The following is a 218,632-nucleotide window of genomic DNA, read 5'->3' as shown; positions in this document are numbered from 1 at the left end:
TCAACGTCCTTCGTCACGTAAACGACGCGCTCGCCCGCTGGACGAGGCGGAAATACAAGCGGTTGAAAGGCCGGAAAGTCGCCTCAGTATATTGGTTGGGACGGCTCGCACAGCGCGATCCGAACCTACTCTATTTGTGGCGAGTCGGCATTCGACCTGCGGCTGGAAGATAGAAGCCGGATGAATCGAGAGGTTCACGTCCGGTTTCGTGAGAGCCTCGGGGTGCAATTCCCCGGGGGCTACTCGACCGACCGTGACCCGCTTGAGGTCCTGGCTGCGCAACGCGCCGGCCTCGTGTGCCACCCGCAAGCTCTCGGCCAGCAACAGCTCCAGCTTGTCGCCGAGCCGCTTGCGCCAGTGGCTCAGGTCCGAGCGCTCCTGCGGGAATGCGTGCTGGAAGAACTCTTCGCCGGTAAAGTACTGGAAATATGGGTCGTGGACCCAGCGCTCGCACACCCCCCTCATCGGACAGCCCGTAAATGTGCTTGAGCAGCAACAGCCCGATCATGAAGCGGCTCGCGATCCCGGGCCGACCATTCTCGCTGTAGAGCGGCGCGATCTCGCCGTCGATCCAGTCCCAATCGACCTTGCCGGCGAGCTGAACCAGCTCGTGCTTCATATTGATGATTTGGTCCAGCCTGGCCCGGAACAGATCGCCCGATCCCGTCGTCCTGTGCTTCTTCGGTCGCATCGCCACCTCCGATGCGATGACGGAATCATGGTTGGCGATTCGACCGAATCCTGAAAATGAAATTGCAAGGTTCCGACGCCCGAAGCATCAAACCCCTGCAAACGCAAAACAGTCCACAACGACAAATGCGATTCTAGCTCAATCGCTTAGCCACTCTTCACGGACGACTACGGCCGGCGTGAAGTTCTCGGCATGGACATCGGTCCCTCGGAGGCCGAGACGTTCTGGACCGCGTTCTTGCTCAAGCTCGCTCGGCGCGGGCTTCGTGGCGTCAAGCTCGTGATCTCCGATGCGCATGAGGGCATCAAGGCCGCCGTCAGCAAGGTGCTCAACACCGCCTGGCAGCGCTGCCGCGTGGGATCGTTGAAAAAGTCCGAATTGACTGATTCCATTCTTGTCGGCGATTCGCGATCGGCGGAGCAAACGAGATGCTGGGGCGCAAGGAGCGGGATCAGCTTGAGCTCTTCATCACCGGCTCGCTCAAACAACTCGTCCCAGACGAGCACGTGCTGGCGCGGGTCGATCGTGTGCTCGACCTGACTTGGCTAAGGCAAGAGGTCACCGACTGTTACTGCGCGAATGACGGCCGGCCCGGCATCGATCCCGAAGCGGCGGTACGGCTGATGCTCGCCGGTCTGCTCAGCGGCATCGTGCACGATCGCAAGCTGATGCGTGAAGCTCAGGTCAACATCGCGATCCGCTGGTTTGTCGGTTATGGCCTGCATGAGCAACTACCGCACCATTCAAGCCTGACGCGCATTCGCCAGCGCTGGGGCGAAGAGCGGTTCCGTAGGATCTTCAAGCGCACGGTCGAGGCCTGCCTGAAGGCCAAGATCGCCACTGCGGAGGTGGTCCACATCGATGCGTCGCTGATCCGCGCCAATGTGAGTTGGGACAGCCTCACCGAGCAGCATGTGGTGGATGTCCTGAGCGAAAATCAAAACGAGGATGAAAGCGAGGCTGAGAAAACGGGCCGACAGAGTGGCAAGTACAAGAAGGTCTGCACGACCGACCCCGATGCGACGATGGCCACGAATGCCCGCAACCGGCGGCTGGAGCCCTCTTACAAGCAGCACACGGCCGTCGATGACAAGGTCGGAGTCATTTTGGACGTCGCGGTCACAACTGGACAAACGAACGAAGGCGAGATGATCGAGCCGCAAGTCGACGAGGTTGAAGCGATTACAGGCATTGACATCAAAACGGTCACCGCCGATGCCGGCTATGCCTACGCTAAAGTATACGGTGCTCTCGAACGGCGCGGCATCGATGCCCTGATCCCAGCTAAAGCTGAACCGATCAAGAGTCGCGTACCGCTCAGGCGCTTCCGGTACGACGCCAAGCACGACATCCTGAAGTGCCCGCGAGGACGTGTCTTGCGGCCCGCGCGACCCATCAAGCACGGCCGTTTCTTTTACTCAAAGGCAAAGGATTGTGCCCGGTGTCCGCTCAAGGGTGATTGCCTATCGAAGGGGCGAGTTAATAAGGCAGTTGTTGTAGGGAACGATTATCCGGCACTGCTCCGCGCCCGGCGCCGTCGCGAACGATGGAGCTGGCAGGATCGACGGCTCTATCAGCGTCATCGCTGGCGTTCAGAGGGCTTCCATGGCGAAGCCAAGACCTGGCATGGGCTGGCGCGCGCCATACGGCGTGGTCTACCGAACATGAAGATCCAGGCCTATCTGACGGCCGCCGCCATCAACCTCAAGCGGCTGGCAGCCGCTCTTGTTGCGCTTCTTTTGTGCTTGATCGCCTCCCTCGACGCGTCTCCGTCGGCATCGCGCGGAGTGCCGGGTTGATGTGAAGGCATGAATGGGCCGGTCGCTGCATCGAGCGGATTCGGTGAACCACTTGTTCAACGACGCCCGCGTCCACTTCATGCGCAACGTCCTGGCCCATGCCGGCAAGAGCGGAAGACGCGTCGTCTCCGCCTTCATCGCCACCGCCTTTGCCCAGGACGATGCCGAAGCGGCCAGGGCTCAGTGGCGCAAGGTCGCCGACCAGCTCCGTCCCAAACTGCCAAAGCTCGCCGCCTTCATGGATGAGGCCGAGCCAGACGTGCTCGCCTATATGAGCTTCCCGCCTCAGCACCGTGCCAAGCTGCATTCGACGGATGAGATGGACAAGCGATTTTTAAATGATCGCCCCGATGACTATGCGGAAATCGCGTCCATTCTTTTGTTCGGCCGCGGCGCGGGCCATTCTTCCGTCCCGGTCACCGATCTCGCAGCCGCCGCGCGCAGGGTCGGTCAAGGCTGGCCGCGTTTGCGGCCACCGCACGGCTTGGCCTTGACCGGCCCGAGCACGGCGGCATGCTGGCGTGGAACGGGACTGCATTCCTGGCTGGCACTGCCGTCAGCGGCGGTTATGGTTGTCCGGCGCGGGCGACCTCGTGGCGAAGCGTGACGCGTCGGCTGAAAGCGTCACCGGACTGCCTATTTTGTCCTGCCGAGCTGAGGCGCCCGCGCGCCAGGTTTTGGCCGCCGCGGTTTCCATTGCGACACCAATTGTTCGTAGTTTCGCTCCGCCTGGGCGGCAATCAACATCTCACGGTCGCGCAGCGCCTTGATGTTGTAGGCATAGGCTGGTCCGCAGCCGGCTGCCCTTCTGTTGCGGATGTCCAGCTTGAAGTTGCATTGCGCGGGTCTTGTTGGCGACCAGCGCCGGACGCGCCCACAGCTAATCTTCGCCCTTCGTCAACAAATGCCAGCAGAGCACCGTGAGCTTGCGAGCCACGGCCACCGCGGCGACCTGATGGCCACGCCGGGCGCGAATCCGCACGAAAAAAGCATGCAGTGGACCGGGCGCCTTGGCCGCGGCCCAGGCGGCCTCGACCAGCATGGCGCGCGCGTGACTGCGGCCGATCTTGCTGATGCGACCGTGATGGGCGGCTCCCAGTCCCGACTGCCGCACCCGCGGGTTCAGCCCGAAATAGCTCACCAGCTTCTGCGGGCTGTCGAACCGGCTGATGTCGCCGATCGCCGCCACGATGCCGGCGGCGACCGCCAGATTGACGCCGGTGATCGTCATCAATCTGTTGACCGCGAGGTCGTCGATGGCGTCCTGAGCGATCTCACGGTCGAGCAGAGCCAGGTCTTCCGCCAGCCGGTCAAGCTCACGGACATGCCGATCGATGGCCGCGCGCTCATCGTGCGGCAGCTGTTGGGCGGCCAACCACGCCCGGCCGCGGGCGTTGAAAAGATCGGCATGCGGGCACTTCGGGATTAGGTGCGCGTGCAGGATCGAATGCACCTCGTTCTTGAGCCGCGTGCGATGCCGCACGACCTGGTAGCGCCGCGCCACCAGCCGACGCTTGCGTTCGGTCTCCGCGTCAGGCGTCCAGATCTGCGGCAGGTACCCGGCCGCCTGCAGACTGGCGAGCGTGCCGGCATCGATCTTGTCGGTCTTAACGTGAGCCTGGGCGATCGCCTTCACCTGCAGCGGATTGGCGATAATCACCCGTGCCACGAACGGCGCCAGAACCCGCGACACCGCCATGCTGTTGGCAGTCGCTTCGAGCACCACCTCATCACTGGCCAGCAGGGTCTTGCCAAATCCCTCCAGCGCAGTCCGCGTCATATCGATGCGGCCCGCATGTCGGAGCCTGCCGTCCTCCCAAAACACCACCTCGCCGAAAGTTCGGTGGACGTCGATGCCAATCACCCGTCGCATTCGCACCTCCTGCCAGACATAATGACGGGAGCTGCGGGCGACACGACAACTACGGATTCGCGCTCCCAGCGCAACCGGGCGAGTCGCAGAGGCGGCCAGCTACTAACTCGAGCTCTCGGCTCATCGAATAACATCGGCCTGCCCGCACTTCGTGCTCCCGGTGCCTCTGTCCCGATGGTCGCACCATACGCCACGATGTAGAACACCGCAGCGGGAACGTTGGCACCGAGACATCTCATACCGGTTACCAATCCGATCGAGCGCCTCAACGGCGAGATCAAGCGGCGGACCGAGGTGGTTGGCATCTTCCCAAATGAAGACGCCATCGTTCGCCTGGTCGGCGCGATCCTTCTCGAGCAGAACGACGAGTGGGCGGTTCAGCGGGCCCGCTACATGACGCTGGAAACCATCGCGCCGTTGAGTAATGATCCAACCGTCAGCCTCCCGGCTATCGCCAGCTGACTAGTCCGGCTCTTGCCGGCGAACGCGGTATCCCACCGCCAGTTACACCACGCTCAGGGAGTACGTCATGCCAAGCTGATGATTGCTTGTGGGTGCAAGTCCCATCCGGCCAAAGCCGTAGCAGGCAAGCCGGGACCGAGTCTTGCGGGCGTCGCGGCAACGCTGGAGTCCGAAGTGTAGACAGGAGTCGTGCGGGGTGCGGGAATGAGCCTCGAAAGGTGGATGTTCGCGGAGGCCGAGTGTGTTCCCTAAGCACGAAGGCTGCATGAGCATCGTCGATACGCGAGACGATGCCGCTCCGTCGGGGTCGATGGCCGCATCACGCACGGAAGGCAATCATCGGAACATGAGAGGCCCGACCGGGTCCGCTGGATTGATCTCCAGCGGGGGACAGCGGCAAGGCACTGCCAGAGCCGTTGTCCGAGCTGAGGTCGGGAGTCGGACTGGTCCATACTACCTGTGAAGTCGTCGAAGGTAACGAGACGCATGGAGGGAAGGGACCAGCCCGAGGGGAGCCTGCGCGAGGAGGCCAAGGTCCGGACACAGAGCCGGGTTACCTTGCCGCCGAACCTCAAGCGGGTGAGCGCGGCAGCCAAGCAAGCTGTCCAAACCCGGTTCACGGCCCTGCTGCACCATGTCGATGACGACGCTCTTCTTCGGGCGTTTCGACGACAAAAGCGGCAGGCCAGCGCGGGGGTCGATGAGGTGACGGTGGCGAAGTACGAAGAGAGGCTGACGGATAACCTCCGCGACCTCTGCGGACGGGTCCACTCCGGTCGTTACCGGCCACAGCCGGTGCGGCGCGTCTACATCCCCAAAGCCGATGGCGGTAAGCGGCCTCTCGGCGTGCCGGCGCTAGAGGACAAGATTGTCCAAAGCGCGGTGGCCGAGGTGCTGAGCGCCGTCTACGAGGCCGACTTCCTCGGGTTCTCCTATGGCTTCCGGCCGGGGCGGAATCCTCACATGGTGCTTGATGCTCTGCATACGGCGATCATGAGCCAGCACGTGAACTGGGTGCTCGATGCCGACATACGCAGCTTCTTGGACGTGGCTTCATAATACCCCCTGGTTCATGCGGTTTGGTCGAAAAGGCCGGCTTGCGGGGCTAAGACCTTGATGCGGAGTCCTTTTTGCTTCCCGCGCACAACGTGCACGGCTTCGAGTTCGCCGCGCTTGACTCGCTGCAAGACGGTTTGGCGCGAGACCCCGAGCGCCCGCATAGCCTCGCGCATCGGCAGAAAGTCGTCGGACGTTTCACTGTTGAAGCGGGCCTTGAGTTCATCGGTCAGGCGAATGCGCCAGGGAGCGCCTGGCGTGAGCTGCTCGCCGGCGATAATGCCGTCGTTGAGCAAACGATGGATCGTCGAGGGAGCGACACCAAGCGCGGCGGCGGCTTGCTTGATGGTCAAAAGATCGGGCCGGCGGCTTGCGGTTTATCTTGGAAGCCTGGGATCTTCCAGTGCCGGCGTAAATTACCGACGCGGTTGCGGTCGAGCGGTGGCCGTAGGCCGTTGTGCGGCTCTGCCGGTTGAGGATGCCGGCGATCACGGCATCGGGATAATGCACTGCCAGTCGTCGCAGGAGCGCAACTGTATCCTCGTCGGTGCGGATCGTCGCTGGCCGCGATCGGGGCAGGCCGAGATCAATCTCGGTCAGCGCGCCGCCCTTCCAGCGCAGCGTCAAATGGGCGGCAAAGGCCTCGCGATCGACTTTGACGATGACCTCGTCGAGGAGCGTCCGCAGCAACTCTTTCCGGTCGCGCGGCGTCGTCGTGCTTGCGTTCCAGACGGAGACGAGATCAGGTCCGAGCGCGAGCAGGCGGTCACGCTCCTGTTGGCTGATCGTATGGGGGCGAGCAGCCTCACGACGCGCAAGATCGGCCTTGGCGGCCTCCAGCGCCTTCAGGCACGCTTCCCACTCTCGCTCGAGAACCGCGCGCGACGAGACGGTTATCGGGATCGACGGCGCGATAGCGCCGTTCTGCACGCCGGGCTTCGTAGCTGGCGCGTTCCGCGGCAAGTCGCCATTGCTTGAGCCCCGCCTCGCGATCCGCCTCAAGCCGTTCCGCGGCGGTGAGTGTCGCGGTCAGCTTTGCGGGTTCTAAGGCGGCGATGAACGCTTGGGTGATGGCGTGGTCGATTTGAACGCCGCCGATATTGAGGCAGTAGACGCCTCGGTTCTCGACCAGCACTTTGCCAGCACAGTGATAGCCTGGCGAAGCATTGCGTCCGCGATAGTGGGTGTGCAGGCGGCGGCCGCAATGGCCGCAACTGGCAAGACCTTGCAGGAGGGCGCCACCCTCTCTCACGGCACCGCCGCCCTTGTGCGGCTGAGGTCGCGTGTTCGCGGCGAGACGTTGCTGATTTGCTTCATAGGTCTGCCAATCGATGAAGCCTGGATGATGCTCGGGGATGAGAACCTGCCATTGGGAACGCGGCAAGAATCGAATCCGCTGCTTGCGCGCGCCAGTGCCATCGAGAATCGTCTCATGGCGCGTTTTGCCATAGACATAGGCGCCGGCATAGACGGGATTGGTCAAGACCTGGTGGATGGCGGTGTAACTGGCCTCGACCCAGCGGATCTCGGCGCGGGCGTGCAGCTGCAGCGGGAACGTGAGCCCCTCGGACCGAAACCAGAGCCAAACGCGACGTGCCGATCCCATCTCGGCAAAGCGCGCAAAAACATGGCGAATGGCGGTAACGACAGCCTCATCGGGATGGAAGCGGACCTCGCCATCAGTCTCGCCCCAGACGAAGCCGACCGGCAGACCGCGGCGCAGTTCGCCGCGCGCCGCCTTGTTGCGGATTCCACCGTTGAGGCGAGCCCGCAGCACGTGCAGTTCGGCTTCGCTCATCGTGCCTTTGAGCCCCAGCAAGAGACGGTCATTGAACATGGCCGGATGATAAATGCCGTCGGCATCGCCGATCAGCGTGTCGGTGAATCCGGCCAGATCAATCAGGCGGTACCATTCGGCGTTATTACGCGCGAGCCGCGAGACTTCGAGACCGAGCACCAGTCCGACGCGCGCGAGCGCCACTTCGGCGGTGAGGCGGGCAAAGCCCGAACGCGCCACCGTGCCCGAACCGGAGAGGCCAAGATCCTCGTCGATAACGATGATGCGGTCATCGGGCCAGCCGAGGTCGCGCGCTTTGCCGACAAGTGCATATTGCCGCTCGGTCGATTCGCGGTTGTGCTCGACCTGTGCGGCGCTGGATTGGCGCAGATAGACGACGGCCTGTCGAGAGAGATGAATTGACGTAATCTTGACGTGCTCATTCATCGCTTGCCTCCGTCGCCGGGCCGCTCTGAAGCAGGCGTGACATGAGGCGCGCCAGAAGCTCGATTGCCGCGATGCGGGCGGCTTCGTCGATTTGGTCCCACGCGACTGGCGCGCTTGGTGGAACCTCGGGCTGATCGAACAAGTCCAGGTTCAATTGCATGGCGGCTCTCCTTGCACGGCGCCGACTCGGCACCCCGGATGCAAAGAGCGTCGACCAGCTTGCGCAAGTGGAGCAAATCACCGAGCCTGCCGAGATCGTGGACAGCGTCATCGGCATCGATTGGCGGCGTGCCTCCAAGCGGCTCCACCTTCCAATCGGTCCAGCTCGCCGGAATCAACGACCGACTGCCATCCGGCAGAACCGTGAGGAGAAAGTGGATGCCGCGCCGCCTGATGGTACTGATGACGGCCAGCGTCCGACCTTCGAAAGCGTGACGCGTGCGCGTGATCGTTACCGAAGCCGGAATATCTTGGCGATGGGCAGTCTGTGGCCGCTTCCTTCGACTCGGTCGACCACGAGTGGCTGTTGCGGATGCTGGCGCACAGGATCGCCGATCCTCGCATCTTGCAGCTCATCGGGCTGTGGCTGCGAGCCGGCGTTCTTGAGAGCGGCGAGAAGCAAGAGACGGACAGGGGCACGCCGCAAGGGGCGGGCATCAGCCCGCTCCTGCCAACATCTTCCTGCACTACATCCTCGATCTCTGGACCCAGAAATGGCGTCATCGCCACGCACGCGGTCGTATCGTGATCGTGCGCTACGCGGACGACTTCGTCATGGGCTTCGAGAACAAGGCAGATGCGCGGGAAATGCTGTTGGCCCTCAAGGCGCGGCTGGCCAGCTTCGGCCTGACGCTCCATGAGGACAAGACGCGGCTGATCGAGTTTGGCCGGTTCGCGGCCCTCTCGCGTCAGCGGCGGGGCGAGCGGCGGCCAGAGACCTTCGCCTTCCTCGGCTTCACCCACTACTGCGGGCGGACCCGAGATGGCCGGTTCATCGTGAGGCACAAGACGGAAGGGAAACGCCTGACGCGCAAGCTGACGGCGTTGCGCCAGGAGGCCTGGCGGCTCATGCACGCGCCACTGGCCACGCAGCACGAGTAGTTCGCCGCCGTTCTGCGCGGGCACTATGGCTATTATGGCAGGCCGCACAATTATCCAGCGCTCAACGGCTTCTACCGCGAAGTGCGTCGGACCTGGCTGCGTTGTCTGAGACGGCGTAGCCAGAAAAGTCGGCGCATGGGCTGGCCGGAGTTCGAGACCCTGACGGCACGCTTCCGCCTGCCAACTCCACGCATCACTCGCACATGGGCGCAGGCGCGGATATGACGCGGGTTACCCTCGGGAAGAGCCGGGTGCGGGAAAGCCGCCTGCCCGGATCTGTGAGGGCAAAGCCAAATGGCCGAGCTACTCGACCACGATCCCGCGACCCGGCCCCAGAGCGCGTGATCTACACATGTGACGGTTTGAGTCGCACGGAACGGACCGTCTTCAGTGATCTATTCGTTGGCTTCTCCCCTTTAGCAGTCCCGGATTTCGCATTTTCGTGATCACGGGCGCCTCCGGTGGCATCGATGGGCGGTGATTCTGACAAACGCGGCTAAATCAGCAGATCCAAGTTCAAACCAGCGCGCACACTTGTGCCCCGTTCCCCCAGAGAACGCCGCAACGAAATCGCAACGAATTGGGTGAAACGACCGTGAACAAAACGGGACGGTAACCGCTGCCACCTCGATAAAAATCAATAACTTAGAAGATATTCACTGCGTTCGGGACGCAGGGGTCGCAGGTTCGAATCCTGCCACTCCGACCATTCTTCCAAAAGTCGACGTTTTCCAGAGTCTTGGCAGACCGGCTGCCGGCGCCTCAGGACGCCTTTTTGCAACGATTTCGGGATTGGGTCCACGGCCGATTTGGCGGGGCAGGGTGGCCTGTCGCGGTAGCATGGCTTGCCAGAAGCGAGCGCCGGCGGTTCCGACTTGCGGAGCTAGGTCAGGGGCCTACCGCCGCGCCATCAGCACACCCACCAAAAACGCCACCATCAGCGCCGGGCCGTGGTGCCTCGCCGGTTGCCCTCCAGTCATCCCGACGGCTAGATGAGTCCCAAGCTGATCGCGCGCCTGAGGCGCGATCGGCCAATAACAAAAACAGGGCTGGAAATCATGAACAATAAAATCATCGCGCTCGCTACGGCTTTTGGCTTCGCGGCCTGCGGGTCGGCATGGGCCGCGTGGCCCGACGACAAGCCGATCGAAGTCGTCGTCGGCTTTGCGCCCGGCGGCGGCACCGATGTCATGGCGCGCAAGCTCCTTCCCTTTGTCGAGCGTGTGCTGGGCGGCAAGGCGAAGTTCGTCGTCCTGAACAAGCCCGGCGCCGGCGGAGAGATCGCGTTTGCGTCGATCGCGCGCGCGGCGCCCGAGGGCTATTCGATCGGTGTCGTCAACGTGCCAGGCTACAACTTCCTGCCAATGACCCGCAAAACCCAATACACCACGGATGAAATCCGGCTGGTCGCTCGCGTCGTCGAAGATCCGAATGTCATGGTGGTGCCTGCCGATAGCAGATTCAGCAATCTGCCGGATGTCGTTGCCGCACTGCGCAGCAAGCCGGGCTCGGTGACCTTCGGTCACAATGGTGCCGGCACGAACGGTCATCTGGCCATTCGCATGCTTGCGGCAGCCGCGAAAGTCGAGCCCAACGAGATCTCCTACAGAGGAACGGCCGCACAGCGGACCGATCTCCTGGGCGGGCATCTGGACGTCGGCATGGTCACCCTCAGCGAGATCCCCGAATTGCATGGCACCAACAAGGGGCCACTTCGTGTCATCGCGATCCTGTCGAAGAAGCGCTTTCCATCGCTGCCGGGCGTTCCGACGGCAGAGGAGGCGGGCTTTCCGGTCATGACGACGGCGGAACGCGGCTTCGCGGTCCCCAAGGGCGTTCCGGACGACATCGTCAAGAAGCTGGAAGCCGGGATCGCCGAGGGCCTGCGTAGTCCAGAGTACCTGACGGGTTCGCCCGGCGACGAGCCGGTGATCGCCTTCCTGCCTGGCGCGGAGTGGCAGAAACGCCTCGACGACATGTCCGAAGCCCTGCGTCCTTTTGCCGAGCAGATGCGGGCAAGCGAACAGAAGTGATTGATCCTGCTCTGGCAGGCGGTTGCTAAGACTATTCGTCATGCTTCGGGCCGCTGCAAATCAAGGTCTCGATGGCCGCGCCGCCTCATGTTTGCCACCCTCCAACGCAAACGGCGCGGCCGTGATCGACCGCGCCGCTGTGATCTTCTGATGTGAAGGGCCTAGTCTTCGTAGGGTGCGTAGGCTGATGCGCCCCAGCGAGGCCCGTCATAGCCGTATCCCGGGCCCCAATAACCGTAGGTGTTGGCAGGGTGCCAACTGCCGATGCGCTGGCATTGGCCGATGCCGGCCATCAACTGGCCGCCGCTCATGGCGGGCCCGGCGGCGCCGACTGCTTCTCCAGCCGGTGGGGTGCACGGGCCGGGACCGCGGCCCGCAGCGAGGCTGGGGCTTACAGTTGCGAGCGGCAAAATCGCGGCCAGAGTTGCGGCGACGCTCACGAGTTTCGTACGTGTCATGGTTGTCTCCATGTTCGAGGCTTAACGGGGGACCAATCCCTCCTGCCGCGAGACGTTCCGCGCGGAACGGTCGCGTTTTCGCGAGCAAAAAAGGTTTCCTCGGGTTTCACGGAACGCCGCGATTTCCATTGACGTGAGCGCGTCATCGCGAGCGCGCATCATCTGCGAGCGACCAGCACACCGACCAGAAAGGCCACCAGCAGCGACGGCAGCGGGGCGTCGCGCACCATGCCGCGGACGACGTCTTGCCAGTGCTGCTCCGGCACCAGTCTCGGCGATCGCACGTTGGGCGCGGGCTGGATACCCCAGTGTGATGCGAGCTCGGCGACCTCGCTTTGCGCGAGGCGCACGCCGTCGCGGACGCGATAGATCGCGGCCTCGGACCGCTCACGCGGTGCGAGCAGCATCAAGGTCTCGACCGCGGTGCGCAGCGTCATCTCGCCGTAGCCTTGCAGCCTGACCTGCTCCTCGGGATCGGACGTCATGCAAAATCCCTCACAGCGTCAAATTCTTCACAATGAGAAATGGCGCGCGATGGTGAAGGCCGCCGCCGTGCACAGAACCAGCGTGGGCCCGGCCACGTCGCGCGCGAGATCGGCGCGCGTCAGCTGCCTGCTCATGGTCTTGCTCCATGCTTTGCATGGAAATGGCCGCCGCCGCGCTTGGTTCCCTGCGCCGGCGCGAATCGGCAGGCCGACTATTTCCGCAGCAGCTCGCTCAAGGCCGCCGTCGCTTCGGCGCAGCGGATGTCGTCGATCTCCCGCGACAGGCTGAGCGCGCTCGATCTCAGCTCCTCGAGCTTCCAGCTGTCCGGATGCTGGTTTTCGAGCTGACCGAGACGCTTATTCAGATCGTCTAATCTCGATTGAAGCTGCCCGATGCTGGCGGCCCCATTCACTTTCCAAACGCGTTGTGCGCGCATCGTCGTTCCCCTGATAGTCTCACGGCCTTGTGAGAGCGGTTCATGGCCGGAATGGGAGTTTGTTTTGTCCGGCTTCAGACGGCGGGGAACCGTTGCAGATCGGCAACGAAGTTCCTGTTTGGTGCTCACCCAGCGCCGCACGATGATACCCGCAGGCCCGGAATTTGATTGCGCCCTCAGTACGGGGCGCCGAGGCGGCCTGTGCGCGCGGGTGATAGGCTCTGGCCGGGCGCACTCGAAAAAGATGAGGAACGACGCGTGACGAGAACTGTGACCATTGCAGCCGGCCAGCTCGGACCGATCGCGAGGAGCGAGTCGAGGTCCGCGGTGGTGGCGCGACTGATGGCGTTGATGCGCGAGGCGCGGGCCTGCGGCTGCGACCTGATCGTCTATCCCGAGCTGGCGCTGACCACGTTCTTTCCGCGCTGGTACTTCGAGGACCAGGCCGAGATCGACAGCTTCTTCGAGCGCGAGATGCCGGGTGCCGAGACACAGGCGCTGTTCGATCTCGCCCGCCAGCTCGGCATCGGCTTCTGCCTCGGCTATGCCGAACTGACGCTCGAGGTCGGGATTGTCAGGCGCTACAACACGTCCATCCTCGTCGACAAGAGCGGCGCGATCGTCCTGAAATATCGCAAGGTGCATCTGCCCGGCCATGCCGAGCACGAACCGTGGCGCGAATTCCAGCATCTGGAGAAGCGCTATTTCGAGCCCGGCAGCGGCTTCGGCGTGGTCGGTGCCTTCGGCGGCGTGATCGGCATGGCGATCTGCAACGACCGCCGCTGGAGCGAGACCTATCGCGTGATGGGCCTGCAGGGCGTCGAGATGGTGCTGATCGGCTACAACACGCCCGTGCACAATCCGCCCGCGCCGGAGCATGACGATCTCTCGCTGTTCCACAATCATCTGGTGATGCAGGCCGGCGCCTATCAGAACGGCACATTCGTGGTCGGGGTCGCCAAGGCCGGTGTGGAGGAGGGCGTCGACCACATCGGAGGCAGCTGCATCATCGCGCCCTCGGGCGAGATCATTGCGGCCTGCACGACAAAGGGCGACGAGATCGCGCTGGCGCGCTGCGATCTCGATCTCTGCAGTTCCTACAAGCGCACCACCTTCAATTTCGACGTGCACCGCCAGCCGCGCGCCTACGGCATGATCGTCGAGCGGAAGGGCGTGACGATCATGGCGGATGGGACGCCGGTGCCGCGGAGGGGGTGACTCTCTCTCCTTCGTGATTGATTCTCTTCACGACCACGTGTGTTTATTCGGAAACGTTCATTCCCTATTATCCCGCAATGCAAAAGACCGCCCGCCGCTCCCGACCTGCCGCCCGTCTGCCCGGCCGTCCCCGGGAATTCGACATGGACACCGCGCTCGACCGCGCCGTGCGCGTGTTTCGTGAGCGCGGCTATCATGCCACCTCGATCGGGGACCTCACTGCGGCGATGCGGCTCGCGACGGGAAGCATCTACAAGGCGTTTCGCGACAAGCATGCGGTGTTTCTCGCCGCCTTCGAGCGCTACACGGCCCTGCGCCAGCAGCAGACCCGCAGCGCGGCGGCGCGTGGTGCAAACGGCCGCGAGCAAATCCGCAACGTGCTGCTGTCCTATGTCGAGCATTCCCGGGGCAGCGAGGGGCGGCGCGGCTGCCTCGTGGTCGGCAGCGCGGTCGAACTGTCCGCGCTCGATCCGGTCGTGGGTGCCCGCGTCAGCACACAGCTCGCGAGCAACGAGAGCTTCATCGCCGGCCTCATCCGCGCCGGACAGGCCGATGGCTCGATCCCCCGCCATGTCGTAGCCGACGACACCGCGCGGCTGATGCTCTGCATCACGCAGGGAATGCGCGTCGTCGGCAAGGCGCGTCTGCCGCTCGACGCAGAGCGTCTCGTCGGCGCCGCAATGAAGCTGCTCGCCTGAATTTTTTGTCAGAATAGGGAATGACCATTCCCTATACCTTACCTAACGGCCATTCCCTGCGCCTTACCTGGAGACCATGCGAATGACGATGAATGCCACGATCGAGACCGCGCCGGGGCCGGATGCGGTGTCGCAGCGCCTGACCTTCGTGCTTGCCGCGGCCTGTGGCATGGTCGCCGCCAACATCTATTATGCGCAGCCGCTGATCGCCCCAATCAGCGCCGCGCTCGGCCTGTCGCATGCAGCTAGCGGGCTGATCGTGACGATGACGCAGATCGGCTACGGCACCGGGCTGCTGCTGATCGTGCCGCTCGGCGATCTCGTCGAGAACCGCGCGCTGATCTGCTCGGTGATCATGCTCGGCGCCGCGGCGCTGCTCGCCGCGGCGTTCGCAACCCATGCGCTGCCGTTCCTGCTCGCCGCACTGTTCATCGGCCTCGGCTCGGTCGCGGTGCAGATCATCATCCCCTATGCAGCGCATCTGGCGCCCGAAGCCATCCGCGGCCGCGTCGTCGGCAACGTCTCGACCGGCCTGATGCTCGGCATCATGCTGGCGCGTCCGGTGTCGAGCTTCGTCACCGCCTTGCTGTCGTGGCACGCAGTGTTCTTCGCCTCCGCCGCGCTGATGATCGTGCTCGCAGCCGTGCTCTGGATGACGCTGCCGAAGCGCAAGCCGGTCACGCGGATGCATTACGGCCAATTGCTGCTGTCGATGCCGGACCTGGTGCGGGCCACGCCGCTGCTGCGGCGCCGCGCGCTGTACCAGGCGAGCCTGTTCGGCGCCTTCACCCTGTTCTGGACGGTGGCGCCACTCCAGCTCGCCGGCGAGTTCGGCTTCTCCCAGCGCGGCATCGCGCTGTTCGCGCTGGCCGGCGTCGCCGGCGTGTTCGCAGCACCGATCGCCGGGCGCCTCGCGGACCGCGGCCATAGCCGGATCGCGACGCTGGTCGCGATGCTGCTCACGGCCGCCGGCTTCCTGGTGACCTCCATCGGCGCGTCCGGCTCGATGCTGAACCTCGCCTGTCTGGTGGTGGCCGCGATTGCGATCGATATCGGCGTCCAGGGCAATGTGGTGCTGGGCTTCCGCGCCATCTTCGCGCTCGGGCACGAGCACCGCAGTCGCCTCAATGGTCTCTACATGGCGACGTTCTTCGCCGCCGGCGCGGTCGGCTCGGCGGTCGGAGCATGGGCGTTCGCACAGGGAGGCTGGACGCTCGCATCGGCCATTGGCCTTGCTTTGCCCGTCGCGGGGTTGCTCTACGCGCTGACCGAGTAGCGGCCGTCGCCCGAACGGTGCGACCGACCTCGCGATGACGCAATTTGCATCTCGCGGATTGGTTGCGGTTGTAGTACTTTCGTCGCAACGCACCTGGTTAACGGGCGGCAGGGGGATGCTGATGAAACGTGCGGGGCTGTTTGGCGCACGGCGGGTACGGCCATGGTCGTGGGGGGCGTTTCTGCTCGGGCTCGCCGTCGTCGCGGTTTCGGCCGTGGTTCAGGGCATCTGCGTCCTGCTCGGCGCAAAGTTCTATTTCGCAGCGTTCCTGCCCGGCCTGTTCGTGCTTGCGCTGATGGCGGGTGCACCGGCGGCGGCATTCGCCGCGCTGCTCACCGTGCCGCTGGTGTGGTGGGCGTTCATCCCGCCGTTCTTCGAGCTCAATGCGCTGACCAGCGCGCATGCCGATTCGATCAACCTGTTCTGTCTTCTTGCCGTCCTCCTGATCGGCCTTGCCGATCTCTGCCGCGCGACGATGACAATCGTCAGAAGCGGCGGGCTGAAGCCTTCGGGCGAGAGCGCGGCAACGAATCCGCAATAGATCGCGCCGCGCGCGTTGCGCCCGAGCAACAGTCCGGCAACCATCCGCGAACTTGCCGCGCGCCGCTAACTTTTCGAAAAAGATTTGGCCGCAGTTTCTCCCGCGGGAATGACGAGGGAGTTTTCGGACATGAACGGTCACGCCATCCTGGAGAACGTGCGCCGCTACCGCGGCATCGCATCGCTCTATCGCCAGACCGCAGCGTTCCGCCCGGGCCAGAGCTGGTCGCTGCTGGAGCAGGCGAGCGAGTGGGAGGCGCGGGCGCTGTCGGAGCTGGAAGCCTATTTCGCCTCGCGCACGGACCACACCGCCCCGCTCGCGGCCTGATCGCCGGCCATCGGCGCGCCCTGAACCGGCTCGCCGAAGGCGCGACCGCCACGGGCAACTACGGAGTTGTCTCCGCATCCTTCTGTGCTAGCAACGGGCGAGAGATTCTTCTTCACGTCGGCCGGGGCACGCGATGACCACCTTCAACCGCATCTTCACGACGGAGCGCCTGCTCCAGATCATCGTGGTGCTGGCGGCGACGCTCGCCATGAAGCTGATGAGCTGAGCGAAGGCCGGCTATCGTCCGCCTAGCTCGGGCAAATCAGGCAGATAATTCGAGCCTTCCGAGCCGAGGAAATCGAACATCGCCTGCGCGGGCGGCAGCAGCACCTTGTCGCTGCGGCGGATCACGTACCATTGCCGCACGATCGGCAGGCCCGCGACGTCGAGCACGACGAGCCGGCCCTCGGCGAGCTCATGCGCCACGGTGTGAGCCGAGATGAAGGCGATGCCGAGCCCGGCGATGACCGCCTGCTTGATGGTCTCGTTGCTGCTCATCTCCATGCCGATGATCGGCTCGAGATCCGATTTCTGGAACATGCCCTCCATCAGCGTCCGCGTGCCCGAGCCGGGCTCGCGGGTGAGGAAGGTCTCGTGCACGAGATCGGTCAGGCTGAGGCCGGAATCCTTCTCCAGCCAATGGCCCTTGCGCGCGACGATGATGTGCGGGTTGCGCCCGAGCTGGCGGACGTCGACGGTGACGTCGGCCGGTGGCCGACCCATTACGGCGAAGTCGAGGTCGTAGCCGTGCATGGCCTCGCGGATTTCCTCGCGATTGCCGATGGTCAGCTTGATCTCGATCTTGGGGTAGCGCTTGGAGAACGCCGCGATCGCGTGCGGCACGAAATATTTCGCGGTCGAGACCGCGCCGAGATGCACGGTGCCGCCGGTCCGCCCCGCGAGCAGGTCGAGCGCGCCCTGGCAATCGGTGATCGCGGCTTCGACCCGTTCGGCCAGCGCCAGCACCTCCCTGCCGGCTTCCGTCAGCAGCATGCCGTCGCCGGTTCGCTGCACCAGGGGCAGGCCGGCCAGGTCCTGCAGCTGCCGCAGCTGCTGGGTCACGGCCGGCTGGGTCAGCCCGAGATGGCTCGACGCCGCCGTCACGCTGCCTTTGGCCGAGAGCGCCGCAAGCGAGCGCAGCTGCCGGATCGTCAGATGCCGGAGCTGGGCCGCTGCATGGCCGGTGCCATTATAAGAAAATTCTTTGAGGCTCATTATAATTAGAAATTTTCCTTATTAAGCCGCTCCTGTCAATCTCCTGATGCCGGCACTGAACGCGACCTGCCTCCACCAGGAGGGAATGGGTGCGGCACCGGCAAGGGGATGGACGCAGATGACCGGGCAACTCAGGTTGGACGACCACCTTCAACGGTACTCTGAGACCGCGCCGCATGCGTTGGCCGTGGCAGCCGCGGTCGATGCCATCGCGGCCGCAGCGATCGAGATTGCCGATCTCATCGCCAGCGGCGATCTCGCCGACGCCTCGGGCCTGACCACCGGGCGCAACAGCGACGGCGATCTCCAACGCGACCTCGACGTCCAGGCGGACGCGATCCTGCGCCGCTGCCTCGGCCGGCTGCCGATCGCGGCGCTGGCGTCGGAGGAGATGCGTGAGGCCCAGATCGTCGATCGTCAGGGGCGAATCTGCATCGCGATCGATCCGCTCGACGGCTCCTCCAACATCGACATCAACATGACCGTCGGCACGATCTTCTCGATCCTGCCGGCCCCCAATGATCTCTCACTCGCCTTTCAGCAGCGGGGCTCGGCGCAGCTCGCGGCGGGCTTCGTCACCTACGGCCCGCAGACCTCGCTGGTGCTGACGCTCGGCGACGGCGTCGACATTTTCACGCTCGATCGCAAGGCGGGCTGCTTCCGCTTCGCGCGCAGCGGCGTGCAGATCGCCGAAGCCTGCGAGGAGTTCGCGATCAACGCCTCGAACCGCCGGCATTGGGATCCGCCGGTGCGCGCCTTCATCGACGAATGCCTCGCCGGCGTCGACGGGCCCGCCAACCACGATTTCAACATGCGCTGGATCGGGTCGCTGGTCGCGGAGGCCTATCGCATCCTCACCCGTGGCGGCGTGTTTCTCTACCCTTCCGATGCGCGGCCCGGCTACGGCGACGGCCGCCTACGCCTGACCTACGAAGCACACCCGATGGCGATGATCATCGAGCAGGCCGGCGGCTCGGCCTCGACCGGGCGCGAGCGCATCCTCGATCTATCGGCGCAGAGCCTGCACCAGCGCGTGCCGCTGATCATGGGCTCGAGCAACGAGGTGCGGCGCGTCGAGGAGCTGCATTGCGATCCGCTGCTGGTTGCCAGCGTCTCGGCGCCGCTGTTCGCGCGGCGCGGATTCTTCCGGCTCTGAGCGAGGCGTCCGATGTCCAGGAAGCATCCGATCATCTCCATCACCGGCTCCTCCGGCGCCGGCACCACCTCCGTCAAGAAGACCTTCGAGCAGATCTTTTTCCGCGAGAAGGTCAACGCCGTCTACATCGAGGGCGACGCCTTCCACCGCTACGACCGTGCCGAGATGCGTGCGCAGATGGCGAAGGAGGCCGAGCGCGGCAACAAGCACTTCAGCCATTTCAGCCCCGAGACCAATTTGTTCGAGGAGCTGGAACGCGCCTTCCGCGACTACGGCGAGACCGGCACCGCGGTGACGCGGCACTACGTCCACGACGCCGAGGAATCGGCGCTGCATGGTGCGGCACCAGGCACCTTCACCGACTGGAAGCAGCTGCCGGAGGATTCGGACCTTCTGTTCTACGAGGGCCTGCACGGCGCCGTAGTCACCGATAAGGTGAACGTCGCGCGCTATGCCGACCTCAAGATCGGCGTCGTGCCCGTCATCAACCTCGAATGGATCCAGAAGCTGCACCGCGACCGCAGCGCACGCGGCTATTCGACCGAGGCGGTCACCGACACCATCCTGCGGCGGATGCCCGACTACATCCACTACATCTGCCCGCAATTCACCGAGACCGACATCAACTTCCAGCGCGTCCCGACCGTGGACACCTCCAATCCATTCATCGCGCGCTGGATCCCGACGCCGGACGAATCGATGGTGGTGATCCGCTTCAAGAATCCGCGCGGTATCGACTTCCCCTATCTGCTCTCGATGCTGCCGCAGAGCTGGATGTCGCGCGCCAATTCGATCGTGTGCCCGGGCGCGAAGCTGGACCTGGCCATGCAGCTGATCCTGACGCCGCTGATCATGCAGCTGATCGAGCGCAAGCGCAGCCTGAAGTGAACAGGGAGAGACTCCGATGAACATCTCCGTCCATGCCGAAGCCGACCTCAATGCGGTCACGCACAACGATCTCGCCAATGCCGTCCGCTTCCTCGCGGTCGACGCCATCGAGGCAGCGCAGTCAGGCCATCCCGGGCTGCCCATGGGCATGGCCGACGTCGCGACTGTGCTGTTCTCGCGCTTCCTGAAGTTCGACTCGGCGCATCCGAACTGGCCGGACCGCGACCGCTTCGTGCTGTCGGCGGGGCACGGCTCGATGCTGCTCTATGCGCTGCTGCATCTCACCGGCGGCGATATCAGCCTCGACGACATCAAGGCCTTTCGCCAGTGGGGCTCGAAGACGCCGGGCCACCCCGAATATGGCCACACGGCTGGTGTCGAGACCACGACGGGACCGCTGGGCCAGGGCATTGCGACCGCGGTCGGCATGGCGCTCGCCGAGCGGATGGCGAATGCGCGGCATGGCGATGGGCTCGTCGATCACTTCACCTATGTTATCGCGGGCGATGGCTGCCTGATGGAAGGCCTCAGCCATGAGGCGATCTCGCTGGCCGGTCATCTCGGGCTCGGCCGGCTGATCGTGCTGTTCGACGACAACGGCATCTCCATCGACGGTCCGACCTCGCTGGCGACATCGGACGACCAGCTCGCGCGCTTCGCTGCCTCCGGCTGGTCGGTGCGCCGCGTCGACGGACATGATCCCGAAGCGGTGGCGCAGGCGATAGCGGAGGAGCGGGAGACCGCGAAGCCGTCGCTGATCGCCTGTCGCACAATCATCGGCTATGGCGCGCCTGATAGACAGGGCACCGAGAAAGTGCATGGCGCGCCGCTCGGCACCGAGCAGACGGCAGCGGCGCGGCGGACGCTGGGTTGGGACTATCAGCCTTTCGTGGTGCCGATCCCGGTGCTCAAGGCTTGGCGGATGATCGGGCAGCGCGGGCAGGTCGACCGCCTCGCTTGGCTCGATCGTTACGAAGGTGCGACGCCGGAGCAGCGCGACCTGTTCGTCGAGGGCAAAGCCGCGGCTCTGCCCGCCGCCTATGCGCTGGCCGCGGCGAAATTGCGTGAGCACTTTGCATCCGAGCGGCCGAAGCTGGCGACGCGGCAGGCCTCGCAACAGGTGCTCGAGGGAATCGCAGGAACAATTCCCGGCCTGGTCGGCGGCTCCGCGGACCTCACCCATTCGAACCTGACGCATGCCAAGGCGCAGGCGCCGGTCAAGAGTGGTGCGTTCGCCGGCGACTACATCCACTATGGCATCCGCGAGCACGGCATGGCCGCAGCGATGAACGGCCTGGCGCTGCATGGCGGCTTCATTCCCTATGGCGGCACGTTTCTGGCGTTCTCCGACTACAGCCGGCCGGCGATCCGACTTGCGGCCTTGATGCGGCTGCGCGTCATCCACGTGATGACGCACGACTCCATCGGTCTTGGCGAGGATGGTCCGACGCATCAGCCGGTCGAGCATCTGACCGCGCTGCGCGTGATTCCGAGCCTGCTGGTGTTCCGCCCCGCCGATGCCGTCGAGACGCTGGAGGCCTGGGATTGCGCGCTCGCGGCGGAGCATCGCCCCTCAGTGCTATGCCTGTCGCGGCAGGCCTTGCCGACATTCCGCAGCGATGGGCGCGGCAGAAACCGCGTCGCGAATGGTGCCTATCTCGTCGTCTCGCCGGATGGCGGTCGCGACGTGACGCTCATTGCAACCGGCTCGGAAGTCTCGATCGCGCTGGAAGCGGCCCGCCTGCTCGCGACCGAGCACGTTCGCGCCGCCGTGGTCTCGGCGCCGTGTTTCGCACTGTTCGAGGAGCAGCCGGATGATTACCGCGCCTCGGTGCTCGGCACCGCGCCGCGCGTCGGCATCGAGGCAGCTGTCGCCGGCGACTGGCATCGCTGGATCGGCGCTGACGGCGAATTCGTCGGCATGCGCGGCTTCGGCGCCTCGGCCCCCGCCCCGGTGTTGTACCGCGAATTCGGCATCACACCGCAAAGCATTGCGGAAGCGGCTCGCCGGGCGATGGCCCGCAAGAGCCAATAAGGAGGACGAATCTTGGCCCGTATCACCCTTCGCCAATTGCTCGATCACGCTGCCAGCCACGGCTACGCCGTGCCGGCGTTCAACATCAACAACATGGAGCAGGGCATCGCGATCATGCAGGCGGCGGCCGCGGTCGATGCGCCGGTCATCATCCAGGCCTCGCGCGGCGCGCGCAGCTATGCCGGCGATCTCATGCTTTCGCACATGATCGACGCGCTGGAGCGGACCTATCCCGACATTCCGCTCTGCATGCACCAGGACCACGGCAATGACGAAGCGACCTGCGCCTCGGCCATCGCCCATGGCTTCACCTCCGTCATGATGGATGGCTCGCTCAAAGCCGACGCCAAGACCGCGGCCGACTATGACTATAACGTCGCGATCACGCGCCGCGTGGTCGATCTCGCTCATTGGGTCGGCGCGTCCGTCGAAGGCGAGCTCGGCGTGCTCGGTTCGCTCGAGCACGGCGGCGGCGAGCAGGAGGATGGTCACGGCGTCGAGGGCAAGGTCGGCCACGATCAGCTCTTGACCGATCCGGACCAGGCCGTCGACTTCGTCCGTGCAACCAAGGTCGATGCGCTCGCGATCGCGATGGGCACCTCGCACGGCGCCTACAAGTTCAGCCGCAAGCCCGACGGCGATATCCTGGCGATGCGGGTGGTCGAGGAGATCCACCGCCGGCTGCCGAACACGCATCTGGTCATGCACGGCTCGTCCTCGGTGCCGCAGCCGCTCCAGGACATGTTCAACCAGTTCGGCGGCGAGATGCCGCAGACCTGGGGCGTGCCGGTCGAGGAGATCGTTCGCGGCATCCGAAGCGGCGTGCGCAAGGTCAATATCGACACCGATTGCCGGCTGGCGATGACCGCGGTGTTCCGGAAGGTGGCGGCGGAAGCGCGCTCCGAATTCGATCCGCGCAAGTTCCTGAAGCCGGCGATGGACGCAATGCGCGAATTGTGCCGCGAGCGGTTCGAGCAGTTCGGTACCGCAGGCCACGCCAGCAAGATCAAGGTCATTCCAATGAGCGAGATGGCGCGGCGCTATCGCGCCGGCGAGCTCGATCCGCGCATCGACGCCCGCGAGCCGGTTGCCGCTTAGCCAATCAGAAAGAGCAGAGAAAAGAGCAGGAGAGAGACATGAACGCACATGCAGGCACGGTCCGCGGCAAAGAGCGCTATCGCTCCGGCGTGATGGAATACAAGCGCATGGGCTATTGGGAGCCCGATTACACGCCGAAGGACACCGACGTCATCGCGCTGTTCCGCGTGACGCCGCAGGAGGGCGTCGACCCGATCGAGGCCTCTGCTGCGGTTGCCGGCGAATCCTCGACCGCGACCTGGACGGTGGTGTGGACCGATCGCCTGACGGCGGCCGAGAAGTATCGCGCCAAGTGCTATCGCGTCGATCCCGTTCCGGGCTCACCCGGCTCGTATTTCGCCTACATCGCCTATGATCTCGACCTGTTCGAGCCGGGCTCGATCGCCAACCTCTCGGCCTCGATCATCGGCAACGTGTTCGGCTTCAAGCCGCTGAAGGCGCTGCGCCTCGAGGACATGCGCTTTCCCGTCGCCTATGTGAAGACGTTCCAGGGACCGGCGACCGGCATCGTGGTGGAGCGCGAGCGGCTCGACAAGTTCGGCCGGCCGCTGCTCGGCGCGACGGTGAAGCCGAAGCTCGGTCTGTCCGGCCGCAATTACGGCCGTGTGGTCTATGAGGCGCTGAAGGGCGGGCTCGACTTCACCAAGGACGACGAGAACATCAACTCGCAGCCCTTCATGCATTGGCGTGATCGCTTCCTTTATTGCATGGAGGCGGTGAACCGCGCGCAGGCCGCCTCCGGCGAGGTGAAAGGGACCTACCTGAACGTCACCGCGGCCACCATGGAGGACATGTACGAGCGTGCGGAGTTCGCCAAGGAGCTCGGCTCGGTGATCGTGATGATCGACCTCGTGATCGGCTACACTGCGATCCAGTCCATGGCCAAGTGGGCGCGGCGCAACGACATGATCCTGCATCTGCATCGCGCCGGCCACTCCACCTATACGCGGCAGAAGAGCCATGGCGTGTCGTTCCGCGTCATCGCCAAATGGATGCGGCTTGCCGGCGTCGACCACATCCACGCCGGCACGGTGGTCGGCAAGCTCGAAGGCGATCCCAACACCACACGCGGCTACTACGATGTCTGCCGCGAAGACTTCAACCCGACCAAGCTCGAGCATGGCCTGTTCTTCGACCAGTCCTGGGCGAGCCTCAACAAGATGATGCCGGTAGCCTCCGGCGGCATCCATGCCGGGCAGATGCACCAGCTGCTCGACCTGTTAGGCGAGGACGTCGTGCTGCAGTTCGGCGGCGGCACCATCGGCCATCCCATGGGCATTGCGGCCGGCGCGACCGCCAACCGCGTGGCGCTGGAAGCGATGATCCTCGCCCGCAACGAGGGCCGCGACTATGTCCACGAGGGCCCGGAAATCTTGGCCAAGGCGGCCCAGACCTGCACGCCGCTGAAGGCCGCGCTCGAGGTCTGGAAGGACGTCACTTTCAACTATCAATCCACCGACACGCCGGACTTCGTGCCGACGGCGCTAGAAACCGTCTGAGGAGATTTGAGATGAAGATCACCCAGGGCTGCTTCTCGTACCTGCCGGATCTGACCGACGAGCAGATCACCAGCCAGGTGCAGTATTGCCTCGCCAATGGCTGGGCGGTGAACATCGAGTTCACCGACGATCCGCATCCCCGAAACACCTATTGGGAGATGTGGGGCCTGCCGATGTTCGATCTCCAGGACGCCGCCGGCGTGATGATGGAGCTCGCCGAGTGCCGCAGGGTCTATGGTAACAGCTACATCCGCATCAGCGGCTTCGATGCCAGCCACGGCTGGGAGTCGGTGCGGATCTCCTTCCTCGTCAACCGGCCGAAGCAAGAAACGGAGTTCGAGCTGGTGCGGCAGGAGGTCGGCGGCCGTGCGGTCCGCTACACCACGGTTCGAAAGCCGGCCGCGCACGCGCCAGCTTGAGTCATCCGCTTCCGCGCGAGCTCTCCCTGCTTCGCATCCTTGGCGGACCACTGCTTCGCCGCCTTGCTCGCGGCGAAGCTCTTTTCTTCGAGGGTAGCCATGCTCGATGTCCCCCACGCAACCACGACCGAACACAGCGAGACCCATTTCGATCTCCGCAAGGAGGCTGAAGCCGCCGGAATCACCGAGACGCTGCTACAGCTCGATCAGGAGCTGATCGGGCTCAAGCCGGTCAAGAACCGCGTGCGCCAGATCGCCTCGCTGCTGCTGATCGAGCGCATCCGGCAGCGTGCCGGCCTCGCCTCCGCGCCGCCGACGCTGCACATGTCGTTCACCGGCAATCCTGGAACAGGCAAGACCACCGTCGCGCTGCGCATGGCCAGGATCCTGCACGGGCTCGGCTTCGTGCGGCGCGGGCAGGTGATCTCGGTGACGCGCGACGATCTCGTCGGCCAGTATATCGGCCACACCGCGCCGAAGACCAAGGAGATACTGAAAAAGGCGATGGGCGGCGTGCTGTTCATCGACGAGGCCTATTATCTGCATCGTCCCGACAACGAGCGCGACTATGGTCAGGAATCGATCGAGATCCTGCTCCAGGTGATGGAGAACCAGCGCGAGGACCTCGTCGTGATCCTCGCCGGCTATGGCGAGCGGATGACGAAATTCTTCGCCTCCAATCCCGGCTTCCGCTCGCGCATCGCCCACCACATCGAATTCCCTGACTATGCAGAGGCCGAGCTGCTCGTTATCGCCGAGCTGATGCTGAAGGAGCGCGGCTATCGCTTGTCGGCCGCGGCGCGCGAGGCGTTCGAGAAATACATCGCGCTGCGTCGGACCCAGCCGTTCTTCTCCAACGCGCGCTCGATCCGCAACGCCGTCGACCGCATCCGCCTGCGGCAGGCCGATCGGCTGGTGTCCGATCTCAATCGCATGCTCGATGTCGCCGACCTCGAAACCATCGATGCCATGGACGTCTTGGCGAGCCGAGTCTTCAGCGGCGGTGCGGATGCGCGGAGTGCAGTGCCATGACGAAGGAGATCATGATCGCTCCCTCGATCCTCGCCGCGGATTTCGCGCGTCTCGGCGAGGAGGTCGCCGCGATCGACGCCGCTGGGGCCGACTGGATCCATTGCGACGTCATGGACGGACACTTCGTGCCGAACATCAGTTTCGGTGCCGACGTCATCAGGGCGGTCCGTCCCTATTCGAAGAAGCCGTTCGACGTGCATTTGATGATCGCGCCGACAGATCCCTATCTCGAGGCGTTCGCAAAGGCCGGAGCGGACATCATCACGGTGCACGCCGAAGCGGGGGCGCATCTCGACCGCTCGCTCCAGGCGATCCGCTCGCTCGGCACCAAGGCTGGCGTCAGCCTTTGTCCGTCGACCCCGGAAGCGGTGATCGAGTATGTGCTCGATCGTATCGATCTCGTGCTGGTGATGACGGTCAATCCGGGCTTTGGCGGCCAATCCTTCATCGCATCGCAGATCGACAAGATCAGGCGGATCAGGACCATGATCGGCGGGCGGCCGATCCGGCTCGAGGTCGACGGCGGTGTCACGTGCGACAATGCCGCGGCCGTGGCTGCAGCGGGTGCCGACACGCTGGTCGCGGGCTCCGCCGTGTTTCGCGGCAAGAGCGCTGGCGAATATGCCGCCAATATCGCGGCTATTCGCATCGCCGCGGAGACCGGCCGGGTTCCGAAGCTGCAAGATAGTTCCGCGCCCGCGAAGCGGGCCGAAGAAAGTGCGCTCATCCGGTAGATTACGGAGCAGCCCACCGCCGTGGCTCCGGTGTGTCAAGGCGCGCCACTTTCTCCGGATCTCTACGGAGCATGCCTTCCAAATCGATCGGCTCATTCAGGCCGGGGTAACCAACGCACCGGAGAAGGACAATCGATTAACGACCGCGCAATGCCAAGCGTCTCAATCTGTGGTTTAGGGACGCTATGAGAGCGCGGATGCGTAACGACGGAAACTGCGGCATGAAGCCCGCACGCGGCGCAACGTGATGGCATGAGCATGCATCGCCTGTTCGCCGAGCAGCTCCGCTGCGCCACCGATGCCACCGGACAGGTCGATCTCGTCAAGCTGGGCAAGTTCGTCAGTGCGGCTTACGAGGCCGGTGATCGCGAGCGTCAGCGGATGATCGAAGTACGCGCGCAAACGCGCGACGAGGTCGAGCAGGATCTGCTGAGGACTCGCGAGTTCCTCGACACAATCATCGAAAACATTCCGATCGCCGTCTTCGCGAAATGTGCGGAGAGTTCGCGCTACATCCTGCTCAACCGCGCCGGAGAAGACTATTACGGCATGCCGCGCGAACAGATGCTGGGCCGAACGCCCGAGCAGATCTTCCCGGCTGACGTGGCCCGCGTGGTCAACGAGCAGGATAGACGCGTCGCGGCCAGCGGCATGCCGATGGTTCTGGAGGAGCATTTGCTCGAACTCGGCGTCAAGGGCCGCGACCGGGTCGTCAATTCACGCAAGATGCTGATCACGGATGGCAACGGGGATCCGCAATATCTGGTCGGCGTGATCGAGGATGTCACGGAGCGTGTCACCACCCGGCAGCGGATCAGCCATCTTGCGCATCATGATGCGCTCACGGACCTGCCGAACCGCAGCGCCTTCAACGCGGCGCTCGACGAACGGCTGGAGCGGGCGCAGGAGGCATCGACCAGTTTCGCTGTGCTGAGCCTCGATCTCGACCGCTTCAAGGAGGTCAACGACGTGTTCGGTCACCCCGTCGGCGACATGCTGATGCGGGCGGCCGCCGACCGGCTTGCCGCGGAAGCCGAAGGCGCCTTCGTCGCCCGCATCGGCGGCGACGAGTTCATGATCCTGATGCCCGACAACGCCAGCCGTGAGGACGTTCTGGCGCTGGCCGAACGCCTGGTCGAGACGATCGGCAAGGAGCTCGAGATCGACGACTATCTCTCCCACGTGGGCCTCAGCGTCGGCATCGCGTTCTATCCCGACGATGGCGTGAACGCGGCGACGCTGCTCGCCAATGCCGACTCGGCTCTCTACCGCGCCAAGCGCGAGGGCAGGAGCCGGGTCCGCTGCTTCGAATCCGAGATGGACCAGGAGCTGCGCGATCGCAGGCTGTTGCAGCACGACCTGCGGCAGGCGCTGGAGCACAACCAGCTCCTCGTCTATTTCCAGCCGCAGGCGCGGGTGGATGGCGAGGTCATCGGCTTCGAGGCGCTGCTGCGATGGAATCACCCGACGCGGGGCTTCGTGCCGCCGGACCAGTTCATTCCGCTCGCCGAGGAGAACGGGCTGATCGTCGAGATCGGTGAATGGGTGCTGCGCGAGGCGTGCCGCGAGGCGGCATCCTGGCCGCGGCCGTTGCAGGTCGCGGTCAATCTGTCGCCGGTCCAATTCCAGGCGGGCGATCTCGAGCGCTCGATCCATCAGATCCTGTTGGAGACGGGATTGACGCCGACGCGGCTCGAGGTCGAGATCACCGAGGGCGTGCTGATCGGCGATTTCACCCGCGCGCTCAATCTGCTGCGGCGGCTGAAGGCGCTCGGCATCCGCATCGCCATGGACGATTTCGGTACCGGCTATTCCTCGCTGTCGTATCTGCAGTCGTTCCCGTTCGACAAGATCAAGATCGACCGCAGTTTCATCTCCAACCTGGAGGCGACGCCGCAATCGGCCGAGATTGTCCGCGCCGTCCTGAGCCTGGCGCACGCGCTGAAGATCCCGGTCATTGCCGAGGGGGTGGAGACGGAAGCCCAACGTGCCTTCTTGGCCCGCGAGGCCTGCGAGGAGATGCAAGGCTATCTCGTCGGCCGTCCCGACTTGATCGAGCGCTACCTCGACCTGGTGGGCCTCGCCGTGGAGCGCCGCCTCTACGCCTAGCATTGGGCACAGAGTTCCGAGCGGACGTTTGGAACTAAAATCCTTACCGGCACTTCTCGAAAATTAACTTGGTTCAGGCGCGTTGAGCGCGCAGCAAATGTTTTGCATAAACGCCATCGGCCTGACGCAAATCAGGGCAATAAGCCGGTGAACGCGAGGGAGGGTCTCATGGAGAACGTACGTCGCTACCGGGCGCTGGCGTCCCTCTGCCGTCAGCAGGCGGCCTACCGGCCGCTCCAGAACTGGGAACTCCTCGGCCAGGCCGAACATTTCGAACATCTTGCCGAAATCGAGCTCAAGGCGCATTTCGACGCGTGCAATGTGCATCGCGACAAGGACGCCGCCGCGCCGGCGACTTGGGAGGCTCCCGTCGCGGCGTGACGGCGCCAGGCCGGCTCATCAATGCGACATCAGCGTCGGGACCGTCATGGCTTCCAGCATGGCGCGGGTGACGCCCCCGAGAAAGCGTTCCTGCAACCGCGAATGGCCGTAGCCGCCCATCACCAGAAGATCGAGACTCTCGTCGGCCGCCAGCGACAGAATGATCGGCTGAATGTTGGCGCGCGTGGCGGTCAGGCTGACCGTGCGGGTGGACAATCCGCGCCGGCCGAGATGTCTGGCCAAGCCACTCGCTGAAGCTTCGCCGCAGACGTCGTCGGTCTCGTTGACGGTGATGATCACGATCTCTTCGGCGCGCGCCAGGAACGGAGCTGCGTCGCGCATAGCGCGGGCGGCAACGCGACTGCCGTCCCAGCAGATGCCGATCCGCTTCGCCTTGAAGGCTCCCCGGAAGGTGTAGGGCAGGAACAGCACCGGGCCGCCCGCGCGGAACAGGATCTCGCTCGGCATGTCGTTGTCGAACGAGCCTTGCGCCGGATCGGGCTGGAGCAGGACGCTGAGGTCGTGCAGCCGTGCCATCTCGCCGAGCGAGCCGGCGGCATCTGCCGGGATCGCGCCGAGTGCGTGGCAGGTATAGGCGATGCCGGCGTTCGCCGCCTCGCTCTTGAATACCGCGAGCGCCGCCTCGGCCCGCTCCACGGCGCGCTCGCGCTCCAGCTCGAACACGGCCGCCACCGCCGCGCCGCCTTCCATGACGTAAGCCGTACTGGTGGCGACATAGCCGACCGCGACCGCGTCGAGATGCGCGTTGAGCTTCGCCGCGAGCGAGACCGAGCCCTCGATCGCGGGACGCATGGGACGTTCGGTGGGAATGTGGACGAGAATGTCTTTGTACATGGCGCGCCTCCGCTGAGCATCATCCGATGGTCGCAGTTTTTCACTGCGCGAAGGCGGCGCGTTGAGCTGTATCAAACGTCCGGATTGGCTGCTGCGACCGCTCATCCATTCTTTGCCGAGATTTAATCGGACGGACGGGACGCCGTAAGGTGGCAGCGACCATGTTGCGGGCAAGGCGACACCTGCTCAACATGGACATTTCGACATGAACGATCGCGTCAATTCCGACATCACCACGTCTCGCAAGATCTTGCGGCCGCGGCGGCTCGCGCTGCTCGGCACCGTGGCCGCGCTGGGCGTGGCCGCCCTGGCAGTTGCGCCAGGCGCCTCGCCGTACGGCATCAACTCCTTGATTGCGCCGGCTCAGGCGGCCGAAGCCGCCGCGACGCCGCCCGGCTTCGGCGATCTCGTCAGCAGGGTCAAACCCGCTGTGATCTCGGTGCGGGTCAAAATCGATCAGGACAACGACAAGAGCGCGATGCTGCAGCAGAACCGGATGGATTCGGACGAGGACACGCCGTTCGACCAGTTCTCGCGACAGTTCGGTTTCCGCTTTCCGGGCGGCGCGAACGGCATGCCGCGCCAGCGCCACCAGATGATCACGGGCGAAGGCTCCGGCTTTTTCATCTCCGCCGACGGCTATGCTGTGACCAACAATCACGTCGTCGATCGCGCCGAGTCCGTGCAGGTGACGATGGACGATGGCACGACCTACACCGCGAAAGTGGTCGGCACCGATCCGAAGACAGATCTCGCGCTGATCAAGGTCGACGGCAAGAAGGACTTTCCGTTCGTCAAGTTCTCCGACCAGAAGCCGCGCATTGGCGACTGGGTGGTCGCGGTCGGCAATCCCTTCGGTCTTGGCGGCACCGTGACCGCCGGCATCGTCTCGGCCAGCGGCCGCGACATCGGCAACGGTCCCTATGACGACTTCATCCAGATCGACGCGCCGATCAACAAGGGCAATTCCGGCGGTCCGGCCTTCGACATGAACGGCAACGTGATCGGCGTGAACACTGCGATCTTCTCGCCCTCGGGCGGCTCGGTCGGCATCGGCTTCGATATCCCGGCTTCGACCGCCAAGCTCGTCGTCGCGCAATTGAAGGACAAAGGCGCGGTCACCCGGGGCTGGCTCGGCGTGCAGGTGCAGCCGGTGACGTCGGATATTGCCGACAGCCTCGGGCTCAAGGAGGCGCGCGGCGCGATCGTCGACAATCCGCAGGATGGCAGCCCGGCGGCGAAGGCCGGCATCCAGGCGGGCGATGTCATCACCGCCGTCAACGGCACCACGATCAAGGACTCCCGCGACCTCGCCCGCACCATCGCCGGCTTGACGCCGGGCACGTCCGTGAAGCTCGATGTCTTCCGCAAGGGCGACAGCAAGACGGTGACGCTGGCGCTCGGCGAGTTGCCGAACGAGCGGCAGGCCAAGGGCAATGGCAGTGGCAATGCCGACGAGGGCAGCGGACAGCCGGGTGCCGGCACGCCGCGCCTCGGCCTCAGCCTGGCGCCCGCCGGTGACGTCCAGGGCGCAGGCCAGAACGGCGTCGTCGTCACCGAGGTTGATCCGCAAGGCCCGGCCGCGCAACGCGGCATCCGGACCGGCGACGTCATCCTCAATGTCGGCGGCAAGGCTGTCAGCAATGTCGGCGAGGTGCGCTCCGAGCTGGCGCAGGCCAAATCGTCGGGCAAGCGCAGCGTGCTGCTTCAGGTCAGAAGCGCGGAGGCCACCCGCTTCGTTGCGGTGCCACTCGCATAACGTCAACTCGACCCTTACCAATCCAGGAAGGCGGCCTTCGGGCCGCCTTTTGCACACACGTCACGTCCGCACCAGGCCGGTCACATTCTCGTTAACGGCAGGGATGATGACCTGGTGCGTCCGAAAAAGCCGTGTTCGCTGATCACACTCGCAGGGCGCCTCGGTGCTCTGCGCCAACGTCGCCGCTGAGAGGGGTTGCAAGCGTGGAACTTCGAGCCTCCCGGCGCTTTGTGGAACTCGCCGGTGGTTCACAAGTGATCGGTGCCGACATGGATCGATTGAAGCTCTCGCTCAGGAGTGCGCTGCTCGTGGCGCCATTGGTGCTCTCGGGGGGAAACGCGCTCGGGCGCGACGACGGCCGCTACGCGAATTCTCCTCTGAAGCCATGGTTCGACAGTTTGCGCAGCCATCTCGGTCCGTGCTGCTCGGACGCGGACGGTTTCGCCCTTGCCGATCTCGACTGGGAGTCGCACAACGGGCGCTACCGTGTCCGCATCGACGGACAGTGGATCGATGTGCCGGATGAGGCCGTCATCACCGAGCCCAACCGGGCCGGCCGCACGATGGTGTGGCCGGTCAAGACTGCGTTCGGGATTTCGATCCGCTGCTTCATGCCGGGGAGCATGATCTGAGGCGGGTCAGCGCGACCGCTTGGATTTGCGCTTCGATGATTTCTTGTTCGACGATTTCTTGGACGACGTCCCGGACGTTTTCTTGGATGATTTCTTGGACGTCTTCTTGGACGTCTTCTTGGCGCTCTTGCGCTTCGAAGCCTTCTTCGGGACCTTCTTGCCCTTCTTGCGTGCCTTCGACAGTCCGATCGCGATGGCCTGCTTGCGGTTCTTGACGCGGCCGCCGCGCCCGCCACGGCCGCTCTTCGCGGTGCCCTTCTTGTAACGCCGCATCTCGGTGGCGACATCGCTTCCCGAGCTGCGTGAGTAGCGGCGCTTTTTTGCCTTGCGTGCCATGCATATTCTCCCTCGGCGGGGAGAACCATTCTGCACAGCCATGGTTCCGGGAGCGTGGAACGGCGCAGGCCTAAAGCGCGATGCGATGCTCTAGAAGGAGTTTGCCAGCTCGATCTCCGCTTCCAGCACCTGGATGCGCCGGGCGGCCTCGCTGAAGGACAGATCCCGCGCATATTGGCCGGGCTGGTAGGCCTCTTCGCTGAGCCGCTTCAGCTTGAGACCCTGCGCCCGCGTCATCTGCTCGCCCAGGAAAAATCTGGCGTCGTATTTACCTTGAACCTGCATCTGGCGTCTCCGTCCTGAAATCGTGACTTGACTATATGTTCTTATTTTGTTCTAACAAGGCATGGACAACAGAATTAATGAAATTCGACGTAAAATCAGAGCCTTGAGGCTCGAGATGGCCGACGTCGAGGCGTCGGTGCGCGACCTCGTCGAGCGCGATCACGACTGCACGGAAAGGGCCCTGGCGCAGATGGACCTGCGCCGGAAAATCACTCTCTTGATTGCCGAATGGAAGGCGGCCGGCGGCAGCGACGTACTGCCAAACGTTCGCGACCGGGTGCGGCTTCGTGCCGTGAAGACAGGCGGCAATTCCGCGCGCGCAGCCGAGCGCCGCTGAGATCCTTGGCGCCGGATACTGAAGGCCGAGTGCCGAACCCAAAGATAGAAGACAAAGGGCTCCGCAATGCGGAGCCCTTCATGATTCCAGGAGCGCCTATTTGGTGTCGGTCATGCCGCCCTTGTTGGTCATGGTGCCGCCCTGATCGGAGCCGGGACCGGCGCCGCCTTGGCCGGACGGATCAGCGCCCTTGGAGGACTTGGTGTTGGCGCCGGTGATCTGTGCCGACGACATCGAGGATCCATGCTTGACCTTGTGCGATTTGGCTTGGGCGGCAAACGGCGCGGCGGCAAGGCCGGTTGCCAATATTACGGCGAGAGCGAGCTTGGTCGTCTCATGCGGGGAAACCCCCTGAGTTAAATTGACGCAGGCAGCAAACCGCGCGTCGCGGCAGGAGTTCCCGGCGAAGTATCTTCCGTACGTCACGCACGCTTCAAGTTTGCTTGTCCTCGGCCAGGATGAACACGGCGCCGGTGAGCGTCGCGCCGATCGCGAAGGTCGTCACCAAGGTGAGGGCGAAGACCATCGCGGCCTGGCTTCCGCCATTGTTCAGCAGGTTGGCGACGGCTGGATTGGACAGGACGAGCGTGAGGCTGAAAATGAGGCCGAGCGCTGCGCCCATCATTGCATGCGTCATCAGCTTGATAAGGCCGCTGGCAGAGATCAGCTCAGACGACTTCTTGGTGCGCATGGGACGGCATCCCGAACTTGCCACGCCAACGCGCATGTGATCGCCCGGTTCCGTTCCGCTGAAGGAATTGTTACCGCCCGTTTCATCGGGCGTTCATGCCGGGCTTGCCAAGATGGGCGCCAGCAAAACGGGAACATCGATATGGGTAAGGTCGTCTTTCTTTACCGCTCGCTGGCCTATCGCAACGCGGCCGCGGACATCCTGCGCAAGGCGCGCAAGCTTCCGCTTGGCGCGGAGCGGAGCGCGGCCCGCCGCTACGCGAGGGCGCTGCGCGATCTCGCCCGAACGGAAGCTTGGCTCGAAGGGCGCGTCGCGCGCGAACCACGCACGGCGCAGCGCATGAGCAGCGCAGCGTCAGGTTAACCGGATGCGCGTTGCAATTCGGCAGCGCCGGCGGTGTCGAACTTGCTTGGTGCAGCCGCCGCGGTCTTGCGTGTCAACGGCACCTCAAGACGGCACAGCAGGCCCTCGGCGCGCCAATCGAACTGCGCCTGTCCGCCAAGCTGGGACTCGATGCTCGCAAGCAGGCTTCGCGTGCCGAAGCCGCGCGATTTCGGGGTCTTGACCAGGGGACCGCCGGATTCCTCCCAGCTCAGCGTGAGCAGCTCCTCGTCGACCTGCCAATCGATCGCGAGCCGCCCCGCTCGCGTGGATAGCGCGCCGTACTTTGCCGAGTTGGTGAAGAGCTCGTGCAATGCGAGCGCCAGCGTCTGGGCCGTCGCCGGCAGCAACTGAACTTCGGGCCCTGCCAATTTGATCTGGTCGCCCAGCGAATAGGGCGCAAGCTCCTCGTCGATCAGCCTGGAGAGCTCGGCGCCCTGCCAGCTCGACAGCGACAGGATGGTGTGCACGCGCGCCAGCGCATTGATGCGCCCCTCGACGGCGTTGACATAGGCCTTGACCTCGTCGGCCCGGGTGAGGCGCACGATCGACTGCGCCAGCGCCAGCGCGTTCTTCGCGCGATGATCGACTTCCCGCGCCAGCAGGTTCTGCCGCTCCTCGGCGCGCTTGCGCTCGGTGATGTCGACGGTCACGCCGCTGACGCGCACCACGCGCCCGCTCTCGTCCGTGGTTGCGGCCGCCGTGCCGACGCACCAGCGCACCTCGCCGTCGGGCCGGATGATGCGGAACTCCGTCTCATAGGCGCGTGTGCCCTTGTTGAACTCGGCGATCGCCTTGCGCAACTGGTCGACATCGTCGGGGTGCAGCAGGGCCTGAACGTTGGCCGGATTGATCTCGAAATTGTCGGGGCTGACGCCGAAGATATTGTATTGCCCCTCGTCCCACATCCAATCGCCGCTGATCCAGTCCCAGTCCCAGGACCCCATCTTGCCTGCCGCGATCGCCATGCTGCGCCGCTGCTCGCTCTCGCGCAGCTTCGCGGTGGAAGCCTCCAGTTCCGCGGTGCGGGCGCGGACGCGATCCTCGAGCTCGTGGTTCAGCCGTTCGAGCTCGCGCGTCTTGCGGTAGAGCTCGGCAAACACCTTGATCTTGGCGCGCAGTACCTCCGGCACGACCGGAACCGGCACGTAATCGACCGCGCCCATCTCGTAGCCGCGCAGCCGGTCGATGTCGCTGACCTGGATCGCCGAGATGAAGATCATGGCGGTCTTCTGGAAACGCGGATGCTCGCGGATCATCGCGGCGAGCTCGAAGCCGTCGAGCTCGGGCATGCAGACGTCGACCAGGATCACCGCGATCTCGGTCTTGAGCAGCACCTCCAACGCCTCGCGGCCCGAGGAGGCGATGACGAGGTTCTCGCCGAGATCCTTCAGGATCACCTCATAGGCGAGCAGCTTGGCCGGCTGGTCGTCGACGAGCAGGATGTTGACCTTTTCCTGGTCCATACGCATGTCCAACTCAGCGATGCAGCCACATGCGGATCGCAAGCAGCAATTGGTCGGTGTTGACCGGTTTGGCGAGGTAGTCGGACGCGCCGGCTTCGAGGCATTTCTCCCGGTCGCCCTTCATCGCCTTGGCGGTCAACGCGATGATCGGCAGACGGGCGAAGGCCGGGTTCTCGCGGATCACGCCGATGGTCTGGTAGCCATCCATCTGCGGCATCATGATGTCCATCAGCACGATCGCGATCTCCGGATTGGATTCGACCAAGGTCACCGCCTCGCTGCCGGTCGTGGCCGTCAGCACCTTCATGCCGCGTCGTTCCAGCACGCTCGAGAGCGCGAAGATATTGCGGGCATCGTCGTCGACGAGCAGGGCGGTCTTGCCGATCAGGTCCTCGTCGGAACTGTTCAGCTTCTCCAGCATGCGCTGCTTCTCGAGCGGCAACTCCGTGATCACGCGGTGCAGGAACAACGCGGTCTCGTCGAGCAGGCGCTCGGGCGATTCCACGCCCTTGACCACGATGCTGCGTGCCATGGTGTGGAGTTCCGCATCCTCCTCGGCCGAGAGCTCGCGGCCGGTGAACACCACGACGGGGATGTTCGACAGCGCCTCGTCGTTGCGGATCTGATCGAGCACCTCGAAGCCGCTCATGTCGGGCAGCCTGAGGTCGAGCACCACGCAATCGCAGGGTTGCTCGCGCAACGTCGTGAGCGCGCCTGCCCCGGTATCCGTGGCCAGGATCTCGATGTCGTCGTGGTGCAGCAGCTCGCGGATCGAGAGCCGCTCGGCCTCGTTGTCCTCGACGATCAAGAGCCGCTTGCGCCGCGGCCGCGCATATTCCTTGATCTGCGTCAGCGCGGCCGAGACGCCCTCGGTCGTCGTCGGCTTGTTGACGAAGGAGAAGGCGCCGCGCGCCAGCGCATGCTGGCGGTCCTCGTCGAGCGTGATGATCTGAACCGGGATGTGGCGGGTGAGCGGATTGTGCTTGAGCTGGCTCAACACGGTCCAGCCCAGCATGTCGGGCAGGAACACGTCGAGGGAGACGGCCGTCGGCTGGTATTGCTTGGCGAGCTCGAGGGCCTCGGCGCCGCGCGCGGCGACCAGGACCTTGAAGCCCTTGTCGCGGGCCAGATCGACCAGCACGCGGGCATAATGCGGGTCGTCCTCGACGATCAGGAGAATGGTGTCGCCGGGCTCGAGGTTGAGGCGGTCGTCGGGCAGCTGCTCGATAACGCGCTGCTGGTCAGGCGCGGCAGGCTGCAGCGCCGGCGGCTGGCCGTATTGCTGTGACGCCGGCGCCCGCGGCGCGAGGGTCGGGCCGGAATATTTCAAGGGCAGATAGAGCGTGAAGGTCGAGCCCTTGCCCGGCGCGCTGCGCAGGTGGATCTCGCCGCCGAGCAGGCTGGCAAGCTCGCGGCTGATCGCAAGGCCGAGACCGGTGCCGCCATATTTGCGGCTGGTGCCGGCATCGGCCTGCTGGAACGCCTCGAAGATCAGCTTCTGCTTCTCCAGGGGAATGCCGATGCCGGTGTCGGACACTTCGAAGGCGATCACGGCCGGCGCCGAGTTCAGCACCGGATGATCCGACCCCCAGCCGCCGATTGCGCCGGCGACTTTCAGGCGCACTTCGCCGTCGGCGGTGAACTTGAAGGCGTTGGAGAGCAGATTCTTCAGAACCTGTTGCAGCCGCTTGGAGTCGGTCACGATGCTGCGCGGCAGGTTCGGATCGACGTCGATCTTGAACGACAGGTTGCGGTTGTCCGCCTCGTGCCGGAACGGCCGGCCGACGGTCTCGAGCAGGTTCGCGGTCAGGATTTCCTCGGCGTCGACCGTCACGGTGCCGGACTCGATCTTGGAGAGATCGAGAATGTCGCTGATGAGGTTGAGCAGGTCGGTGCCGGCACCATGGATGGTGCGGGCGAACTCGACCTGCTTGGCCGAGAGGTTGCCATCGGGATTGTCGCTGAGCTGCTGTCCGAGGATCAGGATCGAGTTCAGCGGCGTACGCAGCTCGTGGCTCATATTGGCGAGGAATTCGGACTTGTACTTCGACGTCAGCGCGAGCTCGGTCGCCTTCTCCTCGAGCGCGCGGCGGGCCTGCTCGATTTCCTGGTTCTTGCGTTCGACCTCGACGTTGCGCTCGGCGAGCTGCTGCGCCTTCTGCTCGAGCTGGTCGTTGGTCTGCTGCAATTCGCGCTGCTGGGTCTGCAGCTCGCCGGCGAGCTGCTGCGACTGCTTGAGCAGGCCTTCGGTCTGCATCGTGGCCTCGATCGAATTGAGCACGATGCCGATGGAGTCGGTGAGCTGCTCCAGGAACGTCATCTGCGAGGTCGTGAAGGAGACCAGCGAGGCGAGCTCGATCACGGCCTTGACCTGGCCCTCGAACAGCACCGGCAGCACGACGAGGTTCTTCGGGGCGACGCGGAACAGCGCCGAGTTGATCGGCACCACGTCCGAGGGAATGTCGGAGACGACGCGCGGCCGCTTGTCGAAGGCGCATTGGCCGATCAGGCCTTCGCCGAACTGCAGCACCGGCTGATAGGGGTAGACGCCGTCGCTGGCGTAGGAGGCGAGCAGCAGGAGCTGGGGATCGTTCTCGTTCTCGACCTGGTAGATCACGCCCGTATGGGCGTTCACCAGCGGCGACAATTCGGTGAGCAGCAATCGGCCGACCGTGGTGAGATCGCGCTGTCCCTGGAGCATGTTGGTGAACTTGGCGAGGTTGGTCTTGAGCCAGTCCTGCTCGGTATTCACGTCCGTCGTGAGACGGAGGTTGGTGATCATCGTGTTGATGTTGTCCTTCAGCTCCGCCACTTCGCCGCGGGCGTCGACCTGGATCGACCGCGTCAGGTCGCCCTTGGTCACCGCAGTTGCGACTTCCGCGATCGCGCGCACCTGCGAGGTCAGGTTGGCCGCGAGCAGGTTGACGTTGCCGGTGAGATCCTTCCAGGTGCCGGCAGCGCCGGGCACGTTGGCCTGGCCGCCGAGCCGGCCTTCGACGCCGACCTCGCGCGCCACCGAGGTCACCTGGTCGGCGAAGGTCGCGAGCGTCTCGGTCATGTTGTTGATGGTGTCGGCGAGCGCCGCGACCTCGCCCTTCGATTTCACCGTGAGGTTCTGCTTCAGATCGCCATTGGCGACCGCGGTCACCACCTTGACGATGCCGCGGACCTGCTCGGTCAGGTTCGCCGCCATGAAGTTGACGGTGTCGGTGAGATCCTTCCACGTGCCGGCGACGCCGGGCACCTGAGCCTGGCCGCCCAGCTTTCCTTCGGTGCCGACCTCGCGGGCGACGCGCGTGACTTCGCCGGCGAAGGCGTTGAGCTGGTCGACCATGGTGTTGATGGTGTTCTTCAGCTCCAGGATTTCGCCCTTCACGTCGACAGTGATCTTGCGCGAGAGGTCGCCGCGCGCGACCGCCGTGGTGACTTCGGCGATGTTGCGGACCTGGGTGGTGAGGTTCGCAGCCAAGAGGTTGACGTTGTCCGTGAGATCCTTCCAGGTGCCGCCGACGCCGGGCACCACGGCCTGACCGCCGAGCCGGCCCTCGGTGCCGACCTCGCGCGCCACGCGCGTGACTTCGGCGGCGAAGGAGCGGAGCTGCTCGACCATGGTGTTCAGCGTGTCCTTCAGGAGAAGGATCTCGCCGCGTACGTCCACCGTGATCTTCTTCGACAGGTCGCCGCCGGCGATCGCGGTTGCGACCTCGGCGATGTTGCGGACCTGCGCCGTCAGGTTGGAGGCCATGAAGTTGACGTTGTCGGTGAGGTCCTTCCAGGTGCCGGCGACGCCGGGCACCTCGGCCTGGCCGCCGAGCTTGCCTTCGGTGCCGACCTCTCGCGCCACGCGCGTGACTTCGCCGGCAAAGCCGTTGAGCTGGTCCACCATGGTGTTGATGGTGTTCTTCAGCTCGAGGATTTCGCCCTTCACGTCGACGGTGATCTTGCGCGAGAGGTCGCCGCGCGCCACCGCGGTCGTCACCTCGGCGATGTTGCGGACCTGGGCGGTGAGGTTACCCGCCATCGAGTTGACGCTGTCGGTGAGATCCTTCCAGGTGCCGGCGACGCCGGGCACGTTGGCCTGACCGCCGAGGCGGCCTTCGGTGCCGACCTCGCGCGCCACGCGCGTCACCTCGCCCGCGAAGCGGTTGAGCTGGTCGACCATGGTGTTCAGCGTGTCCTTGAGCTGAAGGATCTCGCCGCGCACGTCCACGGTGATCTTGCGCGACAGGTCGCCGCCGGCGATGGCGGTGGCAACTTCCGCGATGTTGCGGACCTGCGCGGTGAGGTTACCCGCCATCGAGTTCACGGAGTCGGTCAGGTCCTTCCACGTGCCGGCGACTCCGGGCACGTCGGCCTGGCCGCCGAGCTTGCCGTCGGTGCCGACCTCGCGGGCGACGCGCGTGACTTCGCCGGCGAAGGCGTTGAGCTGGTCGACCATGGTGTTGAGCGTTTCCTTCAGCTGAAGGATTTCGCCCGAGACGTTCACCGTGATCTTCTTGGACAAGTCGCCCTTCGCCACCGCGGTTGCGACCTCGGCGATGTTGCGGACCTGGCCCGTGAGGTTCGAGGCCATCGAGTTGACGCTGTCGGTGAGGTCCTTCCACGTGCCGCCGACGCCGCGCACCACCGCCTGACCGCCGAGCTTGCCTTCGGTGCCGACCTCGCGCGCCACGCGCGTGACTTCGCCGGCGAAGGCGTTGAGCTGGTCCACCATCGTGTTGATGGTGTCCTTCAGCTCGAGGATCTCGCCGCGCACGTCCACGGTGATCTTCTTCGAGAGATCGCCGCCGGCGACCGCGGTGGTCACCTCGGCGATGTTGCGGACCTGCGCGGTCAGGTTCGAGGCCATCGAGTTGACGCTCTCGGTAAGGTCCTTCCAGGTGCCGGCGACGCCGAGCACGTTGGCCTGGCCGCCGAGCCGGCCCTCGGTGCCGACCTCGCGGGCGACGCGCGTGACTTCGCCGGCGAAGGCGTTGAGCTGGTCGACCATGGTGTTGAGCGTTTCCTTCAGCTGAAGGATCTCGCCCGAGACGTTCACCGTGATCTTCTTCGACAAGTCGCCGCTCGCGATGGCGGTCGCGACGTCGGCGATGTTGCGGACCTGCGCGGTCAGGTTGGAGGCCATGAAGTTGACGTTGTCGGTGAGGTCTTTCCAGGTGCCGGCCACGCCGGGCACCTGGGCCTGACCGCCGAGCTTGCCCTCGGTGCCCACCTCGCGCGCGACGCGCGTGACCTCCGAGGCGAACGAGTTGAGCTGGTCCACCATGGTGTTGATGGTGTCCTTCAGCTCCAGGATCTCGCCGCGCACGTCCACGGTGATCTTGCGCGAGAGGTCGCCGCGCGCCACGGCGGTGGTGACGTTGGCGATGTTGCGGACCTGTGCGGTCAGGTTGCCGCACATCGCGTTGACGGAGTCGGTCAGGTCCTTCCAGGTGCCGGCGACGCCGGGCACGATGGCCTGGCCGCCGAGCTTGCCGTCGGTGCCGACCTCGCGCGCCACGCGCGTCACTTCGGAGGCGAAGGAGCGCAGCTGGTCCACCATCGTATTGATGGCTTCCTTGAGCTGGAGGATCTCGCCGCGGACGTCGACCGTGATCTTCTTGGAGAGGTCGCCGTTGGCGACCGCGATCGTCACCTCGGCGATGTTGCGAACCTGGTTGGTCAGGTTGTTCGCCATCGAGTTGACGCTCTCGGTGAGGTCCTTCCAGACGCCGGTCACCTCCGGCACCTGGGCCTGGCCGCCGAGCTTGCCTTCGGTGCCGACCTCGCGCGCCACGCGCGTCACCTCCGAGGTGAACACGCCGAGCTGCTTGATCATGGTGTTGACGATCGTCGCCGACTGCAAGAACTCGCCGCGGAGCGGACGGCCGTCGACGTCGAGCTTGACGGTCTGCAGCAGGTCGCCTTGGGCGACAGCGGCAACCGCGCGCGTCACCTCGCGGGTCGGCCACAACAAGTCGTCGATCAGCGTGTTGACGGAGCCTTCCATGTCGGCCCAGGAGCCGGAGGCGAGGCCGAACTTCACGCGCTGGCGGGTCTTGCCTTCGCGTCCCACCACCTGGCCCACCAGCTCGAGCTGCTGTGCCATGCGCTGGTTGGCGGCGATAATTTCGTTAAAAGTGTCGGCGATCTTGCCGTCGATACCGAGATAGTCGCCGCTCATGCGCACCGAAAAGTCACCGCTGCGCATCGCCTGGAGGGCGAGCAGCAGCTCCGCTCGGGAATCCGGCTCGGACGTACCGTTGATTTTTGGCTTTGGGACGCGACGACCGGAGCGTGATGCAGTTCCGGAATCGAGGTCGCTCATACTGTTTCCCCCGCAGGCGTCGGCCGAATCTGAGGCAAGACGCGTTCGACGAAATAAGAGCGTCAGCCAAATTCGAAATCAAGCGCCAACGTATGACGCCAGGAAATGGAACCCGCCTTGCTCAGCCCAACCAAGCTAACGACGATCGGCCGGATTGGTTCCATAGCCCTCAGGGCAAAAGGCCGCGGGGGCGGGTCGTCCGTCCGTCGTCCGCAGCCCTCCTTCGGAACGGAGCGCCGAGCCCGACGGTTAGCCAGCGCAGACAGGGAGAACGGACATGAAGGCAGCAACTGTCGCCATCGCCATCACGGCGCTTGCCGCGGGGTCGGCTCTGGCGCAGGGCGGTGCGCCAAGTGGGCGCGGCTCGGTGACGGGCGACCCCGCCGCAAGCTCCGCCAACCCGCAGGCGGACACGCCGACCACCGGAGCGGCCACCCGCTCGAATCCAAGCGGAAGCGGCACGTCCTCGTCCGGCGGCAAGGACGACAACGGCGATGCGGGTCGCGACAAGATGCCGGAGAGCGACCGCACCGTGCGGCCGCAGAGCGAGCAACGTCCGAGCGACAAGTAGAGGTTATTTGTCCGCCATGGTGCGCTCGGCGTCCCTGACCTGCGCGCGCAGCAGCGGCAGTTGTTCGCGCGCGAACGCTGCGAGCGCCGCATTGTCGGGCGCCGTCAGATAGCGTTCGAGCAGGCTGATGATCGACTCATACTCGGGAATCTGCGCGGCATAGAAGCTTCTGACATAGGCCGGACCATCCGACATTTCGGGCTCGACGAGGCTCGCGCTCGAGGATGTTGCCCTGCCGACATGCAGTTCCGCGCCGATCGCCTCCTGGACCTCTTTCAGTCGCTTGTCGCGCTTAGCCGCTTCCTCGGCGCGCAGGGCGGCGAGGTTCTTGACCTCAGCGTTGCCCTTGAGGTCGGTGTTCTCGAGCAGCCCCTGTTGAAACCGGCTGAAATTGTAGGCGCCGCTGATCACCTCGATCGCGGAGGGCGCCCGTGCGCCGGGCTTTCGTTCGCCAAGGCTGTCGGCAAGCGCCGAGGTGCTGATCAATGCCAGAATGATTGCGGCGACAACTCGCATCGATCTTCAATGACGAACCGCGTGCGAAAGTTCCCCGACCATTACGATCCGGTAAGCGGGTTGCGGCGCAAGAGTTCCGTCCCCACGTCCTCTATATGAAACAGTCTGACGTCTTCAGAGACAACGCTGACAATTGTCTTCAGCTTGCCGAGCGCGCTGACGGACAGCCCGCCCATAAGCGCTATTCGCGCATGGCCGACGCCTGGACGGCACTCGCCAACGAGCAGGATTGGCTCGACGGCGAAATTTCGCCCGTTCCCGTCCATGCAGCTCCAAAGCGGAACGGGTGAGCTCGTCTCAAGAATCTGCATGTGAGACCGCTCACGGAAGGCGCACAACTGATTTGGGATCATCCGGGAACGTCGATCGCGGAGATTCCAATTGCAGAAGGAGGTTTGGCGATGGCTCCGCGTCTGGCTCTTCTCTCCCTCATTCTCGCCTTTGGCGTCTCCGTCGCGTTCGCGACGGTGACCACGGTGCGACAGGTGCATCTCGAGAGCGCATCTCCCGTCCACGCCGTGCGCAGCTGATTGCCGCAGCGGAACATTTGACGCCGCTATGCGTAAGCGCTCCGACACATCAGCAGAAGCGAGAGCGCATCATGGCCCATTCCGACCAAGGCATCGTCAAGGACAAGCGTGGGGAGGTGCAGCCCCGCGACAAGGAACGTGCGCAATCCGTGCACAAGGCGGATCCGAAAGGCTCCCCCTCGCGTGAAGCGACGCGCGATCCCAAGCTGAACGACAACATCAAGACGCCGGGTTCCGGCGCCATGCCGGACGGCTCGAGCGACGCCACGGGCTAGCTCTCACCAGGAACGAATTTCCGCGGGAAGAGTCGACGGATTGCTTCCGGCAGTCATGCCCCCGGTGCGCCGGAAGCAATCTCCAAGGACGGCCCTGGCACCCACCGTGCCGGGGTCGTTTGCTTTTGGAGGGGCTTTCCGTGCGTCATTCGGCGCCGCTCTCCGGATCCCCCTGAGTATGTCCTTCAGGCCCGCGGCCGAATACGCCGAAGCTGCTTGACTTCACGCCGGCAGCGGCATCGACGCCCACAGCGGCCAGTCCGAACTTCAGGAGTTCGCGGACTGCTGCCGCCCGCGTCGGCATGCGGTGCTTGAACCGGAAATCGTCAATGGCGGCCAACTCTTCCGGCGAGAGCATGACCTGAAGGCGCTCGGCGCGAAGGTTGTTCATGGCGATCACGCAAAGTGAGTAGGTTGAGTAGCTTACTCAACGAACCAACTTGATGAGAGTTCCGCGAAGGCCGACGAAGTCCGCAAGTGAGTAGGAAGTCAAATGAAATCAATAATTTATTGAAACGCATGCCGTCGTAAGGCATTGTTCCCGGAAGGAGAGAAACCATGACGGACGAAGTCAGGTTACCTCGCAAGCTTTCCGAAGAACCCGCAGCGCCCGAGCCGGTGCGGCCAAGCCAGCAGAAGATCATCGATGAGGTCGAGCGCTGGGCCAACAGCCCGGGCCTCCAGCCGCCGCAATCGCAGCCTTCGACGGGAGCGAAAGCGAGCTAGGGCATGATCCGAAAAGTGTGAAGCGGTTTTCCGCAAAGATCATGCGTAAACAACAATCTAAAGCGCGATGACGATTCATCCGCATCTCATCGCGCTTTAAGGCTTTGCGAAGCGAGAGCCCGTTGCCGACGGCGAATGGCCTGATCGGCGCGATTTGTGGGAGACATTGCGAAGCTTGCGCCTGAGCCACCAGGCCGACACGGACACGATGGCCCAGACCGTCAGCGCGGCGAAAAAAGCGAGCGCGACGCTTGCCCCGACGATTAAATGGAAGATAGCGGCGAACGCGGCGAGGCCGATGCTGCCGAGCGCGGCGCCGGCAGCATCGAGCGCCGCGGCCTTCTGTCCGCGACGCCGCCCGCTCAGGCCGGCCTTCTCCTTGGCGTGACGCTCGTGGCTTTCGATCAGCGTCGCGCTGGCGCAGAAGATGGCGGGAAGAGCAAGAAAGAGCCCGCCGACGGACAGGCCGAACTTCGAACCGATAACGCCCGCGAGCACCGTCGCACCGCCGCCGAGCACGAAGCGAATGGCGTACTCGTACCACCGCGTCTGTTTCAGCGCCGATGTCGATAGCTTCACCAGCATCAGGCGGCACCTCCCAGGCCGGCGAGCAGGCCGAAGGCGACAACGAGCCATGCGGCAAAGGCGAGGATCGTGGCTGGAAGCGCGCCGAAACGGAACCTCATCAGGAGGTGGCAGACGACGACGCTGTAGCAGGCGAGCGCGACGGCGCCATAGATCATCGTCCAGCTCTGGGCCGCAGCATATTGCGGGCCGTGCTGGACCACTGCGATGGCGAGGGTGGCAAGCGCCACCGACGGTGCGGCGCCGAGCAGCCCGGCAAAGCTCTTCGGCCGCAGCATGTCACCGAGGATCGCGAAGACGGATACGATCAGGCCGCCGGCGACGAAGCGCACGAGATATTCAGTCATGGCTGTCCCCCCGAGCCCTTGCGCTGCCGCTGCCGTGACTTCGCCATCGTGAACGGCCGGAACAGGCGCTCGACAACGATGCCCAGCATGAAACCTGCCACTACATCGCTGACCCAGTGCGCGAGCAGCGCGACACGCGTCAGGGACAGCGCCACCGCAAAGGAGCGCGCCAGGTTGCGCGGGGCCGGCGGCAACAGGCCTGCGGCCGAGGCAAGGGCGCCCATATGCACGGCGTGACCTGAGGGAAATGCATCGTGCGCGCGCCCCGAAAAGGGAACACCGCGCCCATGGCCGCTCACCGTCAGCCGGTCGGGCCTCGTCTGATCGAACACGGATTTCAAGACATGTGGTAACACGGCCGTCGCCAGCGACACGATCAGGACGTGATCGGCAACGGGGCGCTGCTGCGGGTGCCGGAAGCGGGTGTAGAGCCATCCTGCTGCCGCGAGCGCAACCAGGACATGCTCGTCGGCGCCCCAGGTCATGGCCTGGGCGGCATGCTCGAGCCCCGAGTTGGTATTGTGCGCGATCTCGTTGGCGATCGCCGTGTCGATCCGGGTGGGTTTGACTGTTACAAGGGCCATCGGTCCGTCGGCGACTGTTCCTCCGTGACAGTTTTGTAAAGCCTGGAAACAAAGAAGGTTCCTGGCTCAACCGGCAGGCACCGCCCAGCGGCAGCGCGATGACGTTCTCATCGCGCGCGAGAAGGGACGCCGGCAGGGCCGGCATCCCTCAGCAATGCGTTACTTGCTGGATTGGCCGACGCTCGGCGCCCGGCCGAGGTTCTTGGCCATCTCGAGGTGGTGCTTCAACGCCGGGAGCGTCTTGCCGGCCCAATCCTTGAGCTCGGCATTGTCGCCGCCCTTGGCGTAGCGCTCGAACAGCGACACGGCATCTTCATGCGCGCTGACCTGATAGGAATTGTAGTCCGAGCTGAAATCCTTACCGCTCGCATTCTTGAGCTTGTCGATCTTGCTCTGATGCGAGCTGTCGAGCGCCGTCGGCAGCTTGGCCTGCACCTTGCCATTGCCGACCAGTCCCTTGAGCTCGTTGCTCGTCTTGGTGTGATCGGTGATCATCTGCTGCGCGAAGGCTTTCTCTTCCGCGTTGCCCTTCTGCTGGGCGAGCTTGCTCGATTCGATCTCAAACATGTCGCTGATCGCGACCTGCGTCACGAAGTCCGCGGTCGCAGGCGCAACGCCGAGCGCCGAATTCACGCCGGTCTTTTCGCCCAGCGACTGGGCGAGGGCAGGGCCTGCGAGAATCATGCAGGCAAGAGCGATGATTGTGCGTTTCATGGTCAAATCCTTCCGAAAAGGTCGCGTGGCCGCTTGCCGGCGACGTGCGGCGACCAACACGCCGCCGGGGCCGAGGTTCCTAACGGCTAATCCGCGCGATTCCGTCCGGTGCGCGGATTGATGGGATCTGTCGGCTTGCGTCGAAGCCGTTCGGGCAGGAACGGTTCGGCCGCCGTGGCGGTCGCGTCGGCCCGTACGTCCGCGTGGTGCTGCGCCTGCTCGTGGGAGGTGGGGTTGTCACTGATCCGGCGCTTGACGTCGAGACCGTCGACCGGATCGTTGACGCCGTGCCGGATGTCGCGGAAATCACTCATGGCTCGCCTCATTGCTTTCCTGGCAGGATCGATTCCAGCACCTGCCGCGCTGCTCCCTTGATCATCCCGCTCTCGTTCGGGTCGCCCTTCATCAGGGCGAGCGAGAAGTTCTTCGCCTGCTGCAAGGTGATGTGCGGCGGCAGCGGCGGCACCTCGGGATCGGTTTTCACTTCCAGCACGACGGGCATCTCGCTTGTTAGCGCCTGTTCCCAGGCCGAGCCGAGCAGCTGTGGGCTGTCGACGAAGATGCCGCGCAGGCCGATCAATTCGGCGAAGCGCGAATAGGAGACGTCGGGAATGCGCTGTGACGCCTCGAACTTGGGATCACCGTTGATGATGCGTTGCTCCCAGGTGACTTGGTTGAGGTCCTCGTTGTTGAAGACGCAGACGATGAAGCGCGGGTCGTTCCAGTCGCGCCAATACTTCGCCGCGGTGATCAGCTCGGCCATGTTGTTCATCTGCATGGCGCCATCGCCGACGAGTGCAATCACGGGGCGGTCGGGCTGGGCGTATTTGGCCGCGAGCGCGTAAGGCACCGCAGCGCCCATCGAGGCGAGCCCGCCGGAGAGCGAGGCCGTCATGCCGCGCCGCATCTTCAGGTCGCGGGCGAACCAGTTGGCGCATGAGCCGGAATCGCTGGTGATGATGGCGCGGTCGGGCAGGCGCGGCGACAATTCCCAGGCGACGAGCTGCGGATTGACTGGCGCGGCGGGCTGATGCGCGCGGCCATCCAAAGTCTTCCACCAGGTCGCAACGTCGTCCTGAATGCCCTGGCGCCAGGCGCCGTCGCTCTTGGGCTTCAGCCGCGGCAGCAATGCGCGCAGCGTCTCGGCGGCATCTCCGATGAGGCCGACCTCCATGGGAAAGCGGATCGACATCATGCCGGCGTCGATGTCGATCTGGACGCCGCGCGCGCTGCCTTCCTTCGGCAGGAATTCGGCGTAAGGAAAGGCCGAGCCCACCATCAGCAGCGTGTCGCATTCCATCATCATGTTGTAGCTGGGCTCGGTGCCGAGCAGGCCGATCGAGCCGGTGACCCATGGCAGGTCGTCGGGTAGCGCCGCCTTGCCCAGCAGCGCCTTGGCGCAGCCGGCCGACAGCCGGTCGGCGACCGCGATGACTTCGTCGGTTGCACCGAGCGCTCCGGCGCCGACGAGCATCGCGACCTTCTTGCCGGCATTGAGGATCTCCGCGGCGCGGTCGAGATCGGCATCACGAGGGACGACTTTAGGTGGGCTGTACCCGACGCCGGAATGCAGCGTGCCGTGCGCACGGGGCGGGTCCTCCTAATTCTCCTCCTGCAAGTCGTTGGGCAAGATGATGACGGTGGGAGTCCGCCGCGCCAGTGCGATCCGCACCGACCGATCAATCAGGTGCCGCACCTGCGCAGGCGAGGAGGCCTGCATGACATAGGCGCCGGCGACGTCCTTGAACATCGAGAGGAGGTCGAGTTCCTGCTGATATTGACCGCCGAGGGCGTTGCGCGACTGCTGGCCGACGATCCCCAGCACCGGCTGGTGATCGAGCAGCGCATCGTACAACCCGGTGACGAGATGCGAGGCGCCGGGACCGGAGGTCGCAATGCAGACGCCGAGCTGACCTGAGAATTTTGCGTAGGCGGTTGCCATGAATGCCGCCATTTCCTCGTGCCGCGCCTGCACGAAGCCGATCTTGCCGTCGGCCCGGTTCATCGCACCGAACACGCCGTTGATGCCGTCGCCCGGATAGCCAAAGATGTGGCGCACGCCCCATAGGTGCAGGCGCTGAATGATGAAGTCGGAGACGGTCTGGGACATTGCGGGCGGCTTTCTCTGTTGCGGCCTCGATAGCCTCAGAGAACCGGTTCTTTGTGGCGATGTTCCCAAGCATTTCCGGAACACGCGCCGGAACGATCGCGCACCCCTTTCGGTTGATTCACAAATGGCCGAGTGGAGAATAACGATGCTCAATCAGAGCGAACTGGACCGTAACGAGATGGGCCGGCTGATCGGAAGCGACAAGGTCGAGGGAACCGCGGTCTACGGTGCCGATCGCAACAAGATCGGTTCAATCGAACGGGTCATGATCGACAAGATCAGCGGCAAGGTCTCATATGCGGTGCTTGGTTTCGGCGGCTTTCTCGGCCTCGGCAATGATCACTATCCGTTGCCCTGGCAGTCGCTGAAGTACGACACCGAGCTCGGCGGTTACGTGACTGCGATCACCGCCAAGGATCTGGAAGGCGCGCCGAAATACGGTGAGAAGACCGACTGGAACTGGAGCGACGACGCCGCCGTGCGCGGCATCAACTCCTATTACGGTGTTCCCTTCGCTTGAGCTTTGAGAGGCGCGGCGCCTCACTCACTCCGCCGCTTCTCTCCGCCCCGGGCCCGCATGCACATGCACCTGCTTGGCATGCAGCACCTCGCCGCATTCCGAGCACACCATTACGGGATCGAACAGCTTGCCGCAGCTCTTGTGCTCGTGCAGCAGCGGGCGGCCGCGCTCGTCGCCCATATGGGCGTCGCCCCAATGCACCATCGCCATGATGATCGGGTAGAGGTCGAGCCCCTTCTGGGTGAGGATGTATTCGTAACGCTTCGGTGCTTCGGAATAGGGGACGCGGCGCAGGATGCCGAAGCGGACCAGCTTCTTCAGCCGCTCCGAGAGCAGATGGCGTGTGATCTGCAGCGAGGACTGAAACGCCTCGAACCGCCGTACCCGCAGGAAGCACTCGCGCAGGATCAGCAGCGTCCAGCGGTCGCCAATCGCGGCGACGGTGCGCGCGAGCGAGCAGGGCTCTTCCTCCAGCGTGTCCCATTTCATGATGCGGTTCCTGCAAGTCGTCAGTCTGAAAAAGGAACTAAGTTGATCGATCAGAGAGATTTTCACTAGAAGCTAACATTCAGCCGCTCAGTTTGACAGTTCTATTTTTGAACTATAGCCTCCGGCACATAAATGCCGCGCGCTCGCAGCGCGGCCCATGGGAGGAGGCGGTCTTGTCCAAGCGAAACGCCACTGCGGCCGTCATCGGAGCCGGCGATTTCATCGGCGCCGAGATCGCCAAGAAGTTTGCCGCCGAAGGGTTCTCGATTTTCGCCGGCCGCCGCAATGGCGATAAGCTGGCGCCGCTGGTGCAAGAGATCGAAGCTGCCGGTGGTGACATCCACGCGCGCTCGCTCGACGCGCGGAAGGAAGATGAGGTCATCGCCTTCCTGAACGACGCCGACAAGCATGCACCGCTCGAAGTCTGCATCTTCAACGTCGGCGCCAACGTCAATTTTCCGATCCTCGACACCACCGAGCGCGTGTTTCGGAAAGTGTGGGAGATGGCCTGCTATTCCGGCTTCCTCGCGGGCCGTGAGGCGGCGCGGCTGATGCTGCCGCGCGGCGGCGGCAACATCTTTTTCACGGGTGCGACTGCAAGCCTGCGCGGCGGCAGCGGGTATGCCGCCTTCGCCAGCGCCAAGTTCGGCCTGCGCGCGGTTGCGCAGGCGATGGCGCGCGAGCTCGGGCCGAAGAACATCCACGTCGCCCACCTCATCATCGATTCCGGCGTCGACACCGAATGGGTGCGCCAGCGCCGGCTCGAGGCGCTCGGGCCGAATGCGCTCGATAATCCCGATCTCCTGATGCCGCCGTCATCGGTCGCGAGCGCCTATTGGCAGCTCTACCAGCAGCCGAAGAGCGCCTGGACCTTCGAGATGGAGATCCGCCCCTTCGGAGAGAAATGGTGACCGCCGCGAGAAAGTCCGGCTAGACTGAGCTCAACATCAAGCAAAACCGGGAGGATTTTCAGTGAAGACCGCGATCACCGAACTGTTCGGCATCGAGCACCCGATCATCCAAGGCGGCATGCATTTCGTCGGCTTCGCCGAGCTGGCCGCTGCCGTCTCCAATGCCGGCGGGCTCGGCATCATCACCGGTCTCACGCAGAAGACGCCCGAGCTGCTCGCCAAGGAGATCGCGCGCTGCCGCGACATGACGGACAAGCCGTTCGGCGTCAACCTCACCTTCCTGCCGGCCTTCTCGGCGCCGCCTTATCCGGAATATATCGCAGCCATCGTCGAGGGCGGCATCAAGGCGGTGGAGACCGCGGGCCGCAGCCCGGAAGCCTACATGCCGGCGCTGAAGGCCGCCGGCATCAAGGTCATCCACAAATGCACATCGGTGCGTCACTCGCTGAAGGCCGAGCGCATCGGCTGCGACGCCGTCAGCGTCGACGGCTTTGAGTGCGGCGGCCATCCCGGCGAGGACGACATTCCCAACATGATCCTGCTGCCGCGTGCGGCGGAAGAGCTGAAGATCCCGTTCGTCGCCTCCGGCGGCATGGCCGATGGTCGCAGCCTGGTCGCGGCGCTCTCGCTGGGCGCGGCGGGCATGAACATGGGCACGCGCTTCATCGCCACCAAGGAAGCGCCGGTGCACCAGAACGTCAAGAATGCTCTCGTCGCAGCCACCGAGCTCGATACCCGCCTGATCATGCGGGCGTTGCGCAATACCGAGCGCGTCCTGAAGAACGCCAATGTCGACCGCCTGCTCGAGATCGAGCGCGAAAAGGGCGCCAAGCTCACGATCGACGACATCCACGACCAGGTCGCGGGCGTCTATCCCAAGATCATGCTGGACGGCCAGATGGATGCCGGCGCCTGGAGCTGCGGCATGGTCGCGGGCCTGATCCACGACATCCCGTCCTGCAAGGAGCTGATCGATCGCATCATGGGCGAGGCTGAAACCATCATCCGCAGCCGCCTGCTGGGGTTCCTGGACGGGACGGACGCTGCGCGAAAGGTCGCCTGACACCGTCAAACTTCTTAACCACGGCGGCATCTGACCGCTGGAATTACGCGCGGCGCCTCCTAGATAGGGGTAAATTGCCCCTTTCATAAATCGATTTCAGGAGGCGTCCATGGTCCTGAAAAGCGTTCCCTTCGCAATTGCCTTCGCCCTCGTGGTCGCAGGGGCCGGTGTTGCGCGCGCCGACGACTACAAGCCCGGCGAATATCTTGGTCTCGATCTCTCCAAGGCGGTGCTGTCGCCGAAACGTCTCGGGCCGGAGACGCACTTCGCGCCGGTCCCGCTCGAAGCGCGTGGCGCGAACGAAGCGCAGGCGCGTGCTGAGCCGGTCGATGTGCCGAAGAAGGTTGCCGCCGAACGTGTTCGTGTGGCCGAGCCGAAGAGCGCGCATGCCAGAAGCGCACCGTCGCGCGGGGCGGCCCGCGCCAAGCTAGCACGCCGCGGCAACCCGCTCGATGCGCAGGCGATGGACACCCGCATCCAGACCTGGCCATGCCGCTCTGGCGGCATTTGCAACTGGAAGCGGTGATCACAGCCGTCATCCCCGCGTCGCAAAACCGTAGGCGCGGAGTCAAGAAACCGTAAGCTGGCAGTCAAGGAGCGCAGGCACCTTCCGTCGCGATTCGACGAAGGTCTCCTGAATGGCAACGCTCCGCGCCTCGCGCGCCTGGACCCGGCGGCAGTTCCTGGTCCGCTCCGCTTCCAGTCTCGCCATCGCCGCGCTCGCGAAGCCTCATTTGAGCCGCGCCGCCGATCGGCCGCCGATCGCAGGCGGCATCCAGTCCGGCGATGTCTCCGGCGGCTCCGCGGTGATCTGGGCGCGCGCCGACCGTCCCGCGCGGATGCAGGTGGAATGCTCCACGGTCGAGAGCTTCAAGACCATCATCGCCTCGGCCTCGGGCGATGCGCTGCCCGCTGCCGATCTCACTGCAAAACTCCTGCTGGCGGATCTGCCGCCCGGGCAGGACATCTTCTACCGCGTCCGCTTCGACGACATCGCCACCGGACTCGTCGGCGAAAGCCGCGTCGGCCATTTCCGCACCGCGCCGGCAGCGCGCCAGTCGATCTCGTTTCTGTGGTCCGGTGACACCGCGGGCCAGGGCTGGGGCATCGACGTCTCCCGCGGCGGCTATCGCAGCTATCGCACCATGCTCGATAACAATCCGGATTTCTTCATCCACTGTGGCGATCACATCTACGCGGACTGCACGATCCCTTCCGAACAGAAGCTGCCGAACGGCGAGACCTGGCGCAACCTCGTCACCGAAGAGAAGTCGGAGGTGGCGCACACCCTGGCGCAGTTCCGCGGCAACTACAAATACAACCACCTCGACGAACACTTTCGCGCCTTCCATGCGCAGGTGCCGATGTTCGCGCAATGGGACGATCACGAGGTGACCAACGACTGGTCGCCGATCGGGACCTATGACGAGTCCGGACACGAGGACGACGGCACCCCGCGCCTGGTCGCGCGAGCCCGCCGGGCCTTCTTCGACTTCATGCCAATCCGCGACATCGGCGCGCGGCACGGCCGCGTCTATCGCAAGATCGCCTATGGCCCGCTGCTCGACGTCTTCATGATCGACATGCGCAGCTACCGCGACGAGAGCTGGAACAAGGGCGATGATCACCGCGGCTGGATCCTGGGCGCCGAGCAGCTCGCCTGGCTCAAGCGCGAGCTCGCCGCTTCGCGCGCGACCTGGAAGGTGATCGCGGCCGACTTGCCGATTGGCCTGATCAGCCTGGATGCCGTTGCGCTCGGCGATGGGCCGCCCGACCGGCGTGAGCACGAGATCGCCGATCTGCTCGCATTCATCACGCGCGCCGGTATCCGCAACATCGTCTGGCTCACCGCCGACATGCATTACACCGCCGCGCACTACTACGATCCGAAGAAGGCGCAATTTAAGGATTTCGAGCCGTTCTGGGAGTTCGTCTCCGGCCCGCTGCATGCCGGCAGCTGGGGACCGGGCGAGCTCGACGACACCTTCGGCCCGGTCGCGATGTACCAGCACGGCTGCAGCGCTGCGCAAGGCGAGAATCTCGCGCCCTGCTTCGGCTTGCAGTTCTTCGGGCGGGTCGACATCGATGGCCACAGCGGCGTGATGACGGTGACCCTGAAGGACGTCGACAATCGCGACCTCTGGTCGGTCGACATCGTGCCGCAGCCGCAGGTGCAACCCGCGGTCGTGGCGCAGCATTGGTGAGGTTGCGGCGCGCCAGTCGTCATGCCCGGGCTTGTCCGGGGCATCCACGTTCTTCGTGCCGCGTGGCAATGCGTGGATGACCGGGACAAGCCGGCCATGACGATGGAGAGGCATTGCTAACCCGATCTTGATTGGCCGCTGTGCTCCTCCCGCGCTAGGGTGAGGGGTCCCGCCACTTCTTTTCCATCACCGAAAAGTCTGCTCACGCGGCATCGCCGCGCGATCCGGTGGGCTGAATTGCTCAGGAGCCTGTTGCATGGATCATCTGAAAACACAGGGCATCAGCATGCCCAAGCTCGGCCTCGGCACCTTCCGCATGCAGGGCGATGCCTGCCGTGCCGCGGTCGAGAGCGCGCTTTCGATCGGCTATCGCCACATCGATACCGCCGAGATGTACGCCAACGAGGAGGCGATCGGCGCGGCCATCGCCGCGTCCGGCGTGTCGCGTGGCGAGTTGCACGTCACCACGAAAGTCTGGCACGAGAACCTCAGCTCCGATGCGATCCGCCGCGCTTTCGAAGCCAGCCTCAAGAAGCTCCGGCTCGACCATGTCGACCTCTATCTCGTGCATTGGCCGTCGAAGGCCGCGAACTGGGGGGCGGTGTTCGAAACGCTGATGACGCTCAAGGAGGAGGGGCGCACGCGCGCCATCGGCGTTGCCAATTTCACCACCGCGCTGCTCAAGGTCGCGGTCGAGGAGATCAAGGCGCCAATCGCCTGCAACCAGGTCGAATATCACGCCATGCTCGATCAATCGAAGGTGCTTGCCTATCTCCAGCCGAGGTCGATCCCGCTGGTTGCCTATTGTCCGCTGGCGCAAGGGCGTTTCGCGAGCGATCCGGTGCTGGCCGACATCGGCGCCCGGCACAATGCCACCGCCGCGCAGGTCGCGTTGAAATGGCTGCTCGACCAGGACGGCGTCGCCGCGATCCCCAAGGCCTCGCGGCGCGAGAGCCAGCAGGCCAATCTCGACGCGCTGAAGATCACGCTCGACGATGCCGATCGCGAGAAGATCGCCGCGCTGGCGAAGGACAGACGCTGCGTCAATCCAGGCTTCGCGCCAGCATGGGATTAGGCGCTCTGTACCCTCTCCCCCTGTGGGAGAGGGTGGCTCGCCGCAAAGCGGCGAGACGGGTGAGGGGTCTCTCTCCGCGCATGAGTCTTTCACTTTCGCACTTGCTGACGCAACCCCGCATCCGGCGCAATAGCCGATGCGCATTATCGGCGTTCTCAAGAACGGCGGCCGAAGGCCGCCTATGCCACCTTCTCCCACAAGGGGAGAAGGAAAAGAACACAATAGAAATAGCCCCGTGAGGGGCCATTTCCTTGTCGCGTTGCGCCTTAGTCCCAGTGGTGATGGCGATGGCTGCGCTTGATCACGACGACCTTGTCGCCGCGATGGTGGCGATGCCAGCCATGATGACGATGTCCGCGGAATTCGGCGCGGGCGCCGTACGGGCCGTGGTGATGATGATGATAGCCGCCGCTGCGCTTGATCACCACCGTCTCCGCACTTGCGAGCGTCGGCGCCGCGATCACGAGCGCACCGAGAGCCGCAACCACATAACCAAGCTTCTTCATGATGTCCTCCTCCAAACGAATGCACATCTAAACCGCAGATGTGCGCGAACGTTCCGGAGGAGCGGGGAGAGAATTCTGAACGGATGTTCAGACGAAGGCGTGCTAATCGCAGCGCTGCTGCGCGGGCGTCGGCGCACCGCTGGCGACGTATTTGCCGTTGCTGATCGTGTACTCGCCGCGCTCGCTGCGATTGTAGATCGCGCGCAGGCTGCCGTCCTTCTGCAACAGCAACCCGAACTCGCGGGCCTGATGCAGCGAGGGGAAGTACACCATGACATTGAGCAGGCCCTCGGCATTGACCGTGGCGGACACCACCTCGTTCTCGTCCCTGGCCTCGCCGAAATCGCGCCGGTACATCACCCGCCCGTCTTTCCGGATTTCGTAAGTCAAGCGCGCGCCCTGGTCGCGGTCGGGCCTACCCGAGCAATCGACCGCCCAGGAGCCGAGCAGGCCCCATTGCTCTACGGTCACGGCCAGCGTCTCGGCACCAGCCGTGGGGGTGAACGCGACCCACAGCACCGCAGCCGCGATCCAGCGGCCCGAACAACGCATCATGTCCTGAAAAACCCCGCCTCGAACAATTCCAAAGTTTAGCATCCCGCGCGCGGCCCTGCCACGGCGGTTGCCGATCGCCCGCGAATTTGATCCGCGTCAATGAGGCGGGGCGGTTCGAAGATAAGATGGCGTTTCCCGAAGGCGAACGTGGATAGAGCAATGCTGAATCAAGTCATGGATTTTGCGGGCGAAGTACTGCCGGGGAGCTGTGCCGTACCGCCTTATTCCGAGGCCGCGTTTCTGAGCGAGCTGGGCGATCGGTTGCGGTCCTCACGCATGCGCTGCGATCTGTCGCGCCGGGAGCTCGCCCGGCGCTCGGGGATTTCCGAGCGCTACATCGCCCAGATCGAGGCCGGCAAAGGCAACGTCTCCATCGTCCTGTTGCTGCGGCTGGCTTCCGCGATTCACGGCAGTCAGCCACAGGCGGCGTGAGGAGACGTCCGGACTGGGCCTCAGGCTCGCTTCTCCACATTGGCGCTGCGGGCGGGCACGCCAAACTCCTTGCGGCAGACTTCGGCTAGCACGGCGACGCCATCGCGGATCTGCTGGTGCGTGGGGCTGGCAAAGCACAGCCGCAGCCGCGAAGCGGAATGGCCCTTGCTGGTCGACCATTCCGGCCCCGGATTGATCGAGACGCCGGCGGCGAGCGCGGCCTGATACAGCTTCAGCGTATCGACCTGGTCGGGCAGCTTCACCCAAAGGAAGATGCCGCCCTTGGGCTCCTCGAACTCAGCGGCGGTCCCGAACTGCTCGTTGAGCGCTTCCATGAGCGTGTCGAGCTTGGTGCGCAGCGCCTTGGTCAGGGCCGGCACGTGAGTTGAAAAATGCGGCTTGCAATAGGTGGCGAGCACCATCTGCTCCAGCGCACCGGAGCCAGCATCCGTCTTCAGCGCCAGCATCCGCGACATCACCTCCCAGGGCGCCACGACGAAGCCGACGCGCAGCGCCGGCGCGATCGACTTTGAGAACGAGCCGATATGAATCACGCCGCCGCTCTCGCTCATCGCGTAGATCGCGGGCGGCCGCTGCCCCGACCAGATGAGGTCGGCATAGCAATCGTCCTCGAAGATGGGCACGCCATATTCGGCCGCGAGCCGCACCAGCTCGGTGCGGCGGCTCTCGGGCATGATGCTGCCGGTCGGGTTCTGCACCGTCGGAATGGTGTAGATGTATTTCGGCCGGATGCCGCGGCGCTTCAGGTCGGCCAGCGCGGAGGCCAGCAGATCCATGCGCATGCCGTCCTGGTCGAGGGGAATGCCGACGACGTTGACGCCGAGCCGCGCCAGCCGTGTCAGGGAGCCCTGATAGCTCTCCTGCTCGAAAATCACGGTGTCGCCGCGCGTCAATAGGGTGGCGTTGACGAGGTCGAGCGCCTGCAGCGAGCCGGAGACGATCAGGAGGTCGTCGACCGTGCAGCTGATGCCGGCGTCGCGCTTGAGTTTCGTCACCAGGAATTCGCGCAACGGCAGGTAGCCCTGCGGACCATGCGCCAGACCGTAGGTGGCGAGCGAGCGGCCCTCGCGCCGCAGCACCGTGTCGGCCGCTTCGATCAGCTCGTCGAGCGGCACCTGTTCGGAATCGTTGTTGCCGCCCACGAAGCTGTATTTGGCAAGGCCCGTCCAGCGCGCAGACGGGGCCGGCAGCCCTGCTGGAAACAGGGGCGCGAAATCGAAGCTGGACGTCATGGGAGCGTTCCTCGTTTTGTTCTTGTTGAGCTCGGCTTTGCACCGGCCGCCTTACTTCTTGCCGGCCGTCCTGGTCGGACGGCCCTGACTGATGAAAGCGTAATGCGTGTTGGCGATGCCGCCAACTATTAAGGCTTCGACCACGGGTTCTGCGATCTCGCCCGTGGCGGCCCAGTCGACCAGAAAATTGGCGCCGGTCCCGCCGCGCACGTCGTCGGTCGGAATGAAGATCGAGACGGTGGCGAGCGGCCTCAACGCCACCGGCGTCTTCAGATAGCTCTCGACCTGCTTGCCTGCGGTGTCGAAATAGGCGATGCGTTTGATGACCAGCGGCTGGGTCTCGGAGGCGTTGTGTACGCTCAGCGTCACCGAGAAGTCGACACGCAGCTTGCCCTGGCTCATCGCGACGCTGGAATAGGCGGGCACGTAGAAACCGCCGGATACGGCGAGGTCCTCCTTCAGCGGCGTGGTGAGCGAATCGGCAAAGTTTTGTTCGATACTGACCTTGGATTGCGCGGCGGCGGGCACGGCAAAGGCGAGGGGAGCGAGCAGCATGGCTGCGAAGAGCCCATTCCGCATGTGACGAATTGCTCGCTTGTCGCACCGCAACCCACCTCTAGGGTGCGGCAAAACGGACCAATTTGGCATGCATGAGCTCATTCGCGATATCACACTCTCTATTCTGTTCGCCTGGATGCTGGGGCTTCTCGCCCATTTCTCCCGGCAACCGCTGATCCTGGCCTATCTTATCGCCGGCTTCTGCATAGGTCCATTCGGCGCCGGCTGGGTCCATTCGCAGGAATCGATCAGCGTCATCTCCGAGCTTGGCCTGATCTTCATGCTGTTCATGATCGGGCTCGAGATCGACCTGAAGAAGATCGTTCGGGCCGGGCGGGTGATCCTGTTCGCGGCGGGCAGCCAGCTGCTGGGCGGCTGTCTGCTCGGGCTTCTGTTCTTCGTCGGCATCGGCCTGTCGCTCGGCGGTGGGCATTTCGATGCGGTCTATCTCTGCGTCGCCTGCGCGCTGTCGAGCACGGTCATCATCGTCAAGGTGCTCTACGAGAAGCGCGAGCTCGATACGCTGCCGGGCCGCATCACGCTCGGCGTGCTGGTGCTCCAGGACATCTTTGCCATCCTGTTCCTGGCGGTGCAGCCGAGTCTCGCCAATCTGCAGGTCAGCGTCATCCTGCTCTCGATCGGCCGCGTCGCGGTGCTGGTCACGGCCGCGCTTCTGGTCAGCCGCTACGTGCTGCCGCGCGTGTTCCACCATATCGCCCGGCGGCCCGAGCTGATCCTGCTCGGTGCGCTCGCCTGGTGCTTTCTCGTCGCCGAGACCGCCTATCAACTGTCGCTGTCGCGCGAGATGGGTGCGCTGATCGCCGGCGTCTCGCTCTCGACCTTCCCCTATGCGCTCGATGTCACCGCCAAGGTCACCACGCTGCGCGACTTCTTCATCACGCTGTTCTTCGTCGCGCTCGGCATGACCATTCCCGTGCCCGGCCTCTCGGTGATCAGCCTCGCCTTGATGATCGCCGCGTTCACGGTGGTGAGCCGCCTCGTCACCACCTTCACCCCGCTCTATCTGATGAAGCAGGGCCTGCGCGCCAGCCTGTTGCCGGCGCTCAACCTCGCGCAAATCTCCGAGTTCTCGCTGGTCGTGATCCAGACCGGCGTCGCGGACCGCCACATCGCAGCCGAGACGGCGAATGCGGCTTCGTTCGCCTTCGTGGTGCTGGCGGTGCTCTCGACCTTCGTGATGACCCGCAGCGACGAGATCACCCGTTGGGCGATCGGCCCCTTGAAGCGGATCGGCCTGCGCGATCTCGACCATGGCAACGGCCATGCCGAGGAGGGCCACGGGGGCGGCCATGGCGAGGCCCGCCGCATCGTCATCCTCGGCTTTTTCCGTGCGGCGAGTGCGCTGCTGGCCGAGATCGAACGGCAGGCACCGGTGCTGCTGGAGCAGATCACCGTGGTCGATTTCAACCCCAATGTGTACCAGACCCTGCTTTCACGTGGTCTGCACGTGATCTATGGCGACATCAGCAGCGCCGACACGCTGCTCCATGCCGGCGTCGGCAAGTCCGAGATGATCATCCTCAGCGTGCCGGATTCGCTGCTGAAGGGCGCCACCAACGAGAAGCTGGTCCGTCACGTCCGCGCGCTCAATCCGACCGCCCTGATCGTCGCCACGGCCGACCTGTTGGCCGACGTCGGCGCGCTCTACGAGGCCGGCGCCAGCTATGTCACCGTGACCCGGCTCAGCGATGCACATGAGCTGTTTACCGTGATCGAAGCCGCCCAGGCCGGCCTGCTCGCGGACAAGCGCGCCGAGCTCGATCAGCGCCTCGGCGAGCGCCGCGAGGTGCTGCCCTGACGGCGTCGGGCCGCCTTCCTTGCCCGCCTTCCTTGCGGGCAATCTGCGCCTATATCGCTGGTATGCCCGGTGCAAGCCTGAAACCCATCGGCAGGCCCGCCCTCGGACATATGTGGTTGCGCTGGGGAGACTAGCGCCCCGACCCAAGTCCGGCTAAGCCTCCCGGCCATAACCGATAGAGATTGGGAAATGCCCGATAGCGTTCAGGAAGTCTTGCAGGCCTTTGCTCGGGGTGAGCTCGTGGTCGTCACCGACGACGAGGACCGCGAGGGCGAGGGCGATCTGATCGTCGCCGCCTCGCTGTGCACCGCCGAGAAGATGGCCTTCATCATCCGCCATACCTCCGGCATCGTCTGTGCGCCCGTGACGACCGAGGACGCGCGCCGGCTGCGGCTCGATCCGATGGTCGCCCACAACGATTCCGCGCACACCACCGCGTTCACGGTCTCGATCGACTACAAGCCCGACGGCGGCACCGGCATCTCCGCCGAGGAGCGCGCCTCGTGCTGCCGCGCGCTCGCCAATCCCAATGTCGGCGCCAACGACTTCGCCCGGCCCGGCCACATCTTCCCGCTGATCGCTAAGGACGGCGGCGTGCTGCTTCGCTCCGGCCACACCGAGGCCGCGGTCGACCTCTGCAAGCTTTCCGGCCTCCCGCCGGTCGGCGTCATCAGCGAACTCATGAACGACGACGGCAGCGTGATGAAGGGCGAGCAGGTCGCGCAATTCGCGGTCAGGCACAAGCTCAAGCACGTCACCATCGCGGACATGATCGCCTATCGCCAGGCGCGCGAGAAGCTGATCGAGCGGGTCTCGACCTTCGTCACCGACAGCCCGATCGGTCCCTTGCAGGGCTATGCCTACCGCTCGCCGTTCGATTCCATCGCCCACGTCGCCTTCGTCTATAACGGGGTCGGCGACGGCAAGAACGTGCTGACGCGCTTTCACAAGCCGAACATCGTCAAGGACACCTTCACCGGCCACAAGCGCATGGCCGCCGTGCTCGAGCATTTCAAGAAGACCGGCCGCGGCGTGCTGGTCTACCTGCGCGACGGCGCGGCCGGCGTGCCCGTTTCGCCGCTGCCGGACGAGACGTCGACGGAGGCCGACCGCAACCGCCAGTGGCGCGAGGTCGGCGTCGGCGCGCAGATCCTGCGCGACCTCGGCGTGACTTCGATCCGGCATCTCACCTCGTCGGTGCACGACTACAAGGGCCTATCGGGCTTCGGCATCGAGATCGTCGCCAACGAGCAGCTCGAAAGCTGACACGCATTGTCTTCTCCCGGTCGCGCTGAAAGCGCCACCCCGGAACGACCAAGCCAGGATGCAATTGAACTTGTTGCCGCGGCGCTTTACTTTGTCGGGCAATTATCGACGGAACCAGACGCGAAAGGACGTTTCATGAGCGTGCGCCCTCAGGCCAAGGACAAGCCGGCTGCGGCTTCTTTCCAGTGGGACGATCCGTTCCTGCTCGACGAGCAGCTCACCGAAGACGAGCGCATGGTTCGCGACACCGCCCGCGCCTATGCGCAGGACAAGCTGCTGCCGCGCGTCTCCAAGGCCTATCTCGAGGAGAAGACCGACCGCGAGATCTTCAACGAGATGGGCGAGCTCGGCCTGATCGGCATCACGCTGCCGGAAGAATATGGCTGCGCCAATGCGAGCTACGTCGCCTATGGCCTCGTCGCGCGCGAGATCGAGCGGGTCGATTCCGGCTATCGCTCGATGAACTCGGTGCAGTCCTCGCTGGTGATGTACCCGATCTACGCCTATGGCGACGAGAACCAGCGCAAGAAGTACCTGCCCAAGCTCGCCAGCGGCGAGTGGGTCGGCTGCTTCGGCCTGACCGAGCCCGATGCCGGCTCCGATCCGGCCGGCATGAAGACCCGCGCCGAGAAGGTGTCGGACGGCTATCGCCTTACCGGCAGCAAGATGTGGATCTCGAACGCGCCGATCGCCGACGTCTTCGTGGTCTGGGCCAAGTCGGCCGCGCACGACAACCAGATCCGCGGCTTCGTGCTGGAGAAGGGCATGAAGGGCCTGTCCGCGCCGAAGATCGGCGGCAAGCTCTCGCTGCGCGCCTCCATAACCGGTGAGGTCGTGATGGACGGCGTCGTGGTCCCGGAGGACGCCCTGCTGCCCAACGTCTCCGGCCTCAAGGGCCCGTTCGGCTGCCTCAACCGCGCCCGCTACGGCATCTCCTGGGGTGCGCTTGGCGCCGCCGAGGACTGCATGCACCGCGCCCGTCAATACACGCTCGATCGCAAGCAGTTCGGCAAGCCGCTCGCCGCGACCCAGCTGGTGCAGAAGAAGCTCGCCGACATGGAGACCGAGATCGCCCTCGGCCTGCAGGGCTCGCTTCGCGTCGGCCGCCTGATGGACGAGGGCAAGTTCGCGCCCGAGATGATCTCGATCATGAAGCGCAACAATTGCGGCAAGGCCCTCGACATCGCCCGCACCGCCCGCGACATGCACGGCGGCAACGGCATCTCGATCGAGTATCACGTGATGCGCCACGTCCATAACCTCGAGACGGTCAACACCTACGAGGGCACCCACGACGTCCACGCCCTGATCCTGGGCCGCGCGATCACGGGCATTCAGGCGTTTTTCTAGTCACTGTGTTTTTCCGCCGCGGCTAGCTTGCTCAACTGTCATCGCCCGCGCAGGCGGGCGATCCAGTATCCCAGAGACTTCGCTTTTGTCACTGGCGCTGCGGCGTACTGGATACCCCGCCTTCGCGGGGTATGACGGCAGAGAGTGTGGCACAGGAAGTCCCATGTCCGACAACGACGACGTCCCGTTCAACCGCAACTTTCCGCTGAAGCCCGGCATCGTCGAGGAGGTCCGCCCCGGCGTGCGGCGCGTGCTCTGCAACAATCCGAGCCCGTTCACCTTCACGGGCACGGTCAGCTACATCGTCGGCAAGGGCAATGTCGCGATCATCGATCCCGGTCCAGACGATGCGGCGCATGCGGCGGCGCTGCTCGATGCCGTGCGCGGCGAGACCGTGACGCACATCTTCGTCACCCACACCCATCGCGACCATTCGCCGAACACCGCGCGGATCAAGCAGGCGACGGCGGCGCCGGTCTATGCCGAAGGCCCGCATCGCGCCTCGCGGCCGCGATTCGAGAGCGAGAAGCACAATCCGGAATCCGGCGCCGACCGCGATTTTGCCCCGGACGTCAATCTCGCGCACGGCGACGTCGTGGAAGGTGACGGCTGGCGGCTCGAAGCCGTCGCGACGCCCGGCCACACGGCCAACCATCTGGCATTCGCCTGGCCGGAGCGGAAGTTCAACTTCGTCGGCGATCACGTGATGGGCTGGTCGACCTCGATCGTGGCGCCGCCCGATGGCTCTATGATCGACTACATGGACTCGCTCGACCGGCTCGCCGCCCGCGAGGAGGATCTCTATTTCTCGGGCCATGGCCCCGAGATTCCCGAGGGCCAGCGCTTCGTGCGCTTCCTGATCCGCCACCGCAAGGCACGCGAGGCCTCGATCCTGCACCGCCTGGCCAAGGGCGAGACCGACATCCCGACCATGGTCCGCGCGATCTATATCGGTATCGATCCGCGCCTGACGACAGCTGCCGGCTATTCCGTGCTGGCGCATTTGGAAGATCTGGTCGCCCGCGGCGTGGTGGCGACGGATGGCGATCCCGTGATCGGCGGGACCTATCGGATGGCCTAGGGGCGAATAGCGAATGGGGAATAGCGAATGGGCGGCTCCATTCGCTATTCGCTACTCCCCATTCGCCAAGTCACTTCTTCACCGTCTTCGCCGGCGCCTTGGGCGGCGTCACCGGCGTCTTCTTCACCGGCTTGAGTGCATCGGCGTCGGCGGCGGTGTTGAGGTCGTCGATGAACGTCTTGACGCGTGCGGCGTTGCTGCCGAGGTCGCTGTCGAAATTGCGCGACGCAGAGCGGATATCGACGCGGGAATCATCGCCATCCGGCACGACCCTGATCGAAACGTCCTCGCGGAAACCCATGATCGGCGTGCGCGCCACCGCCTCGATGCGGCCGATGCGGCGCGGCGGCTGCGGTGCGCGCTCGTCGATCACGATCCATTTGCGCTTGTGGACGAGCTGAAGCGCGATCGCATAGGCGCGGTCGGCCGAGATCTCGAGCTCGACGGGCTCGATCTCGGGATAGAAATGGCGCTGCTGCTCCGCCGAATAGAGGCCGGCATAGACCGCGGTGTTGGTGCCCTCGCCGGTGCGCAGGCGCGCCAGCGCATCGAAGCGCGGCGGATCAATCGGATTGGTGGTGATGTCGTAGATCGACGGCAGCTTGCGATATTGAAAGGCCAGATAGGCGGGATAGGCGAGGATCGCCCCGTCGATCAGGAAGGCGAGCAGGATGCGCGCCATGCCGCGCGAGCCGTTCTGCCAGATTGCGGCAAAGCCGGCGAGCCCGAACAGGATCGAGAGGCCGGCGATCGCGAGCCCGCCGATGAACGTCGCCAGCGCCGGCTTGGGCTCCAGGAAATCGAAACGGACGACGATGATCGACACCACCACCGCCAGAACCGCGAACACGGCCAGATTGCGCGCCCAGCTCGCGAGGCTGGACACGGGCTCCGACTGGTAGGGAGCGGAAAACCTGCGGGCCATCGGGTGAGCTCTGCCGGGGTTGGCGATGCCGGCCGATTTGGCGCGACGATGCGCCGTTGAGACCACGGCGCGGGAGCAAATTCAAGGGTTCCGGCTACGCCCAAGCCGTCATGCCCGGGCTTGTCCCGGCCATCCACGTTCACTGCACCGTGGGGCAAGGCGTGGATGGCCGGGACAAGCCCGGCCATGACGTCGTGGAGGCTTCAACAAGTCGGACGCTGACGCCCCTCCAAGGAGGGGCGCACCCAGCCCGTCACGCCGCCGCGTTCGGGAACCGGTAATCCTTAAACTGGTCGCGCAGCGCCGTCTTCAGGATCTTGCCGGTGGCGGTGTGCGGAATGCCGTCGACGAAAGCGACGTCGTCGGGCATCCACCATTTGGCGATCTTGCCCTCCATGAACTTCAGGATGTCCTCGCGCGTGGCCTGCTGGCCCTGCTTGAGCTGCACGATCAGCAGCGGCCGCTCGTCCCATTTCGGGTGGAACACGCCGATCACGGCGGCTTCCGCCACGGCGGGGTGGCCCACCGCGAGGTTTTCGAGGTCGATCGAGGAGATCCACTCGCCGCCGGACTTGATCACATCCTTGGAGCGGTCGGTGATCCGCATATAGCCGTCCTCGTCGATGGTCGAGACGTCGCCGGTGTCGAAGAAGCCGTCCTCGTCGAGGATGTTGCTATCGACGCGGTAATAGGCCTTGGCGACGGCGGGCCCGGAGACCTTGAGGCGGCCAAAGGTCTTGCCGTCCCAGGGCAGCTCCTTGCCGGCATCGTCGGTGATCTTCATCTGCACGGCGAACGGCGCATAACCCTGCATCTGCAGCACGTCGAGCCTGGCATCGCCGGTCGCATTCTGGAACGGCGGCTTCAGCGCCGCGACGGTTCCGATCGGGCTCATCTCGGTCATGCCCCAGGCGTGGCGGACGTTCGAACCCATGTCGAGGAAGGCCTTGATCATCGAGCGCGGCATCGCCGAGCCGCCGCAGATCACCATCTTCAGATCCGGCAGTTTGAGATTGTTGGCCGTCATGTGCTGGAGCAGCATCAGCCACACCGTCGGCACGCCGGCGGTGTGCGTCACCTTCTCGGTCGAGAGCAGCTCGTAGACCGAGGCGCCGTCGAGCTTGGCGCCCGGCATCACCAGCTTGGTGCCCTGCGAGGGCGCGGAGAAGGCGATGCCCCAGCTGTTGGCATGGAACAGCGGAACGACCGGCAGCATTGTCTCGGACGCACTGGTGCCGAGCGCGTCGACGTTATTGGCCATCAGCGCGTGCAGCACGTTGGAGCGATGCGAATACAGCACACCTTTGGGATCGCCGGTCGTGCCGGAGGTGTAGCACATCGCCGCCGCCGTGTTCTCGTCAAAGTCCTTCCATTTGAATTTGCCGTCGGCCTGCGCAATCCAGTCCTCGTAGGCGACCGCGTTCTTCAGCGTGGTCTCCGGCATGTGAGCCTTGTCGGTGAGCACGATGTAGCGCTCCACGCTGGGCAGCTTGTCCGCGATCTTCTCCAGGATCGGAATGAAGGTGAGATCGGTCATCACGACGCGATCCTGCGCATGATTGATGATCCAGGCGATCTGTTCGGGGAAAAGGCGCGGATTGACGGTATGGCAGATGGCGCCGATCCCCATGATGCCGTACCAGACCTCCAGATGGCGCCAGGTGTTCCAGGCGATCGTTGCGACGCGATCGCCGAGCTTGATGCCGTCGCGCTCCAGCATCTGCGAGACCTTGAGCGCGCGCTTGTGGATCTCGGCGTAGTTGGTGCGATGGATCGGTCCCTCGACCGAGCGTGTGACCACCTCCTGCTTGCCATGAATCCTGGCGGCGTGTTCGATGATCCGGTGGCAGAGCAGGGGCCAATCTTGCATCAAACCAAGCATTCCGACGTTCCTCCGAGAAGTCGCTGGGCGCGTTATCGCTCTCAGCGTTGGGCCAAAGAATTGCCATGAGTTTTAGCCTGCCGGACTTTCGTCGCAAATGGTCTTGTCGCGGCTATATGTCCGCCGGGGCGGCAATGGTTACCGCTGCGGCTGGGCTATTGCTGATCGCCGAAAGGGCAGAGGCGCGGAAGTATCATGCGCCGCTCGATATCTTCAACCTTGGAGCACCGAAGCCCCGCCCAACCGTTCGCGCCGCCAGGATTCCGCTGCCGAAACCGCGTCCCGAGGAGGCCCCCAAAGCGTCGGATGAGGGGGCGGCGCAGGCAGACGGCTCGCCGTCCCCCGACAAGCCAGGCGCGGACAAGCCCGCCGAGTCCGCGCCGCCGCCCGAGAAGCAGGCCTCGGCCTGCCGGCTGGCGCTGACCGAGGAGATCGCGATCGCGCCGTCCATTCCGGATATCCGCGGTCCCGGTGCCTGCGGCGGCGAGGATCTGGTGCGACTGGAGGCCATCGTGCTGCCGGACAAGCGCAAGGTGACGGTCAAGCCGGCGGCCATCCTCCGCTGCACCATGGCGTCCGCGCTCGCCGATTGGGTGCGCAAGGACATGGCGCCGCTGGCGACCAGCCTCGGCTCCGCCGTCAGCGAGCTCGACAATTTCGACAGCTTCGAGTGCCGCGGCCGCAACCGCGTGGCCGGCGCGATGCTGTCCGAGCACGGCAAGGCCAATGCCATCGACATCCGCGCCGTCAAGCTCGCCAATGGGCAGTCGATCGGCCTGACCGACCGCACCACCTCGCGCGAGGTGCGCGAGCGCGTGCTGCACTCGGTCTGCACTCGCTTTTCCACCGTGCTAGGCCCGGGTTCGGACTGGTACCACGAGGACCACATCCATCTCGATCTCGCGCAGCGACGCAACGACTACCGGATTTGCCAATGGAACGTTTGGGATCCGCTGCCTCAGGTCGCACCGCTGCTGCCGGCGGAGCGTCCCGAGGAGGCACCGCCGCGCGAGGTCGCGGCCAAGCCCGAGGCAAAGGAGGGCGCCGACGGCGGTGAGGCGGAAAAGCCTGCTGCACCTGCGGACAAGCCGGCGGCGGATGGCAACAAAGCCCGATCGCACCAGCCGGCAACAAAAAAGCGCCGGTGAAACCGGCGCCTTTGAAAGGCCTCGGGCAAGGCCTGCTTAGTAGGGTGAACTGGAACCGCCCTGGAGCGCGAGGCGCGGCTTGTAGGGCGAATCGCCGTGCTTGGGCTCGAGCACCACGACGAGGGTGCCGAGCTTGACGCGATCATAGAGATCGATCGCGTCCTCGTTGGTCAGGCGGATGCAGCCTGACGAGATCGAGGCGCCGATATATTCCGGCTGGTTGGTGCCGTGGATGCGGAACAGCGTGTCCTTGCCCCCAGAATGGAGGTACAGCGCGCGGGAGCCCATCGGATTGTCCGGTCCGGGTGCGACATAGGTCGGCACGCCGAGGCGCGAGATTTCGCCGGGGGTGGGGTGCCAGGCCGGCCACTCGGTCTTGCTGGCCACCTTGGCGATGCCCGACCAGGCCATGGCCTCTTCGCCGACAGTGATGCCGTAGCGGATCGCTTTGCCGCCCTCCAGCACGTAATAGAGGTAATGGTTGTCGGAATCGACCACGATCGAGCCCGGCGCTTCCTTGCGGTGGAATTCGACAATGGCGCGGCGGAACGGTTCTGCGACCGCGGTATTCTCGTATTTCACCTTGGCAAGGAGTTCTTTGTCCTTGGGCTTGAACGCCTTGGTGTCCGTCGCCTCGTAACGCGTCGTGGCCTGCATGCAGCCCGACAGCATCAGGCCAGCGGCCAAAATCCCAAACATAATTTTCAGCGACGACATGGTTTGGTTCCAATCAAAACAATACCGTGCGGAAGGGACCTGAGCGTAGCGCCCAAGTTCCTCGACTCCGTTAAGCCCATTATGGTTGAAATCTGCCACAATTCCAGCGCTGAAGCCGTTTTCCAGGGCTGTAAGACCCCAGCTGTGGCTTTTCTGCCGCAAATTTGGAGGTGTCGTGCGGGTTTTTTTGGTAAGACGCGCCAGACTGTTCCTCCGGCGCCACAGTTGAGCCTAGGGCCGCCGCAGATGCAAACGCTCCGTTAATGTTGTTGTCATCGTGAACCTGTCAGAATCGCGCTAAGGGCTGTCGTTCTGTCGTAGGATCTCTGGAGCTTTTGATGTTTTCGGTGTTCGTTCTCTCCGAGACCTCCCTCAAGAAGGCGGTTGTCGAGGATCTCACAGCGCTGCCGGAGAACGCAGTCTGGATCGACCTCGTCAACCCCTCGGCTGCCGAGGACAAGGCGGTCGAGCGGCTGGCGGGCATCGCCATCCCGACCCGGGAAGACATGCAGGAGATCGAGATCTCCAGTCGCCTCTATATGGAGAACGGCGCGCGCTACATGACCGCGACGCTGATGTGCCACTCCGATACCGACATGCCCCGGACCACCGCGGTGACCTTCATCCTTGGCGACCACCGCCTGGTGACGGTCCGCTACGACCTGCCCAAGCCCTTTGCGCTGGTCGAGGCCAAGCTCGCCCGCTCCTGCACGCCCTCGATCACCGGCGAGATGGTGCTGATGGAGCTCCTGGACGCCGTGATCGACCGCTGCGCCGACATTCTGGAGCGCTGCGGCGCCGAGATCGACCAGGTCTCCCACGAGATCTTCGAGCCGGAGAGCGAGCGCCACGGCCACGCCAAGCGATATTCCCAGATCCTGATCTCGATCGGCCGCAAGGGCGACTTGACCTCGAAGGTTCGCGAGAGCCTGGTGTCGATCGGCCGCGTCGTGACCTTCCTGTCCGCCGTGGTCGAGGGCGTGAAGTGGTCGAAGGACATGCGCGAGCAGCTCAAGACCATGCAGCGCGACGTCGCCTCGCTGACCGATCACGCCTCCTATCTCTCCAGCAAGATCACCTTCGTGCTCGACGCCATGCTCGGCGTCGTCAATCTCGAGCAGAACAACATCATCAAGCTGTTTTCGGTCATGGCCGTTGTCCTGATGCCGCCGACCCTGATCGCCTCGATCTACGGCATGAACTTCAAGGTGATGCCGGAACTCGAATGGGTGCACGGCTATCCGATGGCGCTGGTGATGATGCTGATCGCCGCCATCGTCCCCTACTGGATCTTCAAGTGGAAGAAGTGGCTGTAGGATCGTGCGCGAGCAAAGATACCTACCGAGACCTTACGCCGCTCGCATAGACACGATGAATCGTGTCGCAGAATCGATCGGGATTGCGGCGACGCGGTGACGCGTGTGTCATGCCGCAATTCCTCCGGTAAAATTTGAGCGGTGGGCTGAACGTTTGCGCGAAACTTGTCTGCGATAAGCAGGGCGTAGCCGCGAGGAACAGCCATGGTTGAGAAACACATAACGTCGCCCCGCAACGTCATCGATCTGGCGAACTACCGTCAGGTTCTGGCGAGCGGCAAGGCGCCGTCGATGTCGGCACGCATGTGCCGGCACTGTGGTGCTCCGCTGCTCGATGGTGAGAACGACGACGACTGCTCGACTGCATTCAGCACGGCCGCTCCGCGGCCGCGCGAGCGGTCACGTCGGATTCGACTCGATTGAGGAACGGAAGGTAAGGGCGATCCAGGTCTTGCGGCGGCGTTGTCTGGATCGCCTTGCTTCCCTGAGCGGCCATTTCCACTTCCGTCATTGCGAGGAGCCACCCGGTCCCGCCTCCGGCGGGCCGGATGACAGGCTCCGCGACGAAGCAATCCAGACTGTCTTTGCGGAGACAGTCTGGATTGCTTCGCTTTCGCTCGCAATGACAGTGCCCGCCTACACGTGCTGGCCGCCGTTGATGTGGATCTCGGCGCCGTTGACATAGGAGCTGGTGTCCGTGCACAGCACGTAGATGATCTTTGCCACTTCGTCGGGCGTGCCGAGGCGGTGCATCGGGATCTGCTGCTCGACGATCTTCTCGGTGCCCGGCGACAGGATCGAGGTGTCGATCTCGCCCGGGGCGATCGCGTTGACGCGGACGCCGATGCGGCCGAAGTCGGAGGCCATCTCGCGTGTCAGCGCTGCGAGCGCGGCCTTCGAGGTGGCGTAGGCCGCGCCTGCGAAGGGGTGCACGCGCGAGCCCGCGATCGAGGTGACGTTCACGACCGACCCCTTGGCGGCCTTCAATTCCTCGATCAGCCCCCGCGCCATCATGATCGGCGCGAAAAAGTTGACATGGAAGACGTGGGTCCAGGTATCGAGGTCGGTGTCGACCGAGCCCAACCGCGAGCCGCCGGCGCCCTTCGGCGAGATCGCGGCGTTGTTGACCAGCGCATGCAGCGTGCCGCCCTCGAGCCGGTTGCGGATCTCCGAGATCGCGCGCGCGGTGTCCTTGGGATCGCCGAGGTCGACCTGGATGTGGTCCTCCGGCCCTGCGTCCCAGGGGCAGTCCTCCGGGAAAGGATGCCGCGAGCAGGTGATGACGCGCCAGCCCGCCGAGGAGAAACGGATCACGGTGGCGTGGCCGATGCCGCGGCTGGCTCCGGTCAGGAGCAGCGTACGGCGCGGCGCATTGGACAAATGCGGCATGGACATCTTTCAGGTCGGCCCAAAGCTTACGGATACATTCGCGTCTTGGACCACGGTTGGCCGGCCGCGTCACGGCGAAATTCAATGCGGTCGTGCAGGCGGAACGGGCGGTCGTGCCAGAACTCGATCCGCACCGGCGTGATGCGCCAGCCGCTCCAGCCCGGCGGCCGCGGCACTTCGCCGATGACGTATTTGGCCGCGACCTTGGCGATGGCCTGCTCGAACGCGAACCGGCTCTCCAGCTCTTGCGATTGCTTGCTCGCCCAGGCGCCGATCTGGGCCTGCTTCGGTCGCGTCGCGAAATAGGCGTCGGCCTCCGCGTCGGTCACCGGCGTCACGTTGCCGCGGATGCGCACCTGACGGCGCAACGACTTCCAGTGAAAAAGTAACGCTGCCTTAGGATTTGCGGCGAGTTCGCGGCCCTTCTGGCTGGCGATGTGGCTGTAGAAGACGAAACCCTCGGTATCGAAGCCCTTCATCAGCACCATGCGCACATCAGGCAGCCCGTCGGGATCGACCGTTGCGAGCGCCATGGCGTTCGGATCGTTCGGCTCGCTCTTGACCGCTTCGTTGAGCCAGGCCTCGAACAACGCAAATGGCTCGTCGGCAGCGGTGAAATCACCGGATGTTAAGGGTGTCTGGTGTTTCATCGAGGTCGTGTCGGTCATGTCCGGAGTCCGAGTTGCGTCCCGCGGCCCAAAACGCGTTGTTGTCCGCTACCGCCCTATATAGGGCATGGGGACGCGTTGGCCTATCGGCGATCCGGCCGTCCGGCTTCGTCATGACGATGATTCTGATCGGGCTTGGTGCCGGCGGCTGCAGCTTTTCCCGCAACGACGGCAGCGCCTATGCCAAGGCCGAGGACAGCGACCTCACCGGCTCGATCGCGCGGCCGGCGAAGGACGCTCCCCCGACCGAGACCGATCTCGCCTTCACCCGCAACGCCGCCTCTGACGTCCTCAGCAAGGGCGACAAGGATTCCAGCCAGCATTGGGAGAATCCGGAGACAGGGGCGCGCGGCTCGGTGACGCCCATCGCCCAGTCCTATGCCGCCGAGGACGGGCGCAAATGCCGCGACTTCCTGGCGAGCTACGTCAACGGCAATACCGAAAGCTGGCTCCAGGGCGCCGGCTGCCAAAGCGGTCGTGGCCGTTGGGAGATTCATACGCTAAAGCCGTGGCGGAGCTGAGCATGATCCGGAAACGTGGGAACCGGTTTTCCGATCAGACCATGCTCCAAAGATAGAGCTTCAGCTCGCGTTCCTAGTTGCAAAAATGCCACTCTCTTCCCACATCACCCGCAGGTGGGGCGGGGAGCCCTTTGAACAATTCGATTTCTTGAAGGAGACGTGACGAATGCGCGACCCCTATGAGGTCTTGGGGGTGCCGCGGAGCGCCAGCGCTGCCGCGATCAAAAGCGCCTATCGCAAGCTGGCCAAGAAGCACCATCCTGACAGCAACAAGGGTGATCCGAAGGCTGCCGAACGCTTCGCCGAGATCAACTCGGCCAACGAGATCCTCGGCGACGAGGACAAGCGCAAGCAGTTTGACCGGGGCGAGATCGACGCCGAGGGCAAGCCGCGCTTCCAGGGTTTTCCGGGCGGCGGCGGTCCTCGCGGCCGCGCGGGCCCAGGCGGGTTCGAAAGCTATACGTTCCGAAGCGGCGGTGCGGGCGGCCCGGGCGGCGGTGCGTTCGAGGACATCCTCAACAGCATGTTCGGCGGCGGGATGCGCGGCGCACGGCCCGGAGCCGGCGGCGGCGCCCAGTTCGAGTTCGACACTGGCGGCATCGGGCTCGATCTCGACGTCAACGTCGCCATGAGCGTCTCGCTGGAAGAGGCGGTCAAGGGCGGCGAGAAGCGTGTGCGGTTGCCGACTGGCAAGGAGCTCAACGTCAAGATTCCGGCCGGGGTCACCGAGGGCCAGCAGATCAGGTTGCGGGGGCAGGGAGAAAGTGCGCAGGGCCATCCGCCCGGCGATCTCCTGATCACCATCAACATTGCACCGCACCCGTTCTTCAAGGTCGAGGGCGCAGACCTCAGGATCGACCTGCCGGTCACGCTCTACGAGGCGGTGCTCGGCGGCAGGGTCCGCGTGCCGACCCTCGGCAATGCCGTGGAGCTCTCGGTCCCCAAGAACACGTCCAGCGGCCGGACCTTCCGCCTCAAGGGCAAGGGCCTGCCGAAAGCCGGCGGAACCGGGGATCTCTTCGTCATCATCAGGATTATGCTACCGGACGGGAACGACGCCGAGCTTGAAGCATTGATGGAGAAGTGGCGGGACCAACACCCCTACAATCCACGTAGCGGTGTCGGCTAAAGCATGTCCGGAAAAGTGTGGAGCGGTTTTCCGGAAAGATCATGCGCAAACAAAGAGCTAAAGCGCGAGCCATCGCGCTTTAGGGCGAGAGCGAACTGAAGGGGTTCTCCTAAAGGACCACGGCATCGTCCTGGAGATGATGCCCATCATACGCCTGAGGCGTGGTAGCGCTTCATGGTCTCGACGTGTCGGCTGTCCGGCGGGGCAGCCGATAAAAAGGTGCGGCCTCGAGAGGGGGACCAGCGCGGTACCAAAAACCCCAATCGAGGCCGCCCGCGTCGATCGGCGGATCGAACGCCACTCATAATCGCGTGAGCACCCGGTGCGATAATGAGACGTGTCGATGTCCTGATTCCAAATTTTCGATGACGGAATCTGGGCACTGGCCTTGCGCGGTTGTCTAGGTGCCGTTTTTCTCTGCTTGGTCGTAGACGGCCTGCGCCACCTTGGTCAGCCGTTCGCGATCGCTGCTGCCGCTGACGACGTAGCCGACGCCGCGCTCGGACCAGAATAACGCGCCGTCCTTGTCCGTCTTGGCGTAGCGCATTTGCGTTGCACCATTCTCGGTCTTGGCGCTGTAGATCGTGTACCGCTCGCCCGAGGCGCCCTCGTACATCAGGAACGACGCCGGACCGTTCGGTCCCGGTAGCAGCCGGCCGCCGACCAGCTTCAGCCCGCTGGCCTCCAGGTTCGGCGCGAACACGGTCCAGCCGCAGCGCCGGGTCAGCCAGGCCTGCAAGTGATCGCGCTCGTTGCCGCCGACCTCAACGGGGTGACGGACCTCGACGACATAGAGGCGGTGGGCGTCGAGTGCGTCCGCCGTAAAGCTCCGGAAGGTCGAGGGCGCGTTGGCGGCGCCATGCGCCACCCAGCCGGCGGTGCCGCCGGCGACGAAGGCGACCAGCACGGCCGCGGCGGCGCCATAAAACCATTGCCGCGGGCGGCGCTCCAGCCTCTCGAGCTCGAGCCGTGCGGGCACCCGTTCATGGGCAATCGAATCGTAACGCGCGTGCAGCATCTCGGCCATGGTCCGCCAGGACTGCACCCGCTCGGCGTCCTCGGGGTGGGCGGCAAGAAAGGCCTCGACGTCGGCGCGTCGCTCGGCCGGCAACTCGCCGTCGACATAGGCGTGCAGTTCGTCCTCGGTTACTGGAATCTTGCGGTCGTTCATATCGGTCGTCTCTGGCTCTGCGGCCCAAAATGCCTTCTGCGAGTTAGCTTCGCGCAGCTCACTATCCGGCTGCGGGCGGAGATCGTTCGATGCATCGACCCGGCCATCATTTCACCCGCCTGAGCGCCGTACGCTCGCCCTCCAGCGAGGCTTTGACGTGGGCTCTTGCGCGCGCCAGGCGCGACATCACGGTGCCGATCGGCACGCCCTGGATGTCGGCAACCTCGCGGTAGCTCATGCCTTCCAGCATCACCAGCAGCAGCACCGAACGCTGCTCCTCGACGAGAGTAGCCAGTGCCTTCTCGATGTCGCGTCCTTCGGCCTCGGTCCCGCTGGCATCGGGGTTGTTATCCGTCAGCGGCATGAATTGCGGCCGCCTTGCCAGCGAGCGCCGCCGGTTCTTGTTGAGGTTGGTCAGGATCGTATAGAGCCAGCTCCTGACGTCGCCTCCGAGAAACAGCCGCTCCGAACGCAGCGCGCGTACCAACGTATCCTGGACCAGATCGTCGGCCGCATCCGCATCGCGTGTGAGCGCGCGGGCGTAGCGGCGCAACGCCGGGATCATGGCTTCCACACTCTGGCGAAACGCACTCATTGCGGTCCTGACATCCCTGGCGTTCGGCGCGCCTATAGCGATCATAACACCCAAGCGGAACGGCTATTCCGGCACTCGAAACAGCGTTAATGCTGCGGATTAGGGCTGTACCGCAGGGGAGGGCTGGTGTACCTCCAGACCTCAACGAGAGTTCGACGGGACGTGCAAAAATGGCGCAGAATTCGGGTCTGATGCAAGGAAAGCGCGGGGTCATCCTCGGCGTCGCCAACAACCGCTCGATCGCCTGGGGAATCGCCAAGGCATGCCACGCCGCGGGCGCCGAGCTCGCCTTCACCTATCAGGGCGATGCGCTGAAGAAGCGCGTCGAGCCGCTCGCCGCCGAGATCGGCGGCCTCGTGCTTGGCCATTGCGACGTCACCGATGCCGCAACCATCGATGCCGTCTTCGCGGTGCTGAAGGAGAAATGGGGCAAGATCGACTTCCTGGTGCATGCGATCGCCTATGGCGAGCAACTCGACGGCCGCTACGTCGACACCACGCAGGAGAATTTTTCGAAGTCGATGCTGATCTCCTGCTATTCGTTCACGGCGGTGGCGCAGCGCGCCGAGAAGCTGATGACGGATGGCGGCTCGCTGATCACGCTCTCCTATTACGGCGCCGAGAAGTGGATGCCGCATTACAACGTCATGGGCGTGGCCAAGGCGGCGCTGGAAGCCAGCGTGCGCTATCTCGCTGCCGATCTCGGCGAGAAGAACATTCGCGTCAACGCGATCTCGGCAGGTCCCATCAAGACGCTGGCGGCGTCCGGCATCGGCGACTTCCGCTATATCCTGAAGTGGAACGAGACCAACGCGCCGATGCGGCGCAACGTGTCCACCGAAGACGTCGGCGGCAGCGCGCTGTATTTCCTTTCCGACCTATCGCGCGGCGTCACCGGCGAGGTGCACCACGTCGATTCCGGCTATCACGTGCTCGGCATGAAGCGGCCGGATGCGCCTGATATCTCGCTTGGCGGGAAGGACTAGCCTCTAACTGAAATGCCCAAGCCTACGATCTACTATCTTCGCCACGGCGAGACCGAGTGGAATGCGCTCGGCAGGCTTCAGGGCACCAGGGACATTCCGCTGAACGCGCGCGGCTGCAGCCAGGCCGTGCAGGCCGGCGGCATTCTCGCCGAACTGTTCAAGCGCGACGGGCGCGACAAGGCCGCGCTGGCTTACGTGTCGAGCCCGCTCGGCCGTGCGCGCCAGACCATGGAGCTCGCGCGCGGCAAGCTCGAATTGCCGCCTGCCGATTACGCGCTCGACGATCGTCTGCGCGAGATCGGCTACGGCACCTGGGAGGGGCTGACGCTGGCCGAGAGTGAGGCGAGGGATCCGGACATCTATGCAAGGCGCCTCGCCGACAAATGGACCGTGGGGCCTGCGGGCGGGGAGACCTACGCCGACGTGCAGGTCCGCGTGCGCACCTGGTACGACCAGCTCCTGTCCGACACCGTCGCAGTGGCCCATGGCGGGACCTGCCGAGCTCTGATGGTGGCCTTGGGCCTCGAGACGCCCGCGAGCGCCGCCGAGCTTTATATCGAGCAGGGCGCCGTCTATGTGTTCCGTGACGGGCGGTTGGAGAAGTTTAGTTAGCCCGGAGCGCTGCCTCGCCCCCGCCGTCATGCCCGGGCTTGTCCCGGGCATCCACGGACTTTCGTGCTCGCAGCCACCAAGAACGTGGATGGCCGGGACAAGCCCGGCCATGAAGGCTTCGCCGATATTTGACCCCTATTTCAGGGCGAGTTAAGTCAGCATTGACTTACGAACCCGCGAGCAGCGATGTCCTTCAACACTTTCGGCCACATGTTCCGCGTCACAACCTTCGGCGAGAGCCATGGGGTGGCGATCGGCTGCGTGGTTGACGGCTGCCCGCCGATGATCCCGCTCACCGAGGCCGACATCCAGCGGGATCTCGACCGGCGCCGTCCCGGCCAGTCGCGCTTCACCACCCAGCGCCAGGAGCCGGACCAGGTGAAGATCCTGTCCGGCGTGATGGCCCATCCCGAGACCGGCGCTCAGGTGACGACGGGCACGCCAATCGGCCTTCTGATCGAGAACACCGACCAGCGCTCGAAGGATTATTCCGAGATCAAGGACAAGTTTCGTCCCGGTCATGCCGACTTCACCTATGAGGCGAAGTACGGCCTGCGCGATTATCGCGGCGGCGGGCGCTCCTCGGCGCGCGAGACCGCGATGCGCGTTGCCGCAGGCGCCATCGCGCGGAAAGTGCTGCCGGATGTGAAGGTGCGAGGCGCCCTGGTGCAGATCGGCCCGCACAAGATCGACCGCGACAAGTGGGACTGGGACGAGGTCGCCAAGAATCCCTTCTTCTGTCCCGACAAGGACAAGGCCGCGTTCTTCGAGACCTATCTCGATGGCATCCGCAAAAGCGGCTCCTCGATCGGCGCCGTGATCGAGGTCGTCGCCGAGGGCGTGCCGGCAGGTCTCGGCGCGCCGATCTACGCCAAGCTCGATTCCGATCTGGCGGGCGCGATGATGACCATCAACGCGGTGAAGGGCGTCGAGATCGGCGCCGGTTTTGGTGCGGCAGAACTGACGGGCGAACAGAACGCCGACGAGATGCGCTCCGGCAATGACGGCACGCGCTTCCTCTCCAACCACGCCGGCGGCGTGCTGGGCGGTATCTCCACCGGGCAGCCCGTGGTGGTACGTTTCGCGGTGAAGCCGACCTCGTCGATCCTGCAGCCGCGTCTCACCGTCGATCGGCAAGGCACCGAGACCGAGATCTTCACCAAGGGCCGCCACGATCCCTGCGTCGGCATCCGCGCCGTCCCCGTCGGCGAGGCCATGATGGCCTGCGTGCTGGCCGATCACTTCCTGCGCGATCGCGGACAGGTCGGGCGTTGAACTCGCGGTACTAGTCCACCGCGCAGCTTGACGGCCCTGCAACTTCGTCCGCAAATGCGGCCATGAACAGCTCCGAGCTTCAGCGCATCTCCAACTGGCTGATCGACGGCACTTGGGCGGCTCAGGAGTCGGCCGTAGGGATTGCCGATTTCTGTGAACGTCTGGTCGCGGCCGGCCTGCCGCTGTGGCGGTTCGGCATCTTCATCCGCACGCTGCATCCCGAAGTCTTCGGCCGCAACTTCATCTGGCGGCAGGGCGAGGGAGTTGAAATCGGCAGCGTCGATTTTGAGATCCTGGACACGCCCCAATTCGCCCACAGCCCGCTTCGCGTGGTTTTCGAGCAGAGCATCGAGGTCAGGGGCCGCGCAGGCGACCCCGACAGCAAGCGATTTCCGTTCCTCGAGGACATGCACGCCGAAGGCGCGACCGATTATATCGCGGTGCCGGTGCCTTTTCTCGACGGCTCCATTCACGCGACGAGCTGGATCACGCGGCAGCCCGGCGGCTTCAGCGACGACGACATCGCAGCCATCCGAGCTCTCATAGCGCCTCTCGCACGCATCAGCGAGATCATCACTATGCGCCGCACCGCCGAGATGCTGCTCGACACCTATGTCGGTAATCGCGCCGGCGCGCGCATCCTCGGCGGCCAGATCCGCCGCGGTCACAACGACACCATGCAGGCGGCGATCTGGCTGTCGGACCTGCGCGGCTTCACCGCGCTGTCGGACCGGCTGCCGCCCGAGACGGTTGTCCAGATCCTCAATCATTATTTCGACTGCCAGGTCACGGCGATCCGAGACCATGGCGGCGAGGTGCTGAAGTTCATGGGCGACGGCCTGCTCGCCGTGTTCCCGATCGACGAATATGTCGGCGATGCCGCTCATGTCTGCGCGCGGGTGCTGGAGGCCGCGCGCGAGTCGCGCGCCAGCGTCGAGGCGCTCGCCTTTCCGGTGGGCGAGGCCGTCGAGCGCTTCCGCTTCGGCGTCGCGCTGCATGTCGGCAACATCCTTTACGGCAACATCGGCGGCGGCAACCGCCTCGACTTCACCTGCATCGGCCCGGCGGTCAATCTCGCGGCAAGGCTGGAGAAGATCACGGGGCGCCTGGGGCGGACCGTCGTCGCCTCGGAAGGTTTTGCCAATGTCTGCCGCCATGATTGGCACCAGCTCGGCGAGTTTCCGATCGCAGGATTTTCCAAGGCGCAGCGCGTCTACGGGCTGGCGGAGGAGACGCCGGTGGTGATGGCGTGATGTGCACTGAGCTGAAGGACATTCATCGTCGCAGGATGAAGCCTATTCCTCCGGCTCCGTCGTGAACAATAGCGGATAGCCCTTGGCGCGGCCGGCATCGGTGGCGCGCGTTGCCTTGGTTTCGGCGACGTCCTTGGTGAATACGGCCACCACGCAGGCGCCCAGCTTGTGCGCGGTGATCATCACCTTGTAGGCCTGATCCTCGGTCATGCGGAATTCGGCCTTCAGCACCATGGTGACGAATTCACGCGGCGTGTAGTCGTCGTTGATCAGGATGACCTTGTGGAGCTTCGGCCGCTCGACCTTGGTCCTGGTCCTGGTTTTCGGTTTGGTGACGGTGTCGTTCATCGTGTCCCGAAACGCCCAGGCTCGAATGAGCCACCAGCCAACACATCATACCGCAGAAGCGGGGAGCGCTCCAAGATATGCGGCCGCTCGCCACTATGCCGTCGCGGCTGGGCAGGAATGCACGACTTGCGCCTGCGCGAGTTACGGAAGTGCGCGAACGAGCTGTAATGCGGCGATCAGAGCGCCCACCGACAGCACGACCGACGCAATCATGTAGGCGGCAGATGCCCATGTCTGGCCGCGCTCGATCAGATACCAGGCATCCAGCGAGAACGTCGAGAACGTCGTGTATCCGCCACAAACTCCGACCGTCAGAAACATCCGCGCAGCCTGCGGCAGGTTCCATTTGGTCGCGAACAGCGCGGTGAAAATGCCGATCAGGAACGATCCGGTGACGTTGACGATCAGCGTGCCCCACGGAAAATCCGTACCGAACGCGCGGCCCGACCCGATCGCAACGAGATAGCGTATGACCGCGCCGAGCGCTCCGCCGCCGGCAACGGCGAGGATGTATTGAATGTTCAATGTCTCGTTCCCCACTTCGCCATTTGCTTCACTTGCCCTCGGTGGCCAGACCTTTGCCGACGGCGAGCAGCCCCACCAGCGAAACCAGCGCGAATCCAAGCCCGGCAAGAAACGTTCCCGCCGGTCCATAGGCGTCCCACAGCGCACCCGCGATCACGCTCGCAGCCAGCAAGGCAAGCCCGGTGAACAGGTTGAAATAGCCGAAGGCGGTGCCGCGCAGGCTTGGCGGGGCGGCATCGGCGACCATGGCCGAGAGCAGGCCCTGCGTCAGTCCCATATGGAGTCCCCACAGCACGACTCCGAGCGCGAGGCCCGCAAGGCTCGGGAGCAGCGCCAGCGCGAGGTCGGCCGCGGCGAGGAAGACCAGGCCGAGCGCGAGCAGGCCGGTCCGGTTGATCCGGTCCGACAGCACGCCGGCCGGATAGGCCGACAGTGCATAGGCGACGTTCATCAGCACCAGTACAGCCGGCACCCACATCACGTCGAGCCCGATGTTCTGTGCGCGCAAGATTAGGAAGGCCTCGCTGAAGCGCGCGAGCGTGAACACGACGCCCACGGCGACGACGCGCCAATAGACCGCTCCGAGCTGGCGCATTGCGGCGAGATTGAGCGGATTTTCCGCACGTTTCCGGCTCGGATCGGGCTCCGGCTCCTTCACCGCGAACGCGATCAGCCCGAAGGACAGGAAGGCCGGCAGCACCGCCACCCAGAACACGAGGGTAAAATTGTCGGCCGTCCACCACATCAGGCCGATGGCCACGAGCGGCCCGACGAAGGCGCCGATCGTGTCGAGCGATTGCCGCAGGCCAAAGCTCGCGCCGCGCAGGCCGACCGGGGCGATATCGGCGATCAGCGCATCGCGCGGCGCGCCGCGAATGCCCTTGCCGACTCGATCGATGAAGCGCGCCGCTACCAGCCATCCGACGCTGGGCGCGAGCGGGAACAGCGGCTTGGTGAAGGCGGCCAGCCCATAGCCGAGCGCGGCGAGCAGTTTGCGGCGGCCGAGCCAGTCCGACAGCGCACCGGAGAAGATCTTGGTGATCGAGGCGGTCGCCTCGGCAATGCCCTCGATGAAGCCGACGGTGAGGGTGGAGGCGCCGAGCACGGTGACGAGATAGACCGGCAGCAGCGCGTGGATCATCTCGGAGGAGATGTCCATGAACATCGAGACAAAGCCGAGCACCCAGATCCCTCTGGGCAGTGTGGTACGTACGGCATTCGGTGTCGTCATCGTCACGTCTTCGTGGTCCCCTCGCATTCGCCTGCCGGCCGCCAGCAGGCAACAAAAAACCCGCCATCGGCGGGTGTGTCCATGCTCCCGCCAAAGGCAGAGGCCCAAGATTGCCTCTCCTCGAGCAGGAGTCATCAGCCCATGAGGTCATCGATCGCCGGGCGGTTGTCGGGGGACTCCATCCCCATCTGCGACCAACCTAGCATGGAAATCGTGCCGGACAAGTGGGCGGGGTCGCGTGCCTCCGCCGGCAGCTGGATTCCGGGCCCTCGCTTCGCGAGTCCCGGAACGACGGCTCTTGAGATCGCCCCTGTTCCCGACGCAAGCGCGGCAACATGGCGGCAGACTTGCGTAACGTGTGAATTCCTAACTCGAATGTGAAGCACAAGCGATCTTCGGCCTTTGCGGCAAGCCGATTGCATGTCACCATCGCGTCATACGACGGGAGACTGCGATGCGTTTGCTGTTCTCGATCGGGGCTGTGCTGGTGGCCGGCATGTTCGCCGGAGGGGACGTCGCGGGCATCGCGGCACCAGGACCCAAATTCGAATCGCCCAGAACTCAACCGCAGCGGCTTGCGGCCGACAAGGACGCGCAGAGCGTCGATGTCGAGCTGATCCTCGCGGTCGACGTGTCCTACTCGATGGACATGGACGAGCTCGCGATCCAGCGCGAGGGCTATGCACAGGCGATCCAGTCGAAGGAGTTCCTGCAGGCGCTGAAGCTCGGCCCGAACGGCCGCATCGCAGTGACCTATTTCGAGTGGGCCGCCTCCAGCGACCAGAAGATCATCATTCCCTGGCGGCTGATCGATGGTCCGGAGACGGCGGACGCGGTTGCCGCCGAGATCATGAAGACGCCGATCCGGCGCGCTTCGCGCACCTCGATATCAGGCGCGATCAACTTCGCGATGCCGCTGTTCGACGAGGATCCCTATCGCGGCCTGCGCCGCGTCATCGACATTTCCGGCGACGGTCCGAACAACAATGGCGGCCCGGTCACGATGGCGCGTGACGCCGCGCTGGAGAAAGGCATCGTCATCAACGGCCTGCCGATCATGGTCAAGGAGCCGTCCTATTCGACCATGGATATCGACAATCTCGATCTTTATTACGAGGACTGCGTCATCGGAGGGCCGGGGTCCTTCGTCATCACGATCAAGGAGCGCGACAAGTTCAAGGAAGCGATCCGCACCAAGCTGCTGATGGAAATCGCCGGCCGCACCCCGGAGCGGCCCGTGATGCCGGTTGCCGACAAGGAGCCGCGCGTCAATTGCCTCATCGGCGAGAAGATCTGGTCCGATCGCTGGGGGCGGTGAGGGGGCGGTTTTTTCCGGTGGCATCACGCCAGTTCCGGCTGAGATCTTTTGCCCGCCCGGCCGACGCGCGCGCTTAACGGCTCGTTAACGGGTGCGTGGCCCTAATCGCATCGTTACTGTTCGTTCCCGCCGGCATCCTGACCTGCCCAAGCCAGCGAAAGCGGGTTTGTGAGGCCCGTCCGAGCAATCCAATGGCCATCGTCACATCGAGCACCAGCCAGATTTCGCCCGCCAACGAGCGGCTGTATCGCCAGAGCGCTCTGCTCGGTGACTGGAAGGGCACTTGGGTGGGCAACAACCAGCCCGTCGGCTTCAAGGTCGTCAACATCCGCGGCGCCCGGGCGCAGGTCGAGTACACCCACAACGGACGCACCGAGCGCGGCTTCGGCGAGGTTCAGGGCACGCTCATCACCTTCGGCGGGGTCACGGTCGGCACCAAGGACGGCAAGAACATGGTGATGCTGTTCTCGTTCGGGGGCGTCGGCAAGCAGACTGCAAATCTGCAAAAGCAGGACCCGCCCGCGTCCGACAGCCGCCTGATGGGAAGCTGGGGCGGCTATTCCAGCGAGAACGGCAAGAGCGCGAGCTTCAAGGTGCTGTCCGTCAATGGCAAGGAGGCCGAGGTCAGCGTCACCACCGACGGCGTCACCCGCAAGGGCACCGGCTTCGTCTACAAGAACGTCATCATGTTCGGACAGACGCAGATCGCAAGCGACGACGGGCAGAACGGCAAGATCATCTACCAGGTCGGCACCAAATCCTTCATGGTGCCGGTGACGAAATATCCGCCGGCGGATTCGTCGTCTTCGGTCGACAAGACCGCATAACCACCCTTTACGGCGCTGTTCCGCCGGGGTGAGCCAGCGCCTTCAATTCTCGGTCGACCTGCCGCAGCATTGCGCAGGCCTGCGCGAAACCGCCATCAGCGACGAGTCGCCAGATTTCGTCGGCCTGCTCCACCAGGTGTGGAATCGTCAGCGGCAGGCCGGCTGCCTCCTGCAGCGCCCCCTTCTCGTTGATTAGATAGCGCTCGTTCAGTGCGAACAGAACCTGCGCGACGCAGGCGAGCGATCTGTAAAGGCAGCCCGCGACGTGGGTCCGCTCGTTGCGTGCGGCCGCGAGCTCGGCATTTTCGATGCTGAACAGTACTTCCCATTGGAAGCGCCGGATCAGGGCGCTGCGCAGTGGCTCCGGATAGGGAAGTGCGATCGACTTGAATCGGGCAATCAGGCCGGTCGGATCGTGCAGCGGCTGACAATATGCGATCTCGCCCATCCAGATCGCCGAGCAGAAGCCATGTGGATGGCCGGGTTGGTAGTCCATGGTGACCACGCCGGCGCCGCAGGATTCCATGACGGCCTCGACCGCGTCGGCGTCGCGATAGAGCAGGTCGACCTTGCAGCCTCCCACCGAAAGCCAGGCGCCGCCGACGATCCAGGGCCCCCATTCTCCGACGGGCGTCACCGTCGTGGCGGCGGGATCGTCCGCGATCGTCTTCGCGGCGGCCAGCAACCGTCCGATGTCCAGCGCTGACTTGAAATAGAGTCCGATATCGTAGTCCGAGGCCGCATGCGCGCGGCCCCGCGCGCGAGAGCCGCCGAGTACGACAGCTTGAACGCCAGGTACATCGGCAACAACGGATGTCAGGCGGGTGAGCAGCGGATCGTCCGGCATCAGGTGCGGTTCCCCGAAAGACCTGCGGCCGCGAGGGCCGGCGCGGTCACTCCGCTGGCATTGATGATGGTCGAGGAGTATAGTTTTAAGGGCTTTTAGACGGTAGCTGGAATGTTCGACCTTGCACGCTCATGCGCTCTTGCAGCTCTCGCCGTGTTCTGCCTCGGCGGAGCGCCGGTTCACGCGCAAGTGGCGCCGCTGCGATATTGGATTCCCGGCGGGCCTTTCGGCCTTGGCGGCGCTGCCGGCCTGAGCTCCGACAGCTATGGCAACTTTGCGAGCTTCAACGCCGGAGAGGCCGATTGGCGCACGGGCTCTGCGAACGGCTTCTTCATCGGTCGCGCACGCGGCGACTTCGGATGGAGCGGCTTCAACCAGGCAAGCTCGCTCGGCAATTTCAGCGCGCTCTCTTATGACAGCACGCAATTCGGCTATCAGATGAAGACCGGCGGTGGCATGCCCGTCACCTTCTTTGCCGGCTTCGACACGCTGAAATACGGCAACGGCATCGGCAGCTCGCTGGCGCCGCTGACCTCCGGCGCCGGACCCGGCTATGGCGGGTTTGCGGGTGTCGAATTCAAGCCGACCTCAAATCTCAGCCTGTCGTTCGGCGTCGGCTATACCCAGCAGGATTCGGGCCGCATGGACAGCGACATCAGATCGAACATGCTGCCCGGCGAGTCCCCGGCCCTGGGTGGCCTTCGGCGTTAAGATCGCATCACCAGCTCCGGCGGACGCCGCAGCGATTTCGGCAAGTCGGGTCCGGTGCCGAAGCGCATCACGATGTCGGGGCGTCGTTCGCCGAGGCCGAGCCGGATCGCGAATTGCTGCCTCAGTGCTGCGACCTCGACCGGCTGGTTGACGAAGGAATATTTCAGTCCCAGCGCGGTCGCCTGCAAGCCGAAGCGCTGGCAGGCGCGGCCGACCGCGATCCAGTGCGAGGTGTCGCTGCGATCGGCAGCAAGCACGACGACACCGGTCGAGCTGTCGAGCTGCTCGCGGTATTTCTTGTTTTCTCCGCTCTCGGTGAAGAACAGCTTCAGAAGCGGCCGGGCTATCCAGGACGGCAGCGCAGGATTTCCCGATGCGGGCGCGAACAACCCGTCCATGGTCGCGACCGCCTCTGCCTCGTTGAAGCGGATCCAGTCGACGAGCTCGCGCATGAAGGCCTTGTCGCGCATCTGCGCCGAATTGCCTTCGAGCACATAGTCGGCGACCTCAGCCATTCCGGCACGCTCGGTGATCAGGATCGCAGCGACGCCGGGTTGCCGGCAGGCGTTCTCGAGCTGGCGCAGGATCTCGGGCGCGGCAGGCTTGCCGGCGAAGGCCGCGCGGGTGCATTGCCTGACGGGAATTGCATCGGCCAGGGCCGATGCGGCAGGAGCGGCCTCGTCGAGCGTGATCACGATGCGATCGCCGTCGACGACCGGATCGGCGCGCCAGCCCAGCGTGGCCGCGGCGAGGATGAGGTTTTCGGCGGCACAGCCGAGACTGACGAAGAGATGATGATCGTCGGGATCGACGGCCGGACAGCGCCGCGCGACGTCAGGCGCAATCGTGATGACATTGCCGCGGACGGCGAAGATCCACGGCTGGGTGTTGTGGCTGTTGGCCGCAAGCGTCGCAAACCGGACGAGCTCGCGATCCCTGGGCGCTGCTCGCAGCGGAGCCCGTGACGCGTTGATGGCCTCGTCATAGGTCATCGCCGCCAGCGCGGCGGAAGGGCTGCCGATCGCTGCCGCAGAAAGCCCGAGCGCGGTCGTGATGAATTGTCGCCGGTTGGCCACGGACTTCCGCTCCACACCCCATGATGAGGCATTCTTAGCGCCAGGCGGCGCCGAGAAGATTGACCGGAATCAAGGTCGGTAGGATCACGATACGCCGGCGACCAGCGGACGCTGCAGGTGCCGGGTCATCAGGTCGGCGGCTTCGCTGTAGCGCCGCGCTTCCAGAACGTCGAGCAGGCGCAGATGCTCGCGCACGTGCCGCCTCATGCCGTCACGATCGGCGAAGCTGCGATAGGCGAACAGGCGCCTGATCGAGTTCACACGCTTGAGCGCTTCGAGGAAGAATGGATTGCCTGTTCCGCGGATGATCTCCTCGTGGAATTCGCAGCCGGAGTGAAAGATCTCGCCAATCGTCATCTTCTCGATTTCGCCGTCGAAGACCCGCTGTTGGCGCTCACGCAGGCGTGTGATCACCTCCTGGGGCAGTGCAAAGCCGGGCTGTGCGATCGCCGCCGGCTCGATCACCGCGCGAAACGCCTTGGCCTGCGCCTGCGCTTCGGGGCTCGAGACCGTCTCCGCGAAACGCCAGCCATAGCCGGGCAGGCGTGCGATCCAGCCCTCGGCGGCGATACGGTCCAGCAGCCGCTGCAACTCCGCGCGGCTCAGATCATAGCGGCGCAAGAGCTCCGCCTCCGTGACGTCGGCTGGGAGTCGGCTCGCGAGCACGTCCCCTGCGATGGCCGTATAAACCTGCTCGCCGCGCCTGACGGCCGCGAGCGCCGGTTGGGCGGCGCCGCTGGTCGGATTCTTCGCCAGCACGAAGCCGCGATGCGGCTCGCCGCGCGCCAGCCCCGCCGCTTCCAGGGCCTTCAGGCCGAGCCGGATCGGCGCGCGTGAAAGATCCAGCGCATCCGCAAGCCTTTGTTCAACCAAGCGGTCTCCGGCCTTCATGCCTTCGCGGCGGGCTAGCGCCATGATCAGGCCGGCGAGCTGCTCGGCCCGCTCGGAACCGTTCTTGTCGCTGCGCGGTCGGGAACTATCGGTGGCGCTCATCGCAGTGCACGCAAGTTTTAGGGCTTGACAGACTGTCTCATGGATTGTTCTTTTATGCAACAATATACAATCGTCCCCAGGGAGACCCACATGGCCCGCGAGCCCGATGTCCACATTTGCGAGGTCGCGCCCCGCGATGGTCTTCAGAACCTGGACATCTTCGTTCCGACCGAGGCCAAATGCGCGTTGATCGACATGATCGCCGCCGCGGGCATACGCGAGATCGATGCCGGGTCGTTCGTCCCGCCGAAGGTCGTGCCGCAATTCGCCGACGTTGATGCGGTGATGGCGCATGCGCTCATGCACAAATCGACTCTCATCGGTGCGCTGGTGCCGAACCCGAAGGGCGCCGAGCGCGCCATCGGCGCCGGCGTCGACGCCGTCTATTTCGTCATCTCGGCCAGCGAGACGCACAACCGCGCAAACGTGCGCCGCTCGGTCGACGAGCAGGTCGACGGGTTTCGCGCAGTCCGCGCTGCGATCGACGCCCAGCCGTTGGGGCAGCGGCCGCGCTTGATGGGGGCGATCTCCACCTCCTTCGGCTGCTCGCTGGAAGGGGAGGTGAGCGAAGCGGCGGTGTGCCGGGTTGCGCGCGCTTTTGCCGAAGCGCGTGCCGACGAGATCGGGCTTGCCGACACCGTCGGTTATGCGACGCCGAAATCGATCCGGCAGATCGTCGGGGCGGTGCAGCGCGAGCTCGGGTCGCAAATGACGCTGCGGCTGCATCTGCACGATACGCTCGGCGCCGGCCTGGCCAATGCCGTCGCCGGCCTTGAAGCGGGCATTCGCCGTTTCGATGCCGCCGTATCCGGCCTCGGCGGATGTCCCTTCGCTCCGGGCGCACGCGGTAACATCGTCACCGAGGATCTGGTGTTCATGCTGGAGCGCATGGGGCTCTCCACCGGCATCGACCTCGACCGCCTGATGCAGACCCGCGAGATTCTCGCCCGCGACATCCCCGCAGACCATCTGACCGGGCATCTGCACGAGGCCGGAATTCCCAAGCTCCTGCGGAGCGCGGCATGACCATGGCTGTGCGTGAGACGGGATCTGAGCTTCGTCCGTTGGCAGGCCTTCGGGTCATCGAGTTCAGTCAGATGGTGATGGGGCCGAGCTGCGGCTTGATCCTGGCCGATCTCGGTGCCGACGTGATCAAGGTCGAGCCGCCCAAGGGTGACCGTACCCGCGCCTTCAAGGGACCTGCCGCCGGCTTCTTTGCGACCTACAGCCGCAACAAGCGCAGCATCGCTCTGGACACGTCGACAGCGCAGGGCCAGGACATCGCACGCAGACTGCTCGAGCACAGCGACGTGCTGATCGAGAACTTCCGGCCGGGCCTGTTGAAGCGGATTGGTCTCGACTACGAGAGCGTCGCGGCTTTCGTACCGCGCCTGATCTATTGCTCGCTCAAGGGCTATCTGCCTGGTCCTTACGAGAACCGCCTGGCGCTCGACGAAGTCGTGCAGATGATGGGCGGCCTCGCCTACATGACCGGTTTGCCCGACAGGCCGATGCGCGCCGGCGCCTCGGTCAATGACGTCATGGGCGGCATGTTCGGTGTGATCGCGATCCAGGCCGCGCTCGCCGAGCGGCAGCGTACCGGCCGGGGCCGCTACATCCAGAGTGCGCTGTATGAGAACAACGTGTTCCTGATGGCCCAGGCGATGATGTGCGAGGTGGTCAGCGGGCAGCCATCGATCCCCTATTCGATCAAGGACAGCCCGTGGCCCGTCTACGACCTCTTCGACACCAGGGATGGTTCGAAACTGTTCGTCACCATCGTCGGTGAAGAGCAATGGGAAGCGTTCTGCCGCGCCTTCGATCGCGAAGCCTGGCTCTCCGATCCACGCTTTGCCACCAGCAATGACCGGGTCGATCATCGCGGCTGGTTGATCCCGGAAATCGCAAATATCTTCAAGCAATGGGACAAGGCCGATCTCGCCGCGCGGCTCGAGCAGCTCGATCTGCCCTACGCACCGGTGAACAAGCCCGGCGATCTCTTCGATGATCCGCATCTCAACCAATCCGGCGGCCTGACTGACATCCGTTTGCCTGACGGTAATGAGGTCAAGACACCGCTGTTGCCGATTGCCATGGACGGAAAGCGGCTGTCCAACCGCTACGATCCACCCGGTATCGGCGAGCACAGCGGCGAGATCCTGCGCGAGATCGGGATGCCGCCGGATGAGATCGAACAGCTGCGACAAGCAGGGACAATCAAGGTCCCGCCGTCCTGACGGACCGCGCGATTGAACAAGAACCAAGGGAGGAGGATCACATGAGCATTTCTAGACGCCAGGCGCTGTTCGCGGGGTCTGCATGGGCCGGCGCGTCACTGCTGCCGGGGCCATTGCGTGCGGAGGCCAAGCAGGTCTCGCTCGCTTTCGGGCCGGTGTCGCCGGTTTACGCCATCGGCATGATCGCGGAGCTGAAGGGGTACTTCAAGGACGAAGGACTCGATTCCAAGCTCGTTACCGGCAATGCCGGTACGTTCGGCCGGCAGACATTGGCGGCGGGGCAGGCGCTGTTCGCGCATGGCGATGCCAGCCATCCGCTCCAGCTCGGTGCGCGCGGCAAGCCCTGCAAGATGCTGCTCGCGACCGAGATGGTATGCTCCTACGCCAACATCGTGGTCCGGCAGGACCTCTACGAGAGCGGCATCAATTCGGTCGAAAAGCTCGCGGATTACAAGCGCCCCGACGACGCCAAGCCGATCGTTGCCGCGACCGCCATCGGGTCAGGCACCTGGGTGTACGGCACCTATGTGTTCGAAGCGCGTGGGCTCGGCAACAAGGTGAACTGGGTTGCGGGCGGCGGGCCCAACACGATGTTCCCATCGCTGCAGACCAAGCAGTTCGACGCCATCGTGGCGCCGCCGAGCTGGATCGTCGAGGTCGAGAAGAAGGGTTTTGGCCGGACGATCTACGACACGTCGAAGCCTGGCGTGTTCGAGAAGGATTTCGGCGGGACGTTGCCCGTGCTGGTGATCTATACGCTCCAGGACACGGTCCAGCAGGACAAGGCGATGGTGCAGGCCTACGTCAACGCGATCTACCGGGCGATGGCTTTTGTGAAGGCGACGCCGCTCGCGGAGGTGCAGGCGCTGGTCACGCCGAAGTATTTTTCAGGGATAGATCCCGATGCGGTCAGCGCCGAGCTCGGCTTCGACAAGTCGACCTGGGCCTATGACGGCGTCATTGACAAGGCGTCGTTCGAACGCGGCGCCAAGCCCTGGTACCGCAAAGGAACCGATATTCCCGAAACCAGGTACGAGGATGCGGTCGACATGAGCTTCCTTCAGGCGGCCAGGGCGAAATACAAATGATCGCCGCGCCAAGCCAAGGCCTCGCGCTCGCGCGCGATCAGGATCGAGCAGCCGTTGCGCGCACGCGCATTGCCGTGCAGGGGCTGTCCAAACGCTTCAACGCGTCCGGCCGCGAGTTCGTGGCGGTGGATGACGTTTCCTTCGAGGTCAAGCAGGGCGAGTTCGTCGCGCTGCTCGGTCCATCCGGCTGCGGCAAAAGCACCATTCTCAATATGGTCGCGGGGCTGTTGCCGCGCTCCGGCGGACGCATCCTGATCGACCAGGACACGGTCGAGACCGGCGAGGTCAACCCCAGGGTCGGCTATGTCTTCCAGCGCGATACGCTGTTTCCGTGGCGGACCGTGGAGCAGAACATCGGCTATGGGCTGGAGATCGCGGGAGTGCCAAAGAGCGAGCGCGCCGCGCGCGTTGCCACCGCCATCGAGAAGGCCGGCCTTGCAGGCTTTGCGCAGAGCTTCCCGCGCATGCTGTCCGGCGGCATGCGCCAGCGTGTCGCCTTAATGCGCACGCTGATCCTGGAGCCCGAGATCCTGCTGATGGACGAGCCGTTCGGCGCGCTCGACACCCACACCAAGCTCGAGATGCACAAGACGCTGCTGGAGATCTGGGAACGCGAGCGGCAGACCGTTCTGTTTGTGACTCACGATCTCGGCGAAGCCTTGACGCTGGCGAGCCGCATCATTCTGCTCTCGGCGCGCCCCGGGCGTCTCAAGGAAGACTTCGACGTCGCCATTCCGCGTCCGCGCGATCCCGTGGCCGTGCGTGAGACGGCCGAGTTCGCCCGGCTCTATTCCCACATCTGGCATTCCCTCGGCGAAGAATTCCGCCGCACCAGGGCCGACTGATCATGTCCAACAGCCGCACCGTCATCCTGTTCTGGCAATTGGCCATTCTCGCAGTCGTTCTCGTCGTCTGGCAATGGGGCTTCGAATGGAGCAAGACGTTGCTGCCGAAGGCCTACGTGCCGAAAATCCTCGATCCCTATTTCGTCGCCAAGCCGTCGCTGATCTGGCAGAGTTTCTTGCGGCTTGGCTGCTTCGCAGACGCGACCGGCTTTACCGCCTGCATCAAGGGCAGCGACAACAATCTATGGCTTGCCACACTCGTCACGTTGAAGAACACCTGGTGGGGCTTTCTGTTCGGCTCGGCGAGCGGGATCGCGGCCGGCCTGGTGCTCGGCCGTTCCGATTTCCTCTCTCGCGTGTTCAGCCCCTACATCGTGGCGCTCAACTCCATACCGCGCATTGCGCTGGTCCCGCTCGTCATCCTTATTTTTGGCCTCGGTGACCTCTCCAAGATCGCAACCGCCTGGCTCGTCGTGTTCTTCGTGGTGTTCTTCAACACCTTCGAGGGAACGCGTGCGATCGACCGTGACCAGATCGCTGCCGCCCGCCTGCTCGGCGCCAGCGAATTCACGGTGCTGCGCACGGTCGTGATCCCATCCGCGCTCGCCTGGGTGTTTGCCTCGCTCTTGCCGGCCGTTTCTTTCGCGCTGATCGGCGTGATCGTTGGCGAGTTCATCGGCGCCGAACGCGGTCTCGGCAAGCTCATCATCGAAGCTGAGGCGCGGGCCAATGCCAGCGAGATGATGGTAGCCATCTTCGTCATGATGTTCGTCGGCATCCTGCTGGCAATCGCAGTGCGCTCGCTGCAGTCCTACCTGTTGCGATGGCAGCCGCAGTTCGAGGCCTCGGCGTAGCCGCCCGCGTCAGCGGCTGAACCGCGCCACCAGCTCGACATGCGGCGTGTGGCGGAACTGGTCGACCGGCACCACGGACTCCAGCCGGTAGCCGCCGTCGATCAGGAGCCGTGCGTCGCGGGCAAAGGTCGCGGCGTTGCAGGACACGGCGATCACGATCGGCACCTTGCTCGCCGCAAGCTTCAGCGCCTGCGCCTGCGCGCCCTGGCGCGGCGGGTCGAACACCACGGCGTCGAAGTCCCGCAGCTCCTGCGGCATCAGCGGGCGGCGGAACAGATCGCGCGGCTCGCATTTGATCGGCTTCAAGCCAGGTGTGCGCGCAGCTTTCGCCAGCGCCGCGATGGCGCCGGCGTCACTGTCATAGGCGGTGACGCGGGCCTTCTCCGCGAGCCTGAGCGCAAACGGGCCGACGCCGCAGAAGAGGTCGAGCACCTCCTTGGCTTTGCCGATGCGCTCGGCGACGAGCGCGGCAAGCGTCTCCTCGCCGGCCACCGTCGCCTGCAGGAACGAGCCCGGCGGCAGCGTCACCTCGGCGCGGCCCATCCTCACCGTCGGCGGCAGGCGTTGCAGCACCAGCTCGCCATGCCGTGTCAGCCGCGCCAGACGGTGCTGCTCGGCGACGCGCGACAGCGCCGTGACCAGCGCCGTCGGCAGCGGGCCCGAGCCGCGCACGTCGACATCGAGCCCGTTGGCGGTCGCGGTGACCTGGATATCCAATGGCTTGGTCACTGCCATCTTGGACGTCAGCGGCTCGGCGAGTGCCCAGGCGGCGTCGAGTGCGCCCTCGAGCGCGGGATCGAGGATCGGACAACGATGGATCGGGATGACGTCGTGCGAGCTCGCAGCCGAAAAGCCGACCTTGAGGATGTCGTGCGTGCCGAACCGGCCGTGCAGCGTGATGCGCCGGCGCCCGGCGCCGTGGGCGTCGACCAGCGGCGCCACCTCGCAATCGATGCCGGCCTGCGCCAGCGTTTCGATCACGATGTTGCGCTTCCAGGCCCGATACGGCTCGGTCGCCCAATGCTGGATGGCGCAGCCGCCACACACGCCGAAATGCGGACAGAACGGCTCGACGCGTTCCGGGCTGGCGACTTCAACTGCCAGCAGCTTGCGGCGGTCGGGATGATGGCCTGCGACGTGATCGACCTCGACGGTCTCGCCGCCGAGCGTGTAAGGCACATAGATTGCTTCGCCGGCGTCGAGGCAGACGCCGTCGCCGCGATGGCCGACATGATCGATCGTGATGCGCTCAACCACGGCGCGCGCCCAGGAAGAATTCGATGTTGCCGTCGCCGCCCGTGATCGGCGAGGGGAATATCTCGATCTCGGTGCAGCCGAGCGAAGCCGCGAAGGCTGCGATGTCGTCGCAGATCTCCCGGTGCACGGCGGCATCGCGGATGATGCCCTTCTTGTTGTGCTTCCGCTCCGCCTCGAATTGCGGCTTGATCAGCGCCAGCAGGCTCATCGGCGCGGCTGCCAGCGACAGAGCTACCGGCAGCACTGATTTCAGCGAGATGAAGCTGACGTCGATGACGACGACATCGGGCCGCGCCGGCAGGCGCTTGCCCTCATAGCTGCGGATGTCGGTCTCCTCCATCGACACGATCTTGGGATGATCGCGCAGCGAGGGATGCAGCTGGCTGGTTCCGACATCGATGGCGAACACCAGGCTCGCGCCGTTCGCCAGCAGCACCTCGGTGAAGCCGCCGGTGGATGCGCCGACGTCGAGGCAGACATGGTCCTCGATCTCGATCGGGTACCGCTCCAGCGCCCCGGCGAGCTTGACGCCGCCGCGGGAGACGTAAGGGTGCGCCGGCTCGGCCTGGATCACCGCGTCCTCGGCAATCGTCTCCGACGGCTTTGCGACCTGCTTGTCGTCGGCCGTGACGAGGCCGGCCTCGATCGCCGCGCGGGCCCGCGCCCGGCTCTCGAACAGGCCGCGCTCGACCAGCAATACATCCGCGCGCTTGCGGGCAGGGGGCATCGGATCTCCGACGGACGACTAAAAAGCTTATGTAGCGATCAATCGCGCGGCCGCCATCCGGACGCAAGTCTCGAACGCGGTGAGATCGTGCCAGACGTCGGTCGGCATAGTGGCCGGCGTCACCAGCGGGCAGCCGTGCAGCTCCAGCGCATGGATCATCATGAGGTTGTCGACGAGGCCGAAATCTTCGACCGCCAGCCCCTGGGCATCGACCAGCCGACCATCCTCGGACACGACGTCCATGAAGCGACTGAGGCGGTCGGCATAGACGGCGCCATCGTTGGAATAAGCCAGGCAGAATTTGCGGCGGCCGGCCATGTAGCCGAGCTCGTAGACGGTGCCGGGATCGGCGCCGGCGCCGCGGAACGGCGTGAGGTTGGCGATGATGGCATCGGCCGCGTCCATCATCGCCTCGTTGCCGCAGAAAATCTGCCGCGAAGCGTCGCGCGCGGTGAGGTCGATCGCGTTGTCGAGGGGGTAGAGCCCGGTAAGCCCGTGCGCGGCGCAGATTTCGACCTTGCGCCGGCCGATCTCGACGGCATCCGGCAGGAACACGTCGGGGCCTGCCAGATAGATTTTCATCGCACGACCGATTGAGAAGGCATCGGAGTTGCCGCGACGTCGGCGGTGCAAAACCTCCCCCAAGGGGAGAGGTCGCGCCAAAGGCGCGGGTGAGGGTTACGCTCTCACGTGGGATCTGAGCCCCTCACCCGGATTGCACTGGACGATGCTTCGCATCGCCAGGAGCAATCCGACCTCTCCCTACGGGAGAGGTGGGGTTCAGCGTCTGCCGCGACAATCAAGCCAGCTTGACCGTCTCGGTCTTCACATCCTTGCCGAGCGCCTCGAACACCTTGGCGACGATGCCCTTGGCGTCGAGGCCGGCGCGGGCGTACATGGCGGCCGGGGTGTCGTGATCCTGGAACACGTCGGGCAGCACCATCGAGCGGAACTTGACCATGCCGGTGTCGAGCACGCCCTGATCGGTCAGGTATTGCGCGACATGCGAGCCGAAGCCGCCGATCGAGCCTTCCTCGATCGTGATCAGGATCTCGTGGTCGCGCGCGAGCTTGAGGACCAGCTCGGTGTCGAGCGGCTTCATGAAGCGCGCATCGGCGATCGTGGTCGACAGCCCGTGGGCGGCGAGCTCGTCGGCGGCCTTCTCGCATTCGGCGAGACGGGTGCCGAAGGAGAGCAGCGCGATCTTGCTGCCCTGGCGGATCACGCGGCCCTTGCCGATCTCGAGCGGAATGCCGACCTCGGGCATCTCGATGCCGCGGCCTTCGCCGCGCGGATAGCGCAGCGAGCTCGGACGGTCGTCGATCGCAACCTGGGTCGCCACCATGTGCACCAGCTCGGCTTCATCCGCCGCCGCCATGATCACCATGTTGGGCAGGCAGCCGAGATAGGCGTTGTCGAACGAGCCGGCATGGGTCGCACCGTCGGCGCCGACGAGGCCGGCGCGATCGATGGCGAAGCGGACGGGCAGGCTCTGGATCGCGACGTCGTGGACGATCTGGTCGTAGCCGCGCTGCAGGAAGGTCGAGTAGATCGCGCAGAACGGCTTGTAGCCTTCGGTCGCAAGGCCCGCGGCAAAGGTCACCGCGTGCTGCTCGGCGATGCCGACGTCGAAGGTGCGGTCGGGGAAGGCCTTGTTGAAGATGTCGACACCGGTGCCCGACGGCATCGCCGCGGTGATGGCGACGATCTTGTCGTCCTTCTGCGCTTCCTTGACGAGGCTCTGGCCGAACACGTTCTGATAGGCCGGCGCGTTCGGCTTGGCCTTGGCCTGCGTACCGGTCGCGACGTCGAACTTGACGACGGCGTGGTACTTGTCGGCGGAGGCTTCCGCGGGGCCGTAGCCTTTGCCCTTCTGCGTCACGACGTGGACCAGGATCGGACCGGTCTCCATGTCGCGGACGTTCTTCAGCACGGGCAGGAGATGGTCGAGGTTGTGGCCGTCGATCGGGCCGACATAGTAGAAGCCGAGCTCCTCGAACAGCGTGCCGCCGTCCATCATGAAGCCGCGGGAATATTCCTCGACGCGATTGGCGCGGTTGGCGAGGATCTTGGGCAGGCGCTTGTTGATCTGCTTGGCCGCATCGCGCAGCGTGCGATAGGTCTTGCCGGAATAGAGGCGCGACAGATAAGCGCTCATGGCGCCGACCGGCGGCGCGATCGACATGTCGTTGTCGTTGAGAATGACGATCAGGCGCGAGTTCATCGCCCCCGCATTGTTCATGGCCTCATAGGCCATGCCGGCCGACATCGCGCCGTCACCGATCACGGCGATAACGTTGTTCTTGCCGCCGGAGAGGTCGCGCGCCACGGCCATGCCGAGGCCGGCGGAGATCGAGGTCGAGGAATGCGCGGCGCCGAACGGATCGTAGTCGCTCTCGCTGCGCTTGGTGAAGCCGGACAGGCCGCCGCCGGTGCGCAGCGTGCGGATGCGGTCGCGCCGGCCGGTGAGGATCTTGTGCGGATAGGCCTGGTGGCCGACGTCCCAGATCAGCCGGTCGCGCGGCGTATCGAAGACGTAATGGATCGCGGTGGTGAGCTCGACCACGCCGAGGCCCGCGCCGAAGTGACCGCCGGTCACCGAGACGGCATCGATGGTCTCCTGCCGCAGCTCGTCGGCAACCTGGCGAACCTGCTCGACCTTGAGCTTGCGCAGATCTTCCGGCGTCCGGATGGTGTCGAGAAGCGGCGTCTTACTGTATGCGTTCACGGCGATTTCCAATTTGTCAGCACCGGAAGGTCATTCCGGTGCGCGATGGGTTTGCACAATATCGGCGCAGCGCGAGTCCTATAACCGTCGGAGCCACCTGCACGGGGCAAGGCCCCGCCTTCAAGCTTAGGTAAGCTTAAGTGTGCTCCGGTTCAGTCTCTGTGATCCCTGTCACTTAGATCGGCTTCGTCCGTCCCAAGCCAATTTCATCAGCAGTTTGAAGCACTTGTCGTCGGTAATCGGTGCCCACGCAAGGCTTACAAAAAGCCACACTCCGCGCAGCTTTACACCAAAGCTTAGACCAAAGCCAACCCGCTGGGCCGATTAGGGGTATGCAGGTGCAACTCGCGGACCAGAAGTGGTTAACCTCGGGGCGGGATAAGGGGTTCCGGCCTTGCTCGGTTCTTGGCAGGCTTTTTGGCCCGAGTATGGGCTTTTCTAGCTCTCAACGACCCGATTCGAAGGCAGGGACGTATCCACCGCCAGGGAACCGCATGCCGGCCGGGAGCTGCGCACTGCGATAAGGACGCAGCGGCCACGCTTACCGCGAACACATTCTACGCGGACCTGCGTCGCGGTCTTGCGCGGCCCTGCGGGGGCAGATGACTGAGCGGGAGAGCACTCTTAATTACTGGACGTCGAGCGGGGCCGTGCCGGTGGCTTGGCCGCTGGCATCGGTGGTGATCTTGTCGACGCGCGCCTCGGCCTGGCGCAGCAATTCCTCGCAGCGCCGCTTCAGGGCCTCGCCGCGCTCGTAGATCGTCACGGATTCCTCGAGCGGCACCTTGCCGTCCTCGAGCCGCTTCACGATCGTTTCGAGTTCCTCGATCGCGCGCTCGAAGGTGAGCCTGGAGACGTCGACTTGAGTGTTTTCGGCCATATCCGTTTCCGATTGCCCGATTCGCTTCACCTTGGAGAAAGCAGAGTTTTGCGGGCGTAATGTGGCGGGTGCCTCAAGCGCCCATCAGGGCGCCGACATGCGCCGTAACAGATTCTTTGAGTCCCTGCAGGTCATAGCCGCCCTCGAGCACCGAAACAACGCGGCCGCCGGCGGTCTTGTCGGCGAGATCCATCAGCTTGCGCGTCACCCAGGCATAGTCCTCCGCGCGCAGGTTCAGCGAAGCCAGGGGATCGCGATAATGCGCGTCGAAGCCGGCCGAGATGATCAAGAGCTCCGGGCTGAATTTCTCGAGCTGCGGCAGGATCAGATTCTCGAACGCGACGCGGAATTCCGGGCCGCCGTCCTCGGAGGCGAGCGGCGCATTGACGATGGTGTCGTGATCGCCGCGCTCGCTTTTGGCGCCGGTGCCCGGAAACAGCGGCATCTGGTGCGTCGAGCAGTACATCACGGTCGGGTCCGACCAGAAGATGTCCTGCGTGCCGTTGCCGTGATGCACGTCGAAGTCGACGATGGCCGCGCGCTTGATGCCGTATTTGCGCTGGGCGTGGCGCGCGGCGATCGCGACGTTGTCGAAGAAGCAGAAGCCCATCGGCTTGCCGATCTCGGCGTGATGTCCGGGCGGGCGGACCGCGACGAAGGCGTTGCGATGCTCGCCGGCCATCACCGCTTCGGTCGCCGCAACCGCGCCGCCGACGCCGCGCATCACCGCCTCCCACGTGCCGGGGGACATCGAGGTGTCGCCGTCGATGTAGACCTGACCGCTGGTGGGCGCGATGTGGCGCAGCTCGGTGACGTAATGCTCGTTGTGGCAGAGCGTGACGAGATCGAGATCGCCCTCCGGCGCCTCCTCGCGTGCCAGGAACTGGAAGCGCTCATGCGACAAGGCTTCCTCCACCGCGCGCAGGCGATCCGGCCTCTCAGGGTGTCCCGGCGGCGTGACATGGTCGAGGCAGGCCTTGTGGGAAAGGAGAAGCGTGCTCATCAGGTCGGCCTCACGGAAAACGGGCTTTTGCCGTCGTTGGCGCATCCGGCGCCAAAACGCAATGCAAAATCCAATCTAAGCGCTTGGCCGGGAATGGCAAAGGGCTGCCCGCTTGATCCGGATCAATTCACCCGCAGGATGCGCCGGGGCGGCAGCGGACCGACCGGCCCGTGCGCCCGGAAGAACGCGAACAGCGCGTCCGCATCGTAACCGCCGTATTGTGGCGCGGTGCCCTGTTTCGCGACGGTAAACCCGTCTCCGCCGACGGCGAGGTAATCGTTGAGCGTGACGCGGTAGCCGCTTCCTGGCTCGATCGGCCTGCCGTTGAGTGTCATCTTCTCCAGGCTGACGCGCTCGCCGAACGGTTTTGAAGCATCCCAGGTATAGCTGAAGCCGTTCGACACCTGGAGAATCCGCGGCCGCTTCGGGTCCAGCCATTGCTGCTCGAGCAAGTCCTTGAGCTGGCTGCCCGTCAGCGTCATGGTGACAAGACGATTGCGGAACGGCTGGCTGGCGAAGACGTCGCCGAACGTGATCGCGCCATTCTCCTTCGGAACGATGTCGGTGCGGATGCCGCCGGGATTGGTGAGCGCGATGACAGCGCTGCCATCCTTCGCATCGCGCGTTGCGAGCAATTGCGCGTCGGCGATGATATCGCCGAGCGCGCTTTCGCCGGCCTCGTTCGGCACGCGCGACAATGTCTGCGTCACTGAGCCGGCGGGCCGGTTGGCGATCGGCGCGGAGAGCTTGTCGTAGGCGTCGATCAACGCGGTCTGCTCGGGATCCCTGGCCAGCGAAGCATTGGCGACGATGACGTTCTCGGCCTTGGCGGCGACGATATCGCGAGTCACAGGATCGAGCTTGAGGTCGATCGCGGTGACGAGTGTGCCGTATTTGTCGCCGCTAGTGACGAGCCGCCCGTCGATATTGCAGATGTAGGCGCGATGGGTGTGGCCGCTGACGACGACGTCGACGGCAGGATCGAACTTCCTGACTATGTCGACGATCGGTCCCGTGATGGCAGGGCATTCATTGTAGTCGCCGGCGGGCTCGCCGCCCTGGTGGATCAGCACCACGATCGCTTCGACGCCGCGCGACTTCAGCTGCGGCACCAGCGCGTTCACCGTCTCGGCCTCGTCGCGGAATTCGAGCCCGGCGATGCCCGCGGGCGAGACGATGCCGGCGGTCTCCTTCAACGTCAGGCCGATGAAGCCGACGGGGATGCCGTCGAACTCCCTGATCTCGTAGGGCGGCAGCACGCTCTTGCCGGTCGCGGTCTCGACGGTGGAGGCCGCGAGATAACGGAATTTGGCGCCCGTGAAGGGATGCGGCCCCTGGCAGCCGTCGACGGGATGACAGCCGCCGTTCTGCATGCGCAGAAGCTCGGTGTTGCCCTCGTCGAATTCGTGATTGCCGACCGAGCTGATCGCAAGGCCCATCATCGAGAGCGCCTCGATCGAGGGCTCGTCGTGAAACATCGCCGACAGAAACGGGCTCGCGCCGATCAGGTCGCCTGCGGCGACGAAGATGGCGTTCTTGTGTCCTTCGCGCAGCTGCTTCAGCAGCGTCGCCATGTACTCGGCGCCGCCGGCCGCCACCGTCACCTTCTTGGACTTGTCCTCGGGGTCGTTGATGCGGATGCCGCCCGGCGGCGGCCGCAAATGGCCATGGAAATCGTTGATCGCGAGAATGCGCAGCTCGACGGGGGCTGCGCTCTGGGCCGCAGCGGGGAGGGTGCCGGTGAGAGCGAGGACGAAGCAAGCCAGGCGGAGAAGATGTCGCATGGGTTTAGACTATTCGTTCGGCGCGAAGATTTCACGAAGGTTGTTGTCGTCATTTTTGAGGCACGCGCAGCGTCGTTCCCCCGACAATCCCATCATCGCACGAGCCATGCCGCTCGATGAATGCCAGGTCCGCTACGTGCCGCAACAATTAGCTACAATGTTTCATTTGAAAAACCGCTGGTTGTGGGGCACGATCCGGCCCCGTTCCCTTCAGACAGACCGTCAGATTCATGATTGCCGCCCCCCGGATCGACGAATCCTCACCGTATTATCGCGGCTGGCGGGTCGTGCTGGCGTGCTTCCTGATGGCCTTCTTCATGTTCGGCTTCGGCCTCTACGGCCAAGGCGTCTATCTCGCCGAGTTGCAGCGCGCTCACGGCTGGCCGGGCACGCTGATCTCCGCGGCCAGCACCTTCTCGTTTCTCCTGACCTCCGTGCTCGTCATCTTCACCGATGACCTGCTCGAGCGCATCGGGCTGCGCGCGCTGATCCTGTGCGGCCTGTCGGCGCTCGGCGCTTCGACTGTGCTGCTGGCGCTGGTGCAGACGCCCTGGCAGCTCTACCTCGCCTATGCGCTGATGTCGGTTGGCTGGACCGGCATGGGCACGGTGGTGATCGCGACCGTGCTGAATTCCTGGTTCGAGCAGCGGCGCGGCCTCGCGCTCAGCCTTGCCTTCAACGGCGCGACTTGCGGCGGCATCATTCTCGTTCCGCTGTTGCTGTCGCTGACCGGCAGCATCGGCTTCCGGTCTGCGATGCTGACGGCGACCCTCGCGATGATGGTGCTGGTGCTGCCGGCGGTCGTGACCTTCATCGGCTGGCCCGCAGGCATGGCGCCTGCAGCGGGCGGACGTTCCTCCGGCTCCTCAACGCCGGTTCGCTCGCGCAAGGCGGTGCTCGCCAACGCGGCGTTCTGGACCATGGTGCTGCCGATCGCGTTCGCGCTGCTGGCGCAGATGGGTTTCATCGTCCACCAGGTGACGTTTCTCGAGCCGCTGATCGGCCGCTCCGCCGCAGGGCTTGCCGTCACGATCATGGCGGCGATGGCGATCGTCGGGCGCCTCTCGCTCGGCCTGTTCGTCGACCGGCTCGATGCCCGGCTCGCCTGTGCGGTTTCGATGACGAGCCAGGCGGCTGCGCTGTTCGTGGCTCTGCAAAGCACGAGCCCGACCGTGCTGCTGGCCTGCTGCGCCGTCTACGGCTTCTCGATGGGGAACATGATCACGTTCCCGCCCTTGATCATCCAGCGCGAGATCGGTGCTTCGGCCTTCGCGACCGCGGTGGGCTTGGGCACCTCGATCAGCGGCATCGTCAGCGCCTTCGGCCCCGGTGTCGTCGGTCTCGTGCGGAGCGTTACGGGCAATTACACGACGGCGTTTGCGATCTGCGTGGTGCTCGATCTCGCTGCGGCGGGCGTGGTGCTGTGGCGGCCGGGGAGAAGGGCTCAGGTCGCAGCTTTGTAGCCCGGATGGAGCGCAGCGCAATCCGGGACCGCTGTATCCGCGGTGAGACTTTCCCGGATTTCGCTACGCTCCATCCGGGCTACGATGTCGCGTTTGCGGCGCTCACCTTACCCCAGCAGCGCCGCATCCGCCGCTGCGACCGATTCTGCGCTCTCGGTCACGGTGCGCTCGAGCGCGCCCGCCTGCACCGCGATGTTCTCGGCGAAGAAGCGCGCCAGCGCGACGTAGCGTGGCGCGTCGCCAAGGCCTTCGGCCTTGGCGGCGAGCGCCTCGGAGGCGAGCAGGCAGCCGCCGAGCGTGGAGCCGAATTGCTGCAGATAGGGCGTCGCCCCCGCAAGCGCGTCGTTCGGCGCGGAGGCAACGCGCTCCAGCAGCCATTTGCTGGTGCGCGTGAGCGCCTCCAGCGCCTCGCGCAGCTTGGTGCCGGTGGTGCCGAAGGCGGGATCGTTGGAGGCCTCCACCTGCTTGACGGTCGCCGAGAGCTCGTCGAGCAGCGCCCACACCGACGCGCCGCCATTGGCAGCTAACTTGCGCGTGACGAGATCGATCGCCTGGATGCCGTTGGTGCCCTCGTAGATCGCGGTGATGCGGGCATCGCGGTAGTGCTGGGCCGCGCCGGTCTCCTCGATGAAGCCCATGCCGCCATGCACCTGCACGCCGAGATAGGCGACCTCGTTGCCGATATCGGTGGAATAGGCCTTGGCCATCGGCGTCAGCAGCGCCGCGCGTGCGGCCGCTTCAGCGCGCGCCTTCGGATCCTTGGCGCGGGTCGAGACGTCGATCGCGACCGCCGTCGCATAGCAGATGGTGCGCGCGGCCGCGGTCTGCGCCCGCATCCGCATCAGCATGCGCTTGACGTCGGGATGCACGAAGATCGGATCCGAGCCGCCGCCTTTCTTGCCTACCGCGCGGCCTTGGCGGCGCTCCTGCGCATACGACAGGGCCTGCTGGTAGGCCCGGTCGGCAACGCCGACGCCCTCCAGGCCGACGCCGAGGCGGGCCTGGTTCATCATCGTGAACATGCAGCGCATGCCCTGGTTCTCTTCGCCGATCAGATAGCCGATGGCGCCGCCATGATCGCCCATGGTCATGGTGCACGTCGGCGAGGCATGCATGCCGAGCTTGTGCTCGACGCCGCTCGCATAGATGTCGTTGCGCGGCCCCAGCGAGCCGTCCGCGTTGACCATGAACTTCGGCACCAGGAACAGCGAGATCCCCTTGGTGCCGGCGGGCGCATCGGGCAGACGCGCGAGCACGAAATGCACGATGTTGTCGGTCATGTCGTGCTCGCCATACGTGATGAAGATCTTCGTCCCCTTGATGCGATAGGTGCCGTCCGCCTGCTTTTCGGCGCGGGTGCGCAGCGCGCCGACGTCGGAGCCGGCCTGCGGCTCGGTCAGCTGCATCGTCCCGGTCCATTCGCCGGAGACGAGCTTTTTGAGATAGATCTGCTTCAGCTCGTCGCTGCCGTGGGCGTCCAGCGCCTCGATCGCCGACGCCGTCAGCAGCGGGCAAAGGCCGAAGGCGACGTTGGCCGCGCTCCAGATCTCGGTGCAGGCGGCGTTGATGGCGAGCGGCAGGCCCTGGCCGCCGAAATCTTCCGGGCCGGACACCGCATTCCAGCCGCCCTCGGTCCAGCGCTTGTAGGCGTCAGGCCAGCCCGGCGCGGTCGTGACCTTGGCGCCCTCGAGCTTGATGCCGTGCTCGTCGCCGACCTTGTTGAGCGGCGCCAGCACGTCGGATGCGAACTTGCCGGCTTCCTCCAGCACGGCCGCGGCAATGTCGGCGTCGAAATCGCCGTAATGGCCGGCCTCCAGGGCGGCCTTGAGGCCCGCGCCATGGTTGAGCGACAGCAGCATGTCAGAAATCGGCGCGCGGTAGGTCATGGCTCACTCCCCGAGAACAAATATTGGCGCCGTATTCCCATGAAACGGGAGCGGTCTCAACTGCCGGGACGCCGGATGGGCTGGCCGGAACGGGCAGGGCCGTCGGAGCCCAGAATAGAGTGTCGGCCGCCGGGCCCTTTTTGCCCCTCCAGGCGGTTGAAATGCCGCGCCGCTCCCTATAGACCGGCTGCGACCGACGGGAATCTGCGGGTGCCGGTTCTGCCCGTTCCGTTCGTCGTCTGTTGGGGCGTAGCCAAGCGGTAAGGCAGCGGATTTTGATTCCGCCATTCGGAGGTTCGATCCCTCCCGCCCCAGCCAGATCTTCCGCCCAGCCTGAAATCACCCACGGACCCGGCCCGGCTGGGGAGCTGCTGCACAGCTCTGCGCTGCACAGGGCGTTTCTCGGCAAAGATTCCGCCGACCGGGCCTTCCCCATGCGAACCATGACCCGCCGCGACAAAGATGGCGACGTTGAGGGGCGAACGGTCTACGACGGTGAGGTCATCTCATGAACGCCACCTAAAACGAGAACAACGTCATGCCGCACTTGGTGATCGAATATTCGGAAGGGGCGCTCGCTCGCGACGACGTAACAGGCTTGATCGAAGCGCTCTTTGAAGCCGGTTGGCGAACGGGCATCATGAAGGCGGAGGACGTCAAGGTGCGCGCGTGCGTCTACAACGATTTCCTGGTTGCCGGGAAGCGTGACAGCTTCGTGCATCTGTCTGTCTATTTGCTCGAAGGTCGATCGCCCGACCAGAAGGTCGAGCTGAGTACGAGCCTTCGACGGACGATGACAGAGCGATGCCCGGATGTGGCCAGCATAAGCGTGGATGTCCGTGACATGGACCCGGTCGCCTACAAGAAACGGCTAAAATGACGGGTGCTCGCCAAAAGACGGCAGCTTCTCAGACGAGCAGGGGCTGCGCGGCGAGGGACATCTCCTTGAGGAGAGGCAGGAAGCGATCGATCATCTCACCGGTCGTGATGCGATCGACATGAGCGCCGATATTTGCGGCCGCGATGACGGCGCCATCGTAGCGGCGAATTGGCACCGATATCGACCGAAAGCCCTCTTCGGCTTCCTGATCGACAAGGCTATACCCTTTGGTGCGGTCGGCAATGATCGTCGCAATCACTGCCGATTTGTCGACCAGCGTCGACTGGGTCAGAGCCGCCAGCTTCATGCCGTCGACCGTTCTCGTCAGCTCGTCGTTTGCCAATCTGCCCAGCAGAACGCGTCCCACCGACGTGCAGAAAGCCGGCAGCCGATATCCTATGTCCAGTCCGGTCGAAAATACCCGCGCCGGACTCGAGCGGGCGATGAAAACGACCTCTTCGCCATCCAGGACCGCAAGGGAGCAGACCTCCTTGGCCTTGCCGGCGACCTCGTCCATCAACGGTTGCATCACGGTGCTGATTTGGTTCGACGTCAAATAGGCCGAAGCCAAAAGCAGCACTCTGGGCGTTAGCGAAAACAACCGCTCGTTGCCCGCGACGAATCCGGATTTTACGAGGGTCATCAGAATCCGGCGCACCGTCGCCCGCGGAAGATTCGCGCTCTTGGAGAGGTCGCTGAGGGTCATTGGACGGCGACCGATACCGAACGACTGTATCACGCGAAGACCCCGATCCAGGGTCTCGATGAACTCGCTGCCCTCCCGCGCCTTTTCCTCTTCTTCCGTACGCTTCAGCCTCGGCATTCTATTGGGCGGTCCCTCTCAGTGGCCTCTCGAAAGCGAGAACCATCACAAATCCGCGCGCTAGGCGCCAGCCTTGTCTCCGGCTGTCACCAGGGATTTGAGGTCAAAGGAAGGGTCTGCGGCTTGCTCCGGTGCAGGGGAGATTCCCGCCGCAATCAGGCGTCGGGCTGCCATTTGCTCGCCTGGCCGGTTGACGCTGTCCACCGCGACCAATCGGCCCTGGCGATAGTAGAAGACCGAGAATCTTCCGTCGTCGACCGAACCTCGGACCGCCTGCCGATCATATCGTCCGGCCAGCCCGACGATCTGCAGCTTGACGTCATATTGGTCGGACCAGAACCTCGGCACATTCTCATAAGGCGCTCGAGCGCCGGCGATCGCCAGTCCAGCGGCCTTCGCTTGATCCTGGGCGTTTTGCACCGATTCCAATCTCACCCAGCTTTCGCAAAAGCGGTTGAAGTGGTTGGCGCAGTCACCGGCCGCGAAAATGTCCGATGTTTCGCATTGTCCGTGCGCGTCAACGACAATTCCATTCGTGCATCTAAGCCCCGCCGAGCGCGCGATCTCGTCATTGGCGACACCACCAATCCCCACCAGCACCAGGTCGGCGTGGACAACGGCACCGTTGCCCAGCACGACAGCGGAAACTTTTCGACCGTTTCCTTTGAAGGAAGCAACCGTTTCGTCGAGCATCACGTCGACGCCAGCCCGCAAATGCGTATCAAGAAGAAAGGTCGACAAGACCGGCGAGACGGCACGTTCAAGCAGGCGGCTGCTCGCTTCCACGACGGTGACCTTCTTGCCCAGCTTTGCCGCGGAGGCCGCAACTTCCAGCCCTATGAAGCCGCCCCCGATGATGACAATCTCCGCAGCATTGGCCAGACCTGCCTTCAGGTCGATCGCATCGGTCACCGAACGCAGATAGAAAATTCCATCGAAGTCCGCGCCCTCAACCGCGATGCGCCGCGCGCGCGAGCCTGTGGCGAAGAGGAGTTTTTTAAACTTCAAAGCGTTGCCGCCGGCCAGAGTGACCTGTCGCGCGTGCAAATCGAGCAGCGTGGCGCGCTGCCCAAGAACGAGATTGATCTGCTTGCCTTCGAAGAAAGTCTCGTCGCGCAAGATCAGATTTTGCTCGCTGATGCGCCCGAGAAGGAAGTCCTTGGATAGCGGCGGCCTCTGATAGGGCAGCCACTCTTCGTCGCACACAATGGTGATGGGCTGAGAATAGCCGGCGTCACGAGCCGTGAGAGCGGCTTGAACCCCGGCATATGATGCGCCGATGATGACCAGCCCTGTCATGATTGCCTCGCCGGCACATGGACCACCAGCTCGTCGAGAGGGGCGGGCACCTTCAACTGGCAACTCAGCCGACTGTTCGGCTTTCGCTCTCCCGAGACGGCGGACAGCAACTCGAGCTCTTCTTCGCTCGGCTGAGGGAGAGAGCTTGCTTGTTCTTCATCGACGTAGACGTGACAGGTCGCGCAATCGAGGCAGCCGCCGCATTCGCCGTCGATGCCGTGAATACCGTTGCGGACGGCCGCGAGCATCACGCTCACGTCGCGTCCGACCTCGATGGATTTTCCGCTGCCGTCCTGCTGGACAAATCTCACTCGCGGCATCCGACCTCCGTTTCCAAAGTTTGTTCGATCTGAGAACATGAGTTCGTTAAACGGTTACAGCAGTTCTGGCGGACCCTCAATCCCGACCTGTTGGCCGCCGCTGCGGTTCCATTAGGCAACTTATGCGGAAATATTTTGCTTGCTTGCGCGTCACATTGGAGTCATTCTGAACGATATCGAACTAATGTTCGACTACCGAACGACAGGGCAAGATGCAATGAAGCTGACGACAGCGATCGTGGGAGTGGTGCTGACAGCAGGCGCGGCGTTTGCCCAGCAGCAGGAGGCCAATGCTCCCTCGCTTGCCTTGATCAACGGCAAGATTCTCACCATGGACGGTCAGTCAAAGGTTGCGGAAGCGCTTGCCGTTCGCGACGGACGAATCTTGGCCGTAGGAGACGCGGCGACGATCAAGGCGTTGGCCGGAAATCGCACCCGCACGATCGACTTGCAGGGCAAGACTGTCGTTCCCGGGCTGATCGACACGCACGCGCATTTCAAGGCTGCCGGTCTGTCCGACTACGTCGTCAACATGAGCGGCGCCAAGACTGTTGCGGATGCCCTCGCAAGCATCAAGCAGTTCGTGGCGAAGAAAAAGCCCGGCGAGTGGATCATCGGAAGCGCCTGGCATCCCCCGTCACAGCTCGCGGAAAAGCGTTACCTGACACGCCAGGAAATCGACGGCGTCGCGCCGAACAATCCGGTCTATCTCCGGACCGTTGGCCACTTCTCGATGGCCAATTCGATGGCGCTCGAGAAGGCCGGCGTAACCAAGGCCACGCCAAACCCGAGCGGCGGATCGTTTGAGCGCGACAGTGCCGGTGACCTGACCGGCGTTCTGGTCGAGACGGCGATCGATCAGGTCGAAAAGACCGTTCCGGAGTGGACGGCGGACGACGAGTTTCGCCAATTCAAGCTCGCGGAAGGTGTGCTGAACTCGTTCGGGATCACCAGCGCCGTAGAAGGGGCCACCTCGCCCAGGGACATCGCGGCCCTGCAGCGCGTGGCGCAGGCCGGTGAAGCAACGCTACGGGTCGGTCTCATGTGGCGCCCGGAACCCCCCGCCGAGAACGCGGCCTGGGAGGCCATCATGCGAGGCAACGGCGCCTCCTCCGGCTTTGGCGATGACTGGCTGAAGTTCGCCGGAATCAAGATCCTTTACGATGGCGGCATGACGCTCAAGACGGCGCTCATGCGCGAGGCCTATCCAGACTCGCATGATGGCTACCACGGCATTGCCCAGCAATCGCCGCAACGCCTCAAGGATCTGGTGTCCATTTGCAATCGCCACAATTGGCGCGTGGGTGTCCATGCCGTCGGCGACAAGGGCATCGACCACGTCCTTGATGCATTCGAAGCGGCCGACAAGGAGAAATCGATCAAGGATCGGCGTTTCGTCCTGATCCATGGAAGCTTGATAGTGCCCGAGCAAATGGAGCGCGCGAAACGCCTCGGTGTCAGAGTCGACCTCCAGAACGTTTTCATGTGGGACAAGGCGGCCACCGTCGAGCGCTTCCTGGGTGCGGCGGTCGCCAATCGGGCCGTGCCCACGAAAACTCTCATCGAGAAGGTGGGGCTGAACAGCCTCGGCGCAGGCACCGACTTCCCGGTGAACACGATCAATCCCTTCATCAACATCTACGTCATGGTAACCCGCAAGGATCTCGCCGGACGCGTTTATGGAGCGAACGAAGCCGTCAGCCGCGAGCAGGCGCTGCGCCTCTACACCAGCGCGGCATCGCACTATATGTTCGAAGAGAACGAGAAGGGGACGATCGAGGCCGGAAAACTCGCGGACCTGACCGTGTTGTCGGCGGACCTCATGACGGTCCCCGAGGAGCAGATCAAAGACATCAAAGCCGACCTGACGATCGTCGGCGGCAAGATCGTGTTTCAGCGTTAGTCTGCGTCCCGATAGCATGAGGACGCATCTCGAAGCCGAGAGAGGAGATCCAAGTCATGATGAGCCAAGAGCAGAACGACCTCATTACCCGCGTCGGACCGAAGGCGCCTGCGGGAAAGCTGATGCGGATGTATTGGCAGCCTGCTGCGCTCGTCGACGAACTCGCGGAGGGGCGCCCCATCAAGGCCGTCAAGCTTCTCGGCGAGAACTTCGTTCTGTTCAAGGACGAAACGGGGCGCTATGGCCTGCTCGATCGCGACTGCCCGCATCGGGGCGCCGACCTTGCCTTCGGCCGGCTCGAGAACGGTGGCCTGCGCTGCGCCTTCCACGGGTGGCTGTTCGACGTCACGGGACAGTGTCTCGAGACGCCCGCCGAGCCTGCAAACTCCTCGCTCTGCAAAAACATCAAGCAGCGGTCCTACCCCGTCGTGGAGAAGGGTGGAATCCTGTGGGCGTATTTGGGTGAAGGCGAGCCGCCCGCGTTTCCGGAGATCGACTGCTTCGCGGCGCCGGACGAATACACCTTCGCCTTCAAGGGCCTGATCGAATGCAATTGGCTGCAGGCGCTGGAAGTCGGCATCGACCCGGCCCACGCATCGTTCCTTCACCGGTTCTTCGAGGATGAGGATACATCGGCGGCCTATGGCAAGCAGTTTCGCGGTGCGTCGGCCGACTCGGAAATGCCCATGACGAAGGTCCTGCGCGAGTACGACCGGCCGATCATCAACGTCGAGCACACCGAATACGGCCTGCGGCTCATCGCCTTGCGAGAAATCGACGAGCAGCGCACCCACGTTCGCGTCACCAACCAGCTATTCCCGCATGCGTTCGTCATTCCGATGAGCACGGAGATGACGATTACCCAGTGGCACGTGCCCGTCGACGACGTGAATTGCTATTGGTATGCGATTTTCACCAGCTACGCCGCGCCCGTCGACAAGGCGAAAATGCGCGCGCAGCGCCTCGAGCTTTACGAGTTGCCGGAATACCGCTCGCGGAAGAACAAGTCGAACGACTACGGCTTCGACCCGCACGAGCAGGCGACCGAGACTTACACCGGCATGGGCGCGGACATCAACGTCCACGACCAGTGGGCCGTCGAGTCGATGGGCGCTATTCAGGACCGGACGCGTGAGCATCTCGGGCAATCCGACAAGGCGATCATTCAGTACCGCCGGCTGCTTCGCCAGGAGATCGAGAAGGTGGCCTCCGGGGGCAAGCCGCTGTTGTTCCTCGACGCTGCCAGCGCGCGCAGCATCCAGGGGCCGGCCACAATGGACGGCATCGGTCCGACGAAGGGCTGGGAAACCTACTGGATGGAAGTGGACGTCAAGCGTCGTCGGGGCGCTCCCTGGGCCGCGCCGGTGCCCGCCGAGCTCGCCAAGAAGGTGCCTCACCTGACCGCCGCCGAATAATCCAGGCCAGCTCAGCAAAGGAGATGTCGTTGAGTTTCGTCGAAAAGCACGGTCTCTGGTCGGCCGAACAGAAGGAGGCTGCCATCCGCATGCGGCGGATGGCGGAGGAGCAGGAGTTGCATACGATCCGGCTCTCCTTTCCGGACCAGCACGGCATCTTGCGCGGCAAGGCGCTGGTCGCTTCCGAGGCGCTCTCGTCGATCGAGAGCGGCTGCTCGATAACGACGACATTGCTCGCGAAAGATACCTCTCACCGCACGGTGTTTCCCGTCTTCACCGCCGGCGGCGGGTTCGGGATGCACGAGATGCAGGGGGGAGGCGACATCTTGATGGTCGCTGATCCCACCACCTTCAAGGTTCTCCCCTGGGCATCAAAAACCGGGTGGGTGCTTTGCGACCTCTACTTCTCCGATGGACGACCCGTGCCCTTCGCCTCCAGGGGCCTGTATCAATCCGTGCTGGGGCAGCTCAAAGACCGGGGCTATGATTTCAAAGCGGGCCTCGAGGTCGAATGCCACATCTTCAGAGTCGAGAATCCCCGACTGGCGCCTTGGGACGCCGGCAGTCCCGGCCAACCGGGTGAGCCTCCGGAGGTCAGCCTGCTTTCGCAGGGCTATCAGTACCTGACGGAGCAACGTTACGACCAGATGGAGCCTGCGCTCGAGCTGATCAGGCAAAACATCGTGGCGCTGGGCTTGCCGCTTCGGTCGATCGAGTTGGAATACGGCCCGAGCCAGTGCGAGTTCGTGTTCCAGCCCACCGTCGGCATTGAGCCGGCGGACACCATGGTGCTGTTTCGTACGGCAGTGAAGCAGATCTGCAACCGCCACGGCTATCACGCGACCTTCATGTGCCGGCCGCGGATACCGAACGTGATGTCATCGGGGTGGCACCTTCACCAATCGCTGGTCTCCCGAACAGACGGCGTCAACGCGTTCATGACCAGCGAACCGGCCGGCCTGTCGAACCTTGGCAAGCACTATATGGCCGGGCTGCTGGAGCATGCCAGGGCATCCGCGGTCTTCTCGACGCCGACGATCAATGGCTACAAACGCTACCGTTCCTATTCGCTGGCTCCGGATCGGGCGATCTGGGGACGCGACAACAGGGGCGTCATGATCCGCGTGCTGGGCGGTCCCGACGACAAAGCCACCCGGCTCGAAAACAGGATCGGCGAGCCGGCCGCAAACCCCTATCTTTACATGGCGTCGCAGATTCTGGCCGGCCTCAACGGCATTGATCGCCAGCTCGATCCCGGTCCGTCGGCGGACACCCCCTACGAGACCAAGGCGAACCTCCTGCCGACCTCCTTGCGCGAGGCGGTGTTCGCATTGCGCGATGACCCCTTCTTCCGCGAGGCTCTGGGAGAGAAATTCGTCGACTACTACGTTTTCATCAAGAACGCGGAAATCGAGCGCTTCCAATCGACGGTCACCGAGTGGGAGCAGCGAGAATATTTCGAAATGTTCTGAAACAGCATCACCGAAGCGGGAGAAGAGAGATATGAGCTTGAGGTTTGGACTTGTTGGGGCCGTCGCGATTGCCACTGCCTGGATGTCGCCGGCGCAGTGCGACACCATCAAGGTGGGGATCATCGGCACCATGTCCGGTCCGTATGCCTTGTTCGGCCAGAACTTCAAGTACGGCATTGATGCCTGGGTGGCCAAGCATGGATCGAAAGTGGGCGATCATCAGATCGAGTTTGTCTATCGCGACGAAGAATCGCCGAACCCCGCCAAGTCGAAATCATTGGCTCAGGAGTTGATCGTCAAGGAGAAGGTTCAGTACATCGCGGGACTGTACTTCACTCCGGACGCCCTGGCCGTCGCTCCGCTTCTCGAGGAAGCGAAGGTGCCTATGATCGTCATGAACGCCGCGACGTCCGCGATCGTGGAGAAGAGCCCCTACATCGTGCGGACGTCCTTTACGATGTGGCAGAACACGGTCCCCGCGGCGAAGGTGGCGAAGGCCAGAGCGGCCAAGAAGGTGGCGATCGCCGTCAGCGATTACGGCCCCGGCATCGATGCCGAATCGGCCTTCAAAAAGACGTTCGAGGCAGATGGAGGCACCATCGTCCAATCGATCAGGATGCCGCTCAATACGACCGACTTCGGCCCGATCATGCAAAGGATCAAGGATTCCGGCGCAGACATGATCTTCACATTCTTGCCGGCCGGTCCACCAACCCTGGGGTTCGTCAAGGCCTATATCGACAACGGGCTGAAAGCGTCTGGCGTGAAGTTGTTGTCCACGGGTGATGTCGTGACCGAGCCCGATCTTCCGACTATCGGTGACAGCGGCGTAGGCATCCTGTCGACTTACCACTACGCGGTCTCGCATGACTCTTCAGAGAACAAAGCCTTCTTGGCCGATCTGATCAAGGCCGGCGCCAAGGCTGACGACATCACCATGGCGTCGGTCGCGGCCTATGACGGTGCTCGGCTCATCTACAAGATGGTTGAGGCCACGAACGGTCAAAAGGATCCGGACAAAGCCCTTGCGGCCGTGAAGGGCATGAAATGGGTCAGTCCGCGTGGCCCCGTGTCGATCGACCCGGATACCCGGCATATTCGTCAGAACGTTTATCTGCGCGAAGTCGTGAAGCAGGACGGCAAGCTCCTCAACAAGGAACTGCAAACGTTCGATGCGCAGCCGGACTGGGGCCTGGCGAAGAACTAGAGCGGATCGCTCGCGATGTAGATCTCGCGAGCGATCTCTTCATCGTGTCGGAGAAGGGCCCGGAATGAGTGGTCGGTCGCAGTCTATTCGCTTCGTCAACGGTCGCATCTATCGCGATGCCAGCGACCGGATGATACCCGGCTTGACGGACGCGCACATCCACCTGTTCGGGCTGGCTGCCGAGCGGCTCCAGATCCGAAAAGCCGCGGAAGCATTCAACTAATGGCGTGGACGGGTCTCAGCATCGGGCTAGATGCCCTCTCGTACGGCATGGTGCTTTTCATCATCTCCATCGGCCTATCCATTATGATGGGCCTGATGAGGGTAGTGAACCTCGCTCATGGCGCATTTGCGATGATCGGGGGATATCTCGCGTCTTTTGCGCTCAAGAACGCGGGAGTTGGATATCCACTCGCGATTGTCCTAGCGGTCCTCGGCACCATCGCGATCGCCTTTCCGCTCGAGTTTCTTCTCTACCGCCGGATTTATCGCAAGTCCGATGAGCTGACCCAGATATTGCTCACGATCGGCATCGCGTTCGCCATCATTGGCGTTGCCAACTACATTCTTGGCCCGACAACCAAATCCATTCCGCTGCCTCCGCTGCTGAGCGGTCCCGTCGATCTCGGCTTCCGAATGATCCCGGCTCATCGGATTTTCGTGACGATTTGCGGAGTGTGCACCGCGGGCTTGCTCTGGCTACTGATCGACCGCACCGAGTTTGGGATCCGGCTGCGTGCCGCGGTCGACAACGGTGACATGGCCGAGTCGCTCGGAATCAAGACGCAGATCCTTTTTTCCGCGACCTTCGCGCTTGCGGTCGGCCTGGCGGCGTTCGGGGGCGTGGTGGGCGCCGAACTGTTGCCCGTCGAACCTTTTTACGCGCTCAGATATATGGTGACGTTCCTTGTCGTCGTCTCGGTCGGCGGGGCAGGATCGATCCCGGGCGCCGTGGCGGCATCGATATTGCTTGGCCTCGCGGACACGACCGGCAAGTATCTTGCACCCGAATATGGTGAGTTCTTCTTCTATCTTGCGGTCATCCTGGTCGTGTTTCTGTTCCCGAACGGCCTTTTGGGCAGGAGGCACTGACGTGACCGATCGAGCCATGGTCGATGGCGTGAGCCCGCCGCGTTTTTCCGTGCCGCTTGAGCTGCGCGCTGTCGCAATCACGCTGGCGCTCGGAGTGCTCGGCTACACGCTTTTTCCGGAGGACCTCGCGTTTCTGACGCGACTGATCAGCATCACGCTTCTGGTGCTGTCGCTCGATTTGGTCACGGGGTATTGCGGTGTCGCCACCCTGGGGCATGCGGCGATCTATGGTGTGAGCGCCTACGTCGTGGGTAACGCCTGCCTTGCCGGACATTCCGACCCCCTGCTGTTGTTGCTCGTGGGGGCGGTGGCTGGTGCCGTGATGGGGCTGGTCTCAGGCGTCCTTGTCACGAGGTTCAAGGGTCTCCCCCAGCTCGTGCTATCCATTGCCGTCGGACAGCTCGTCGCGGCGCTGGCCAACAAACTGTCCAGCCTGACGGGCGGAAGCGACGGATTGTCCGGCATTTCGCCTGGACGAGTCTTCGGGGTCTACGCGTTCGACATGTACGGTCGCACCGGCTACGTGTTCTCCGTTGCGGTGCTCATGGTCGTGTTCGTGGTGCTGCTTCGAATCGTGCACTCTCCGTTCGGCCTGCTTTGTCAGGCAATCAAGGATGACAGCCTGCGAGCTCGGATGATCGGTGCCCGCGTGTATCCCCGGCTCGTGCTGATGTATGGCGTGTCGGGGGTTGTTGGCGGAATTGGTGGTGCTCTCAATGCCATCAATACGGGCGTCGTGGGACTGGATAGCATCGGATTTGAGCGGTCGGCTGAAGCTCTCGTCATGCTGGTCCTGGGTGGCGCAGGCAGTCTCTGGGGCGCGCTGATCGGATCCATCGTCTTTCAAGTGTTCGAGCACTACGTCTCGGCTGCGAATCCATTCCATTGGATGACCATGGTCGGTGCGTTGCTGATCGCGGTCGTTTTGTTCGCCCCGAAAGGCCTGGTGTCCCTTGGAGGCTTGCTTGCTGGTCGCACCGCCTCGGTGATGAGGAGGCGCCCGTGAGCCGGCCGCTGCTCGAACTGCGAAACGTTTCGATGTCCTTCGGCGGGATGCGGGTCAACGATGATATTTCCTTCAGTATCGGGAAGGGAGAAAGGGTCGCGTTGATTGGCCCGAACGGCGCCGGCAAAACCACGCTCGTCAACGTCATCTCCGGCGACTTGACCCCTTCACAGGGCGCCGTCCACCTCGCCGGGGTTGATGTGACCGCACTACCGATTTCCGATCGCGTCGACGCCGGCTTGATCCGGACATTTCAGATTACGAGGCTCTTCAAGAGCCTGACGGTCGCACAAAACGTCGCGCTCGCCGTGATGCAACGAAAGGGGCTCACGAGAAGCATGTTTTCCTCCCCGATGGATCGGCCGGACGTTCGTCGGGAGTGGGAGCGGGCCCTTGGAACGCTCGGTATCGCCCATCTGGCCGACAGGCAGGTCTCGCAACTGGCGTACGGTCAGCAGCGCCTTCTTGACCTGGCAATCGGGCTTGCTCTCGAGCCGAAGGTCCTGCTCCTGGACGAGCCCGCGGCAGGGGTTCCGTCAGAGGAGTCCTCCAAGATCATCGAGGCGATCGACAGATTGCCATCTGATATCGCGGTCTTGATGATCGAGCATGACATGGACCTGGTGTTCAAATTTGCCCGCCGTGTGCTCGTTCTCGCCAACGGAAAGCTGATCTTCCAGGGCGATCCGGCAGAAGTCACGCACCATCAGGAAGTCCGTCGAGCTTATCTAGGTAGCTACGCAGATGCCCGCCACGCGTCTTGAAGTCAAAGGTCTCAGTGCCGGGTATGGCCCCACCCGTATCATCGATCATATGTCGTTCGAGGTCTTGCCAGGAGGCCGTCTCAGCGTCCTTGGTCGAAACGGAGCCGGCAAGACGACCTTGCTCGCATCGCTGATGGGTCTGACGACCCATCATGGGGGAAAAGTATTCCTGGGCGAGGCTGATCTCACGGATACCAAGGCATCGACACGCGCTCAACGAGGTCTCGGTTACGTACCGCAGACACGCGACATATTTCGGTCGCTGACGGTGGAAGAAAACCTGGTCGCGGGTCTCAAGGATCGAGGTCGAGAGGCACTTGAAGAGGTCTACGTGATGTTTCCGAGGTTGGCCGAACGTCGACGCCATTTCGGGACGCAATTATCGGGCGGCGAGCAGCAGATGCTCTCGCTCGCCAGGACGCTGCTGGGAAGGCCTTCAGTTCTCCTCTTGGATGAGCCGCTCGAGGGGCTCGCGCCGGTGATCTGCGATCAGATCATGGAAATCATCACCGCGCTGGCGAGTTCTGGTGAGATGACCATCGTTTTGGTCGAGCAGCAGATCGAACGAGCGCTGCGCTTTGCCGATCATGTCATGGTGGTTGAACGCGGCAAAGCGGTCTGGAGTGGGGAATGCGCGCACTTGCGCGACGACCCCAAGATGGTCGAGCGCCTGCTCGGTGTTGGGGTGCACTGAGGCATGCGACGTCCTTGTCATTGAGACGATGGGCAAGCTCGTATCACCCTTGCCCCTTCGGGCGGCGGGGTTTGGCCGTAGCGCTCGCCCGGAAAGGCGAACCGGCAGCACGATCGCACGCCAAAGGGCCGGACAAGTTGATCCCTTGCCGCAAAGCGCTCAAGGACGACCGCAAGCGCTGTCAGTTCAGCCTTCCAAGCAGTCTTCGGATGATCTTCCGCAAGTTTTCGGCGTACTCGTCGACGACCTGACGCCTCTCGGCCGATGGCGGCAGCTGACATTCGTCGTTCCCGTCCGGCGACGGAGGATCCGTCTTGGAACTCCCGCGCATGATCGAGGCGATCGGCTTTGTCACTTTCACGGGAAGTCTGACCTCTGATGCACGACGCGCGTCGTTCAGGCTAGGTGCCAATTCCATCTGCGGCCTTCACACAAGTTAAGTCGCCGGAGCGGGTCGATCTGCATGGCTCGTCGCCGACGCATGGCGCCGCAACATTTTGCAAATCGCGGCGCGCTAGGTGCACGAGGCGGTCGGATCGCACTTCGGGCAGCGGCCGTCGGCGGCTGCGCCGAGCTGGCGGCCGAGCTCGGCCCTGAGAGCCTCCTTGTTCCATTCGGCGCCGTCGCATCTGACGATTCGCTTGGCGCGCTCGAAGGCGTGACTCTCGGCGGCGTCATCGCCGATGCGGACGACCACGTCCCGATGGAACGGGCAGGCCGTCGTCGCGCGGGTCGTCTCCAGGGCGTAGCGCACGACCTCGGTGAGATCGTCGGTGTCAATGTCGGCAAGCATGTCGGTTCTCCTGATCGGCGTCCTCCCTTGTCCAGACCATGCACTGCCTTCGACGAAAACCGGCCTCGGGCTCGATGGGAGCGCCGAGGCCGATTGTTCGCGTGGCTCTTCCATCCAGGGTCTGAACTCGTCCAGCAAACCCGCGCTGCCGATCTTCGTTCCATCGAACTCTTCGGCGGAGCCGCTCTCCGGCCTGCTCCATGTTCGCGGTCTTCTGCACTCTCCGTGAAAGCGGCGCCGGGAAGGCCTCGAAATCCAAACGTCGCTCGCTCCGGCAAAGGGGACCTCGAAAAAGCGTTCCCGATGCCGACACAAGACTATGCCGGCGTCGCAAACATGTCTTGATCCAGCTCAAAGGAGGCGGCGGTATTCGACCGAACGCTTCTCGATCGGCAACCTGCTTACAAGCGCTGCGCGATGTCTTCACCGCTGCTCGCGTCAATCCGTTCAGGACATCTGCGTAAGTATTGGCCCGCAATTTCCAGGTCGCCGCGACGGGCGCATATCTCCAGCATGGAGCGCAACGTCATCTTCAAATGCCCCCGCACGGGCGTGAACGTGCAGCACTGGATTTCCGGCACAGGCTCCGACGCCGCGGACACGCACGTCCCGGTCCGGTGTCCCGCTTGCGCCTCGCTGCACTTCGTCAATGTCGCCAGCGGCAAGACCTTGAGCGAGGGCATCGGTCGGCCACGCGCGACCACGGCGCCAGCCGGTCACAACCAGCCTGATCCATCGCGTCCTTGACTTCGTGAGCTTCGCGCAGCCGCGCCCGGGTCAGATTTTCCGACTGGATCCTCAAGGCATCTCAGACCCAGCCACCATCGACGATATAGTGCTGGGCGGTGCAGGCGGACGCCTCGTCGGAGGCGAGGAAGACGGTGAACTTCGCAACCTCGTCCGGCATGAGCCGGCGCTTCAGGCATTGTCGCTGCTGCAACTCGATCTCGCCGGCCGGCGTCATCCATTTCTCGAGCTGCCGCTCGGTCATGATCCAGCCTGGCGCGATCGCATTGACGCGGATGTTGTAGGGGCCGTAGTCGCGCGCCAGCGAGCGCGTCAGCCCGATCACGCCTGACTTGCTCGCGGTGTAGGCGGCCATGCCGCCTTGTCCTGCGATCCACGATACCGAGCCGAAATTGACGATGGCGCCGGAATTTGCTGCCTTCATGTCCGGCAACACGGCCTGAGATGCGAAGAACTGGTGCTTCAGGTTCACCGCGATGCGGTCGTCCCAATAGTCCGGCGTCATCTCCTCGGTGTTGTGCCGCTCGTCATGCGCGGCATTGTTGATCAGGATGTTGATCGGGCCATGAGCCTTGCGTGCCGCGACGACGCCGGCTCGCAGCGCGGGGATGTCGGTGAGATCGACGTGCTGGAAATGCGCAGCCAATCCCTGCTCGGACAGCTCGCGCGCCAGGCGCTGTCCCTCGTCGATCTTGATGTCGAAGAACACGACCTTGGATTTCTGCTCCGCAAAGCGCCGCACGATCGCAGCGCCGATTCCGGCTGCGCCGCCGGTGACGAGCACGACCTTGCCGGCGAGGTCGGAATAGATGGCAGCCATTGGGCACCTCGGTTTGTTGCGGCCGGCGCGGCGCGCCGCAGCCGACTCTTTTCCAAACCTTAGCCATTCCGTTGGTGAGGTGCATAGATCAGATTTTGTGTTGCGTACCTCAATAATTGAGGGCAGGATTGCGTTCAAAGAATAAAAGTCGTCGGGAGGATGTGATGAGATTGCTCGGGAAACTGGGACTCGCCGCTGCCGCATGCCTGCTTTGGGCCAGTTCCGCGTCAGCCGACACCACGGTCAAATGGCTGCACATCGAGGTCAACCCGGCCCAGGTGAAGATCTGGGAGGAGGTCGCACGCAGCTATGAGGCGTCGCACCCAGGTGTGAAGGTCGAGATGCAGTTCCTCGAGAACGAGGCCTACAAGGCCAAGCTGCCGACCATCCTGCAATCCAAGGATCGGCCGCACATCATCTATAGCTGGGCAGGCGGAGTGCTGAAGACCCAGATCGAGGCCGGCGTCCTGGCAGACATCACCGATTCCGTGAAGAGCGGCGGCTACAGCGACACGATCGCACCGGCAGCGCTCGCGGCTTTCACCAGCAACGGCAAGGTCTATGGCCTGCCGACCGCGCTCTCGCAGGTCGGCTTCCTCTATAACAAGGACTTGATGGCCAAGGGCAATGTCGACGCGAGCAAGATCAAGACATGGGACGATCTGCTCGGCGCAGTGAAAACGCTGAGGGCCGCGGGCGTGACGCCGATTGTGGTTGGCGGTGCCGATAAATGGCCGCTGCATTTTTACTGGACGCATCTCGCAGTGCGCATCGGCAGCAAGCCAGCCTTCGATGCAGCACTGAAGGGTGAGAATGGCGGGTTCGCCGGCGAAACCTTTCAGAAATCCGGCGAGCTGTTCAAGCAGCTGGTCGATCTCCAGCCCTTCCAGAACGGCTTCCTCGGCTTCAAGAATCCGCAGGCCGTCGGCTATTTCGGCGACGGCAAGGCCGCGATGATCCTGGCCATCTCGTCCTTCTATCACACCCAGCGCGCGCTTGCCGCCGACAAGGTTGGTCTCGGCGACGACAAGCTTGGCTGGTTCGATTTTCCGGTCGTACCCGGCGGCAAGGGCGAGCCGTCAGACACGCTCGGTGGCATCACCGGCTGGTTGATCACCAAGGGGGCGCCCAAGGAAGCCACCGACTTCCTGAAGTTCTTTATCTCCAAGGACGTGCAGGCGCGGCTTGCCGCCGGCAACTTCATCGTTCCCGTCGTCAAGGGCGGCGAGGCCGGCCTCAACAGCGCCTTCATGAAGCAGATCGCGGCCAATCTGGCCAAGTCCAACTATCACCAGAACTTCTATGACCAGAGCCTCGGCCCGTCGGTCGGTCGCGTCGTCAACGACGTCACCGCGGAGATCGCCGGCGGCAGCATGAGCCCGAAGGACGCGGCGAAAGCCATCGAAGCGGCGTACAAGCAGGGTAACTGACCGGTGGCGCGACGGATCGCGATGTCGTCGCCGATCGGCGTTGCCGGTGAGGCGGCCCCCCAGGTCGGGATTCGTGGCGCGGTTCGTGGCCCGGGCTGGGATGGCCGCTTCACCGTCCTGATCCTGTTCCTGCCGCCCGCGCTGCTGCTGTTCACGCTGTTCGTGGTGCTGCCGATCGGCGAGGCCGCCTGGTACTCCGCCTTCAACTGGAACGGGTTCGGCAGGCCGACCAACTGGATCGGCCTCGACAATTACCGCTTCGTGCTGGAGACGCGGGCCTTCTGGCTCGCGCTGCGCAACAACGGGCTGATCATCGCCGTTTCGCTCGCCGTCCAGCTGCCGCTTGCGCTCACGCTCGCCCTCATGCTGGCCGAACGCTTTCGCGGCGCCGTGGCGCTGCGCATGCTGTTCTTCATGCCCTATATCCTCGCCGAGATCGCAACCGGGCTGATCTTCAGCTTCGTCTATGACGGCGACTACGGCCTCGTCGCCTCGATCTGGCGCACGTTCGGCGCCGAGCCTCCGCATCTGTTGGCCTCGACCGACACGGCGATGCTGGCGGTGCTGATCGTGGTGGTTTGGAAATATTTCGGCTTTCACATGATGCTGTTCATCGCCGCGCTCCAGAGCCTCGACAAAAACCTGGTCGAGGCCGCCCGTATCGACGGCGCGACGCGGACGCAGACGCTGCGCCACGTCGTGATCCCCTTGCTCTATCCGACGATCCGCCTGTCGGTGTTCTTCGCCATCATCGGATCGCTGCAGCTGTTCGATCTCGTCATGCCGCTGACGCGCGGCGGACCGGCCGATTCCTCCAACACGTTGGTGAGCTTTCTCTACAACAATGGCATCTCGCGCATGCGCGTCGGCTATGGCAGCGCCATCGGCGTCATCCTGTTCGCGATCTGCGTGACCTTTGCCTTCACTTACAAGCGATGGTTCATGCGCGATGAATAGTGTCGGGGCTAGACACACATTCGAACCCGCAGCGCTGTTCAAGGCGCTGTTCCTCGGCCTGGTCGCGATCTTCGTCCTGGTGCCGCTGCTCGCGACCTTGCTCGGCGGCTTCAAGTCGCTCGGCGAGCTCCGTGTCAATCCATTCGGCCTGCCCGCACAATGGGAATGGCAGAACTACGCCGACATCCTGTTCTCGGCGCGCTACTGGCAGCTGCTGCGCAATTCGCTTGTTATCTCGACGCTGGCGGTGGCGCTGACCCTGATCACGGCTTCGATGGCCGCGTTCACCTTCGCCCATGTCAGGTTCTTCGGCTCATCGATGCTGCTCAGCTATCTGACGCTGGGCCTGCTGTTTCCCGCCGCGACCGCCGTGCTGCCTCTGTTCATCAAGGTGCGCGATCTCGGCCTGCTCGATACCTATTTCGGCGTCGCGCTGCCGCAGGTGGCGTTCAGCCTCGCCATGAGCGTGCTGCTGCTACGCCGCTTCTTCAAGGACATTCCCTATGAGCTGCTCGAGGCCGCGCTGGTCGACGGCTGCAGCTACATCAAGTTCTTCCGCTATGTGACGCTGCCCTTGTCGCGTCCGATCCTGGCGACGGTCGGCACCATCACCTTCGTCAACAGCTGGAACGCCTACCTGCTGCCGCTGGTGATGCTGAACACCGACGCGCTGTATCCCTGGCCGCTCGGCATCATGGTCTACCAGGGCGAATACTCGTCCGAATGGCACCTGATCCTGGCCTTCATCACGCTCACCATCCTGCCCACGATCATTCTGTTCCTGCTGGCCCAGAAGCACATCGTGGCCGGCCTCACCGCAGGCGCGGTCAAGGGATGAGCCATCTGAGGAGACCATAATGAGAAAAGTCGGCATCGGAATGATCGGCTGCGGGGTGATCAGCACCGCCTATCTCAAGGCGGCCCAGCGCTTTCCGGTCATGGAGGTCAGGGCGCTCGCCGACATGCGCAGCGAGATTGCGGAACGCCAGGGCGCGGCCTTCGGCTTGCCGGGAATGCGGGTCGACCAATTGTTGAAGCGCGACGATGTCGAGATCGTCGTCAATCTCACGGTGCCGCTCGCCCACACCGATGTCAGCCTGGCGGTGCTGAAGGCCGGCAAGCACGTCCATTCGGAGAAGCCGCTCGGCATCAATGTCACTGAGGCGCGCAAGGTCATGGAGCTCGCCGCGCAGAAGAACCTGCGCGTCGGCTGCGCGCCCGACACGTTCCTTGGCGGCGGCCATCAGACCGCGCGCAAGCTGATCGACGACGGCGCGATCGGCACGCCCGTCGCGGGCAGCGTTTTCTTCGGCTGCCCCGGCCACGAGCGCTGGCACCCGGCGCCCGGCTTCTATTACCTGCGCGGCGGCGGGCCGATGCTCGACATGGGGCCGTACTACATCACCGACCTCGTGCAATTGCTCGGCCCGGTCGCCAGCGTGATGGGCTCGACCGCGCGCCCGAAGACCGAGCGCCTCGTCACCAGCCAGCCGATGAACGGCGCGCTGATTCCGGTCGAGGTCCCGACCCATGTCACGGGAACGCTGGAGTTCGAGAGCGGCGCAGTCGTGTCGATCACGATGAGCTTCGACGTGCCGAAACATCGGCATGCGCCGATCGAGATCTACGGCGACAAGGGCAGCATGCTGGTGCCGGATCCAAATCGCTTCGGCGGCGAGGTTCAGGTGGCGAGGACCGGCGGCGAATGGGAGGTGATGCCGCTGACGCACGGCCACGTCGAGGGCGAGTTCCGCTCGATCGGCGTCGCCGACATGGCTGGCGCGATCCTGAACGACCGACCGCATCGCGCCAGCGGCGCGCTCGCCCTCCACGTGCTGGAGGTGATGGAGGCGTTCCAGACTTCCGCCGACGAGGGCCGCCGCGTCGGGATCGAGAGCCGCGTCGAGCGCCCGGCGATGCTGCCGGCGGGACGCGAAACCGGACAGATCGATTGAGGGAATGACCATGCGCAAGGCAATGATTGTATGGGGTGGGTGGCCGGGGCACGATCCCGATCTCTGCGCGTCGATGATCCGTGGCTGGCTGAAGGCCGAAGGCTTCGAGGTGCGGATCGAAACCACGACGGCAGCCTTTGCCGATCCCGCGATCCACGATCTGTCGCTCATCATACCGATCTACACGATGTCCAAGATCGAGAAGGCGGAAGCGCTCAACCTCTGCGATGCGGTGCGCAGCGGCGTCGGGCTTGCCGGCCATCATGGCGGCATGTGCGATGCCTTCCGCGAATCGGTCGATTACCAGTTCCTGTGCGGCGGGCAATGGGTCGCCCATCCCGGCAACATCATCGACTACAAGGTCGACTTGACGAAACCGGACGATCCGATCATGACGGGTCTGAAGAGCTTCGAGCATCGGTCCGAGCAATATTACATGCATGTCGATCCCGCCATCGAGGTCCTGGCAACGACGACCTTCACCGGTGAGCACGCGCCCTGGATCGAGGGCGTGGTGATGCCGGTGGTGTGGAAGAAGCGCTATGGCGCGGGGAGGGTATTCTATTCCTCGCTGGGCCACCGCGCCTACGAGCTCGACGTGCCGGAGATCCGGACGTTGATGACCCGCGGCATGCTGTGGGCCGCGCGCGAATGACTGAAGGCGCGACCCAGCCGGTGCTTCGGGCCACGCTCGAGGACGTTGCGCGCGCGGCGGGCGTTTCGCTCGCCACCGTCGATCGCGTCGTCAACCGGCGCGAGGGTGTCCGCGCCAAGACCGTCGCGCGTGTCGAGGCCGCGGTGGCAAAGCTCGGCTATCGCGCCGATGTTGCCGCGGCGCGGCTCGCCCGCGGGCAGACCTTCCGCTTCGCTTTCGTGCTGCCGACCGGCAGCAACAGCTTCATGACCAACCTCGGCGAGCAGGTCGCGCGCACCGCGGACTGGCTCGCCGGCCATCGCGGCTTCATCGACATCCACCATGTCGACGTGTTCGACCCCGATGTCCTTGCCCGAGCGCTGGAGAACCTCTCGCCGGCCTATCGGGGCGTCGCCGTCATCGCGCTCGATCATCCCCGGGTGCGCGCCGCGATCGACGAGCTCGTCGCGCGCGGGGTTGCCGTGGTCACCCTGGTGTCGGACGCGCCGAGTTCGTCCCGGGTGCATTATGTCGGGATCGACAATCCGGCCGCGGGCCGCACCGCCGCCACCCTGATGGGACGCTTCCTTGCCGGACGCGAGGGCACCGTCGCCGTGATTGCGGGATCGTTGTCGCTGCGCGATCACACCGAACGGCAGTTCGGCTTCCACCAGATCCTGTCGAGCGAGTATGCGAGCCTGTCCGCACTGCCTGTCATCGAGGGGCGCGACGACAGCGACCGCACCCGGGACCTCACGGCCGCGCTGCTCGCCCGCCATGCCGACCTCCGCGGCATCTATTGCTGCGGCGCCGGAAACCGCGGCATCGCCGATGCGCTCGAGGCCTCGGGCCGCGCGCGCGAGGTGGTCTGGATCACCCATGAGCTGACCGAGCACACCAGGCGGTTCCTGGTGCGCGGCACGCTCGACGCCGTCATCAACCAGGATGCCGGCCATGAGGCGCGGTCTGCGGCGCGAGTCCTGCTCGCCCATTGTTCGGGCGAGCCGATCAGCCCCGACCAGGAGCGCATCCGCATCGACATTTTCCTGCGGGACAATCTGCCGTAGCGTGAAGCGCACGGAAGCGCCGCGCGAGGACTACCCCTCGTACTGATCCGGCCCCATCGCCCAAGCCGACTCGTCGTGGCCGACCGCGTAATTGCGGTTGTTAAGCGCCGGATTGCGGTTGACCATCGGCCGCATGAACATCGGATGAGTCGCCGAGCGCACCTCGTGCTCGACCGTGAACAGCTTCTTGCCGCTGTCGAGGTCGACGATGTCGCAGAACCGGTACTGGTATTGATTGTCCTCGCGAGAGATCAGCTTGCGCGCGAGCAGCTTGCGGTAGGGGCCGGAGAAGTCGGTGATGTACATCTGCACGTGGTGGCCGTCATAGTCGGCCTGCGGCCGGTCGGTCTCGCGGAACAGCAGATGCTGGTTGCGGCCCGTCTTCACGGCGGCCACAGTGCCATCGCCGTTCCGCAAGCTCGCGAGCATGCCCATGACTTCAGGGTAGAAGGCGCAGATGCCGGCTGCCGATCCCATAGGCACGTCGAACTCGACATAGGGAATGCCGAGCGCGATCCGGCCGAACCGCGCCGCGTCGGGCTCGTAGCAGCGCAAACGGTTACCCCAGGGGCAGACCGCCTCGACATGGTCGTTATGCTCGGTGAATGCGAACGCGGTGCCCTCGACTTTCTTCGCGACCGTTGCAAGCCGCGCCAGCAGCGCCTCGCGGCCTTCGATGACGAGGCCAATATGTCCGCGCAGCACCTGCGGCCGGCCGCTCGGCAGATGAAACTGACTCCGCCCGGCATTGATCCACATGTTGGTGTCGGACACCATCAGATAAGGATCGCGGGTGAGCCCGAGCCCGGCGACGTAGAACAGCGTGGCGAGGCGCTGGTCCGGGACCTGGATGTTGACGTGCTCGAAATGGATGGCGTTGCCGAGATCTTCTGCGGACCGATCGAATTGCTGCGGCATGGGTGTGCACTTCTCGCTGGGGGACGAACCGGTCGCATCTTAACGCATAGTCTCCGGCCGTCGAGTTTCCGTCGGTGACCGCGCCGCTTCCTCCGCACGGGCGGGGTGAAACCTGGCCCACCAGCCCGCCTTTTTGACTTGGCTCAAGATAATTCCGATGACGTTCGGCAAGCTCGTCGGACCGACATCAAGGCCGGAGGAAGCGTCATGCTAGGTCGAACCGTTGCTGCAGCGTTGCTGCTCGCCATCCTGGGCCAGCCAGCTCTGGCTCAATCGCCAGCGGACCATCAAGGTCATCATCCCAGACAGGAGCAGACGCCGGCATCCCCGCAGTCGAGTTCTCCTGCCAACCCATCCGCCGAGCGGCAGAGCCCGATGCGCGGTGGAGACATGATGGGAATGATGGGGCGCGGGATGATGGGACAAGGAATGATGGGACAAGGAATGAAAGGGCATGGCGCGATGGGCGGTGCCGCCATGGAGCCGCCGGTCGTCTTCCGCATCGTCTACGCGCTGATGGATGCTGATGGAGACGGGAACGTCTCGCTGCCCGAGTTTCAGGTCGCCCATGAACGCATTTTCAAGGCAATGGATCGCGACAAGGACGGCAAGCTCACTTTCGAGGAGATGATGGCGTTCATGCACAGGAGCAAGGGCTCCGCCCCGCAGCAATAGCGAGCGGGAACCTCAAGGCGGGTACACGAACTGCGGCTTCATCGGGGCGTTCGCGATGTGACGATGAAAATCGCATGCGCGCTTCCCAACTTGCCCTGGCGGCCAGTCCCTGTAATCTGCAAAAAAACAGGGAAGGGTGCGATGGGAGGAGTCTTGGAGGGCGTGCGCGTGCTCGATTTCGGGCGCTATATCGCCGGGCCCTATTGCGCGACATTGCTGGCCGAGTTCGGGGCCGAGGTCATCCGGGTCGAGAAGCGCGACGGCAGCGAGGATCGGTTCGTCGCGCCGGTGGGCGAAGGCGGCGAGGGCGCGCTGTTCCTCCAGATCAACCGCAACAAGAAGGGCATCACACTCGATCCAATGAAGGCGGAAGGCCAGGAGGTGATGCGCCGCCTGATCGCGACCGCGGACGTCGTGGTCGCCAATCTGCCGCCGCAGACCCTGCGCGCGATGAAGCTCGATTACGACTCGCTGAAAGAGATCAAGCCGGACATCATCCTGACCACGGCGACCGCGTTCGGCGGGCCTGGCCCGTGGTCCGACCGCGTCGGCTTCGACGGCGTCGGTCAGGTGATGTCGGGCTCGGTGTACATGACCGGCACCGGAGATCCGCCGTACCGCGCGGCGGTGAACTGGGTCGATTTCGGCACTGCGCTGCACTGCGCGTTCGGCACGCTCGCCGCGCTGATCGAGCGCGGCAAGTCCGGGCGGGGGCAGATCGTCGAAGGCGCGCTGCTCGCAACCGCTTTGTCCTTCACCAATGCCACGCTGATCGAGCAGGCCGTCATCGACGTCAACCGCGTGCCGACGGGCAATCTCGGCCAGACCGCGGCGCCCGCCGACATCTACCGCACCAAAGACGGCTGGGTGCTCTGCCAGGTCACCGGCCATCCGCTGTTCAAGCGCTGGGCGCGGCTGATGGGCGAGGAGGATGTGTGGCTGAATGATCCGCGCTTTGCCGACGACATCAGCCGCGGCAACAACGGCCCGCTCATCAGCGAGCGGATGGCGCGCTGGTGTGCCGAGCGCACCACGCAGGAGGCCGTCGACACGCTGGGCCAGGCCATGATTCCGACCGGCCCCGTGCTCTCGCCGCAACAGGCGCTGGATCATCCGCACATCCGCGCCGCCGGCTTCATGCAGGACGTCGACTATCCGGGCTTGCCGAAGCAGGCGCCGGTCGCCCGCGCCGCGGTGCGGCTGTCGGAAACGCCGGGCGAGATCGCGCACCGTCCGCCGACGCTCGGCGAGCACACCGACCGCGTCCTCGCCGATCTCGGCTACGATGCGGACGAGATCGCGGCGCTTCGGCAGAGCGGCATCATCTAACTCACAGCAGCTGCTTCAACGCCTTTGCATCGGCGGGTGCTGCGCTCTTCTGGTCGTTGTCGAAATAGACATAGACGTCGCAGCCCTGCCGCTTCCACGACTTGATGCGCTTGGCCCATTGCGCCAGCGTGGGTTTGGTATAGTGCCCGTGATAGCGCCCGCTTGGCCCGTGTCCGCGCACATAGACGAAATCCGCCGTGCGCTTCCACGGCGCCGGCGCGTCGTGATGATCGGACAGGCACAGCGAGATGTTCTCCTCAGCCAGCATCCGCAGGATGCGCGGCTGATACCAGCTCGGATGGCGGAATTCGAAACTGTAACGCCGCTTTCGCGACAGCAGCTTGAAGAACGAGGCGAGCCGGTCCGCATTCGCCTCGAATTGCGGCGGCAGCTGGAACAGGATCGGGCCGGCCTTGCCGCCGAGCCTGGAGATGCGGTCCTCCAGCAGCTCGAGGCTGTTGACGGAGCGCTCCGACAGGCGCTTCCAATGCGTGATGAATTTCGACGCCTTCCAGGCGAACACGAAATCGCGGCCGGTCTGCTCCCGCCATCCCTTCACCGCCTCCGGCGTCGGCGTGCGGTAGAACACCCCGTTCAGCTCCGTGGTGTCGAACTGCCCGGCATAGTAGCTGAGCTGCTGCTTCAGCGTCACGTCCTCGGGGAAGAACGGGCCGCGCCAGGAGGCGTAGTGCCAGCCCGAAGTTCCGATCAGAACGCGCGCCATGTTTCACGTACCATCCGTTGCCATTTGCCGGAGGGAACGTCCGTGCGGCCGATACGTTTCTCGTGAGCATCAACGGTGAGGACCGGAACCGATGTACGCGCTGTTCGAAGGCGACAAGCAGATCGGCAATCCCTTTCCGACCGAGAAGGAAGTGTGGGAAGCTGCCTTGATCGAGGGCCTCGTCACGGACGTCCCCATTGCGGACGAGGAGGGCGGCCACATTCTGCCGGCCGGCTATCACGTCGAGCGCATCGAAGAGACGGAGGAGACGTTCGCGCCGCGGCCGGACTGGAAGCTGCCGCGCGAGATCTCCTAAGTCAGTTCGTCGCCAGCGCCGCCTTGGCCACTTCCGCCATCCAGCGTGAAGCCACGGGCAGGATCGCGTCGTTGAAATCGTAGCGCGGGCCGTGCAGCTCCGCGCCGTCGCGCAACTCGCCATTGCCGATCCAGACGAAGGCGCCGGGCCGCTGCTGCAGATAATGGGCGAAATCCTCGCCGGCCATGCTGGGCGCGAGATCGCGCCGTACCGGTGCCTGCACCTTCTCCGCGGCGATGCGCGCGAGGTCAGCCTCATCAGGCGTGTTGATCACGACGCCGACACCCCAGACGATCTCGGGCGTGACCTTGACGCCGAAGCTGGTCGCGATCCCGGCGCAGGTACGCGTGATGCCGTCGAGGATGGTGTCCTTGACCGCCTCGCGGTGGTAGCGCAGCGTGCCGCGGATGGTGACGCGTCCGGCGATCTGGTTCGGCGCGGTGCCGCCTTCGATCGTGCAGAGCGACAGCACGGCGGTGTCGAGCGGGTCGACGCCGCGCGAGGCGATCGATTGCAGCGCGACGATGAGGTGCCCGGCCGCCACCACGGGATCGCGCGTCAGATGCGGCATGCCGGCGTGCCCGGCGTGGCCCTCGATCGTGATGGTGATGCGCCCGCCGGAGGCCATGACCACGCCGTCGTGCACGGCGATGGTGCCGGCGGCAAGGCCCGGCCAGTTGTGGAAGCCGAATATCCGCTCCATCGGAAAGCGGTCGAACAGCCCGGCCGCGACCATCGCCCGCGAGCCGCCAAAGCCTTCCTCGGCCGGCTGGAAGATGAAATCGACCGTGCCGCTCCAATCGGTATCAGTGGCGAGCAGCGCTGCGGCGCCCAGCAGCGCGGCGGTATGGCCGTCATGGCCGCACGCATGCATCACGCCGGATGTCTTCGAAGCGTAGGGCAGTCCGGTATCCTCGGTGATCGGTAGCGCATCCATGTCGGCGCGCAGGCCGACCCGCCTTTGCGCATGGCCGCGCCTCAAGGTCGCGACGATGCCGTGGCCGCCAATGCCAGCCTCGAAGGGAATGCCGAGCTCGGTGAGCTTGTCCTGCACGAAGGCAGAGGTCTCTTTCTCCTGGAGCGACAGCTCCGGGTGGGCATGCAGATGCCGGCGCCACGCGGTCAGTTTCTGGTGCAGTTCGGGGGACAAGGCAGGTGATCTTTCGCAAGGTGTCCGTTGCCGTCACCATAAAGGATTATCACCGCCATGCACCCCGCGCCTTGGAATGCCTCGCGTGCAGCAACGCGCGCCGCTTTCCCCGTCATTCCGGGGCGCGCCTCTTGGCGCGAACCCGGAATCCATCGTCCAGCTCGCTCCGAGGCCCAATGGATTCCGGGTTCGCGACTTCGTCGCGCCCCGGAATGACGAGCAATGGGTGTTACGCCAGCTTCGCCAGCCCCTTCCAATCGAACCCAATCCCATGACCCGGCCGATCGGGCGCCAGCGCCAGCCCGTCCTTCAGCACCAGCGGATGCTCGATATACTTGTCGAGCCCGAAGCCGTGCGCCTCCAGATAGGATCGGTTCGGGCAAGCCGCGAGCAGGTGCACGGTGATGTCATGCGCGCCATGGCTGGTCACGGGCAGGTTGAACGCTTCCGCGAGCCGCGCGATCTTCATGAACGCGCTGACGCCGCCGCAATTGGTGACGTCGGGCTCCGGGTAGGACACCGCTCCACTGGCGATGTAGTTCTTGAACTCCCACAGCGAGCGCAGATTCTCGCCCGCCGCGATCGGCACGCCGCCCGCCTGCATGATACGCAGATGGCCGGCGACGTCGTCGGGGATGATCGGCTCCTCGAGCCAGGTGAGGTCGAAAGGAACGAAAGCACGCGCGGCGCGGATCGCCTCCTCGACCGTCCATTTCATGTTGGCATCCGCCATCAGCGCAAAACCGTCACCGAGATGCTGCCGCATCGCGGAGATGCGCGCGACGTCGGACTTGAGGTCGGGCCGGCCGACCTTCATCTTGATGGCGCGAAATCCCTTGGCGAGATTGCCGTCGGTCTGCCTCAGCAGCGCATCGACGGAGAGATCGAGGTCGATGCCGCCGGCGTAGCACGGCACATGCGCATCGAAGCCGCCGAGCAGGTGGTACAGCGGCAGCTTGGCGCGCCGCGCCTTCAGATCCCACAGCGCGATGTCGAGTGCCGAGAGCGCCAGCACCGCCGGCCCGCCGCGGCCGCCATAATGCAGCCCCCACCAGACATGATGCCAGATCGCCTCGGTATCGTCGGCCTCGCGCCCTTCGGCCAGCGGCGGGATCTCGCGCTCGAGAATGTCGGCCACAGCGCCGCCGTTGCGCCCGACCGTATAGGTGTAGCCGACGCCTTCGGCGCCATCGGCATCGCGGATGCGGCAGGTGATCAGCTCGAACGCCGTCATGTCGCCATGCGTGGAGTCCGACAGCGTGATGGGGAGGGGGATCCGGTAGAGCCCGGTCTCGATGTTTGCGATGCGTGGCATGGTGCCTCCCTGATTTTTGTTCTTCGTAGGGTGGGTTAGCCGAGCGGATGCGCAAAGCGCATATGCTCGGCGTAACCCACCACTTCTGTCTCCGCGGATACGAAGATGGTGGGTTACGCCTAGCGGTTTGCGCTTCGCGCAATCCGCGGGGCTAACCCACCTTACGCTAGACTATGAAGTCAGTCGCCTCCAGCGAGGCCGCATGCACTCCGCTCAGGGTGATGGTGTCATTGGCAGTGAGCTGAATCACCGCATTGCCCGAGCTGTCATCGCTGATGAGGCCGGACAGGGTCGCCCAGTCGGCAAAACCGTAGTCGTGCAGGTTGATCACGTCGAGTTCCCCCGCGGTGCTGCCGACCGCGATGTTGCCTTGATTGAAGTCGTTGATGACGTCGTTGCCGGAGCCGGCCGTGAAGACGAAAACATCGTTGTTCGGTCCGCCCCACAGCTGATCATTACCCGCGCCGCCGTTCAGCGTGTCCGTGCCGCCGGTGATAGAGCCAGGGGTAGATGGCGCATAAGTCCGCGCATCGCCGTAGAGATGATCAGTGAACTCTCCGCCATTGAGGATGTCATTGCCGCCACGCGCACTGCCGGACATGTTCATGGCGTCGCCAATCAGCTGGGAGCCGTAGACGGCCGGCGGCGGCTCGCCGCCATTCGTCACGAAGGTCAGGGTATCGTTGCCACCCTGGGCATTGTCGGTCAATGACGTGAGCGAATCGCCGGCCAGCGTTCCACCTCCGATCGCCATGCCGCTGCTGATGCCGAGCGTGAGGTCGTCGTTGCCACCGATTGTATTGCCGGTCATGGCACCGATGGCATCCCCACTGAGGGTCGCCGTGCTTTCGTATGCATATTCGAATACGTTCAGCGTGTCGTTGCCGCCATGCGCGTTGTCGCTCATGGATCCCCCGGCATCGCCGCTGAACACGTTCTCGAAGGCGCGCCCACCGGTCACGCCTGTCAGCGTGTCATTGCCGCCTTGCGTGTTGCCCGACATGTCGCCTCCGGCATCTCCGTAAATGGAGATGTTGGAGCGGAAATTGCCGCCGGCGTCGGCGGTGAGCGTGTCGCTGCCGCCTGCAGCATTGCCCAACATGGTCTCGGCGTCGCCCATAATGGTGGCGCCGCTAAAGGGATAATCCACGTTCGCCGTGAGCGTGTCGTTGCCGCCGTGGGAATTGCCCTGCATGACCGTGTCTTCGCCGATCAGCGTAACGAACACGTCCGTGTTGAGGATGGTTGCCGTCACCGTGTCGTTCCCGCCCCAGCCGTCGATCGGGAAGTTGGGATCTCCGACGATGGTCGCGGTTTGGCTGAAGTTCGGAAAGGTGAGGATCAGGGTGTCGTTCGGCATCGTGCGCATGGCGCATCACTCCCATTTCATGTCAGTCGCGTGACTCTGAAAACAGCGGAGGTCTCGGCGAGACGCACTGCGGTCACGCTTGGATCTGAATCTACTTGGAGTTGATGGCGGAGGTTTGCTCCTGACTCGGTTTGATTGCGGCCGAGGAACCGCGTGACGGTGCTCGCCATCGATGGCAGCACGGGACAGGTGCGGACTTCATGGAAACCGCGATCGACCCGTTAGATCAGAGCCGTGTTAAAGCGCTATGACGTGCCGTTTGCCATCTCACCGCATCGTCGCGAGCTGCACCGCCAGCGCGCAGGCGCGGTCGTATTCGTCGAGATTGATCCATTCGTCGACCGTGTGCGCCTCGTTCTGGCCGGCACCGAAGGTCACGGTCGGAACGCCGTGGCGGACCATCCAGTTGGCGTCCAGGCCGCCATTGGCGGCGCGCACGTTCGCCGTTCCGCCCACGGCAGACACCGCCTCGATCGCGCGTTTGACCACCGGCAGGTTCTCCTTCATGCGGAACGGATAATAGTCGGTCTCGGCCTTGAATTTGACCTTGCCGGACTTGCCTTGCGCGTTGGTGACCTTCTTGGCCGCCTTCTCGAACGCGGCCTTGTAGGCCTTGGTGATCTCCTTGAAGAATTTTCCGTCGTGGCTGCGGCTCTCGCCGCGCACATGCACGTAGTCGGTGACGACATTGGTGGCATCGCCCGCGGGGCGGCCTTCGCCGCCGGTGACCGGGCCGACATTGCTGGTGCCTTGCCTCTTGCCCTTCACGACCTTGCCGAACCAGCCGCCGGCCTTCACGTCCGCAAGCGCCAGCGCCATGATCATGGTCGAGGAGATGCCGCGCTCGGGTGCGACGCCGGCATGCGAGGCGCGGCCGAAGATCTCGACGGTCCAACGGTCGGCGCCGACGGCCCCGATCACGACGTTGGAGGCCGAGCCGCCGTCATAGTTGAACGCCATCACGGGCTTGCCGAGCTCGTCGAGCTTGACGTGCCGCGCGCCATAGAGCCCGCTCTCCTCGCGCACGCAGAACAACAGCGTGATCGGCGGATGATCGAGCTTCTGCTTTTGGAGCTCGGCGGCCAGCGTCACCAGCACGCCGCAGCCGCAGCGATTGTCGCCGCCGAGCGCGGTCTTGGCGTCGTTGACGATCTTGCGCCCCGTCAACTTTGGCTTGGCACCGGCGCACAGCGGCACCGTGTCCATGTGGGTCATGAACATGATGCGTGGATGGTTGTGCAGCGCGCCGCGGCCGGGCAGGTCGACGATGAGGTTGCCGGTCTCGGTCGGCACCGGAATGCGCGTGTTGGCGTCATCGAGCCGGATCGCCTTCGCCGGCACACCGCTCTCCTTCAGCGCAGCCGTGAGCTCCCGCCCGATCGCCGCCTCCTGCCCGGTGACGCCCTCGACAGTGAGGAAGCGCATGAGACGATCGGTGGCGGCTTTGGTGTCGACAGGCATGGACTCGAATTCCCTTGATGCGGATGGCGGCGCAGCATCTCCTGCGCTTCCGCATTTCGCAAGGGGCTCAGACGCGCTGCGTGTAGATCAAGAAAATCAGCACGCCGACCGCCAGTGCCGCCGCCATGAACAGCAGCACCGCCGGCAGCCCCGCGAGTGCGGCCACCGCGCCGGTGACGGATTGCATCAGCGCAGTGCCGAGAAAGAAGGCGAGATTGACGGCCGCAAGCGCCTTGCCGGCGACCTGCGCATCGACGAGTTGCCTGGACATGCCGAACAGCAGCGGCTGCGCCGAGGTGAAGAGCCCGATGAGCACGAACAATGCCAGATCGTAGGAGGGCGGCATGACGTTCACGCCGAACAGCCATGCAACGGCAAAGTGCGGCGCTCCCAGCGCCATCAGCGCGAGCAGTAGCGCCGCGATCGCATGCGTGCCGGCGACCAGCTCGCGGCGGCGGCCGAGCCTGCGGTCGATCATGCCGACGAGCAGCGGGCCTGCGATCATCGCCAGCGTGAACGCGCCGAGCTGGTTGCCGGCCTCGATCCGCGTCAGGCCCTTGATCTCCATCAGCCAGGGTCCTCCCCACAGGCCGCGCAGCACCAGCGTGCTCGCCAGCGACACCATCGCCAGCGCGATCACGCCGCGCAGCGGCCGTGACAGGCCGAGCCTGACCACATCGATCATCTGCGACAGCGGCGAGGACTCGTCCTTGTGCTCGGCCGGCTGGTGCGGCACCAGTACGAACACCGCCAGCGCGACGAGGATGCCGCCGATTGCGGAGATCCAGAACCCGGCGCGCCAGCCGTAAGTATCGATCACGAAAGCGAGCGGGCTCGCCGACAGCAGCATGCCGATATTGCCGATCGAGAGGATGGCGCCCGACCACAATCCGAATCGCGCCGCCGACAATTGCTTGGCTGCGAGCGTCATCGGGCACATCAGCATGCCCGAGGTGGCGATGCCGAGCAGCAGCTGCCCGACGGCGAAGCTCTCGGGCCCCGTCGCAAACCCCGAGGCCATCGCGCCGAACACGGTTCCCGCCAGCAGGGCGAGCGACACCGGCCGCACGCCGAATCGGTCCATCGCCGCACCGACCGGGATCTGGGAGGCCGCAAAGGCGAAGTGGTAGACCGACGTGAGGCTCGCCAGCGCCTGCGGCTCGATGTGGAAATCCGCCGCCATCAAATCGAGGCTCACCGCCGGAATGGTGCGCAGCAAGGTCGACAGCATGTGGCCGCAGGCGAGCGCGACCAGCGCGAAGATCAGCGCGCGGGTGGCGGTGCCCGCGTCGTCGTCGGCGTTGGCCATGAGCGTCCCGTCCCGAGAAGGTTTTGGGGTGAGTTACATGATCGAGGGGGCGGGTGCCAATGGCGGCAGCGCGCCCCCCTCATGCCGGAATGTGACCTCGGACTGGTACTCGACCTCTCGAGCAATGCCATTGCCGAGAGGTTAGCCGCATTGCAACGCACCACCTTCGAGACGGCACTCAGCCTGGTAGGGAGTCATGGCGTTGCGCCGCGGGGATAAAGTGTTGTGGGCGTCTCCGCGGTGCGCGCGACGGTTGCATCATCTTCGCTCTTGGGAGCTTCCGTTGGCGAACGTAGGAACAAAGGAGACATCGTCTCTCTTACCTAGGTTAGGGAGACCTGATCATGATGTCCTCGAGACCGCCACGGCCCATTCGCACGACGCTCGATCTTGCGAACGCTGAGCAGGTCAAGTCGGTCCGCAGGCGGCTTCGCATCTCCAATGCCGATCTGGTCAGGATCGTCGACAAGATCGGCAACTCTCTGGCGGCCATCGAGAAGGAAGTGGAGTTCGAAAAGCTGGCCGTTCAGCAAGGTAGTGCCAGGGACGCAGCGACGACCCTCGAATGAATCCAACCCATCACGTGGGAAAGGAGAATTGCGATGAACAGTCTGATCTACCTCATAGGGCTCATCGTTGTGATCGCCGTCATTCTTTCGTTCTTCGGCTTGCGATGATCCGCCACCGCCCGGCAGGCGACCGCCGCGCCGGTGAAGTCATTCTTAATGTCGCGTGCAGCAAATGGTTGATGCGCACCAGGTCAATACCATCATAGCGACGACGCTTTGTGCGTTCTTCGAGCGGCTTCCCGACGCTCAAATCGGCACTGAGGAAGCCAAGCTGCTGGCCAAGCAAATCACTGAAGCGCTGAACGCAGCTGGGCTGCAGATTGTCCCTGTGGCTCCGGCGAGCACACGGCCCTAGTTCTATGGCTGCGGCACCGAGCTTTCTGGCTTAAGGCTCCATCAGAGCTTCGTTTTCTTGAGGTCATGTCTCGCGCCGGAATGGAGTCATCCGCGTCGCTCCTGGGCCGCAATCTATTTCAACTCGATCAGCAGCTTCCAAGCGTCCTCCAGCAAGGCCTTCATCCGGTGTCGCTCGGCGCGGGCGTCCGGTGTGCACATTCCATGTTGATATGCATTCCGGTTGCCCTTCGGAGCGCCCGATCTCGGCGCGCCGCCATGCATGCGGCAGCGGCGCTTGCCGTGCACGGCTGGCGCGCGGCACGCGAGACCGCGGCGCGTCTGCGCCCCGCAGCGCGGGCTCGACTGCATTGCATCGGTATGACGGATGTGATCGCCGGTCATACGCAGGCGCCACTCGTATGGACCTCGCGGCCTGCGCCCGTTTCTGCATTCGAAGTCGTCTCCATTGCGCCAGCCTCCGCAATGATCATGCTGGCATGCTGCGTGACGTTGCCCACGATCGCCCGTCCGCCGTCCTGCACCGACAAATTCTGCACCGTGATCGCGCGCTCGTCGCTGTTGCGGTGGCGGTTCAGCGCTTCGACCTGGGCGGCGAAGGTGCGGGAGAGCCGGGTCAAGGCGCGGGCGATGCCCTCTTGCTGTGCGAGATCGTCGGTGCAGGCGAGCCGGCAGGCACAGCGCATCGCCGCCATGTGCACCGACACCATCTGCGACACCAGCATGGCCTCGATGGAATCCTTCGGCGCGATGCTCCTGATGGTCGAGATCATGAAGGCGAGATTGGCCTCATCCGGCTTCTGCCCGACCACGCTGGCCTTGACCAATTGCCTCAGCATGCCGTGCATCGCGTCGCGGTCGGCGGCGCCGAGCGCCTCGGCCAGCAGCCGCTCGCCGGTGTGCGGGTCGGGATGGCGGATCGCAATGCGCCGCTTGTAGAGTTTTACGCGCGGGGTCGCGGCGGGGACGCTGCGATCGGATGCCGCGAGCGGCGAGGGGATGTGGCGTTCGAGAGCTGTCGTCATGGGCATGTGTCCTTTGAGCGCGCAAGCGCGAATGGCCGTTCGCCGCTGCGCGCGAATGCGGATTTCGGAATGTCGATGAAGGGTTTAGACGCAACCGCGTCGGCACGGGTCCGGACCGGCAGGCCGTGACGCTCGCGACTGTTGCGATGATGGCATTATGGCACTGTTTTGCCCGACGCGACAGAATTTATTTCGTAAATCCGAAAAATTTCCTCGGCCCTGCGCAAGCCTTTGTTCTGAAAGGGGCGGTCTACTGTGCATGGGGTTGTTTTCGCACTTTTGTTTTGGAAGCGGCACACACGTGCCGTGCGGCGGAATGCCGGCGCTCAAACGCGATTGCGAAATCCGGCACGGCCGCTATTCATGACTTCTACGGCGTTGCACCAACAAGCATGCACAAGCGGCGCCAAGAGGTCTGGGAGAGAACGAATGCAACGAACCGCCCGCCTGCTGGCAGTCATCGCAGCTCTATGCGCCTTGGCGCCGGCGACAGAGGCTCTCGCGCAGAAATATCCGTCGCGGCCGGTCAAGATCATGGTCGGCTTCAGTGCGGGCGGCCCGGTCGACGTCGTCGCGCGCATCATTGGCGACCGCTTGAGCAACAAGCTCGGCCAGCCCTTCGTGGTCGAGAACCGCGCCGGCGCCAACGGCATGATCGCGGCCGAAGCCGTCGCGCGCGCCGAGGCGGACGGCTACACCATGCTCGCCTGCAACTCGTCGACGATCACGCTGAACAAGACGCTGTTCAAGGACATCCGCTACGATCCGCAAGTCGACTTTGCGTCGCTCACCACGGTGGTTTCGGCGCCGCTCGTCCTCGTCGTCAATCCCGAGAATCCCAAGACGGCGAACGTCAAGTCGGTGGCCGATCTCGTCGCTGCGGCGAAGGCCGCGCCCGGCGCGCTCGCCTACGGCTCCGGCGGCAACGGCAATCTCGCCCATCTCGCCATGGAGCTGCTCAGCCAGAAGGCCGGCATCAAGCTGATCCATGTGCCCTATCGCGGCGGCTCGGCCGCCGAGGTCGGCATTCTCGCGCAGGAGGTGCTGGCGGTGTTCGATCCGCTCTCCGCCGTGCCGCTGGTCAAGGCCGGCAAGCTGCGCGCGCTGGCGGTGTCCTCGGCCGAGCGGCTGCCGGCGCTGCCCGACGTGCCGACCGTGGCGGAAGCCGGCTATCCCGGATTCGACATCTCGTTCTGGGTCGGCTTCTTCATGCCGAAGGCAACGCCCGCGCCGATCCTGGAAACCCTGCATCGGGAGATCGTCGCCGCCGCCAAGGATCCCTCGGCCGAGGAGAAGCTCGGCGCGCAAGGTGTCGTCAGCGTGCTCAGCCCGGCCGACTACGCCGCGAAGATCGCCAAGGAGACCAAGGAGCTCGCGGAGGTGGTTGCGGCCGCGAACATCAAGGCGGAATAGGGCGCGACGCGCTATCTGCCGATCAGCAGCTTAAGCCGGTCGAGCAGCGGACGCTGTCCTGCATTGATCTTCTCCTGCGCCGCGTCGAGCGTGAACCATTCGGCGCGGTCGACTTCCGGAAAGGCCTGCCGCTTGCCGCTGCGCGGCGGCCATTCCATCTCGAACGTGTTGCTGCGAATGCTGCGCACGTCGAGATCGAGCTCGGCCGCGAACGCGGTGACGAGCTTGCCCCCGCGCTGCCTGACCTGGCCGAGCGGGGTCAGCGGCAGGGAAAGCTCCAGTCCCAGCTCCTCGGCGAACTCACGTCGCGCCGCGATCTCTGCGTCGTCTCCGTCCGCGTATTCCCCCTTCGGAATCGACCATGCGCCGAGATCCTTGTTGCGCCAGAACGGCCCTCCGGGATGGACCAGGAGCACCTCGATGTTCCCACGCTTGCGATAGGCGATGATCCCGGCACTCTTCGATGGCATTGCAGGTTCCGCAGAAAAAGAGCCGCGGCCTTCCCTCGGGAAAAAGTGGAACTGCGCGTCCTAGCGCAGGTTAGTAGCCAATGTTCATTTGATGAAAGGGAGTGAACCATGATCCGCCTGTTGGCAACCACCGCATTGGGGGTGGTGCTGGCGAGCGCCGCGTATGCGCAATCGCCCAGCACGAATCCGCCGTCTCAGCAGACGCCGCAGTCCCAGTCGAACTCCACCGCGCCATCCACGAGCTCGCCGTCGAGCGCGACCGACAAGCAGCAGACCACATCGCAACCGCAGCAATCCCCGCCGTCGGGAACGTCGGCCCAGACCACGCAGGCCAACCCACCATCGTCCGGCTCCGGCACCGCCAATACGGGCTCGACTGCGCAGTCGCAGAGCGGGACGGCGAATTCCAATGCAGCCGGTAACCAGCCTGCAACGCAGCAGAGTGCCAACCCGCCAGCTGCGAACACCAACCAGGCGCAGGACCGGTCCAATCCGCCGCCGGCCAGCAATCAAGCCCAGCAGGCACCGGCCGCATCTGGAACCAACCAGGCCCAGCAGGCACCGTCTGCGCCGACGAGCAACCAGGCGGCCGCCCAGACCGACGTCAACCTCAACAAGCAGCAGGAGACCAAGATCAGCGCGTCGATCTCGCACCTCAACGTGCGGCCGCTGACCAACGTCAATTTCGCGCTGAACGTCGGCACGGTGGTGCCGCGCGACGTGCACCTCTCGACGCTGCCGCCCGACGTCGTCGAGATCGTGCCGCAATATCGCGGCTACAGCTTTGCGCTGGTGAAAGATCAGATCGTCGTGGTCGATCCGGCGACCTACAAGATCGTGACGGTGCTGCCGTACTCAGGCCAGTCCACGGCGACAACGACGACGACGCGCGAGCGCAGCGCCAGCAAGTTCTCGGATCGCGATCGCGAGGTGATCCGCAAGCATGCGAAAACCCGTACCGAGGGACGCAAGGAAGTGCGGACCACCGGCAGCACAGCGCGCAGTGAGATCCGCGTCGGTGACCGTCTTCCCGAGAGCGTCGAGGTCGAGGAATTCCCGACCACGGTCTACCGCGATGCGCCGGGCTTGCGTGAATATCGCTACATCCACCGCGACACCCGGACCTATGTCATCGAGCCGCGCGAGCGGCGGGTGATCGAGGAGATCGACTAGGTCGATTTGGGTCGGAGCCGCCGCAAGCGAGCGGCTCCGATCGTTAGCCTGACGTCCGTTCGCGCGATGCGAGACGAACGGCGCGAGCCTTCGCGCTCTTTCCGGCCGCGCGTGCCGCGATCATGCTGCGGGCCTTGCTGGGAGCCGTGACATTCTTCCGCAACAGTGTGGCGAGCCGCTTGCGGGCGCCCTTCGTCGTCACGCGCGCCGCGACTTGCTCCGCCTTGCGAATGATGTTCGCAACCGAAGGCGTCAGGTTCACCGGAACCCAGGCGACGTCCTTGGCCTTCGAAAGACTGCCGATGCCTTCGCATGGCGCTTCGCGCGGCAGGTCGATGCGGATCGCGAGTGCCTCCGACCGTTCGGTCCAGTCTTCGGCCTTGGTACCGGTGATGATCCGGACATAGTCACGCGTTTCGCGCGGCAGCTCGCTCTGCCTGGCAAGCCATTTCTGGATGCGGCCGGGACCGGCATTGTAGGCCGCGGCAGCAAGGCCGAGATTGCCGAATTCGTCGCGCAGCTTGCGCAGGAATTTTGCCGACGCCGGCAGCGCCTTCATCGGATCGAAGGGATCGTCGAGCCCGACCTCGGCGGCCGTCCCCGGCATGAACTGCGCGACGCCCTGCGCGCCAGCATGGCTGACCTCGTTGGACTTGAAGCGGCTCTCCTGCCAGATCAGGCGCGCGAAGAACGGCACCGGAATGCCGCTGGATTCGGCGGCCTCGCGCAGCGCGTGACAAAATCGTTCGGTTGGCGAGGGCTCCGCCTGCACCACCGGCTCGACCGCGCGCGGTGGCTCGATCACCTGCTCGTAAGCCGCGTGCGCGTTGGCAAGCTCGATCGCCTGCACGCTGGCGACGAAGAGCTCGACCACCGGAACAAGTGACGAGGCATGATTGTTCTTGAGAACAGTGGTGTCGAAACGTGATGCTTGGCGGGATGCCGACGGATCGAGATCGCACATCAGAAGCAGAAACGCGGCGCAAGCCGCGACGACAAATCGCATTTGCTGGGAGAACCTCGAACTGTGGGATGAACGGCCAGCGACGCGCCGGCGACAGGAAGTTCTTAACCGTCCGATTGCGGCAAAGCTGCGGTCTCTCGGGTTCCTTCGGTGTTACTACGGTGTTCCCGAAGAGAAACTCTCCGCGGCTTTGCTGGCTGTTTGCGAATGGGATGCGCGATGACGATGCGATGGATACTAGGCGCGGTGATGTCGCTGTGGCTCATCGCTCCGGCGCTCGCAGGCAATCTCGAGCCTGCTGCGGTGAACGAGGCTGCGCGTCCTGCGAAGCCGCCGGCCACCGACAAGCTGAATGCAGCCGTGGTGAAGCTTCAGGTGCTGCTCGATCGCGCGCAATTTTCGCCCGGCGAGATTGACGGCAAGCTCGGCGAGAACGCGCAGAAGGCGCTCAAGGCGTTCGCGGAGCAGAACGGCATCGCATCCGACAAGGTTGTGGCGCCGGAGCTCTGGGACAAGCTGACCGCAGCGAGCGAGGGCCCGATTCTCGTCGACTACAAGATCGCCGACGCCGACGTGAAGGGACCGTTCTTAAGGAAGCTGCCGGCCAAGCTTGATGACATGAAGTCGCTGGACGCGCTGAGCTACACCAGCCCGCTCGAAGGACTTGCCGAGAAATTCCACATGAGCGCGGACCTGCTCAAGGCGCTCAATCCGGGCAAGGCGTTCGACAAGGCCGGAGAGACGATCGTGGTTGCCAATGTTCCGGCGCGGCGCGAGCTGCCGCGCATTGCCCGGCTCGAAGTCGATAAGACCAACGGGACCTTGAAAGCGTTCGATGCAAGCGGCGCTCTGCTGGCGTTCTATCCGGCGTCAGTCGGCAGTCCGGATCGCCCGACGCCAACGGGAACGCTGAAGGTCACCGCCAGCCACGAGCTGCCGACCTACCGCTACAATCCCGAGTACAAGTTCAAGAGCGTCAAGTCCAAGAGACCGTTCGATATCAAGCCGGGTCCGAACAATCCGGTGGGCGCACACTGGATCGGCCTGTCGGCGCAGGGCTACGGCATCCACGGAACGGCAGAGCCCGACAAGGTCAGCAAGTCGGCGTCGCACGGCTGCGTTCGGCTCACCAATTGGGATGCGCGTGTGCTCGGCGAGAACGTGAAGCGCGGCATGCCCGTCGTCTTCCTCGATGCGCCGACGGAATCCTCATCGAAGCGGCAGGGCACGCCCGCTGCGAAGCGTGCCGCGAATTAGTCCTTGGGAAAATCCTTGCGCATCGCGATCTCCGCGGCGTCGCCGGGCGAAAGCACGTTTTGATCGAAGGCGGCCTGCGGCGTCGTCATGATGTCGTAGAGCGAGATGCCCTTGATCGGCTTGCCCATGAGCTCGCGGACGCATTCGGCGAGCGTGCCGTTGTAGACGAGATACGGCGGCCCGCGATCCTTCTGCCGCTCGCCCTTCAGCGACGGCCATTTCTTCAGCTCGGCCGGCGCGTCATAGGCGATCGGCGATCCCTCTTTGAACATGCGTTTGGCCCCGGTGGCTTGATGGCCGGGAACTCTACAGCCGCCGGGTAAACGCCCGTTAAAGAATTGGCTCAAATCAGCCGGCAATGAAGGCGAGCAGGGTGCCGTTGGCCTTGGCCGGCGGCACGCAGATCGCAGCTCCGCTCCGCACCGCGGCTGGCCCCAGCGCCTTCTCGGTCGCCGCGAGATCGCCGCTGACCAGCACCAGCGCGGCGCCACCGCGCTCTGAGAGGCCATTCAGCGACACGCCGGGATAGCGCTTGGCGAGTTGGTCCAGCGTCAGGTAGACGAAGTCGGCGCGATCGCCGCCGGAGGGCACGATGACGGCGCCGTCCGCGTCGGTCTTCGCCTCGCGGTCGATCAGGCGGGCGAGATGCGCGGCCTCCTTGGCGGGCTCCGGCGTTGCGATCAGCGTCTGCTTGATCCGCTTGGCCGCATTGGCGTGGGTCATCAGCTCGGGGATCCACACAGTCTCGCGGGTCTTGTGCTGGCAGGCGAAGATGCGCACGCCGCCCGGCGCTTCAGCCGTCGGCCACATGAAGGTGCGGAATTTCGCCGCCGAGATCGTGCCGTCTGGCAGCGTGACGGGGCGTTCGAAATCGGTCGGGCCGATCGGCTCCAGGCCCCGTGCACGGATCTCCTCGGCGCCGGCGGTGCTATCGACTGCGGTGAAAGCGATGCGCTCGATGCCCTCGCCATGGCGCTCGACGAAGGCGCGGGCCGGCGCATTGTGCTCGGTTGCCACGAGCACGCCGAGCAGCTCCATGTAGTCGGGGTCGAACATGATGGTGTAATTGCCGGTGCCCATATGCGCGCTGTGGGTGCCGCGCGGCGAGACCGTGAAGCCGAGTTGTCTGTAGTTCTCGGCGGCCTTGTCGAGGTCCTTCACCATGACGACGGCGTGGTCGATACCGATGACGTTCTTGAGGGCCACTGTTGCTATTCCCCGATTGCAAGCTGATTTTGCGCCGCGCCGGCGGCTGTCGGCCATGTCTACGCCGGATGGGCCGTCAAGTCATTTTCAATTCGGCGAGAGATGCGGAATTTCATTCCGCGCGATGCATCCTTCGACGCGCTTCAGCGCGCCTGCTCGAGGTAAGCCGCGAGGACGGCGCGCTCCTCGCCGGTCATCTCGGTGATGTTGCCGGGCGGCATGGAATTGGACCAGGCTGCAACCCGCCCGATCAGGCGAATGTTGCGATGGATGTGCTCGGGCGTGTCGAGCACAATGCCCTTCGGTGCGGTGGCGATGCCGGCCCAGACCGGCTCGGCCGCGTGGCACATGCTGCAGCGGGACATCACGATCTCCTCGACATTGGCGGCCGTGACCGGCGCCGACAATGCGCCCGTCTTCACCTCGCGCGGTCCGGCGGCGGAGAGGAGGAGGATCGCAATCACGCCGGCCGCGGCCACGCCCCACACCCACCAGGGCGATTGGCGCCCGGCATGACGCTCGTTGAAAAAGTGGCGGATCACCGGCCCGAGCGCCAGGACGATCGCGACGATGATCCAGTTGAACCGCGTGGCGTAGAGCAGGGGATAGTGGTTGCTGATCATCAGCACGACGACGGGAAGCGTCAGGTAATTGTTGTGGACCGAGCGTTCCTTGCTGGCCTTGCCGAGCTTGGGGTCAGGCGCCTGTCCGGCGATCAGGCTGGCCACGATCTTCTTCTGGTTCGGGATGATCAGCGTGAAGACGTTGGCCACCATGATGGTGCCGATGATCGCGCCGATCTGGTTGAAGGCGCCGCGTCCGCTCAGCACATGGGTGAAGGCGTAAGTGAGCGCGACCAGGAACAGATAGCCGCCGATGGCGAAGGGCAGTTCGCGCTGGGCGAGCCCGGTGCGGCAGGCGGCCTCATAGAGCAGCCACGCCAGCGCCAGGCTGCAGAAGCTGAACAGTCCGGCCTGGAATGATGTGAGGTCGAGGATCGACTTGTCGACCAGGAACAGGTCGGCCTCGAGATAATACACCACCACCATCAGCGCGAAGCCGGACAGCCAGGTGGTGTAGGCCTCCCATTTGAACCAGGTCAGCTCGTCCGGCATCTGGCTGGGCGCGACCAAGTACTTCATGATCCTGTAGAAGCCGCCGCCATGGACCTGCCAGGCCTCGCCCTGCACGCCGCCCGGCAGGTCCGCCTTCGGCTTCAGGCTGAGGTCGAGGGCGATGAAATAGAAGGAACTGCCGATCCAGGCGATTGCGGCCACCACGTGCAGCCAGCGCAGCAGCAGGCTCGCCCATTCCGATATGACGGATCCCCACATGATCTCCTCATCCGGCGCGACCTGGATGCCGCAGCCTCCATGACCGTAACCGGCGATCGCCGCCCTCACAATGTGTCGCACCGTTCAACCGCATTTTCCAGTATGATGGACTGCGGCTGATGCACATCGTGCGGGCATGAACTGACGTGGGATTCGGCAGGCGCCAAACTCGCCGAGAGACCTTTTGCGGGTGATCGGCGTTGACGCACGACACGCCCAAGGCGGAGGACGACGAATTGAGCGACAGGATAACGTTCGTGGCGATGCTCGCAGCGCTGCTGGCTGCTGCTGCGGCGGCCGGCGCACACGCCGAGCCCGTGTTGCAGGGCAAGGACGCCTATGGCGATTGGCGCGCCGACAAGCCCGGCACGGTCAGGCTGATCCGGCCGCAGGATCTGGTCAGGCCCGGCGCCACGCGATCGGTTGCGAGCTCGTCGCGCGTGGTGCCGCGTCCGCCGGAAGCCCAGCTCCAGGTGCCGGCCGGCTTCAAGATCGAGCTGTTCGCCGAAGGCCTGCGCGCGCCGCGCATCATCCGCGTGGCGCCGAATGGCGACGTGTTCGTCGCGGAAATGCGCGCCGGCACCGTCCGGGTGCTGCGCGCGGGCGAGGGCGGCAAGGTCGCGACCAACGAGATCTTCGCCAGCGGCCTGCGGCAGCCGTTCGGCATCGCTTTCTTTCCGAACGGCGACAATCCGCAATGGGTCTATGTCGCCAACACCGACAGCGTCGTTCGCTTTCCCTACAAGGCCGGCGATCTCAAGGCGCGCGGCAAAGCGGAGACGGTTGTCGCAAGCCTGCCGGATGGGGGCCATTCCACCCGCGATATCGTCTTCACGCCCGACAACAAGCGTATGCTGGTGTCGGTGGGTTCGCTCAGCAACGTCGCCGAAGGCATGGGCACGCCGCCCGGCGGGATGGAGGCGTGGGCGAAGACGCAGCCGCTCGGCGCCACATGGGCCAGCGAGCTCGAGCGCGGCGCGGTGCTGGCCTTCAACCCTGACGGCAGGGAGCGAAAGATCCATGCCACCGGTATCCGCAACTGCGTCGGCCTCGCGATCCAGCCGCAGACCGGTCTGCCCTGGTGCTCGACCAATGAGCGCGACGGTCTCGGCGACGACCTCGTGCCCGATTACGTCACGAGCGTGAAGGAAGGCGCGTTCTACGGCTGGCCATGGTTCTATATCGGTGGCAATGAAGACCCGCGCCATGCCGGCGCGCGGCCGGATCTCAAGGACAAGGTGACGGTGCCCGATGTGCTGATCCAGCCGCACTCGGCCTCACTCGGCATGACCTTCTACCAGGGCGCGCAGTTTCCGCCCGAATACCAGGGCGACGCCTTCGCCGCCCAGCACGGCTCCTGGAATAGGTCGAAACGCACCGGCTACAAGGTGATCCGCATCCGCATGAAGGACGGCAAGCCGACCGGCGAGTACGAGGATTTCGTGACGGGGTTCGTCGTGAACGATACGGAAGTGTGGGGCAGGCCGGTGGGAGTGGCGGTGGCGAAGGATGGATCGCTGCTGATCTCGGAAGATGGCAACGGCACGATCTGGCGGGTGACAAGCGCGCCGCGGTGACGCTGCACCCTCTCCCCTTGTGGGAGAGGGTGGCTTCGCGAACGCGAAGCCGGGTGAGGGGTATCTATCGTCACGAGCAGTCTCAGGTGTAGAGAGAACCCCTCATCCGGCGCTTTGCGCCACCTTCTCCCACAAGGGGAGAAGGAAGAAGAGCACCTCATCCCCGTCTCACGCTCGCACCACCATCCACCGGCAGCGTCACACCGGTGATGAAATTCGCCTCGTCGCTCGCCAGGAACAGCGCGGCGTTGGCGACGTCCCAGCCCGTACCCATCTTTCTGCGCAGCGGCACCTTGCTGTCGCGTTCGGCTTCGACCTCGGCGCGGGTCTTGTGCCATTCGCGGGCGCGGGTGTCGACGGCCATCGGCGTGTTCATCAGGCCGGGCAGGATGACGTTGGCGCGGATGCCGTATTCGGCGTTCTGGTAGGCGAGCTGTTCGGTGAAGGCGATCATCGCCGACTTCGTCGCCTTGTAGGCGACGTAAGGATAGGTGGTGATCGCGGCCATCGACGAGATGTTGATGATGGCGCCGCTTCTCTGCGCGCGCATGATCGGGATCACTTCCTTCGCGGCGAGGATGCAGCTCTTCAGATTGATCGCGACGACGCGATCGAATGCCTCCTCGGTCAATTGCAGCAGCTCGGCATCGCCACCGGCGAGGCTGACGCCGACATTGTTGTGCAGCACGTCGATACGTTCCCAGCGCGATTGCGCGTCCGCAACCATCGCCTTGATATCCGCAGCCTTGGTCACGTCCGCCTTGAAGGCCGCCGCCGTGCCGCCTTTCGCGGTGATCATCGTGACCGTCTCCTGCGCCGATTCCAGATGGTGGTCGACACACAAGACCTTGGCGCCCTCGCGCGCGAAGGTGAGCGCGGTCGCGCGGCCGTTGCCCATGCCTTCGCCGGGGCTTTGCCCGGCGCCGACGACGATCGCGACCTTGTCCTTCAAGCGCATCTCGGTTTACTCCCTTCCTTGTCATTATTTTCGTGCAGACTAGCAATCGCGCTCCTGGGAGAGAAGAGCGCGCTTTCCGCGTTCATGTCATTGACATCGCACGGAATTGCATGTGGCGGCCGGTCCATCGCGCATGGCTGGCCGTTGCGGTCGAGGAACCGTTCCGGCCTCGCAGCGTTTGTCGCGGAGCCTTTCCCGCGCTAGGCTCAGTCTCGGGGCTTCCCAACCACCAGTGGCTTGCCGATGAATCTGCTCGATCCGCAAGGGCCCGTGGCTGCGGCCAATAGAACTATTTTGGTCGATTCGGTCTTCATCATGCTCGTGATCGTGGTGCCGACCATTTTCGCGATTCTGGCTTTCGCGTTCTGGTTTCGCGCCTCGAATCCGAGGGCGCGCTACCAGCCGGAGTTCGTCTATTCCGGCCGCGTCGAGATGGTGGTGTGGTCTATTCCGGCGCTCACCGTGATCCTGCTCGGCGGCGTCGCCTGGATCGGCTCGCACCAGCTCGATCCCGCCGCGCCCGTGCCGGGCACCGGCAGCCCAGTGCGGATCCAGGCGGTCTCGCTCGACTGGAAATGGCTGTTCATCTATCCGGACCAGCGCATCGCCACCGTCAACACGCTGACGGTGCCGGCCGGCGCCGAGCTGAATTTCCAGCTGACGTCATCGAGCGTGATGAACACGTTCTTCATCCCGCAGCTCGGCAGCATGATCTACACCATGAACGGCATGGTGACGAAGCTGAACCTGCGCGCCGACAACGAAGGCAAGCTTCAGGGCCTGTCCGCGCATTTCTCCGGCGACGGTTTCCCGGACATGATGTTCGACGTCAACGTGATCTCGCCGCTCGCCTTCCCGGACTGGGTGGCGAATACGGCGAAGACGGACGCGGTGCTGAACGAGGACAGCTACAAGAAGCTGATGCAGCAGGGCATTGAGAAGGGCAGGCCGGTCTACCGCCTCGACGATCCGCGCCTGTTCGATTTGATCGCGACCCAGCACATTCCGCCGGGGCCCGGGCCGGCCCTCGCGTCCGAAGCAGGCCGGTCGCACAGTGGAGGCCATGATGCTCGGTAAGCTCGATTGGTCGGCCATCCCGCTCGACCAGCCGATTCCGCTCGTCGCCGGCGCGGTGGTGCTTGTCGCGATCCTCGGCGTGCTGGGCTGGGTCGTGGTGAAGGGACATCTGCCCTATCTCTGGCGCGAATGGATCACCAGCGTCGACCACAAGCGCATCGGTGTCATGTACATCCTGCTCGCCTCGGTCATGCTGCTGCGCGGCGGCAGCGACGCCATCATGATGCGGATCCAGCAGGCTGTGGCGTATCAGTCGCAGGGCTATCTGCCGCCGGAGCACTACAACCAGATCTTCTCCGCGCACGGCACCATCATGATCTTCTTCGTGGCGATGCCGTTCGTGATCGGGCTTATGAACCTCATCGTACCGCTCCAGCTCGGCGTGCGCGACGTCGCCTTCCCGACGCTCAATTCGGTCGGCTTCTGGCTGACGGCGACGGGTGCGCTCCTGGTCAATATCTCGCTCGTGGTCGGCGAATTCGCGCGCACCGGCTGGCTCGCCTTTCCGCCGCTGTCGCAACTGTCCTATTCGCCCGGCGTCGGCGTCGACTATTACGCCTGGTCGCTGCAGATTTCCGGCGTCGGCACGCTGGTGGCCGGCATCAATCTCGTCACCACCGTGCTGAAGCTGCGCACCAAGGGGATGAACTACCTGCGCATGCCGATGTTCTGCTGGACCACGCTGGCCTCGAACCTCCTCATCGTCGCGGCGTTCCCGATCCTTACCGCGACGCTGGCGATGCTGCTGCTCGACCGCTATCTCGGCTTCCACTTCTTCACCAACGAGGCCGGCGGCAACGTCATGATGTTCATGAACCTGATCTGGGCCTGGGGCCATCCCGAGGTCTACATCCTGGTGCTGCCCGCCTTCGGCATCTTCTCCGAGGTGGTCTCGACCTTCTCCGGCAAGGCGCTGTTCGGCTACCGCTCCATGGTGCTCGCGACCATGGCGATCTGTGTCGTCTCCTTCATGGTCTGGCTGCACCACTTCTTCACGATGGGCGCAGGTCCCAACGTCAATGCCATCTTCGGCATCGCCAGCATGATCATTGCGATACCGACCGGCGTGAAGATCTACAATTGGCTGTTCACAATGTATGGCGGCCGCATCCGTTTTGCGACACCGATGTTGTGGTCGGTCGGCTTCATGGTGACGTTCCTCATCGGCGGACTGACCGGCGTGCTGCTCGCGGTGCCGCCGGCCGACTTCATCCTCCACAACAGCATGTTCCTGGTGGCGCACTTCCACAACGTGATCATCGGCGGCGTGCTGTTCGGCGTTTTTGCCGGCTTCGAGTACTGGTTCCCGAAGGCGTTCGGGTTCCGTCTCGACGAACGCTGGGGCAAGGCTGCATTCTGGTTCACCTTCGTCGGATTCTTCATCACCTTCATGCCGCTCTACATTGCCGGCATGCTGGGCATGACGCGGCGGATGCAGCACTACGACGTCGCGGCCTGGCGGCCCTGGATGATCGTTGCGGCGGTCGGTGTGGCGGTGCTGACGATCGGGGTGATCTGCCAGATCGTGCAGCTCGTCGTCAGCATCCGCAATCGCGAGGCGTTGCGCGATCGCACCGGCGATCCCTGGGACGGGCGCTCGCTGGAATGGGCAACCTCGTCGCCGCCGCCGGTGTTCAACTTCGCCTTCAATCCCGATGTGCGCGGCGAGGACGCCTATTGGGACATGAAGGCGCGCGCGAAGCAGCAATCGCTCGCGCATGAGACGCCGGATTATCAGGATATCGAGATGCCCCGGAATTCCCCGACCGGATTCGTCTGTGCCTTCTTCGCCACCATCATGGGATTCGCGCTGATCTGGCACATCTGGTGGATGGTGATCCTGGGCGGCTTGGGCGCTTGGGCGACCTTCGTCGTGTTCGCCTGGCGCGACCATGACGAATACGTCATCCCGGCCGAGGAGGTCGCCCGCATCGACCGCAGCAACATCGAGGAACGGCGCAACCTCGTCAGCATGGCGGGAGCAGTCTGATGGCGATGACCGCGACCGCAGGCCACGCGCACGCCGATCCCCATCATATCGGCCTCGTCATCGAGCATCCCGGCCCCGCGCCGAAGCGGATCGTGACCGCCTACGGCTTCTGGATCTTCCTGCTCTCCGACATCGTGATGTTCTCCTGCTTCTTCGCGGCCTATGCGGTGCTGTCAGGCCAGACCGCCGGCGGCCCCAAGGGCGCGGAGATCTTCGAGCAGAGGAACGTGGCGATCGAGACGGTCTGCCTGCTGTTGTCGAGCTTCACCTGCGGCATGGCCAGCATCGCCGCCGACGTGCGCAACCGGTTCTGGTTTTATCTTAGCATGACCGTGACCTGCGTGCTCGGGCTGATATTCCTCGTTCTCGAGTTTCGCGAATTTGCCGACCTCATCGCGCGCGGCTATGGCCCGTCACGCAGTGCGTTCCTGACCGCGTTCTTCTCGCTGGTCGGCTGCCATGGCCTTCACGTCTCCGCCGGCGTGCTGTGGCTTCTCACCATGATGGCCCAGGTGTTCGCCAAGGGCTTTCGCGCAGACATCTTGCGCCGGATGACGTGCTTTGCGCTGTTCTGGCACGCGCTCGACATCGTCTGGGTCGCAGTGTTCTCCGTCGTTTACCTGCTCGGGAGCGCGCCATGAGTGAGCAGACGCATGGGATGGTCAAACGCGACCTCGCGCCGGGCGAGGAAGAAGAGCATAGCGTCGGCGCGAGGATCCTCGGTTACGTCGTCGGGCTCGTGCTCGCGCTGCTGCTCACGGCGACGTCGTTCTTCATCGCCGGCACGGACCTGGTCTGGCAGCCCTCGATTCCCGTCGCGCTGATCGTGCTCGCGATCGCACAGATGGGCGTGCATCTGGTGTTCTTCCTGCATATCACCACTGGCCCCGACAACACCAACAACGTGCTGGCGCTCGCCTTCGGGCTGCTGGTGGTGTTCCTGGTGGTCGGCGGCACGGTCTGGATCATGGCGAATCTCAACGCCAACATGCCGCCGATGGACCAGATCATGCGGATGCAGTGACAGCCGCGCAAAAAGAAAGAGCCGCTTGCTTGTGACAAGCGGCCCAAGTCTAGGGAGGAAACGCCCAAGCAAAGACAATCGGCCGGAGCCGGATTGCTGCCAAGGAAACGCTCGCGCAAGGGCGCTTGCGTCGGCATACAAATGCAGCAACCGCCGATGAAGTTCAATTCCGGATCAATACGGTCTCGGATTACCACTCACGGGTGCGTGAGGGAGCTTGCTCACCTTGGCCGGCGGCAATTGTAGGCCTTGCGGAAGCCGGCCGCCTGGGCGTCGTCCTCCGAGCAGAACCAGCGATCCGGTGTCGTGGTCGCGGGATAGCTCGGGCATCCGCGCAGATGGTAGATGCCGATATTGCCGGTGACGCGGGCGCGCACCGCGAGCTTGCCCTTGATGCTGCAGTTGGGGGGCATCGTCAGCTCCTCCGGAAACAGCACGGCGCGGATTTCCTTGTCGCGGTCCGGGCGGCAGGCGGTGCCCAGCAGCGCGCCGTCCTTCTTGCCGCTGCGGAAATCTTGCGGTGCAACAAAACAGCCCTTCCAGATCCCCGCCGCCGTCGTCTTGGCCTCGGTGGCTGCCGGCTTGACGTTGGCCTTGATCGGCTCGCGTGCGAGGGCAAAGCCGAGCTTGATCAGCTGCTCGTTCAGGCTGGACTTGTCGCCTTCGGCCGTGCAGATGGCGCGGTGCCGCTTGCCAAAGCTCTTCTCGGGTCCGACATCGTCGCAGCGCACCGTTCGTTTGTTGATGAGCTTCGCGAGCTGGTCGCGGGCCTCGATGCCGCAGGTCCAGGCATCGGCTTTATTGTCGATGCAGACCTGGTCGAGCTCCGGCGCGTCGACGCCGTCGAGCCGGTAGGTGACGTCGCCGAGCTGGACCGAGTTGCCGTCACGGGCCGTCGCGGCGCCGGTCAGCGCGGAAACTGGTCCGGACGAGGCCAGAAATCCGGACCAGGCGAGAAACGAAACGAGCGCAAAAGCGCGGGTGGCGGCAACGAATTTCTGGAAGGACATACGGTCTCGCTTATCGATGGCTCGTGCGCCCCGTTCCTAGCATCCGGATGTGGCGAGACCAATGGTCTGCGCCTCGCGAAGTGCGACATTCCGGCCCCGCCGCTTTACTCCGCCGGCGCTCTGCCCGTATCGTTTCGCCGGCCTCGCTGACCGCGCAAGGCCGAATCGCCCGGTAAGCGGCGAGGGGGAGGACAAGGTTGCGATGAAAGACCCCGTGGATGTCCTGATCATCGGCGCCGGCGCTTCGGGCGCGGCGGTGGCGTGGTCGCTGGCCGAGACCAAGATGCACATCCTCTGCCTGGAGCAGGGCGGCTGGATGAACCCGGCGGAATATCCCAGCACGGGCCGCGACTGGGAGGCCAAGTTCTACGGCGAATGGTCGTCGAGCCCGAACGTGCGCGGCCGGCCCGAGGACTACCCGATCAACGACGACAACTCTCCGATCAAGGTCGTGAACTACAACGCGGTCGGCGGCTCGACGGTGATGTACACCGCGCACTGGCCGCGGCTGCATCCCTCCGATTTCAAGGTGAAGACGCTCGACGGCGTCGCCGACGACTGGCCGATCGACTACGAGGCATTGACTCCGTTCTTCGAAGAGAACGACCGCATGATGGGCACGTCGGGCCTGTCAGGCGATCCGCTGTCGCCGCTGACGCATCCGCCGATGCCGCAGCAGCCGATGGGCCTGTCCGGCGCCATCATCGCCAAGGCCATGAACAAGCTCGGCTGGCACTGGTGGCCGTCGGACACCACGGTCGCGACGATGGACTACGAGGGCCGGGCGCGCTGCATTAATCTCGGCCATTGCACGCCGGCCTGCGCGCAAGGCGCAAAATCCTCCACCGACATCACCCATTGGCCGCATGCGATCCGCGCCGGCGTCGAGCTGCGCACGCATTGCCGGGTGCGCGAGATCACCACCGACGAGAACGGCATGGCCTCGGGCGTGGTCTATTACGACAAGGACGGCATCGAGCAGTTTCAGCCCGCGCATGTCGTCGTCATCGCCTGCAACGGCGTCGGCACGCCGCGGCTGCTGCTCAACTCGGCATCGGGCCGCTTCCCCAACGGGCTCGCCAATTCGTCGGGCCTCGTCGGCAAGAACCTGATGTTCCATCCCTATGCGCAGATCTACGGCTATGTGAAGGAGCCGACCGACTCTAACCGCGCGCCGCCGACCTGTCTGTGGAGCAAGCAATGGTACGACACCGACCTGTCGCGCGGCTTCGTGCGCGGCTATGGCGTGCAGTTCGTGCGCGGGGCCGGGCCGGTGTTCGAGGCCGTAGTCAGCGAGCAGAAGGGCATCTTGCCGTGGGGCGAGGATCACCACCGCGTGTTCCGCAAGCTGAACGGCCACCGGCTTGGTTTCTCCGCAATCTGCGAGGATTTGCCGGAGGAGCACAATCGTGTCACGCTCGATCCGGTGCTGAAGGACAGTCACGGCATTCCCGCGCCGAAGGTCGACTACACCATCAGCGAGAACAGCCGGAAGATGATGGAGCACGCGCTGGCGCGCGGCCGCGAGTTTCTCGAGACGGCCGGCGCGAGCGACATCTGCGTCAACTCGCCGATCCCCTGGGGCGGCTGGCACCTGCTCGGCACCGCGCGCATGGGCACCGACCCCGAGCGTTCCGTCGTCAACGAATGGGGCCGCGCGCACGACGTGAAGAACCTCTTCATCGTCGACGGCAGCATCTTCGTCACCTCGGGCGGCGTGAACCCGACCTCCACCATCCAGGCCCTCGCGCTCTACATCGCCGACCAGATGAAGCAGCGCCTCGCCAATCTGTTCGATTGAGGGTGTGATGTCCGCAGACAACCAACTGACACGCAGGCAGCGCGACGACCTCCGCGCTGTCGCCGCGATGATCATCCCGGCCAGTGACGAGTACAAGGTGCCGGGCGCCGATGATCCCGCGATCCAGGCCGACATGCTGGCAACGCTCGGTCGCGATACCAAATTGGTGGCGGCGGCGCTGGATCATTTGGCGCGGCTCGCCGGGGGCCCGCTTGCCGAGCTCGATGCCGCCAGACGCGATGCGGTGGTGCACGAGTTTCGGAAGAGCGGCGGTGCCGCCGCGGCAACGCTCGTCCGTGTCGTGCTGCAATGCTATTACCGCGACGACCGCGTGCTGGGCTCGCTGGGGCTCGAGTTGCGCGCGCCATTCCCCAAGGGCCATGTGCTCCCAGAGGGGGACTGGTCGCTGCTCGATCCGGTCAAGGCGAGAGGTGGCTCGCTGAGGCGCCCGCCCTAGCCATCTGGGCAGTCCGGCCCTGCGCTCCAGGCGGGCCACTTGCGCCTCCGGGAGCAGGCCACCATCTGTGTGAGCCTTCGAGGACTCTTGCCATGTTGGACTTCACCTCAGATATCGCCGATGACGCACCGTCATCGCGGACGACGGCGCCTGGCCCAGCCGATGACCGGGCGCTGCTGGACGCCTATTCCAATGCTGTGATCGACGTCACCGATCGCGTCGGCCCTGCGGTCGTGCGCGTCGAGACCGGCCCCAAGGTGCCGAACGGTCGCGAGCGCGGCGGGCTCGGCTCTGGCATCGTGATCTCGCCGGATGGGCTCGTGCTCACCAACAGCCATGTCGTCGGCACGTCGAAGGAGATCCGGCTGCGCGACGTCGAAGGCCATGTCGGCGACGCCCAGGTGCTCGGCGTCGATCCCGACACGGATCTGGCGCTGCTGCGCGCCAATGGCGTGCGGCACTTGCCCTATGCTGCGCTCGGCAATTCCAAGAGCCTGCGGCGCGGCCAGCTCGTGATCGCGATCGGCAATCCGCTCGGCTTCGAATCGACCGTGACGGCCGGCGTGGTCTCCGCGCTCGGCCGCTCGATCCGCTCGGTGAGCGGGCGCACCATCGAGGACGTGATCCAGACCGATGCCGCCCTCAATCCCGGCAATTCCGGCGGGCCGCTGGTGTCGTCGCATGCCGAGGTGATCGGCATCAACACCGCGATCATCAATGGCGCGCAGGGAATCTGTTTTGCGGTCGCCAGCAACACCGCGCAATTCGTGCTGTCGGAGATCATCCGCCACGGCTATGTCCGCCGCGCCTATATCGGTGTCGCCGGGCAGACCGCGCCGGTCCCGCGGCGGCACGCGGTGCTGGCCGGCGTCGAGAACAAGATGGGCGCGCTTCTGATGCAGATCGAGCCGGATGGACCAGCGGCGAAGGCAGGCCTGTTGCCCGGCGACGTCGTGATCAGGCTCGACGGCGTCGAGATCAATGGCGTCGACGATCTGATCCGCGTGCTCGACCGCGACCGGATCGGCCGCCGGCTCGCCATGGACGTGCTGCGCCTCGGCCGCCTCCGGGCGATCGATATCGACCCGATCGAGCGCAAGCCGGCGCGCTGAACCGGGCGATGACAGCGTGTATGTGCCTGACGCGGAGAGAGGCTGGCGCCTAGCCTCTACTCCGCCGCGGCGGCAAAGCGGCTGTTCTCCAGCTCCGCTTCCAGCCGCGCCGTCTCGGCCGCCGCCAGCCTGATGTTGGCCTCCTTGACGTGGCCGAAGCCGCGGATGGTCTCCGGCACGCGCGCAAGCCGCGCCAGCAGCGGGATCTGCTCCGCCTTCAGCCCTGTGATCCGCTGATCGATCATCGCCAGGTAATGCGCGATTAGCTTGCGCTCGGTCCGGCGCTCCTCGGTGCGGCCGAACGGATCGAACACGCTGCCGCGCAGGAACTTGAGCCTGGCGAGCACGCGGAAGGCGTGGATCATCCAGCTGCCGAACTCCTGCTTCTGCAGATGTCCGGTCGTCTTGTCGCGCTTGGTGAAGATCGGCGGCGCCAGATGGTACTTCAGCGTGAAGTCACCATCGAATTTTTCGGACACCTTTTTTGCAAAACTGCCGTCGGTGTAGAGCCGGGCGACCTCGTATTCGTCCTTGTAGGACATCAGCTTGAACAGGTTCTTTGCGACCGCTTCGGTGAGCTCGGTTGACCCAGGCGAAGCCGCGCTCTCCGCCTTGCGCACCTTCGCGACGGCTGCGAGGTAGCGGTCGGCATAGGCCTTGTCCTGATAGGAGTTCAGGAATTCGGTGCGCGTCGCGATGATGTCGTCGAGCGATTTCGCCGGCGCGGACGCTCTAGCCTTGAACTGAAGCACGCTGCGCACGCGCGACATGTCGTGGGCTGCGAGCCGGCCCCAGGTGAAGGCGAGCTTGTTCATCTCGATCGCAGCGCCGTTGATCTCGATGGCGCGGAGCAGGGCCTCCAGCGACAGCGGGATCGCGCCCTTCTGGAACGCAAAGCCCAGCATGAACGGGTTGGTTGCGATGGAATCGCCCATCAGGGCCGCGGCAATGCCTGTTGCGTCGATGATGTCGAGGTTGTTGTCGCCGATCGCGTCGCGGAGCACGGTCTGCATTGCGCCCATCTCGAAATCGAGATCGGGGTTTTGCACGAAGCTCGCGGTCGGCTGCAGATCAGCGTTGATGTAGGCCCTGGTCACGCCGCGCTCGGCGCGGCTCAGCGCCGTCGGGCCCGCGGAGACGATCATGTCGCAGCCGAGGATGACGTCGGCGCCGCCCGTGGTGATGCGAACCGCGGAGATGTCTTCCGGCGTCCGTGCGATGCGGACATGGCTCATCACCGCGCCGTTCTTCTGCGACAGGCCGGTGAAGTCGAGCGCCGAGCAGCCGCGGCCGTCGACATGGGCAGCCATGCCGAGCAGGGCTCCGATGGTGATGACGCCGGTGCCGCCGATGCCGGTGACGAGGATGTTGTAGGGCCCGTCCAGCTCACGCGCCGGCGGCAGCGGCAGATCCGCGAACAGCTGGCCGGAATCCACAGCCGAGGTCTTCATCCGCTTCAGCGAGCCGCCATGGACGGTGACGAAGCTCGGGCAAAAGCCCTCGACGCAGGAAAAGTCCTTGTTGCAGTTCGACTGGTCGATCTGGCGCTTGCGGCCGAATTCGGTCTCCAGCGGCTGCACCGAGACGCAGTTCGAGGCCTGCGAGCAATCGCCGCAACCTTCGCAAACGAGCTCGTTGATGAAGGCGCGCTTGGCGGGATCGGGATAGAGCCCGCGCTTACGGCGGCGGCGCTTCTCGGCGGCGCAGGTCTGGTCGTAGATGATGACCGTTAGGCCCTTGATATCGCGCAGCTCGCGCTGCACGGCATCGAGCTCGCGGCGGTGGTGGATGGTCGCGCCTTGCGGGAAGTATCCGCCTTGCGGATACTTTGTGGGATCGTCGGAGACGATCGCAAGCCGCTTGACGCCTTCGGCCCAGACTTGATGGGCGATCTGCGCGACGTTGAAGGCGCCTTCGGCGGGCTGGCCGCCGGTCATCGCCACGGCGTCGTTGTAGAGGATCTTGTAGGTGATGTTGATGCCGGCGGCCGAAGCCGCACGAAGGGCGAGCAGGCCGGAATGCGTGTAGGTGCCGTCGCCGAGATTCTGGAAGATGTGATTCTCGTTCGTGAAGGGCGACTGGCCGATCCAGTTCACGCCCTCGGCGCCCATATGCGAGATCAGATCCGTGCGGCGGGTCGGCATGCTCAGCGCCATGCCGTGGCAGCCGATGCCGGCCATGGCGCGGCTGCCCTCGGGCACCCGCGTCGAGGTGTTGTGCGGGCAGCCCGAGCAGAAGAACGGCGTGCGCGCGAGCTTGATCGGCGTGCTGGTCGTCACCGGGTTGTCGAAGGCCTCGAGCCTGGCGAGGCGCTGCTCCAGCACGGGACTGTGATGGCCGAGCTTGCGCAAGCGCGCCACCAGCGCGCCAGCGACGATGGTCGGCGTCAGCTCGCCCTCGCTCGGCAACAGCGGTGCGCCGCGCTCATCGCGCTTGCCGGTGACGGTCGGGCGCTTTGAGGCATCGACGTTGTAGAGGATCCGCATCAGCTGGTCTTCGATGAAGCCGCGCTTCTCCTCGACCACCAGCACGTCCTGAAGACCTTCAGCGAAACGTTTCGCGCCGCTTTCCTCCAGCGGCCAGGTCAAGGCAACCTTGTAGATGCGAAGGCCCAGGTCCTGCGCGTCCTTGTCGGTGATGCCGAGATCAACGAGCGCCTGGCGCAGGTCGAGATAGGCTTTTCCAGTCGCGACGATGCCGAGCCGCGCAGGCTTGGAATCGAGCACCATGCGGTCGAGCTGGTTGGCGCGGGCGAAGGCCTGCACCGCGGCCATCTTGGGGCCGAACAGGCGCTTCTCAGCCTCGAGCGGCGGATCGGGCCAGCGGATGTTGAGGCCGCCGGGCGGCATCTCGAAATCGTCGGGCACCACGATCTGGATGCGTTCAGGGTCGCTATAGATCGACGCGGAGCTCTCCACGGTCTCGCTGATCGCCTTGAAGCCGACCCAGCAGCCCGAGAAGCGCGACAGTGCAAAACCGTAGAGGCCGAGGTCGAGATAGTCCTGGAGCGTGGCAGGATTGATCACGGGAATCAGCGCCGCCGCGAACACCTGCTCGCTCTGATGCGCCAGCGTCGAGGACTGGCAGCCGTGGTCGTCGCCAGCGAGCGCCAGCACGCCGCCGTTGCGCGAGGTGCCGGCGGCATTGGCGTGCTTGAGCGCATCGACCGAGCGGTCGACGCCCGGGCCTTTGCCGTACCAGATTCCGAACACGCCATCGACCTTGGCTCCGGGAAACAGGCCGACCTGTTGGCTGCCCCAGACCGCGGTCGCCGCTAGATCCTCGTTGAGGCCGGGCACGAAGGCGATGTCGTGGTGCTGAAGGTGCGCCTTCGCCCGCCACAACGCATGGTCGTACATGCCGAGCGGAGAGCCACGATAGCCCGAGATGAAGCCGCCGGTGTTGAGGCCCTGAAGCCGGTCGCGTTCGCGCTGCAACATGGGCAGGCGGACCAGGGCCTGCGTGCCGGACAGGAAGATCCGCTTCGATTCGAGCCGGTATTTGTCGTCCAGCTCGACCTGCAACAGCGTCATTCGGGAGTCCTCGTCTTTCGTTCGGCGGGAGGTTTGCGCTGCGGGAGGAATCGCGGCTGCGCGATGCGAATTGTGACAGTCAAAAGGATGGGCCAGCGAAGTCAATATCGCTGGCCGCATCCGTGGCGCTCCTGCTAGTCATGGCTTGCACGCGGAGAGCGCCATGACTGCAAACGCATTCGACACCGAGATCACGGAGACGGCCGAGGCCCTGATCGGGCCGTGGCGTCAGCCACGCCAGATGCTGCAGGCGCAGACCTATGACGCGCACGCCTCGATCCATGACGACGCCACCGCGCAGAAGCTCGGCTTCAAGGGCGGCACGATCGAGGGCCCGACGCATTTCAGCCAGTTCGCTCCGCTCGGCGAGCGGCTGTGGGGGCAGGCTTGGTTCGAGATAGGCTGCCTTTCAGCACATTACCGCAGCGTCTGCTATGAGGGCGAAGAGGTGCAGGCGATCCTGGCGAAGCCATTGCCCGGCACCCGCCAGTGCCAGATCCAGATGGTCAAGCGCGACGGCACTGAGGTGCTGCGCGGCACGGCATCAGTCGGCGATTTGCCGGTTGCAACGGCGCTCGAGGCGCGCCTTGGCGAGCTCAAGCCGCTCACTGATCCCGTGATCTTGCGCGATGTGAAGGTGGCGCAGACCAGCAAGCGGCAGTCGGTGCGCATGGCGTTCGACCAGAACATGGGCGACCTCTATCCGTTCTCGCTGAGGCAGAAGCTCGCCGTCATCACCGAAAGCTCGCCGTACTATTCGGGCGCGGATAATCCGTGGGGCAAGCCCATCATCCCGATGGAGATGCTGAGCGTGCTGTTCCAGTACCGCTCCAAGGACGATCCGCTGCCGGCCAAGGGCCCGGCCGTCGGCCTGTTCGCCGACCAGGAGATCCGCCTGCTGAAGGGTCCACTTTTCGAGGGCGAGGAATACGAGGTCGAGCGCGAAGTGGTCGCGCTGTCCGGCAGCCGCCGCACCGAAAGCGCCTGGGTCAAGACGCGCGTGTTCGACAAGGCGGGCACGATGGTGGCGGCCATGCTGCTGAACATGGCGACGCTGAAGGAGTCCTACGCCCCGTATGAGGAAGAGCATCGGCAGTTGTATGGGGCAGGGCGGTAGTCCCACTCCCGTCATTCCGGGGCGCGCGCACGCGAGCTATGATGCGCAATTGCGCATCAGAGAATCCATCTCACCTCGCGCACTGCCGCCCGATGGATTCCGGGCTCGACGCTTCGCGTCGCCCCGGAATGACGAGCGGAGGCCGCTCATCCTTTAAGCAGATGCACGGCGCGAAGCCATCGCACAGGGAATGAGCAGACGCCGATCGCCGGCGTAACCTTCTGACCAGACGACAAATTCCTCGCTACCCGCGCTCAACCGCAATTGTACACAATGGCACGGCGCTTGCAGAACTCCCGGCCAGGAGAGTTCTCGCGGGGCCGTCATGTTGAACTCAGCCAAGCCGACCAAGGGCGTCGTCAGCGCCGAGCCCGAGCCGATCGCGCTCGACTGGCCCGCCACCGCGCTCCTCATCATCGACATGCAGCGCGACTTCATGGAGCCCGGCGGCTTCGGCGAGACGCTGGGCAACGACGTCAGCCAGCTCGCGCGCGCAGTGAAGCCGATCGGCGCGGTGCTGACGGCCGCGCGCGACACCGGCATGCTGGTCATCCACACGCGGGAGGGGCATCTGCCCGATCTCTCCGATGCGCCGCCGGCCAAGGTCGAGCGCGGCGCGCCGAGCCTTCGCATCGGCGATCCTGGTCCGATGGGCCGCATCCTCATTCGCGGCGAGGCCGGCCACGACATCATTCCCGAGCTCTATCCGCTCGACAGCGAAATCGTCATCGACAAGCCCGGCAAGGGGGCGTTCTACGCGACCGAGCTCGGCGAGGTCTTGGAGAAGTACGGCATCGAGAATTTGCTCGTGTGCGGCGTCACCACGGAAGTGTGCGTCAACACCACGGTGCGCGAGGCCAACGACCGCGGCTATCGCTGCGTCGTCATCGCCGACGGCTGCGCGTCCTACTTCCCCGAGTTTCACGAGATGGGCCTGAAGATGATCAAGGCCCAGGGCGGCATCTTCGGCTGGGTCGCGGATTCAGTCGCAGTTCTGGAGGCAATGAAGGTTTCGACCACATAGGGGTATATCATGAGCACATTGACGGGGGCGGCCGGCAGTTCTGATCTGAACAAGTCCGACTTCAAGCCGGCGCTATGGACATCGGGCGACTGGAACGCGTTGTTCGGCTTCGGCACCAACATCCTCGTCAACATGCTGGTGCTCACGGGCCTGTTGCGCTTCGTGCTGAAGATGCCCGATAGCCTCGTGTTCGGCCGCATCCTGCCCGCGCTGGGGCTGATGATGTGTCTCTCCACTTTCTACTACGCCTATCTCGCCTACCGCCTGGCCCAGAAGACCGGCCGCAACGACGTCTGCGCGCTGCCGTCGGGCGTCAGCGTGCCGCACATGTTCATCGTGACCTTCGTGATCATGCTGCCGATCACGCTCAAGACCGGCGATCCGCTCAAGGGCTGGTCGGCGGGCCTGGTCTGGGTGTTCTTCCAGAGCTTCATTCTGATGATCGGCGGCTTCATCGCGCCGTTCATCCGCAAGATCACGCCGCGCGCGGCGCTGCTCGGCACGCTCGCAGGGGTCTCCGTCACCTTCATCTCGATGCGGCCAGCGTTAGAGATGTACATGACGCCGCAGATCGGTCTCGTCTGCTTCGCCATCATCCTGGTGAGCTGGTTCGGCGGCGTGAAGTATTGGCGCGGCATTCCCGCGGGCCTCGTCGCAATCGCGGCCGGCATGATCATCGCCTGGGGCTCGAACCTGTTCGGGCTCGGCCTCGGCGGCCTGAGCATCGCGGGCGTCGGTGCGGCCTTCGCCAATTTCGGCTTCTCGGTGCCGATCCCGGCGTTTGGCTACGTCTTCTCCGGCTTCGAATTCCTCGGCATCATCCTGGTCACGGCCATTCCGTTCGGCATCTACGACCTCGTCGAGGCCATGGACAATGTCGAGAGCGCGGAAGCGGCCGGCGACGACTATCCGACCACGCGCGTGCTCACCGCCGACGGCGTCGTCAGCCTGATCGGCTGCCTGATGGGCAATCCTTTCATCAACGCGGTCTATATCGGCCATCCCGGCTGGAAGGCCATGGGCGGCCGAATCGGCTATTCGGCTGCGACCGGCATCATGGTGGTGGTGCTGTCCTGGTTCGGCATCATCTCGGTGCTGCTGGCGCTGGTGCCCGTCGTCGCGATCTCGCCCATCCTGCTCTATATCGGCATGCTGATCGGTGCGCAGGCGTTCCAGACCACGCCGGTCAAGCATGCACCCGCGATCGTGCTGGCACTGACCCCGCACCTTGCGGCGTGGGCCAAGCTGCAGATCGATACGATGCTGGCCTCGACCATGACTGCGGCAGCAACCGTCGGCGGGATGGCGGCGGACAAGGCCGACGCAGTCAAAACGGCTGCGATTGCCGCGCTGCCGCAGCAAGGCGTGTTCTATCACGGCCTCGAGGTGATGGGCGGCGGCTCCATCCTCGGCGGCCTCATCCTCGGCGCTATCGGTGTCTTCATCATCGAGCGCGATTTCGAGAAGGCCTCCGCCTTTGCGCTGGTCGGGGCGATCCTGACCTATTTCGGCTTCATGCATGGCGAGGCCGTCGGCATCGGCGGCGGCTTTGGCGTGACCCCCGCGGTCGCGCTGGCCTACGCCGTGATGGCCGCCGGCCTGTTCGCGGCCAGCAAGCTCGGCGCCAGCGAACACTATGCCGCGCATCCGGAGATGTCGGCCGCACCGGCGGAGTAGGCCCGGCTTCATTGTTGCGGAACGGCCGGGCGGATGGTCCGGCCGTTGCTGTTTCAGGGCCGCACCGCCGGCGTTTCCATCGGCAGGCCGCGCGCGCGCGACATCAGATAGAGCTCGAGCGCGACCAGCTCGGGCGAGCCGTAATCATAGGCCTGGGCGCGGACCCCGCTCATGCAGCTGCGCAGCCGTCGCTCCAGCGACCCCAGCGTCTGCCATTCCAGTCGATACAGCGGATAGCCGGTCGGCTGTCCTTGCGTGATCGGGGCGCCCGCGAGGCGTTTGTCGAAATTGTCGTCATGGCAGTTGGTGCAGGCAAGGTTAAGCTGGCCTTCGCGCTGCATGAAGAGGTCGCGGCCCTGGTCGACAAACGGCTTGAGCTGCGGATCGTCGCCGGCCGTGATCGGATTGCCACGCGACTGGTGGGCGATGAAGGCGGATAATGCCAGCAGGTCGCGGCTCTCGTAAGGTAGCGGCGTTGCCTGCTGATGATTGGCCCGGCAGAGATTGATGCGCTGGTCGAGCGTGACGGGGCGCGTGAGTGCCTTGTCGAAGGCGGGATAACGCGCCGCGACGCCCTTCATGCTGGTGCGCGCATCCCCATGACAATCGGCGCATGCCCTGTCGGCGCTGCCGGTCTTCTTCTTCCACAGCTGCTCGCCGTCGAGCACGAACAGCATGCCGGGATTGGCGGTGTCGTCGTCCTGCATCGCGCGGGTGTCCGGGCCCATGAAGGCATAGCCGGAGCGGCGCGCATCGGGCGGGATCTCTGCGGCGAGCAGGGCTGGGCCCGTGACGAGGAATATCGCCGCCGCCGCTATCGCGCGCCAAGCGATCATTCGACCCTGATCGATGCGGATGCGGTGGACGAATAGCCGTTGTCGCCAATCCACTCGAACTCGAACTTGCCGCTCTCCTTGGCCACCGTGAAGAACGACAAATATGGGTTCGCCGCGATCGCCGGAAACAGGTCGGCACGAAAGATTTCGGCGCCGTTGTAGCGGCAGATGAAGCTCGTGATGATGTCGCGCGGCACGAGCTTGCCGTCCGCGGTATGGCGGAATCCTGTTTCCATGATGTGCGAGGTCAGCGTGCGGATCTCGATGATCTCGCCGCGTTTGGCTTTCGAGGGAACGTTGATGAGGGCAGCCATCAGTTCATCTCCTCGGTGCAGGCCGCCAGCGTCACGACGACATCGGCGGCAACCTGCCAGAACGTGTCGTCGGACAGGCGCGCGATCGCGACCACCTTCTGGGTGTCGGCGAGCCGGATCCGGGTCGAGACCTGGGCGCGGCCGGCGGAAGGACCAAGATAGAAATTGCCGATGTTCGGCTGCGGGTTCTTCTCGTTGAAGACGTGGATGCTCTTGACGTAATCGTCCGCCGTCATCGGGCTTGCAACGCTGACCGTCATCGGCACCGTATTGCCGTTCTCGACCAGCGGCGGAATGTCGAGCCTGATCCTGCCGTTGCGAAGCTGGGCTTCGCCGACGAGGTTACGGATCGCAGCGTTGAGCATCGCCGGCGTCGCTTGAAGCGGCCGCAGCGTCACGATCGGGACCGTGCCGGCGACTGTCACGCCTCCGGCGAGGTTCAAGAATTGTCGTCGCGTGGTTGGCATGAAACCTAGTCCCGAAGCGTTGCAAGAAAAGCCACGATGTCCTCGATCTCCGCAGCCGACAGGATCGGCTTGCCGGCGAAATTGCGTCCGACGCGGACGAGGCCGTCGTTGCGATAATAGGACGGCATGATGGTGTCCGGATTGAAGCGCGAGGCATCAACCAGTCGAAGTCGCAACTGGCTCGCGGACCACCGGTTCCCGGCACCGGCAAGATCAGGCGCGAGGTCGCCCTGGAACCGCGTTTCCGGAAATGGGCCGGAATGGCAGAGCATACAGGTCGTCGTGCGTGCGAGCACCAGCGCGCGCCCACGCGTGGCATCGCTGGGCGAGCCGGTGAGCGAGGCGGGAATGCCGTCGCCGACGATGGCGTAGGGCAGGAGTTCGTCCGCGCTCGCGCTGCAGGCGAGGCTGGCAGAGATCAGCGCTGCGATATGGATCGGTGCTCTAGCCAAAGGTGTCCGCCGTGATGGTTTCAAACCAGCGCTCGGCCTCGTCCGCCTCGCGGGCGCGCAATTCGCGCGGCGCGTCGACCGGGCTCGTGGTGCCGCCCTCGACCTCGGCGAAGATGTCGCCCCTGGGCTCGTAATTGCCGGCCAGCGAAAAGCCGTAACCGGGCGCGACGACGTTGTAACAGACGCCTGTCAGGCGTGGCGTCTCCGGCGCGCGGCCTGCAAAGAGATTCACGATCGCTCCAGCACAGGCCTTGCCTTGCGCGCTCGCAGCGGATGCTGATTTGGGAATGCCGCCGCCGAGGCAGGCATCGCCGATGACGTGGACGTTCGAAACGAGTTTCGACTCGAACGTGACGGGATCGATCGGGCACCAGCCCGTCGCGTCCGCAGCGCCCGCGATGGCAGCGATGCGCCCCGCGCGCTGCGGCGGGATGACGTTGGCGACATCAGGGGTGTAGTTGCCGAACTCGGTGACGATGGTTCGCGTCGTCGGATCGACCGAGGTGACGCGGCCGCCTTGCGACAGTGCGATGCGCTCGATCATGTCGCCGTAGAGCTCCTTCCACGCCTTCTCGAACAGCCGCTGCTGCGAGAACGCGTCCTTGGCGTCGAGGATCAGAACTTTCGACCGCGGCTTTCTCGACTTCAGGTAATGCGCGATCAGGCTCGCGCGCTCGTAGGGCGCTGGCGGGCACCGGGAAGGATTGGCCGGGATTGCAATGGCGACCGTGCCGCCATCCGCCATCGCTTCCAGTTCTCGGCGCAGTAAATGAGTTTGAGCGCCCGCTTTCCAGGCATGCGGCATCTTTTCCGCGGCGGCATGGTCGTAGCCCGGCAGGGCCTCGAAATGGAAGTCGATGCCTGGCGAGAGCACGAGGCGGTCATAGCCGAACGTGGTGCCATCGCCCGTCGTCACACGACGCGTTTGCGTGTCGATGCCCGTCGCAGCCTGGGTGACGATGCTGATGCCCCCGGCGGCAAGCTTGTCATAGCCGAACTGCTGCGCCTCGATCTCGCGCAGGCCCGCGATCACCTCGTTGCTGAATGGACAGGAGATGTAGGTCTGGTTCGGCTCGATCAGGGTGACCTGCAATTTAGCATCGGCGCGCGCGAGCGCGCGGGCGCAAGCCGCGCCGCCGAAGCCGCCGCCGACCACGACGACGCGGCCCGCCGATTGCGCGCGCAGGATCGAAGAGGCGGCGAGCGATGTAGCCGCGACGGCGATGCCAAGGACGGCATTCCGCCGCGTCACCGGCGCATTCATGAGACCTGTCCGGAAAATGCTGCGGCGGCCGATACGGCCGCCGCGATTTGTCCTTTGAGCATGATCTTTTCGGACAACAGCTCCACACTTCTCCGGATCATGCTTTACGCGAAGGTGATGTTCTGGTCGCGCAGCGGCACATGGCGGATGCGCTTGCCGGTCGCGGCGAAATACGCGTTCAGCACCGCCGGCGCCGCGATGCCGATGGTCGGCTCGCCGACGCCACCCCAGAACCCGCCGCTCGGCACCATCACCGCCTCCACCTTCGGCATCTCGTTGATGCGCATCGAGTTGTAGGTGTCGAAGTTGGTCTGCTCGATCTTGCCGTCCTTCACCGTGCAGCCGCCGTAGAACAGCGCGGAGAGCCCATAGACGAAGGAGCCGGCGACCTGTCGCTCCACCTGCGCCGGATTGACGACGTAGCCGGGATCGGTGGAGGCGACGATGCGATGCACCTTGATCTTGTTGGCGTCGGTCACCGAGATCTCGGCGGCGCCGGCGACATAGCTGCCATAGCCCATCACCTGCGCGATGCCGCGATAGACGCCTTGCGGCGCCGGCGTGGTCCAGCCGATCTTCTCGGCCACCGCATTGAGCACCGCGAGGTGCTTGGGGTGGTTGCCCATCAGCTTGCGACGGAATTCGAGCGGGTCCTGGCCTGCGGCATGGGCGAGCTCGTCCATGAAGCATTCCATGTAGATCGCGTTGTGATTGACGTTGACGCCGCGCCAGAAGCCGGGTGGGACGTGCGGGTTGCGCATCGCATGCTCGACCAGAAGGTTCGGCACCGAATAGCCGAATGCGGCTTCGCCAGATTGGGCGACGCCCTGGAACGCCGCGGGATCCATGCCGTTCTGCAACGCTTCGGGGCGGAGCGAGAACAGGATCGATTGCCCGGACAGGCGGTAGTGCAGCGCGATCAGGTTGTTGTTGGCATCGAACGCGCCGGTCATCTTGCACTGGGTGATCGGGTGATACCTACCGTGCGCCATGTCCTCTTCGCGCGACCACAGCAGCTTGATCGGCGTGCCCGGCATCTGCTTGGCGATCATGACGGCCTGGCGGACATAGTCGGTCTGGCCGCGCCGGCCGAAGCCGCCCCCTAACATCACCTTGTGCACGTCGCACTTCTCGGCCGGCAGGCCGGACGCTTCCAGCACCGCTGCAAACGCCGCCTCGCCGTTCTGCGTCCCGCACCAGACCTCGCATCTGTCGGCCGTGTAGAGCGCGGTGGCGTTCATCGGCTCCATCGTGGCGTGGTTCTGGTAGGGATAGGAGTAGACGGCTTCGACCTTCTTGGCCGCACTGGCAATCGCGGCCTTCGCGTCGCCGTTCTTGTTGCCGACATAGGCCGGCTGCGCATTGTCGAGGCCCTCGGCCAGCCACTTCGCAATCGACTCGCTGGAGACCTTGGCGTTGTCGCCTTCGTCCCAGACGATCGGCAGCGCCTCCAGCGCGGTCTTGGCGTGCCACCAGGTGTCGGCAACGACCGCGACCGCGGTATCGCCCACCTTGACCACCTTCTTGACGCCTTTCATGTTGGCGATCTTGGCTTCGTCAAAGCTCTTCAGCTTGCCGCGGAACACCGGGCAGTCCTTGATCGCAGCGTTCAGCATGCCCGGCAGCTTGACGTCGACGCCGTAGATCATCGCGCCGGTGGTCTTGTCGGCGGTGTCGAGCCGATTGACGCCCTTGCCGATCAGCTTCCAGTCCTTCGGATCTTTCAGCTTGACGTCCGCCGGCGGCGTCAGCTTCGCCGCAGCTTCGGCGACCTTGCCATAGGTCGTGGTCCGGCCCGAGGGCGTATGGGTGATGATGCTGTTCGCGGCCCTGCATTCGGACGCCGGCACTTTCCATGCGTCGGCTGCGGCCTGGATCAGCATCACGCGCGCGGTGGCGCCGCCCTTGCGGACATAGTCCTGCGAGGAGCGGATGCCGCGGCTGCCGCCAGTCGAGAAATCGCCCCAGACGCGCTTGCGCGCGACGCTCTGGCCGGGCGTCGGATATTCGGTCGTGACCTTGGTCCAGTCGCATTCGAGCTCCTCGGCAACGAGCTGGGCGAGGCCGGTCAGCGAGCCCTGGCCCATCTCCGAGCGGGCGATGCGGATCACCACGGTGTCGTCGGGCCTGACCACGACCCAGGCGCCGATCTCCGGCGAGCCGTCGGCGGCGCGGACCACGGCGGGGCCGCCGAAGGGCAGGTCGAGGCCGATGGCAAGGCCGGCACCGACCGCAGCGGTGCCGATGACGAAGGCGCGGCGGTTGAGCCGCGGCGATATATGCTTGTTCATGTGGGGATTTCCTTACGCGCTCGCGATCGTGTGGATCGCCTCGCGCACCTGCTGGAAGGTGCCGCAGCGGCAGATATTCGTGATGGCCTCGTCGATGTCGGCGTCGGTCGGCTTCGGCTTCTCGTTCAAGAGCGCGGCCACCGCCATGATCATGCCGCTCTGGCAATAGCCGCATTGCGGCACGTCCTGGGCGATCCAGGCCTCCTGCACCTTGTGCAGCGTATTGCCCGAGGCGAGCCCCTCGATGGTGGTGATCTGCTTGCCCTCGGCCTCGCTGACCGAGATGCCGCAGGAGCGCATCGCAACGCCATCGAGGTGAACCGTGCAGGCACCGCATTGTGCAATGCCGCAACCGTATTTGGTGCCGGTCAGGCCGGCATTCTCGCGGATTGCCCAAAGCAGCGGCGTATCCGGCTCGACGTCGAGCGTGAAGGGTTTTCCGTTGATTGTTAGGTTTGCCATCGCAAGTCCCCTGATTGGCCCAATCCACCGATTGAACTCAGGGGCGCAATGTGTGCGGCAAACTGGAACGGTTCAAATCAATAGTCCGAGGTTCAAATCAACAAACCGAGCGCGACCAGGGCGCATGGCCCCCGCTCTGGGTATGGACCGGGACGCCGTTTTGGCTCATCCCTTCGCAATCGATTCGGGTTGAGGCCTTGTTCCGAGGGCGCCAATCCGCGGCTTGAGGCGACGTCCGGCTGTGAATGCCGGTTCCAGGGCCCCGCGCGGCTTGCGCTGCGGCGACAGTTTGTCCCTATTGCCGGGGTGCAAGTCGCGGGCGCTTTGGTACACTGCGCCGACGCAAAAGGAGTTCCATGAACGTGCCGAGTCCCTGCAACGTACTGATGCTCTACCCGCTGTTCTCGGCAGAGTCCTTCTGGACCTTCGGCGAATCCTGCAAAGTGCTGGGCGTCAAGCGCCCGGCCGCCCCCCTGGGCCTGATCACCGTCGCCGCGATGCTGCCCGAGAGCTGGACCGTCCGGCTGATCGATTGCAACACCGCGCCGTTCGGGGAGGAGGATCTCGCCTGGGCCGACGTCGTGTTCACCGGCGGAATGTTGCCCCAGCAGGCCGACACCTTGCGTCTGATCGAGCTCTGCCGCGCTGCCGGCAAGCCGGTCGTGGTCGGCGGACCCGACCCCACCTCGAGCCCCCATATCTATGAACGGGCCGATTTCCGGGTGCTCGGCGAGGCCGAGAGCGTCATGAACGAATTCATCGCGGCCTGGGAGAGCGGCGCGCGATCCGGCCTCTTCACCGCACCGAAGTTCCAGGCTGACGTCACCAAGACGCCGGTGCCGCGTTTCGACCTGCTCAAGTTCGAGGACTATCTCTATCTCGGTGTGCAATATTCGCGCGGCTGTCCGTTCACCTGCGAATTCTGCGACATCATCGAGCTCTACGGGCGCGTGCCGCGGACCAAGACCATCGAGCAGATGTTCGTCGAACTCGAGACGCTCTACAAGATGGGCTATCGCGGTCATCTCGACTTCGTCGACGACAATTTCATCGGCAACAAGAAGTCGCTGCGGCAGTTCCTGCCGAAGCTCGCCGAATGGCAGCGCACGCACGGCTATCCCTTCGAATTCTCCACGGAAGCCTCGGTCAATCTCGCCGACGACCCGGAGCTGTTGGAGCTGATGGGTGCGGCCAATTTCTTCGGCATCTTCGTCGGCATCGAAAGTCCGGACCCGGCGACGCTGGTCGCGATGCGCAAGAAGCAGAACACGCGGCGCAACATCGCCGAGAGCATCCACAAGATCTACGCCGCCGGCATGCTCGTCACCGCGGGCTTCATCGTTGGCTTCGACAACGAGAAGGTCTCGATGGCGGAGGCGATGATCGACTTCATCGAGGAGGCGGCAATCCCCGTCGCCATGGTCGGCCTGCTCTATGCCTTGCCCAACACGCAGCTCACGCGCCGGCTGGAGCGCGAAGGCCGGCTGCATTCCGGGCACGACGTGGCCCCGACGATTGGCGCCGATCAGTGCACGGCGGGCATCAATTTCGATCCGGTCCGCCCGTTGCGCGACATTCTGACGGACTACAAGCGGGTGCTGGAACACATCTACAGCCCGGCGGCCTATGCAGCACGTGTCGACCGTCTGATGACGCTGCTCGACCGGTCGAGGCAGCGTTCCGAGCTTGCCGAAGGCGATATCCGCTCCAAGCTCGGAGCCATGGAGACCGTGCACAAGGTGGTGTCCGCGCTTCCTGAGGCGCGGGGGCCGCTCTGGCAGACCTTCATGAACTGCGCCAAGCGCGACACGTCATCGGCGCGCATCGCCGTGCAGATGATCGCGGCCTATGCGCATCTCGGACCGTACTCGCGCAAGGTCATCGCGGCGATCGACCAGCGCCTGGCCGCGCTGGACAACGAGGCCGTCTCTCCTGTGGCTGTCGGCGTGACGGCGGCCTGAGGCCTTACTTCACCGCGAGCCGCAGGAAGCTCATCACGCTGCCGAGCGCGGCAAAGCCCGCGCCGAGCGCCAGCGCCAGCGTCGCGCCCTCGTGGCCAGCGAGTGCGAAGCAGGCGGCGGCGAGCGCCGCGCCGGTGGTCTGCCCGGTCAGGCGCGCGGTGGCGACGATGCCGGAGGCGCTGCCGCTGCGGTGCGGCGGCGCGCTTGCCATCACCGCCTTCATGTTCGGCGCCTGGAAGAAGCCGAAGCCCATGCCGCAGATCACGATCCGCCAGATGATGTCGGCAATGGCGGGATTGGGCGGCAGCGTCGCCAGCAGCGCCATGCCGAGACCGAGCAGCACGAGCCCGATGCCGCCGAGCAGACCGACGGCATGGCGGTCGGAGAGGCGGCCTGCGATCGGCGCCATGATGCCGACCACCAGCGGCCAGGGCGTCATGAAGAAGCCGGTCTCGACCTGCGAGCGGCCGAGCACACCCTCGAAATAGAACGGCAGCGAGACGAAGGCGAGGCCCTGGACGGCGAAGGCGCACACCGCCGTCGCCGCCGACAGGGCGAACATAGGCCTGGCGAACAGGTCGATCGGCAGCATCGGCGCGGGATGATCGGCGTGGCGGCGGGTCAGGATCACGCCGAGCACGAGGGCGGTGACCAGCTCGATGCCGACCACGAATGGCGACAGATTGTGCGCGGCGCTGCCGATGCCGGTGATGAACAGGCCGAGGCAGGCGGTGGCCAGGATCGCGCCGAGCAAGTCGAAGCCGTGATCGGCGCGCGGGGTCTTCGGCAGCATGGCAAAGCCGATGCCGATGGCGATGAGGCCGAACGGGATGTTGACGGCGAACAGCCACGGCCACGGGCCGAAGGCGAGGATGGCGGAGGCGATCGAGGGCCCGAAGGTGAAGGCGGTCGCGACCACGAGTGCGTTGTGACCGAAGCCGCGGCCGAGCATGCGGCCGGGATAGACGAAGCGCACCAGCGCCGTGTTGACGCTCATGATGCCGCTCGCGCCCAGCCCTTGCAGCGTCCGCGCCAGCAACAGGCTGTCGAGCGACCATGCCACCGCGCAGAACAGCGAGGCAATGGTGAACAGGATCAGTCCGCCGAGATAGATGCGCTGGTGCCCGACGATCTCGCCGAGCGCTCCCAGCGGCAAGAGCGTCGCCACCAGCGCGATCTGGTAGACGTTGACGACCCAGACCGACTGCTCCGGCGTGACGTGCAGGTCGGCGGCGATGGCCGGCAGGGCGATGTTGGCAATGGCAGTGTCGAGCGAGGCCATCGCGAGCGCAGTGAAGATCGCGGCAACCGCCCAGCGCCGCTGCGTCGACGGAAGACCGTCGGCGGTGGGATGGTCGGGCTCGCGCGCGGCGGCAGGTAACGTGATCGTCATTTTTGTTGGCGCGCTGCTCCGGCGGCGTAGCCATGGGGGACGTTCGGCATGTACTACGGAGGCGCCGGCTTCCACAGGCGCAAGCTTGCATGCTGTGTATGCGCGAAGGTCAGGCGATGCGGCTGCGCTGCGAGCGCAGGGCCAAATGAAAAGAGTCGAAAAACAACCCCATGCACAGTAGGAGGCCCTTTGATCGACAAGGCATTTTCCCGCCGTGTCGAAAACGGCGGTCGCAGCCGCAATCAAGTTGACCCGTCGGGCAAAACACTGGCAGGATGCCAGCGTGCCGGCGATCGGCCGGGAGCAGGCCGCATGCGCGTCCTGCGCGCGCCTTCTCCACCACGCCGGCGTTGAGACAGATCAACACTCGACCTGCGCGGCCGCCCGACCTTTCCATCAGCGCATCGATGGAAGGGCGGCTACATGCAGATTCTGCTCAGGGAAATCCGGAATACCCCTTTGCTCTGGATGCTGGCCTTCGTGCCCATCGTGCTGGTGGCCGAGACGGTGGCGCCACATTCCCATACGCTGCTGTTCGTGCTCGCGGTGCTGGCCATCGTTCCGCTGGCGGCGCTGCTCAGCCACGCCACCGAGGCGGTTGCCGCGAAGACCGGCGATGCCGTGGGCGGATTGCTCAATGCAACACTCGGCAATCTGACCGAGCTGATCATCGCCATCACGGCGCTGCGCGCCGGCCAGTACATGCTGGTGAAGGCCTCGATTGCGGGCGCGATCGTCACCAACGCGGTGTTCATGCTGGGCGCCTGCCTGTTGCTGGGCGGCCTGCGCTATCATGTGCAGGAATATAACCGCGCCGGTGCGCGGCTTTCGTCCGGCCTGTTGCTGATGGCGACCGTCGCCTTGCTTGCGCCTTCGGCGGTCGCCGATCTCGACCACCTGCCGCAGGGAGGGGGCATCCTCAACAAGCTCAGCCTCGGCATTTCGGTCCTGCTCATCACAGCTTACGGGCTCGGCCTGTTGTTCTCGCTGCGAACGCACAAGGAATTGTTTGCAAGCGCCGGTCACGGCGACGACGACAAGCAGGCGCACTGGCCGATCGGAACGGCCGTCGGCACGCTGCTGGTCGTCACCGTGCTGGTCGCGCTGGTCAGCGAGATCTTCGTGGAATCGGTGCAGAAGGCGGCGGAAACCTTCGGAATGAGCCCGGCCTTCGTCGGCTTCATCGTCGTCTCGCTGGTCGGCGCCGCCGCGGAATTCGCGGTGGCCTTCGCCGCGGCACGCAAGGACCGGCTCGACATGGCCGTCAGCATTGCGCTCGGCAGCGCCTCGCAGATCGCGTTGTTCGTCGCACCCGCTTTGGTGCTGCTCAGCTATGTCGTGGGGCCGAAGCCGATGGACCTGCAGTTCTGGCCGGGCGCGGTCACCATGATGATGATCGCGACGGTGACGTCGGCCTTCATCACGGCCAGCGGGCGCTCGGCCTGGTTCGTCGGCGCCCTGCTGATCTTCATCTATGCCGTGTTCGCGCTGACGCTGTACGTGGTCCCGCCGGCGGGGCAGGGGTGAAGTTCGGTGCCCCTCGATCTCGCTCCGGCAGGCTATTGGTCGTACGAGAAAATGTCGGCTCCAGGCCGCGATCGTCGGCGTCAGCCCGGGTGCATGGCTGCGCGATGCGCAGGGATCAGCAAACCGCGAAGGTTGGGCGTGCTTCGTCGAACCCACCTTACGGCACAAACGTGCTGAGCTCGTAGACGACGACCGCAGCGCCAAGACAGCGCCGCCAGGGATTCACGCCGCGGATAATCTCATCGGCGCCCCAAATCACTAGTCCGCTTTTAAAGACGATTGTCAGGGCGACGCTGGCTCTTCCCGCGGAAGGCCAGATCCAAAGCAGAAGGCCCGCGACGATCACGATCCATAGAATGAGGTTGGGCCGTTGCGCGATGGTGATGGCACCGGTTTCGCGGCTCCTGAAGAACCAATCGAGGAATCGGCGCACGATCACCGCGTCGGTCAGATCACGACCTCACCCTCTTCGCGGCCCGTCCAATAAGTGATGCGCTTGGCTTTGACCTTGATCAGGACGATGCCCGGCGTATCGATTCCGTTGTCGAACCACTTGTCGAGGTCGCTGGTCCAATGCTGTTGGAAGGCGGCCTTGTCGCGGATCAGCTCGGCAGTCCCTTCGACCGCGAGGTAGATTCCCTTCGAGAATAGGCCCGCCTCCGATGAGAATCCGAGCGCTACCTTGGGATTTCGTTGGATGTCCGATACCGTTCGCGCCTGTTCGTAGGTGAAGTAGTACGAGGTGCCGTCGTAGGCGACGTCGCCGTTGTTGCTCATCGGACGGTTTGCAATCTCGCCGTTCTCGGTGTGCGTCGAGAGAATGGCGATGTCGATGCCGGCCATTTCCTTTGAGATTTCGGCGAGCGATTTCTTGGGCATGAACTTTCCTCCAGTGGAGCGGAGGCAACGATTGGATTGGGCCCATGTTCCCCGAAGCCGGGGACGAAAGTGCGCGCCCGCGGTTCAGCAATGACTCGCTTATTGCCGGCGGCGGTCTGGCGGTTGGCCGCCATGCTCGCCGAAAATGGCCGCAGGTGCGGCCCTGCGCTGGTTGTCGCGCTGGCCGGCTCGTCACGACCCGAACTGACGACCGACCTCGACCTGATCCTCCCAGTCCTCCCATTCGACATTGTTGATGTGGAGGTAGCTCGAGACGGCCGAGCCGATGGTCGGAAAGAACTGGGCTTCGCCGACCTGCGCATACAACCCGAACCGCTTCAGCTTGTCCTTCACGGGATCCTTCAGCTCGGCAAAGCAAAGTTCGATGCCCCTGACGTGGAGCGCCTCGTCCAGTTCGGCAATTGTGTCGCAGGCGGTGACGTCGACGCTCGTGACCGGTTCGGCGGCGACGACCAGCCAGCGCACGGGTGTCGGCGATTGCTCGACCGCGGCCAGAATACGTTCCTTGAAGAACTCGGCATTGGCGAAGAACAGCGGCGCGTCCCAGCGGAACAGCACCAGTCCGGGTATCAGGCGGGCATCGGGATATCTCGTGATGTCGTGATAGCCCTTGACGCCCTGCGCCCGCCCGAGAATTGCGGAGTGCGGACGCCAGCCGTCCCACAGAAACTCGGCAATGGCGACCGCGATGGCGAGGCCGATTCCGGGAATTGCGCCGAGCACGGCTACGCCCACGAAGCACAGCACGGTCAACCAGAATTCCCAGCGCTGGATCCGGTAGATTCGTTTGAGATCACTGATCTCGATCAGGCCGATTGCGGCTGCGATCACCACGGCGGCCAATGCGGCATTCGGCAGGTGCTGCAACAGGTTTGGCGCAGCCAACAGAAGGAACGCGATCGCAAACGCGCCGACGACACATGTGAGCTGGGTGCGGGCGCCGGCGGCTTCGGCAACGGGCGTGCGCGAGGAACTGCTGCTGATCGGGAAGCCCTGGAAAAAGCCGGTCGCCAAATTGGCCGTGCCGAGGCCCACCATCTCCTGGTTCGGATCGACCTTGTCGCCCAGACGAGCAGCATAGGTTCGCGACAACACGCTGGTATCGGCGAACGAGACCAGAGCGATGGCGCAGCCGCCGGCCAGCACGGGGATCAGATCGCCATAGCCGATCCTGGGAATGGAGAAGGCCGGCAGACCTTGTGGAAGTGGCCCCAAGACTTTCACACCATAACCAGTTCCCAGATCAAGGAGTGAGACGACAAGGGTCGCTCCGACGACGGCAATCAGGATTCCCGGCAGTCGCTTGCTGTCCTTGAGCAGCAGGATGACGATCAACGTACCAAATCCGACTGCGAATGCGGCCCAATTGATCTTGCCATCACCGATCCCAACGGCGATAGCCCATAGGTCTCTCAGCGGTCCTTCGCTTTCGATCGAGAAGCCGAGCAGCTTTGGCAACTGGCTGATCAAAACGGTCAGCGCGATCCCGTTCATGTAGCCGTACCGTATCGGCTTGGACAGCAGCTCCGTCACGAACCCTAACCGTGCGATGCCGGCCACAATGAGCACCGTTCCCGAAACGAGCGCCATCATGGCGGCAAGCATTGCGGCGCGGACCGGATCGCCGCCGGACAGGGGGACAATGACGCCGAGGATGACAGCTGCCAGCGCCGAGTCCGGTCCGAGCACGATGATGCGGCTCGGACCGAACATCGCGTAGGCCAGAAGCGGGACGATGGTCGCGTAGAGGCCGTGGATGCCCGGCAGACCGGACGCGACGGCATAGGCAATTCCGACCGGGACAAGCATGGTCGCCAGCACGAGACCTGCGAAGACATCATGCCGAAGCCAGGCCGCTTCGTAGTACCGAAGCGTATCGATCCCGGGCACCCAACGCGTCCAAACGTTCACCGCGCGCACTCCAAAGGCCGGTCGCCATGCGAAGCGATCGCCGGTCAACAGACGATCAACACGGATATCTGCAGTCACGTGTCGGCTCGCCGATAGCGCGCGACGATCTCGCAACGACTCGACCACTCGCTTGACGCAAATCAACGTTGCCGTAACCCCGACTATTCCGCGGCGCAGCAATCCTTGGGACGAGAGCCTGCGCTCCTGGACCTGATACCGCAACCCGCCATCCACCGAAGGGCCGATAGCCTTTTCCTGTGGTCATCCTTCGCGACGCCCGCTTAGGCGGGCTCCTGAGCAGGGAGTGTGTGGCTGCAGTCTCGGAAGACACTGACGCCGATTAGCCTCATCCTGAGGAGGCGCGTAAGCGCCGTCTCGAAGGACGAGGCGTGTGCACCGGCCAAGTCATGTGCGATAACCCTGGCCATCCCTCACGTTCGTCCTCACCGCACGATCATCGACTCCGGCCAGTTCGGTGCTTGCCACACCGTCGACCACGGCTGGTTACCCCCACAGCCGCGCGCCGTGACATCCACGCGGACGAGCACGAAGCTGCTGGTGCCACTGGTATAGCCTTCGGTCGTTCCCAGGCGGTAGACGTGACGAAGGCGAGAACTCGGACACATGTCTGTTCCGGTTAGGGCCTCGAACACGCCGGCCTCCTTTCGCCAGGTGATGAGGCCCGGCCGCGGCGTGGTGCCGAACCCGGTGTTCTGTGCGAAGAATGGAAACGCGACGAGCTTCGGATGGCGCGCGTCCTTAAGGTCGAAGACGAGATGACTTCCCACGATCCACTGACAATATACGAGGACGAAACGGCGCTCTCTCTCGACCAAGAAGCGAAGCGGAATCTCTTTCATGCCCTTTTCGACGTCGCAGTTTTCGCGTTGTGCTGCGCGCGCCACCTGCCGTGGGACCTCGGCGAGGGCTGAGACCTGGAAATCCGTTCTGCCTCCAAACGGGATGGGATCGAAGGCGGCAGTCTCATCTCGACTGCCGGCGCTCTGCTTGTCCTCGCCGAACGCGGCGGAGGTCAAGTGAACTGCGGCGAGGAGCATCAAGAGACCGATCGCAACACTCACGCTCTTCAATGCCGAACGCATCGCATGACTTCCTCGAACTGATACCGCCGCAGTCCCGATCCACGGGGATCACCGTGCCCATGATTGTACTGCGCCCGCGAGGCGAAAAACACCACGAGCGCACGCACCCATGCGGTCAAGCCAGGCCGTTTTCGGCGATTTCAAGCCAGCTGTGGTGGCACGAGAACAACCGAAGGACACGCCTGAGTGTGTATCGGGCATGGGCCCAAGTGAAGGCCCGCATCTGGGAGTTACGGCCCCAAAATTTGAGGCGCTCCCGACGCGGGCTTGGGCTGTCGACTCGCCTACTGCCAAGATCGGCGCCGCATCGCCAAGGTACCAGTGACTTTTGAACGTTTGCGCATTCGTCGTTCCTCAGCCTTTTCCAGGCGGGTACGAAGGTTCTGAAGCTCCGTCAGTTGAGAGCTGAGCGACAAAACACGTTGACGCAGAATCGCAATATGGTCGCACTGACCACGAGTACTCATGACGCGCCCTAAACTATGACTGTCAGGAAATGAACAGCTGGGCCAAGAAACAGAATGGACTTAAACCTATGAGTGTTGATGACCATAGCAAAGGTTCATGAAATTTGATTGACACGCGCGGCAGGGACGTCGCCGACCGCGATCGGAACATGCCAAAGATCAAAGCGCCGTTGGATCGGTGATTTTGCGCGACCACCCCAGTTCGATTCCGAGTTCTTACGGAAAACCGCTGCTAGAGCACAAGCCCGAGCACCAACCAGCTGGCAACAGACAAACAGACGCCAATTCCCAAATACGGCAATGCAATGCGCATGGTCATTCCTCCATGCCTAGACGCGACGAGAACATGGTCAGATACGCAGATTCGGGGCGCCAGCCCTATATTCCATGCGATGTATGAGGTGTTTAACGGCATCCGACGAGCATATTTAATTTGACTTTTGAATATGGTCAAAATTATATGTATTTGAGTTAATTGCTATATTTAATTTGGGCGTGTCGCCGCGCCGCAACACATTATCTACGCGTGTTCTGATCGGGTGCCGAAACCATGCGAACAGGCTGGGCGATCGCTCCATTGGAGTTGCTCTTGAGAGAGGCGTGATGCATGCGCCAATCAATCGATACTGCACCCAGGGACCGAGAAAGCACCCGAATAGAAGATGCGGCGGAGGAGCTCGGTCACGGGTCGCCCGAGACGGGCAGATGGGGCGCAAAGGACGGCTCAGCGCTCCGCTCTTCACGGACCCATTGGTGGGGTGAGACCGAGGATATCGATCCGGAGGAGACGGGTAGTTCGCTCATTGCAGCTGTCGTTCTGGTCGCCCTTATCTTCGCTGGGGTGACCCTGCTCGGTGCTTTCGACCCGTTCAACGCACAACCGACTGCCGAAACAACTCGAATCGACGGCGGAAGCGCCGCCGGCCTCGACCAGCGGCCTGACTTCGCGACCGGATCGCCAGCACTCCTTCAGAGCGAAATGTCCAAGGCCCCGATTCAGGCGGTCTCCGCAAGCACGGCGGGCCCGCCACCACGGCTCGACGCCGACGGGCGCAGTGACGCGCTCTCCGGTGAACTGGCCGGCGCGCGCAGGGAGCTCGAAGAGGCGGTCCAGCGCACGCATGCAGCGGAAACTGCCGCGGAGGAGCTGCGGCAGTCTCTTCAAAGTGAGCGAGCCCGCAGCGCCGCCTTCGCGGACGAACTTGCCGGAACCCGCCGCGAAGTAGAGGCTCGTATCGCGCAGGCGCGCGAGGCGGACGAGATGTCCGCACAGCAGAGGGATGCGGCGGCGTGGGAGATCGCTGAACTGCGGCAGTCCCTGCAGCAGGAGCGGGAAAAGAGCACCGTCCTGGCGAAGCGAGTGAGCGCCGCGCAGGCGATAGCGGCAAGCGCTGAGCAAGAACGCTACGAAGCGCAGTCACGCGCCGCCGCCCTCGCGAGCGAGCTTGCCGGCATGACTGGCGGATCGGCTACGGCCGACGGTGCGACGGCGGAGCAAAGCGAGGCGGTGGGCGGGGAGATCGCGGAATTGCGGCAGTCCTTGCAGCAGGAGCGCGAAAGGAACGCAGCCCTCGCGCAACAAGAGGACGCCGCGCGGTCGGCAACGGCGAACGCCGAGCAACAACGCCGTGCCCTCGAAGAGGCCCAGGCTCATGCTGCCGCGCTGGAGAGCAAGCTTGCGCAAACGCGCGGCGTCATCGAATCGCTGAACGGGCATCTGCGCGAGGCGAACGATGCAGCCTCGCAGCAGAGACAGGCAGCGAACCGGGAGATCGCCGAACTGCGACAGTCGCTGGAGCGGGAGCGGAGCAGGACTGAAGCCAGGGAGAGCGAGATCGCCTCGGTATCGCGCCTTATCGATCAGCACGCCCCGGCGGCGCAAAGAAACGGCGGCCCGACCTTGTCGACGGCGCAGAACGTGACCGCAACGGAGCCGCCGACGAATCCAGGCCAGGACGAGGTGGAGGCCCGATTGATCCCGCGTGCCAGAGCGTTGCTCGATCAGGGCAATATCGGTGCAGCGCGGATTGTGCTCGAGCTTGCGGCTGAGAAGAACAGTGCGCAGGCGACCTTCATGCTCGCGGAGACATATGATCCGGCGGTTCTGTCGGCTTGGGGTGCCTATGGAACGCGCGGCGAGGCGGCCAAGGCGCGCGAGCTCTACGCGAAGGCACACAGGAGCGGCATTCGCGGAGCCAAGGAACGACTGGATGCATTGCATCACTGAGAGTGGGCTTTGCATTCATGCCGGGAAGAGTGGTGACGGTGGGCAATCCGGAAAGGAACGACATGAACAAGCTGCCAAGGTCGCTCTCGTCGCTCGTGCTCGCCGCGCTGGTGCCGATTGCCGTGCTGCTTCAAACGACTTGCCTGGAAGCACAAACCGCAAGATCCGCCAAGGCCGATGCACAAATGCTCCGACGGCCGCTCCCTCAGGAGAGCGAAAAGGGCCGGATGAACGCCTGGACCGTCGGGCTCGCCGGCGGCCTGCTCGAGGGCGCGCCGATCCGCCTCGCGGCAGAAATGGCCCGTGTCGTCGACGACGGAGCAGAGCTGCATCTCCTGCCGATCGTCACCCGGGGCGCCACCGACAATCTGAATGCGCTGCTCTATCTGCGTGGTGTCGATACCGCGATCATCAATTCCGACGCGCTCGAGGAGTACAAGCTTCAGGTTCCGCAGATCCAAAGCCGCATCACTTATCTGCTCAATCTGTTTCCGTCCGAGTTGCACATCTTCGTGCGGCCGGAGATCACGAGCCTGCAGGACCTTGCCGGCAAGAAGGTGAACTTCAATACTCAGGGCACCGCAGCCGCCTATTCCGGTCCGCTGATCTTCAGCCGCCTCGGCATCGACGTCGACAAGACGTTCATTCCGCATCAGCTTGCCCTGGAACAGATGCGCAAGGGGGAGATGTCGGCCGTCGTGTTCATCACGTCGAAGCCCGTGGACGCCTTCGTGCGAGGCCGCTGGGAAGCTGGATTCAAGTTCCTGCCGGTCCATTACGACAGGAAGTTCGAGGACTATTATCTGCCGGCGACCTTGAACGCCAACGAGTATCCCAATCTGATAAAACAGGGTGAGCGGGTTGCGACTCTTGCCGTGCCGACGGCTCTCGTTGCATTCAACTGGCCGCCACGCTCAAACCGCTATCAACGCGTAGCGCGCCTCGTCGAGTACCTGTTCTCGCGGATTGACCGCCTGCAGGCACCAGGCTTCGATCCGAAATGGCAGTCCATCAATCTCGCGGCGTCCGTCCCCGGGCTCACCCGCTTCCCGGCTGCGCAGGAATGGCTGGATCGCAAGGCACGCAGCGTACAGGCGAGGCCATGAAGAGTGCCGTTCCTCCGTTCGCCGTCGCCTTGAACGTAGCCTGCGGAATCGCTTACGCGCAAGACACGGGCGATGCCGTCGAATCACTTCGGGCTTGTTCGGCGATGGAAGGGCGGGGCCGGTTGGAATGCCTGCAAGAACTGTCACGTAAGATTCCGCCGCCCGGGCGGCGGGCGTCAGAGGGCGGCTGGCTGATCAGCGAGACCACCTCGCCGGTCGACTATTCACCCGTCGTCACCGCCACCACCTTTTCGGTTGGCGGCTCGGATGGAGCGACGATGCAACTCGCAATCCACTGCCGCAAAGGCCGAACGGAAGTCACGGTCGCCGGACCGGCGCTGTCACGGAGCGCCAACGAATACGTCATCTCCTTTCGGCTGAATGCGGACACGCCGATGCAACTCGCGGCGACGTCGCCGTCATTCGGCTCCGGCGTCGCTTTCGGGGGCGACGTCGTAAAGTTGCTGAACGCGCTACCCGACGAGGGTCACATCGTCGTGCGCCTTTTCGCCCGCACTGGTCAGGTGCAAGACGGACAGTTCCTGCTCAGCGGATTCGAGAACGTGCGCAAGAGAATGGCGGCTGCATGCAAATGGCCACATAGCGTCGCCAGACCGGGAAGGTGATGGTCAAGGAACGGGAGACACGAGATGATCAATCCGAAGTTGACGATAGCAATCATCGGCGGCCTGGCGATGGTGCTTCTGGTCGAACCAAGCGCGCAGGCGCAACAGGACAACCAGTTGATCCCGCAGATGAGCGAGAAGAATCAGGCACGCGATCCGAAGCAACCGACTAGACGGATGCACGTGAGCAAGCCGGTGCAGACTCACACGAGCAAGCAAACCGCTGCGACACGGGCGGCGATGGCTCAGGCGACAAAACCCGAGATCGTCAAAAAGCCGCACCAGCTGATATTGCAGGTCAATTCCAACGAACCTGCGATGATGAACCTCACGCTCAACAATGCCACCAATGTCGCGCAATATTACCGCGATCTCGGTGAACCAGTCTCAATCGAGATTGTCACCTTTGGTCCCGGTCTTCATATGCTGCGCGATGATACCTCGCCGGTAAAGCCACGCATCGAGGTGCTCGCGATGAGCAATCCCGAAATCTCCTTCAAAGCCTGCGGCAACACCCAGGAAAATATGCGGAAGGCGGAGAACAAGGACATCAATCTGATTCCGCAGGCGACGGTGGTCAAATCGGGTGTCGTCCGCGTCATGGAGCTGCAGGAACAGGGCTGGAGCTACGTCAAACCGTGAGGTCCGGCGACAATGAGGCTGTCGGATGCGCAGTTAGAGCGGAATGGCTTTAGGTTGAATCGATTGCCACGGGCTCGGTGCAACCTCTCCCGCTCTTGTCAGCCGAAGCCTTGGCGAAGGCGGATGCGGGAGAGGTCACGCCACCGGCTCGCGCCCACGGCGCGCCCGACGACAGGCTCCGGCGCGGGTCAGGGCTTTCTCCTCTCGGGGCTATCCCATTGCGGAAACATTCCCCAGCCCTCTCTCACAAGCGGGAGAGGGAGTGCACTTGCTTTGTAGCAATCTCCTTCACCAGCTCGGCGAGGAGATCGGTACGGCGCGCCACGCCGATGACGCGCACGCCTTCGGCGGCGAGGCCCCTGGCGATGGCGCGGCCGATGCCGATGCTCGCGCCGGTGATGACAGCGGTTTTCGATTTGAGCCCGAGGTCCATGGTCGCACGCTCCCTTGGTCCTGCCTGCTTTTTGTTGTTCGTTTGCCGCTCTGTCCCGCGGGCTTGCGAATTGCCCGACCGGGACGAGCAGTGGTAACCAAGAGGCTTGCCGAAGGACAAGAGCCTTGTTTAAGGACAAAAGCCTTGGCGAAGGAAATACGAAAAACAAAAGGCGTCGAAGGATGGTCTGGGATCCGCAGCAATATCTGAAGTTCTCCGGCCATCGGCTCCGGCCGGCCGTTGATCTGTTGATGCGGATTCCGGATTTTGCCCCGCGTGCGATCGCCGATCTCGGCGCCGGCGCCGGCAACGTCACCAAATTGATCAGGGAGCGCTGGCCGGAGGCACGCGTGATCGGGGTCGAGGGCTCGGCGGAGATGGTCGCCGCAGGACGCAAGGCCGCCCCTGACGTGGAATGGTCGCATGAGGATCTCGGCCATTGGAGTCCCGCTGGGCAGTACGACTTGATCTATTCCAATGCCGCACTGCATTGGTTGCCCAATCATGCGGCACTGTTTCCCTCGCTGATGGAGAAGGTGACGCTCGGGGGCATGCTCGCGGTGCAGATGCCGCGCAATTTCCTCGCGCCTTCGCATGTGCTGATCGGCGAGACTGCGCTCGACGGCCCATGGCGCTCCAAGGTGGAGCATCTCGTCACCCGGCCGCCGGTGGAAGGGCCGGCCTTCTATCACGATCTGCTCGCGCCGATGTCGGCCAACATCGACATCTGGGAGACCGAATATCTGCAGGTGCTCGAAGGCGACAATCCCGTGAAGGAATGGACCAAGGGCACCTGGCTGACGCGCTATCTCGACGTGCTCCAAGGCGAGGAGAAGGCCGCGTTCGAAGCTGCCTACGGGATGCGCGTCGCAAAGGCCTATCCGAAGAATGCGGCGGGGCAGACGCTGTTCCCGTTCCGGCGCCTCTTCATGGTCGCGCAACGGAAAGGCTGATGGCGCTGCCGCAACGCGGCATAGCACGCGTTGCCTTGGACACGCGCGGATGCCGGCTTGCGCATCCGGCGGTCATCACGTTAGCTTGGCAGCGCTTAGCTCTCGTTGTTACCGACGGCTGCGGCCCAATAACAACAATACCAACGGTCGGGGGCAATTGCGCTCCCGGCCGTTGCGCTTGAATGATCCAATCCGGGGGGGACCAAGTTGCTGCGTGTGCTGAATCGTTTTCTCGATCATCTCGAGGAATGGCTGATCGCGACGATGATCGCGGCTGCGACGTCGCTCATCTTCGTCGCGGTGGTGCACCGTTACGGCGCCGGGCTGTCGATCGACCTCGCCAAATGGGCGGAAGCCCGCAACCTCACCGTCCTCGCCGTGCCCGCGCGCGCGACGTTCGCCTGGCTTGCCGCGCTCGATTTGTCATGGGCGCAGGAGCTCTGCATCTACATGTTCATCTGGATGGCGAAGTTCGGCGCCGCCTATGGCGTGCGGACCGGCATCCATGTCGGCGTCGACGTGCTGGTCAACATCCTGCCCGGCGGCTCGCGCCGTCGCATCATCACCTTCGGCCTGCTGTGCGGTGCGCTGTTCACCGCCATCGTGGGCTATTTCGGAGCCGCCTTCGTCAGCCACATGTGGCACAGCGGCCAACAGTCCAACGACCTCGAGGCGCCGATGTGGGTGGTGTATCTCACCATTCCGATCGGCTCCGGCCTGATGTGCTTCCGCTTCCTGCAGGTCGCCTGGTCGTTCTACCGCACCGGCGAGCTGCCGCATCACGATATGGCGGGCGTCGAGGGCGTCGAGGCGGATCCGGTGCATCCTGCGCCGGTCACGCCCACCCAGGTGGTCCGGGACGAGCGCAGCCCGCTCGGCTGGATCCTGATGCTGCTGCCGGTCCTGATCGTCGCGCTGTGCTTCGCGCATGCGGCCCATGTCATCACCTTGCCGCAGGGCCTGCGCGTCTTCATCGTGTTCGCGCTGCTGATCTCGCTGATGCTGACCGGCATGCCGATCTCGATTGCGCTGGGTCTGACCGTGCTCAGCTTCATGTTCACGCTGACCGACGTGCGAACCGAATCGGTGGCGCTGAAGCTGTTCACCGGCATCGAGAATTTCGAGATCATGGCGATCCCGTTCTTTATCCTCGCCGGCAACTTCCTGACCCATGGCGGTGTGGCGCGGCGGATGATCACCTTCGCAACCTCGCTGGTCGGCCATTGGTATGGCGGGCTCGCGCTGTCGGGCGTGGTCGCCTGCGCGCTGTTCGCCGCGATCTCCGGCTCCTCGCCGGCGACCGTGGTGGCGATCGGCTCAGTGATCCTGCCCGCGATGGTCGCGCAAGGCTTTCCGAAGCGGTTCGGCGCCGGCGTGATCACGACGTCGGGCTCGCTCGGCATTCTGATTCCGCCATCGATCCCGATGGTGCTCTACGCCGTCTCCACCAACAGCTCGGTAGGCAAGCTCTTCATCGCCGGCATCGTGCCGGGGCTTGCGCTCGCCACGCTGCTCGGCATGACGACGTTCTATCGCGCCTGGCGCAACGACTATCCGCGGATGCCGAAGGCGACCTTCATGGAGCGTCTCGATGCGTTCCGCAAGTCGATCTGGGGCATCCTCCTGATCGTGATCGTGATCGGCGGCATCTACAGTGGCCTGTTCACGCCGACTGAAGCTGCCGCCGTCAGCGCGGTCTACGCCTTCATCGTCGCGGTGTTCATCTACAAGGACCTGAAGCTGCGCGACGTGCCGCGCGTGCTGCTGTCGTCGGCCAACCTTTCGGCGATGCTGCTCTACATCATCACCAATGCCGTGCTGTTCTCGTTCCTGATGACCTACGAGAACGTGCCGCAGGCGCTGGCGCAATGGATGATCGACCAGGGCCTGGGCTGGATCGGTTTCCTGCTGCTCGTCAACATCCTGCTGCTGCTCGCAGGCAATGTGATGGAGCCGTCCTCGATCATCCTGATCATGGCCCCGATCCTGTTTCCGGTCGCGGTCAAGCTCGGCATCGACCCGATCCATTTCGGCATCCTGATGACGGTCAACATGGAGGTCGGCCTGTGCCATCCGCCGGTCGGCCTCAATCTCTACGTCGCCTCGGGCATCGCCAAGATGGGGATCACCGAGCTCACGGTCGCAGTGTGGCCGTGGCTGCTGACGATGCTGGGCTTCCTCGTGGTGGTGACCTATTGGCCGGGCCTGTCGCTGTGGCTGCCGCGGCTATTGGGGATGTAGCGGTGCGACAGGTGTACCCTCTCCCCTTGTGGGAGAGTGTGGCTTCGCCAAGCGACGCCGGGTGAGGGGTCTCTCTCCTCACGAACAGTTCTGCGAGCGGAGACATACCCCTCATCCGGCGCTTCGCGCCACCTTCTCCCACAAGGGGAGAAGGGAAGAGACTGGCAGCGATGTAGAAAGTCTACTCTGCGCTGCTCACCAGCTTGATCCGCGGTGCCTGCGCCTCGGTCAGGCTGCGATAGGCGGCGAGGTAGTCCAGGGCCATGCGCCGCGCGGTGAAGCGCGTTTCGAACTGCTTGCGGATCGCGGCGCGGTCGAGTTGCGGAAGCCGGTTCACCACGCCCGCGGCGCTGATGACGTCCTCGACGATGAAGCCGGTGAGGCCCTCGTCGATGATCTCCGGCACCGAGCCGCGGTTGAAGGCGACGACCGGCGTTCCGCACGCCATGGCCTCGATCATGACGAGGCCGAACGGCTCCGGCCAGTCGATCGGCAGCAAGAGGCCGAGCGCGCCGCTGAGGAAATCCGATTTCTCGTGATCGCTGATCTCGCCGATGAAATCGACCAACGGATTGTTCTCGATCATCGGCCGGATCAGCTCGTCGTAATAATCCTGGTCGGCACGGTCGACCTTGGCCGCGATCTTGAGCGGAATCCCGCAATGGGTCGCGATCTTGATGGCGCGATCGACGCCCTTCTCGGGCGCGATGCGGCCGAGCACGGCGAGGTATTCCTGTTTCGCCGGCTTCGGCGTCAGCAGCTTCTCCGGCAGGCCGTGGTGGATCGTCGTCACCCAGTTCGCCTGCGGCACCGGCCGCCGCTGCGCATTGGAGATCGAGATGACCGGCATCTTGGTGAAGGTGTTGAAGACCGGCTGATGCTCGGGAAGATCGAGCCGGCCGTGCAGCGTCGTCACGAACGGGGTCGGCTGGCGGTGGAACAACGACCAGGGATAATAGTCGAGATGGAAGTGGAGGAAATCGAACTCCTCGTCGTCACATTTTTGCCGCACCCGCTCCAGTAGCACCATGTGCAGCGCGTTGGGATCGCGCACGGAACCGTCGAGCCGAAGCGCCCGCGGCCATAATGCATCGAGCTTGGCCGATGTCCGCGAGTCGCCGCTGGCGAAAAGCGTCACGTCATGGCCCAGGGCCACCAGCTCTTCCGTCAACCAATGCACCACCCGCTCGGTGCCGCCATACAGCTTGGGTGGAACAGCCTCCGTCAACGGAGCTACCTGCGCGATGCGCATCTCACCATCTCCTCTGCGATCATGAAGTTGAAACCCCCGCCTTAACGGCACCGGCAATGCCAGACGAGGGAACGTTCCCGCACCTGCGAAGTTCCTTCCCCCGAACGTTACATATTCGACACGTCGGCGGAGCGTCGCGATGCTGCCACTACATCTTCGCACATCGTCCGCATCCGCATGTCGTGATGGGATTGCCCGGGAACCGAGGCGAAGCGGTCGATGTTCACTCGACCAGTAACGAAACGAAGAATCAGCATAACGGGGCGACAGCCATATGGATCAGCTTTCTGGGTACGCGCGTAGGCCATTTGCCTTTGTCCTGCGCTATCTCCGGCGTCGTCTCGCGTCGCATTTGGTGATCCTGACCGCGGTCGTGGGGGCCGTTGCCTGCTCCGTAGGCACCCAGTATGGCGTCAAAGCTCTGGTTGACGCCTTGTCGGCCGGTCCCTCGTATGGCGGTGGCGTATGGCTGGCATTCATTCTGCTCATGTCACTGATTGCCGCCGACAACTTTCTGTGGCGGATCGCAAGCTGGACGGCGAGCTTCACCTTCGTCCGGGTCACGGGCGATTTACGGCGTGACATATTTCGTCATCTGACCGGGCACGCCCCGAGCTACTTCTCGGACCGGATGCCCGGCATGCTGACGAGCCGCATCACCGCGACCTCGAACGCGGTGTTCACCGTCGAGAACATGTTCGTCTGGAATGTGTTGCCGCCGTGCATTGCCACAATTGCGGCAATCATCCTGATTGGAACCGTCAGTCCCTACATGGCGCTCGGCCTGATCGCGATCGCGGGCGGCATGGTGGTTGCGATGTTTCGTCTGGCCGCGGCCGGCAAGCCGCTGCATGACGATTTCGCCGACAAGGCCGCATTGGTCGACGGCGAGATGATCGACGTCATCAGCAACATGCCCCTGGTGCGCGCCTTCTGCGGCATCAGCCACGAGCATGAGCGGTTCGACGCGACCGTGAACCAGGAGCTGACCGCGCGCAGCCGCAGCCTGCGTTATCTGGAGAAGCTGCGGCTGTTGCATGCCGTCATCACCGTGCTTCTGACCATTGCGCTGATGGCCTGGGCGATCTCGCTCTGGCAGAAGGGCCAAGCGACGACCGGTGACGTCGTGCTGGTCTGTACGCTCGGCATCTCGATCCTGAGCGCGACGCGCGATCTCGCGGTGGCGCTGGTCGACGTCACCCAGCACGTCGCGCGTCTGACAGAGGCGATCGCCACGCTGCTGGTGCCGCACGAGCTCCGCGATCATCCCGAGGCCGAGCCCCTGGTCAAAAGCGGCGCGGCCATCGCGTACAACAACGTCACCTTCGGCTATCCCGGCAGCGACAAGATCTTCGAGCGCTTCAGCCTGCGCCTCCAGCCCGGCCAGCGCGTCGGACTGGTCGGCCAGTCCGGCGGCGGCAAGTCGACGCTGTTCACGCTGCTGCAGCGCTTCTACGACGTCGACGAGGGCAATATCACCATTGACGGCCAGGACATCTCGAAGGTGACGCAGCTGAGCCTGCGCGAGGCGATTTCCGTCGTGCCGCAGGACATTTCCTTGTTTCATCGCTCGATTCGCGAGAACATCCGCTATGGCCGGCCGAACGCGACCGACGACGAGGTGCTGCGCGCGGCGATCGCAGCGCGCTGCGACTTCGTCGAGAGCCTGCCCGAGGGCCTCGACACCATGGTCGGCGACCGCGGCGTCAAGATGTCGGGCGGCCAGCGCCAGCGCATCGCGATCGCGCGCGCCTTCCTGAAGGACGCGCCGATCCTGCTGCTGGACGAGGCGACCGCCGCGCTCGACAGCGAATCCGAGGAGGCGATCCGCGAGGCGCTGTCCCGCCTGATGCGCGGCCGCACCGTGATCGCGATCGCTCATCGCCTTGCGACGCTGCGCAATTTCGATCGTGTCGTGGTGTTGAGGAATGGTAAGATCATCGAGGACGGCTCGCCCGAGCGCCTGATGCAGGGTCACGGGCCGTATCGTGAGCTGGTCACGCAGGAAATGAGCCGGCTCGCGCAAGCCGCCGCGTAAACCAACAGTCGCGTTCTCGAGTCGGTCGCGTTTCGAATCAAGCGCAGGGGAGCAGCTCATGTCGGCAGAAGCCGTAACCCAGTTCGTCTCCGTGACGCGGACCCCGGAACAGGTCGCGGAACAGCCCTTCTACATTCCGATGACCGGGCCCTCGGCCCGGCCGCGGCGTTCGCTCAAGCACGACGACACCTTCATCGTGCTCGACAGCCACGGCGACATCGGCGCGTCCGCTGGCGGGCCGGACGGACTGTTCCATCACGACACGCGCTATCTTGCGCGGCTGGAGCTCGTGCTCGACGATCTCCAGCCGCTGCTGCTCGGCTCGAATCTGCGCGACGACAATTCGGCGTTGACCGTCGATCTCACCAATCCGGACATCTACCGGCAGGGCAACCTCGTTCTGCAAAAGGACCTGTTGCACGTCGTGCGCACCATCTTCCTGTGGCGCGGCACCGCCTACCAGCGCATCGGCGTGCAGAACCATGGCGACCGGCGCACCAGCTTCGAGCTGACGCTGCTGTTCGGCAACGACTTCGCCGATCTGTTCGAGGTTCGCGGCGAGCGGCGGCCGCGCCGCGGCGTCGGAACCGGCCGGCTGCTCGGGCCGACCGACGTCCTGTTCGAGTATCGCGGCCTTGACGACGCCGAGCGGACCACCGGCCTGCATTTCGATCCGCGTCCGACGCGGCTCTCGGTCAACGCTGCGACCTGGGAACTCGACCTTGAGCCGCACCAGGCCAAATCGCTGTTCGTGGCCGTGTCCTGCAACCGGCCGCTGACGGAGAAGCCGGTGCGGTTCTTCCCGGGTCTGCTGGCGCACCGCCGCGAGATGCGGCAGTCGACCATGGGCGCGGCCAGCATCGAGACCTCCAACAACATCTTCAACGAGGTGCTGTGTCAGGCCATGGCCGACCTCAACATGCTGATGACCGAGACGCCGCAGGGACGCTATCCCTATGCCGGCATTCCCTGGTACTCGACGACGTTCGGGCGCGACGGCCTCATCACCGCGCTGCAGATGCTCTGGGTCGATCCGCGCATTGCCAAGGGCGTCCTGCGCCGGCTCGCGCATTTCCAGGCCGCGGCGGTCGATCCGCTCGCGGACGCCGCGCCCGGCAAGATCCTGCACGAGATGCGCGGCGGCGAGATGGCGGCGCTCGGGGAAGTCCCGTTCGCGCATTACTACGGCAGCGTCGATTCGACCGCGCTGTTCGTGCTGCTCGCAGGCAGCTATTTCGAGCGCACCGGCGACGAGGCCACGTTGATCGAGCTGTGGCCCGCGATCGAGGCGGGGCTCGCCTGGATCGACGGTCCGGGCGATCCCGATCAGGACGGCTTCGTCGAGTACCAGCGCGCGACCGAGAAAGGGCTGGCGAACCAGGGCTGGAAAGATTCCTATGACGCGATCTTCCATGCCGACGGCCGGCTTGCCGAGGGCAATATCGCGCTCGCGGAGGTCCAGGGCTACGTCTTTGCCGCCAAGCAGCTCGCGGCGCGTTGCGCGCTGCGGCTCGGCAAGCCGGACCGCGTGCGCAAGCTCGAGGCCGAAGCCAGGGCGCTCGCCGAGCGCTTCGAGCAGGCGTTCTGGTGCGAGGAGCTCGGCACCTATGCGCTCGCGCTCGACGGCAAGAAGCGGCCCTGCAAGGTCAGGACCTCGAATGCCGGGCAGATCCTGTTCAGCGGCATGGTCCGCGAGGACCGCGCGCGTCTCATCGCCGCCGATCTGATGCGGCCGCATTTCTTCTCGGGCTGGGGCATCCGCACCGTCGCGCAAGGCGAGGTGCGCTACAACCCGATGTCCTACCATGACGGATCGATCTGGCCGCACGACAACGCGCTGATCGCGCTGGGGCTGGCGCGCTACGGCCTCAAGCATTCGGTGGCGCATGTCTTCAAGGGGCTGTTCGACGCCGCGACCTACATGGATTTGCGCCGGCTGCCCGAATTGTTCTGCGGCTTCCGGCGCGAGAAGCGGCGCGGGCCGACGCTGTACCCGGTCGCCTGCGCGCCGCAGGCCTGGGCCAGCGCGACGCCGTTCACGTTGCTGGAGGCGGCGCTCGGCCTCGAGTTCGACGTCGCGCGCGGCGAGATTCGCCTGCGCAACCCGCATCTGCCGGCGTTCCTCAACGAGGTGATCCTGCGCGATCTGCGCCTTGGCGAATCCAGCGTCGATCTTCGCGTCAGCCGTCACGGCGACGACGTGGCGCTGGAAGTGTTGCGCACGCGCGGTCAGATCCAGGTCTCGATCGTGCTGGCGCGCTAGAGGCGCGAGGAGGAGGTCATGCGTGCGATCGGAAGGTTGGTCTTGGGCGTGGCGATCGTCGCGGGCTTGACGGTCGCCGAATCGCGCGCGGCCGAGGAGCCGCCTGCATCCCCGAGCGAGGCAAAGGCACCGGCAAATGTGCAACCGCCGGCTTCCACGGTGCCCGTCACGCCCAAGGACGCCGCGCCGCCGCCATCGGTGACCATCATCGGCGCGAGCGAGGCCCACGGCGTTCTCGGCCGCGACGTTCGCAGCGCCGCCGGCGAGGACATGGGTCGCATCGTCGACGTCATCGTCGATCGCACCGGCCATGTCCGCGCTGCGGCGATCGATTTCGGCGGCTTCCTCGGCGTCGGCAGCCGCAAGATCGTCGTCGACTGGAACGCGCTGCGCTTCGGCAAGATCGCCAACAAGAAGGACAGCATCACGCTGGAATTGACCAAGGCGCAGGTCGCGGCCGCACCGGAATACAAGGAGGACACGCCGATCGTCGTGCTCGGCGCGTCCGGCAGCCTTCAGCCGCTGCAAGCGATTCAGTGAGGTGCAGGGAGGGCTGACCGCCCGTGCTGTTGTCGAGGAAGCCGAATCATGCAGATCGCGGCGGCGTCGTCGAGCAGGACAACGTCGCGGAGCCGGCGGCTGCGGGCATTCCGGCGCCGTCGCGCCAGAGCCTGCGCGGCCTCGACTGGTTCATCTTCTTCCTCGCCGACGTGCAGACCGGATTCGGTCCCTTCATCGCGGTCTATCTGACGACGCAGAAATGGACCCAGGTCGAGATCGGGTTCGTGCTGTCGATCGGCGGCATCGTCGCCCTGATCGGCCAGATGCCGGGCGGCGCGATCATCGATGCCGCGAAATCGGAGCGCCTCGTCGCTGCCCTCGCGATCGCGACCATCGGCGCCTGCGCGCTGGCCTATGCGGCGATGCCGATCTTCGCCGTCGTGGTGACCGCCGCCACGCTGCATGCGATGGCGAGCTGCGTGCTCGGGCCGGCGATCGCCGCGATCAGCCTCGGCCTCGTCGGTCCGCTCGCGATCGGCGAGCGGCTCGGGCGCAACGCGCGCTTCGCCTCGCTCGGCAACGGCGTCGCGGCGGCGGTGATGGGCACCGCGGGCTACCTGTTATCGAGCCGCTCGGTCTTCCTGGTCACCTTCCTGCTCGTGATTCCAACCCTGATCGCTCTGTCGCGCATCCGCGAGAACGAGGTCGACATCAGGCGCTGTCACGGCGAGCTGCCGCCTGAAGCCGCCGACCGCGGCGATCCCAATATCTGGCACCTGATCCGGCAGCGCCCGCTCATCGTGTTCGCGCTCAGCGTGCTGCTGCTGCAGCTCGCGAACGCCGCGATGATGCCGCTGATGGCGAGCGCGGTGACGGCGCGATCGAGCCAATGGGCGACCGTGCTCGTCGCCTTTTGCATCGTCGTTCCGCAAGCGATCGTGGCGCTGCTGTCGCCGACGGTGGGGCGCAAGGCGCAAGCGTGGGGCCGGCGCCCGCTGCTGCTGATCGGATTCGGTGCTCTGGCGATTCGCGGCCTGTTGTTTGCGACCGTGCGCGATCCGTATCTGTTGGTGCTGGTGCAGGTGTTCGACGGCATCACCGCGGCGGTCTTCGCGGTGATGATCCCGCTGATCGTCGCCGACGTCGCGTTCGGCAGCGGGCATTTCAACCTGGCGCAGGGGATCGTCGGCACCGCAACGGGCGTCGGCGCGTCGCTGAGCACGGTGCTTGGCGGCTATGTCAGCGACAAGTTCGGCAATGCCACCGCATTCATCGGGCTGTCCGGCGTTGCCGCAGCGGGGCTCCTGCTGATCTTCTTTGTGATGCCGGAGACGCGGCGCACGGGTCTGACCGCCACCAAAGAAGTGGCCGACTGAAACGAATTCAGCCGGCCAAAGTGGGGGGAGGAAGAAGCATCAGGCGTCGAGATTGTGCAGGCGCTGGCGGTTGCGCAGCACGATCTGGCGGGCACCGGAGAAACCGAGGATGCCCTGAGCGTGAAGCTGCGACAGCGCGCGCGACACGGTCTCCAGCGTGAGGCCGAGATAGTCGCCGATGTCGCGGCGGCACATCGGCAGCGCCATCATGCCGGCGACGGCGAGGCGGCGGTCCATTTCGAGCAGGAAGGTCGCGACGCGCTCCATCGCAGTCTTGCGGCCCAGCAGCAGCATGTGGTCCTCAGCGTGGCGCAGCTCGCCGGCGGTCATGGCCCAGAGCTTGCGGGCGACCTGCACGTCGGTGCCGGCGGCCTTTTCCAGGCTGGCGCGCTTCACGAGGCGAACGCTGGTGTCGATGATGGCTTCAGCGGCGAGGCGGTGAGCGGGACCGGATTCGAGGCCGAAGACGTCGCCGGGAAGATGGAAGGCGCCGATCTGGCGGCGGCCGTCGGAGAGAAGCTTGTAGCTGCGTACTGCGCCGGTGACGACCTGATAGACATATTCGGCCGCCTCCTCCTCGCCATAGATCTCCTCGTCCTTGCCGTAGGAGAACTCGGTGGCGACCAGACCGACATGGCCCACGATCGCGCCGAACTGGTCGGTAACAGGGTGGGCAGGGGCAATCTTGCCACCGATTTGGGTGTTGATCGCCGGGGTGTTGAGCGTCTGGGTCAGCATCTGCGCCATCTCCGTTGTGATGACGCTTTCCTACGTGGTATCGGGTGCCTCGAAAATTTAGCGAGATATCTTAAGGGGGGTGCCTTACGTAGAATCCCGTAGGTCAGGCGCGGGGGCGGTCCTTGATCGCGTGGCGGATGCACTTGACGAGGTTTTCATCCAGAAGCGGCTTCAAAACCACGTCCTTGATGCCCGCCATCGCGGCCCGGGCCGAGATGTTCTCGTCGGGATAGCCGGTGATCAGGATCACGGGCGCGTCGCGGTGGGATTTGCGAAGCCGGCCGGTCAAATCGATGCCGTTGATGTCGGGCATCTTGTAGTCGATGACGTAGCAGTCCGGCCCGGGGGCGGCGCCAAGATTGAGCAGCGCCGTGCCGCTCCTGAAGGTCCGCACGGCGAAGCCGTCGGTTTCCAACAGAAAACGCAGGGATCCGAGGACTGCGGCATCATCATCGACCACAAAGACGGTGGGTTGTGGGGAGGACGATGGCCGCGCACCATGTGGGCTGACATCAACCATGCTGTCTGGCTAGCATGGCCCCGTGAAGCCGCCTTGACCTGCCTCAATCGTTGAGCATGCCGGCGCGCATCGCGAGGCGAACCAGTTCCGAAAGGCTGCTCGCCTGCATCTTGGTCATGACGTTGGCCCGGTAGACTTCGATGGTCCGCGGGCTGATGTCGTATTCGCGGGCGATCAGCTTATTGGAGAGGCCCGCGACCAGCCCCTCCATGACCTGGCGCTCCCGCGGGCTCAAGGATGCGACGCGGGCAGCGATGTCCTGCGCGACGGCTTCGTTCCTGGCGGCGGGCTCGGCCTGGCGGAGCGCCGACTCGATCATGGCAGTGAGACGGTCGTCATCGAATGGTTTTTCCAGGAAGTCGACCGCCCCGAGCTTCATCGCCTCGACCGCCAGCGGCACGTCGCCGTGACCGGTCATGATCACGATCGGAAACGGGCTTTGCTGCGCCTTCATCCGCTTCAAGAGCTCGATGCCGTCGAGGCCGGGCATGCGCACGTCGGAGACGATGCAGCCGAAACCGAGGCCGGGCAGGGCTTCGAGAAAGGCGAGCGCGTCGTCGAACAAAGTGACGGCGAAGCCGGCGGAATCCAGCAGGAAGTTCAGCGAGTCCCGCATCGCCGCGTCGTCGTCGATGACGTAAACATTTCCCTTGGTCGTCATGGATCAGCTCTCGTCGGTTGCCGGCAGGGTGAAGCGGAACGTCGCTCCGCCCGCTGCGTTGCTCTCGGCCCACATGCGGCCGCCATGGGCCTCGATGATCGAGCGGCTGATGGAGAGTCCCACGCCCATGCCGGTGTCCTTGGTGGTGAAGAAGGTCTGGAACAGGTTTGGAATGATGTCTTCCCGGAAGCCGATGCCGGTGTCGGAGACCTCCACCTCGATCATGCCGTCGGCGACACGGGTGTTGGCGACAACGAGCTCGCGCCGCTGCGACTGCGCCATCGCCTCGAGCGCGTTGCGAAACAGGTTGACCAGCACCTGCTGAATCTGCACCCGGTCGGCGAGAACGAGGTCGGCGTCGGGATCGAGGCTGAAGCGGAGCTGCACGTTCTGCTCGCGCGCGCCGGCGAGCCCGAGCGCGCCGGCTTCCTCGATAAGCTTGGACAGGCTCTCGACCCGCTTCTCGGATTCGCCGCGGGAGACGAAGTCGCGCAGGCGGCGGATGATCTGGCCGGCGCGCAATGCCTGTTCCGCCGCGCGGTCCAGCGCGCTTTCGACCTTCGGCATGTTGGGATCGGTGCTGCCGGCGAGGAGGCGCCGCGATCCCTTCATGTAATTGCTGATCGCCGCCAGCGGCTGGTTGAGCTCGTGGGCGAGCGCGGAAGCCATCTCGCCCATCGCGGTCAGCCGCGACACGTGCACGAGCTCGGATTGCAGCTCCTGGAGCCGCGCCTGGGTCTGCTGGTGCTCGGTGAGGTCGCGGACGAAGCCGGTGAAATGGGGCTCGCCCGCGCGTTGCGTCTTCCCGACGGACAGGTGCATCGGGAAGGTCGTGCCGTCGCGGCGTTTGCCCGTCACGATCCGGCCGATGCCGATGATGTGCGGATCATTGGTCCTGAGATAGCGCGTGAGATAGCTGTCGTGACGCGACTGATCGGGCTCCGGCATGAGAATGCTCACGTTCCGGCCGATCGCTTCCTGCTTGCTGTAGCCGAACAGCCGCTCCGCCGCGCTGCTGAAGAGCTGCATGATGCCGCGTGAATCGATGACGATCATGGCATCGGGCACCGTTTCGAGAATCGAGCGAAGATGATTCTCCTGGGACCGCAGGGCCTCTTCGAGCTGCTTCTCCTCGTTGATGTCCAGGAATATCCCGCTGAGATGACGCGGCATGCCCGCATCGTCCCGGATCACGCCGGCCCTGGCCCGGATCCATTGGCCGTTTCCGGACGCGCCGCTGACCTTGAAGGACAAGTCGAGGCCCCCGCCACCTTCCGATGTGCGCCCGATCGCCTTCAGGAGGTGGTCCCGATCGCCCGGCTCCAACAGGGAAAGAAAGAGATCGTAGCTGACGGCCCGGTCCGGCTGCAGGCCGAACAGTCGCCTGGCCGTGTCCGACCAGTCGAGCTCGCGAGTCTGCAGGTCGAGGTCCCAGGTGCCGACCCCGAATCCCTCGATGCGGACTCGGAAATGCTCGCCCCGACCATCGTCTGCCGGATGGTTCCCGCGGGTCGGCGCCAAGGTTCTGCTCCTATTCTCGGCGGACCGGCAGGATGCCGTTACCGCTTCGGCAATGTCGCCCAAGGCTCGGCCGGAGGCAAGCGTGGACGTTGAATCCACTGCCGGACTCCCCATTCCGGGAGAGTGGGCAGCCAGAGACCTCGATTTGATCTAGCTCAGCCTGTTGCGCGGCAGCAGGTCTAGGATTCAAAAAATTCTGTAATGCTGGAGATCCCCGATGACATACGCCACCGTCATGGTCAGCCTGGCGCTCGATCAGCCCAACGAAGCGCGTCTTCAGGTCGCAGGCGAGCTCGCCGAACGATTCGAGGCGGCCATCGTCGGGGTCGCTGCGGCGCAGTTCGTCCCGCCGCTCTATTTCACCGACGGCGCAGAGGCGCAAGCGCTGATCGACGAGGGCGAAGCTTCGATCAAGCGGCGGCTGGCCGGGCTCGAAGCGCAATTCCGCGCCGCCGTGAAGAATCGCGGTGGGCATGCGGAGTGGCGCAGCGCGATGGATTATCCGGCCCGCTTCGTCACGGCGCAGGCGCGTTGCGCCGACATCGTCGTCAGCGGCGGGCAGAGCCCGGCCTTCTCCGATGCTTTCTCGCTGGCGAGTCCCAAGGACCTGGTGATGCAGACCGGCCGCCCGCTGCTCGTCGTTCCCGACCGGGCCAACTGGCTCGACCTGCGCAGCGTGCTGGTGGCGTGGAAGGACACGCCGGAAGCGCGGCGGGCGGTGGCGGGCGCGCTGCCGATGCTGCACAAGGCGAAGGACGTCACCATCGTGGAAATCCCGGAGCGGGGCGACGAACGTTCGGCCGTGATGGCCGGTGTCAGCGACGTTGCCGCCTGGCTCGGCCGCCACGGCATCACCGCGACTGCGCGGGTTCTCGAGGCCGCAGGAAACGAAACCCCTGCTGCGCGGTTGGAGAAAGTCGCCGGCGACACCGGCGCGGGCCTGATCGTCGCGGGCGCCTATGGTCATTCGAGATTTCGCGAACTGATCCTCGGAGGCGTCACCCAATATCTGGTGACGCAAACCGTCCGCAGCGTGCTGCTGTCGCACTGACCATCGGCTGGCCAGTTGGAGGAATCGAGGAGGACGCGCCGTGTACCAATTTCTTGAACAGACCGTCGACGGCTACATGACGCGCAACGTCAAGACGGTGCAGCGCGGCCTCGATTTGTTCCAGCTCAGCGAGATGTTCGAGACCGACGATTTCAATTCCTATCCGGTCGAAGACGACGGGCAGGTGGTCGGCATCGTGACCAAGTTCGACATCCTGAAGTGCTTCGCCTTTACGCCGAGCCAGATGTTGCCGCGCTACGACGACCTGATGAGCCGCAAGATCGGCGACGTCATGACGCCCGAGTTCATCTATGTCAGCCCCGACACGCGGCTGACGCGCGTGCTCCAGATCATGGTCGAGCACCGCATCAGGAGCATCATCGTGCTCGACGGCGCGCAGAAGCTCGCCGGCATCATCGCGCGCGAGGACGTCATTGCGGCGCTCAAGGCGACGGCGCGGGAGTGACGTCTGGATCCTTCTGTTCCAACCTCCGTGATTTCACGGAGGTTATCTATCTTTCTTCCCCTTGCGGGAGAAGGTGGCGCGAAGCGCCGAATGAGGGGTCCGCTTCAACGAAAAAACTTTTCGTGCGGAACCAACCCCTCACCCAAGTGAGTTTGCCGCACCTTTCTCGCTGCCCTCTCCCACAAGGGGAGAGGGCATTTCAACTGGCACTGCATCGGCTCACATTAACAGAAATCCATCTATCTTGATTTCAATCAATTCGCCGCGAGGGTGGATGTGGTTTCTGGCAGCGTGTTCTTTCAGAGAGAATCCGCATGAGCCAGCCCTCCATCTCAAAATCCATGACCTTCGGTGAAAGCGGCTTGGCTGTCGTATTCGCAGTCACCGCTTTCCTCTGCGTGATCGCCTCGGCCAAGGCGCTCGATGCGCCCTTCGCGTTCCACGCTGCGCTCAGCGCGGCGGCGAGCCTCGCTGCGGTGTTCTTCATCGTCAACCGCTACTTCGAGCGGCCGGCGGCGCTGCCGGCCCAGGAGATCAACGGCCGCCCGAACTACAGCATGGGGCCGATCAAGTTCTCGGCCTTCATGGCGATGTTCTGGGGCATTGCCGGATTCCTCGTCGGCCTCATCATCGCCTCGCAGCTGGCCTGGCCCGCGCTGAACTTCGATCTGCCCTGGATCAGCTTCGGCCGCCTGCGTCCGCTGCACACCTCCGCCGTGATCTTCGCCTTCGGCGGCAACGTCTTGATCGCAACCTCGTTCTATGTCGTGCAGAAGTCCTGCCGCGCGCGCCTTGCCGGTGACCTCGCGCCGTGGTTCGTCGTGCTCGGCTACAACTTCTTCATCCTGATCGCCGGCACCGGCTATCTGCTCGGCGTCACCCAGTCGAAGGAATATGCCGAGCCGGAATGGTACGCCGATCTGTGGCTGACGATCGTCTGGGTCGTCTATCTGCTCGTCTTCCTTGCCACCATCTTCAAGCGCAAGGAGCCGCACATCTTCGTTGCGAACTGGTTCTATCTCGCCTTCATCGTGACGATCGCGGTGCTGCATCTCGGCAACAACCCGGCGCTGCCCGTTTCGGTGTTCGGTTCGAAGTCCTACGTCGCCTGGGGCGGCATCCAGGACGCCATGTTCCAGTGGTGGTACGGCCACAACGCGGTCGGCTTCTTCCTGACCGCCGGCTTCCTCGCCATCATGTACTACTTCATCCCGAAGCGTGCCGAGCGGCCGATCTATTCCTACCGGCTCTCGATCATCCACTTCTGGGCGCTGATCTTCCTCTACATCTGGGCAGGTCCCCACCATCTGCACTACACGGCGCTGCCGGACTGGACGCAGACGCTCGGCATGACCTTCTCGATCATGCTGTGGATGCCCTCCTGGGGCGGCATGATCAACGGCCTGATGACGCTGTCGGGTGCCTGGGACAAGCTGCGCACCGATCCCGTGCTGCGCATGCTCGTGGTCTCCGTCGCCTTCTACGGCATGTCGACCTTCGAAGGCCCGATGATGTCGATCAAGGTGGTCAACTCGCTCAGCCACTACACCGACTGGACCATCGGCCACGTGCATTCCGGCGCGCTCGGCTGGGTCGGCTTCGTCTCCTTCGGCGCGCTGTACTGCCTGGTGCCGTGGGCCTGGAATCGCAAGGGCCTCTACAGCCTCAAGCTCGTCAACTGGCACTTCTGGGTCGCCACCCTTGGCATCGTCCTCTACATCTCGGCGATGTGGGTGTCCGGCATCCTCCAGGGCCTGATGTGGCGCGCCTACACCTCGCTCGGCTTCCTCGAATATTCCTTCATCGAGACCGTCGAGGCGATGCATCCCTTCTACATCATCCGTGCCGCAGGCGGCGGCCTGTTCCTGATCGGCTCGCTGATCATGGCCTACAATCTCTGGATGACGGTTCGCGTCGGCGAACAGGAAGTCCAGATGCCCGTCGCTCTTCAGCCGGCGGAATGAGGAGCTCAAGCAATGTCGTTCTGGACACGTCACCAAATCTTCGAAAAGAACTCGATCATCCTGATTGTCGGCATCCTGCTGGTGGTCGCGGTCGGTGGTCTCGTCGAGATCACTCCGCTGTTCTACCTCAAGAGCACGATCGAGAAGGTCGATGGGGTCAGGCCCTACACGCCGCTGGAGCTGGCGGGGCGCAACGTCTATGTCCGCGAGGGCTGCTATCTCTGCCATTCGCAGATGGTCCGGCCCTTGCGCGACGAGGTCGAGCGCTACGGCCATTTCTCGCTCGCCGCCGAGAGCATGTACGATCACCCGTTCCAGTGGGGCTCCAAGCGCACCGGCCCGGATCTCGCCCGTGTCGGCGCCAAATATTCCGACGAGTGGCACGTCACCCATCTGGCCAACCCGCGCGCGATCGTGCCGCAGTCCGTGATGCCCGGCTATCCGTTCCTCAGCAAGGCCGAGATCGACCCGGATGCGATCGCCGGCGACATGCGCACCCTCAGGACCGTCGGCGTGCCCTATAGCGACGAGCAGCTCGCCAATGCCGCCGCCGACCTGAAGGCCCAGGCCGATCCGGACAATGCCGGCACCGACGCCTTCACCAAGCGCTACGCCAAGGCCGTCGTACGCAATTTCGACGGCAAGACCGGCACGCCGACCGAGATGGACGCGCTGGTCGCGTACCTGCAGATGCTCGGCACGCTGGTCGACTTCAAGATCTACAACGAGAAAGCCAATCTTCGCTGAGAAGGCATGAACGATGAAAGCCATCCTGACCGTCCATAATCTTGCGTCCGATCTCGTGACGACGATCTGGACACCGGTGTTCGTCGCGATCTTTCTCGCGATCATCGCCTACGCATTTTGGCCCCGTAACAAGGCTGCGTTCGACAAGGCAGCGCACCTGCCCTTGCGGGAGGAGTGAGAAAACATGACCGATCATTCTAGCGACATCGATTCCGTCTCCGGCAAGTCCACGACCGGACACGAGTGGGACGGCATCAAGGAGCTCAACACGCCGCTGCCGCGGTGGTGGGTGATCACCTTCTATCTCACCATCGTCTGGTCGATCGGCTACTGGATCGTCTATCCGGCCTGGCCGCTGATCCAAAGCAACACCACCGGCCTGTTCGGCTATTCCTCGCGCGCCGACGTCGCGGTCGAGCTCGCCAACCTCGAGAAGATCCGGGGTGACAAGATGGCGGCGCTGGGCTCGGCCTCGCTCGCCGACATCCAGAAGGATCCGGCTCTGCTGGCGCTTGCGCGCGCCAAGGGCAAGACGGTGTTCGGCGACAATTGCGCGCCGTGCCACGGCACGGGGGCGACGGGGTCCAAGGGCTATCCCAACCTGAACGACGACGAATGGCTGTGGGGCGGCTCGCTCGACCAGATCATGCAGACCATCCAGTTCGGCGTGCGGTCGGGCCATGCCAAGACCCATGAGGGGCAGATGCTCGCCTTCGGCAAGGATGGCGTGCTGAAGGGCGACGAGATCGTCACCGCCGCCAATTACGTGCGGTCGCTGTCGGGCCTGTCGACCCGCAACGGCTATGACGCCGCCAAGGGCCAGAAGATCTTTGCGGAGAATTGCGCCGCCTGCCACGGCGACGCCGGCAAGGGCAACCAGGAGATGGGCGCACCTGATCTGACCGACAAGATCTGGCTCTACGGCTCCGACGAGGCGAGCCTGATCGAGACCATCGGCCAGGGCCGCGCCGGCGTGATGCCGGCCTGGGAAGGCCGGCTCGATCCCGCCACCATCAAGGCGATGGCGGTCTACGTCCACTCGCTCGGCGGCGGCAAATAGGCCGATCCGCGACCGACGACTTCCGGCGGGGGCGAAGAAAAGCGCCCCCGTTTGCGTTGGATCAACCCGCGCGGCGGTGCCGGGTCTAGGTTTAATCGCACCTTTGAAGAAGCTCGAGGCGATGAACAAGACCGTCAATCCGAACGAACTGAAGCCCGCGGACGACGTCGGGCCGCTCTATGCGGCCCGCAAGAAGGTCTATCCCCAGAGCGTCTCCGGTACTTTCCGCCGGATCAAATGGGGCCTGATGGCATTCTGCCTCGGCGTCTACTACTTCCTGCCCTTCGTGCGCTGGAATCGCGGTCTCGGTGCGCCGAGCCAGGCGGTGCTGATCGATCTTCCCAACAGCCGCTTCTATTTCTTCTTCATCGAGCTGTGGCCGCAGGAGGTCTATTACTTCACGGGCCTGTTGATCGTCGCCGCGGTGGCGCTGTTCCTGATGAACTCCATCGGCGGGCGGATCTGGTGCGGCTATCTCTGTCCGCAGACGGTGTGGACCGACCTGTTCTACGCGGTCGAACGCCTGATCGAGGGCGACCGGCGCGAGCGGATGAAGAAGGACAAATCGTCCGATCCGATGAAGCTGGAGCGCATCTCCGAGATCGTGCTCAAGCATTCGATCTGGCTCATGATCGCCTGGTGGACCGGCGGCGCCTGGGTGCTCTATTTCAACGACGCGCCGACCCTGGTGAAGGAGCTCGTCACCTTCCAGGGGCCGATGCTCGCCTATATCTGGATCGGCATCCTCACCGCGACGACCTATCTGCTCGCCGGCTTCATGCGCGAGCAGGTCTGCACCTATATGTGTCCGTGGCCGCGCATTCAGGCCGCACTCACCGACGAATGGGCGCTCAACGTCACCTATCGCTATGACCGCGGCGAGAAGCGCACCTCGGTGAAAAAGGCCGCCGAGCTGCGCGCCCTCGGCCAGCAGGTCGGCGATTGCGTCGACTGCTACCAATGCGTCGCGGTCTGCCCGACCGGCATCGACATCCGCAACGGGCCGCAGATGGAATGCATCCAGTGCGGCCTCTGCATCGACGCATGCGACAACGTGATGACAAAGATCGGCCGGCCGAAGCGGCTGATCGGCTACGACAACGACATCAACATCCATCGCCGCCAGGAAGGCAAGGCGCCGATCTACCGGATCGTCCGGCCTCGCACCGTCGTCTATAGTGCCATTATCGCGGCCGTCGGCGGCTTCATGATCTATACGCTGGCGACCCGCAGCCTGCTCGACGTCAACGTGCTGCACGACCGCAACCCGGTCGCGGTCAAGCTGAGCGACGGCTCGATCCGCAACGCCTATACGGTGCGGCTGCTGAACAAGAGCGGCTACGACCGCGTCATCGCGATCGACGTCGAGGGGCCCGTGAACCCCACGATGCACGTCGTCGGCATCGATTCGGTCACGCCGGACCGTCCGATCATCGTGATCCCGCGCGATGCGACCAGCGAGCTGCGGCTGCTGGTCACCGCGCCGGCCGAAAACAATCCGGAGAAATCGATTCCGGTCCGCTTCCACGTCATGGACATCGGGCTCGGCGTCGCCGCGAGCGCCACCGACAATTTTGTCGCGCCGTAAGATCAGGAGACCACCATGTCATCCAAGCCGCTGACCGGAACCAAGGTCTTCCTGATGCTGGTCGCTTTCTTCGGCCTCGTGATCGGCGTCAATGCCACCATGATGAAGCTCGCCATCGCAACGCTGCCCGGCACCGACGTCGACAGCCCCTATGCCGCGGGCCTCGTCTACGATCGCGAGATCTCGGCGGCGCAGGACCAGGCCGCGCGGAAGTGGAAGGTCAACGCCCATGTCGAGCGCCGCAACGACGGCGGCGCCTCGGTCCAGGTCGAGGCCCGCGACGCCGGCGGCCAGCCGATCTCCGGGCTGAAGTTCGGCGGCCGGCTGGAGCGGCCGACCGACAAGCGCGCCGACCTCGCCGTCGAGCTCAGCGAAGCCGGCATCGGCCTCTATCGCGGCAATGCGGCGTCCGTCGCGCCGGGCCAATGGGACCTGGTGATCGAGGGCGAGGCGCGGGGGACGCGCGTGTTCATGTCGCGCAACCGCGTGATCCTGAACTGAAGGATTCCGTCATGCAGGTCACGCGCGATTTCTCTCACTACGTCCGCGATGCGGGCGAGGGCCTCCGGCACATCGATCTCGCCGTCGAGGGCGTTCACTGCGCCGGCTGCATGGCCAAGATCGAGCGCGGGCTCTCGGCCATCCCCGACGTCACCCTGGCCCGCGTCAACCTCACCGACCGCCGCGTTGCGCTGGAATGGAAGGCGGGTACGCTCGACCCCGGCCGCTTCATCGATCGGCTCGAGGAGCTCGGCTACAAGGCCTATCCGTTCGAGACCGAGAGCGCGGAGGTGGCCGAGGTCGCCGAATCCCGCTTCCTGCTGCGCTGCCTCGGGGTCGCCGCGTTCGCCACCATGAACGTGATGATGCTGTCGATCCCGGTGTGGTCCGGCAACGTCTCGGACATGCTGCCGGAGCAGCGCGACTTCTTCCACTGGCTGTCGGCGCTGATCGCGCTGCCGGCGGCGGCCTATGCCGGCCAGCCGTTCTTCCGCTCGGCCTGGCGCGCTCTGTCGGCCAAGACCACCAACATGGACGTGCCGATTTCGATCGGCGTGATCCTGGCGCTCGGCATGTCCGTGGTCGAGACCATCCACCACGCCGAGCATGCCTATTTCGACGCCGCGATCATGCTGCTGACCTTCCTCCTGGTCGGCCGCTTCCTCGACCAGAACATGCGGCGGCGGACCCGTGCGGTCGCCGGCAATCTCGCCGCGCTGAAGGCTGAGACGGCCGCGAAGTTCATCGGGCCTGACGAGATCTCGCAGGTGCCGGTGGCGGCGATCAATCCGGGCGACATCGTGCTGCTCCGGCCCGGCGAGCGCTGCGCGGTCGACGGCACCGTGATCGAAGGGCGTTCCGAGATCGACCAGAGCCTGATCACCGGCGAGACGCTCTATGTCACGGCCGAGCAGGGCACGCCGGTCTATGCGGGATCGATGAACATCTCCGGCAGCTTGCGGGTGCGAGTCTCGGCCGCCTCCGAGGCGACGCTGCTCGCCGAGATCACGCGGCTGCTCGACAACGCGCTCCAGGCGCGCTCGCGCTACATGCGCCTTGCCGACCGGGCCTCGCGGCTCTATGCGCCGGTGGTGCATGCGACCGCGCTCCTGACCATTCTCGGATGGGTCCTCGCCGGTGCGAGCTGGCACGATGCGATCGTGACCGGCGTCGCCGTGCTGATCATCACCTGTCCCTGCGCCCTAGGGCTTGCGATCCCGACGGTGCAGACGGTGGCCTCGGGCGCGATGTTCAAGGCCGGTGTGCTGCTCAATGCGGGCGATGCGATCGAGCGGCTGGCTGAAGCCGACCATGTGATCTTTGACAAGACCGGCACGCTGACGCTGCCCGAGCTCGAAGTGATGAATGCCGCCGACATTCCCGCCGATGTCTTCGAACTCGCCGGCCGGCTCGCACTGTCGAGCCATCACCCGGTGGCTGCCGCCGTCGCGCAAGCTGCCGGTGCGAAGTCTCCGATCCTCAGTGCGGTGGAGGAGGCCGGGCAGGGTGTCCGTGCGACCGTCGACGGCCTCGAGCTTCGCCTCGGCCGTCCCTCCTTCTGCGGTGCCGAGGCGCTGGTCGGCAGCGCCTTGGTCGATCCCGAAGCTTCCATCGTCGCGTTCAGCAAGGGCAGCGAAAAATTCATCCTCTCGGTTCGCCAGGGCTTGCGACCCGATGCCAAGGCGGTGATCGCGGCTCTGAAGGCGCGTAACATCGGCGTCGAGATCCTGTCCGGCGATCGCGAGCCGGCCGTGAAGGCGGCGGCGCATGCGCTCGACATCCCCGAATGGCGCGCCGGCGTCACCCCGGCCGACAAGATCGCGCGGATCGAGGAGCTGAAGCGGCGCGGCGCGAAAGTGCTGATGGTCGGCGACGGCATGAACGATGCGCCCTCACTCGCCGCGGCCCATGTCTCGATGTCGCCGATCTCGGCCGCGCATCTCAGCCAGGCCACCGCCGATCTCGTCTTCCTCGGCCGGCCGCTGGCTCCCGTCGTCGTCGCCATCGACGCCTCGCGCAAGGCGCTGCATTTGATGCGGCAGAACCTCTGGCTTGCGATCGGCTACAATGTGCTCGCGGTGCCGGTTGCGATCAGCGGCGTCGTGACGCCCCTGATCGCCGCTGCCGCCATGAGCGGATCGTCGATCCTGGTGATGCTGAACTCGCTGCGCGCCCGCAGCGCCTCGCGGGAGATCGTGTAATGGAGATACTGGTCATCCTGGTCCCGCTGGCATTGATGCTCGGAGGTGCCGGTCTCGTCGCTTTCCTGTGGTCGCTCAGGAGCGGCCAGTACGACGATCTCGACGGCGCCGCCTGGCGCGCGATCGCCGACGACGAGCCGCCGCAGGAAGCGCCGGCCAAGCGCTAGCGTTTCAGGGCGAATGTAAGCAGGGCTGCGGCAGCGAGCGCCGCGCCCACGCCGAATACGCACGCCTGCCATCCGAAAGCGTCGAACAGGCGCCCGAGCACGGCGGTGCCGACCAGTCCGCCGCAGAAGTAACACGTAAGATAGATCCCGCTGGCGATGCCGCGATTGTCGGCTGCGGCCTGTCCGACGAAACCCGTCGCGGCGGCCTGTGCGAAGAATGTGCCGACCCCGACCAGGACCATGCCGGCGAGCACTTCGCCCAGACGCGGCGACAGCATCAAGGGCAGGCCGAGCCCGGCAACAGCGAGCGCGCCCCAGATCGTGGGCCGCGTTCCCAGCCGGGCCGCCACCCTGCCGGCCAGAAGCGTCGTGACGATCGACGGCAGGAAGACGAAATAGACGAGGCCGAGATCCATCATGCCGAGCGACAGCGGCGGCCGCACCAGCACGAAATTGACGTAGGTGAAGGTACCGATGAAGGCGAACAGGATGCAGAAGCCGATGCCGAAAGAGGCGCGCAGCTGCGGATTGCGCCAATGCGCGATGGTGGCGGCGAGCGGCGCAGCCGCCGGCATCATCGCATGCATCGGCCGCACGCGGTTGACGGTGAAATAGACCAGCGCTGCGCCGGTAAGATTGAGCGCCGCGAAGAAGTAGAAGTTCCAGGCGAGGCCGAGGCCATCGGCCAATGCGGCCGAGATCAGCCGGCCGACGAGATTGCTGGCGACATTGCCGGTGATGTAGGCGGCAAAGGCGCCGCCGGCGTCCATGGCGCTGCATTGCTCGCCGAGATAGGCGAGGGTGAGCGCGAAGGCGGACGCCATGCACAGGCCCTGCGCGACCCGCAACGCGGTGAAGACGGCAAGAGTGGGCGCGACAGCTAGCAGGCTGGTGGGGACCGCAAGCAGGGCCAGGCTGAGCAGGATGCCCGTTCGCCGGTCGATGCGCGGGCTGAAGAAGCCGACGACGAGGCTGGCTGCGGCCATGCCGAAGGTGCTGGCATTGACGGCAAAGCCCATTGCCGCGGGTGTGACGCCGTAGTGCCGTGTCAGCGAGGGCAGGATCGCCTGCGTCGCGAAGAGATCGACGACCGTCAGGAATGCGGTGAGGCCGATCACGAGCGAGCGAAACGCGAAGCCAGGGGAATGCGCATTCATCGTCGTCGCGGTCGGTTTGATCGATGCGGAAAGATCGGTCATGTCGTTGCGCTCCCTCATGCCCTGGCATGCCCCGAGCGCGCCTCGTCCTTCGAGACGACCGCGGAGCCTGTCATTGGGCCGCGCTCTGCGCGGACCCGGTGGCGGTCTCCTCAGGATGAGGCTAAGCGACATCGTGGCCGCCGAGGCTGCTGCCGCACACTCCGTCCTCATCCTGAGGAGCCCGCCTGAAGCGGGCGTCTCGAAGGATGGCCGCACGGAATTACATATGGCGGTCGTTGGGATCCTTGCGGACGTCGCCGACATAGAGAATGACGGTCTCCTTGCCGAGGTTCTTCCACCAGTGCGAGGTGCCGTGGACTTCGGGGCGGATGTCGCCGGCCTTGTGCACGATCGGGTCGACGCAGTTGGAGGCGTATTCGACGATCTTGCCCTGCTGCACGAAGATCAGGGCCGGACGGTCGTCATGGCTGTGCCAGGGCACGATGCCGCCGGGCTCGATGGTCAGCTTGCGGAAGCGCAGCTCGCGGCCCTCAATACGGGCGGGCTGCTTGCCGAGATCGATCGCGCCGAGCGTCACGTCGGTAACGCCGACAGGCTTGTAGTCGACCATCGGCTGCGCATTCGGCTTGGTCTTGCCGGCCGGACATTCGCCGGCGAAAACCGGCGTCGCAAATGTCAGCGCGCCGAGAACGGCAACGCCTGTCCAAACCACGCGCGACATTGTGAGATGGCTAGACATGGAAAGTCTCCTCTGTTGGCCGCGAGCCCTGATGGCCGCGGGCTATGGCAGGAGCTTCGTCGAGACCTTTTCCATGTTGAAATGCCGGCTTGCTTTCGATGCGATAGCCCCGCGCTATGCCGATAGGCGGCAGCTATCGAACCGATTGGGCATCGGCATTTCCGCTTTCGCAGCATCCGGCGTCCGATGCCAGCACGCCCGATTGCGGTCGCCCCTTGCGGGCGGACGAACCGGGAAACTAATATTCGCCCGCAAGGAAGCCGGAGCAGGAAGATGACGTCTCTCTCGCCAGCCGATGCCGAACAGCTCAGGCTCGCGTTCCAGCGCTGCCGCGACATGGACAGCACGCTGAACGAACAGCTCCGCGCCTATGCAGATGCCAGCCGCGAGGTCTTTCCGGCCTATGGCGAGGCGGTCGATCGCCTGGTCGCGCGATTGAGCGACAACGGCGGCGGCGAGACCGCGCCGCGGCCGGGCGACCCGATGCCGCCGTTCATGCTGCCCGACGAGGGTGGCCGTCTCGTGTCGCTGCCCTCGCTGCTGGAGGGAGGCCCCGTCGCGGTGATGTTCTTCCGCGGCCATTGGTGTCCCTATTGCCGGCTCAATGTCCGCGCCGTGGTCCAGGCGCTGGACCGCATCAAGGCGATGGGGGCGCAGGTTGTCGCGATCGTGCCGGAGACGCAGGAATATACCGGGCAGCTCAAGGCCGAATCCGGCGCGCCGTTTCCGATCCTGACGGATCTCGACAACGGCTATGCGCTGTCGCTCGACCTCGCGATCTGGTTAGGTGCCGAGATCCAGCAATTGCTGTCCTATCAGGACATGGCGAAATTCCACGGCAATGACGGCTGGATGCTGCCGATCCCGGCCGTGTTCCTGGTCGGACGCGACGGCATCGTGAAAGCCCGCTTTGTCGATCCGGATTTCCGCAAGCGCATGGAGATCGAGGATCTGATCGAAGCGCTGGAGCGCGCGAGCCAGGAGAATTGAGCTACGCTTTCTTCCTTCTCCCCTTGTGGGAGAAGGTGGCGCGAAGCGCCGGATGAGGGGTTGCCTCCGCAATCACAAAAGAGGATTGGAGTCGCGGAGAGATACCCCTCACCCGTCTCGCCGCTATGCGGCGAGCCACCCTCTCCCACAGGGGGAGAGGGGAAGGGCGGTCGACACTGTAAAGACTACCCCGCGATCTCGCGCCAGTCGGCGCCGCGCAGCATGCGCATCACGGCGTTGCCCACGGCGGTGCGTTGCCGGCCGGCGACCCCATAGAGATTGACGGTGCGGCGGGCGTCCAGCCCCGTGACCGCGGCGCGGGTCAGCCGCGCCGGCACGGGCGAGGTGTGCGGCACCATGGCGACGCCCATCTCGGCCTCGACCAGCTCGATCAAATCGCGCTCGTTCGAGACCTCATGACCCTGTTCGATGTCGATGCCGTGCTCGCGCAGGCTCGCGGAGATGCGGCGCGCGTGCTCGCAGAAAGTTCGGCTCAGCAGCAGCTCCGATCGCAGATCGTCCAGTTCGACCGAGCTGCGGCCGGCCAGCCGGTGCCCGTCGCCGACGACGAGCTCGAAGCTCTCGGTGAACAGCGGCCAGACATCCAGCCGGTCCCAGGCCTCGTCGATCTCGGCAGCAATGCCGAGCTCGGCTTCGCCCTTCTTCAGGAAGTCGCCGACCTCCCGGCCCGAGCCGCGCAGAAAGCGGAATTCGAGCCGGTTGAACTGCCGCTTGATCTCGTTGAGATGCGGAATCAGCAAAGCGAGGTCGATCGAATGCGTCAGCGCAATGCGGAGCGCACCGATCTCTCCGCTCCTGAACGAGGAGGCGAGCGAGCGCGCGCCGATGGCCGCGTCATAGCACTGCTTCAGGAGTGGATGCATGCGCTGGCCGAGCTCAGTCAATTGCGCGGCGGGGCGTTCGCGGCGGAACAGGTCGCCGCCCAGCTCGGCCTCGAGCTGCTTGATCGCTCGCGTCAGCGAGGGCTGCGTGACGTTGCATTCCTCGGCCGCGCGCGTGAAGTTCAAGAGCTGCGCCACCGCGAGGAAATAGCGGACCTGGTGCATTTCCATGGATCGGCTCCCAGCAAAAATCGACCGGAAATCTAGCCGATCAGGGCGAAAAATGACATCCCGCCTGCGATAGCGCGGACGTATCGACTCGGAAGCCAACCGGCATTTCCGCAAATCCCGGAGATCCCGCACATTTCGCTCCAGCCTGGCGCGGTGTCGCGCTGAGAAGAGGTCTGGATCATGAATATTCCCATCAAGACGCAGACGTCCGCTTCATCACGCGTGCTTGCCGGCAAGGTGGCGCTTGTCACCGGGTCGACCAGCGGCATCGGTCTCGGTATCGCGCGGGCCCTCGCCGCCTCGGGCGCCGACATCGTGCTCAATGGCCTTGGTGTCGCCAGCGAGATCGGCCGGACGCGCGAGCAGATCGCCGCCGAGTTCGGCGTCAAGGCCAGCTATTCGCCGGCGGACATGACGAGGCCGAAATCGATCGCCGAGATGATCGCGGCGACGGTGGCCCAATCCGGCCGGGTGGACATCTTGGTCAACAACGCCGGCATCCAGCATGTCGCGCCGCTCGACCAGTTTCCGGTCGAGAAGTGGGACCAGATCCTCGCAACCAACCTGTCCTCGGCCTTCCACACCACGCGGTTGGCCTTGCCGGCAATGCGGCAGCACGGTTTCGGCCGGATCATCAACATTGCCTCCACGCACGGCCTGGTCGGTTCGCCGTTCAAGGCAGCCTATGTCACCGCCAAGCATGGCATCGTCGGCCTCACCAAGGTGACGGCGCTGGAGACGGCGGAGCAGGGCATCACCTGCAACGCAATCTGCCCTGGTTATGTCCATACGCCGCTGGTCGAGGCGCAGATCGACGGCCAGGCCAAGGCCCATGGCATCTCCCGCGATCAGGTGATCCGCGACGTGCTGCTGGCGCAACAGCCGAACAAGCGCTTTGTTGCGGTCGAGGAGCTCGGCGCACTCGCGGTGTTCCTGTCGACGGACGCGGCGGCCTCGATCACCGGCGTTGCGCTGCCGGTCGACGGCGGTTGGACCGCGCATTGACATGGGCCGGCGCAGCAAGTCGAATACTCGAACAGTGCAAGCTCACCAGGAGCGAGACATGGGCACGCAGGACAATTCTCAGCATAAGCAGCACGACCTGCCGGGTCAGGTCGTGCTCGTGCTTCAGGGCGGCGGCGCGCTCGGCTCGTACCAGGCGGGGGTCTACCAGGCCTTGCACGAAGCCGGCATCGAGCCGGACTGGATCATCGGCACCTCGATCGGTGCGATCAATGCGAGCCTCATCGCCGGCAACGCGCCCGAGCACCGGCTCGCGCGCTTGCGGGAGTTCTGGAAACGGATGGAGCAGAAGCCGGTCTGGGACTGGCGAGCCGCGTTTCCCGGCTTCAACGAGAAGCTGGCCTATTGGTCGACCGTGACCCACGGCATTGCCGGTTTCTTCCGGCCCAATCCGCTGGCCCATGCCGGCGATTCCTATCCGCTGGGCGCCGATTACGCCGGCTATTATTCGACCGCGCCGCTGGAGAAGACGCTGAGCGAGCTCGTCGATTTTGATCTCGCCAACCGCTGCGCGCCGCGTCTGACGGTCGGTGCGGCTCATGTCGGCACCAGCGAAATGCGCTATTTCGACAGCCGCGACGGCGAGCTGACGGTGAAGCATGTGATGGCTTCGGGCGCGCTGCCGCCGGCTTTCCCCGCCGTGCGCATCGACGGCGAGCTCTATTGGGACGGCGGCATCCTGTCGAACACGCCGACCGAAGCCGTGTTCGACGACAATCCACGCAGGAACTCGCTGATCTTCTCCGTGCATCTGTGGAATCCGGTCGGGCCGGAGCCGACCACGATGGCGGAGGTGCTGAACCGGCACAAGGACGTGCAATATTCCAGCCGCATCGCCAGCCAGATCGTGCGACAGCAGCAGGCCCATCGTCTGCGCCACGTCATTAACCAGCTCGCGGCGCGGCTGCCCGAGAGCGAGCGCAACGATCCCGCGGTGAGGGAACTGACGAGCTACGGCTGCCCGACCCGCATGCATGTGGTGCGTCTGCTGGCGCCGCAGCTCGAGCACGAGACCCATACCAAGGATATCGACTTCAGTCCGTCCGGGATCACGCGGCGCTGGCACGCCGGCTATGCGCACACGAAATCGGTGCTGGCGCGCAAGCCCTGGGTCGGCGAATTCGATCCGCTCGCCGGCGTCGTGCTGCACGAGCATATGGACGAGATGCCGATGGCGGCGGAGTGAGGCTCTGTCCGTCATAGCCTCGCACGACGACGATTTTGCAGGCGCGCGGTCCGGAGTATGGTCGCCGTATCTTCGTCGCGAGGCTTGCAATTGGTCGCTGAGAAACATCTGGAGGAGTCGCTCGAGACGCTGCGTGCCAACGCGGCGGGACCGGTCGCGGGCGTATTCGGTCCGGCCTCACTGACCTGGCAGATCGACCGGGAGGCCGTGCTCTTTCTCGGCGCCGGCCGTGCGCTGCTGCTGCAACTGGCCCATCCCTGGGTGGCGGCGGCGATCGCCGAGCATTCGCGCACCCTTGCCGATCCGATCGGCCGCTTCCATCGCACCTTCGACATCGTCTTTACGATGGTGTTCGGTTCGCTGGACCGGGCGCTGCTGTCGTCCCGGCAGCTACATCGGCGTCACAGCATGATCGTCGGCGAGATGCCCGAGACCGTGGGGCCGTTCGCGGCCGGCTCGCGCTACTGCGCCAACGACATCCCCGCGCTGCGCTGGGTCCACGCCACGCTGGTCGAGACCGCGCTTATGGCACATGATCTGGTGCTGCCGCCACTCTCGGCGGAGGAGCGCGATCGCTATTGGAGCGAGGCCAGGCTGTACGGCGCCCTGTTCGGATTAAAGGGGGATGATTTGCCGGCGGACTGGTCCGGCTTCGTCGCCTACACCAAGGCAATGGCGCAGTCGGAGACGCTGACCGTTGGCCCTGCGGCGCGCGAGATCGCCGCGCAGATATTCAGCGGCGCGCGCCCGTGGCTGCGGCCGCCGCGCTGGTATTGCGCGCTCACCGCGAGCATGCTGCCCGAGCGCTTGCGCGCGGGCTTCGGCTTCGAGCTCGACGCGCGTGCGATCCGATCCGCCGATCACGCGCTGCGGTGGATCCGGCGCGTCTATCCGAAATTGCCTGGCCGGCTGCGCTATGTCGGTCCCTACCAGGAAGCGCAGGCGCGGCTGCGGGGCGAAGCGCGGCCCGACTGGATGACGCGGTGTCTTAATCGCGCCTGGATCGGCCGTCCGCAGATGGATGTGCGCGGGAAATAGGGACTCGAGGCAAGCTCGTTGCAGCTTGTCATTCCGGGGCGCGCGGAGCGCGAGCCCGGAATCCATTTCTCCGAGCGTTCCGGCCGCACGATGGATTCCGGGCTCGCGCCAAACGGCGCGCCCCGGAATGACAGCGGTGCCTCACACCGACGCCAGCTTGCGGTACAGCGCGCTGTAGCTGCCGGCCGAGATGCTCCAGGAGAACGAGCGCCCCATGGCGCTGCGGCGCATCGTATCGAGCTGGTCGTGGGCCATGAAGGCCGAGAAGGCGCGCCGCACGCCGCCGAGGAAGGACTCGCGCGACGGCCTCGAGAACAGGAAGCCGGTCTCGCCGTCGCTGATGGTCTCGGCGAGGCCGCCGGTCTGGTGACCGATCGGCAGCGAGCCGAAGCGCTGGGCGTACATCTGGCTGAGCCCGCACGGCTCGAACCGCGACGGCATCAAGGTGAAGTCGCTGCCGGCGAAGATCCGCCGCGCCTGGGCGTCGTTGAAGCCGATCGCAACTCCGATGGAGTCGGGGCGGCGGCGGTGCGCGTCGATCAAGGCCTGCTCAAGCGCCGGCTCGCCGGAGCCGGTGACCACGATCTGCCCGCCGGCATCGACGATCTCGTCCGCCGCCGACAGCACGAGGTCGATCCCCTTCTGGTGCACGAGCCGCGCGACGATGCCGAACATCGGCCCGCGCGAGACCGCCAGCCCGAACTGCTTGCGGACGTAGTCCGCGTTGGCCTTCTTGCCGACCCAGTCGCCGGCGCCGAATTGCTGGGCGAGCTGGGCGCAGGAGCGCGGGTCCCAGCTCTCGTCGATGCCGTTGAGGATGCCGGTGAGCTCGGCGGCGTCCGAGCGCAGGCGGAGCAGGCCCTCGAGGCCACAGCCGAATTCGGCCGTGGTGATCTCCCGCGCATAGGTGCCGCTGACCGTGGTGAGGTGCGAGGCGTAGACGAGGCCCGCCTTGAGGAAGGAGACCTGATCGTAGAACTCGACGCCGTCGATGTGGAAGGAGCTCTCCGGTGCGCCGATCCGCCGCAACGAGTCCTTCGGGAAGAGGCCCTGATAGGCGAGGTTATGGATGGTCAGGATGGACGGCAGCTTGGCGCCCTGCCAGGCGAGATAGGCCGGCACCAGCGAGGCCTGCCAATCGTTGGCATGGATCAGGTCTGCTGCCCAATTCTTGTCCAGCTTGCCCATGGCGAGCTCAGCCGCGGCCGAGGCCAAGCGCGCGAAGCGGATGTCGTTGTCGGGCCAATCGCGCCCGAGCTCGTCGCCATAGGGGTTGCCCGGTCGGTCGTAGAGCTGCGAGCACAACAGCACATAGACCGGCAGGCCGTCCTTGGTCGCGGCACGGCCGAGCGAGCAGGCCGGCATCTCCGCGAATGCGGGACAGCGGCCAACGACCTGAATATGCGTGAGTTGCTCGATGATGTCGCGATAGCCGGGCAGCATGATCCGGATATCGGCGAAGGAGCGAAGTGCGCGGGGGAGGGCGGCGGAAACGGCGCCCAGTCCGCCGACGCGGACGAAGTCGTCCATCTCCGTGGTGACGAACAAGACCCTCAAGAACAACCGCCCTCTTTCGACCCCGCTTGCTGCTATGCAAGAACGGGTCCAGTTGTGCTGGAAATCCAAAGCCCGCCCACGCGGCACGTCTGTTCGGTAAACACTTTCCTACTCAGCCGCCGCCCTCTAGGGTCGCCGCATCAACAACAAAGATCTTCGATGGTTCCACGAGTTCAAGGGCGCAGGCAGGCATGCAGCTAGCAGATAAGCATGAGGGGACGACGACAAAGGCCTTCGCGGGCCTGCGGGTGCTGGATTTTTCGACCACCATCGCCGGGCCCCATTGCACGCGGATGCTCGCCGACATGGGTGCCGAGGTCATCAAGATCGAGACCGATGGCGGCGAGACGATGCGGACCCGGCCTCCCCTCCGCAACGGCTGCAGCACCGCGTTCGGCCAGCTCAATGTCGGCAAGAAGAGCGTGGTACTCGACCTCAAGTCCGAGGACGGCAAGGAGGCGGTGCGCCGGCTGGCCGCGACGTCGGATATTCTGGTCGAGAACTTCCGTCCCGGCGTGATGCGCCGCCTTCGGCTCGACTATGACAGCCTGCGTCAGGTCAACCCGAGGCTGATCTACTGCTCGATCTCGGGCTATGGCCAGACCGGCCCTTCGGCCGAGCTGCCGGCCTACGCCCCGGTGATCCACGCGGCCTCGGGCTATGACATGGCCCATCTCGCCTACCAGCCGGGCCGCAACCGTCCCGATTATTGCGGTATCTACCACGCCGACGTCGTCACCGGGACATATGGTTTTGGCGCGATCGCGTCGGCGCTCTATCAACGCAGCGTGACGGGCGCCGGCCAGCACATCGACGTCTCCATGCTGGAAACCATGCTGTCGCTGACGCTGACCGAGCTGCAGAGCTCGCAATTCGCGGTGCCGCCGCCGCCACGCCCGATGTTCGGACCGACCGAGACGGCAAGCGGCTACGTCATGATCACGATCGCCAGCGAGAAGACGTTCCAGGCCCTGATGGGGGTGATCGGCCGCCCGGACTGGGTCTCCGATCCACGCTTCGCCACCTATGCCGCGCGCCGCGCGAACTGGGCCGAGCTGATGGACGGCGTCGAAATCTGGTCGCGGCAGCTTTCGACCGATGCGTGCTTGCGCGTGCTTGGCGCTGCCGGCGTGCCGGCCTCGGCCTATCGCAGCGTGTCC

Annotated in this window: 210 protein-coding genes, 1 tRNA gene, 8 pseudogenes and 1 riboswitch (1 of these 220 cut by a window edge); of the genes and pseudogenes, 125 read left to right on the top strand and 94 right to left on the bottom strand. The window is 64.5% G+C overall.

The genetic code is table 11. From position 1 onward, the window contains the following. Positions 1 to 249: 249 nt before the first annotated feature. Positions 250 to 691, bottom strand: a pseudogene (locus tag I6F24_RS04190) (transposase); the annotation flags it as partial. Positions 692 to 862: 171 nt separating this feature from the next. Between I6F24_RS04190 and I6F24_RS04185 the strand changes: the two are divergent. The 3 genes and pseudogenes from I6F24_RS04185 to I6F24_RS04175 all read left to right on the top strand — a co-directional run. Continuing rightward, positions 863 to 1,048, top strand: a pseudogene (locus I6F24_RS04185) (transposase); the annotation flags it as partial. A 71-nt stretch (positions 1,049 to 1,119) separates the two neighbouring features. Further along, the gene (locus I6F24_RS04180; protein WP_225127598.1) at positions 1,120 to 2,490 is read left to right on the top strand and encodes a transposase; all 1,371 of its coding nucleotides are present in this window, start codon (positions 1,120 to 1,122) and stop codon (positions 2,488 to 2,490) included. 67 nt (positions 2,491 to 2,557) lie between these two features. Then, positions 2,558 to 2,818 (top strand): annotated as a pseudogene (locus tag I6F24_RS04175) (transposase); the annotation flags it as partial. A gap of 308 nt (positions 2,819 to 3,126) precedes the next feature. On the opposite strand, the pseudogene I6F24_RS04170 reads toward I6F24_RS04175, so the two are convergent. Further along, a pseudogene (locus I6F24_RS04170) lies at positions 3,127 to 4,345 on the bottom strand (IS110 family transposase). A 264-nt stretch (positions 4,346 to 4,609) separates the two neighbouring features. Here I6F24_RS04170 and I6F24_RS04165 point away from each other — a divergent pair. After that, positions 4,610 to 4,825: pseudogene (locus tag I6F24_RS04165) on the top strand (transposase); the annotation flags it as partial. Between the two features lie 486 nt (positions 4,826 to 5,311). Further along, positions 5,312 to 5,884 (top strand): reverse transcriptase domain-containing protein, encoded by a 573-nt coding sequence (locus tag I6F24_RS04160; protein WP_225127597.1) that lies wholly within the window; start codon positions 5,312 to 5,314, stop codon positions 5,882 to 5,884. An 11-nt stretch (positions 5,885 to 5,895) separates the two neighbouring features. Here I6F24_RS04160 and I6F24_RS04155 read toward each other — a convergent pair whose 3' ends face one another. From I6F24_RS04155 to I6F24_RS04145, 3 genes are all read right to left on the bottom strand, one after another. Beyond that, positions 5,896 to 6,234, bottom strand: a complete 339-nt coding sequence (locus I6F24_RS04155) for a helix-turn-helix domain-containing protein (RefSeq protein WP_225127596.1) — start codon at positions 6,232 to 6,234, stop codon at positions 5,896 to 5,898. Between the two features lie 452 nt (positions 6,235 to 6,686). Continuing rightward, positions 6,687 to 8,105 (bottom strand): recombinase family protein, encoded by a 1,419-nt coding sequence (locus I6F24_RS04150; protein ID WP_225139713.1) that lies wholly within the window; start codon positions 8,103 to 8,105, stop codon positions 6,687 to 6,689. Further along, positions 8,098 to 8,265, bottom strand: coding sequence for a hypothetical protein (locus tag I6F24_RS04145; protein WP_225127594.1), 168 nt, complete (start codon positions 8,263 to 8,265; stop codon positions 8,098 to 8,100). Before I6F24_RS04145 ends, I6F24_RS04150 begins: the two co-directional genes overlap by 8 nt. Positions 8,266 to 8,780: 515 nt before the next feature. On the opposite strand from I6F24_RS04145, the gene I6F24_RS04140 reads away from it, so the two are divergent. Beyond that, positions 8,781 to 9,206 (top strand): reverse transcriptase domain-containing protein, encoded by a 426-nt coding sequence (locus I6F24_RS04140; protein WP_225127609.1) that lies wholly within the window; start codon positions 8,781 to 8,783, stop codon positions 9,204 to 9,206. A 992-nt stretch (positions 9,207 to 10,198) separates the two neighbouring features. Continuing rightward, a complete protein-coding gene (locus I6F24_RS04135; RefSeq protein ID WP_225150091.1) occupies positions 10,199 to 11,239 on the top strand; it encodes a tripartite tricarboxylate transporter substrate binding protein in 1,041 nt (346 codons plus the stop codon). A 161-nt stretch (positions 11,240 to 11,400) separates the two neighbouring features. On the opposite strand, the gene I6F24_RS04130 is transcribed toward I6F24_RS04135, so the two are convergent. The 3 genes from I6F24_RS04130 to I6F24_RS04120 form a co-directional block, all read right to left on the bottom strand. Then, positions 11,401 to 11,697, bottom strand: coding sequence for a hypothetical protein (locus tag I6F24_RS04130; protein WP_100213453.1), 297 nt, complete (start codon positions 11,695 to 11,697; stop codon positions 11,401 to 11,403). A gap of 158 nt (positions 11,698 to 11,855) precedes the next feature. Further along, on the bottom strand, positions 11,856 to 12,182 hold the full coding sequence (locus I6F24_RS04125) for a hypothetical protein (RefSeq protein ID WP_036003836.1): 327 nt from the start codon (positions 12,180 to 12,182) through the stop codon (positions 11,856 to 11,858). 212 nt (positions 12,183 to 12,394) lie between these two features. Continuing rightward, positions 12,395 to 12,748, bottom strand: coding sequence for a hypothetical protein (locus I6F24_RS04120; protein WP_225112605.1), 354 nt, complete (start codon positions 12,746 to 12,748; stop codon positions 12,395 to 12,397). A 129-nt stretch (positions 12,749 to 12,877) separates the two neighbouring features. On the opposite strand from I6F24_RS04120, the gene I6F24_RS04115 reads away from it, so the two are divergent. The 5 genes from I6F24_RS04115 (at position 12,878) to I6F24_RS04095 (ending at position 16,679) form a co-directional block, all read left to right on the top strand. Further along, on the top strand, positions 12,878 to 13,837 hold the full coding sequence (locus I6F24_RS04115; protein WP_225112606.1) for an N-carbamoyl-D-amino-acid hydrolase: 960 nt from the start codon (positions 12,878 to 12,880) through the stop codon (positions 13,835 to 13,837). A gap of 143 nt (positions 13,838 to 13,980) precedes the next feature. After that, the gene (locus I6F24_RS04110) at positions 13,981 to 14,535 is read left to right on the top strand and encodes a TetR/AcrR family transcriptional regulator (RefSeq protein ID WP_225127590.1); all 555 of its coding nucleotides are present in this window, start codon (positions 13,981 to 13,983) and stop codon (positions 14,533 to 14,535) included. Positions 14,536 to 14,617: 82 nt separating this feature from the next. Then, positions 14,618 to 15,811 (top strand): MFS transporter, encoded by a 1,194-nt coding sequence (locus I6F24_RS04105; RefSeq protein ID WP_036030024.1) that lies wholly within the window; start codon positions 14,618 to 14,620, stop codon positions 15,809 to 15,811. 121 nt (positions 15,812 to 15,932) lie between these two features. Next, complete coding sequence (locus tag I6F24_RS04100; protein WP_036003874.1) at positions 15,933 to 16,352, top strand: hypothetical protein; 420 nt, start codon at positions 15,933 to 15,935, stop codon at positions 16,350 to 16,352. A gap of 129 nt (positions 16,353 to 16,481) precedes the next feature. Next, the gene (locus I6F24_RS04095) at positions 16,482 to 16,679 is read left to right on the top strand and encodes a hypothetical protein (protein ID WP_036003876.1); all 198 of its coding nucleotides are present in this window, start codon (positions 16,482 to 16,484) and stop codon (positions 16,677 to 16,679) included. 237 nt (positions 16,680 to 16,916) lie between these two features. Here the strand turns inward: I6F24_RS04095 and I6F24_RS04090 are convergent, their stop codons facing one another. Next, complete coding sequence (locus I6F24_RS04090; RefSeq protein ID WP_036030020.1) at positions 16,917 to 17,894, bottom strand: LysR family transcriptional regulator; 978 nt, start codon at positions 17,892 to 17,894, stop codon at positions 16,917 to 16,919. 118 nt (positions 17,895 to 18,012) lie between these two features. Between I6F24_RS04090 and I6F24_RS04085 the strand changes: the two genes are divergently transcribed. From I6F24_RS04085 to I6F24_RS04040, 10 genes are all read left to right on the top strand, one after another. Continuing rightward, positions 18,013 to 19,050 carry a class 1 fructose-bisphosphatase gene (locus tag I6F24_RS04085; protein WP_036030016.1) on the top strand — a complete coding sequence of 346 codons (1,038 nt, stop codon included), beginning with the start codon at positions 18,013 to 18,015 and terminating at the stop codon, positions 19,048 to 19,050. Positions 19,051 to 19,062: 12 nt separating this feature from the next. Further along, positions 19,063 to 19,938: a phosphoribulokinase gene (locus I6F24_RS04080; RefSeq protein WP_036003856.1), complete on the top strand. Its 876-nt coding sequence runs from the start codon at positions 19,063 to 19,065 to the stop codon at positions 19,936 to 19,938. Between the two features lie 16 nt (positions 19,939 to 19,954). Next, positions 19,955 to 21,973, top strand: a complete 2,019-nt coding sequence (gene tkt, locus I6F24_RS04075) for a transketolase (protein WP_036030015.1) — start codon at positions 19,955 to 19,957, stop codon at positions 21,971 to 21,973. A gap of 12 nt (positions 21,974 to 21,985) precedes the next feature. Next, a complete protein-coding gene (gene fba, locus I6F24_RS04070) occupies positions 21,986 to 23,071 on the top strand; it encodes a class II fructose-bisphosphate aldolase (RefSeq protein WP_036030012.1) in 1,086 nt (361 codons plus the stop codon). Positions 23,072 to 23,109: 38 nt separating this feature from the next. Then, positions 23,110 to 24,570: a form I ribulose bisphosphate carboxylase large subunit gene (locus I6F24_RS04065; RefSeq protein WP_036003865.1), complete on the top strand. Its 1,461-nt coding sequence runs from the start codon at positions 23,110 to 23,112 to the stop codon at positions 24,568 to 24,570. An 11-nt stretch (positions 24,571 to 24,581) separates the two neighbouring features. Continuing rightward, a complete protein-coding gene (locus I6F24_RS04060; RefSeq protein WP_036030009.1) occupies positions 24,582 to 24,989 on the top strand; it encodes a ribulose bisphosphate carboxylase small subunit in 408 nt (135 codons plus the stop codon). Positions 24,990 to 25,088: 99 nt separating this feature from the next. Continuing rightward, complete coding sequence (gene cbbX / locus I6F24_RS04055) at positions 25,089 to 26,021, top strand: CbbX protein (RefSeq protein ID WP_225150089.1); 933 nt, start codon at positions 25,089 to 25,091, stop codon at positions 26,019 to 26,021. After that, positions 26,018 to 26,755: a ribulose-phosphate 3-epimerase gene (gene rpe, locus I6F24_RS04050; RefSeq protein WP_225150087.1), complete on the top strand. Its 738-nt coding sequence runs from the start codon at positions 26,018 to 26,020 to the stop codon at positions 26,753 to 26,755. Before cbbX ends, rpe begins: the two co-directional genes overlap by 4 nt. Before the next feature lie 252 nt (positions 26,756 to 27,007). After that, positions 27,008 to 28,864 carry an EAL domain-containing protein gene (locus I6F24_RS04045; RefSeq protein ID WP_225150077.1) on the top strand — a complete coding sequence of 619 codons (1,857 nt, stop codon included), beginning with the start codon at positions 27,008 to 27,010 and terminating at the stop codon, positions 28,862 to 28,864. Between the two features lie 168 nt (positions 28,865 to 29,032). After that, a complete protein-coding gene (locus tag I6F24_RS04040; protein ID WP_225139701.1) occupies positions 29,033 to 29,245 on the top strand; it encodes a hypothetical protein in 213 nt (70 codons plus the stop codon). An 18-nt stretch (positions 29,246 to 29,263) separates the two neighbouring features. Here I6F24_RS04040 and I6F24_RS04035 read toward each other — a convergent pair whose 3' ends face one another. After that, on the bottom strand, positions 29,264 to 30,100 hold the full coding sequence (locus tag I6F24_RS04035) for a universal stress protein (RefSeq protein ID WP_225150075.1): 837 nt from the start codon (positions 30,098 to 30,100) through the stop codon (positions 29,264 to 29,266). Positions 30,101 to 30,305: 205 nt separating this feature from the next. On the opposite strand from I6F24_RS04035, the gene I6F24_RS04030 reads away from it, so the two are divergent. Together I6F24_RS04030 and I6F24_RS04025 are read left to right on the top strand one after the other, a co-directional pair. Continuing rightward, positions 30,306 to 31,859, top strand: coding sequence for a Do family serine endopeptidase (locus tag I6F24_RS04030; protein WP_225112616.1), 1,554 nt, complete (start codon positions 30,306 to 30,308; stop codon positions 31,857 to 31,859). Between the two features lie 269 nt (positions 31,860 to 32,128). Beyond that, entirely contained in the window at positions 32,129 to 32,491 is a 363-nt protein-coding gene (locus I6F24_RS04025; protein ID WP_036003965.1) for a hypothetical protein, read from the top strand. Positions 32,492 to 32,497: 6 nt separating this feature from the next. Here the strand turns inward: I6F24_RS04025 and I6F24_RS04020 are convergent, their stop codons facing one another. Both I6F24_RS04020 and I6F24_RS04015 read right to left on the bottom strand, forming a co-directional pair. Beyond that, a complete protein-coding gene (locus I6F24_RS04020; RefSeq protein ID WP_225150073.1) occupies positions 32,498 to 32,827 on the bottom strand; it encodes a DUF6496 domain-containing protein in 330 nt (109 codons plus the stop codon). 90 nt (positions 32,828 to 32,917) lie between these two features. Beyond that, positions 32,918 to 33,112 carry a DUF3072 domain-containing protein gene (locus I6F24_RS04015; protein WP_057026883.1) on the bottom strand — a complete coding sequence of 65 codons (195 nt, stop codon included), beginning with the start codon at positions 33,110 to 33,112 and terminating at the stop codon, positions 32,918 to 32,920. A 115-nt stretch (positions 33,113 to 33,227) separates the two neighbouring features. Here I6F24_RS04015 and I6F24_RS04010 point away from each other — a divergent pair, with 115 nt between their 5' ends. Further along, positions 33,228 to 33,449 (top strand): hypothetical protein, encoded by a 222-nt coding sequence (locus I6F24_RS04010; RefSeq protein WP_128263661.1) that lies wholly within the window; start codon positions 33,228 to 33,230, stop codon positions 33,447 to 33,449. A gap of 96 nt (positions 33,450 to 33,545) precedes the next feature. Here I6F24_RS04010 and I6F24_RS04005 read toward each other — a convergent pair whose 3' ends face one another. Further along, the gene (locus I6F24_RS04005) at positions 33,546 to 33,758 is read right to left on the bottom strand and encodes a hypothetical protein (protein ID WP_225150125.1); all 213 of its coding nucleotides are present in this window, start codon (positions 33,756 to 33,758) and stop codon (positions 33,546 to 33,548) included. Between the two features lie 124 nt (positions 33,759 to 33,882). Continuing rightward, the gene (locus I6F24_RS04000; RefSeq protein ID WP_036029986.1) at positions 33,883 to 34,140 is read right to left on the bottom strand and encodes a hypothetical protein; all 258 of its coding nucleotides are present in this window, start codon (positions 34,138 to 34,140) and stop codon (positions 33,883 to 33,885) included. Between the two features lie 141 nt (positions 34,141 to 34,281). Between I6F24_RS04000 and I6F24_RS03995 the strand changes: the two genes are divergently transcribed. Further along, positions 34,282 to 34,503, top strand: a complete 222-nt coding sequence (locus I6F24_RS03995; RefSeq protein ID WP_036029983.1) for a hypothetical protein — start codon at positions 34,282 to 34,284, stop codon at positions 34,501 to 34,503. On the opposite strand, the gene I6F24_RS03990 is transcribed toward I6F24_RS03995, so the two are convergent. After that, complete coding sequence (locus I6F24_RS03990) at positions 34,500 to 35,987, bottom strand: HWE histidine kinase domain-containing protein (protein WP_036003924.1); 1,488 nt, start codon at positions 35,985 to 35,987, stop codon at positions 34,500 to 34,502. The genes I6F24_RS03995 and I6F24_RS03990 overlap by 4 nt on opposite strands. Positions 35,988 to 36,000: 13 nt before the next feature. Beyond that, positions 36,001 to 42,294, bottom strand: a complete 6,294-nt coding sequence (locus I6F24_RS03985; RefSeq protein ID WP_225127578.1) for a HAMP domain-containing protein — start codon at positions 42,292 to 42,294, stop codon at positions 36,001 to 36,003. Between the two features lie 277 nt (positions 42,295 to 42,571). Here I6F24_RS03985 and I6F24_RS03980 point away from each other — a divergent pair, with 277 nt between their 5' ends. After that, on the top strand, positions 42,572 to 42,865 hold the full coding sequence (locus tag I6F24_RS03980; RefSeq protein WP_225150071.1) for a hypothetical protein: 294 nt from the start codon (positions 42,572 to 42,574) through the stop codon (positions 42,863 to 42,865). Between the two features lie 3 nt (positions 42,866 to 42,868). On the opposite strand, the gene I6F24_RS03975 is transcribed toward I6F24_RS03980, so the two are convergent. After that, entirely contained in the window at positions 42,869 to 43,381 is a 513-nt protein-coding gene (locus I6F24_RS03975; RefSeq protein ID WP_225150061.1) for a DUF4142 domain-containing protein, read from the bottom strand. A gap of 95 nt (positions 43,382 to 43,476) precedes the next feature. Between I6F24_RS03975 and I6F24_RS03970 the strand changes: the two genes are divergently transcribed. The 3 genes from I6F24_RS03970 to I6F24_RS03965 all read left to right on the top strand — a co-directional run bounded on the left by I6F24_RS03970 (position 43,477) and on the right by I6F24_RS03965 (position 44,186). Further along, on the top strand, positions 43,477 to 43,671 hold the full coding sequence (locus I6F24_RS03970) for a hypothetical protein (protein ID WP_074447527.1): 195 nt from the start codon (positions 43,477 to 43,479) through the stop codon (positions 43,669 to 43,671). Between the two features lie 111 nt (positions 43,672 to 43,782). Beyond that, on the top strand, positions 43,783 to 43,911 hold the full coding sequence (locus I6F24_RS37540; protein ID WP_260346296.1) for a hypothetical protein: 129 nt from the start codon (positions 43,783 to 43,785) through the stop codon (positions 43,909 to 43,911). A gap of 71 nt (positions 43,912 to 43,982) precedes the next feature. Continuing rightward, a complete protein-coding gene (locus I6F24_RS03965) occupies positions 43,983 to 44,186 on the top strand; it encodes a hypothetical protein (protein WP_036003938.1) in 204 nt (67 codons plus the stop codon). A 145-nt stretch (positions 44,187 to 44,331) separates the two neighbouring features. Here the strand turns inward: I6F24_RS03965 and I6F24_RS03960 are convergent, their stop codons facing one another. Then, positions 44,332 to 44,577 (bottom strand): hypothetical protein, encoded by a 246-nt coding sequence (locus I6F24_RS03960; RefSeq protein ID WP_225150059.1) that lies wholly within the window; start codon positions 44,575 to 44,577, stop codon positions 44,332 to 44,334. Positions 44,578 to 44,744: 167 nt separating this feature from the next. Here I6F24_RS03960 and I6F24_RS03955 point away from each other — a divergent pair, with 167 nt between their 5' ends. Next, the gene (locus I6F24_RS03955; RefSeq protein WP_167361644.1) at positions 44,745 to 44,912 is read left to right on the top strand and encodes a hypothetical protein; all 168 of its coding nucleotides are present in this window, start codon (positions 44,745 to 44,747) and stop codon (positions 44,910 to 44,912) included. 96 nt (positions 44,913 to 45,008) lie between these two features. On the opposite strand, the gene I6F24_RS03950 is transcribed toward I6F24_RS03955, so the two are convergent. The 6 genes and pseudogenes from I6F24_RS03950 to I6F24_RS03925 all read right to left on the bottom strand — a co-directional run bounded on the left by I6F24_RS03950 (position 45,009) and on the right by I6F24_RS03925 (position 49,252). Continuing rightward, positions 45,009 to 45,497 (bottom strand): DUF3147 family protein, encoded by a 489-nt coding sequence (locus I6F24_RS03950; RefSeq protein WP_225136461.1) that lies wholly within the window; start codon positions 45,495 to 45,497, stop codon positions 45,009 to 45,011. After that, the gene (locus tag I6F24_RS03945; protein ID WP_036030998.1) at positions 45,497 to 45,844 is read right to left on the bottom strand and encodes a DUF3147 family protein; all 348 of its coding nucleotides are present in this window, start codon (positions 45,842 to 45,844) and stop codon (positions 45,497 to 45,499) included. The genes I6F24_RS03950 and I6F24_RS03945 overlap by 1 nt, the downstream gene beginning before the upstream one ends. After that, positions 45,841 to 46,428, bottom strand: coding sequence for a phosphatase PAP2 family protein (locus tag I6F24_RS03940; RefSeq protein WP_225150057.1), 588 nt, complete (start codon positions 46,426 to 46,428; stop codon positions 45,841 to 45,843). Before I6F24_RS03940 ends, I6F24_RS03945 begins: the two co-directional genes overlap by 4 nt. 159 nt (positions 46,429 to 46,587) lie before the next feature. After that, on the bottom strand, positions 46,588 to 47,142 hold the full coding sequence (locus I6F24_RS03935; RefSeq protein WP_036003951.1) for a DUF4142 domain-containing protein: 555 nt from the start codon (positions 47,140 to 47,142) through the stop codon (positions 46,588 to 46,590). A gap of 86 nt (positions 47,143 to 47,228) precedes the next feature. Then, complete coding sequence (locus I6F24_RS03930) at positions 47,229 to 47,456, bottom strand: hypothetical protein (RefSeq protein WP_036003954.1); 228 nt, start codon at positions 47,454 to 47,456, stop codon at positions 47,229 to 47,231. Between the two features lie 8 nt (positions 47,457 to 47,464). Beyond that, positions 47,465 to 49,252 (bottom strand): annotated as a pseudogene (locus I6F24_RS03925) (thiamine pyrophosphate-requiring protein). Between the two features lie 145 nt (positions 49,253 to 49,397). Here I6F24_RS03925 and I6F24_RS03920 point away from each other — a divergent pair. Next, positions 49,398 to 49,772: a PRC-barrel domain-containing protein gene (locus tag I6F24_RS03920; RefSeq protein WP_036003959.1), complete on the top strand. Its 375-nt coding sequence runs from the start codon at positions 49,398 to 49,400 to the stop codon at positions 49,770 to 49,772. A 24-nt stretch (positions 49,773 to 49,796) separates the two neighbouring features. Here the strand turns inward: I6F24_RS03920 and I6F24_RS03915 are convergent, their stop codons facing one another. Beyond that, positions 49,797 to 50,261, bottom strand: a complete 465-nt coding sequence (locus tag I6F24_RS03915) for a helix-turn-helix domain-containing protein (RefSeq protein WP_036031008.1) — start codon at positions 50,259 to 50,261, stop codon at positions 49,797 to 49,799. Between the two features lie 173 nt (positions 50,262 to 50,434). On the opposite strand from I6F24_RS03915, the gene I6F24_RS03910 reads away from it, so the two are divergent. The 5 genes from I6F24_RS03910 to I6F24_RS03890 all read left to right on the top strand — a co-directional run bounded on the left by I6F24_RS03910 (position 50,435) and on the right by I6F24_RS03890 (position 55,514). After that, positions 50,435 to 51,172 carry an SDR family oxidoreductase gene (locus I6F24_RS03910; protein ID WP_036031046.1) on the top strand — a complete coding sequence of 246 codons (738 nt, stop codon included), beginning with the start codon at positions 50,435 to 50,437 and terminating at the stop codon, positions 51,170 to 51,172. A gap of 61 nt (positions 51,173 to 51,233) precedes the next feature. Continuing rightward, positions 51,234 to 52,235 carry a nitronate monooxygenase family protein gene (locus I6F24_RS03905; RefSeq protein ID WP_036031011.1) on the top strand — a complete coding sequence of 334 codons (1,002 nt, stop codon included), beginning with the start codon at positions 51,234 to 51,236 and terminating at the stop codon, positions 52,233 to 52,235. Positions 52,236 to 52,344: 109 nt separating this feature from the next. Beyond that, positions 52,345 to 52,761, top strand: coding sequence for a hypothetical protein (locus I6F24_RS03900; protein WP_036031014.1), 417 nt, complete (start codon positions 52,345 to 52,347; stop codon positions 52,759 to 52,761). 112 nt (positions 52,762 to 52,873) lie between these two features. Further along, positions 52,874 to 54,439, top strand: a complete 1,566-nt coding sequence (locus tag I6F24_RS03895; RefSeq protein ID WP_036031016.1) for an alkaline phosphatase D family protein — start codon at positions 52,874 to 52,876, stop codon at positions 54,437 to 54,439. 256 nt (positions 54,440 to 54,695) lie between these two features. After that, complete coding sequence (locus I6F24_RS03890) at positions 54,696 to 55,514, top strand: aldo/keto reductase (protein ID WP_036031019.1); 819 nt, start codon at positions 54,696 to 54,698, stop codon at positions 55,512 to 55,514. A gap of 266 nt (positions 55,515 to 55,780) precedes the next feature. Here the strand turns inward: I6F24_RS03890 and I6F24_RS03885 are convergent, their stop codons facing one another. Both I6F24_RS03885 and I6F24_RS03880 read right to left on the bottom strand, forming a co-directional pair. Then, complete coding sequence (locus tag I6F24_RS03885) at positions 55,781 to 56,020, bottom strand: hypothetical protein (protein WP_036004024.1); 240 nt, start codon at positions 56,018 to 56,020, stop codon at positions 55,781 to 55,783. 102 nt (positions 56,021 to 56,122) lie between these two features. Then, a complete protein-coding gene (locus tag I6F24_RS03880; RefSeq protein ID WP_225112628.1) occupies positions 56,123 to 56,575 on the bottom strand; it encodes a hypothetical protein in 453 nt (150 codons plus the stop codon). Positions 56,576 to 56,734: 159 nt separating this feature from the next. Between I6F24_RS03880 and I6F24_RS03875 the strand changes: the two genes are divergently transcribed. After that, entirely contained in the window at positions 56,735 to 57,007 is a 273-nt protein-coding gene (locus tag I6F24_RS03875) for a helix-turn-helix domain-containing protein (RefSeq protein ID WP_036031024.1), read from the top strand. A gap of 20 nt (positions 57,008 to 57,027) precedes the next feature. Here the strand turns inward: I6F24_RS03875 and I6F24_RS03870 are convergent, their stop codons facing one another. Next, positions 57,028 to 58,260 carry a PLP-dependent aminotransferase family protein gene (locus I6F24_RS03870; RefSeq protein WP_225150055.1) on the bottom strand — a complete coding sequence of 411 codons (1,233 nt, stop codon included), beginning with the start codon at positions 58,258 to 58,260 and terminating at the stop codon, positions 57,028 to 57,030. Between the two features lie 51 nt (positions 58,261 to 58,311). After that, complete coding sequence (locus tag I6F24_RS03865) at positions 58,312 to 58,839, bottom strand: DUF3124 domain-containing protein (protein WP_225150053.1); 528 nt, start codon at positions 58,837 to 58,839, stop codon at positions 58,312 to 58,314. A gap of 67 nt (positions 58,840 to 58,906) precedes the next feature. Between I6F24_RS03865 and I6F24_RS03860 the strand changes: the two genes are divergently transcribed. The 4 genes from I6F24_RS03860 (at position 58,907) to I6F24_RS03845 (ending at position 64,334) form a co-directional block, all read left to right on the top strand. After that, positions 58,907 to 60,637, top strand: coding sequence for a cation:proton antiporter (locus I6F24_RS03860; protein WP_225150051.1), 1,731 nt, complete (start codon positions 58,907 to 58,909; stop codon positions 60,635 to 60,637). Between the two features lie 189 nt (positions 60,638 to 60,826). Continuing rightward, complete coding sequence (gene ribB, locus I6F24_RS03855; protein WP_036004011.1) at positions 60,827 to 61,903, top strand: 3,4-dihydroxy-2-butanone-4-phosphate synthase; 1,077 nt, start codon at positions 60,827 to 60,829, stop codon at positions 61,901 to 61,903. Between the two features lie 135 nt (positions 61,904 to 62,038). After that, complete coding sequence (locus I6F24_RS03850; RefSeq protein WP_036004014.1) at positions 62,039 to 63,253, top strand: acyl-CoA dehydrogenase; 1,215 nt, start codon at positions 62,039 to 62,041, stop codon at positions 63,251 to 63,253. A gap of 163 nt (positions 63,254 to 63,416) precedes the next feature. Next, a complete protein-coding gene (locus I6F24_RS03845; RefSeq protein ID WP_036038078.1) occupies positions 63,417 to 64,334 on the top strand; it encodes an MBL fold metallo-hydrolase in 918 nt (305 codons plus the stop codon). A 70-nt stretch (positions 64,335 to 64,404) separates the two neighbouring features. Here the strand turns inward: I6F24_RS03845 and I6F24_RS03840 are convergent, their stop codons facing one another. Together I6F24_RS03840 and I6F24_RS03835 are read right to left on the bottom strand one after the other, a co-directional pair. Beyond that, positions 64,405 to 65,259, bottom strand: a complete 855-nt coding sequence (locus I6F24_RS03840) for a DUF1499 domain-containing protein (protein ID WP_036004020.1) — start codon at positions 65,257 to 65,259, stop codon at positions 64,405 to 64,407. Between the two features lie 253 nt (positions 65,260 to 65,512). Next, positions 65,513 to 67,141: a fatty-acid--CoA ligase gene (locus I6F24_RS03835; RefSeq protein ID WP_036004029.1), complete on the bottom strand. Its 1,629-nt coding sequence runs from the start codon at positions 67,139 to 67,141 to the stop codon at positions 65,513 to 65,515. A gap of 65 nt (positions 67,142 to 67,206) precedes the next feature. Between I6F24_RS03835 and I6F24_RS03830 the strand changes: the two genes are divergently transcribed. Continuing rightward, the gene (locus tag I6F24_RS03830; protein WP_225150049.1) at positions 67,207 to 68,289 is read left to right on the top strand and encodes an extensin family protein; all 1,083 of its coding nucleotides are present in this window, start codon (positions 67,207 to 67,209) and stop codon (positions 68,287 to 68,289) included. A 36-nt stretch (positions 68,290 to 68,325) separates the two neighbouring features. Here the strand turns inward: I6F24_RS03830 and I6F24_RS03825 are convergent, their stop codons facing one another. Beyond that, positions 68,326 to 69,006, bottom strand: coding sequence for a L,D-transpeptidase (locus I6F24_RS03825; protein ID WP_036031037.1), 681 nt, complete (start codon positions 69,004 to 69,006; stop codon positions 68,326 to 68,328). A gap of 338 nt (positions 69,007 to 69,344) precedes the next feature. On the opposite strand from I6F24_RS03825, the gene I6F24_RS03820 reads away from it, so the two are divergent. Both I6F24_RS03820 and I6F24_RS03815 read left to right on the top strand, forming a co-directional pair. Then, positions 69,345 to 70,322 (top strand): magnesium transporter CorA family protein, encoded by a 978-nt coding sequence (locus I6F24_RS03820; RefSeq protein ID WP_036004038.1) that lies wholly within the window; start codon positions 69,345 to 69,347, stop codon positions 70,320 to 70,322. A 204-nt stretch (positions 70,323 to 70,526) separates the two neighbouring features. Continuing rightward, positions 70,527 to 70,745 (top strand): hypothetical protein, encoded by a 219-nt coding sequence (locus tag I6F24_RS03815; protein WP_035696491.1) that lies wholly within the window; start codon positions 70,527 to 70,529, stop codon positions 70,743 to 70,745. Positions 70,746 to 70,958: 213 nt separating this feature from the next. Here I6F24_RS03815 and I6F24_RS03810 read toward each other — a convergent pair whose 3' ends face one another. Both I6F24_RS03810 and pdxH read right to left on the bottom strand, forming a co-directional pair. After that, on the bottom strand, positions 70,959 to 71,711 hold the full coding sequence (locus I6F24_RS03810) for an SDR family oxidoreductase (RefSeq protein ID WP_225150047.1): 753 nt from the start codon (positions 71,709 to 71,711) through the stop codon (positions 70,959 to 70,961). A gap of 26 nt (positions 71,712 to 71,737) precedes the next feature. Beyond that, the gene (gene pdxH, locus I6F24_RS03805; protein ID WP_036004041.1) at positions 71,738 to 72,379 is read right to left on the bottom strand and encodes a pyridoxamine 5'-phosphate oxidase; all 642 of its coding nucleotides are present in this window, start codon (positions 72,377 to 72,379) and stop codon (positions 71,738 to 71,740) included. Positions 72,380 to 72,492: 113 nt separating this feature from the next. On the opposite strand from pdxH, the gene I6F24_RS03800 reads away from it, so the two are divergent. Both I6F24_RS03800 and I6F24_RS03795 read left to right on the top strand, forming a co-directional pair. Next, positions 72,493 to 72,900 carry an RT0821/Lpp0805 family surface protein gene (locus I6F24_RS03800; RefSeq protein ID WP_036004044.1) on the top strand — a complete coding sequence of 136 codons (408 nt, stop codon included), beginning with the start codon at positions 72,493 to 72,495 and terminating at the stop codon, positions 72,898 to 72,900. 166 nt (positions 72,901 to 73,066) lie between these two features. After that, positions 73,067 to 74,029 carry a J domain-containing protein gene (locus tag I6F24_RS03795; protein ID WP_225112631.1) on the top strand — a complete coding sequence of 321 codons (963 nt, stop codon included), beginning with the start codon at positions 73,067 to 73,069 and terminating at the stop codon, positions 74,027 to 74,029. A 400-nt stretch (positions 74,030 to 74,429) separates the two neighbouring features. On the opposite strand, the gene I6F24_RS03790 is transcribed toward I6F24_RS03795, so the two are convergent. Together I6F24_RS03790 and I6F24_RS03785 are read right to left on the bottom strand one after the other, a co-directional pair. After that, positions 74,430 to 75,200: an anti-sigma factor gene (locus I6F24_RS03790; RefSeq protein WP_036004055.1), complete on the bottom strand. Its 771-nt coding sequence runs from the start codon at positions 75,198 to 75,200 to the stop codon at positions 74,430 to 74,432. Positions 75,201 to 75,306: 106 nt separating this feature from the next. Further along, the gene (locus I6F24_RS03785; RefSeq protein ID WP_036004059.1) at positions 75,307 to 75,795 is read right to left on the bottom strand and encodes an RNA polymerase sigma factor; all 489 of its coding nucleotides are present in this window, start codon (positions 75,793 to 75,795) and stop codon (positions 75,307 to 75,309) included. 170 nt (positions 75,796 to 75,965) lie between these two features. Between I6F24_RS03785 and fabI the strand changes: the two genes are divergently transcribed. The 4 genes from fabI to I6F24_RS03765 all read left to right on the top strand — a co-directional run bounded on the left by fabI (position 75,966) and on the right by I6F24_RS03765 (position 79,921). Continuing rightward, positions 75,966 to 76,781 (top strand): enoyl-ACP reductase FabI, encoded by an 816-nt coding sequence (fabI, locus tag I6F24_RS03780; protein WP_018648668.1) that lies wholly within the window; start codon positions 75,966 to 75,968, stop codon positions 76,779 to 76,781. A 12-nt stretch (positions 76,782 to 76,793) separates the two neighbouring features. Continuing rightward, positions 76,794 to 77,393 (top strand): histidine phosphatase family protein, encoded by a 600-nt coding sequence (locus tag I6F24_RS03775; protein WP_036004064.1) that lies wholly within the window; start codon positions 76,794 to 76,796, stop codon positions 77,391 to 77,393. A gap of 186 nt (positions 77,394 to 77,579) precedes the next feature. Continuing rightward, positions 77,580 to 78,668, top strand: a complete 1,089-nt coding sequence (gene aroC, locus I6F24_RS03770; RefSeq protein WP_036026145.1) for a chorismate synthase — start codon at positions 77,580 to 77,582, stop codon at positions 78,666 to 78,668. Between the two features lie 62 nt (positions 78,669 to 78,730). Beyond that, positions 78,731 to 79,921: an adenylate/guanylate cyclase domain-containing protein gene (locus tag I6F24_RS03765; RefSeq protein ID WP_225150045.1), complete on the top strand. Its 1,191-nt coding sequence runs from the start codon at positions 78,731 to 78,733 to the stop codon at positions 79,919 to 79,921. 42 nt (positions 79,922 to 79,963) lie between these two features. Here the strand turns inward: I6F24_RS03765 and clpS are convergent, their stop codons facing one another. From clpS to I6F24_RS03750, 3 genes are all read right to left on the bottom strand, one after another. Beyond that, on the bottom strand, positions 79,964 to 80,269 hold the full coding sequence (gene clpS, locus I6F24_RS03760; protein WP_036004073.1) for an ATP-dependent Clp protease adapter ClpS: 306 nt from the start codon (positions 80,267 to 80,269) through the stop codon (positions 79,964 to 79,966). Positions 80,270 to 80,410: 141 nt separating this feature from the next. Continuing rightward, complete coding sequence (gene crcB / locus I6F24_RS03755) at positions 80,411 to 80,794, bottom strand: fluoride efflux transporter CrcB (protein WP_036026142.1); 384 nt, start codon at positions 80,792 to 80,794, stop codon at positions 80,411 to 80,413. A 28-nt stretch (positions 80,795 to 80,822) separates the two neighbouring features. After that, positions 80,823 to 82,025 carry an MFS transporter gene (locus I6F24_RS03750; protein ID WP_057027003.1) on the bottom strand — a complete coding sequence of 401 codons (1,203 nt, stop codon included), beginning with the start codon at positions 82,023 to 82,025 and terminating at the stop codon, positions 80,823 to 80,825. Between the two features lie 118 nt (positions 82,026 to 82,143). Then, a riboswitch (Fluoride riboswitch) is annotated at positions 82,144 to 82,220 on the bottom strand. Between the two features lie 259 nt (positions 82,221 to 82,479). On the opposite strand from I6F24_RS03750, the gene I6F24_RS03745 reads away from it, so the two are divergent. Continuing rightward, on the top strand, positions 82,480 to 83,343 hold the full coding sequence (locus I6F24_RS03745; RefSeq protein WP_036004084.1) for a DUF1194 domain-containing protein: 864 nt from the start codon (positions 82,480 to 82,482) through the stop codon (positions 83,341 to 83,343). Positions 83,344 to 83,534: 191 nt separating this feature from the next. Then, a complete protein-coding gene (locus I6F24_RS03740) occupies positions 83,535 to 84,170 on the top strand; it encodes a hypothetical protein (RefSeq protein WP_225150043.1) in 636 nt (211 codons plus the stop codon). A gap of 7 nt (positions 84,171 to 84,177) precedes the next feature. Here the strand turns inward: I6F24_RS03740 and I6F24_RS03735 are convergent, their stop codons facing one another. Beyond that, the gene (locus I6F24_RS03735) at positions 84,178 to 85,017 is read right to left on the bottom strand and encodes a nucleotidyltransferase domain-containing protein (RefSeq protein ID WP_225150041.1); all 840 of its coding nucleotides are present in this window, start codon (positions 85,015 to 85,017) and stop codon (positions 84,178 to 84,180) included. Between the two features lie 111 nt (positions 85,018 to 85,128). On the opposite strand from I6F24_RS03735, the gene I6F24_RS03730 reads away from it, so the two are divergent. After that, a complete protein-coding gene (locus I6F24_RS03730) occupies positions 85,129 to 85,728 on the top strand; it encodes a hypothetical protein (protein ID WP_225150039.1) in 600 nt (199 codons plus the stop codon). Here I6F24_RS03730 and I6F24_RS03725 read toward each other — a convergent pair. Next, positions 85,725 to 86,804, bottom strand: a complete 1,080-nt coding sequence (locus I6F24_RS03725) for a Tat pathway signal protein (protein WP_225150037.1) — start codon at positions 86,802 to 86,804, stop codon at positions 85,725 to 85,727. The genes I6F24_RS03730 and I6F24_RS03725 overlap by 4 nt on opposite strands. A gap of 84 nt (positions 86,805 to 86,888) precedes the next feature. After that, positions 86,889 to 87,911 carry a GntR family transcriptional regulator gene (locus tag I6F24_RS03720; RefSeq protein ID WP_225156177.1) on the bottom strand — a complete coding sequence of 341 codons (1,023 nt, stop codon included), beginning with the start codon at positions 87,909 to 87,911 and terminating at the stop codon, positions 86,889 to 86,891. Between I6F24_RS03720 and I6F24_RS03715 the strand changes: the two genes are divergently transcribed. Genes I6F24_RS03715 through I6F24_RS03695 form a run of 5 tightly spaced genes read left to right on the top strand, consistent with a single transcriptional unit; the run spans position 87,888 to position 92,821 of the window. Then, complete coding sequence (locus tag I6F24_RS03715; RefSeq protein WP_225150032.1) at positions 87,888 to 88,823, top strand: hydroxymethylglutaryl-CoA lyase; 936 nt, start codon at positions 87,888 to 87,890, stop codon at positions 88,821 to 88,823. The two genes, I6F24_RS03720 and I6F24_RS03715, sit on opposite strands and share 24 nt — an antisense overlap. Continuing rightward, positions 88,820 to 90,034, top strand: a complete 1,215-nt coding sequence (locus I6F24_RS03710) for a CaiB/BaiF CoA-transferase family protein (RefSeq protein ID WP_225150030.1) — start codon at positions 88,820 to 88,822, stop codon at positions 90,032 to 90,034. The genes I6F24_RS03715 and I6F24_RS03710 overlap by 4 nt, the downstream gene beginning before the upstream one ends. 41 nt (positions 90,035 to 90,075) lie before the next feature. Continuing rightward, the gene (locus I6F24_RS03705) at positions 90,076 to 91,122 is read left to right on the top strand and encodes an ABC transporter substrate-binding protein (protein ID WP_225143590.1); all 1,047 of its coding nucleotides are present in this window, start codon (positions 90,076 to 90,078) and stop codon (positions 91,120 to 91,122) included. Continuing rightward, positions 91,119 to 91,967, top strand: coding sequence for an ABC transporter ATP-binding protein (locus I6F24_RS03700; protein WP_036004108.1), 849 nt, complete (start codon positions 91,119 to 91,121; stop codon positions 91,965 to 91,967). The genes I6F24_RS03705 and I6F24_RS03700 overlap by 4 nt, the downstream gene beginning before the upstream one ends. A gap of 2 nt (positions 91,968 to 91,969) precedes the next feature. Then, complete coding sequence (locus I6F24_RS03695; RefSeq protein ID WP_225150028.1) at positions 91,970 to 92,821, top strand: ABC transporter permease; 852 nt, start codon at positions 91,970 to 91,972, stop codon at positions 92,819 to 92,821. Between the two features lie 9 nt (positions 92,822 to 92,830). On the opposite strand, the gene I6F24_RS03690 is transcribed toward I6F24_RS03695, so the two are convergent. From I6F24_RS03690 to I6F24_RS03660, 7 genes are all read right to left on the bottom strand, one after another. Further along, entirely contained in the window at positions 92,831 to 94,078 is a 1,248-nt protein-coding gene (locus I6F24_RS03690; RefSeq protein WP_225150026.1) for a methyltransferase, read from the bottom strand. Continuing rightward, a complete protein-coding gene (locus I6F24_RS03685) occupies positions 94,071 to 94,805 on the bottom strand; it encodes a TlyA family RNA methyltransferase (protein WP_225150024.1) in 735 nt (244 codons plus the stop codon). The genes I6F24_RS03690 and I6F24_RS03685 overlap by 8 nt, the downstream gene beginning before the upstream one ends. Before the next feature lie 27 nt (positions 94,806 to 94,832). Continuing rightward, the gene (locus I6F24_RS03680) at positions 94,833 to 95,387 is read right to left on the bottom strand and encodes a nucleoside 2-deoxyribosyltransferase (protein WP_225150022.1); all 555 of its coding nucleotides are present in this window, start codon (positions 95,385 to 95,387) and stop codon (positions 94,833 to 94,835) included. A gap of 217 nt (positions 95,388 to 95,604) precedes the next feature. After that, entirely contained in the window at positions 95,605 to 97,533 is a 1,929-nt protein-coding gene (gene dxs / locus I6F24_RS03675; protein ID WP_036004129.1) for a 1-deoxy-D-xylulose-5-phosphate synthase, read from the bottom strand. Positions 97,534 to 98,161: 628 nt separating this feature from the next. Beyond that, positions 98,162 to 98,413 (bottom strand): exodeoxyribonuclease VII small subunit, encoded by a 252-nt coding sequence (locus I6F24_RS03670; protein WP_008132970.1) that lies wholly within the window; start codon positions 98,411 to 98,413, stop codon positions 98,162 to 98,164. Positions 98,414 to 98,486: 73 nt separating this feature from the next. Then, positions 98,487 to 99,416 carry a histone deacetylase family protein gene (locus tag I6F24_RS03665; RefSeq protein ID WP_036004131.1) on the bottom strand — a complete coding sequence of 310 codons (930 nt, stop codon included), beginning with the start codon at positions 99,414 to 99,416 and terminating at the stop codon, positions 98,487 to 98,489. 122 nt (positions 99,417 to 99,538) lie between these two features. After that, complete coding sequence (locus I6F24_RS03660; RefSeq protein ID WP_225150021.1) at positions 99,539 to 101,200, bottom strand: bifunctional metallophosphatase/5'-nucleotidase; 1,662 nt, start codon at positions 101,198 to 101,200, stop codon at positions 99,539 to 99,541. 230 nt (positions 101,201 to 101,430) lie between these two features. On the opposite strand from I6F24_RS03660, the gene I6F24_RS03655 reads away from it, so the two are divergent. Next, entirely contained in the window at positions 101,431 to 102,663 is a 1,233-nt protein-coding gene (locus tag I6F24_RS03655) for an MFS transporter (RefSeq protein ID WP_225150019.1), read from the top strand. A 107-nt stretch (positions 102,664 to 102,770) separates the two neighbouring features. Here I6F24_RS03655 and I6F24_RS03650 read toward each other — a convergent pair whose 3' ends face one another. Then, complete coding sequence (locus I6F24_RS03650) at positions 102,771 to 104,549, bottom strand: acyl-CoA dehydrogenase (RefSeq protein ID WP_225150017.1); 1,779 nt, start codon at positions 104,547 to 104,549, stop codon at positions 102,771 to 102,773. A gap of 243 nt (positions 104,550 to 104,792) precedes the next feature. Between I6F24_RS03650 and I6F24_RS03645 the strand changes: the two genes are divergently transcribed. Together I6F24_RS03645 and I6F24_RS03640 are read left to right on the top strand one after the other, a co-directional pair. Beyond that, positions 104,793 to 104,867: transfer RNA gene (locus I6F24_RS03645), tRNA-Gln, on the top strand. A 220-nt stretch (positions 104,868 to 105,087) separates the two neighbouring features. Next, a complete protein-coding gene (locus I6F24_RS03640; RefSeq protein WP_225150015.1) occupies positions 105,088 to 105,429 on the top strand; it encodes a 5-carboxymethyl-2-hydroxymuconate Delta-isomerase in 342 nt (113 codons plus the stop codon). A gap of 28 nt (positions 105,430 to 105,457) precedes the next feature. Here the strand turns inward: I6F24_RS03640 and I6F24_RS03635 are convergent, their stop codons facing one another. Genes I6F24_RS03635 through I6F24_RS03625 form a run of 3 tightly spaced genes read right to left on the bottom strand, consistent with a single transcriptional unit; the run spans position 105,458 to position 107,799 of the window. Next, complete coding sequence (locus I6F24_RS03635; RefSeq protein WP_225150013.1) at positions 105,458 to 106,252, bottom strand: IclR family transcriptional regulator C-terminal domain-containing protein; 795 nt, start codon at positions 106,250 to 106,252, stop codon at positions 105,458 to 105,460. 60 nt (positions 106,253 to 106,312) lie between these two features. Then, positions 106,313 to 107,551, bottom strand: a complete 1,239-nt coding sequence (locus tag I6F24_RS03630) for an FAD-dependent oxidoreductase (RefSeq protein WP_225150011.1) — start codon at positions 107,549 to 107,551, stop codon at positions 106,313 to 106,315. Then, positions 107,548 to 107,799: a 2Fe-2S iron-sulfur cluster-binding protein gene (locus I6F24_RS03625; RefSeq protein WP_225150123.1), complete on the bottom strand. Its 252-nt coding sequence runs from the start codon at positions 107,797 to 107,799 to the stop codon at positions 107,548 to 107,550. The genes I6F24_RS03630 and I6F24_RS03625 overlap by 4 nt, the downstream gene beginning before the upstream one ends. Between I6F24_RS03625 and I6F24_RS03620 the strand changes: the two genes are divergently transcribed. The 10 genes from I6F24_RS03620 to I6F24_RS03575 all read left to right on the top strand — a co-directional run bounded on the left by I6F24_RS03620 (position 107,701) and on the right by I6F24_RS03575 (position 117,424). After that, positions 107,701 to 107,904, top strand: coding sequence for a hypothetical protein (locus I6F24_RS03620; protein ID WP_225150129.1), 204 nt, complete (start codon positions 107,701 to 107,703; stop codon positions 107,902 to 107,904). The two genes, I6F24_RS03625 and I6F24_RS03620, sit on opposite strands and share 99 nt — an antisense overlap. Before the next feature lie 106 nt (positions 107,905 to 108,010). Next, entirely contained in the window at positions 108,011 to 109,774 is a 1,764-nt protein-coding gene (locus I6F24_RS03615; protein WP_225156175.1) for an amidohydrolase, read from the top strand. Between the two features lie 56 nt (positions 109,775 to 109,830). Further along, positions 109,831 to 111,189, top strand: coding sequence for an aromatic ring-hydroxylating dioxygenase subunit alpha (locus I6F24_RS03610; protein WP_036026089.1), 1,359 nt, complete (start codon positions 109,831 to 109,833; stop codon positions 111,187 to 111,189). Positions 111,190 to 111,218: 29 nt separating this feature from the next. After that, a complete protein-coding gene (locus I6F24_RS03605) occupies positions 111,219 to 112,661 on the top strand; it encodes a glutamine synthetase family protein (RefSeq protein WP_225123766.1) in 1,443 nt (480 codons plus the stop codon). 82 nt (positions 112,662 to 112,743) lie between these two features. After that, entirely contained in the window at positions 112,744 to 113,868 is a 1,125-nt protein-coding gene (locus tag I6F24_RS03600) for an ABC transporter substrate-binding protein (RefSeq protein WP_225134249.1), read from the top strand. 64 nt (positions 113,869 to 113,932) lie between these two features. Continuing rightward, complete coding sequence (locus tag I6F24_RS03595; protein WP_157783994.1) at positions 113,933 to 114,091, top strand: hypothetical protein; 159 nt, start codon at positions 113,933 to 113,935, stop codon at positions 114,089 to 114,091. Then, positions 114,091 to 114,960: a branched-chain amino acid ABC transporter permease gene (locus I6F24_RS03590; protein WP_225150007.1), complete on the top strand. Its 870-nt coding sequence runs from the start codon at positions 114,091 to 114,093 to the stop codon at positions 114,958 to 114,960. The genes I6F24_RS03595 and I6F24_RS03590 overlap by 1 nt, the downstream gene beginning before the upstream one ends. Positions 114,961 to 114,976: 16 nt before the next feature. Beyond that, entirely contained in the window at positions 114,977 to 115,966 is a 990-nt protein-coding gene (locus tag I6F24_RS03585) for a branched-chain amino acid ABC transporter permease (protein WP_109144604.1), read from the top strand. 32 nt (positions 115,967 to 115,998) lie between these two features. After that, on the top strand, positions 115,999 to 116,730 hold the full coding sequence (locus I6F24_RS03580; protein WP_225112739.1) for an ABC transporter ATP-binding protein: 732 nt from the start codon (positions 115,999 to 116,001) through the stop codon (positions 116,728 to 116,730). Next, the gene (locus I6F24_RS03575; RefSeq protein WP_225150005.1) at positions 116,711 to 117,424 is read left to right on the top strand and encodes an ABC transporter ATP-binding protein; all 714 of its coding nucleotides are present in this window, start codon (positions 116,711 to 116,713) and stop codon (positions 117,422 to 117,424) included. Before I6F24_RS03580 ends, I6F24_RS03575 begins: the two co-directional genes overlap by 20 nt. A 514-nt stretch (positions 117,425 to 117,938) precedes the next feature. Here the strand turns inward: I6F24_RS03575 and I6F24_RS03570 are convergent. Both I6F24_RS03570 and I6F24_RS03565 read right to left on the bottom strand, forming a co-directional pair. Continuing rightward, entirely contained in the window at positions 117,939 to 118,217 is a 279-nt protein-coding gene (locus I6F24_RS03570) for a hypothetical protein (RefSeq protein ID WP_036004159.1), read from the bottom strand. An 808-nt stretch (positions 118,218 to 119,025) separates the two neighbouring features. Further along, positions 119,026 to 119,784: an SDR family NAD(P)-dependent oxidoreductase gene (locus tag I6F24_RS03565; protein ID WP_225150003.1), complete on the bottom strand. Its 759-nt coding sequence runs from the start codon at positions 119,782 to 119,784 to the stop codon at positions 119,026 to 119,028. A 164-nt stretch (positions 119,785 to 119,948) separates the two neighbouring features. On the opposite strand from I6F24_RS03565, the gene I6F24_RS03560 reads away from it, so the two are divergent. The 6 genes from I6F24_RS03560 to I6F24_RS03535 are packed head-to-tail and all read left to right on the top strand — an operon-like array spanning position 119,949 to position 125,827. Continuing rightward, positions 119,949 to 121,214, top strand: coding sequence for an extracellular solute-binding protein (locus I6F24_RS03560; protein WP_225150001.1), 1,266 nt, complete (start codon positions 119,949 to 119,951; stop codon positions 121,212 to 121,214). 3 nt (positions 121,215 to 121,217) lie between these two features. Beyond that, positions 121,218 to 122,171 (top strand): sugar ABC transporter permease, encoded by a 954-nt coding sequence (locus tag I6F24_RS03555; RefSeq protein WP_225149999.1) that lies wholly within the window; start codon positions 121,218 to 121,220, stop codon positions 122,169 to 122,171. Beyond that, positions 122,164 to 123,009, top strand: coding sequence for a carbohydrate ABC transporter permease (locus I6F24_RS03550; protein ID WP_225149997.1), 846 nt, complete (start codon positions 122,164 to 122,166; stop codon positions 123,007 to 123,009). Before I6F24_RS03555 ends, I6F24_RS03550 begins: the two co-directional genes overlap by 8 nt. Before the next feature lie 19 nt (positions 123,010 to 123,028). Beyond that, a complete protein-coding gene (locus I6F24_RS03545) occupies positions 123,029 to 124,126 on the top strand; it encodes a Gfo/Idh/MocA family oxidoreductase (protein ID WP_225149995.1) in 1,098 nt (365 codons plus the stop codon). 10 nt (positions 124,127 to 124,136) lie between these two features. After that, positions 124,137 to 124,781: a ThuA domain-containing protein gene (locus I6F24_RS03540; protein ID WP_036004213.1), complete on the top strand. Its 645-nt coding sequence runs from the start codon at positions 124,137 to 124,139 to the stop codon at positions 124,779 to 124,781. Further along, complete coding sequence (locus tag I6F24_RS03535; RefSeq protein WP_036026106.1) at positions 124,778 to 125,827, top strand: LacI family DNA-binding transcriptional regulator; 1,050 nt, start codon at positions 124,778 to 124,780, stop codon at positions 125,825 to 125,827. The genes I6F24_RS03540 and I6F24_RS03535 overlap by 4 nt, the downstream gene beginning before the upstream one ends. A gap of 30 nt (positions 125,828 to 125,857) precedes the next feature. Here I6F24_RS03535 and I6F24_RS03530 read toward each other — a convergent pair whose 3' ends face one another. Next, entirely contained in the window at positions 125,858 to 126,745 is an 888-nt protein-coding gene (locus I6F24_RS03530; RefSeq protein WP_225149993.1) for a hypothetical protein, read from the bottom strand. A gap of 207 nt (positions 126,746 to 126,952) precedes the next feature. Between I6F24_RS03530 and I6F24_RS03525 the strand changes: the two genes are divergently transcribed. Beyond that, entirely contained in the window at positions 126,953 to 127,420 is a 468-nt protein-coding gene (locus I6F24_RS03525) for an EF-hand domain-containing protein (protein WP_225149991.1), read from the top strand. 141 nt (positions 127,421 to 127,561) lie between these two features. Further along, positions 127,562 to 128,749, top strand: a complete 1,188-nt coding sequence (locus I6F24_RS03520) for a CoA transferase (RefSeq protein ID WP_225149989.1) — start codon at positions 127,562 to 127,564, stop codon at positions 128,747 to 128,749. A 1-nt stretch (position 128,750) separates the two neighbouring features. Here I6F24_RS03520 and I6F24_RS03515 read toward each other — a convergent pair whose 3' ends face one another. Continuing rightward, positions 128,751 to 129,473 carry a DUF72 domain-containing protein gene (locus I6F24_RS03515; protein ID WP_225149987.1) on the bottom strand — a complete coding sequence of 241 codons (723 nt, stop codon included), beginning with the start codon at positions 129,471 to 129,473 and terminating at the stop codon, positions 128,751 to 128,753. 91 nt (positions 129,474 to 129,564) lie between these two features. Between I6F24_RS03515 and I6F24_RS03510 the strand changes: the two genes are divergently transcribed. After that, positions 129,565 to 129,789, top strand: coding sequence for a hypothetical protein (locus I6F24_RS03510; RefSeq protein WP_225149985.1), 225 nt, complete (start codon positions 129,565 to 129,567; stop codon positions 129,787 to 129,789). A 1-nt stretch (position 129,790) separates the two neighbouring features. Here the strand turns inward: I6F24_RS03510 and I6F24_RS03505 are convergent, their stop codons facing one another. From I6F24_RS03505 to I6F24_RS03485, 5 genes are all read right to left on the bottom strand, one after another. Beyond that, on the bottom strand, positions 129,791 to 130,939 hold the full coding sequence (locus I6F24_RS03505; protein WP_225149983.1) for an amidohydrolase: 1,149 nt from the start codon (positions 130,937 to 130,939) through the stop codon (positions 129,791 to 129,793). Positions 130,940 to 131,168: 229 nt separating this feature from the next. Then, entirely contained in the window at positions 131,169 to 132,254 is a 1,086-nt protein-coding gene (locus I6F24_RS03500; RefSeq protein ID WP_225149982.1) for a mandelate racemase/muconate lactonizing enzyme family protein, read from the bottom strand. 166 nt (positions 132,255 to 132,420) lie between these two features. Then, positions 132,421 to 133,623, bottom strand: coding sequence for a hypothetical protein (locus I6F24_RS03495; protein ID WP_225149980.1), 1,203 nt, complete (start codon positions 133,621 to 133,623; stop codon positions 132,421 to 132,423). Positions 133,624 to 133,890: 267 nt separating this feature from the next. Then, positions 133,891 to 135,084 carry a M20/M25/M40 family metallo-hydrolase gene (locus I6F24_RS03490; protein WP_109144592.1) on the bottom strand — a complete coding sequence of 398 codons (1,194 nt, stop codon included), beginning with the start codon at positions 135,082 to 135,084 and terminating at the stop codon, positions 133,891 to 133,893. A gap of 67 nt (positions 135,085 to 135,151) precedes the next feature. Further along, positions 135,152 to 136,393, bottom strand: coding sequence for an MFS transporter (locus I6F24_RS03485; protein WP_225149978.1), 1,242 nt, complete (start codon positions 136,391 to 136,393; stop codon positions 135,152 to 135,154). A 344-nt stretch (positions 136,394 to 136,737) separates the two neighbouring features. On the opposite strand from I6F24_RS03485, the gene I6F24_RS03480 reads away from it, so the two are divergent. Both I6F24_RS03480 and I6F24_RS03475 read left to right on the top strand, forming a co-directional pair. After that, positions 136,738 to 136,962: a hypothetical protein gene (locus I6F24_RS03480; protein WP_225149977.1), complete on the top strand. Its 225-nt coding sequence runs from the start codon at positions 136,738 to 136,740 to the stop codon at positions 136,960 to 136,962. Between the two features lie 172 nt (positions 136,963 to 137,134). Then, positions 137,135 to 137,317 carry a hypothetical protein gene (locus tag I6F24_RS03475; protein ID WP_036004233.1) on the top strand — a complete coding sequence of 61 codons (183 nt, stop codon included), beginning with the start codon at positions 137,135 to 137,137 and terminating at the stop codon, positions 137,315 to 137,317. A 113-nt stretch (positions 137,318 to 137,430) separates the two neighbouring features. Here the strand turns inward: I6F24_RS03475 and I6F24_RS03470 are convergent, their stop codons facing one another. Both I6F24_RS03470 and I6F24_RS03465 read right to left on the bottom strand, forming a co-directional pair. Beyond that, positions 137,431 to 137,700 carry an HGGxSTG domain-containing protein gene (locus tag I6F24_RS03470; RefSeq protein ID WP_036026046.1) on the bottom strand — a complete coding sequence of 90 codons (270 nt, stop codon included), beginning with the start codon at positions 137,698 to 137,700 and terminating at the stop codon, positions 137,431 to 137,433. Beyond that, positions 137,697 to 138,341: a hypothetical protein gene (locus tag I6F24_RS03465; protein ID WP_225149975.1), complete on the bottom strand. Its 645-nt coding sequence runs from the start codon at positions 138,339 to 138,341 to the stop codon at positions 137,697 to 137,699. Before I6F24_RS03465 ends, I6F24_RS03470 begins: the two co-directional genes overlap by 4 nt. 429 nt (positions 138,342 to 138,770) lie before the next feature. On the opposite strand from I6F24_RS03465, the gene I6F24_RS03460 reads away from it, so the two are divergent. After that, positions 138,771 to 139,754 carry a tripartite tricarboxylate transporter substrate binding protein gene (locus tag I6F24_RS03460; protein WP_225112708.1) on the top strand — a complete coding sequence of 328 codons (984 nt, stop codon included), beginning with the start codon at positions 138,771 to 138,773 and terminating at the stop codon, positions 139,752 to 139,754. An 11-nt stretch (positions 139,755 to 139,765) separates the two neighbouring features. Here I6F24_RS03460 and I6F24_RS03455 read toward each other — a convergent pair whose 3' ends face one another. Beyond that, the gene (locus I6F24_RS03455) at positions 139,766 to 140,224 is read right to left on the bottom strand and encodes an NUDIX domain-containing protein (protein WP_225112707.1); all 459 of its coding nucleotides are present in this window, start codon (positions 140,222 to 140,224) and stop codon (positions 139,766 to 139,768) included. Positions 140,225 to 140,332: 108 nt separating this feature from the next. On the opposite strand from I6F24_RS03455, the gene I6F24_RS03450 reads away from it, so the two are divergent. After that, the gene (locus I6F24_RS03450; protein ID WP_225149972.1) at positions 140,333 to 141,397 is read left to right on the top strand and encodes a DUF1236 domain-containing protein; all 1,065 of its coding nucleotides are present in this window, start codon (positions 140,333 to 140,335) and stop codon (positions 141,395 to 141,397) included. A 43-nt stretch (positions 141,398 to 141,440) separates the two neighbouring features. Here I6F24_RS03450 and I6F24_RS03445 read toward each other — a convergent pair whose 3' ends face one another. Then, on the bottom strand, positions 141,441 to 142,403 hold the full coding sequence (locus I6F24_RS03445) for a lytic transglycosylase domain-containing protein (RefSeq protein ID WP_225149971.1): 963 nt from the start codon (positions 142,401 to 142,403) through the stop codon (positions 141,441 to 141,443). Between the two features lie 183 nt (positions 142,404 to 142,586). Between I6F24_RS03445 and I6F24_RS03440 the strand changes: the two genes are divergently transcribed. Then, positions 142,587 to 143,618, top strand: a complete 1,032-nt coding sequence (locus I6F24_RS03440) for a L,D-transpeptidase family protein (RefSeq protein ID WP_225150110.1) — start codon at positions 142,587 to 142,589, stop codon at positions 143,616 to 143,618. Here the strand turns inward: I6F24_RS03440 and I6F24_RS03435 are convergent. The 3 genes from I6F24_RS03435 to I6F24_RS03425 all read right to left on the bottom strand — a co-directional run bounded on the left by I6F24_RS03435 (position 143,615) and on the right by I6F24_RS03425 (position 146,158). Next, on the bottom strand, positions 143,615 to 143,890 hold the full coding sequence (locus I6F24_RS03435) for a hypothetical protein (protein WP_036004252.1): 276 nt from the start codon (positions 143,888 to 143,890) through the stop codon (positions 143,615 to 143,617). The genes I6F24_RS03440 and I6F24_RS03435 overlap by 4 nt on opposite strands. Positions 143,891 to 143,966: 76 nt before the next feature. Beyond that, positions 143,967 to 144,824 carry a VOC family protein gene (locus tag I6F24_RS03430; RefSeq protein ID WP_225127495.1) on the bottom strand — a complete coding sequence of 286 codons (858 nt, stop codon included), beginning with the start codon at positions 144,822 to 144,824 and terminating at the stop codon, positions 143,967 to 143,969. 143 nt (positions 144,825 to 144,967) lie between these two features. Next, a complete protein-coding gene (locus tag I6F24_RS03425) occupies positions 144,968 to 146,158 on the bottom strand; it encodes a urate hydroxylase PuuD (RefSeq protein WP_225150108.1) in 1,191 nt (396 codons plus the stop codon). 236 nt (positions 146,159 to 146,394) lie between these two features. Between I6F24_RS03425 and I6F24_RS03420 the strand changes: the two genes are divergently transcribed. Next, entirely contained in the window at positions 146,395 to 147,735 is a 1,341-nt protein-coding gene (locus I6F24_RS03420; protein ID WP_225150105.1) for a sorbosone dehydrogenase family protein, read from the top strand. Positions 147,736 to 147,892: 157 nt separating this feature from the next. Here the strand turns inward: I6F24_RS03420 and I6F24_RS03415 are convergent, their stop codons facing one another. Continuing rightward, positions 147,893 to 148,693: an SDR family NAD(P)-dependent oxidoreductase gene (locus tag I6F24_RS03415; RefSeq protein WP_157280918.1), complete on the bottom strand. Its 801-nt coding sequence runs from the start codon at positions 148,691 to 148,693 to the stop codon at positions 147,893 to 147,895. Positions 148,694 to 148,936: 243 nt separating this feature from the next. On the opposite strand from I6F24_RS03415, the gene I6F24_RS03410 reads away from it, so the two are divergent. Genes I6F24_RS03410 through cyoD form a run of 4 tightly spaced genes read left to right on the top strand, consistent with a single transcriptional unit; the run spans position 148,937 to position 152,784 of the window. Continuing rightward, entirely contained in the window at positions 148,937 to 149,770 is an 834-nt protein-coding gene (locus tag I6F24_RS03410) for a ubiquinol oxidase subunit II (RefSeq protein ID WP_036026020.1), read from the top strand. Continuing rightward, positions 149,760 to 151,760: a cytochrome o ubiquinol oxidase subunit I gene (cyoB, locus tag I6F24_RS03405; RefSeq protein ID WP_225127606.1), complete on the top strand. Its 2,001-nt coding sequence runs from the start codon at positions 149,760 to 149,762 to the stop codon at positions 151,758 to 151,760. The genes I6F24_RS03410 and cyoB overlap by 11 nt, the downstream gene beginning before the upstream one ends. Next, positions 151,760 to 152,401, top strand: a complete 642-nt coding sequence (locus I6F24_RS03400; protein WP_036026017.1) for a cytochrome (ubi)quinol oxidase subunit III — start codon at positions 151,760 to 151,762, stop codon at positions 152,399 to 152,401. Before cyoB ends, I6F24_RS03400 begins: the two co-directional genes overlap by 1 nt. Further along, complete coding sequence (gene cyoD / locus I6F24_RS03395; protein WP_036026014.1) at positions 152,398 to 152,784, top strand: cytochrome o ubiquinol oxidase subunit IV; 387 nt, start codon at positions 152,398 to 152,400, stop codon at positions 152,782 to 152,784. Before I6F24_RS03400 ends, cyoD begins: the two co-directional genes overlap by 4 nt. A gap of 221 nt (positions 152,785 to 153,005) precedes the next feature. Here cyoD and I6F24_RS03390 read toward each other — a convergent pair whose 3' ends face one another. Then, complete coding sequence (locus I6F24_RS03390; protein WP_225149970.1) at positions 153,006 to 153,794, bottom strand: thermonuclease family protein; 789 nt, start codon at positions 153,792 to 153,794, stop codon at positions 153,006 to 153,008. Between the two features lie 202 nt (positions 153,795 to 153,996). Here I6F24_RS03390 and I6F24_RS03385 point away from each other — a divergent pair, with 202 nt between their 5' ends. The 3 genes from I6F24_RS03385 (at position 153,997) to I6F24_RS03375 (ending at position 157,164) form a co-directional block, all read left to right on the top strand. Beyond that, positions 153,997 to 155,595: a GMC family oxidoreductase gene (locus I6F24_RS03385; RefSeq protein WP_225149969.1), complete on the top strand. Its 1,599-nt coding sequence runs from the start codon at positions 153,997 to 153,999 to the stop codon at positions 155,593 to 155,595. Between the two features lie 7 nt (positions 155,596 to 155,602). Beyond that, positions 155,603 to 156,052, top strand: coding sequence for a gluconate 2-dehydrogenase subunit 3 family protein (locus I6F24_RS03380; RefSeq protein ID WP_225149968.1), 450 nt, complete (start codon positions 155,603 to 155,605; stop codon positions 156,050 to 156,052). 92 nt (positions 156,053 to 156,144) lie between these two features. After that, positions 156,145 to 157,164: a trypsin-like peptidase domain-containing protein gene (locus I6F24_RS03375; RefSeq protein WP_225149967.1), complete on the top strand. Its 1,020-nt coding sequence runs from the start codon at positions 156,145 to 156,147 to the stop codon at positions 157,162 to 157,164. A 56-nt stretch (positions 157,165 to 157,220) separates the two neighbouring features. Here I6F24_RS03375 and I6F24_RS03370 read toward each other — a convergent pair whose 3' ends face one another. After that, complete coding sequence (locus I6F24_RS03370; protein WP_225149966.1) at positions 157,221 to 160,697, bottom strand: indolepyruvate ferredoxin oxidoreductase family protein; 3,477 nt, start codon at positions 160,695 to 160,697, stop codon at positions 157,221 to 157,223. 163 nt (positions 160,698 to 160,860) lie between these two features. Between I6F24_RS03370 and I6F24_RS03365 the strand changes: the two genes are divergently transcribed. The 3 genes from I6F24_RS03365 (at position 160,861) to I6F24_RS03355 (ending at position 164,515) form a co-directional block, all read left to right on the top strand. After that, complete coding sequence (locus tag I6F24_RS03365) at positions 160,861 to 161,814, top strand: hypothetical protein (RefSeq protein WP_057026814.1); 954 nt, start codon at positions 160,861 to 160,863, stop codon at positions 161,812 to 161,814. Positions 161,815 to 162,139: 325 nt separating this feature from the next. Then, entirely contained in the window at positions 162,140 to 162,838 is a 699-nt protein-coding gene (locus I6F24_RS03360) for an isochorismatase family cysteine hydrolase (RefSeq protein WP_225127490.1), read from the top strand. A gap of 9 nt (positions 162,839 to 162,847) precedes the next feature. Next, positions 162,848 to 164,515 carry a regulator gene (locus I6F24_RS03355; RefSeq protein WP_225127489.1) on the top strand — a complete coding sequence of 556 codons (1,668 nt, stop codon included), beginning with the start codon at positions 162,848 to 162,850 and terminating at the stop codon, positions 164,513 to 164,515. A 53-nt stretch (positions 164,516 to 164,568) separates the two neighbouring features. Here I6F24_RS03355 and soxA read toward each other — a convergent pair whose 3' ends face one another. The 7 genes from soxA to I6F24_RS03320 form a co-directional block, all read right to left on the bottom strand. Then, the gene (gene soxA / locus I6F24_RS03350) at positions 164,569 to 165,351 is read right to left on the bottom strand and encodes a sulfur oxidation c-type cytochrome SoxA (protein ID WP_225149965.1); all 783 of its coding nucleotides are present in this window, start codon (positions 165,349 to 165,351) and stop codon (positions 164,569 to 164,571) included. Next, positions 165,348 to 165,665 (bottom strand): thiosulfate oxidation carrier complex protein SoxZ, encoded by a 318-nt coding sequence (gene soxZ / locus I6F24_RS03345; protein ID WP_036004317.1) that lies wholly within the window; start codon positions 165,663 to 165,665, stop codon positions 165,348 to 165,350. Before soxZ ends, soxA begins: the two co-directional genes overlap by 4 nt. Further along, complete coding sequence (locus I6F24_RS03340) at positions 165,665 to 166,132, bottom strand: SoxY-related AACIE arm protein (RefSeq protein ID WP_225149964.1); 468 nt, start codon at positions 166,130 to 166,132, stop codon at positions 165,665 to 165,667. Before I6F24_RS03340 ends, soxZ begins: the two co-directional genes overlap by 1 nt. A gap of 5 nt (positions 166,133 to 166,137) precedes the next feature. Continuing rightward, positions 166,138 to 166,584 carry a sulfur oxidation c-type cytochrome SoxX gene (gene soxX / locus I6F24_RS03335; protein WP_225149963.1) on the bottom strand — a complete coding sequence of 149 codons (447 nt, stop codon included), beginning with the start codon at positions 166,582 to 166,584 and terminating at the stop codon, positions 166,138 to 166,140. Next, complete coding sequence (locus tag I6F24_RS03330; RefSeq protein WP_225149962.1) at positions 166,577 to 167,848, bottom strand: NAD(P)/FAD-dependent oxidoreductase; 1,272 nt, start codon at positions 167,846 to 167,848, stop codon at positions 166,577 to 166,579. The genes soxX and I6F24_RS03330 overlap by 8 nt, the downstream gene beginning before the upstream one ends. 104 nt (positions 167,849 to 167,952) lie before the next feature. Further along, positions 167,953 to 170,139: a molybdopterin cofactor-binding domain-containing protein gene (locus tag I6F24_RS03325; RefSeq protein ID WP_225149961.1), complete on the bottom strand. Its 2,187-nt coding sequence runs from the start codon at positions 170,137 to 170,139 to the stop codon at positions 167,953 to 167,955. A 12-nt stretch (positions 170,140 to 170,151) separates the two neighbouring features. After that, positions 170,152 to 170,601, bottom strand: coding sequence for a (2Fe-2S)-binding protein (locus I6F24_RS03320; protein WP_036004329.1), 450 nt, complete (start codon positions 170,599 to 170,601; stop codon positions 170,152 to 170,154). A gap of 356 nt (positions 170,602 to 170,957) precedes the next feature. Here I6F24_RS03320 and I6F24_RS03315 point away from each other — a divergent pair, with 356 nt between their 5' ends. After that, a complete protein-coding gene (locus I6F24_RS03315; protein WP_036004332.1) occupies positions 170,958 to 172,562 on the top strand; it encodes a B12-binding domain-containing radical SAM protein in 1,605 nt (534 codons plus the stop codon). A gap of 4 nt (positions 172,563 to 172,566) precedes the next feature. Here I6F24_RS03315 and I6F24_RS03310 read toward each other — a convergent pair whose 3' ends face one another. Next, positions 172,567 to 173,955, bottom strand: a complete 1,389-nt coding sequence (locus I6F24_RS03310; protein ID WP_225149960.1) for an MFS transporter — start codon at positions 173,953 to 173,955, stop codon at positions 172,567 to 172,569. Between the two features lie 423 nt (positions 173,956 to 174,378). On the opposite strand from I6F24_RS03310, the gene cax reads away from it, so the two are divergent. Continuing rightward, the gene (gene cax, locus I6F24_RS03305) at positions 174,379 to 175,482 is read left to right on the top strand and encodes a calcium/proton exchanger (protein WP_225149959.1); all 1,104 of its coding nucleotides are present in this window, start codon (positions 174,379 to 174,381) and stop codon (positions 175,480 to 175,482) included. A 157-nt stretch (positions 175,483 to 175,639) separates the two neighbouring features. On the opposite strand, the gene I6F24_RS03300 is transcribed toward cax, so the two are convergent. The 4 genes from I6F24_RS03300 to I6F24_RS03285 form a co-directional block, all read right to left on the bottom strand. Further along, positions 175,640 to 175,915 carry a hypothetical protein gene (locus tag I6F24_RS03300; protein ID WP_225149958.1) on the bottom strand — a complete coding sequence of 92 codons (276 nt, stop codon included), beginning with the start codon at positions 175,913 to 175,915 and terminating at the stop codon, positions 175,640 to 175,642. 14 nt (positions 175,916 to 175,929) lie between these two features. Beyond that, on the bottom strand, positions 175,930 to 176,361 hold the full coding sequence (locus tag I6F24_RS03295) for a pyridoxamine 5'-phosphate oxidase family protein (RefSeq protein WP_036004340.1): 432 nt from the start codon (positions 176,359 to 176,361) through the stop codon (positions 175,930 to 175,932). Positions 176,362 to 176,553: 192 nt separating this feature from the next. Continuing rightward, positions 176,554 to 178,293, bottom strand: a complete 1,740-nt coding sequence (gene sulP, locus I6F24_RS03290) for a sulfate permease (RefSeq protein ID WP_225149957.1) — start codon at positions 178,291 to 178,293, stop codon at positions 176,554 to 176,556. A 443-nt stretch (positions 178,294 to 178,736) separates the two neighbouring features. Beyond that, positions 178,737 to 179,396 (bottom strand): hypothetical protein, encoded by a 660-nt coding sequence (locus I6F24_RS03285; RefSeq protein WP_109144573.1) that lies wholly within the window; start codon positions 179,394 to 179,396, stop codon positions 178,737 to 178,739. A 1,074-nt stretch (positions 179,397 to 180,470) separates the two neighbouring features. On the opposite strand from I6F24_RS03285, the gene I6F24_RS03280 reads away from it, so the two are divergent. The 4 genes from I6F24_RS03280 (at position 180,471) to I6F24_RS03265 (ending at position 184,464) form a co-directional block, all read left to right on the top strand. After that, positions 180,471 to 182,090, top strand: a complete 1,620-nt coding sequence (locus I6F24_RS03280) for a hypothetical protein (protein ID WP_225156172.1) — start codon at positions 180,471 to 180,473, stop codon at positions 182,088 to 182,090. Positions 182,091 to 182,152: 62 nt separating this feature from the next. Next, positions 182,153 to 183,196: a TAXI family TRAP transporter solute-binding subunit gene (locus tag I6F24_RS03275; RefSeq protein WP_157783996.1), complete on the top strand. Its 1,044-nt coding sequence runs from the start codon at positions 182,153 to 182,155 to the stop codon at positions 183,194 to 183,196. Continuing rightward, positions 183,193 to 183,822: a hypothetical protein gene (locus I6F24_RS03270; protein WP_225149955.1), complete on the top strand. Its 630-nt coding sequence runs from the start codon at positions 183,193 to 183,195 to the stop codon at positions 183,820 to 183,822. Before I6F24_RS03275 ends, I6F24_RS03270 begins: the two co-directional genes overlap by 4 nt. Positions 183,823 to 183,846: 24 nt before the next feature. Next, entirely contained in the window at positions 183,847 to 184,464 is a 618-nt protein-coding gene (locus I6F24_RS03265; protein ID WP_225149954.1) for a hypothetical protein, read from the top strand. A gap of 280 nt (positions 184,465 to 184,744) precedes the next feature. Here the strand turns inward: I6F24_RS03265 and I6F24_RS03260 are convergent. Continuing rightward, a pseudogene (locus I6F24_RS03260) lies at positions 184,745 to 184,897 on the bottom strand (SDR family NAD(P)-dependent oxidoreductase); the annotation flags it as partial. A 182-nt stretch (positions 184,898 to 185,079) separates the two neighbouring features. On the opposite strand from I6F24_RS03260, the gene I6F24_RS03255 reads away from it, so the two are divergent. The 3 genes and pseudogenes from I6F24_RS03255 (at position 185,080) to I6F24_RS37740 (ending at position 188,091) form a co-directional block, all read left to right on the top strand. Then, positions 185,080 to 185,850, top strand: a complete 771-nt coding sequence (locus I6F24_RS03255) for a methyltransferase domain-containing protein (protein ID WP_225149953.1) — start codon at positions 185,080 to 185,082, stop codon at positions 185,848 to 185,850. Between the two features lie 264 nt (positions 185,851 to 186,114). Then, positions 186,115 to 186,591 (top strand): annotated as a pseudogene (locus I6F24_RS37745) (TRAP transporter small permease subunit); the annotation flags it as partial. A 219-nt stretch (positions 186,592 to 186,810) separates the two neighbouring features. Next, positions 186,811 to 188,091 (top strand): TRAP transporter large permease subunit, encoded by a 1,281-nt coding sequence (locus I6F24_RS37740; RefSeq protein WP_036004463.1) that lies wholly within the window; start codon positions 186,811 to 186,813, stop codon positions 188,089 to 188,091. Between the two features lie 181 nt (positions 188,092 to 188,272). On the opposite strand, the gene I6F24_RS03240 is transcribed toward I6F24_RS37740, so the two are convergent. Next, positions 188,273 to 189,343, bottom strand: a complete 1,071-nt coding sequence (locus I6F24_RS03240; protein WP_036004379.1) for a glycosyltransferase family 4 protein — start codon at positions 189,341 to 189,343, stop codon at positions 188,273 to 188,275. Between the two features lie 274 nt (positions 189,344 to 189,617). On the opposite strand from I6F24_RS03240, the gene I6F24_RS03235 reads away from it, so the two are divergent. From I6F24_RS03235 to I6F24_RS03220, 4 genes are read left to right on the top strand one after another with little or no spacing between them, the layout of a single operon-like run. Then, entirely contained in the window at positions 189,618 to 191,381 is a 1,764-nt protein-coding gene (locus tag I6F24_RS03235; RefSeq protein WP_036004382.1) for an ABC transporter ATP-binding protein, read from the top strand. Positions 191,382 to 191,439: 58 nt separating this feature from the next. Further along, positions 191,440 to 193,644, top strand: coding sequence for an amylo-alpha-1,6-glucosidase (locus I6F24_RS03230; RefSeq protein WP_036025951.1), 2,205 nt, complete (start codon positions 191,440 to 191,442; stop codon positions 193,642 to 193,644). Positions 193,645 to 193,662: 18 nt separating this feature from the next. After that, entirely contained in the window at positions 193,663 to 194,184 is a 522-nt protein-coding gene (locus tag I6F24_RS03225; RefSeq protein ID WP_036025949.1) for a PRC-barrel domain-containing protein, read from the top strand. 23 nt (positions 194,185 to 194,207) lie between these two features. After that, a complete protein-coding gene (locus I6F24_RS03220) occupies positions 194,208 to 195,521 on the top strand; it encodes an MFS transporter (protein ID WP_036025948.1) in 1,314 nt (437 codons plus the stop codon). A 39-nt stretch (positions 195,522 to 195,560) separates the two neighbouring features. Here I6F24_RS03220 and I6F24_RS03215 read toward each other — a convergent pair whose 3' ends face one another. From I6F24_RS03215 to fixL, 4 genes are all read right to left on the bottom strand, one after another. Continuing rightward, positions 195,561 to 196,259 (bottom strand): helix-turn-helix domain-containing protein, encoded by a 699-nt coding sequence (locus tag I6F24_RS03215; protein WP_036025973.1) that lies wholly within the window; start codon positions 196,257 to 196,259, stop codon positions 195,561 to 195,563. A gap of 103 nt (positions 196,260 to 196,362) precedes the next feature. Continuing rightward, a complete protein-coding gene (locus I6F24_RS03210) occupies positions 196,363 to 196,779 on the bottom strand; it encodes a response regulator (RefSeq protein WP_036025947.1) in 417 nt (138 codons plus the stop codon). Positions 196,780 to 196,822: 43 nt separating this feature from the next. Further along, positions 196,823 to 197,440, bottom strand: a complete 618-nt coding sequence (gene fixJ / locus I6F24_RS03205; protein ID WP_036025946.1) for a response regulator FixJ — start codon at positions 197,438 to 197,440, stop codon at positions 196,823 to 196,825. Between the two features lie 3 nt (positions 197,441 to 197,443). Beyond that, positions 197,444 to 198,961 (bottom strand): sensor protein FixL, encoded by a 1,518-nt coding sequence (fixL, locus tag I6F24_RS03200; protein WP_074447512.1) that lies wholly within the window; start codon positions 198,959 to 198,961, stop codon positions 197,444 to 197,446. Positions 198,962 to 199,178: 217 nt separating this feature from the next. On the opposite strand from fixL, the gene I6F24_RS03195 reads away from it, so the two are divergent. From I6F24_RS03195 to ccoS, 10 genes are all read left to right on the top strand, one after another. Further along, complete coding sequence (locus tag I6F24_RS03195) at positions 199,179 to 200,012, top strand: universal stress protein (RefSeq protein WP_036004402.1); 834 nt, start codon at positions 199,179 to 199,181, stop codon at positions 200,010 to 200,012. Positions 200,013 to 200,052: 40 nt separating this feature from the next. Then, entirely contained in the window at positions 200,053 to 200,478 is a 426-nt protein-coding gene (locus I6F24_RS03190; RefSeq protein ID WP_036004405.1) for a CBS domain-containing protein, read from the top strand. A 314-nt stretch (positions 200,479 to 200,792) separates the two neighbouring features. Then, the gene (gene ccoN / locus I6F24_RS03185; RefSeq protein ID WP_036025944.1) at positions 200,793 to 202,442 is read left to right on the top strand and encodes a cytochrome-c oxidase, cbb3-type subunit I; all 1,650 of its coding nucleotides are present in this window, start codon (positions 200,793 to 200,795) and stop codon (positions 202,440 to 202,442) included. 12 nt (positions 202,443 to 202,454) lie between these two features. Next, complete coding sequence (gene ccoO, locus I6F24_RS03180) at positions 202,455 to 203,189, top strand: cytochrome-c oxidase, cbb3-type subunit II (protein WP_036025943.1); 735 nt, start codon at positions 202,455 to 202,457, stop codon at positions 203,187 to 203,189. 13 nt (positions 203,190 to 203,202) lie between these two features. Further along, positions 203,203 to 203,367 (top strand): cbb3-type cytochrome c oxidase subunit 3, encoded by a 165-nt coding sequence (locus I6F24_RS03175; RefSeq protein ID WP_025034779.1) that lies wholly within the window; start codon positions 203,203 to 203,205, stop codon positions 203,365 to 203,367. Between the two features lie 6 nt (positions 203,368 to 203,373). After that, the gene (ccoP, locus tag I6F24_RS03170) at positions 203,374 to 204,249 is read left to right on the top strand and encodes a cytochrome-c oxidase, cbb3-type subunit III (protein ID WP_225143672.1); all 876 of its coding nucleotides are present in this window, start codon (positions 203,374 to 203,376) and stop codon (positions 204,247 to 204,249) included. A 121-nt stretch (positions 204,250 to 204,370) separates the two neighbouring features. Next, positions 204,371 to 205,837, top strand: a complete 1,467-nt coding sequence (gene ccoG / locus I6F24_RS03165; protein WP_036037795.1) for a cytochrome c oxidase accessory protein CcoG — start codon at positions 204,371 to 204,373, stop codon at positions 205,835 to 205,837. 15 nt (positions 205,838 to 205,852) lie between these two features. Then, complete coding sequence (locus tag I6F24_RS03160; RefSeq protein WP_057026793.1) at positions 205,853 to 206,338, top strand: FixH family protein; 486 nt, start codon at positions 205,853 to 205,855, stop codon at positions 206,336 to 206,338. 11 nt (positions 206,339 to 206,349) lie between these two features. Further along, positions 206,350 to 208,539 carry a cation-translocating P-type ATPase gene (locus I6F24_RS03155; protein ID WP_225149952.1) on the top strand — a complete coding sequence of 730 codons (2,190 nt, stop codon included), beginning with the start codon at positions 206,350 to 206,352 and terminating at the stop codon, positions 208,537 to 208,539. Continuing rightward, positions 208,539 to 208,706, top strand: coding sequence for a cbb3-type cytochrome oxidase assembly protein CcoS (gene ccoS, locus I6F24_RS03150; RefSeq protein WP_008550618.1), 168 nt, complete (start codon positions 208,539 to 208,541; stop codon positions 208,704 to 208,706). Before I6F24_RS03155 ends, ccoS begins: the two co-directional genes overlap by 1 nt. Here the strand turns inward: ccoS and I6F24_RS03145 are convergent. Further along, on the bottom strand, positions 208,703 to 209,905 hold the full coding sequence (locus I6F24_RS03145; RefSeq protein WP_225149951.1) for an MFS transporter: 1,203 nt from the start codon (positions 209,903 to 209,905) through the stop codon (positions 208,703 to 208,705). The genes ccoS and I6F24_RS03145 overlap by 4 nt on opposite strands. 220 nt (positions 209,906 to 210,125) lie before the next feature. Next, on the bottom strand, positions 210,126 to 210,605 hold the full coding sequence (locus I6F24_RS03140) for a cupin domain-containing protein (protein ID WP_225149950.1): 480 nt from the start codon (positions 210,603 to 210,605) through the stop codon (positions 210,126 to 210,128). Between the two features lie 273 nt (positions 210,606 to 210,878). Between I6F24_RS03140 and I6F24_RS03135 the strand changes: the two genes are divergently transcribed. Then, positions 210,879 to 211,595, top strand: a complete 717-nt coding sequence (locus I6F24_RS03135; protein ID WP_225112672.1) for a peroxiredoxin-like family protein — start codon at positions 210,879 to 210,881, stop codon at positions 211,593 to 211,595. Positions 211,596 to 211,780: 185 nt separating this feature from the next. Here the strand turns inward: I6F24_RS03135 and I6F24_RS03130 are convergent, their stop codons facing one another. Beyond that, on the bottom strand, positions 211,781 to 212,668 hold the full coding sequence (locus I6F24_RS03130) for a LysR family transcriptional regulator (protein WP_225149949.1): 888 nt from the start codon (positions 212,666 to 212,668) through the stop codon (positions 211,781 to 211,783). A 180-nt stretch (positions 212,669 to 212,848) separates the two neighbouring features. Between I6F24_RS03130 and I6F24_RS03125 the strand changes: the two genes are divergently transcribed. From I6F24_RS03125 to I6F24_RS03115, 3 genes are all read left to right on the top strand, one after another. Then, positions 212,849 to 213,673 (top strand): 3-hydroxybutyrate dehydrogenase, encoded by an 825-nt coding sequence (locus I6F24_RS03125; protein ID WP_225149948.1) that lies wholly within the window; start codon positions 212,849 to 212,851, stop codon positions 213,671 to 213,673. 58 nt (positions 213,674 to 213,731) lie between these two features. Next, positions 213,732 to 214,877 (top strand): patatin-like phospholipase family protein, encoded by a 1,146-nt coding sequence (locus tag I6F24_RS03120; RefSeq protein WP_225146133.1) that lies wholly within the window; start codon positions 213,732 to 213,734, stop codon positions 214,875 to 214,877. Between the two features lie 90 nt (positions 214,878 to 214,967). Continuing rightward, entirely contained in the window at positions 214,968 to 215,915 is a 948-nt protein-coding gene (locus tag I6F24_RS03115) for an oxygenase MpaB family protein (protein ID WP_225149947.1), read from the top strand. Between the two features lie 141 nt (positions 215,916 to 216,056). On the opposite strand, the gene glgA is transcribed toward I6F24_RS03115, so the two are convergent. After that, the gene (gene glgA / locus I6F24_RS03110) at positions 216,057 to 217,472 is read right to left on the bottom strand and encodes a glycogen synthase GlgA (protein ID WP_036004476.1); all 1,416 of its coding nucleotides are present in this window, start codon (positions 217,470 to 217,472) and stop codon (positions 216,057 to 216,059) included. Positions 217,473 to 217,663: 191 nt separating this feature from the next. On the opposite strand from glgA, the gene I6F24_RS03105 reads away from it, so the two are divergent. After that, positions 217,664 to 218,632: the 5' portion of a CoA transferase gene (locus I6F24_RS03105; protein WP_036025930.1), read on the top strand. 228 nt of this gene lie beyond the right edge of the window; only the first 969 of its 1,197 coding nucleotides appear in the window; it begins with the start codon at positions 217,664 to 217,666; its stop codon lies beyond the right edge, outside the window.

It is taken from the genome of Bradyrhizobium sp. BRP23 (assembly GCF_020194135.1).
GTDB classification, from domain to species: domain Bacteria; phylum Pseudomonadota; class Alphaproteobacteria; order Rhizobiales; family Xanthobacteraceae; genus Bradyrhizobium; species Bradyrhizobium yuanmingense.
The sequence above is the reverse complement of the archived record's forward strand: the minus strand, read 5'-3'. Positions and strand labels throughout refer to the sequence as shown.

Bases quoted from the DNA above. Each gene is read 5' to 3' on its own strand.
- I6F24_RS03460 (WP_225112708.1), top strand. From the start codon at position 138,771: ATGCAACGAACCGCCCGCCTGCTGGCAGTCATCGCAGCTCTATGCGCC.
- I6F24_RS04025 (WP_036003965.1), top strand. From the start codon at position 32,129: ATGGATCGATTGAAGCTCTCGCTCAGGAGTGCGCTGCTCGTGGCGCCA.
- I6F24_RS04060 (WP_036030009.1), top strand. From the start codon at position 24,582: ATGAAGATCACCCAGGGCTGCTTCTCGTACCTGCCGGATCTGACCGAC.
- I6F24_RS03845 (WP_036038078.1), top strand. From the start codon at position 63,417: ATGTCCGACAACGACGACGTCCCGTTCAACCGCAACTTTCCGCTGAAG.
- fixJ (WP_036025946.1), bottom strand. From the start codon at position 197,440: ATGACGACCAAGGGAAATGTTTACGTCATCGACGACGACGCGGCGATG.
- I6F24_RS03455 (WP_225112707.1), bottom strand. From the start codon at position 140,224: ATGCCATCGAAGAGTGCCGGGATCATCGCCTATCGCAAGCGTGGGAAC.
- I6F24_RS03580 (WP_225112739.1), top strand. From the start codon at position 115,999: ATGTCCTTCGGCGGGATGCGGGTCAACGATGATATTTCCTTCAGTATC.
- I6F24_RS03955 (WP_167361644.1), top strand. From the start codon at position 44,745: ATGACGGACGAAGTCAGGTTACCTCGCAAGCTTTCCGAAGAACCCGCA.
- I6F24_RS03575 (WP_225150005.1), top strand. From the start codon at position 116,711: ATGCCCGCCACGCGTCTTGAAGTCAAAGGTCTCAGTGCCGGGTATGGC.
- I6F24_RS03900 (WP_036031014.1), top strand. From the start codon at position 52,345: ATGGTCCTGAAAAGCGTTCCCTTCGCAATTGCCTTCGCCCTCGTGGTC.
- I6F24_RS03545 (WP_225149995.1), top strand. From the start codon at position 123,029: ATGAGAAAAGTCGGCATCGGAATGATCGGCTGCGGGGTGATCAGCACC.
- I6F24_RS03230 (WP_036025951.1), top strand. From the start codon at position 191,440: ATGTCGGCAGAAGCCGTAACCCAGTTCGTCTCCGTGACGCGGACCCCG.
- I6F24_RS03985 (WP_225127578.1), bottom strand. From the start codon at position 42,294: ATGAGCGACCTCGATTCCGGAACTGCATCACGCTCCGGTCGTCGCGTC.
- I6F24_RS03810 (WP_225150047.1), bottom strand. From the start codon at position 71,711: ATGCCGCATTTGTCCAATGCGCCGCGCCGTACGCTGCTCCTGACCGGA.
- ccoP (WP_225143672.1), top strand. From the start codon at position 203,374: ATGACCGATCATTCTAGCGACATCGATTCCGTCTCCGGCAAGTCCACG.
- I6F24_RS03340 (WP_225149964.1), bottom strand. From the start codon at position 166,132: ATGCCAACCACGCGACGACAATTCTTGAACCTCGCCGGAGGCGTGACA.
- I6F24_RS03710 (WP_225150030.1), top strand. From the start codon at position 88,820: ATGACCATGGCTGTGCGTGAGACGGGATCTGAGCTTCGTCCGTTGGCA.
- I6F24_RS04030 (WP_225112616.1), top strand. From the start codon at position 30,306: ATGAACGATCGCGTCAATTCCGACATCACCACGTCTCGCAAGATCTTG.
- I6F24_RS03375 (WP_225149967.1), top strand. From the start codon at position 156,145: ATGTTGGACTTCACCTCAGATATCGCCGATGACGCACCGTCATCGCGG.
- I6F24_RS04125 (WP_036003836.1), bottom strand. From the start codon at position 12,182: ATGACGTCCGATCCCGAGGAGCAGGTCAGGCTGCAAGGCTACGGCGAG.
- I6F24_RS04085 (WP_036030016.1), top strand. From the start codon at position 18,013: ATGACCGGGCAACTCAGGTTGGACGACCACCTTCAACGGTACTCTGAG.
- I6F24_RS03830 (WP_225150049.1), top strand. From the start codon at position 67,207: ATGAGTTTTAGCCTGCCGGACTTTCGTCGCAAATGGTCTTGTCGCGGC.
- I6F24_RS03560 (WP_225150001.1), top strand. From the start codon at position 119,949: ATGAGATTGCTCGGGAAACTGGGACTCGCCGCTGCCGCATGCCTGCTT.
- I6F24_RS03255 (WP_225149953.1), top strand. From the start codon at position 185,080: ATGGTCTGGGATCCGCAGCAATATCTGAAGTTCTCCGGCCATCGGCTC.
- I6F24_RS03765 (WP_225150045.1), top strand. From the start codon at position 78,731: ATGAACAGCTCCGAGCTTCAGCGCATCTCCAACTGGCTGATCGACGGC.
- I6F24_RS03820 (WP_036004038.1), top strand. From the start codon at position 69,345: ATGTTTTCGGTGTTCGTTCTCTCCGAGACCTCCCTCAAGAAGGCGGTT.
- I6F24_RS03330 (WP_225149962.1), bottom strand. From the start codon at position 167,848: ATGAATGCGCCGGTGACGCGGCGGAATGCCGTCCTTGGCATCGCCGTC.
- I6F24_RS04090 (WP_036030020.1), bottom strand. From the start codon at position 17,894: ATGAGCCTCAAAGAATTTTCTTATAATGGCACCGGCCATGCAGCGGCC.
- I6F24_RS03280 (WP_225156172.1), top strand. From the start codon at position 180,471: ATGCGCCAATCAATCGATACTGCACCCAGGGACCGAGAAAGCACCCGA.
- I6F24_RS03785 (WP_036004059.1), bottom strand. From the start codon at position 75,795: ATGAGTGCGTTTCGCCAGAGTGTGGAAGCCATGATCCCGGCGTTGCGC.
- I6F24_RS03385 (WP_225149969.1), top strand. From the start codon at position 153,997: ATGAAAGACCCCGTGGATGTCCTGATCATCGGCGCCGGCGCTTCGGGC.
- I6F24_RS04065 (WP_036003865.1), top strand. From the start codon at position 23,110: ATGAACGCACATGCAGGCACGGTCCGCGGCAAAGAGCGCTATCGCTCC.
- I6F24_RS03700 (WP_036004108.1), top strand. From the start codon at position 91,119: ATGATCGCCGCGCCAAGCCAAGGCCTCGCGCTCGCGCGCGATCAGGAT.
- I6F24_RS03355 (WP_225127489.1), top strand. From the start codon at position 162,848: ATGAGCACATTGACGGGGGCGGCCGGCAGTTCTGATCTGAACAAGTCC.
- I6F24_RS03630 (WP_225150011.1), bottom strand. From the start codon at position 107,551: ATGACAGGGCTGGTCATCATCGGCGCATCATATGCCGGGGTTCAAGCC.
- I6F24_RS03235 (WP_036004382.1), top strand. From the start codon at position 189,618: ATGGATCAGCTTTCTGGGTACGCGCGTAGGCCATTTGCCTTTGTCCTG.
- I6F24_RS03885 (WP_036004024.1), bottom strand. From the start codon at position 56,020: ATGAAGAAGCTTGGTTATGTGGTTGCGGCTCTCGGTGCGCTCGTGATC.
- I6F24_RS03440 (WP_225150110.1), top strand. From the start codon at position 142,587: ATGCGATGGATACTAGGCGCGGTGATGTCGCTGTGGCTCATCGCTCCG.
- I6F24_RS03360 (WP_225127490.1), top strand. From the start codon at position 162,140: ATGTTGAACTCAGCCAAGCCGACCAAGGGCGTCGTCAGCGCCGAGCCC.
- I6F24_RS03515 (WP_225149987.1), bottom strand. From the start codon at position 129,473: ATGGCGCGCGTTCTGATCGGAACTTCGGGCTGGCACTACGCCTCCTGG.
- ccoS (WP_008550618.1), top strand. From the start codon at position 208,539: ATGGAGATACTGGTCATCCTGGTCCCGCTGGCATTGATGCTCGGAGGT.
- I6F24_RS04015 (WP_057026883.1), bottom strand. From the start codon at position 33,112: ATGCAGGTTCAAGGTAAATACGACGCCAGATTTTTCCTGGGCGAGCAG.
- I6F24_RS03915 (WP_036031008.1), bottom strand. From the start codon at position 50,261: ATGAAATGGGACACGCTGGAGGAAGAGCCCTGCTCGCTCGCGCGCACC.
- I6F24_RS04020 (WP_225150073.1), bottom strand. From the start codon at position 32,827: ATGGCACGCAAGGCAAAAAAGCGCCGCTACTCACGCAGCTCGGGAAGC.
- I6F24_RS03380 (WP_225149968.1), top strand. From the start codon at position 155,603: ATGTCCGCAGACAACCAACTGACACGCAGGCAGCGCGACGACCTCCGC.
- I6F24_RS03315 (WP_036004332.1), top strand. From the start codon at position 170,958: ATGAACGTGCCGAGTCCCTGCAACGTACTGATGCTCTACCCGCTGTTC.
- cax (WP_225149959.1), top strand. From the start codon at position 174,379: ATGCAGATTCTGCTCAGGGAAATCCGGAATACCCCTTTGCTCTGGATG.
- I6F24_RS03670 (WP_008132970.1), bottom strand. From the start codon at position 98,413: ATGGCCGAAAACACTCAAGTCGACGTCTCCAGGCTCACCTTCGAGCGC.
- I6F24_RS03590 (WP_225150007.1), top strand. From the start codon at position 114,091: ATGGCGTGGACGGGTCTCAGCATCGGGCTAGATGCCCTCTCGTACGGC.
- I6F24_RS03130 (WP_225149949.1), bottom strand. From the start codon at position 212,668: ATGGAAATGCACCAGGTCCGCTATTTCCTCGCGGTGGCGCAGCTCTTG.
- I6F24_RS03990 (WP_036003924.1), bottom strand. From the start codon at position 35,987: ATGGACCAGGAAAAGGTCAACATCCTGCTCGTCGACGACCAGCCGGCC.
- I6F24_RS03880 (WP_225112628.1), bottom strand. From the start codon at position 56,575: ATGATGCGTTGTTCGGGCCGCTGGATCGCGGCTGCGGTGCTGTGGGTC.
- I6F24_RS03960 (WP_225150059.1), bottom strand. From the start codon at position 44,577: ATGAACAACCTTCGCGCCGAGCGCCTTCAGGTCATGCTCTCGCCGGAA.
- I6F24_RS03215 (WP_036025973.1), bottom strand. From the start codon at position 196,259: ATGCTGACCCAGACGCTCAACACCCCGGCGATCAACACCCAAATCGGT.
- I6F24_RS03415 (WP_157280918.1), bottom strand. From the start codon at position 148,693: ATGCGCTTGAAGGACAAGGTCGCGATCGTCGTCGGCGCCGGGCAAAGC.
- I6F24_RS03790 (WP_036004055.1), bottom strand. From the start codon at position 75,200: ATGAACGACCGCAAGATTCCAGTAACCGAGGACGAACTGCACGCCTAT.
- I6F24_RS03850 (WP_036004014.1), top strand. From the start codon at position 62,039: ATGAGCGTGCGCCCTCAGGCCAAGGACAAGCCGGCTGCGGCTTCTTTC.
- I6F24_RS03935 (WP_036003951.1), bottom strand. From the start codon at position 47,142: ATGAAACGCACAATCATCGCTCTTGCCTGCATGATTCTCGCAGGCCCT.
- I6F24_RS03135 (WP_225112672.1), top strand. From the start codon at position 210,879: ATGACGTCTCTCTCGCCAGCCGATGCCGAACAGCTCAGGCTCGCGTTC.
- ccoN (WP_036025944.1), top strand. From the start codon at position 200,793: ATGAGCCAGCCCTCCATCTCAAAATCCATGACCTTCGGTGAAAGCGGC.
- clpS (WP_036004073.1), bottom strand. From the start codon at position 80,269: ATGAACGACACCGTCACCAAACCGAAAACCAGGACCAGGACCAAGGTC.
- I6F24_RS03265 (WP_225149954.1), top strand. From the start codon at position 183,847: ATGATCAATCCGAAGTTGACGATAGCAATCATCGGCGGCCTGGCGATG.
- I6F24_RS03800 (WP_036004044.1), top strand. From the start codon at position 72,493: ATGACGATGATTCTGATCGGGCTTGGTGCCGGCGGCTGCAGCTTTTCC.
- I6F24_RS03745 (WP_036004084.1), top strand. From the start codon at position 82,480: ATGCGTTTGCTGTTCTCGATCGGGGCTGTGCTGGTGGCCGGCATGTTC.
- I6F24_RS03310 (WP_225149960.1), bottom strand. From the start codon at position 173,955: ATGACGATCACGTTACCTGCCGCCGCGCGCGAGCCCGACCATCCCACC.
- I6F24_RS04000 (WP_036029986.1), bottom strand. From the start codon at position 34,140: ATGCGCACCAAGAAGTCGTCTGAGCTGATCTCTGCCAGCGGCCTTATC.
- cbbX (WP_225150089.1), top strand. From the start codon at position 25,089: ATGCTCGATGTCCCCCACGCAACCACGACCGAACACAGCGAGACCCAT.
- I6F24_RS03490 (WP_109144592.1), bottom strand. From the start codon at position 135,084: ATGCCTGTCGACACCAAAGCCGCCACCGATCGTCTCATGCGCTTCCTC.
- I6F24_RS03665 (WP_036004131.1), bottom strand. From the start codon at position 99,416: ATGAGCACGCTTCTCCTTTCCCACAAGGCCTGCCTCGACCATGTCACG.
- I6F24_RS03530 (WP_225149993.1), bottom strand. From the start codon at position 126,745: ATGCCGCAGCAATTCGATCGGTCCGCAGAAGATCTCGGCAACGCCATC.
- tkt (WP_036030015.1), top strand. From the start codon at position 19,955: ATGAACATCTCCGTCCATGCCGAAGCCGACCTCAATGCGGTCACGCAC.
- I6F24_RS03540 (WP_036004213.1), top strand. From the start codon at position 124,137: ATGCGCAAGGCAATGATTGTATGGGGTGGGTGGCCGGGGCACGATCCC.
- I6F24_RS03160 (WP_057026793.1), top strand. From the start codon at position 205,853: ATGTCATCCAAGCCGCTGACCGGAACCAAGGTCTTCCTGATGCTGGTC.
- I6F24_RS03640 (WP_225150015.1), top strand. From the start codon at position 105,088: ATGCCGCACTTGGTGATCGAATATTCGGAAGGGGCGCTCGCTCGCGAC.
- I6F24_RS03120 (WP_225146133.1), top strand. From the start codon at position 213,732: ATGGGCACGCAGGACAATTCTCAGCATAAGCAGCACGACCTGCCGGGT.
- I6F24_RS03225 (WP_036025949.1), top strand. From the start codon at position 193,663: ATGCGTGCGATCGGAAGGTTGGTCTTGGGCGTGGCGATCGTCGCGGGC.
- I6F24_RS03325 (WP_225149961.1), bottom strand. From the start codon at position 170,139: ATGAACAAGCATATATCGCCGCGGCTCAACCGCCGCGCCTTCGTCATC.
- I6F24_RS03270 (WP_225149955.1), top strand. From the start codon at position 183,193: ATGAAGAGTGCCGTTCCTCCGTTCGCCGTCGCCTTGAACGTAGCCTGC.
- I6F24_RS03485 (WP_225149978.1), bottom strand. From the start codon at position 136,393: ATGGCCAACGCCGACGACGACGCGGGCACCGCCACCCGCGCGCTGATC.
- I6F24_RS03815 (WP_035696491.1), top strand. From the start codon at position 70,527: ATGGTTGAGAAACACATAACGTCGCCCCGCAACGTCATCGATCTGGCG.
- pdxH (WP_036004041.1), bottom strand. From the start codon at position 72,379: ATGACCGACACGACCTCGATGAAACACCAGACACCCTTAACATCCGGT.
- I6F24_RS03625 (WP_225150123.1), bottom strand. From the start codon at position 107,799: ATGCTCGCGGCCGTCCGCAACGGTATTCACGGCATCGACGGCGAATGC.
- I6F24_RS04135 (WP_225150091.1), top strand. From the start codon at position 10,199: ATGAGTCCCAAGCTGATCGCGCGCCTGAGGCGCGATCGGCCAATAACA.
- I6F24_RS03865 (WP_225150053.1), bottom strand. From the start codon at position 58,839: ATGCGGAATGGGCTCTTCGCAGCCATGCTGCTCGCTCCCCTCGCCTTT.
- soxA (WP_225149965.1), bottom strand. From the start codon at position 165,351: ATGATCGCTTGGCGCGCGATAGCGGCGGCGGCGATATTCCTCGTCACG.
- I6F24_RS03525 (WP_225149991.1), top strand. From the start codon at position 126,953: ATGCTAGGTCGAACCGTTGCTGCAGCGTTGCTGCTCGCCATCCTGGGC.
- I6F24_RS03715 (WP_225150032.1), top strand. From the start codon at position 87,888: ATGGCCCGCGAGCCCGATGTCCACATTTGCGAGGTCGCGCCCCGCGAT.
- I6F24_RS03565 (WP_225150003.1), bottom strand. From the start codon at position 119,784: ATGGCTGCCATCTATTCCGACCTCGCCGGCAAGGTCGTGCTCGTCACC.
- I6F24_RS03465 (WP_225149975.1), bottom strand. From the start codon at position 138,341: ATGACGACAGCTCTCGAACGCCACATCCCCTCGCCGCTCGCGGCATCC.
- I6F24_RS03470 (WP_036026046.1), bottom strand. From the start codon at position 137,700: ATGACCGGCGATCACATCCGTCATACCGATGCAATGCAGTCGAGCCCG.
- I6F24_RS03775 (WP_036004064.1), top strand. From the start codon at position 76,794: ATGCCCAAGCCTACGATCTACTATCTTCGCCACGGCGAGACCGAGTGG.
- I6F24_RS03495 (WP_225149980.1), bottom strand. From the start codon at position 133,623: ATGCGCACGATGCCGAACGACACCCTGATCCTCACCTTTCCGAACTTC.
- rpe (WP_225150087.1), top strand. From the start codon at position 26,018: ATGACGAAGGAGATCATGATCGCTCCCTCGATCCTCGCCGCGGATTTC.
- I6F24_RS03795 (WP_225112631.1), top strand. From the start codon at position 73,067: ATGCGCGACCCCTATGAGGTCTTGGGGGTGCCGCGGAGCGCCAGCGCT.
- I6F24_RS03480 (WP_225149977.1), top strand. From the start codon at position 136,738: ATGATGTCCTCGAGACCGCCACGGCCCATTCGCACGACGCTCGATCTT.
- I6F24_RS03210 (WP_036025947.1), bottom strand. From the start codon at position 196,779: ATGGTTGATGTCAGCCCACATGGTGCGCGGCCATCGTCCTCCCCACAA.
- I6F24_RS03125 (WP_225149948.1), top strand. From the start codon at position 212,849: ATGAATATTCCCATCAAGACGCAGACGTCCGCTTCATCACGCGTGCTT.
- I6F24_RS03895 (WP_036031016.1), top strand. From the start codon at position 52,874: ATGGCAACGCTCCGCGCCTCGCGCGCCTGGACCCGGCGGCAGTTCCTG.
- I6F24_RS04160 (WP_225127597.1), top strand. From the start codon at position 5,312: ATGGAGGGAAGGGACCAGCCCGAGGGGAGCCTGCGCGAGGAGGCCAAG.
- I6F24_RS03870 (WP_225150055.1), bottom strand. From the start codon at position 58,260: ATGACGTCCAGCTTCGATTTCGCGCCCCTGTTTCCAGCAGGGCTGCCG.
- I6F24_RS03655 (WP_225150019.1), top strand. From the start codon at position 101,431: ATGATTGCCGCCCCCCGGATCGACGAATCCTCACCGTATTATCGCGGC.
- I6F24_RS03705 (WP_225143590.1), top strand. From the start codon at position 90,076: ATGAGCATTTCTAGACGCCAGGCGCTGTTCGCGGGGTCTGCATGGGCC.
- I6F24_RS03860 (WP_225150051.1), top strand. From the start codon at position 58,907: ATGCATGAGCTCATTCGCGATATCACACTCTCTATTCTGTTCGCCTGG.
- I6F24_RS03660 (WP_225150021.1), bottom strand. From the start codon at position 101,200: ATGCGACATCTTCTCCGCCTGGCTTGCTTCGTCCTCGCTCTCACCGGC.
- I6F24_RS03735 (WP_225150041.1), bottom strand. From the start codon at position 85,017: ATGCCGGACGATCCGCTGCTCACCCGCCTGACATCCGTTGTTGCCGAT.
- I6F24_RS03275 (WP_157783996.1), top strand. From the start codon at position 182,153: ATGAACAAGCTGCCAAGGTCGCTCTCGTCGCTCGTGCTCGCCGCGCTG.
- I6F24_RS03635 (WP_225150013.1), bottom strand. From the start codon at position 106,252: ATGCCGAGGCTGAAGCGTACGGAAGAAGAGGAAAAGGCGCGGGAGGGC.
- I6F24_RS03875 (WP_036031024.1), top strand. From the start codon at position 56,735: ATGCTGAATCAAGTCATGGATTTTGCGGGCGAAGTACTGCCGGGGAGC.
- I6F24_RS03920 (WP_036003959.1), top strand. From the start codon at position 49,398: ATGCTCAATCAGAGCGAACTGGACCGTAACGAGATGGGCCGGCTGATC.
- I6F24_RS04010 (WP_128263661.1), top strand. From the start codon at position 33,228: ATGGCCGACGTCGAGGCGTCGGTGCGCGACCTCGTCGAGCGCGATCAC.
- I6F24_RS03585 (WP_109144604.1), top strand. From the start codon at position 114,977: ATGGTCGATGGCGTGAGCCCGCCGCGTTTTTCCGTGCCGCTTGAGCTG.
- ccoG (WP_036037795.1), top strand. From the start codon at position 204,371: ATGAACAAGACCGTCAATCCGAACGAACTGAAGCCCGCGGACGACGTC.
- I6F24_RS03410 (WP_036026020.1), top strand. From the start codon at position 148,937: ATGAATCTGCTCGATCCGCAAGGGCCCGTGGCTGCGGCCAATAGAACT.
- cyoD (WP_036026014.1), top strand. From the start codon at position 152,398: ATGAGTGAGCAGACGCATGGGATGGTCAAACGCGACCTCGCGCCGGGC.
- I6F24_RS04180 (WP_225127598.1), top strand. From the start codon at position 1,120: ATGCTGGGGCGCAAGGAGCGGGATCAGCTTGAGCTCTTCATCACCGGC.
- I6F24_RS03835 (WP_036004029.1), bottom strand. From the start codon at position 67,141: ATGCTTGGTTTGATGCAAGATTGGCCCCTGCTCTGCCACCGGATCATC.
- I6F24_RS03965 (WP_036003938.1), top strand. From the start codon at position 43,983: ATGGCCCATTCCGACCAAGGCATCGTCAAGGACAAGCGTGGGGAGGTG.
- I6F24_RS04105 (WP_036030024.1), top strand. From the start codon at position 14,618: ATGACGATGAATGCCACGATCGAGACCGCGCCGGGGCCGGATGCGGTG.
- I6F24_RS03940 (WP_225150057.1), bottom strand. From the start codon at position 46,428: ATGGCCCTTGTAACAGTCAAACCCACCCGGATCGACACGGCGATCGCC.
- I6F24_RS03435 (WP_036004252.1), bottom strand. From the start codon at position 143,890: ATGTTCAAAGAGGGATCGCCGATCGCCTATGACGCGCCGGCCGAGCTG.
- I6F24_RS04130 (WP_100213453.1), bottom strand. From the start codon at position 11,697: ATGACACGTACGAAACTCGTGAGCGTCGCCGCAACTCTGGCCGCGATT.
- ribB (WP_036004011.1), top strand. From the start codon at position 60,827: ATGCCCGATAGCGTTCAGGAAGTCTTGCAGGCCTTTGCTCGGGGTGAG.
- ccoO (WP_036025943.1), top strand. From the start codon at position 202,455: ATGTCGTTCTGGACACGTCACCAAATCTTCGAAAAGAACTCGATCATC.
- I6F24_RS03650 (WP_225150017.1), bottom strand. From the start codon at position 104,549: ATGACCTACCGCGCGCCGATTTCTGACATGCTGCTGTCGCTCAACCAT.
- I6F24_RS03295 (WP_036004340.1), bottom strand. From the start codon at position 176,361: ATGCCCAAGAAATCGCTCGCCGAAATCTCAAAGGAAATGGCCGGCATC.
- I6F24_RS03680 (WP_225150022.1), bottom strand. From the start codon at position 95,387: ATGAAAATCTATCTGGCAGGCCCCGACGTGTTCCTGCCGGATGCCGTC.
- I6F24_RS03285 (WP_109144573.1), bottom strand. From the start codon at position 179,396: ATGCGTTCGGCATTGAAGAGCGTGAGTGTTGCGATCGGTCTCTTGATG.
- I6F24_RS03550 (WP_225149997.1), top strand. From the start codon at position 122,164: ATGAATAGTGTCGGGGCTAGACACACATTCGAACCCGCAGCGCTGTTC.
- I6F24_RS03600 (WP_225134249.1), top strand. From the start codon at position 112,744: ATGTCGCCGGCGCAGTGCGACACCATCAAGGTGGGGATCATCGGCACC.
- I6F24_RS03390 (WP_225149970.1), bottom strand. From the start codon at position 153,794: ATGTCCTTCCAGAAATTCGTTGCCGCCACCCGCGCTTTTGCGCTCGTT.
- I6F24_RS03730 (WP_225150039.1), top strand. From the start codon at position 85,129: ATGTTCGACCTTGCACGCTCATGCGCTCTTGCAGCTCTCGCCGTGTTC.
- I6F24_RS04100 (WP_036003874.1), top strand. From the start codon at position 15,933: ATGAAACGTGCGGGGCTGTTTGGCGCACGGCGGGTACGGCCATGGTCG.
- I6F24_RS03400 (WP_036026017.1), top strand. From the start codon at position 151,760: ATGGCGATGACCGCGACCGCAGGCCACGCGCACGCCGATCCCCATCAT.
- I6F24_RS03685 (WP_225150024.1), bottom strand. From the start codon at position 94,805: ATGCCCCCTGCCCGCAAGCGCGCGGATGTATTGCTGGTCGAGCGCGGC.
- I6F24_RS03510 (WP_225149985.1), top strand. From the start codon at position 129,565: ATGTACGCGCTGTTCGAAGGCGACAAGCAGATCGGCAATCCCTTTCCG.
- I6F24_RS03695 (WP_225150028.1), top strand. From the start codon at position 91,970: ATGTCCAACAGCCGCACCGTCATCCTGTTCTGGCAATTGGCCATTCTC.
- I6F24_RS04110 (WP_225127590.1), top strand. From the start codon at position 13,981: ATGGACACCGCGCTCGACCGCGCCGTGCGCGTGTTTCGTGAGCGCGGC.
- I6F24_RS03475 (WP_036004233.1), top strand. From the start codon at position 137,135: ATGGTTGATGCGCACCAGGTCAATACCATCATAGCGACGACGCTTTGT.
- I6F24_RS04145 (WP_225127594.1), bottom strand. From the start codon at position 8,265: ATGCAATTGAACCTGGACTTGTTCGATCAGCCCGAGGTTCCACCAAGC.
- I6F24_RS03425 (WP_225150108.1), bottom strand. From the start codon at position 146,158: ATGTGGGGATCCGTCATATCGGAATGGGCGAGCCTGCTGCTGCGCTGG.
- I6F24_RS04035 (WP_225150075.1), bottom strand. From the start codon at position 30,100: ATGTACAAAGACATTCTCGTCCACATTCCCACCGAACGTCCCATGCGT.
- I6F24_RS03535 (WP_036026106.1), top strand. From the start codon at position 124,778: ATGACTGAAGGCGCGACCCAGCCGGTGCTTCGGGCCACGCTCGAGGAC.
- I6F24_RS03145 (WP_225149951.1), bottom strand. From the start codon at position 209,905: ATGACCGATCTTTCCGCATCGATCAAACCGACCGCGACGACGATGAAT.
- I6F24_RS03320 (WP_036004329.1), bottom strand. From the start codon at position 170,601: ATGGCAAACCTAACAATCAACGGAAAACCCTTCACGCTCGACGTCGAG.
- fabI (WP_018648668.1), top strand. From the start codon at position 75,966: ATGGCGCAGAATTCGGGTCTGATGCAAGGAAAGCGCGGGGTCATCCTC.
- I6F24_RS04150 (WP_225139713.1), bottom strand. From the start codon at position 8,105: ATGAATGAGCACGTCAAGATTACGTCAATTCATCTCTCTCGACAGGCC.
- I6F24_RS03975 (WP_225150061.1), bottom strand. From the start codon at position 43,381: ATGCGAGTTGTCGCCGCAATCATTCTGGCATTGATCAGCACCTCGGCG.
- I6F24_RS03520 (WP_225149989.1), top strand. From the start codon at position 127,562: ATGGGAGGAGTCTTGGAGGGCGTGCGCGTGCTCGATTTCGGGCGCTAT.
- I6F24_RS37540 (WP_260346296.1), top strand. From the start codon at position 43,783: ATGGCTCCGCGTCTGGCTCTTCTCTCCCTCATTCTCGCCTTTGGCGTC.
- I6F24_RS03945 (WP_036030998.1), bottom strand. From the start codon at position 45,844: ATGACTGAATATCTCGTGCGCTTCGTCGCCGGCGGCCTGATCGTATCC.
- I6F24_RS03610 (WP_036026089.1), top strand. From the start codon at position 109,831: ATGATGAGCCAAGAGCAGAACGACCTCATTACCCGCGTCGGACCGAAG.
- I6F24_RS04045 (WP_225150077.1), top strand. From the start codon at position 27,008: ATGAGCATGCATCGCCTGTTCGCCGAGCAGCTCCGCTGCGCCACCGAT.
- I6F24_RS03240 (WP_036004379.1), bottom strand. From the start codon at position 189,343: ATGCGCATCGCGCAGGTAGCTCCGTTGACGGAGGCTGTTCCACCCAAG.
- I6F24_RS03140 (WP_225149950.1), bottom strand. From the start codon at position 210,605: ATGTCTAGCCATCTCACAATGTCGCGCGTGGTTTGGACAGGCGTTGCC.
- I6F24_RS03570 (WP_036004159.1), bottom strand. From the start codon at position 118,217: ATGCTTGCCGACATTGACACCGACGATCTCACCGAGGTCGTGCGCTAC.
- I6F24_RS03595 (WP_157783994.1), top strand. From the start codon at position 113,933: ATGAGTGGTCGGTCGCAGTCTATTCGCTTCGTCAACGGTCGCATCTAT.
- I6F24_RS03500 (WP_225149982.1), bottom strand. From the start codon at position 132,254: ATGCCACGCATCGCAAACATCGAGACCGGGCTCTACCGGATCCCCCTC.
- I6F24_RS03195 (WP_036004402.1), top strand. From the start codon at position 199,179: ATGACATACGCCACCGTCATGGTCAGCCTGGCGCTCGATCAGCCCAAC.
- I6F24_RS03365 (WP_057026814.1), top strand. From the start codon at position 160,861: ATGACTGCAAACGCATTCGACACCGAGATCACGGAGACGGCCGAGGCC.
- I6F24_RS04095 (WP_036003876.1), top strand. From the start codon at position 16,482: ATGAACGGTCACGCCATCCTGGAGAACGTGCGCCGCTACCGCGGCATC.
- I6F24_RS04080 (WP_036003856.1), top strand. From the start codon at position 19,063: ATGTCCAGGAAGCATCCGATCATCTCCATCACCGGCTCCTCCGGCGCC.
- I6F24_RS03370 (WP_225149966.1), bottom strand. From the start codon at position 160,697: ATGACGCTGTTGCAGGTCGAGCTGGACGACAAATACCGGCTCGAATCG.
- I6F24_RS03740 (WP_225150043.1), top strand. From the start codon at position 83,535: ATGGCCATCGTCACATCGAGCACCAGCCAGATTTCGCCCGCCAACGAG.
- aroC (WP_036026145.1), top strand. From the start codon at position 77,580: ATGTCCTTCAACACTTTCGGCCACATGTTCCGCGTCACAACCTTCGGC.
- cyoB (WP_225127606.1), top strand. From the start codon at position 149,760: ATGCTCGGTAAGCTCGATTGGTCGGCCATCCCGCTCGACCAGCCGATT.
- I6F24_RS03890 (WP_036031019.1), top strand. From the start codon at position 54,696: ATGGATCATCTGAAAACACAGGGCATCAGCATGCCCAAGCTCGGCCTC.
- I6F24_RS03450 (WP_225149972.1), top strand. From the start codon at position 140,333: ATGATCCGCCTGTTGGCAACCACCGCATTGGGGGTGGTGCTGGCGAGC.
- I6F24_RS03995 (WP_036029983.1), top strand. From the start codon at position 34,282: ATGGGTAAGGTCGTCTTTCTTTACCGCTCGCTGGCCTATCGCAACGCG.
- I6F24_RS03445 (WP_225149971.1), bottom strand. From the start codon at position 142,403: ATGCGATTTGTCGTCGCGGCTTGCGCCGCGTTTCTGCTTCTGATGTGC.
- I6F24_RS03980 (WP_225150071.1), top strand. From the start codon at position 42,572: ATGAAGGCAGCAACTGTCGCCATCGCCATCACGGCGCTTGCCGCGGGG.
- I6F24_RS03750 (WP_057027003.1), bottom strand. From the start codon at position 82,025: ATGACGACACCGAATGCCGTACGTACCACACTGCCCAGAGGGATCTGG.
- I6F24_RS03840 (WP_036004020.1), bottom strand. From the start codon at position 65,259: ATGGCCCGCAGGTTTTCCGCTCCCTACCAGTCGGAGCCCGTGTCCAGC.
- soxZ (WP_036004317.1), bottom strand. From the start codon at position 165,665: ATGGCTGCCCTCATCAACGTTCCCTCGAAAGCCAAACGCGGCGAGATC.
- I6F24_RS03155 (WP_225149952.1), top strand. From the start codon at position 206,350: ATGCAGGTCACGCGCGATTTCTCTCACTACGTCCGCGATGCGGGCGAG.
- I6F24_RS03825 (WP_036031037.1), bottom strand. From the start codon at position 69,006: ATGTCGTCGCTGAAAATTATGTTTGGGATTTTGGCCGCTGGCCTGATG.
- I6F24_RS03930 (WP_036003954.1), bottom strand. From the start codon at position 47,456: ATGAGTGATTTCCGCGACATCCGGCACGGCGTCAACGATCCGGTCGAC.
- I6F24_RS03950 (WP_225136461.1), bottom strand. From the start codon at position 45,497: ATGCTGGTGAAGCTATCGACATCGGCGCTGAAACAGACGCGGTGGTAC.
- I6F24_RS03175 (WP_025034779.1), top strand. From the start codon at position 203,203: ATGAAAGCCATCCTGACCGTCCATAATCTTGCGTCCGATCTCGTGACG.
- I6F24_RS03970 (WP_074447527.1), top strand. From the start codon at position 43,477: ATGAAACAGTCTGACGTCTTCAGAGACAACGCTGACAATTGTCTTCAG.
- I6F24_RS04040 (WP_225139701.1), top strand. From the start codon at position 29,033: ATGGAGAACGTACGTCGCTACCGGGCGCTGGCGTCCCTCTGCCGTCAG.